General features: G+C 71.7%; 209 protein-coding genes, 4 tRNA genes and 3 pseudogenes (1 of these 216 cut by a window edge). 110 read left to right on the forward strand and 106 right to left on the reverse strand.

The features are described 5' to 3' along the window. Both ACRB68_RS12280 and ACRB68_RS12285 read left to right on the forward strand, forming a co-directional pair. On the forward strand, window positions 1-756 hold the 3' portion of the coding sequence (locus ACRB68_RS12280) for an MFS transporter (protein WP_328594116.1). Its footprint begins 468 nt before the window's first position; only the last 756 of its 1224 coding nucleotides appear in the window; its start codon lies off the left edge, out of view; the stop codon is at window positions 754-756. Window positions 757-926: 170 nt separating this feature from the next. Then, window positions 927-1289, forward strand: coding sequence for a hypothetical protein (locus ACRB68_RS12285; protein WP_153532656.1), 363 nt, complete (start codon window positions 927-929; stop codon window positions 1287-1289). 20 nt (window positions 1290-1309) lie between these two features. On the opposite strand, the gene ACRB68_RS12290 is transcribed toward ACRB68_RS12285, so the two are convergent. Beyond that, window positions 1310-2272: an asparaginase gene (locus ACRB68_RS12290; protein ID WP_328594117.1), complete on the reverse strand. Its 963-nt coding sequence runs from the start codon at window positions 2270-2272 to the stop codon at window positions 1310-1312. A 57-nt stretch (window positions 2273-2329) separates the two neighbouring features. Beyond that, complete coding sequence (locus ACRB68_RS12295; protein WP_153532658.1) at window positions 2330-3157, reverse strand: BKACE family enzyme; 828 nt, start codon at window positions 3155-3157, stop codon at window positions 2330-2332. Window positions 3158-3177: 20 nt separating this feature from the next. Between ACRB68_RS12295 and dtd the strand changes: the two genes are divergently transcribed. Then, window positions 3178-3603 carry a D-aminoacyl-tRNA deacylase gene (gene dtd / locus ACRB68_RS12300; RefSeq protein ID WP_153532659.1) on the forward strand — a complete coding sequence of 142 codons (426 nt, stop codon included), beginning with the start codon at window positions 3178-3180 and terminating at the stop codon, window positions 3601-3603. Here dtd and ACRB68_RS12305 read toward each other — a convergent pair. The 3 genes from ACRB68_RS12305 to ACRB68_RS12315 all read right to left on the reverse strand — a co-directional run bounded on the left by ACRB68_RS12305 (window position 3600) and on the right by ACRB68_RS12315 (window position 5581). Continuing rightward, on the reverse strand, window positions 3600-4100 hold the full coding sequence (locus tag ACRB68_RS12305) for a hypothetical protein (RefSeq protein WP_153532660.1): 501 nt from the start codon (window positions 4098-4100) through the stop codon (window positions 3600-3602). The genes dtd and ACRB68_RS12305 overlap by 4 nt on opposite strands. A 64-nt stretch (window positions 4101-4164) precedes the next feature. Continuing rightward, entirely contained in the window at window positions 4165-5154 is a 990-nt protein-coding gene (gene ygfZ, locus ACRB68_RS12310) for a CAF17-like 4Fe-4S cluster assembly/insertion protein YgfZ (RefSeq protein ID WP_153532661.1), read from the reverse strand. Between the two features lie 10 nt (window positions 5155-5164). After that, on the reverse strand, window positions 5165-5581 hold the full coding sequence (locus ACRB68_RS12315; protein WP_153532662.1) for a Fur family transcriptional regulator: 417 nt from the start codon (window positions 5579-5581) through the stop codon (window positions 5165-5167). Window positions 5582-5702: 121 nt separating this feature from the next. On the opposite strand from ACRB68_RS12315, the gene ACRB68_RS12320 reads away from it, so the two are divergent. Continuing rightward, complete coding sequence (locus ACRB68_RS12320; RefSeq protein ID WP_153532663.1) at window positions 5703-6746, forward strand: fatty acid desaturase family protein; 1044 nt, start codon at window positions 5703-5705, stop codon at window positions 6744-6746. A gap of 264 nt (window positions 6747-7010) precedes the next feature. On the opposite strand, the gene ACRB68_RS12325 is transcribed toward ACRB68_RS12320, so the two are convergent. Beyond that, complete coding sequence (locus ACRB68_RS12325; RefSeq protein WP_153532664.1) at window positions 7011-7511, reverse strand: FABP family protein; 501 nt, start codon at window positions 7509-7511, stop codon at window positions 7011-7013. Between the two features lie 93 nt (window positions 7512-7604). Here ACRB68_RS12325 and ACRB68_RS12330 point away from each other — a divergent pair, with 93 nt between their 5' ends. The 6 genes from ACRB68_RS12330 to ACRB68_RS12355 all read left to right on the forward strand — a co-directional run bounded on the left by ACRB68_RS12330 (window position 7605) and on the right by ACRB68_RS12355 (window position 12147). After that, window positions 7605-8165 (forward strand): hypothetical protein, encoded by a 561-nt coding sequence (locus ACRB68_RS12330; protein WP_153532665.1) that lies wholly within the window; start codon window positions 7605-7607, stop codon window positions 8163-8165. An 85-nt stretch (window positions 8166-8250) separates the two neighbouring features. After that, a complete protein-coding gene (locus tag ACRB68_RS12335; protein WP_153532666.1) occupies window positions 8251-8682 on the forward strand; it encodes a hypothetical protein in 432 nt (143 codons plus the stop codon). A 4-nt stretch (window positions 8683-8686) separates the two neighbouring features. Then, window positions 8687-9925: a sensor histidine kinase gene (locus ACRB68_RS12340; protein WP_207709670.1), complete on the forward strand. Its 1239-nt coding sequence runs from the start codon at window positions 8687-8689 to the stop codon at window positions 9923-9925. Window positions 9926-9938: 13 nt separating this feature from the next. After that, a complete protein-coding gene (locus tag ACRB68_RS12345; protein WP_328594118.1) occupies window positions 9939-10583 on the forward strand; it encodes a response regulator transcription factor in 645 nt (214 codons plus the stop codon). A 148-nt stretch (window positions 10584-10731) separates the two neighbouring features. Further along, a complete protein-coding gene (locus ACRB68_RS12350; protein ID WP_153532667.1) occupies window positions 10732-11094 on the forward strand; it encodes a DsrE family protein in 363 nt (120 codons plus the stop codon). A 57-nt stretch (window positions 11095-11151) separates the two neighbouring features. After that, complete coding sequence (locus ACRB68_RS12355) at window positions 11152-12147, forward strand: sodium:calcium antiporter (protein WP_153532668.1); 996 nt, start codon at window positions 11152-11154, stop codon at window positions 12145-12147. Here the strand turns inward: ACRB68_RS12355 and ACRB68_RS12360 are convergent. Then, complete coding sequence (locus tag ACRB68_RS12360) at window positions 12140-12865, reverse strand: type 1 glutamine amidotransferase (protein ID WP_328594119.1); 726 nt, start codon at window positions 12863-12865, stop codon at window positions 12140-12142. The genes ACRB68_RS12355 and ACRB68_RS12360 overlap by 8 nt on opposite strands. Beyond that, window positions 12855-14105 (reverse strand): Mur ligase family protein, encoded by a 1251-nt coding sequence (locus ACRB68_RS12365; RefSeq protein ID WP_153532669.1) that lies wholly within the window; start codon window positions 14103-14105, stop codon window positions 12855-12857. Before ACRB68_RS12365 ends, ACRB68_RS12360 begins: the two co-directional genes overlap by 11 nt. A gap of 368 nt (window positions 14106-14473) precedes the next feature. Between ACRB68_RS12365 and ACRB68_RS12370 the strand changes: the two genes are divergently transcribed. Then, window positions 14474-15796 carry a hypothetical protein gene (locus tag ACRB68_RS12370; protein ID WP_153532670.1) on the forward strand — a complete coding sequence of 441 codons (1323 nt, stop codon included), beginning with the start codon at window positions 14474-14476 and terminating at the stop codon, window positions 15794-15796. 101 nt (window positions 15797-15897) lie between these two features. Continuing rightward, window positions 15898-16890 (forward strand): hypothetical protein, encoded by a 993-nt coding sequence (locus ACRB68_RS12375; RefSeq protein ID WP_153532671.1) that lies wholly within the window; start codon window positions 15898-15900, stop codon window positions 16888-16890. Here the strand turns inward: ACRB68_RS12375 and ACRB68_RS12380 are convergent. The 7 genes from ACRB68_RS12380 to ACRB68_RS12410 form a co-directional block, all read right to left on the reverse strand. Next, window positions 16887-17228 (reverse strand): DUF5955 family protein, encoded by a 342-nt coding sequence (locus ACRB68_RS12380; protein WP_153532672.1) that lies wholly within the window; start codon window positions 17226-17228, stop codon window positions 16887-16889. The two genes, ACRB68_RS12375 and ACRB68_RS12380, sit on opposite strands and share 4 nt — an antisense overlap. An 8-nt stretch (window positions 17229-17236) precedes the next feature. Further along, window positions 17237-19108, reverse strand: coding sequence for a hypothetical protein (locus ACRB68_RS12385; RefSeq protein WP_194293286.1), 1872 nt, complete (start codon window positions 19106-19108; stop codon window positions 17237-17239). A 170-nt stretch (window positions 19109-19278) separates the two neighbouring features. Next, window positions 19279-22230, reverse strand: a complete 2952-nt coding sequence (locus tag ACRB68_RS12390) for an ATP-binding protein (protein WP_235959365.1) — start codon at window positions 22228-22230, stop codon at window positions 19279-19281. Then, on the reverse strand, window positions 22227-24227 hold the full coding sequence (locus tag ACRB68_RS12395; protein WP_235959367.1) for a hypothetical protein: 2001 nt from the start codon (window positions 24225-24227) through the stop codon (window positions 22227-22229). The genes ACRB68_RS12390 and ACRB68_RS12395 overlap by 4 nt, the downstream gene beginning before the upstream one ends. Window positions 24228-24457: 230 nt before the next feature. Then, window positions 24458-25513, reverse strand: a complete 1056-nt coding sequence (locus ACRB68_RS12400; RefSeq protein ID WP_194293287.1) for a glycoside hydrolase family 43 protein — start codon at window positions 25511-25513, stop codon at window positions 24458-24460. A 65-nt stretch (window positions 25514-25578) separates the two neighbouring features. Continuing rightward, entirely contained in the window at window positions 25579-27750 is a 2172-nt protein-coding gene (locus ACRB68_RS12405; RefSeq protein WP_194293288.1) for a glycosyltransferase, read from the reverse strand. Between the two features lie 14 nt (window positions 27751-27764). Next, on the reverse strand, window positions 27765-28580 hold the full coding sequence (locus tag ACRB68_RS12410) for a hypothetical protein (protein ID WP_153532676.1): 816 nt from the start codon (window positions 28578-28580) through the stop codon (window positions 27765-27767). Window positions 28581-28640: 60 nt separating this feature from the next. Here ACRB68_RS12410 and ACRB68_RS12415 point away from each other — a divergent pair, with 60 nt between their 5' ends. From ACRB68_RS12415 to ACRB68_RS12425, 3 genes are all read left to right on the forward strand, one after another. Beyond that, a complete protein-coding gene (locus tag ACRB68_RS12415; RefSeq protein WP_194293289.1) occupies window positions 28641-30362 on the forward strand; it encodes a glycosyltransferase family 4 protein in 1722 nt (573 codons plus the stop codon). A gap of 23 nt (window positions 30363-30385) precedes the next feature. Further along, window positions 30386-31645: a nucleotide sugar dehydrogenase gene (locus ACRB68_RS12420; RefSeq protein ID WP_153532677.1), complete on the forward strand. Its 1260-nt coding sequence runs from the start codon at window positions 30386-30388 to the stop codon at window positions 31643-31645. 70 nt (window positions 31646-31715) lie between these two features. Beyond that, the gene (locus ACRB68_RS12425; protein ID WP_153532678.1) at window positions 31716-32795 is read left to right on the forward strand and encodes a glycosyltransferase family 4 protein; all 1080 of its coding nucleotides are present in this window, start codon (window positions 31716-31718) and stop codon (window positions 32793-32795) included. Here the strand turns inward: ACRB68_RS12425 and ACRB68_RS12430 are convergent. Beyond that, on the reverse strand, window positions 32792-33826 hold the full coding sequence (locus ACRB68_RS12430) for a hypothetical protein (protein WP_153532679.1): 1035 nt from the start codon (window positions 33824-33826) through the stop codon (window positions 32792-32794). The genes ACRB68_RS12425 and ACRB68_RS12430 overlap by 4 nt on opposite strands. Before the next feature lie 194 nt (window positions 33827-34020). Between ACRB68_RS12430 and ACRB68_RS12435 the strand changes: the two genes are divergently transcribed. Together ACRB68_RS12435 and ACRB68_RS12440 are read left to right on the forward strand one after the other, a co-directional pair. Then, entirely contained in the window at window positions 34021-36780 is a 2760-nt protein-coding gene (locus ACRB68_RS12435) for a beta propeller repeat protein (RefSeq protein ID WP_153532680.1), read from the forward strand. Between the two features lie 41 nt (window positions 36781-36821). Then, window positions 36822-38582, forward strand: a complete 1761-nt coding sequence (locus ACRB68_RS12440; protein WP_153532681.1) for a DUF4434 domain-containing protein — start codon at window positions 36822-36824, stop codon at window positions 38580-38582. 9 nt (window positions 38583-38591) lie between these two features. Here the strand turns inward: ACRB68_RS12440 and ACRB68_RS12445 are convergent, their stop codons facing one another. Then, window positions 38592-41549, reverse strand: a complete 2958-nt coding sequence (locus ACRB68_RS12445) for a glycosyltransferase family protein (protein WP_194293290.1) — start codon at window positions 41547-41549, stop codon at window positions 38592-38594. A 176-nt stretch (window positions 41550-41725) separates the two neighbouring features. On the opposite strand from ACRB68_RS12445, the gene ACRB68_RS12450 reads away from it, so the two are divergent. The 4 genes from ACRB68_RS12450 (at window position 41726) to ACRB68_RS12465 (ending at window position 45854) form a co-directional block, all read left to right on the forward strand. Then, a complete protein-coding gene (locus ACRB68_RS12450; protein WP_235959369.1) occupies window positions 41726-42649 on the forward strand; it encodes a DUF6177 family protein in 924 nt (307 codons plus the stop codon). A 118-nt stretch (window positions 42650-42767) separates the two neighbouring features. After that, complete coding sequence (locus ACRB68_RS12455) at window positions 42768-43427, forward strand: VC0807 family protein (protein ID WP_153532683.1); 660 nt, start codon at window positions 42768-42770, stop codon at window positions 43425-43427. Between the two features lie 2 nt (window positions 43428-43429). After that, complete coding sequence (locus tag ACRB68_RS12460) at window positions 43430-44419, forward strand: hypothetical protein (protein ID WP_153532684.1); 990 nt, start codon at window positions 43430-43432, stop codon at window positions 44417-44419. A gap of 34 nt (window positions 44420-44453) precedes the next feature. Further along, on the forward strand, window positions 44454-45854 hold the full coding sequence (locus ACRB68_RS12465; RefSeq protein WP_153532685.1) for a DUF1266 domain-containing protein: 1401 nt from the start codon (window positions 44454-44456) through the stop codon (window positions 45852-45854). 68 nt (window positions 45855-45922) lie between these two features. Here the strand turns inward: ACRB68_RS12465 and ACRB68_RS12470 are convergent, their stop codons facing one another. Further along, the gene (locus tag ACRB68_RS12470; RefSeq protein WP_207709671.1) at window positions 45923-46345 is read right to left on the reverse strand and encodes an RNA-binding S4 domain-containing protein; all 423 of its coding nucleotides are present in this window, start codon (window positions 46343-46345) and stop codon (window positions 45923-45925) included. 157 nt (window positions 46346-46502) lie between these two features. Between ACRB68_RS12470 and ACRB68_RS12475 the strand changes: the two genes are divergently transcribed. The 4 genes from ACRB68_RS12475 (at window position 46503) to ACRB68_RS12490 (ending at window position 50519) form a co-directional block, all read left to right on the forward strand. Beyond that, window positions 46503-47282, forward strand: coding sequence for a hypothetical protein (locus ACRB68_RS12475; protein ID WP_153532687.1), 780 nt, complete (start codon window positions 46503-46505; stop codon window positions 47280-47282). A gap of 113 nt (window positions 47283-47395) precedes the next feature. Beyond that, window positions 47396-47869, forward strand: a complete 474-nt coding sequence (locus tag ACRB68_RS12480) for a hypothetical protein (protein WP_207709672.1) — start codon at window positions 47396-47398, stop codon at window positions 47867-47869. Further along, entirely contained in the window at window positions 47866-48678 is an 813-nt protein-coding gene (locus ACRB68_RS12485) for a hypothetical protein (protein ID WP_207709673.1), read from the forward strand. The genes ACRB68_RS12480 and ACRB68_RS12485 overlap by 4 nt, the downstream gene beginning before the upstream one ends. A 95-nt stretch (window positions 48679-48773) precedes the next feature. Further along, complete coding sequence (locus ACRB68_RS12490) at window positions 48774-50519, forward strand: serine/threonine-protein kinase (RefSeq protein ID WP_153532688.1); 1746 nt, start codon at window positions 48774-48776, stop codon at window positions 50517-50519. Between the two features lie 5 nt (window positions 50520-50524). On the opposite strand, the gene ACRB68_RS12495 is transcribed toward ACRB68_RS12490, so the two are convergent. Then, the gene (locus ACRB68_RS12495; RefSeq protein ID WP_328594121.1) at window positions 50525-51487 is read right to left on the reverse strand and encodes a threonine ammonia-lyase; all 963 of its coding nucleotides are present in this window, start codon (window positions 51485-51487) and stop codon (window positions 50525-50527) included. A gap of 142 nt (window positions 51488-51629) precedes the next feature. Further along, complete coding sequence (locus ACRB68_RS12500; protein ID WP_153532689.1) at window positions 51630-52472, reverse strand: SDR family NAD(P)-dependent oxidoreductase; 843 nt, start codon at window positions 52470-52472, stop codon at window positions 51630-51632. A gap of 89 nt (window positions 52473-52561) precedes the next feature. On the opposite strand from ACRB68_RS12500, the gene ACRB68_RS12505 reads away from it, so the two are divergent. The 6 genes from ACRB68_RS12505 to ACRB68_RS12530 all read left to right on the forward strand — a co-directional run bounded on the left by ACRB68_RS12505 (window position 52562) and on the right by ACRB68_RS12530 (window position 56825). Next, a complete protein-coding gene (locus ACRB68_RS12505) occupies window positions 52562-53149 on the forward strand; it encodes a TetR/AcrR family transcriptional regulator (RefSeq protein WP_153532690.1) in 588 nt (195 codons plus the stop codon). Then, window positions 53136-54320 (forward strand): NADH:flavin oxidoreductase, encoded by a 1185-nt coding sequence (locus ACRB68_RS12510; RefSeq protein ID WP_153532691.1) that lies wholly within the window; start codon window positions 53136-53138, stop codon window positions 54318-54320. The genes ACRB68_RS12505 and ACRB68_RS12510 overlap by 14 nt, the downstream gene beginning before the upstream one ends. Before the next feature lie 156 nt (window positions 54321-54476). Beyond that, window positions 54477-55001, forward strand: coding sequence for a hypothetical protein (locus ACRB68_RS12515; protein WP_153532692.1), 525 nt, complete (start codon window positions 54477-54479; stop codon window positions 54999-55001). A gap of 113 nt (window positions 55002-55114) precedes the next feature. Next, a complete protein-coding gene (locus ACRB68_RS12520; protein WP_153532693.1) occupies window positions 55115-55705 on the forward strand; it encodes a hypothetical protein in 591 nt (196 codons plus the stop codon). Beyond that, a complete protein-coding gene (locus tag ACRB68_RS12525) occupies window positions 55702-56283 on the forward strand; it encodes a hypothetical protein (RefSeq protein WP_153532694.1) in 582 nt (193 codons plus the stop codon). The genes ACRB68_RS12520 and ACRB68_RS12525 overlap by 4 nt, the downstream gene beginning before the upstream one ends. Further along, window positions 56280-56825 carry a hypothetical protein gene (locus ACRB68_RS12530; RefSeq protein WP_153532695.1) on the forward strand — a complete coding sequence of 182 codons (546 nt, stop codon included), beginning with the start codon at window positions 56280-56282 and terminating at the stop codon, window positions 56823-56825. The genes ACRB68_RS12525 and ACRB68_RS12530 overlap by 4 nt, the downstream gene beginning before the upstream one ends. Here ACRB68_RS12530 and ACRB68_RS12535 read toward each other — a convergent pair. From ACRB68_RS12535 to ACRB68_RS12580, 10 genes are all read right to left on the reverse strand, one after another. Then, window positions 56710-58014 (reverse strand): hypothetical protein, encoded by a 1305-nt coding sequence (locus tag ACRB68_RS12535; protein WP_153532696.1) that lies wholly within the window; start codon window positions 58012-58014, stop codon window positions 56710-56712. The two genes, ACRB68_RS12530 and ACRB68_RS12535, sit on opposite strands and share 116 nt — an antisense overlap. Before the next feature lie 77 nt (window positions 58015-58091). Next, window positions 58092-58400, reverse strand: coding sequence for a DUF1416 domain-containing protein (locus ACRB68_RS12540; RefSeq protein ID WP_153532697.1), 309 nt, complete (start codon window positions 58398-58400; stop codon window positions 58092-58094). A gap of 70 nt (window positions 58401-58470) precedes the next feature. Beyond that, a complete protein-coding gene (locus ACRB68_RS12545) occupies window positions 58471-59310 on the reverse strand; it encodes a sulfurtransferase (protein ID WP_153532698.1) in 840 nt (279 codons plus the stop codon). Next, window positions 59307-59744, reverse strand: coding sequence for a DUF4395 domain-containing protein (locus tag ACRB68_RS12550; protein WP_153532699.1), 438 nt, complete (start codon window positions 59742-59744; stop codon window positions 59307-59309). Before ACRB68_RS12550 ends, ACRB68_RS12545 begins: the two co-directional genes overlap by 4 nt. A 110-nt stretch (window positions 59745-59854) precedes the next feature. Further along, a complete protein-coding gene (locus ACRB68_RS12555) occupies window positions 59855-60034 on the reverse strand; it encodes an Ms5788A family Cys-rich leader peptide (RefSeq protein ID WP_153532700.1) in 180 nt (59 codons plus the stop codon). Window positions 60035-60037: 3 nt separating this feature from the next. Continuing rightward, window positions 60038-60460, reverse strand: a complete 423-nt coding sequence (locus ACRB68_RS12560; protein WP_153532701.1) for a thioredoxin family protein — start codon at window positions 60458-60460, stop codon at window positions 60038-60040. Window positions 60461-60499: 39 nt separating this feature from the next. Continuing rightward, the gene (locus ACRB68_RS12565) at window positions 60500-61186 is read right to left on the reverse strand and encodes an anti-sigma factor family protein (protein WP_153532702.1); all 687 of its coding nucleotides are present in this window, start codon (window positions 61184-61186) and stop codon (window positions 60500-60502) included. Then, window positions 61183-61698 carry a sigma-70 family RNA polymerase sigma factor gene (locus ACRB68_RS12570; protein ID WP_328594122.1) on the reverse strand — a complete coding sequence of 172 codons (516 nt, stop codon included), beginning with the start codon at window positions 61696-61698 and terminating at the stop codon, window positions 61183-61185. Before ACRB68_RS12570 ends, ACRB68_RS12565 begins: the two co-directional genes overlap by 4 nt. A gap of 31 nt (window positions 61699-61729) precedes the next feature. After that, window positions 61730-62428 (reverse strand): LmeA family phospholipid-binding protein, encoded by a 699-nt coding sequence (locus ACRB68_RS12575; protein WP_153532703.1) that lies wholly within the window; start codon window positions 62426-62428, stop codon window positions 61730-61732. 123 nt (window positions 62429-62551) lie between these two features. Continuing rightward, entirely contained in the window at window positions 62552-62812 is a 261-nt protein-coding gene (locus ACRB68_RS12580; protein WP_153532704.1) for a MoaD/ThiS family protein, read from the reverse strand. A 194-nt stretch (window positions 62813-63006) separates the two neighbouring features. On the opposite strand from ACRB68_RS12580, the gene ACRB68_RS12585 reads away from it, so the two are divergent. Continuing rightward, a complete protein-coding gene (locus ACRB68_RS12585) occupies window positions 63007-63720 on the forward strand; it encodes a winged helix-turn-helix transcriptional regulator (protein WP_153532705.1) in 714 nt (237 codons plus the stop codon). A 108-nt stretch (window positions 63721-63828) separates the two neighbouring features. On the opposite strand, the gene pstB is transcribed toward ACRB68_RS12585, so the two are convergent. The 8 genes from pstB to ACRB68_RS12625 form a co-directional block, all read right to left on the reverse strand. Next, complete coding sequence (gene pstB / locus ACRB68_RS12590; protein ID WP_153532706.1) at window positions 63829-64605, reverse strand: phosphate ABC transporter ATP-binding protein PstB; 777 nt, start codon at window positions 64603-64605, stop codon at window positions 63829-63831. Between the two features lie 43 nt (window positions 64606-64648). Further along, a complete protein-coding gene (pstA, locus tag ACRB68_RS12595; RefSeq protein ID WP_153532707.1) occupies window positions 64649-65554 on the reverse strand; it encodes a phosphate ABC transporter permease PstA in 906 nt (301 codons plus the stop codon). Next, window positions 65551-66468, reverse strand: coding sequence for a phosphate ABC transporter permease subunit PstC (gene pstC, locus ACRB68_RS12600; RefSeq protein WP_153534710.1), 918 nt, complete (start codon window positions 66466-66468; stop codon window positions 65551-65553). The genes pstA and pstC overlap by 4 nt, the downstream gene beginning before the upstream one ends. A gap of 155 nt (window positions 66469-66623) precedes the next feature. After that, window positions 66624-67724: a phosphate ABC transporter substrate-binding protein PstS gene (gene pstS, locus ACRB68_RS12605; RefSeq protein WP_328594125.1), complete on the reverse strand. Its 1101-nt coding sequence runs from the start codon at window positions 67722-67724 to the stop codon at window positions 66624-66626. 349 nt (window positions 67725-68073) lie between these two features. Beyond that, entirely contained in the window at window positions 68074-69276 is a 1203-nt protein-coding gene (locus ACRB68_RS12610; protein WP_328594126.1) for an ABC transporter permease, read from the reverse strand. Further along, window positions 69273-69962, reverse strand: a complete 690-nt coding sequence (locus tag ACRB68_RS12615; RefSeq protein WP_153532708.1) for an ABC transporter ATP-binding protein — start codon at window positions 69960-69962, stop codon at window positions 69273-69275. Before ACRB68_RS12615 ends, ACRB68_RS12610 begins: the two co-directional genes overlap by 4 nt. Further along, window positions 69959-71008: a peptidoglycan-binding protein gene (locus ACRB68_RS12620; RefSeq protein WP_207709674.1), complete on the reverse strand. Its 1050-nt coding sequence runs from the start codon at window positions 71006-71008 to the stop codon at window positions 69959-69961. Before ACRB68_RS12620 ends, ACRB68_RS12615 begins: the two co-directional genes overlap by 4 nt. Then, a complete protein-coding gene (locus ACRB68_RS12625; RefSeq protein WP_194293291.1) occupies window positions 71005-71577 on the reverse strand; it encodes a hypothetical protein in 573 nt (190 codons plus the stop codon). Before ACRB68_RS12625 ends, ACRB68_RS12620 begins: the two co-directional genes overlap by 4 nt. Before the next feature lie 114 nt (window positions 71578-71691). On the opposite strand from ACRB68_RS12625, the gene ACRB68_RS12630 reads away from it, so the two are divergent. Then, a complete protein-coding gene (locus ACRB68_RS12630) occupies window positions 71692-72348 on the forward strand; it encodes a response regulator transcription factor (RefSeq protein WP_328594127.1) in 657 nt (218 codons plus the stop codon). Beyond that, complete coding sequence (locus ACRB68_RS12635) at window positions 72345-73571, forward strand: sensor histidine kinase (RefSeq protein ID WP_153532710.1); 1227 nt, start codon at window positions 72345-72347, stop codon at window positions 73569-73571. Before ACRB68_RS12630 ends, ACRB68_RS12635 begins: the two co-directional genes overlap by 4 nt. Here ACRB68_RS12635 and mshD read toward each other — a convergent pair. Further along, window positions 73517-74356, reverse strand: coding sequence for a mycothiol synthase (gene mshD, locus ACRB68_RS12640; protein ID WP_194293292.1), 840 nt, complete (start codon window positions 74354-74356; stop codon window positions 73517-73519). The genes ACRB68_RS12635 and mshD overlap by 55 nt on opposite strands. Before the next feature lie 89 nt (window positions 74357-74445). On the opposite strand from mshD, the gene ACRB68_RS12645 reads away from it, so the two are divergent. The 5 genes from ACRB68_RS12645 to ACRB68_RS40140 all read left to right on the forward strand — a co-directional run bounded on the left by ACRB68_RS12645 (window position 74446) and on the right by ACRB68_RS40140 (window position 78286). Continuing rightward, window positions 74446-76116, forward strand: coding sequence for a bifunctional metallophosphatase/5'-nucleotidase (locus tag ACRB68_RS12645; protein ID WP_153532712.1), 1671 nt, complete (start codon window positions 74446-74448; stop codon window positions 76114-76116). A 131-nt stretch (window positions 76117-76247) separates the two neighbouring features. Beyond that, window positions 76248-77108: a hypothetical protein gene (locus tag ACRB68_RS12650; RefSeq protein WP_153532713.1), complete on the forward strand. Its 861-nt coding sequence runs from the start codon at window positions 76248-76250 to the stop codon at window positions 77106-77108. Window positions 77109-77201: 93 nt separating this feature from the next. Further along, a complete protein-coding gene (locus ACRB68_RS12655) occupies window positions 77202-77438 on the forward strand; it encodes a hypothetical protein (RefSeq protein WP_153532714.1) in 237 nt (78 codons plus the stop codon). A gap of 108 nt (window positions 77439-77546) precedes the next feature. After that, window positions 77547-77858, forward strand: a complete 312-nt coding sequence (locus ACRB68_RS12660; protein ID WP_153532715.1) for a hypothetical protein — start codon at window positions 77547-77549, stop codon at window positions 77856-77858. Next, window positions 77855-78286: a hypothetical protein gene (locus tag ACRB68_RS40140; protein WP_194293293.1), complete on the forward strand. Its 432-nt coding sequence runs from the start codon at window positions 77855-77857 to the stop codon at window positions 78284-78286. Before ACRB68_RS12660 ends, ACRB68_RS40140 begins: the two co-directional genes overlap by 4 nt. Before the next feature lie 73 nt (window positions 78287-78359). Here ACRB68_RS40140 and ACRB68_RS12670 read toward each other — a convergent pair whose 3' ends face one another. Continuing rightward, on the reverse strand, window positions 78360-78953 hold the full coding sequence (locus ACRB68_RS12670; protein WP_153534718.1) for a TetR/AcrR family transcriptional regulator: 594 nt from the start codon (window positions 78951-78953) through the stop codon (window positions 78360-78362). A gap of 96 nt (window positions 78954-79049) precedes the next feature. Between ACRB68_RS12670 and ACRB68_RS12675 the strand changes: the two genes are divergently transcribed. Continuing rightward, on the forward strand, window positions 79050-80051 hold the full coding sequence (locus ACRB68_RS12675) for an NADP-dependent oxidoreductase (protein WP_153532716.1): 1002 nt from the start codon (window positions 79050-79052) through the stop codon (window positions 80049-80051). 30 nt (window positions 80052-80081) lie between these two features. Here ACRB68_RS12675 and ACRB68_RS12680 read toward each other — a convergent pair whose 3' ends face one another. Both ACRB68_RS12680 and ACRB68_RS12685 read right to left on the reverse strand, forming a co-directional pair. Next, window positions 80082-81236, reverse strand: coding sequence for an anion permease (locus ACRB68_RS12680; protein WP_456356036.1), 1155 nt, complete (start codon window positions 81234-81236; stop codon window positions 80082-80084). Next, the gene (locus tag ACRB68_RS12685; RefSeq protein ID WP_328594128.1) at window positions 81233-81850 is read right to left on the reverse strand and encodes a DUF47 domain-containing protein; all 618 of its coding nucleotides are present in this window, start codon (window positions 81848-81850) and stop codon (window positions 81233-81235) included. Before ACRB68_RS12685 ends, ACRB68_RS12680 begins: the two co-directional genes overlap by 4 nt. 218 nt (window positions 81851-82068) lie before the next feature. Here ACRB68_RS12685 and ACRB68_RS12690 point away from each other — a divergent pair, with 218 nt between their 5' ends. Continuing rightward, entirely contained in the window at window positions 82069-82272 is a 204-nt protein-coding gene (locus ACRB68_RS12690) for a heavy-metal-associated domain-containing protein (RefSeq protein WP_153532717.1), read from the forward strand. Window positions 82273-82321: 49 nt separating this feature from the next. Here the strand turns inward: ACRB68_RS12690 and ACRB68_RS12695 are convergent, their stop codons facing one another. From ACRB68_RS12695 to ACRB68_RS12705, 3 genes are all read right to left on the reverse strand, one after another. After that, complete coding sequence (locus ACRB68_RS12695) at window positions 82322-82525, reverse strand: hypothetical protein (RefSeq protein WP_328594129.1); 204 nt, start codon at window positions 82523-82525, stop codon at window positions 82322-82324. Between the two features lie 160 nt (window positions 82526-82685). Then, complete coding sequence (locus tag ACRB68_RS12700; RefSeq protein WP_153532718.1) at window positions 82686-86492, reverse strand: hypothetical protein; 3807 nt, start codon at window positions 86490-86492, stop codon at window positions 82686-82688. Between the two features lie 230 nt (window positions 86493-86722). Continuing rightward, window positions 86723-87244: a gamma carbonic anhydrase family protein gene (locus tag ACRB68_RS12705; RefSeq protein WP_153532719.1), complete on the reverse strand. Its 522-nt coding sequence runs from the start codon at window positions 87242-87244 to the stop codon at window positions 86723-86725. Window positions 87245-87520: 276 nt separating this feature from the next. Between ACRB68_RS12705 and ACRB68_RS12710 the strand changes: the two genes are divergently transcribed. Both ACRB68_RS12710 and def read left to right on the forward strand, forming a co-directional pair. Further along, window positions 87521-88552, forward strand: coding sequence for a coiled-coil domain-containing protein (locus ACRB68_RS12710; protein ID WP_235959370.1), 1032 nt, complete (start codon window positions 87521-87523; stop codon window positions 88550-88552). Window positions 88553-88624: 72 nt separating this feature from the next. Beyond that, window positions 88625-89170, forward strand: a complete 546-nt coding sequence (def, locus tag ACRB68_RS12715) for a peptide deformylase (protein ID WP_153532720.1) — start codon at window positions 88625-88627, stop codon at window positions 89168-89170. Between the two features lie 4 nt (window positions 89171-89174). On the opposite strand, the gene arfB is transcribed toward def, so the two are convergent. After that, window positions 89175-89600: an alternative ribosome rescue aminoacyl-tRNA hydrolase ArfB gene (gene arfB, locus ACRB68_RS12720; RefSeq protein ID WP_153532721.1), complete on the reverse strand. Its 426-nt coding sequence runs from the start codon at window positions 89598-89600 to the stop codon at window positions 89175-89177. A gap of 97 nt (window positions 89601-89697) precedes the next feature. Between arfB and ACRB68_RS12725 the strand changes: the two genes are divergently transcribed. Beyond that, window positions 89698-90552 (forward strand): oxygenase MpaB family protein, encoded by an 855-nt coding sequence (locus ACRB68_RS12725; protein WP_153532722.1) that lies wholly within the window; start codon window positions 89698-89700, stop codon window positions 90550-90552. 355 nt (window positions 90553-90907) lie between these two features. Here ACRB68_RS12725 and ACRB68_RS12730 read toward each other — a convergent pair whose 3' ends face one another. The 5 genes from ACRB68_RS12730 to ACRB68_RS12750 form a co-directional block, all read right to left on the reverse strand. Beyond that, window positions 90908-92362, reverse strand: a complete 1455-nt coding sequence (locus tag ACRB68_RS12730; RefSeq protein WP_153532723.1) for a sensor histidine kinase — start codon at window positions 92360-92362, stop codon at window positions 90908-90910. Between the two features lie 25 nt (window positions 92363-92387). Then, entirely contained in the window at window positions 92388-93116 is a 729-nt protein-coding gene (locus ACRB68_RS12735; RefSeq protein WP_328594130.1) for a response regulator transcription factor, read from the reverse strand. Between the two features lie 73 nt (window positions 93117-93189). Next, the gene (locus ACRB68_RS12740; RefSeq protein WP_153532724.1) at window positions 93190-94269 is read right to left on the reverse strand and encodes a hypothetical protein; all 1080 of its coding nucleotides are present in this window, start codon (window positions 94267-94269) and stop codon (window positions 93190-93192) included. A 128-nt stretch (window positions 94270-94397) separates the two neighbouring features. Then, window positions 94398-95162 (reverse strand): crotonase/enoyl-CoA hydratase family protein, encoded by a 765-nt coding sequence (locus tag ACRB68_RS12745; RefSeq protein ID WP_153532725.1) that lies wholly within the window; start codon window positions 95160-95162, stop codon window positions 94398-94400. A 10-nt stretch (window positions 95163-95172) separates the two neighbouring features. Beyond that, the gene (locus ACRB68_RS12750; protein WP_153532726.1) at window positions 95173-95946 is read right to left on the reverse strand and encodes an SDR family oxidoreductase; all 774 of its coding nucleotides are present in this window, start codon (window positions 95944-95946) and stop codon (window positions 95173-95175) included. A 178-nt stretch (window positions 95947-96124) separates the two neighbouring features. Here ACRB68_RS12750 and ACRB68_RS12755 point away from each other — a divergent pair, with 178 nt between their 5' ends. The 3 genes from ACRB68_RS12755 to ACRB68_RS12765 all read left to right on the forward strand — a co-directional run bounded on the left by ACRB68_RS12755 (window position 96125) and on the right by ACRB68_RS12765 (window position 99455). After that, the gene (locus ACRB68_RS12755) at window positions 96125-96922 is read left to right on the forward strand and encodes an SDR family oxidoreductase (protein ID WP_153534728.1); all 798 of its coding nucleotides are present in this window, start codon (window positions 96125-96127) and stop codon (window positions 96920-96922) included. Further along, window positions 96919-97932: a DNA topoisomerase IB gene (locus ACRB68_RS12760; protein WP_153532727.1), complete on the forward strand. Its 1014-nt coding sequence runs from the start codon at window positions 96919-96921 to the stop codon at window positions 97930-97932. Before ACRB68_RS12755 ends, ACRB68_RS12760 begins: the two co-directional genes overlap by 4 nt. 308 nt (window positions 97933-98240) lie before the next feature. Further along, window positions 98241-99455, forward strand: coding sequence for an esterase/lipase family protein (locus ACRB68_RS12765; protein WP_153532728.1), 1215 nt, complete (start codon window positions 98241-98243; stop codon window positions 99453-99455). A 78-nt stretch (window positions 99456-99533) separates the two neighbouring features. On the opposite strand, the gene ACRB68_RS12770 is transcribed toward ACRB68_RS12765, so the two are convergent. The 4 genes from ACRB68_RS12770 to ACRB68_RS42465 all read right to left on the reverse strand — a co-directional run bounded on the left by ACRB68_RS12770 (window position 99534) and on the right by ACRB68_RS42465 (window position 101970). Then, window positions 99534-100274 carry a metallophosphoesterase family protein gene (locus ACRB68_RS12770; RefSeq protein WP_328594133.1) on the reverse strand — a complete coding sequence of 247 codons (741 nt, stop codon included), beginning with the start codon at window positions 100272-100274 and terminating at the stop codon, window positions 99534-99536. Continuing rightward, complete coding sequence (locus ACRB68_RS12775; protein WP_153532729.1) at window positions 100271-100447, reverse strand: hypothetical protein; 177 nt, start codon at window positions 100445-100447, stop codon at window positions 100271-100273. The genes ACRB68_RS12770 and ACRB68_RS12775 overlap by 4 nt, the downstream gene beginning before the upstream one ends. Further along, on the reverse strand, window positions 100444-100935 hold the full coding sequence (locus ACRB68_RS12780; RefSeq protein WP_328594134.1) for a nucleotidyltransferase family protein: 492 nt from the start codon (window positions 100933-100935) through the stop codon (window positions 100444-100446). Before ACRB68_RS12780 ends, ACRB68_RS12775 begins: the two co-directional genes overlap by 4 nt. A 723-nt stretch (window positions 100936-101658) precedes the next feature. Further along, entirely contained in the window at window positions 101659-101970 is a 312-nt protein-coding gene (locus ACRB68_RS42465; RefSeq protein WP_207709675.1) for a DUF6191 domain-containing protein, read from the reverse strand. A gap of 148 nt (window positions 101971-102118) precedes the next feature. Between ACRB68_RS42465 and ACRB68_RS12790 the strand changes: the two genes are divergently transcribed. Then, window positions 102119-102490, forward strand: coding sequence for a DUF4267 domain-containing protein (locus ACRB68_RS12790; RefSeq protein WP_153532730.1), 372 nt, complete (start codon window positions 102119-102121; stop codon window positions 102488-102490). Window positions 102491-102508: 18 nt separating this feature from the next. After that, window positions 102509-103003, forward strand: coding sequence for a cupin domain-containing protein (locus tag ACRB68_RS12795; protein ID WP_153532731.1), 495 nt, complete (start codon window positions 102509-102511; stop codon window positions 103001-103003). A 44-nt stretch (window positions 103004-103047) separates the two neighbouring features. Here ACRB68_RS12795 and ACRB68_RS12800 read toward each other — a convergent pair whose 3' ends face one another. Both ACRB68_RS12800 and ACRB68_RS12805 read right to left on the reverse strand, forming a co-directional pair. After that, a complete protein-coding gene (locus tag ACRB68_RS12800; protein WP_153532732.1) occupies window positions 103048-103443 on the reverse strand; it encodes an SCO5389 family protein in 396 nt (131 codons plus the stop codon). An 88-nt stretch (window positions 103444-103531) separates the two neighbouring features. Further along, window positions 103532-104857, reverse strand: coding sequence for a family 1 glycosylhydrolase (locus ACRB68_RS12805; RefSeq protein ID WP_328594135.1), 1326 nt, complete (start codon window positions 104855-104857; stop codon window positions 103532-103534). A gap of 173 nt (window positions 104858-105030) precedes the next feature. On the opposite strand from ACRB68_RS12805, the gene ACRB68_RS12810 reads away from it, so the two are divergent. From ACRB68_RS12810 to ACRB68_RS12820, 3 genes are all read left to right on the forward strand, one after another. Then, window positions 105031-105327 (forward strand): YiaA/YiaB family inner membrane protein, encoded by a 297-nt coding sequence (locus ACRB68_RS12810; protein ID WP_153532733.1) that lies wholly within the window; start codon window positions 105031-105033, stop codon window positions 105325-105327. Window positions 105328-106002: 675 nt separating this feature from the next. Further along, window positions 106003-106476, forward strand: coding sequence for a C40 family peptidase (locus tag ACRB68_RS12815; RefSeq protein WP_328594137.1), 474 nt, complete (start codon window positions 106003-106005; stop codon window positions 106474-106476). Between the two features lie 602 nt (window positions 106477-107078). After that, window positions 107079-107576 carry a C40 family peptidase gene (locus tag ACRB68_RS12820; protein WP_328594138.1) on the forward strand — a complete coding sequence of 166 codons (498 nt, stop codon included), beginning with the start codon at window positions 107079-107081 and terminating at the stop codon, window positions 107574-107576. A gap of 65 nt (window positions 107577-107641) precedes the next feature. Here the strand turns inward: ACRB68_RS12820 and ACRB68_RS12825 are convergent, their stop codons facing one another. Beyond that, a complete protein-coding gene (locus tag ACRB68_RS12825) occupies window positions 107642-108718 on the reverse strand; it encodes an alkene reductase (protein WP_153532734.1) in 1077 nt (358 codons plus the stop codon). Window positions 108719-108817: 99 nt separating this feature from the next. Between ACRB68_RS12825 and ACRB68_RS12830 the strand changes: the two genes are divergently transcribed. Together ACRB68_RS12830 and ACRB68_RS12835 are read left to right on the forward strand one after the other, a co-directional pair. After that, window positions 108818-111373 (forward strand): ATP-binding protein, encoded by a 2556-nt coding sequence (locus ACRB68_RS12830; RefSeq protein WP_328594139.1) that lies wholly within the window; start codon window positions 108818-108820, stop codon window positions 111371-111373. Further along, window positions 111370-112221, forward strand: coding sequence for an ADP-ribosylglycohydrolase family protein (locus ACRB68_RS12835; RefSeq protein ID WP_153532735.1), 852 nt, complete (start codon window positions 111370-111372; stop codon window positions 112219-112221). The genes ACRB68_RS12830 and ACRB68_RS12835 overlap by 4 nt, the downstream gene beginning before the upstream one ends. Here ACRB68_RS12835 and ACRB68_RS12840 read toward each other — a convergent pair. Next, on the reverse strand, window positions 112211-112609 hold the full coding sequence (locus tag ACRB68_RS12840) for a PaaI family thioesterase (protein ID WP_153532736.1): 399 nt from the start codon (window positions 112607-112609) through the stop codon (window positions 112211-112213). The genes ACRB68_RS12835 and ACRB68_RS12840 overlap by 11 nt on opposite strands. A gap of 24 nt (window positions 112610-112633) precedes the next feature. Here ACRB68_RS12840 and ACRB68_RS12845 point away from each other — a divergent pair, with 24 nt between their 5' ends. The 9 genes from ACRB68_RS12845 (at window position 112634) to ACRB68_RS12885 (ending at window position 125135) form a co-directional block, all read left to right on the forward strand. Beyond that, a complete protein-coding gene (locus tag ACRB68_RS12845) occupies window positions 112634-113890 on the forward strand; it encodes a cytochrome P450 (protein ID WP_153532737.1) in 1257 nt (418 codons plus the stop codon). A 131-nt stretch (window positions 113891-114021) separates the two neighbouring features. Further along, window positions 114022-114094: transfer RNA gene (locus ACRB68_RS12850), tRNA-Lys, on the forward strand. Between the two features lie 893 nt (window positions 114095-114987). Beyond that, on the forward strand, window positions 114988-115437 hold the full coding sequence (locus ACRB68_RS12855) for a hypothetical protein (protein WP_153532738.1): 450 nt from the start codon (window positions 114988-114990) through the stop codon (window positions 115435-115437). 130 nt (window positions 115438-115567) lie between these two features. Continuing rightward, window positions 115568-116497 carry a hypothetical protein gene (locus ACRB68_RS12860; RefSeq protein WP_153532739.1) on the forward strand — a complete coding sequence of 310 codons (930 nt, stop codon included), beginning with the start codon at window positions 115568-115570 and terminating at the stop codon, window positions 116495-116497. Window positions 116498-116528: 31 nt separating this feature from the next. After that, window positions 116529-117809 (forward strand): peptidoglycan-binding domain-containing protein, encoded by a 1281-nt coding sequence (locus ACRB68_RS12865; RefSeq protein ID WP_194293294.1) that lies wholly within the window; start codon window positions 116529-116531, stop codon window positions 117807-117809. Beyond that, on the forward strand, window positions 117806-118552 hold the full coding sequence (locus ACRB68_RS12870; RefSeq protein ID WP_153532741.1) for an ABC transporter ATP-binding protein: 747 nt from the start codon (window positions 117806-117808) through the stop codon (window positions 118550-118552). Before ACRB68_RS12865 ends, ACRB68_RS12870 begins: the two co-directional genes overlap by 4 nt. Before the next feature lie 123 nt (window positions 118553-118675). Continuing rightward, complete coding sequence (locus ACRB68_RS12875) at window positions 118676-119851, forward strand: ABC transporter permease (protein ID WP_153532742.1); 1176 nt, start codon at window positions 118676-118678, stop codon at window positions 119849-119851. A gap of 219 nt (window positions 119852-120070) precedes the next feature. Further along, window positions 120071-124405 carry a golvesin C-terminal-like domain-containing protein gene (locus ACRB68_RS12880; protein WP_153532743.1) on the forward strand — a complete coding sequence of 1445 codons (4335 nt, stop codon included), beginning with the start codon at window positions 120071-120073 and terminating at the stop codon, window positions 124403-124405. A gap of 133 nt (window positions 124406-124538) precedes the next feature. After that, entirely contained in the window at window positions 124539-125135 is a 597-nt protein-coding gene (locus ACRB68_RS12885; RefSeq protein WP_153532744.1) for an SMI1/KNR4 family protein, read from the forward strand. A gap of 519 nt (window positions 125136-125654) precedes the next feature. On the opposite strand, the pseudogene ACRB68_RS12890 reads toward ACRB68_RS12885, so the two are convergent. The 10 genes and pseudogenes from ACRB68_RS12890 to ACRB68_RS12925 all read right to left on the reverse strand — a co-directional run. Then, window positions 125655-125866 (reverse strand): annotated as a pseudogene (locus tag ACRB68_RS12890) (transposase family protein); the annotation flags it as partial. After that, window positions 125856-126095 (reverse strand): hypothetical protein, encoded by a 240-nt coding sequence (locus tag ACRB68_RS40145; protein WP_194293402.1) that lies wholly within the window; start codon window positions 126093-126095, stop codon window positions 125856-125858. The pseudogene ACRB68_RS12890 and the gene ACRB68_RS40145, both read right to left, overlap by 11 nt. Window positions 126096-126261: 166 nt before the next feature. Then, a complete protein-coding gene (locus ACRB68_RS41190) occupies window positions 126262-127872 on the reverse strand; it encodes a tyrosine-type recombinase/integrase (protein ID WP_153532745.1) in 1611 nt (536 codons plus the stop codon). A gap of 98 nt (window positions 127873-127970) precedes the next feature. Further along, window positions 127971-128249 (reverse strand): annotated as a pseudogene (locus ACRB68_RS41195) (helix-turn-helix domain-containing protein); the annotation flags it as partial. Continuing rightward, window positions 128147-128629: a recombinase family protein gene (locus ACRB68_RS41200; protein WP_235959371.1), complete on the reverse strand. Its 483-nt coding sequence runs from the start codon at window positions 128627-128629 to the stop codon at window positions 128147-128149. The pseudogene ACRB68_RS41195 and the gene ACRB68_RS41200, both read right to left, overlap by 103 nt. Window positions 128630-129144: 515 nt before the next feature. Next, on the reverse strand, window positions 129145-129297 hold the full coding sequence (locus ACRB68_RS12905) for a hypothetical protein (RefSeq protein ID WP_153532746.1): 153 nt from the start codon (window positions 129295-129297) through the stop codon (window positions 129145-129147). Continuing rightward, a complete protein-coding gene (locus ACRB68_RS12910) occupies window positions 129290-129586 on the reverse strand; it encodes a hypothetical protein (RefSeq protein ID WP_153532747.1) in 297 nt (98 codons plus the stop codon). The genes ACRB68_RS12905 and ACRB68_RS12910 overlap by 8 nt, the downstream gene beginning before the upstream one ends. A gap of 64 nt (window positions 129587-129650) precedes the next feature. Next, the gene (locus tag ACRB68_RS12915; protein ID WP_153532748.1) at window positions 129651-130037 is read right to left on the reverse strand and encodes a DNA methyltransferase; all 387 of its coding nucleotides are present in this window, start codon (window positions 130035-130037) and stop codon (window positions 129651-129653) included. Window positions 130038-130176: 139 nt separating this feature from the next. Further along, a complete protein-coding gene (locus ACRB68_RS12920) occupies window positions 130177-130848 on the reverse strand; it encodes a response regulator (protein WP_153532749.1) in 672 nt (223 codons plus the stop codon). Further along, the gene (locus ACRB68_RS12925; protein ID WP_153532750.1) at window positions 130845-131999 is read right to left on the reverse strand and encodes a sensor histidine kinase; all 1155 of its coding nucleotides are present in this window, start codon (window positions 131997-131999) and stop codon (window positions 130845-130847) included. The genes ACRB68_RS12920 and ACRB68_RS12925 overlap by 4 nt, the downstream gene beginning before the upstream one ends. A gap of 142 nt (window positions 132000-132141) precedes the next feature. On the opposite strand from ACRB68_RS12925, the gene ACRB68_RS12930 reads away from it, so the two are divergent. Together ACRB68_RS12930 and ACRB68_RS12935 are read left to right on the forward strand one after the other, a co-directional pair. Beyond that, complete coding sequence (locus ACRB68_RS12930; RefSeq protein WP_153532751.1) at window positions 132142-132876, forward strand: ABC transporter ATP-binding protein; 735 nt, start codon at window positions 132142-132144, stop codon at window positions 132874-132876. Window positions 132877-132946: 70 nt separating this feature from the next. Beyond that, window positions 132947-135355, forward strand: coding sequence for an ABC transporter permease (locus ACRB68_RS12935; protein WP_207709677.1), 2409 nt, complete (start codon window positions 132947-132949; stop codon window positions 135353-135355). A 212-nt stretch (window positions 135356-135567) separates the two neighbouring features. Here the strand turns inward: ACRB68_RS12935 and ACRB68_RS12940 are convergent, their stop codons facing one another. After that, window positions 135568-136578, reverse strand: a complete 1011-nt coding sequence (locus tag ACRB68_RS12940; RefSeq protein WP_153532752.1) for an AraC-like ligand-binding domain-containing protein — start codon at window positions 136576-136578, stop codon at window positions 135568-135570. A 553-nt stretch (window positions 136579-137131) separates the two neighbouring features. Here ACRB68_RS12940 and ACRB68_RS12945 point away from each other — a divergent pair. Both ACRB68_RS12945 and ACRB68_RS12950 read left to right on the forward strand, forming a co-directional pair. Then, window positions 137132-137719: a DUF6801 domain-containing protein gene (locus tag ACRB68_RS12945; RefSeq protein WP_153532753.1), complete on the forward strand. Its 588-nt coding sequence runs from the start codon at window positions 137132-137134 to the stop codon at window positions 137717-137719. A 784-nt stretch (window positions 137720-138503) separates the two neighbouring features. After that, window positions 138504-139097, forward strand: a complete 594-nt coding sequence (locus tag ACRB68_RS12950) for a DUF6801 domain-containing protein (RefSeq protein ID WP_153532754.1) — start codon at window positions 138504-138506, stop codon at window positions 139095-139097. A gap of 58 nt (window positions 139098-139155) precedes the next feature. On the opposite strand, the gene ACRB68_RS12955 is transcribed toward ACRB68_RS12950, so the two are convergent. After that, window positions 139156-139401: a hypothetical protein gene (locus ACRB68_RS12955; RefSeq protein ID WP_235959838.1), complete on the reverse strand. Its 246-nt coding sequence runs from the start codon at window positions 139399-139401 to the stop codon at window positions 139156-139158. Between ACRB68_RS12955 and ACRB68_RS41205 the strand changes: the two are divergent. Next, window positions 139378-139557: pseudogene (locus ACRB68_RS41205) on the forward strand (amidase family protein); the annotation flags it as partial. The gene ACRB68_RS12955 and the pseudogene ACRB68_RS41205 sit on opposite strands and share 24 nt — an antisense overlap. 71 nt (window positions 139558-139628) lie before the next feature. After that, a complete protein-coding gene (locus tag ACRB68_RS41210; RefSeq protein WP_235959372.1) occupies window positions 139629-140066 on the forward strand; it encodes an amidase family protein in 438 nt (145 codons plus the stop codon). Between the two features lie 144 nt (window positions 140067-140210). Here the strand turns inward: ACRB68_RS41210 and ACRB68_RS12965 are convergent, their stop codons facing one another. Further along, window positions 140211-140693: an Lrp/AsnC family transcriptional regulator gene (locus tag ACRB68_RS12965; protein WP_153532755.1), complete on the reverse strand. Its 483-nt coding sequence runs from the start codon at window positions 140691-140693 to the stop codon at window positions 140211-140213. A gap of 34 nt (window positions 140694-140727) precedes the next feature. On the opposite strand from ACRB68_RS12965, the gene ACRB68_RS12970 reads away from it, so the two are divergent. Both ACRB68_RS12970 and ACRB68_RS12975 read left to right on the forward strand, forming a co-directional pair. Then, the gene (locus ACRB68_RS12970) at window positions 140728-141591 is read left to right on the forward strand and encodes an EamA family transporter (protein ID WP_153532756.1); all 864 of its coding nucleotides are present in this window, start codon (window positions 140728-140730) and stop codon (window positions 141589-141591) included. A 32-nt stretch (window positions 141592-141623) separates the two neighbouring features. Beyond that, window positions 141624-142604 (forward strand): aldo/keto reductase, encoded by a 981-nt coding sequence (locus ACRB68_RS12975; RefSeq protein ID WP_153532757.1) that lies wholly within the window; start codon window positions 141624-141626, stop codon window positions 142602-142604. A 127-nt stretch (window positions 142605-142731) separates the two neighbouring features. Here ACRB68_RS12975 and ACRB68_RS12980 read toward each other — a convergent pair whose 3' ends face one another. Together ACRB68_RS12980 and ACRB68_RS12985 are read right to left on the reverse strand one after the other, a co-directional pair. Then, a complete protein-coding gene (locus ACRB68_RS12980; RefSeq protein WP_194293295.1) occupies window positions 142732-143328 on the reverse strand; it encodes a DUF4232 domain-containing protein in 597 nt (198 codons plus the stop codon). A gap of 396 nt (window positions 143329-143724) precedes the next feature. Further along, on the reverse strand, window positions 143725-144357 hold the full coding sequence (locus ACRB68_RS12985; protein ID WP_194293296.1) for a TetR/AcrR family transcriptional regulator: 633 nt from the start codon (window positions 144355-144357) through the stop codon (window positions 143725-143727). Between the two features lie 203 nt (window positions 144358-144560). On the opposite strand from ACRB68_RS12985, the gene ACRB68_RS12990 reads away from it, so the two are divergent. Then, on the forward strand, window positions 144561-145397 hold the full coding sequence (locus ACRB68_RS12990) for an SDR family NAD(P)-dependent oxidoreductase (protein ID WP_153532760.1): 837 nt from the start codon (window positions 144561-144563) through the stop codon (window positions 145395-145397). 33 nt (window positions 145398-145430) lie between these two features. Further along, a complete protein-coding gene (locus tag ACRB68_RS12995) occupies window positions 145431-146159 on the forward strand; it encodes an SDR family oxidoreductase (RefSeq protein ID WP_207709678.1) in 729 nt (242 codons plus the stop codon). Window positions 146160-146200: 41 nt separating this feature from the next. On the opposite strand, the gene ACRB68_RS13000 is transcribed toward ACRB68_RS12995, so the two are convergent. From ACRB68_RS13000 to ACRB68_RS13015, 4 genes are all read right to left on the reverse strand, one after another. Further along, window positions 146201-146686, reverse strand: a complete 486-nt coding sequence (locus tag ACRB68_RS13000; RefSeq protein ID WP_153532762.1) for a hypothetical protein — start codon at window positions 146684-146686, stop codon at window positions 146201-146203. A 152-nt stretch (window positions 146687-146838) separates the two neighbouring features. Next, window positions 146839-148833 carry a hypothetical protein gene (locus ACRB68_RS13005; RefSeq protein ID WP_153532763.1) on the reverse strand — a complete coding sequence of 665 codons (1995 nt, stop codon included), beginning with the start codon at window positions 148831-148833 and terminating at the stop codon, window positions 146839-146841. After that, a complete protein-coding gene (locus tag ACRB68_RS13010; protein ID WP_153532764.1) occupies window positions 148830-149990 on the reverse strand; it encodes a 5'-methylthioadenosine/S-adenosylhomocysteine nucleosidase family protein in 1161 nt (386 codons plus the stop codon). Before ACRB68_RS13010 ends, ACRB68_RS13005 begins: the two co-directional genes overlap by 4 nt. Next, the gene (locus ACRB68_RS13015) at window positions 149987-150721 is read right to left on the reverse strand and encodes an NUDIX hydrolase (RefSeq protein ID WP_153532765.1); all 735 of its coding nucleotides are present in this window, start codon (window positions 150719-150721) and stop codon (window positions 149987-149989) included. The genes ACRB68_RS13010 and ACRB68_RS13015 overlap by 4 nt, the downstream gene beginning before the upstream one ends. 318 nt (window positions 150722-151039) lie before the next feature. On the opposite strand from ACRB68_RS13015, the gene ACRB68_RS13020 reads away from it, so the two are divergent. Then, complete coding sequence (locus ACRB68_RS13020; RefSeq protein ID WP_153532766.1) at window positions 151040-151477, forward strand: Fur family transcriptional regulator; 438 nt, start codon at window positions 151040-151042, stop codon at window positions 151475-151477. A gap of 33 nt (window positions 151478-151510) precedes the next feature. Beyond that, window positions 151511-153742, forward strand: a complete 2232-nt coding sequence (gene katG / locus ACRB68_RS13025; protein ID WP_153532767.1) for a catalase/peroxidase HPI — start codon at window positions 151511-151513, stop codon at window positions 153740-153742. A 33-nt stretch (window positions 153743-153775) separates the two neighbouring features. On the opposite strand, the gene ACRB68_RS13030 is transcribed toward katG, so the two are convergent. The 5 genes from ACRB68_RS13030 to ACRB68_RS13050 all read right to left on the reverse strand — a co-directional run bounded on the left by ACRB68_RS13030 (window position 153776) and on the right by ACRB68_RS13050 (window position 157449). Then, complete coding sequence (locus ACRB68_RS13030; protein ID WP_153532768.1) at window positions 153776-155587, reverse strand: ABC transporter ATP-binding protein; 1812 nt, start codon at window positions 155585-155587, stop codon at window positions 153776-153778. Further along, window positions 155584-156111, reverse strand: a complete 528-nt coding sequence (locus ACRB68_RS13035) for a TlpA family protein disulfide reductase (RefSeq protein ID WP_153532769.1) — start codon at window positions 156109-156111, stop codon at window positions 155584-155586. Before ACRB68_RS13035 ends, ACRB68_RS13030 begins: the two co-directional genes overlap by 4 nt. Window positions 156112-156128: 17 nt before the next feature. Next, a complete protein-coding gene (locus ACRB68_RS13040) occupies window positions 156129-156653 on the reverse strand; it encodes a MauE/DoxX family redox-associated membrane protein (protein ID WP_153532770.1) in 525 nt (174 codons plus the stop codon). Between the two features lie 16 nt (window positions 156654-156669). Next, window positions 156670-156810, reverse strand: coding sequence for a hypothetical protein (locus tag ACRB68_RS13045; protein ID WP_153532771.1), 141 nt, complete (start codon window positions 156808-156810; stop codon window positions 156670-156672). Window positions 156811-156996: 186 nt separating this feature from the next. After that, window positions 156997-157449 carry a S26 family signal peptidase gene (locus ACRB68_RS13050; RefSeq protein WP_153532772.1) on the reverse strand — a complete coding sequence of 151 codons (453 nt, stop codon included), beginning with the start codon at window positions 157447-157449 and terminating at the stop codon, window positions 156997-156999. A gap of 69 nt (window positions 157450-157518) precedes the next feature. On the opposite strand from ACRB68_RS13050, the gene ACRB68_RS13055 reads away from it, so the two are divergent. The 3 genes from ACRB68_RS13055 to ACRB68_RS13065 all read left to right on the forward strand — a co-directional run bounded on the left by ACRB68_RS13055 (window position 157519) and on the right by ACRB68_RS13065 (window position 159952). Next, window positions 157519-158979 (forward strand): serine/threonine-protein kinase, encoded by a 1461-nt coding sequence (locus ACRB68_RS13055; RefSeq protein WP_153532773.1) that lies wholly within the window; start codon window positions 157519-157521, stop codon window positions 158977-158979. Window positions 158980-159083: 104 nt separating this feature from the next. Beyond that, a complete protein-coding gene (locus tag ACRB68_RS13060) occupies window positions 159084-159731 on the forward strand; it encodes a 3'-5' exonuclease (RefSeq protein ID WP_153532774.1) in 648 nt (215 codons plus the stop codon). 23 nt (window positions 159732-159754) lie between these two features. Continuing rightward, window positions 159755-159952: a hypothetical protein gene (locus ACRB68_RS13065; protein WP_153532775.1), complete on the forward strand. Its 198-nt coding sequence runs from the start codon at window positions 159755-159757 to the stop codon at window positions 159950-159952. Here the strand turns inward: ACRB68_RS13065 and ACRB68_RS13070 are convergent. Then, a complete protein-coding gene (locus ACRB68_RS13070) occupies window positions 159949-160677 on the reverse strand; it encodes an isocitrate lyase/PEP mutase family protein (RefSeq protein ID WP_153532776.1) in 729 nt (242 codons plus the stop codon). The genes ACRB68_RS13065 and ACRB68_RS13070 overlap by 4 nt on opposite strands. A gap of 323 nt (window positions 160678-161000) precedes the next feature. Between ACRB68_RS13070 and ACRB68_RS13075 the strand changes: the two genes are divergently transcribed. From ACRB68_RS13075 to ACRB68_RS13085, 3 genes are all read left to right on the forward strand, one after another. Further along, a complete protein-coding gene (locus tag ACRB68_RS13075; RefSeq protein ID WP_407924288.1) occupies window positions 161001-163403 on the forward strand; it encodes a M4 family metallopeptidase in 2403 nt (800 codons plus the stop codon). Window positions 163404-163482: 79 nt separating this feature from the next. Then, window positions 163483-165000 (forward strand): M28 family metallopeptidase, encoded by a 1518-nt coding sequence (locus ACRB68_RS13080; protein ID WP_153532777.1) that lies wholly within the window; start codon window positions 163483-163485, stop codon window positions 164998-165000. Window positions 165001-165324: 324 nt separating this feature from the next. Continuing rightward, on the forward strand, window positions 165325-165540 hold the full coding sequence (locus tag ACRB68_RS13085; RefSeq protein ID WP_153532778.1) for a DUF2277 domain-containing protein: 216 nt from the start codon (window positions 165325-165327) through the stop codon (window positions 165538-165540). Here ACRB68_RS13085 and ACRB68_RS13090 read toward each other — a convergent pair. The 3 genes from ACRB68_RS13090 to ACRB68_RS13100 form a co-directional block, all read right to left on the reverse strand. After that, on the reverse strand, window positions 165537-166151 hold the full coding sequence (locus ACRB68_RS13090) for a hypothetical protein (protein ID WP_153532779.1): 615 nt from the start codon (window positions 166149-166151) through the stop codon (window positions 165537-165539). The genes ACRB68_RS13085 and ACRB68_RS13090 overlap by 4 nt on opposite strands. 85 nt (window positions 166152-166236) lie before the next feature. After that, window positions 166237-167256, reverse strand: a complete 1020-nt coding sequence (locus tag ACRB68_RS13095) for an aspartate-semialdehyde dehydrogenase (RefSeq protein WP_153532780.1) — start codon at window positions 167254-167256, stop codon at window positions 166237-166239. Window positions 167257-167422: 166 nt separating this feature from the next. Then, a complete protein-coding gene (locus ACRB68_RS13100) occupies window positions 167423-168574 on the reverse strand; it encodes an acyl-CoA dehydrogenase family protein (RefSeq protein WP_153532781.1) in 1152 nt (383 codons plus the stop codon). A 129-nt stretch (window positions 168575-168703) separates the two neighbouring features. Here ACRB68_RS13100 and ACRB68_RS13105 point away from each other — a divergent pair, with 129 nt between their 5' ends. After that, window positions 168704-169024 carry a PspC domain-containing protein gene (locus ACRB68_RS13105; protein ID WP_153532782.1) on the forward strand — a complete coding sequence of 107 codons (321 nt, stop codon included), beginning with the start codon at window positions 168704-168706 and terminating at the stop codon, window positions 169022-169024. On the opposite strand, the gene ACRB68_RS13110 is transcribed toward ACRB68_RS13105, so the two are convergent. Then, window positions 169021-170316 (reverse strand): MFS transporter, encoded by a 1296-nt coding sequence (locus tag ACRB68_RS13110; protein ID WP_328594141.1) that lies wholly within the window; start codon window positions 170314-170316, stop codon window positions 169021-169023. The two genes, ACRB68_RS13105 and ACRB68_RS13110, sit on opposite strands and share 4 nt — an antisense overlap. Window positions 170317-170426: 110 nt before the next feature. After that, window positions 170427-170777, reverse strand: coding sequence for a metallopeptidase family protein (locus ACRB68_RS13115; protein ID WP_153532783.1), 351 nt, complete (start codon window positions 170775-170777; stop codon window positions 170427-170429). 23 nt (window positions 170778-170800) lie between these two features. Here ACRB68_RS13115 and ACRB68_RS13120 point away from each other — a divergent pair, with 23 nt between their 5' ends. Together ACRB68_RS13120 and ACRB68_RS13125 are read left to right on the forward strand one after the other, a co-directional pair. Further along, window positions 170801-172336, forward strand: a complete 1536-nt coding sequence (locus tag ACRB68_RS13120; RefSeq protein ID WP_153532784.1) for a metallophosphoesterase family protein — start codon at window positions 170801-170803, stop codon at window positions 172334-172336. A 70-nt stretch (window positions 172337-172406) separates the two neighbouring features. After that, window positions 172407-172479, forward strand: a tRNA-Glu gene (locus ACRB68_RS13125). Between the two features lie 61 nt (window positions 172480-172540). On the opposite strand, the gene ACRB68_RS13130 is transcribed toward ACRB68_RS13125, so the two are convergent. Continuing rightward, window positions 172541-173305: an AfsR/SARP family transcriptional regulator gene (locus ACRB68_RS13130; protein WP_153532785.1), complete on the reverse strand. Its 765-nt coding sequence runs from the start codon at window positions 173303-173305 to the stop codon at window positions 172541-172543. 234 nt (window positions 173306-173539) lie between these two features. Between ACRB68_RS13130 and ACRB68_RS13135 the strand changes: the two genes are divergently transcribed. The 4 genes from ACRB68_RS13135 to ACRB68_RS13150 all read left to right on the forward strand — a co-directional run bounded on the left by ACRB68_RS13135 (window position 173540) and on the right by ACRB68_RS13150 (window position 178375). Next, entirely contained in the window at window positions 173540-174631 is a 1092-nt protein-coding gene (locus tag ACRB68_RS13135; RefSeq protein WP_153532786.1) for a sensor histidine kinase, read from the forward strand. Then, window positions 174628-175281 (forward strand): response regulator transcription factor, encoded by a 654-nt coding sequence (locus ACRB68_RS13140; RefSeq protein WP_153532787.1) that lies wholly within the window; start codon window positions 174628-174630, stop codon window positions 175279-175281. Before ACRB68_RS13135 ends, ACRB68_RS13140 begins: the two co-directional genes overlap by 4 nt. A 78-nt stretch (window positions 175282-175359) precedes the next feature. After that, the gene (locus ACRB68_RS13145) at window positions 175360-177693 is read left to right on the forward strand and encodes a PEP/pyruvate-binding domain-containing protein (protein WP_153532788.1); all 2334 of its coding nucleotides are present in this window, start codon (window positions 175360-175362) and stop codon (window positions 177691-177693) included. A 10-nt stretch (window positions 177694-177703) separates the two neighbouring features. Continuing rightward, entirely contained in the window at window positions 177704-178375 is a 672-nt protein-coding gene (locus ACRB68_RS13150) for a VC0807 family protein (protein ID WP_153532789.1), read from the forward strand. A 4-nt stretch (window positions 178376-178379) separates the two neighbouring features. Here the strand turns inward: ACRB68_RS13150 and ACRB68_RS13155 are convergent, their stop codons facing one another. Then, a complete protein-coding gene (locus tag ACRB68_RS13155; protein ID WP_207709679.1) occupies window positions 178380-178712 on the reverse strand; it encodes a DUF1330 domain-containing protein in 333 nt (110 codons plus the stop codon). A 201-nt stretch (window positions 178713-178913) separates the two neighbouring features. Here ACRB68_RS13155 and ACRB68_RS13160 point away from each other — a divergent pair, with 201 nt between their 5' ends. Continuing rightward, window positions 178914-180512 (forward strand): ABC-F family ATP-binding cassette domain-containing protein, encoded by a 1599-nt coding sequence (locus tag ACRB68_RS13160; protein WP_153532790.1) that lies wholly within the window; start codon window positions 178914-178916, stop codon window positions 180510-180512. 3 nt (window positions 180513-180515) lie between these two features. Here ACRB68_RS13160 and ACRB68_RS40150 read toward each other — a convergent pair whose 3' ends face one another. Both ACRB68_RS40150 and ACRB68_RS13170 read right to left on the reverse strand, forming a co-directional pair. Further along, window positions 180516-180893, reverse strand: coding sequence for an STAS domain-containing protein (locus tag ACRB68_RS40150; protein WP_194293297.1), 378 nt, complete (start codon window positions 180891-180893; stop codon window positions 180516-180518). A 285-nt stretch (window positions 180894-181178) separates the two neighbouring features. After that, window positions 181179-181526, reverse strand: a complete 348-nt coding sequence (locus ACRB68_RS13170) for an Mth938-like domain-containing protein (protein ID WP_207709680.1) — start codon at window positions 181524-181526, stop codon at window positions 181179-181181. A 74-nt stretch (window positions 181527-181600) separates the two neighbouring features. Between ACRB68_RS13170 and ACRB68_RS13175 the strand changes: the two genes are divergently transcribed. The 4 genes from ACRB68_RS13175 to ACRB68_RS13190 all read left to right on the forward strand — a co-directional run bounded on the left by ACRB68_RS13175 (window position 181601) and on the right by ACRB68_RS13190 (window position 184401). Beyond that, window positions 181601-182182: a DUF4232 domain-containing protein gene (locus ACRB68_RS13175; RefSeq protein WP_194293298.1), complete on the forward strand. Its 582-nt coding sequence runs from the start codon at window positions 181601-181603 to the stop codon at window positions 182180-182182. A gap of 85 nt (window positions 182183-182267) precedes the next feature. Continuing rightward, window positions 182268-182945, forward strand: a complete 678-nt coding sequence (locus ACRB68_RS13180; RefSeq protein ID WP_153532794.1) for a L,D-transpeptidase family protein — start codon at window positions 182268-182270, stop codon at window positions 182943-182945. Between the two features lie 50 nt (window positions 182946-182995). Continuing rightward, entirely contained in the window at window positions 182996-183817 is an 822-nt protein-coding gene (locus ACRB68_RS13185; protein WP_153532795.1) for an SMP-30/gluconolactonase/LRE family protein, read from the forward strand. Between the two features lie 239 nt (window positions 183818-184056). Then, window positions 184057-184401, forward strand: coding sequence for a BP74-related protein (locus ACRB68_RS13190; protein ID WP_153532796.1), 345 nt, complete (start codon window positions 184057-184059; stop codon window positions 184399-184401). A 411-nt stretch (window positions 184402-184812) separates the two neighbouring features. Here the strand turns inward: ACRB68_RS13190 and ACRB68_RS13195 are convergent, their stop codons facing one another. Beyond that, window positions 184813-185271, reverse strand: a complete 459-nt coding sequence (locus ACRB68_RS13195; protein WP_194293299.1) for a cupin domain-containing protein — start codon at window positions 185269-185271, stop codon at window positions 184813-184815. Between the two features lie 242 nt (window positions 185272-185513). Here ACRB68_RS13195 and ACRB68_RS13200 point away from each other — a divergent pair, with 242 nt between their 5' ends. After that, window positions 185514-186149 carry an alpha-ketoglutarate-dependent dioxygenase AlkB gene (locus ACRB68_RS13200; RefSeq protein WP_153532798.1) on the forward strand — a complete coding sequence of 212 codons (636 nt, stop codon included), beginning with the start codon at window positions 185514-185516 and terminating at the stop codon, window positions 186147-186149. 241 nt (window positions 186150-186390) lie between these two features. Here ACRB68_RS13200 and ACRB68_RS13205 read toward each other — a convergent pair whose 3' ends face one another. The 3 genes from ACRB68_RS13205 to ACRB68_RS13215 form a co-directional block, all read right to left on the reverse strand. Continuing rightward, entirely contained in the window at window positions 186391-186831 is a 441-nt protein-coding gene (locus ACRB68_RS13205) for a DUF4265 domain-containing protein (RefSeq protein ID WP_194293300.1), read from the reverse strand. Window positions 186832-186967: 136 nt separating this feature from the next. Continuing rightward, complete coding sequence (locus ACRB68_RS13210) at window positions 186968-187762, reverse strand: phosphotransferase (protein WP_194293301.1); 795 nt, start codon at window positions 187760-187762, stop codon at window positions 186968-186970. A 168-nt stretch (window positions 187763-187930) separates the two neighbouring features. Beyond that, the gene (locus tag ACRB68_RS13215; protein WP_328594142.1) at window positions 187931-188320 is read right to left on the reverse strand and encodes a very short patch repair endonuclease; all 390 of its coding nucleotides are present in this window, start codon (window positions 188318-188320) and stop codon (window positions 187931-187933) included. A gap of 118 nt (window positions 188321-188438) precedes the next feature. Between ACRB68_RS13215 and ACRB68_RS13220 the strand changes: the two genes are divergently transcribed. Both ACRB68_RS13220 and ACRB68_RS13225 read left to right on the forward strand, forming a co-directional pair. Next, on the forward strand, window positions 188439-189401 hold the full coding sequence (locus tag ACRB68_RS13220) for a DNA cytosine methyltransferase (RefSeq protein WP_153532801.1): 963 nt from the start codon (window positions 188439-188441) through the stop codon (window positions 189399-189401). Between the two features lie 428 nt (window positions 189402-189829). Beyond that, the gene (locus ACRB68_RS13225; RefSeq protein ID WP_153532802.1) at window positions 189830-191068 is read left to right on the forward strand and encodes a DNA cytosine methyltransferase; all 1239 of its coding nucleotides are present in this window, start codon (window positions 189830-189832) and stop codon (window positions 191066-191068) included. A 14-nt stretch (window positions 191069-191082) separates the two neighbouring features. Here the strand turns inward: ACRB68_RS13225 and ACRB68_RS13230 are convergent, their stop codons facing one another. Genes ACRB68_RS13230 through ACRB68_RS13240 form a run of 3 tightly spaced genes read right to left on the reverse strand, consistent with a single transcriptional unit; the run spans window position 191083 to window position 194986 of the window. Beyond that, complete coding sequence (locus ACRB68_RS13230) at window positions 191083-191961, reverse strand: DUF6339 family protein (protein ID WP_153532803.1); 879 nt, start codon at window positions 191959-191961, stop codon at window positions 191083-191085. Beyond that, complete coding sequence (locus tag ACRB68_RS13235; protein WP_153532804.1) at window positions 191958-192917, reverse strand: hypothetical protein; 960 nt, start codon at window positions 192915-192917, stop codon at window positions 191958-191960. The genes ACRB68_RS13230 and ACRB68_RS13235 overlap by 4 nt, the downstream gene beginning before the upstream one ends. Further along, window positions 192914-194986 (reverse strand): helix-turn-helix domain-containing protein, encoded by a 2073-nt coding sequence (locus ACRB68_RS13240; RefSeq protein WP_328594143.1) that lies wholly within the window; start codon window positions 194984-194986, stop codon window positions 192914-192916. The genes ACRB68_RS13235 and ACRB68_RS13240 overlap by 4 nt, the downstream gene beginning before the upstream one ends. 1107 nt (window positions 194987-196093) lie before the next feature. Here ACRB68_RS13240 and ACRB68_RS13245 point away from each other — a divergent pair. The 9 genes from ACRB68_RS13245 (at window position 196094) to ACRB68_RS13285 (ending at window position 211991) form a co-directional block, all read left to right on the forward strand. After that, complete coding sequence (locus ACRB68_RS13245; RefSeq protein ID WP_328594144.1) at window positions 196094-200716, forward strand: DEAD/DEAH box helicase; 4623 nt, start codon at window positions 196094-196096, stop codon at window positions 200714-200716. Further along, window positions 200713-202626, forward strand: coding sequence for an ATP-dependent helicase (locus tag ACRB68_RS13250; protein WP_153532807.1), 1914 nt, complete (start codon window positions 200713-200715; stop codon window positions 202624-202626). The genes ACRB68_RS13245 and ACRB68_RS13250 overlap by 4 nt, the downstream gene beginning before the upstream one ends. A 25-nt stretch (window positions 202627-202651) precedes the next feature. Continuing rightward, window positions 202652-205852: a helicase-related protein gene (locus ACRB68_RS13255; protein ID WP_328594145.1), complete on the forward strand. Its 3201-nt coding sequence runs from the start codon at window positions 202652-202654 to the stop codon at window positions 205850-205852. A 1-nt stretch (window position 205853) separates the two neighbouring features. Beyond that, the gene (gene drmB, locus ACRB68_RS13260; RefSeq protein ID WP_207709681.1) at window positions 205854-207719 is read left to right on the forward strand and encodes a DUF1998 domain-containing protein; all 1866 of its coding nucleotides are present in this window, start codon (window positions 205854-205856) and stop codon (window positions 207717-207719) included. A 315-nt stretch (window positions 207720-208034) separates the two neighbouring features. Then, window positions 208035-208208, forward strand: coding sequence for a hypothetical protein (locus ACRB68_RS13265; RefSeq protein WP_153532809.1), 174 nt, complete (start codon window positions 208035-208037; stop codon window positions 208206-208208). A 211-nt stretch (window positions 208209-208419) separates the two neighbouring features. Then, a complete protein-coding gene (locus tag ACRB68_RS13270) occupies window positions 208420-208710 on the forward strand; it encodes a hypothetical protein (protein WP_153532810.1) in 291 nt (96 codons plus the stop codon). An 886-nt stretch (window positions 208711-209596) separates the two neighbouring features. After that, on the forward strand, window positions 209597-209899 hold the full coding sequence (locus tag ACRB68_RS13275) for a hypothetical protein (RefSeq protein ID WP_153532811.1): 303 nt from the start codon (window positions 209597-209599) through the stop codon (window positions 209897-209899). 22 nt (window positions 209900-209921) lie between these two features. Further along, complete coding sequence (locus ACRB68_RS13280) at window positions 209922-210932, forward strand: threonine aldolase family protein (RefSeq protein ID WP_153532812.1); 1011 nt, start codon at window positions 209922-209924, stop codon at window positions 210930-210932. Between the two features lie 258 nt (window positions 210933-211190). Beyond that, a complete protein-coding gene (locus ACRB68_RS13285; protein WP_153532813.1) occupies window positions 211191-211991 on the forward strand; it encodes an arylamine N-acetyltransferase family protein in 801 nt (266 codons plus the stop codon). On the opposite strand, the gene ACRB68_RS13290 is transcribed toward ACRB68_RS13285, so the two are convergent. From ACRB68_RS13290 to ACRB68_RS13305, 4 genes are all read right to left on the reverse strand, one after another. Continuing rightward, entirely contained in the window at window positions 211980-214793 is a 2814-nt protein-coding gene (locus ACRB68_RS13290) for an FAD-binding and (Fe-S)-binding domain-containing protein (protein WP_153532814.1), read from the reverse strand. The genes ACRB68_RS13285 and ACRB68_RS13290 overlap by 12 nt on opposite strands. Before the next feature lie 25 nt (window positions 214794-214818). After that, window positions 214819-215781, reverse strand: coding sequence for an esterase/lipase family protein (locus tag ACRB68_RS13295; protein ID WP_153532815.1), 963 nt, complete (start codon window positions 215779-215781; stop codon window positions 214819-214821). A gap of 571 nt (window positions 215782-216352) precedes the next feature. Next, window positions 216353-216553, reverse strand: coding sequence for a DUF397 domain-containing protein (locus tag ACRB68_RS13300; protein WP_153532816.1), 201 nt, complete (start codon window positions 216551-216553; stop codon window positions 216353-216355). 245 nt (window positions 216554-216798) lie between these two features. Continuing rightward, on the reverse strand, window positions 216799-217671 hold the full coding sequence (locus tag ACRB68_RS13305; protein WP_153532817.1) for a helix-turn-helix domain-containing protein: 873 nt from the start codon (window positions 217669-217671) through the stop codon (window positions 216799-216801). 900 nt (window positions 217672-218571) lie between these two features. Here ACRB68_RS13305 and ACRB68_RS13310 point away from each other — a divergent pair. The 3 genes from ACRB68_RS13310 to ACRB68_RS13320 are packed head-to-tail and all read left to right on the forward strand — an operon-like array spanning window position 218572 to window position 221659. Continuing rightward, window positions 218572-220059, forward strand: coding sequence for a cyclic nucleotide-binding domain-containing protein (locus tag ACRB68_RS13310; protein WP_194293302.1), 1488 nt, complete (start codon window positions 218572-218574; stop codon window positions 220057-220059). 51 nt (window positions 220060-220110) lie between these two features. Next, a complete protein-coding gene (locus ACRB68_RS13315; RefSeq protein ID WP_328594147.1) occupies window positions 220111-220611 on the forward strand; it encodes a SigE family RNA polymerase sigma factor in 501 nt (166 codons plus the stop codon). After that, a complete protein-coding gene (locus tag ACRB68_RS13320; RefSeq protein ID WP_153532820.1) occupies window positions 220604-221659 on the forward strand; it encodes a hypothetical protein in 1056 nt (351 codons plus the stop codon). Before ACRB68_RS13315 ends, ACRB68_RS13320 begins: the two co-directional genes overlap by 8 nt. Here the strand turns inward: ACRB68_RS13320 and ACRB68_RS13325 are convergent. Further along, window positions 221644-222993, reverse strand: a complete 1350-nt coding sequence (locus ACRB68_RS13325) for a sensor histidine kinase (RefSeq protein ID WP_328594148.1) — start codon at window positions 222991-222993, stop codon at window positions 221644-221646. The two genes, ACRB68_RS13320 and ACRB68_RS13325, sit on opposite strands and share 16 nt — an antisense overlap. Window positions 222994-223086: 93 nt before the next feature. Then, window positions 223087-224763, reverse strand: a complete 1677-nt coding sequence (locus ACRB68_RS13330) for an adenylate/guanylate cyclase domain-containing protein (RefSeq protein WP_328594149.1) — start codon at window positions 224761-224763, stop codon at window positions 223087-223089. Between the two features lie 311 nt (window positions 224764-225074). On the opposite strand from ACRB68_RS13330, the gene ACRB68_RS13335 reads away from it, so the two are divergent. Together ACRB68_RS13335 and ACRB68_RS13340 are read left to right on the forward strand one after the other, a co-directional pair. Further along, window positions 225075-225152 (forward strand) — tRNA-Asp (locus ACRB68_RS13335). Window positions 225153-225175: 23 nt separating this feature from the next. Continuing rightward, a tRNA-Phe gene (locus ACRB68_RS13340) sits at window positions 225176-225249 on the forward strand. The last annotated feature ends 203 nt before the right edge of the window (window positions 225250-225452 follow it).

Below are 225452 nucleotides of genomic sequence, written 5' to 3' on the forward strand. Positions count from 1 at the left end.
GACCTGACCGGGGGCGGCTGGCGGGCGCCGCTCGCGCTGCTGGCCGTCCCGGCCGCGCTCGCCGGGCTCGCCTGGCTGCCCCGCGCGCTGCGGACCGCCCGCGCGGCCCGCGGCGCGCCCGCCGCGCCGGTGGCGCGGGGCGCGGCGGCGGCGGTCTGGCGGTCCAGGCTGGCCTGGCAGGTGACGGCGTTCATGGGCCTCCAGTCGCTGCTGGCCTACGTGGTGTTCGGCTGGCTGCCGACGATCTGCCAGGACCGGGGCATGGCCGCCGCGCCCGCCGGCTACGTGCTCGCGCTGTCCAGCCTGACGCAGGCGGCCGGGTCGCTGGCGCTGCCCGCGCTGGCCCGCCGGCTGCGCGACCAGCGCCCGCTGGTGCTCGCGGTGGCGGCGCTGAGCGCCGCCGGGTTCGCCGGGATCTTCTGGGCGCCGATCGGGACGGTGTGGCTGTGGACGGTCGTGCTCGGCCTCGGCCAGGGCGTGGCGTTCGCGCTGGCGCTGTCGTTCATCGGCCTGCGCGCGCACGACGCGGCCGCGGCGGCGCAGCTGTCGGCGATGGCGCAGGGCGTCGGCTACCTGATCGCCGCGGCCGGGCCGCTCGCCATCGGCGCGCTGCACGACGCCACCGGCGGCTGGACCGTGCCCGCGGTGGTGCTCCTGGCGGGCGTGGCCGGGCTGGCGGTGCCGGGGCTGGCCGCCGGTCGCGGCGGTGCCGTGGTGGGCGCCGCCGCGACCGAGAATATGCCTGCATTGCGGTGAAATGAGGTAAAGCGGCCCGCGGCCGGACCAGGTCCGGCCGCGGGCCGTCCCATGTCCGGGTGAAGTCGGGTCACCTCCCGGCAATAAGCGACTTTCGCCCCATTTTTCGCTGCTTACCATTGGCGCAACAGGCATGCTCCGGGACAGCGATTCTCGAGGAGGCGGACCGGATGGACACGACGACGCTGCTGGCCGGCGCCACGCCGGTGGGCGACGAGGCGGTCCGGCTGATCCTGCCGGTGGTGGCCGCGCTGGCCCTCATCAGCTGGATCGCCCTGGTCTTCAGGGGATTCATGGCGACCCGGCACACCGTCGGCCGCAGGCCCGACCAGTCACCGCACCGCGGCCCCATCGAAGGCGGCCTCTACCGCTACTCGCCCGGAATGTACTCCCACAGCTACCCGCCGGGCGCCGTTCCCGAAATGCGCGAGAACCCCGAGACGGCCGCGGAAACGCCGGCGAGGAAGGCGCCGCCGGATTACGTGCCGGTCCTGGAGAGGCCGGCGAAGCGGGAACGCCACGTCCGGGCCTGACCGCCCGGACGGGCCCCGGCTCAGAAGATCCCCGGCGCGACCCGGACGGCTCCGACCACGTCGTCGCCACCGTGCAGCGTGGTGATCGCGAGCTCCTCCAGGTCGCGCTCGGCGGACTCCCCGATGCCGAGCGCGCGCAGCAGCGCGACGGTGACGGGCAGCCGGGCCCGCATCGCCCCGTCGTCGATCTTGACGACGCCGGCCCGGCCGTCGGCGAAGGCGAAGGCGTCCACGCCCTCGGCGCCGCACTTGACCAGCAGGCCCGGCACGGCGTCCATCAGCAGCCGCTCCTCGCGCCGGGTGCCCGAGGTCCACTCCGGGTGCGCGCGCATCGCGTCGGCCAGGCGCCGCTCGGGCGTGCCGGGCGCGGCCAGCACCAGCGCGCGGAAGGCGCGGGCGACGCCGGTCGCCGAGATCGCGAACAGCGGGGCGCCGCAGCCGTCGACGCCGACCGCGACGGGCTTCTCCCCCGACATCTCCTCCACCACCTCGCGCACGCCCACCTGGAGCGGGTGCTCGGCGTGCAGGTAGCCCTCGGTGGGCCAGCCGGCCACCACGCAGGCGGCGAGCATCGCGGCGTGCTTGCCCGAGCAGTTCATCCGCAGCCGGTCCGGGCCGCCGCCCGCGGCGGCGTGCCGCAGCGCGACGCGGTTCTCCATCGGCCACTGCGCCGGGCAGCGCAGCGCGTCCGCGCCGAGGCCCGCCCTGGCCAGGATCCGCTCGGCGCCCTCGACGTGGAAGTCCTCGCCCGAGTGGCTGGCCGACGACAGGGCGAGCAGCTCGCCCTCCAGCTCCAGCCCGGCGCGCAGCGCCGCGACCGCCTGGAACGGCTTGTTCGCCGAACGCGGGAAGATCGGGTCGTCGGGCGCCCCGGCGCGGACGGCGACCAGGCCGTCCGCGCCGAGCCCCACCGCGCTGCCGCGGTGCCACGACTCCACGAACCCGGAACGTTCCACCTCGACCAGCACCGGATTGATCCGCACCTGTCCCCCTTGGCACTCAGTGATCAACCCTCAGGATAAACGGCGCGATTCACCAGCTCAGCGGCGCTTCACCCCGAGCAGCTCCCGGGCCTGCGCGACCGGCATCGGCGGCCGCTGCGCCAGCTCGGCGGCCTGCGCGGCGCGCGCGACGAGCTCGGCGTTGGCGGTCACCGGCCGCCCCTTGGCGAGCGTCAGGGTGTCCTCCAGGCCGACGCGCAGGTGCCCGCCCGCCGACAGCGCCGCGAACATCACCGGCAGGCTGGTGCGGCCGACGCCGGTCGCCGACCACGTCGCGCCCTCCGGCAGCGCCTGGACGGCCGCGACGAGCGTGCGGGCGTCGCCCGGCATGCCGCCCGGCACGCCCATCACCAGGTCGCAGTGCACGTGGCCGCCGAAGGGCGGGCCGTACTTGTCCAGCAGCCGGTGCAGCAGGGCGATCTGGCCGAGGTCGAACAGCTCGAACTCCGGGACGATCTCCAGCTCCTGGGTCCGCTGGTACAGCTCCGCCATGAACGGCCAGGGGTTCATGAACACGTCGTCGCCGAAGTTGACCGTCCCGCAGGTGAGCGAGCAGCCGTCCGGCGCGGCGTCCAGCACCCGCAGCCGGTGCTCGTAGGGGTCGGTGACCGCGCCGCCGGTGGACAGCTGGACGATCAGCCCGGTGCCCTCCCGCAGCGCCGCGACGGTCTCCCTGAGCCGCCCGAGGTCGAGGGTGGGCCGCGCGTCGTCGTCGCGGATGTGCACGTGCACGACGGCCGCACCGGCCGCCTCGCACTCTTTCGCCGTCTGTACAAGCTCGTCCAGGGTGACCGGCAGGGCCGGCACGTCCGCCTTGGCGGACTCGGCGCCGGTGGGCGCCACCGTGATGAGCGTCGTTGCTCCCATAGGGGGCAGAATGCATGCTCATGAGGGCGGTAGTCCAGCGGGTGGGTCAGGCGAGCGTCACCGTCGAGGGTCGCGTCGTGGGCGAGATCGAGGGGCCGGGGCTGCTGGTCCTGGTCGGGGTGACGCACGACGACACCCCGGAGCAGGCCCGCAGGCTCGCGGCCAAGCTGTGGGGGCTGCGGATCCTGGCGGGCGAGAAGTCGTGCTCCGACCTCGGGGCGCCACTGCTGGTGATCAGCCAGTTCACCCTGTACGGCGACGCCCGCAAGGGCCGCCGCCCCACCTGGATCGCCGCCGCGCCCGGCCCCGTCGCCGAACCGCTGGTGGACGCCGTCGTCGCCGAGCTGCGCGCGCTCGGCGCCAAGGTCGAGACCGGCGTCTTCGGCGCCGACATGCAGGTCGCCCTGGTCAACGACGGCCCGATCACGCTGGTCCTGGACGTCTAAAAGCCATAGAAGGCGCAGGTCACCGCGGTGAGGGTGCCCACGGCGGCGGTCAGGATCATCAGCCGGTCGGTCTGGGCGAGGCGGCCGCGGACCGACGGGGTGTAGACGACCACGCCGGTGTCGCGGTTCGGGTCGGGCGGCGGCGCGGGCCTGCGGCCGCGCGGGTTGCGGCGGCCGGCCAGGCGCCACAGCGCGTCGTTCTTCACCCGCTGGTGCTCGGGGCGGCAGGCGAACAGCCGGCCGCGGGCGGGCTCGCGGCACGAGTAGCCCTGCCGCGTCATGATCCGGCAGATCGTCGGGACCAGCACGAACTGGTACAGGCACCACAGCAGCAGCCCGGCGAGCGCGAGCCGCCAGGAGCGCAGCCACGCCGCCGCGACGGCGATCGCGGCGAAGCCGGCCCACCACAGCAGCGCCGACTCGCGCCGCGGGCGGCGCCTGCGCCCCGTCGCGGCCTTCCTGGCGGCCGGTGACTCGTTCTCCGGGCTCGCGACCATCGACCCACTCCCCTGGCGGTGGCGGACGCCTACGCCAGACGAGTTTGCCCGGGCGAAAGAAGTTTTACGCCCTGTTTGCTCCTTGCCGCCGAAGTTCGATCTTGACGTTGGCGCCGGTGTCGGGCGACACCACGACCTCCTGCGCCGCCGCCACGCCGCCGGCCAGCAGCTCCACGTCGACCGGGGTGTTCCGCTTGACCAGCGCCAACGCGACCGGGCCGAGCTCGTGGTGGCGCGCCGCCGTCCCGACGAACCCGATGGTCCTGCCGCCCGGGATCTCCACCGGGTCGCCCTGCGCGGGGAGCCGGTCGACGCTGCCGTCCAGGTGCAGGAACACCAGCCGGCGCGGCGGGCGGCCGAGGTTGTGCACCCGCGCGACGGTCTCCTGCCCCCGGTAGCAGCCCTTGTTCAGGTGGACGGCGTCCTCGATCCAGCCCATCTCGTGCGGGATCGTCCGGTGGTCGGTGTCCAGCCCGAACCGCGGCACGTGCGCGGCGATCCGCAGCGCCTCGTACGCCCACAGGCCCGCCGGGCGCAGCCCCTCGGGCGCCGCCAGGGCCTCGCGCGCGACGATCCGGGTGACCAGGCCCGCCACGTCCGGGAAGGCGAGCTCGCCGGGCAGCGCGGCCGGCCCGGTGATCACGGCGTACTGCTCGGTGACGTCGGCGACCTCGACGCGGAGCATGAACCGCATCCGGTCCAGGAACTCCACCAGCGCGGGCGCCTCGCCCGGCTCGACATGGCCCCAGACGGTCTCGCCGTCGTCGACCAGGTGCATGTGGTGCTCGACGTGCCCGTTCGGGCTGAGCAGCAGCGCCTGCGTCGGCGTGAACGGCGCCAGGTCCTGGACGTGCTGGCTGAGCAGGCTGTGCAGCCACTTCAGCCGGTCCGGGCCCGTCACCGTGAACACGCCGCGGTTACTGCGGTCGGTGAACGCGGTGCCCGCTTCCAGCTCGCTCTGCTCGTGCATCGGCTCGCCGTAGTGCGCGGCGATGTCCTGGTCGGGCGCGTCGGCCGCGACGGCCCCGGGCGTCTGCAACAGCGGGCTCTTCATGAGAGCCAGACTATGCGCCCTGGCAGGCCTTGCAGCGGCCGTACACCGTGAGGTGGTGCACGTCGGTCTCGAACCCCGACCGCTCGCGCAGCGCGTCCGCCAGGCCGGCCGCCGCCGCCGGGTCGGCGTCCTCGGCCCGGCCGCAGCCGCGGCAGACCAGGTGGATGTGCTCGGCCTCGATCGCCAGGTGGTAGTTGGGCGGGCCGTGCCCGAGATGGGCGTGCTTGACCAGCCCGAGCTCCTCCAGCAGCTCCAGCGTCCGGTAGATCGTGGAGATGTTGACGCCCTGCGCGGTGCGCTGCACCTCGGTGCAGATCTCCTCCGGGGTCGCGTGCTCCAGGTTCGTCACCGCTTCGAGGACGAGCTGCCGCTGCGGGGTGACCCGGTAGCCCTTCGCCCGTAGCTCCTGCTGCCACGTCTCGGCCATGCCCCGAGTGTATTTGTCAGCGGAGGCTCCATGACCGGCCGCACAACGTGGGGCGAACGCGTTCCCCCGGACCGGCCCGCGCGGCAGGGTCGGGGGCGTCCGCACAGGAGGGAACCACGCCATGGAAGCCCGGCAGCTGACGCAGGACGAGGCCGACGAGCTCGGCCGCGAGCTCGACAAGATCCGCGCCGAGGTCATCGGCGACCGCGGCACCGCCGACGCCCGCTACATCCGGCGGGTGATCGCCGCGCAGCGGGGCCTGGAGGTGGCGGGCCGGGCCCTGCTGTTCGGCGCGTCCCGCCGCTGGGCCTGGTGGGGCGGCGCGGTCACGCTCGCGGTGGCCAAGTCGCTGGAGAACATGGAGATCGGCCACAACGTCATGCACGGCCAGTGGGACTGGATGCGCGACCCCAAGATCCACTCCACCACGTGGGAATGGGACAACGCCTGCCCGGCCGACCAGTGGAAGCACGCCCACAACGTGCTCCACCACACCTACACCAACGTCCTCGGCAAGGACCGCGACATCGGCTACACGATCCTGCGCGTCAACCCCGCGCAGCCGTGGCACCCGGTGTACCTGGCGCAGCCGCTGTACAACGTGCTGTTCGCCGCCCTCTTCGAGTTCGGCAACGCCGTCTACGACATCGGCGACCGGGTCGAGACCGGCGGGGACGTGCGGGCCGGGCTCGCCGGCATCGGGCGCAAGTTCGCCCGCCAGGCCGTCAAGGACTACGTGGCGTTCCCGCTGCTGGCCGGCCGCAACGCCCGCCGCGTCGCGGCCGCCAACTTCACCGCCGGCGTGCTGCGCAACATCTGGGTGCACACGGTCATCTTCTGCGGCCACTTCCCCGGCGACGTGCAGGTCTTCCCCGAGGACGTCCTGGAGGGCGAGACGCGCGGCCAGTGGTACCTGCGGCAGCTGCTCGGCTCCTGCGACATCACCGGCGGCCCGCTGCTGCACCTGATGACGGGCAACCTGTCGCACCAGATCGAGCACCACCTGTTCCCCGACCTGCCGAGCAACCGGTACGCCGAGATCGCCCCGCGCGTCCAGGAGATCTGCGCCCGCTACGGGCTGCCGTACCACGCGGACTCCCTGGTCAGGCAGGTCGCCGGGCACTGGGGACGGGTGCTGCGGCTGGCGTTCCCGGGAGGTCGCTGAAAAACATTTGCCTCACCCGGCGCGGTTGACATACCTTGCGGTCACGCGCGAAAGGAGGTGGTCCAGGAAATGCATGATTCTGGGACTCGCGAGGTGGCTGTCCGCTAGTCGCCGTCAACGCCTCGGAGCCGCCTCCTGGCGGCGCGCACGGTCGCGACGGTGACCGGCGATTACCAGGCAGACACCCGATCCCCGGACCGATGGACCGTCCCGTCCATCTCCCGCCACCCGGCGGGAAGGTCCGGGGATCGTTCCTTTCCCGGCCTAACCGGCCTTCTTCAGCTGCGCCGACAGGTGCACCTGCAGCGGCTCGCCCATCGCGGCCATCTCGTACACCCAGCCGAGGTCGCGCGCGCCGTCCTTCTCCGGCAGCAGCCCGTACATGCGGGTGCCCGCGGTGACCTCCTTGGCCGTCTGCGTCCGCGCGACGACGTCGGTCTGCATCTCGATCCGGTTGAACGCGACGTTGCCGACGTAGATCTCGACGATGCCGGTCGGATGGGCCAGGGTGACCTCGAGCTGGTTGTCCGGCTGCGGACGCCAGTAGCCCGTCTCGGTCGCCAGGGGGCGGCCGACGCTGCCGTCCTGCTCGATCAGCCAGCTGCGGGACGCGTAGATCAGATACGGCTTCCCGATGTGGGTGAACGAGACCTCCTGCCCGAAGTTGAACGCCTCGATGGTGGGGTAGTCGCCGACCCCGGCGCCCTTCCACGTCCCGAGCAGGAACTCCAGCGGCTTCAGGTCCGGGTGTAGTTCGAACTCCATGCGCACAGAGCGTAGCGGGGACGCGCCGGTCCCCGGGCGGGCGGGACCGCCGTCCCTGGACGGCGGGTCGCGGCCGGCCGCAGGATCGGCGTCATGGAGTACCTCCTGGCGATCGTGGCGGCCGTCTTCCTCGCAGTCGGCTGGGTCTGGCGGATGCGCTACAAGGCGCTCGGCGACAAGGGGCGCCGGATCACCGGGCCCGCCGCGGCCGGGCCGCTGGGCCCGCTCACCGCGCCCTTCTCCGGGACACCGTGCGTCTGGTACCAGGCGCGGGCGACCGCCCGGACCAGGTCGGGCAAACGGGTCTTCGTCGACGAGCGCTCCGAGGCCCCGTTCCTGGTCGCGGGCGTACCGGTGCACCCGAAGGACAAGTTCGTGGAGGCCGCCGAGCAGCTCGTCCAGCCGGGACCGGGCCTGCCGCTGCTGCCGCCCGGCGAGGTGGTGGGCGAGTACCGCTACGAGGAGCGGATCTTCACGCCCGGCCAGGAGCTGACCGTCGTCGAGGCCGAGGGCCAGGGCATCATCAGCACCCGGAACGGCGACGCGCTGCGGCGGCGCGCCCTGATGTTCATGGCGGTCGGCTACGGCACCGGCGCGCTGTCGGTGGCGGCCGCGGCCGCGATCGTCGTCCACCGCACCCTCACCAACGGCTGACCGCCCGGGGGTGGGGTGAACCGAACCCCGAAGACCCGTACGGGCACGATCGATCCGGGCGGGGCCGGCGGCCGAGCATGAAGACATGAGGATTCCCACCGCCTTCCGGCTGCCGTTCACCGCGCGTCCCTGGCGGGAGTCGCTGTACGCCCTGCTGGCCGGCCCGGCGGCGCTCGTCGCGGTCGCCGACGGCGGGCGGCTCCAGCGGCGGCTCGCCGCGCGGCTGCTGCACCGCGACGTCCCGGCGACGCGGCTGCGCGGGCTGCTCGGCCTGCCGCTGTACCCGCCGTTCCTGCTGGTCGCCGGGTACGGCTGGCTGATCGCGGTGCTCAACCTCGGCTACCCGCTGCGCCCGCTGCTCGGCATGCCCGGCTACGACCCGCACGCCTGGGGCGGGCCCACCTACGCCGGGGCCTGGGCGTTCCACGCCCTGGCCGGCGGGCTTCCGGCGCTCCTGGCGACGCCGTGGATCGTCCGGGCGCTCACCGCGGTGCAGGCGCGGATCCTGGGACGATGAACCGGTGAGCTTCCGGCGGCGGGCGACGGGCGAGTTGCTGCATTCGGTCCTCGCCCTCGCGTTCGCGGCGGCGGGCTTCTGCTACGTCCTGCTCTCGGTGGCGCTCGGGGCGGGGCTCGCGTTCACCGCGATCGGCATACCGCTGTTCGCGCTCGCCCTGTACGGCGCGCGCCGGCTGGGTGGCCTGCACCGCGCGCTGGCCGCCCGGCTGCTGGACGAGCACGTCGAGGCGCCCGCGCCGGTCCGCCCCGGCACCGGTTTCTACGGGCGGGTGCAGGCGATGCTGTCGGACGTGCCGGGATGGCGCGCGATGACGTACCTGCTGCTACAGGTCCCGGCGGGGCTGCTCCAGGCGTACGTCGTCGTGTTCACCTGGATCTGGGGCGTGGTCGCGCTCACCTACCCGATCCAGTTCGCGCTCGGGCTGGACCAGGACACCACGCGTGACGGCCGGCGCGGGTTCGTCGTGGACGGCTTCTACTTCGACACGCTTCCCCGCGAACTGCTGGTGTCGCTGGGCGGCCTTCTCCTGCTGCTGCTGGCGCCGTGGGCGGTGCACGCGGCCACCGTCCCGAACCGGCTGCTGCTGCGCTGGCTGCTCGGCCCGCACCGTCCGGCCGAACGCATCCAAGCCCTGGAGCAGACGCGCGCACAGGCGGTGGACGACGCGGCGGCGACGCTGCGGCGGATCGAGCGGGACCTGCACGACGGCGCGCAGGCCCGGCTCGTCGCGCTCACCATGCAGCTCACCCTGGTCAAGGAGGCGGTGCCCCCAGGACCGGCCCGGGAGCTGGCCACCGCCGCGCAGGACAACGCCAGGGAGGCCGTCGCCGAGCTGCGCGAGCTGGTGCGCGGCATCCACCCGCCCGTCCTGGACCAGGGGCTGGTCCCGGCGCTGCACTCGCTGGCCGCGCGCTGCGGGCTGCCGGTGCGGCTGCGCGCCGACGCCGCCGGGCGGCCGTCGGCGGCGATCGAGTCCATCGCCTACTTCTGCACGGCCGAGCTGCTGACCAACGCCGCCAAGCACAGCGGCGCGACCCGCGCGGAGGTCGCCGTGAGCGGGTCCGGGGGGCGGCTGCGCGTCCGGGTGAGCGACGACGGCCGCGGCGGCGCGCGGGCCGCCGCGGGCGGCGGGCTCGCCGGCCTGGCGGACCGGGTCCGCACGGTGGACGGCGCGCTGCGCGTCGACAGCCCCGCCGGCGGCCCTACGGTGGTCACCGTCGAGCTTCCCTTCCAGGCCTGAGCGGGGTGTGCCCGTGCGCATCGTGATCGCCGAGGACGCCGTCCTCATCCGCGACGGCCTCGCCCGGCTGCTGGCCGGGCGGGGCCACGAGGTGGTCGCGGGCGTCGGCGACGCCGACGCGCTGCGCGCGGCCGTCGCCGAGCACCGCCCCGACGCCGCCGTCGTCGACGTCCGGATGCCGCCGACCCACACCGACGAGGGCCTGCGCGCCGCGATGGCGCTGCGCCGCGACCATCCCGGGACCGGCGTCCTGCTGTTCTCCCAGTACATCGAGACCCGCTACGCGACCGAGCTGCTGGCCGGCGGCGCCGGCGGCGTCGGGTACCTGCTGAAGGAGCGCGTCGCCGACATCGACGAGTTCGTGGACGCCCTCCGCCGCGTCGCCGCCGGGGGCACCGCCCTGGACCCCGAGGTCGTCGCGCACCTGCTCGGGCCGGGCCACCGCGGCCTGGACGCGCTGACACCGCGCGAGCGCGAGGTGCTGGCGCTCATGTCGGAGGGCCGGACGAACGCCGCCATCGCCGCGGCCCTCGTCGTGTCGGACCGCGCGGTGGAGAAGCACGTCGCGAACATCTTCACCAAGCTCGACCTGCCGCCGTCGGGCGGCGACCACCGCCGCGTCCTCGCGGTACTGCGCTACCTGGGCAAGAACGGCTGACCCGCGCCGCCCGCCGCTGTCACTTCAGCCGGGACAGGCGCGTCACCAGGAAGGCCGCGCCGACCGCGACCAGGCCGAAGCCGAGGACCAGCACCACCGTGTTGACCATGCCACCCATGGGCCGACCCTAGCCGAATAGGGTGCGGGTATGGCGCGAGGATTGGTGATCAAGGCGACGGCGGGGGCGGACGCGCCCGAGCGGTGCAACCAGGCGTTCACGGTGGCCGCCGCCGCCGTGGCGAGCGGGGTGCCGGTGTCGCTCTGGCTGACCGGCGAGGCCACCTGGTTCGGGCTGCCCGGGCGGGCCGGGGAGTTCGAGCTGCCGCACGCCACGCCGCTCGCGGACCTGCTCGCGGTGGTGCTGTCGGGCGGCCGGGTGACGGTGTGCACGCAGTGCGCGGCGCGGCGCGGCATCGGCGTCGACGACGTGATCGAGGGCGTGCGGATCGCGGGCGCGCCGACGTTCGTCGAGGAGGCCGTGGCCGAGGGCGCGCAGGCGCTGGTGTACTGATCCCCTGCGCGCGGTACGGATCGGCATGAAGTCGATCTGATCGGACATAGGGCGGGCATGCCGCTCGCCATCGCGCTGCTCGTGCTCAGTTTCGCCGTCCTGGTGGGCGGCGCCTTCGTGTTCACCAACGCCGTCGAATGGGCCGGGTCGAAGCTGAACCTCGGGCACGGGGCCGTCGGCAGCGTGCTCGCGGCGGTCGCGACCGCGATGCCCGAGTCGCTGATCCCGATCATCGCGATCGTCTCCGGCGAGCAGGGCGGCGAGATCGCCGTCGGCGCGATCCTCGGCGCGCCGTTCCTGCTCGGGACGCTCGCCATGGCGCTCTGCGGCATCAGCGCGCTGGTGTTCCGGGCCCGGCGCGAGCGGGTCGCGCTGGACCTGGACCGGCCCGCGATGGTCACGGACCTGGCCGTCTTCCTCGGCGCGTTCGCGGTGGCGGTCGGGCTCGGCGCCGTCGGCAGCAGGCCCGTGCGGATCGCCGGGGCCGTCCTGCTGCTGCTCGTCTACGCCGGCTACACCTGGCGGACGCTGCGGCGGGGCCGCGAGGAGGGCGGCGACGAGCAGCCGCCGGCGATGTACTTCGACCCCTCCAAGCAGGACCCGCCGAGCGGGCTGCAGCTCGCCGCGCAGCTGGTGGCGGGGGTGCTGCTGATGGTCGGCGGCGCCGAGCTGTTCGTCACCCAGGTCGAGCACATCGCCAAGGCGGTGGGCGTCGACGCGCTCGTCCTCGCGCTGGTGCTGGCGCCGCTGGCGAGCGAGCTGCCCGAGAAGATCAACAGCGTCCTGTGGATCCGGCGCGGCAAGGACACCCTCGCGCTCGGCAACATCACCGGCGCGATGGTGTTCCAGTGCACGATCCCGGTGGGCGTCGGGCTGGCGTTCACGAGCTGGAGCTTCACCGCGCCCGCGTGGACCGCGGGCGCGGCGGCCCTCGCGGGCGGCGCGCTGGCGCTGGTGCCGGCGCTGCGCGGCGGCCGGTTCGGGCCGCCGCTGATCGCGCTGTGGCTCGCCCTCTACCTCGGCGCCGTCGCCGCCATCCTCACCGTCAGCTAGCCGACGGCACGACGGCGCGCAGCCGCTCCTCGCGCAGCCGGCCGGCCCACGACTCGTCCAGCGGCGGAATGTCGTGGCCGACGGCCCAGCGCAGCAGCAGGTCGGCGAGGGCGGGGTTGCGCACCAGCGCCGGGCCGTGCATGTAGGTGCCGAGGACATGGCCCGCGTAGGCGCCCTCGAACCCCTGCCCGTCGCCATTGCCGATGCCCGCCACGACCTTGGCGAGCGGCCGGGCGTTCGGGCCGATGACCGTGGCGCCCTGGTGGTTCTCGAAGCCGGTGATGCGCGGCACGTTCAGCTCGGCCGCGACGTCGCCGGCGACCTCGCCGACCGCGCGCTGCTGCCCGCGCCCCGACCGCACGTCCAGGATGCCGAGGCCCGGCAGCTGCTGGCCCTCGTCGCCGCCGAACTCGTGCCCGATGATCTGGAAGCCGGCGCAGACCGCGAACACCACGGCGCCGCGGGCGGCGGCGGTGTTCAGGCCGCCGTCGGCGCGCAGCCGCTGCGCGGCCAGGATCTGCGGCCGGTCCTCGCCGCCGCCGAGCAGGTAGATGTCGCCGTCCTGCGGGACCGGCTCGTCCGAGCGCAGGTGCACCGTCTCGGTCGGGATGCCGCGCAGCCGCGCGCGGCGCTCCAGCATGATGGTGTTGCCCTGGTCCCCGTAGGTGGACAGCAGGTCCGGGTAGATCCAGACGATCTTGATGCGGTCAGACGACACGGCCGTACCTCGTTCGGATGTCCTGGAAGGCGGTGTAGTTGGCGATCACGTCCAGGTGGCCGGGCGGGACCGCCATGACCGCCTGCTCGATGTCGTCGACCACGGTGAAGGAGACCTCGGCGGCCTCCAGCCGGGCCGCCAGGTCGATGCGGCGCTCGCCGGTCACCCAGACCGGGCGGCCGCGCAGGATGCGGTAGTCGACGTCCCAGAGCCAGGAGGTGTCGCGGCCGTCGGGCCCCTGCGCGTTGATCGACAGGGCGACGGGGCCGGGCGCGGGCGCCAGCACGTCGAACGCCTCCAGCCAGCCGGCCGGGTTCTTCGACAGCAGCAGCCGGATGCTGCGGCCCTGGTACTCGACCGTGGTGTAGCGGCCGGCGACCGACTTCACCTGCGCCAGCAGCGGCAGCGCCTGCTCGGGCGGCACCCCGAACTGCGCCACGACGGCCAGCGCGATCGCGGCGTTGGACCGGTTGGCGCGGCCGGGCAGCTGCACCGCGTCCAGCGGGATCGCGCGGCCGTGCGGGTCGACGACGTGGTCGCCGCGCAGGCTCCAGTCGGGACGCGGCCGGGCGAAGTGGCACTGGCGGCAGCGCCAGTCGCTGTCCTCCTCGGTGTCGCGCCGGTCCAGCGGGCCGCCGCACTCGGGGCAGCACCAGGAGTCCTCGCGCCAGTGCTGGCCGGCCGCGACCCAGGTGACGCTCTTGGCGGTGGACGCGCCCCAGGTGACCAGCGGGTCGTCGCAGTTGGCGATGACGTGGCTCTGCGGCGAGGCCTCCAGGGCCTTGCGCCACTTGCCGGCCAGCAGCCAGATCTCGGCGGCACGGTCCATCTGGTCGCGGCTGAGGTTCATCAGCGCGACGATGTTCGCGCCGGTCTCGGCCAGCACCATCGGCACGTACTTCTCGTCGCACTCCAGCACGCCGTAGCGGGCGTCGGGCGCCGAGGCGAGCGCGGACACGTGGCCGGTCGGCATGTTCGCGCCGAACGCGTTGGTGGCGACCTCCCCGAGCGGCGTCATCGCCGAGGTGATCAGCCGGGTGGTCGTCGTCTTGCCGTTGGTGGCGCTGACGAGGACGAGCTTGCGGTCCTTGGCGAGCCTGGTCAGCAGTTCGGGGTCGAGGCGGAGACCGATCCGCCCTCCGATCACCGAACCGTCACCCTTGCCCGCCAGCCGGGACATCTTCGCGGCCGTACGACCGAGCGCGACGGCCAGCTGCGAACGCAGTGGAAGATCGCTCATGGACTCCGTCTTCTCCGGTGTGGTGCGACTTAAAGGCGCCTCAAGGATCCGAGCGTATCCGCTACCGGGACCGGCGCGTCGTGCCCGGGTGCACCGAAGGGAATGCGACGCATATCACAGCGGGCGCGGTAAACCGGCCAGGCCGATCTTGACCCGCACGGGGCGGGCGTGATTCGGTGCTGAACCCCCCGCGGGACGGGGCCGCCGGTGCCCGCTTTCCGGTCATGGCGCACGCGGAAGGCGCCGTCCAGGTACTTTGTCGGAGTCCTCTCGTATAAGAGGAACGCGGGGGCCGGGGGCCCACCTCCGGCGGGGATCGCATGAGGGCGTAGCGCGACAGTAGCGGCGACATAGGCGAGGTTCTGAGCATGCAGTGTCCGACGTGCGGTGCCAACGCGCCCGGGACGCCAGGCACCTGTCCGAACTGCGGCACGGCGCTGGGCGGGCGCGAGCACGCGCCGCTCGGCGCTCCGGTGGGCGACGCGCTCGACGGCACCATGGTGGTGCCGCCGCCCACCCCGGCGTGGGCGTCCGCGGAGCCCGTCGCGGTCGACCCGGAGTCGACCGCCGCCTGGACGTTCGACCCCGACGACGACGCCGACGAGCCCGCGCCGCAGCAGCAGAACGGTTTCGCCTCGCCGCCGCCGTCCTGGCACGAGGCCCCCGCCGGCGGGTTCGGCGCCGAGCCCGAGTCGATCGTCCCGGACTCCTGGTACGCCAAGCCCCGCCGCCCCGAGAGCGCCCCGGAGCAGCCGCCGCAGCCCGAGCAGTGGACGCCGCAGCACCTGGCGCCGGACGACCGCACGGCGATGCAGCCGCCCCCGCAGCAGGACCAGTGGGCGCCGCGGCATCTCGCGCAGGACGACCGGACGATGATGCAGCCGCCCCAGCAGGAGCAGTGGTCGCCGCAGCCGCCCATGCAGAACGGCATGCCGCCCGGCCAGTTCGGGCCCGGCGGCCCGCCCATGGGCGGGCCGCCCTTCGGGCAGCCGATGGGGCAGCCCCCGATGGGCGGCGACATGTTCGGCTCCGGCCCGGGCTTCCCGCCGCCGGACGCGCCCCGCGGCTCCGGCGGCGTCCACAAGGGGCTGCTCGTCGGCGTCAGCGCGCTCGTCACCGTCGCGGTCGTCGCGGTCGGCTTCGTGCTGTGGCCGAAGGGCGAGGACAAGACGCCGAACGCCAAGGCGTCCCACTCCCCCAACGGCAACAAGCCGGTCGCGCAGAAGCGGCCGCTGTCGGGCGAGGCGCGCGAGCAGGCCAAGCAGGTGAACGCGCTGCTGGACGACAGCGCCGGCACCCGCCGCATCCTCGGCGCGGCGCTCGGCGGCACCCGCAAGTGCGAGACGCTGCCCGCCGCCGTCAACGGGTTCAAGCAGGTCGCGCAGAGCCGGCAGAACCAGCTGCGCCGCACCAAGGAACTGGAGCTGGACAAGACCCCGAACGGCGAGCGGATGCGCGGCCACCTGCAGCAGGCGTTCCAGGCGTCGCTGGACGTCGACCTGGCGCTGCAGGCGTGGGCGCAGCGCGTCCAGTCAGGCTGCAAGGGCAAGCCGAAGCCCGACGCCTCCAAGGCCCCCGGCCGCGCCGCCGCCGAGCGGCGCGCGACGGTGGCCAAGCAGCGGTTCGTGGTGCTGTGGAACCCGGTCGCCAAGAAGACCGGCCAGCCGGCGCGCCGCTGGAACGGCGTGTGATCATCCGGTCACGACCGGATTGCGACCTGCTCACGGTCCGGGCGCGGACGGGAACCGGGCAGTATCTTGTGGCCGTTGGCCGACCACGGTGAGGGGTTGCTATGCGGTGCCCGGGATGCGGTAGCGACACCACCCCCGCGCTGCCTCGGTGCACGCGCTGCAACACACCGCTGAACACCGTCCCCGACGACGAGGCGACCACGTCCGACGCGCCGCCGGCGCCGCCCTGGCAGACGCCGGCCGAGCCGGACCCGTGGGCGGTGCCGCCCCGCGAGGCCGGCGACTGGTTCCAGCCGCGCGAGCAGACCTACCGGGAGCAGACCCGCCACGACCCGCCCGCGCACGAGTCCCCGGCCGCGCCGCCGCCCGGGCCGGCGCCGTGGTCGGAGCCGGCGGACTGGAACCAGCCGCCGCCGGCGCCGCCGGGCGAGATGACGATCTCGCTGTCGGAGGAGCCGTGGAACGAGCCGCAGATCTGGCAGCCGCCGCCCCCGCCGCGCCGGAGCAGGGCGCCCTACTTCCTGATCGCCGCCGGGGTGCTGGCGCTGGCCGCGGTCGCCCTCGCGATCGTGTTCTGGCCGGCGGGCCCGTCCGACCCCGGCAGCGCCGCGAGCACCGCCGGCCCGCAGCCGTCGCAGGAGGCCTCGCCGCCAGAGGAGACCAGCGACACCCCGACCGAGGCGTCCCCCTCCGGCGACCTGAAGGCGCAGGCCACCGCCGTGGACGGGCTGCTGTCGGACATGTCGTCGACCCGCTCGCAGCTGGGCACCGTCATCGAGAGCGGCTGCAGCAGCTCGGGCCTGCAGGGCATCCGCAGCGAGCGCAAGGCCCAGCTGGCCAAGGCGCGGGAGCTGGAGGTCGGCGCGCTGGAGAACGGCACCGAGCTGCGCGACGCGCTCGTGCGCGCGCTGCAGGCGTCGGTCGACTCCAACCAGGCCTACCTGGACGAGGCGCCCGGCTGCCCGGGCGAGGACAACGCCACGATCGCCGACGCCAACTCCCGCGCGAGCGCCGCCAAGCGCGAGTTCCTCGGCTACTGGAACCCCAACGCCGAGAAGGCCGGCCTGGGCGCCCGCTCCGAGGGCGACATCTAACCGAGCCCGAGCTGCCCGGCCAGGTCGTGCACGGCGGCGGCGAGGACCGCGACGCCCGACACGCGGCGGGCCAGGCGCTCCAGGGCGCCCTGCATCCGCTCGGTGTCGGGGTCGGCCTCGGCGGCCTCCGACCGCAGGTCGGCCAGGTCGCGGCGGGCCCGCTCCGCCTCGGGCAGCGCCGCGGCGTGCTCACCGATCAGCCGTTCGACCTCGGCGAACGCGTCGCTTCGCGGAGCGGCGCCGGACTCCTGCCGCTGGATGACGTGGTCGCCGCTGGCGACCTGGCCGGACACGCTGGCGTGCCCGCCGATGCTGATCCCTCTGTCGCCTCGTGACATGCCGCTCCTCAGGGGTTGACGCCGTGCTGGGACTGCCGGACGTGGTGGCCGGCGGCGACCTGCCCGTTGACGGTGCCGCCCGTCATGATGACGCCCTCGTTCAGCACCGTGGCGGCCTGCGCGCGGTAGGCCGACACGTCGATGCCGCACTCGCCGGACAGGTGGTCGAGCAGCGCCTCGTTGACGCGCCGCTCGATGAGCCGGATGTACTTGTCGGTGTCCAGGGTCTGCAGGAACGTGGTGAACCCGGGCTCGGCGGCGAGCTCGCGGACGCTGATGCGGGCGCCGTAGTCGTGCACCATGCGCTTGGCGGGGTCGCCGCCCGAGCCCGCGGCGATCGTGCCGCGCAGGATCTGCCAGCACGTCTTCACCACCCGCGGCCAGGCCAGCAGCGCACCCGCCGGGATGCGGCGCCACCCGGCGAGCAGCGACCGCAGCAGCAGCTCGGGCGTGGACCAGTCCGGCAGCGCGTCCACGACGCGGAACTGGCGGCGGATCGGCGGCAGCGCGGTCGCGACGAACTGGCCGTAGAGCATCCGGCCCTCCACGGCCAGGTGCACGAAGCAGGAGACCGCGATGGCCTGGTCCTCGGCGGGCGCCACCGGGCGGCCGTCCCGGCCGGTGACGGCCTGGCCCCAGGCGCCGACGGTGACGCGCTGATAGCAGCGGATGCCGCTCTGAGAGTGGCGGACGAGGGCGTCGATGCCCGCTGGGGTGGCGACCGCGTACGGAACGCCGAAGCGCCCGTCGATCAGCGGGTGGCCGTGGAACGTCCCGCCGCCGGCCGGGTCGAACGCGCGCGGCAGCTGGGCGCACAGGCCGGACGCGACGATGTGCGGGCCGGTGACGAGCCCGGCGATGCGCTCGTTCGGCGGCAGCGGCCGGACCTCGTCCGGCGCCGGACCGCCGGGGGTGGGCGGCGGCCACTGGTCGCGCATGCCGTGCAGGGCGGCGCGGATGCGGTCGTGCATGACCGCCGGATCGACCGGCGCGGTCTTCCCCTCGCCGCCGAGCGGGCCGGTCGCGGCGCGGTCGAGTTCCAGCACGACCGACCAGGACCGGGACCAGGGGGCGAGCACGTCCCCGGCGCCGAGGAAGGGGTTCTCGCCCGAGTAGAGCGTGACGTTGCCGCGCTGCGCGGAGACGATCCGCTTCAGCAGCCGGCCGACCCGTTCGCTGTGGGAGGGCGGCCCGGCGCCGACGGTGCCGGGCCGCAGCTCGCGGGCGAGGATCCGGTAGACGAGCGCGATGTGCCCGATGAACACGGCGGCGAAGACGGTAGCGACGGCCAGCAGGATGAGCAGGAGCACCGGGCCCGGGAACAGCCGCTCCAGCGGCCCGCCGATGCCGCTGGTGCCGGTCTCCTCGTCGTAGGTGCCAAGGCCCGTGGACGGCGATCCGTCGGACGACAGCAGCAGGAACAGCATGAGGGCCGGATAGAGGAGCACCGGGCCCGTCACCACCCAGAACACCGCGATCCGCCACGGCCAGCTCAGGCGCCGCCACGGGACGACCAGCAGGATCGCCGGGACCACCAGGAGCAGCCCGTAGGTGAACGTGGTGAACGGGAGCAGCACCATGCAGACCGGCCACAGCAGGCCGAGGACGAGGTCGCGCAGGAGCCGCAGCCGGCGGGCGCGCAGCGCGTGCAGGACGACCGGGCCGAGGTCGAAGCCGAACGAGGGGACGATCGCGCGGTGCTCGTCGTCGACGTACTCGGCGATGACCCGGTCGGCGAGCGTGCGGTCGAGGTAGACGGCGGCCGACAGGTAGCGGGTGTCGTTCTGCAGGGGCTGCGCGGACAGGCCGGGTTCGGGGCCGTGCTGGAAGAACGGCTCATCGCGCGTGACCACCGCTTCCGCTTCGGCCTCTGCCGTCATCTCGTCCCCTCACGCCACTACGCCTGGGAAGAAAGTAACCATGATGGCGCCGATGCACGACGAAATCCACCGAGTTGTGACATGACCGTTCACTCGCCTCGAAAGAAACGGTCATCGTGCGGAGCACGGTCCTCCCACGGGCCGAATGCCTCCGATTCGCCCGGTGGTCGTCAGTCGGCGCGGAAGGGCAGGTCACCGGCCGGGTCGGCGAAGGGCTTGACCAGGCATTCGGGCCAGCTCAGCACCGGTTCCAGCCATTCGGTGACGTTCATCGGGGCGGCGATCTCGGCGATCTGGTCCTCCTCGGGGACACCGATCGCGACGACGGCGAGGTCGGCGTAGAAGCCGGCCTGCTCGTCGCCGCCCGCCAGGGCGGTGATGGCGAGGGGGCGGTTGGCGGCCAGCTCCATCGACAGCCGGTGGCGGCGCAGCGCGCGCAGCCGGTTGCCGAGCTTGGGCTCGGGGTGCTGCTTCAGGCCGCGCAGCTGGTAGTCCAGCGGCGGCACCTCGGCGTGCTTGTCGGGGACGCCCGAGCCGTAGGGGAACAGGCGGTCCAGCTCGTGCAGCCAGCGGACCTGCGGGATGACCCACTGCGCGCCCGGGCGCGTCCCGGCGGGGGCGGTGTCGCCCGCCAGGAGGCGGCCGGCGACGCCGGCGACGGCGGTGGTGAGGTCGGCGGGCGGGTAGACGGTCCGCAGCGCCTGCGCGCGGCGGGTGACGGCGCGTTCCACCACGGTCGCCAGCGCGCACTCGCGCAGCCGGGGCGCGAGGCGCGGCCAGGCGCGGCCGAGCTCGGCGGGGACGGCGGGCAGCGGCCGGTTCGTCACGTGCGCGAGCACGACCGTCTCGGTCCACACCCGCAGCCACGCCCAGTCGTCGTGCCCGGCGAGCAGGTCGGCCTCGCGCAGCTCGTACAGGGTGCAGGCGCGGCCGGAGCGGCACTCGCAGCCGCAGGCGGCCGAGCGGCGGCCGTCCACCGGCGGCGGCGGGCCCGGCAGCTCGGCCTCGCGGCCCTCGCCGAGCGGGACGCGCACCCGCAGCGGCCGGTCCATCCCGTCGGCGAACACCGCCGCGACGCCCGGCGTCAGCGACACCACCTCGCGGGACTGGTCGGCGTCCAGGTTCATCGCGGCGCCGACCTGGTGCCGGTCGTCGTGCGCGGGCAGCCGGTGCACGACCTTCAGCGCGGTGTTCTTGATGACGTCGGGCACCAGCTTGGTCGGGATCTGCTCGGCGACGATGATGCCCTCGCCGTAGGCGCGGATCTCGGCGAGCATCCCGGCGAACAGCTCCACCGCGTGCGAGCTGGTGCGGTCGGGCCGGTTGCGTAGGAGGCGGTGCGCCTCCTCGATGACGATGACGTGCCGCAGGCCCGGCCGGCCGGGGCTGCGGCGCGCGCGCATCCGCAGGTGCTCGACGATGCGGATGATGAGGGTGCCCATGAGGAACGCCTTGTCCTCGTCGTTGGCGACGTCCTCGATGGCGAGCACGATGTTGTCGCGCAGCATCCCGCCGATGTCGGCGGGGTGGCCGCCCTCGAAGAACCGCCCGGCCGAGCCGATGCGCAGCGAGCGCAGCCGCACGTCGACGAAGCCCTGCACGTCGGCGGCGAGCTCGCGGCCGTAGCCGACGTCGCCGATGACCTGCAGCGCGGCCTCCTGCAGCTGCTCCAGCGTCGGGACGGCCGGTTCGATGAGCGAGCCGGGGACGCCCGCGCCGGTGACGACGTCCCAGCCGTTGGCCTCGTACACCCGCTGCAGCGCCTGCGCCATGATCTGCGGGAACGGCTCCTCGGCGTCGAACGCGGCCTGGAACAGCGCGCGGACCATGTCGATGTGCGCCTGCACCGGGTAGCCGGGCTCGGGCGCGAGCGGGTTCACCGACAAGGGCACCGAGCCGGGCGCGGACGGGTTGACGACGGTGACCGGTCCGCCGAGGTCGGCGATGCGGCCCGCCATCGCGGCGTACTCGGACTTGGCGGGCTCGATCGCCAGCCACGGCACGCCCGCGCGGGTGAGCTGCTCCAGCAGGTGCCGCACGGTCTGCGACTTGCCGGCGCCGGTCGCGCCGGTGACGAACACGTGCCGGTTGATGGTGGAGCGCGGGACGGTGAAGGCGCCGACGGTGCGGTCCTGGTCGTCCAGGATCGCGCCGAGCCCGATGGCGGGCTCGCCGGGCGGCGCGGCGCCGTCGGTCTCGGAGGTGACGTCGAAGTGGCCGGCGTCCAGCACCCGCACGCCCGGCACCTCGCGGCGGGGCAGCCCGGCGAGCGCGGCGAGCGCGCCGGCGGTCGCGGTGAAGGGGAAGCTCTGGTCGCCCGGCGCGGGCGGGCGGAGCGGCGCCGGGCCCGCGCCCGGGCGCAGCATCTCGGCGAACGAGCCGCTGCCGTGCCCCGAGCGCAGCCGGTAGGGGTGGTGGCCGAGCTCCATCGACCCGACCAGCACCGGCGCGATCTGGGACAGCTCGGCCTGGTCGGCGGCGCCGGCGAGGACGCGGACGCGCCACAGGCCCGCCTCGCGGAACGCGTCGAGCTCGGCCAGGCGCTGGTCGGCGCGGGCGACGGCGAGGCGGGCCTGCTCGTCCTCGCCGCGCCGCAGCATCCGCAGCTCGTGGTGCAGCTCGCGCATCTCGGTGTCCAGCAGGCGGTCGTCGCAGGGGTCGGCGACGACGAACCAGCCGAACGGCCGCTCCATCAGCGTCGTCAGCGTCGACTCGAACAGCTCCGCGCCGGCCGCGGCGCCGGCCGGCGGGGCGAGCCGGCCCGGGCAGCGCGTCCACGCCATCCGCTCGGCGCGGCGCAGCCAGCCGTCGCCCGCGGGGACGCCGCGCGCGCCGCTCGGGAACAGCAGGCCGCGGCCGCCGGCGGTGCCCGCGTTGGTGATCAGCTCCAGCGGGGCGCCGCCGCCCGCCGACAGCCAGCCGACGACGAACGGCTCGCCGCGCCGCGCCGCCGACAGCGCGGCGGGCAGCACGCTCACGAAGTCGCCCTCGGCGGACGCGGCGCGCTGCTGGGCGGGGATGGCCTGGATCCGGTACCAGGGGCCGCGCAGGACGGGCGCCGACCCGTCCGCGGGGGAGCCCGGGCGCATGCCCGGGTGCATGCCCGGCGGCGGCTGCATCATTCGGGCTCCTCCGGCGCGGCGCCGCGCCGGCCGCCGGCCCGGCGCGTCGGGCGGGCGTGCCTGGCGCCGCGCGGGCGCGGCACCGGCAGCCGGTCGCCGGACGGCGGCTCCGGCGCGGGCTCGCCGCACTCCGGCTCGGCCTGCTCGCGGCGCTCCTGCTCGCGCAGGTACTCCTCGACCTCGACCCGGTGCGCGGTCGGCAGCGTGACGATACCGGGGTTGGCGTCGACCATCATGATCCGGCGGCCCGCCGCGCCCGCGTGGGTGAACACCATCGCGGTCGGCGGCAGCTCCTGCAGCTGCGGTGGCTCGATCAGCAGCTCGCGGGCGCGCTGGCGGGACGGCGTCTCGGGGATGGTGCGGCCCCACGCGGTCGCCGAGCTGATGCCGCGCACGAACGCGGTGTCGTCGGCGGCGGGCGCGGGCAGCGGCGACCAGGCCGGCTCGGTGAGGTCGTCGCCGCGGCGGCGCGCGTAGGCGACGGTGCTGGCGTAGCTCTCGCCGGGCACGTCGAACAGCGTCTGCCCGGCGGTGTCGGTGATCTCGGCGACCAGCAGCCGCCGGCCGTCGCCGATGTGCTCGGCGGCGACGCGCGCGTCCTCGGGGTTGCCGAGGCGCATGAACCCGACCGCGGCGTGCCCGCGGCGGCCGAGGCGCTCGCGCACGTGCGGCGGGATCGACCGGTACATCAGCACCAGGCCGGTGCCGGTGGCCTCGCAGGCGTCGATGAGCCGGTCCAGCACGTCGCCGCGCAGCTTCTCGGCGCCGCAGAGGAACAGCGTGTGGTCCCAGCGGCCGCCGGGGGGCGACTCGCGGACGCGGTGCGTCAGCGCGGTCGTGACGTAGGTGCCGAGGACGCGGTTGGTGAGCACGCCGGCGCGGCGGTCCATCGACACCACGTGCAGCCGCGACGGCGGCAGCCGCACCGGCTCGGTGCCGATCTTGTCCAGCTTGCGCAGCTGCGCCTCCAGCGCCCAGGCGTGCCGGACCACGATCCGGTCGGTGGCGTTGCGGCCGAACAGGGTGGCGATCCGCTCGTGCTGCTCCTCGGTGAGCAGGCCGCGGCGCAGGTCCGCGCGCGGGTCGCCGACCTGGGCCAGCACCCGCAGCGCGGCGGTGATCCGCGGGATCGTCGCCTCCGGCCCGAGCACCTCGATGATGCGCTCCAGGATGGAGTTGTCGAACGACAGGTCGCGGGTGCTGCTCTGCTCCTCGCCGGCGCTCACCACCAGCGACAGCACGTCGGCGAGGGCCTCGGGGCCGAGGCCGCGGGTGGCGTCCAACCGGGGCAGGTCGGCCGGCAGCACCCACACCAGCGGGTCGTCGCCGCGGTCGGCGGCCAGCCGCAGCAGGTCGTGCGCGACGGCGCCCTCGGACAGGTCGATGACGGTGAGGCGGGCGCCGGCCGCCAGCCGCGCCGCGCCCATCGTGGTGACGGCGGCCGACCAGCCGGCCAGCGTGCCGCCGACGACGTCGACGCGGTCGACGCCGGGCGGGACCGCGACCGGGTACCACTCGCGCTGCGACTCGTAGGCGGCGCGGCGCCGCTCCCATTCGCGCAGGGCCGCGGCGTGCGCGGCCGCGGCGGCGGCGTGCGCGCGGGCCCGCTCGGCCCGGTCGCGGGCGGCCTGGGCGCGTTCGGCGGCGAGCCGGGCCCGCACGCCGCGCTCGTCGCGCCACACCGCCGAACCGGCGATCCCGGCGACGATCGCGCAGGCCAGCAGGCCGACCAGGGCGAAGCTCCAGGGCAGCACGCCCGCCACGGCGCAGCCGAGGACCAGCAGGGCGCCGGCGCCCGCGCCGGCCGCGGTGACGCGCAGCGGCCGGCCGGCCAGCTCCTCGCCCGGCCGGCGCGCCGGGGGCGCGAGCCCTTCCGGGCCGGCCGGCTCCGGCGGCTCGGGGGGCGGGCCCGGGTCGGGGTGCACCTGCGCGTACCGCCAGCCCACGTAGACGCGATCGGGCTGGATGAACCGCGTCATCGCGGGCTCGCTCGGCATGTCCGTCACGTCGAGAGGCCCCTGGGGTTACGGGAGGGTGAGGAACGCCTTGGGGTCGGGTCGGGTGGGTCGCTTACACCGCACAGAGTAAAGAGGTTCGGGGTGTGCCGCGTCACCTTCGACCGAACACGGACCCCGATGACCGAAATAGACCCACAATTCGGTCAGCGGGCTCACCTGGGACGAAGATCGGACACGGCGCGCCGGGCGGTGACCGGATCCGGCCACCGTCAGCGGACGTAGGGGGTGCCGCCCTTGGTCCAGCGCAGATCCGCCACGTACATGCCCCGGACCAGCTTCTTCGGGAACGGCGACGGGTCCGGCTTCGGGTGGGCGCCGGGGACGATCGCGCCGTGGAAGAAGATCCGCCACGCGCCGGAGTCGAACACCGCGTCCGCGCCGCCCGGCCCGTTGACCCGGCGGTGCATCCCGGCGGTCGTCATCAGCGGCTTGGCGGCCTTGCGGTAGGGGCCGCCGACGGACGAGGCCACCGCGTAGCGGGTCTGGTAGTTGTCCTTGCTGAACACGCCTGCTGAGTAGAACAGCACGTACCGCTTGCCGACGCGGGCCAGGTCGGGCGCCTCGACGGTGTAGGGCTCGTTGGTCTGGGCGAGGATCACCTTCGCCGCGCCGACGCGGGTGAGGCCGTCCGCGCTCATCCGCTGCAGCGCCAGGAACGAGCGCTTGCCGTAGGCGTTGTAGCCGACCTTGTAGAGCAGGTAGTGCCGGGTGCCGTCCACGAACGACGACGCGTCGATGATCTCGCCGCGCAGGCCGGGGTGGGTGGCGCCCTTCGGGGCGTCGCACACCAGGGGCTTGGTGCCGGCCGGCTTGAACGGGCCGAGCGGGGAGGCCGCGACGGCGGCGCCGAGGCAGTGCAGCTTCTTCGTGGCGTGCTGGGCGGTGTAGTAGAGGACGTACTTGCCGTCCTTGCGGCGCGACACGTCCGGCGCCCAGGTGAGCCCGGTCCGCGCCCACGCGCCGAGCCTGGGCAGCGCGTCGGCCTTGTGGATGGTCCAGGGGCCCTTGGCGGAGGACGCGGACGCGACCGGCATGTTCTTGCCGTGGCCGTTGGTCGCGTACGCGTAGAAGGTCGTGCCGACCTTGATGACGTCGGGGTCGGCGAAGTTGACCGGGATGACCAGCTTCGGCGCGGGCACGGCCGCCGTGCTCGCGCCGCTCAGCGCGGAGGACGCCGCCGGCTCGTCGCCCGAGGCGATCCAGGCGGCCGCGCCGCCGCTCACCACGAGCGCCGCGGCGACCGGAACGACGACCCGACGTGACACTGCTCCCACCGGAACTCCCATCACGATCCTGCAGAACGGTCGGCAGGCTAGCGGACCGCCGCCGGTCATTTCCGGATTTGCACGATCTCTTCCCAGGCGTCGCAGACCTTCTCCAGCGCGTACGCGTCGCGGACCTGCGCGTTCCCGGCGGCGCGCTCGGCGTCCCACCGGCCGCTCGCCACGATCGCCTCGATCGCGTTGGCCATCGCGGCCGGGCTCTCGTGGATCCAGCGCCGGTCGTAGATGGTGCCGGCGCCGGGCCAGTTCAGCAGCGCGGGCACCGCGCCCGAGGCCATGCCCTCGGCGGGCGCGAGGTGGAAGCTCTCGTCGTCGCTGGTCGACAGGACGAACCCGATGCGCCGCAGCCACGCGCCGATGTCACGGCCGTAGGGGTCGAAGACGACGCCGTGGCGCAGCGACTCCGACCGCGCGATCCGCTCGAACAGCGCCTCGTAGTGCGCGCGCTCCTCGGGGCGCTTCCAGATCCACCAGTACTCCCAGGGGAGCTTGGATTTGACGAAGAGCATGTAGCGGTCGTCGCGGCGGCGCAGCTCCTCGATGACGTCCAGGGCGAGGTCCAGGCGCTTGCGCGACGGCGCGGCGCCGATGAACCCCAGGTGGAAGCGGGCGTCGGCGAGCTTCGGCCGGTCCAGCTGCGCCACGTCCACCCAGTTGGGGACGACGGTGACCTTGCCTTCCGGCCAGCCGGTCTCGGCGCGGGTGAGGTCGGCGTAGTGCGGGCTGACGCAGACGACCTGGTCGACCTGGTCGATGTCGAGCTTCTGCGGCCAGCCGGAGGTCAGCTCGAACCGGTGCAGGCGGACGATCAGGCGCTGCCCGGGGCGCTTGTGGCGGGAGTACCACAGGGCGTTCGGGCCGCACCACTCGCAGACGACGACGTCGGCCCAGGCGGCGAGCTCGCGGCTGCGCTCCTCGTCGTGGTCGGCGAGGCCGCGCCACTTGTCGACGCGGACCTCCATGCTCGGCAGGGAGTCCAGGTGCTGCAGCAGGCGGGTGAAGAACTTCAGGTCGTGCCCGGCGACGACGACGCGGGTCGGCCGCGCGCGCGCTTCGACGCGCGGTTGCGGGAACTCGCGCTCGATCTGGACGCGGAGCCGTTCGGCGGCACGCTCCAGACTGAAGTCGGCGGCGGCGATGCGGCAGCGCTCGGCGGCGAGCGCGTACACATCCGGGTTCTCGCCAAGACCGCGCAGGACCTCGACGACGTCGTTCTCGGTGCGCGCGAACAGCGGGTAGTCGGCGCCGAGCAGCGCCTCGTGCATCGGCGTGCGGTTCAGCACGACGGGCAGGCCGAGCGCGCCGAACTCCAGCACCTTGGTGGACAGCTCCAGGCTGGCGTCCATCTCCGGCCGCCGCCACGACAGGCCGACGTCGGCGCCCGCCGCGATCGCCATGGCCCGCTCGCGCGGGTGGCCGCCGTGCCAGACGACACCGGACGCGGTCTCCAGCGCGCGCCGCATCCGGCCCGCGTACTCGGGGTCGGACCGCTCGTCGTGGATCTTGTCGCCGACCATGTGCAGCTCGGCCGGCACCTTGTGCCCGGCGAGGCGGCGCGGCACCCGGGTCATCTCCAGGGTGTTCCAGCGCAGCGCGAACTTGCCGGTGTAGACCAGGCGCAGCGGCGAGCCGGGCTCGCGGCGGGCGGACCCGTGCGCCTCCAGCCCGGCCGGCACGACGACGACCGGCGGGAACAGCACGGCCTTGCCGCACGCCTCGGTGACCGTCTGCTCCAGGAAGCACCGTAGTTCCTCGGTCTGACAGAGCAGCACCCGCGAGGCGCGGGCGATGCGCGACAGTTCGCCGAGCAGCGGCCCGTCCAGGCCCGCCAGCGACTGCGGCACGTCGGTGAGGTAGCTCCACAGCCGGCCCTGGAAGGCGCCGTCGCCGGCGAGCGCGGCGGCGATGTGGCGGCCCCGGACCACGACGAGGTCGTGCGGCTCGGCGGCGTCGATCCGGCCGAGCACCCGGTGCGCCTGCGCGACGGTCATCGCGGCGTCGCCGGCGACCAGGCCCTCGGCGTGCGGGCGGCGGACGGTCACGCCGTCCAGGGCGGTGAGCGGGTCGACCAGGCGGCCGGTGCGGACCGGCGCCTTCAGGACGAGGGTGACCGCGCAGCCGGCGTCGCGCAGGGCCCGCACCATCGACTGCGCCCAGATCGCCGAGCCGTCGATGAGGTTCAGGTCGACGTCGCCGTAGACGAGGGCGCGGCGGGTCATGGCTTCTCCAGCTGTCATGTCAGTGCTGCGATGTCGAGAGTGTCGCCGTCGTGGACGGCGTCCCAGCCGAGCCCTTCCAGGCCGGGCGCGCACGGCGCGTTGCGCCAGAGCACCACGGGCCGGCCGAGCGCGCGCGCCGCCTCGCGCACCGCGAGCAGGGCACGCTGCCGGTCTACTGCAGCGGCGTCGCCGAGGTAGGCCCAGGGGTGCCCGGCCGCGCACGCGGCGGCCTCGAAGACGACGACGTCGGGGTCGGCCTGATCGACGGTCACGCCCGCGTCGTGCGGGACGAGCCCGACGACGTGCGCGTCCTCGCCGAGCGCGGCGCGGGTCCGCGCGGTGAACGCGCCCGCCACGACCGGCTTGTCCGAAGGGCGCAGCGCGGCGCCGAACAGCAGCCGCTCGTCCTGGCCGACCTCGGTGCGCAGCGTCGGCCAGCCGGCCGCCGGCGCGACGGCAGGGGCCGGGGGCGCCGTGCGGGGCGCGCGGTCGCCCTTGGCCATCCGGAACAGGTCGCGGGGCAGCGCGACCAGGCCCTTGCCGGGCTTGCGGGCCGCCGCGGCGAGCCGCCGCCCGACCGCCAGCGCGGTGGAGGCCTCCAGCGCCGTCAGGCGGGCCTGGGTCTCGCGCAGCCGCCGGTCCCGGTCGCGCAGCTCGCGCTCGCGCTTGCGCAGCGCGCCCTGCAGGCGGTGCACCTCGGTCTCCAGGTCGCGCGCGTCGACCACGGGCTCGTCGGACGCGGGCTCGTCGGACGCGGGCTCGCCGACCACGGGCTCGTCGGACGCGGGCTCGCCGACCACGGGCTCGTCACCCACCGGCTCGTCACCCACCGGGACTCCTCACGATCAGGTGCGGCATGGCGGCCTCCGACTCTGGTTGACTTACAGCCCATGTCCTGGGCCAAGGCGATCACGTTCGCCCCGCAGGTCGCCGTCCGGCATCTGCGGACCGAACCGGCGCGCGCCCCGCTGCTCGCGCTGCGGGTGCTGCCGGCGCCGATCCGGCGCGTCACGCGCGGAATGCTACTGCGTGCCGGACCTGTCCCCGCCGCCTACGGCCTGTGGGACCTCGGCCGACGCGACGACGCGCTGCGCACCGCCGCCGAGGCCGGGGCCTCGGCGAACCCGCGCCGGCTGCGCCGGCTGGCGGCCTTCGCGGTCGCCGTCGAGCGCCCCGAGGCCGCCGAGTCCTTGCTGGCCCGCCTCCCCGAGGGCGACGCCCGGCGCCGCTACTTGGAGGGCCGGCTGGCCGCCAAGGACGGCCGCCTGCGCGACGCGCTGGACACCGCCGCGTCCAGCGGCCTCGCCCCGGCCCGGCGGCTGCACCGCGACCTGGCCGGGCGGATCGACGCGCTGACCTGGGTGCCCGAGGGCAGGCCCGGGCGGACGGCCGAACCGGTGCCCGGCCGGGTGCTGCACATCGTCACCAACGCGCTGCCGACCACCAACGCCGGCTACACCGTGCGCACCCACCGCATCGCCTCGGCGCAGCGCGCGGCCGGGCTCGACCCGCACGTGCTGACGCGGCTCGGCTTCCCGGTCGCGCAGGGCGCCGCCGACCCGCGCCCGCGGATCGAGGTGGACGGCGTCCCCTACCACCGGCTGCTGCCCTGGCGGCTGCCGAGCACCGCGCGCGGCGCGATCGAGGCGAACGTGGACGCGGCGTCGCGGCTGGTCGAGCGGCTGCGCCCGGCGGTGCTGCACGCGGCCAGCAACCACGTCAACGCGCAGATCGCGCTGGCGCTGCGGGAGCGGCACGGCGTCCCGGTCGTGTACGAGGTGCGCGGCTTCCTGGAGGAGTCGTGGCTGTCGCGCGACCCGCGCCGCGACGCCGGACGCGACTTCTACCGCCTCAGCCGCGACCTGGAGACCGCGTGCATGCGCGCCGCCGACCTGGTCGTCACGCTCGGCGAGACGATGCGCGCGGAGATCGTGGCGCGCGGCGTCCCCGCCGGGCAGGTCGTGGTCATCCCCAACGGGGTGGACGAGGAGTTCCTGGAACCGCTGCCGGACGGCGCGGCGCTGCGCGCCGAACTCGGCATCGGCCCGGACGAGCGGGTCGCCGGCACCACCACCAGCTTCTACGGCTACGAGGGCCTGGACACCCTGCTGGAGGCGGGCGCGGAGCTGCGGCGGCGCGGGCGGCCGGTGCGGCTGCTGCTCGTCGGGGACGGCCCCGAGCGGCCCGCCCTCATGCAGCGCGCCGCCGCGCTCGGCCTCGGCGACGCGGCGCTGTTCCCCGGCCGGGTGCCCGCCGACCAGGTGCGCCGGTACCACGCGGTGCTGGACGCGTTCGTCGTCCCGCGCCGCGACGAGCGGGTGTGCCGCCTGGTCACGCCGCTGAAGCCGCTGGAGGCGATGGCGGGCGGGGTGCCGGTGGTGGCGAGCGACCTGCCGGCGCTCCGCGAGATCGTCGAGCCCGGGGTGACAGGGCAGCTAACTTTCCCTAACAATCCGGACCAGCTCTCCGAAGTGCTGGAAAAGCTCCTCTATAGTCCGTCTTCGCAACAGATGCACCATGCGGCACGGGACTGGGTCCGCCGGGAGCGGACCTGGCGTACCGGCATGGGCCGGCTGCACGAGGCCTACCGGTCCCTGGACGTCCCCTGCTGACCAGCGCGCACTAGGGGGCTCGGATGGAATTCGACCTGGTCGTCGTCGGCCTCGGCTACGTGGGACTGCCGCTCGCCCGGGAGGCCGCGCGGGCCGGCCTGCGCGTCGCCGGCCTGGACCGCGACGCCGCCGTCGTGGACGGTCTCGCCGCCGGCCGCTCGCACATCGACGACGTGGCGGACGCCGAGGTCGCGGCGATGGTCGCGCGCGGCTTCCGCCCGACCGCCGACGCCGCCGTCATCGCCACCGCCCGGACCGTGGTGATCTGCGTGCCGACCCCGCTGTCCAGCGACCAGGGCCCCGACCTGACGGCCGTCGTCGGCGCCACCCGCGGCGTCGCCGAGCACCTGCGGCCGGGGATGCTGGTCGTGCTGGAGTCGACGACCTACCCCGGCACGACCGACGAGGTCATGCGCCCCCTGCTGGAGGCGGGCGGCCTGACCGCCGGGGTGGACTTCCACCTGGCGTTCTCCCCCGAGCGCATCGACCCGGGCAACCCGGTCTACGGCGTGCACAACACCCCCAAGATCGTCGGCGGGCACACCCCCGAATGCGCGTCGGCCGCCGCCGCCTTCTACGGCAAGTTCGTCGAGCGGGTCGTGCAGGCCAAGGGCACCCGCGAGGCCGAGATGGCCAAGCTGCTGGAGAACACCTACCGGCACGTCAACATCGCCCTGGTCAACGAGATGGCGGTCTTCTGCCACGAACTCGGCATCGACCTGTGGGACGCCATCGACTGCGCCGCCACCAAGCCCTTCGGCTTCCAGGCCTTCCGCCCCGGACCCGGCGTCGGCGGGCACTGCATCCCCATCGACCCCAACTACCTGTCGTACAAGGTCCGCTCCCTGGGCTACCCCTTCCGGTTCGTGGAACTGGCCCAGGAGATCAACGACCGGATGCCCCGCTACGTCGCCGACCGCGCCCAGCAGCTCCTCAACCGCGAAGGCCGCGCCCTCAAGGGCGCCAAGGTCCTCCTGCTCGGCGTCACCTACAAGCCCGACATCGCCGACCAGCGCGAATCGCCCTCGCTCGCGGTCGCCCGCCGGCTCCGCCGCCTCGGCGCCGAGCTGGTGTTCCACGACCCGCACGTGCCGTCCTGGGAGGTCGACGGCGACCCGGTGCCGCGCGCCGGCGACCTGCCCGCCGCCCTCGAAGAGGCCGACCTGACGCTGCTGCTGCAGAACCACCGCGACTACGACGCGGCCGAGCTGGCCGACCGGGCGAAGCTGCTGCTCGACACGCGCGGCGCCGTCCCGGACCGGCCCACCGTCGAATCGCTGTGAGCCCGGTAACCCAAGATCATCCATCGCGCGTCCTACAGATCACCCGTCCCCCGCGAAAGCAGTGAAGGCGATGCGTGTCTGTGTGTGCACGGTGGTCCACCATGCCGAGGACGCCCGGATCCTGCACCGCCAGATCCGGGCGCTGCTCGACGCGGGCCACGAGGTCACCTACATCGCGCCGTTCTCCGCCGTGGGGGCCGTCCCGTGGCCGGAGGTCACCGCCGTGGACGTCCCGCGCGCAACCGGCCGCCGCCGCCTACGCGCCCTGCGTGTGGCCCGTCGCGCCATCGCCGAACACGCACCGCACTCCGACCTGCTGCTGCTGCACGACCCCGAACTGCTGCTGGTCCTGCCGTTCCTGTCCCGCCCGCCCACGGTGTGGGACGTGCACGAGGACACCGCAGCAGCACTGAGCACCAAAACCTGGTTGCCGCGCCCGTTCCGCCTGCTGCCGCGCCCCTTCGTCCGGGCCGCGGAACGCTACGCCGAACGAAAGCTGCACCTCCTCCTAGCGGAAGAGGGCTACCGGACGCGCTTCCGGCGTGAACACCCGGTCGTCCCGAACACCACCTACGTTTCGCACGACGTCCCGCCGCCGCCGGGCGCCGACCGCGTCGTCTACCTCGGCCACCTGACGGCGGCGCGCGGCGCGGCCGAGCTCATCGAGGTCGCCCGGCTGCTCCGCCCGCGCGGCGTCACCGTGGACCTCATCGGCGGCGCCGACCCGCGCACCACCGCGCTGCTGCGCGACGCCGACCGCGAGGGCCTGCTGCGCTGGCACGGCTACCGCGCCAACGACGACGCGCTGCGCCTCGTCGAAGGGGCGCTCGCGGGCCTGTCGCTGCTGCGCGACGAACCGAACTACCGCCACTCGGTGCCCACCAAGGTCATCGAGTACATGGCGCACGGCGTGCCGGTCGTCACCACGCCGCTGCCCGCCGCCGCCGACATCGTGACGCGCGCGGGCAGCGGCCTGGTCGTCCCGTTCAAGGACGCCGTCGCCGCCGTCGAGGCCGTGCTGCGCCTGCGCGACGACGCGGCGCTCCGCGACCGCCTCGCGGCCGCGGGACACCACGCCGCCCGCCTGCACTACCACTGGCCCGACCAGGGCAAGCAGTTCGTCGCCCACCTCGAACGCTGGGCCGCTTAGTTCTGGACGTAGACCTTGGCGGTCACCGGGCCGGCCAGGCCGAGCTGCCAGGTCGCGGTGACCGTGCCGGTGGTGCCCGGGGCCGTGCCCTGCTCGACGTCGAAGGTGAAGCCCGCGTCGGGCTTGCCGGCCGGGATCTCCACCTTCTCGGGGACCTTGATGGCCGGGTTGCTGCTCTGCAGCTTGATGACCGCGCCGAAGGGGTGCCAGAGGTCGCCGACGCTCACCACGCCCCAGTTGGGGTTGCAGTAGGTGGAGCAGGGGGTGTGCAGGCCCCGCAGGGCGCCCACCGAGAAGCCCTTCGGCACCACGGTCGCGCCGTTGAGCACGAAGCCGTGGCCGAGGTCGGCGCTCACCGTCACCGACTTCGGGCCGTCGTCGGGCAGGGCCTTCAAGGTGAAGGTGCCGGTGGTGGAGCCGGCCGGCACGACGACGTAGGCGGGGGTCCGCAGCGCGGCGGTGTCGCCCGGGTGGTTGCGGATGTCCACCGCCAGCCCGCCGGTCGGCGCGGGGGCCTTCAGCTTCACCGTGCCGGTGACGGTGGCGCCCGCCACGACCGTGCCGGCGGACGGACGGCCGTTCAGCAGGAACTCGGTGACCTCCTGGAGGACCCCCTGCCCGTTGGTCTCCTGAGGCCGCACGGTGATCTGGGTCTCGGCGTGCGATTCGCCGACGACGGCCCGCAGGTCCGTGGTGGAGCCGCCGATCTCCGACTGCACCCGGATCGGGAAGCTCACGCTGCGCTGCCCGGCCGGCACGACGACCTTGTGGCCGGTCGCCTGCAAATAGTTGGGGTCCTCGGACACGTTGAGGTCGCGCAGCTGCACGGTGACGCCGCCGGCCTGCGCGGGCTCGGCCAGCGTGACCGTCTGGATCGCCTCCTGGCCGGCGCTGATGACGCTCGGCGACACGGTGGTGGAGGCGACCGCGGCCTCCGCGGCGTGCGCGGCCTGGGCCGGCAGCAGCGACAGCGCGGGGGCGGCGGTGAGGGCGAGCGCGGCCAGGCCGCGCCGGGGGGAAACGATCTTCATGTCCGGGACGATAGAGATCACAACCGCGCCTTCACCAGCGAGAACGCCCTGACGTTCGCGCTCCGTAAGAACTTCGCCGCGGCGCCGCCTCCGTCCACCCGGCCGGATGGCGTTCCGCCGCCCGCGAGCCCCACCGACCCCATAAGCTACTTTTCGCTGATTTTGTACTTGGGACTGCCCATCCGGAGGGGTTCGTGAGCACGCCAGAGGACGACTCGCGCACGACGTCGGCCGACAGCGGCGAGGCACCCCCTCCGCCGCCGTCCTTCCCCTACCAGGAGCCCGGCGCCCCGCCGCCTCCGCCGTGGGCCGTCCAGCCGGAAGGCCCGCCCCCGCCGGACTGGGCCGCCGCGCCCCCACCCCCGGCGCCCGCGCCGCCCTCGGCGACACCCACGGTCGAGGAGCACCGACCGTTCAGCCCGCCGCCGGTCGTCGCCCAGCCCTGGGAGTCGGCCGCGCCCCCGCCGCCGCCGAAGCCCGCCGAGCCGTCCGGCCACAAGCCGTTCAGCCCGCCCCCCGTCGTCGCCCAGCCCTGGGAGGTCGGCGCGCCCGGCAACGACCGGCCGGCCGCCGCGGTCCCCCTCCCCGGTCCGGCGCCGGCCGGCCCGGCCGGCCTGCCGCCCAGCGAGCCCTGGCTGAACAAGCCCGCCGGGCGCGGCGGCGGCCGCAAGCGCCTGCTGGTGATCGGCGGCGCCGTGGTGGCGCTCGTCGCGGTCGGCGCCGGCGCGGCCTTCGTGCTCACCCGGCCGGGCGACGCCCGGCCCGCCCCCGCCGCGCAGCAGGCCCGGCTCGCCGACGAGCTGTTCGGGCTCGGCCCGCAGGCCCGGTTCGACACCGTCGAGCAGGCGTTCAACGACGTGCGCGGCGCCGGGTCCACCGTCGTGGCGGCGGGCACCGAGTACGGCGGCGCGCTCAGCCGCCCGCGCTTCCTGGTGTCGGGCGACGGCGGCGTCAACTGGAGCCTCGGCACGGTCACCGCGCAGGGCGGCGGCGAGCCCGCGGGCAGCGCCCCCAAGATCCTGGCCGGGACGGCGGGCGCCTGGCTGGCGCTCAGCGGCTCCTCCGAGCACATGACGACCTGGACCAGCGAGAACGGCAAGAGCTGGGTCGAGCACACCGCCGCCGGCGACACCTTCCGCAAGGGCGACGTCGTCGAGCAGGCCGCGCGGACCGCGAACGGGTACGCGGCCGTCGGCCACAGCGGCGGCCGCCCCGTCGTGTGGCGGTCGGCCGACGGGGTCGCCTGGGAGCGGGCGGACGGCAACCGGCTCACCCTGCCCGTCCAGGAGGGCTCGGCGACCGAGCTGTACCGGGTCGTCTTCGGCAACGGCGCCCTGGTGGCCGCCGGCACCGTCACCATCGTGAAGAAGGACAAGAAGAACCGGAAGACCCGCACCGTCGTGGACGGGTTCTGGCGCTCCACCGACAACGGCCGGATCTGGGACCAGATCACCGTGCCGCAGGCGGACGGGTCGGCCGGCCTGTCGCGCGGCCTGGCCTTCAGCGGCGGCCGGTTCTTCGCCCTGCGGCAGGCCCCCAAGAACGGGGCGGGCGTGGTGCTGCAGTCGCAGGACGGCAACACCTGGACGAAGGCGAGCCGGCTGAACAACCCCACCGGCACCTCGTTCCTGCGGTTCAGCGGCAGCGAGCAGGGCCTGGCCGTGCTGGCGTCGGTCGGGCCGCGGCTGGCGCTCTTCCACGGCACCGACGGCGCCTCGTGGAAGCGCGCGGACCTCGGCGAGGGCCGCGGCCGGTTCATCAGCGCGGTGGCGCCGGGCGCGAACGGCGCCGGCGTGCTCGCGGGCGCGCTGAAGGGCCCCGACCGCAACTTCTACCTCGGGCTGGCCGGCGGCACCGGCCAGATCCAGGAGATCGACGTCGCCAAGATCCCCGACGCGGTCAACCCGGAGCGGTCGGTGCGCGGGCTGGCGGCCGACGGCGGCCACGTGGTGGCGACCGGCAGCACCTCCGGCGACGCCGCGGCCTGGTACTCCACCGACGCCGCGGCGACCTGGCACCGGGCCGGCGGGAACCTCGGCGGGCCCGGCCGGCAGATCCTGACCGACGTCGCCAAGGGCCCCGCCGGCTGGCTGGCCGTGGGCGACGACGCGGGCCGCCCGCTGGTGGCGACCACGGCCAACGGCGACTCCTGGCAGCGGATGCGGGACCGGACCTTCACCCCGGGCCGCGGCTTCTCGCTGCGCACCGCCGCGGTCGCCCACGGCCCGCAGGGCTACGTCGTGGTCGGCAGCGCGACGGCGGGCAAGGACCAGTCGGCGGTGGTCTGGCGCTCCCCGAACGGGCTGGAGTGGAAGCGGCTGAGCGACGGCGACCTGAAGGGGGTCGGCGGCGCCTGGCGCTGGATGTCGGACGTGGCCGCGGGCCCGGCCGGCTACCTGGCGGTCGGCGCCGTCGCCGACCCCGCCGGCCGGCCGGGGCAGCAGGCCCGGCCCGCGGTGTGGACGTCGGCGGACGGCGGCCGCTGGACCGCCCAGAAGCTGCCGCTGCCGGCCGGGGCGACGCACGCGAACCTGGTGCGGATCGCGGTCAAGGGCTCCACCGCCGTCGCCGCCGGGGTGGCGTTCACCACCGGCGGCTCCAGCGCTTTCGCGGCGCGGTCCACCGACGGCGGGCGGACCTGGACCTCCGCCGAGCTGCCCGGCCAGGACCGGCAGGGCGAGCAGCACGGCCCGGCGGTCAACGTGCTCGCGACGTCCCGGGGCTTCGCGCTGCTCGGCACGTCGGGACCCCCCGCCGCGCACGACGTGCGGCTGTGGACCTCGGCCGACGGTGCCGCCTGGCAGGTCTCGGCGCCGCGCGGTCCCGGCCTGTCGGGCCCGGGCGCCCAGCGCGTCTACGGCCTGGCCGAGTCCGGCGGCGCCCTGCTCGGCACCGGCATGACGGTCAGCGCGGCCGGCGAGAGCACCACCCTCTGGCGTCTCCCGACGCCCTGACCGGCACCCGCCCCCCGATGCCCATCCCCGGAAAGGGTCAGTTGCTCCCCCGCAGAACGGCGCCCATCACGGCCGGTCGTGTCCTCGCCCTGTCGGCCGTGTTCTGGACGGCCGTGGTCGCCGTCCTGATGCTGGTCGGCGGGCTGAGCGGCGCGGGCGAGGACGACCACGGCACGCGGCGCGACCCGTGCGGCGCCCCCGACACCAAGGTGACGGCGCCCTATGCGGTGACGGGGTACTGGCTGTTCCCCGACGGCGACCGCTGCGGGGCGCGCAAGGCCCTGCAGGGCATGCACCGCATCGGCGGCGACACCGTCATCACCTCGGGCCCGGAACTGCAGGTGCGGCAGGTCGACCTGCAGGGACGGCTGCTGAGACAGGACGGCACGCCCGACCCCGACTTCCGCGACTGCGTCCAGCGGGGCCGCACCTGCTACCAGGCGGCCCTGGACACGCTGCGCGCGGGCAGCGCCGGCAACTCCATCGCGCAGGTCTACGCGATGGCGTCCCGCGACGGGCTCGGCGACGCCGCGCTGCGCTGCGCCAGGTCCGACGCCAGGATCGTCGCCGGCGGCCGGATCTACCACCGCCTGCTGCTGCCGGTCGCCGACCCGGCGTCGGGCGCCTGCGACCTGTCCGCCGGCCGCCCCTACGCGCTGGTGCTGATCGCCGGCTCGGCCGACGACTGGACGGCGGGGCTGCTCGGCGACGCCGACCGGTTCGGCATGAAGGTGTACGCCGGGCTGCCCTCGTTCCCCACGCAGCCCCGGCGCAGCTGGAACGTGGACGTCGCCCACCGGGACGTGGCGCTCGCCGTCAACCGGGTCGTGCTGGAGGACTACGCGCGCCGCCTGCGGGGGCACCCGTCGTTCGCCGGGGTCTACCAGACCTTCGAGGTGCGGCTGCGGGACTGGCCGAACCCGGGCCAGGACCCGAACCTGCAGACCTACACCGCCCAGCACGCCGCCGTCCGCGAGCTGCTGCCCGGCCGGAAGATCCTCGTCAGCCCCTACTGGGACGCGCGGCGGCGGACCGGCGACCCGACCGGGCCCGCCGCGATCGAGAAGGGCGTCGAGGCCGTCGCCGGGACCGGCGCGGACATCATCGCGCCGCAGGACGGGCGCGGCACCGGCAAGGGCGCCCTGTACTGGGAGCACGAGGCGGGCAAACCCGTCGACCCGCGGCTGAAGCCGGTGCCCGGTGTCGGGGAGAGCACCTACGGGCAGGCCTACCTCGCGCCGACCGGCGCCTACTACGCGGCCGCGGCGCGGGCCCGCGACGCCCTGGCCCGGGCGGGCCGCCCGTTCGAGCTGTGGGCCAACATCGAGGGCTTCGAGCCGACGGCCGCCGGCGGGTGCGCCGCCGACACCGCGCGGGGCCGCACCGACAAGGTCCGGCTGGACCGGGCCGTCACCGCCGCCGGCGGCGCGGTCGGCAAGATCGTCTCGTTCAAGTGGAACGGCCTGTTCACCTGCCGGGAGGGCCGGCCGGCCACGCTGAGCGAGGAGATCGCCGCCGACTGGGACCGGCCGATCCTCACCGGCGCCGTCCGCCACCGCGAGGGCGGCCGGGACGGGCTGCTCCTCAGCGGCCACCGGCTGGAGGGCGCCGGCGTGACGCTCACCTGGTACGACGACCACTGGACGCAGCAGAACCGCATCGTGCGGGCCGAGCCGCGGGGCGGCGGGCGGCTGTGGGTGCCGTTCGGCGTCACCGGCCTGGCCCCCCGGTTCTGGATCCACGTCGACGTGGTCAACGCCACCGGCAAGATCGCCTCGAACCCGTACAGCCTGCGCTACTGAGGCGCCCGCTCAGAAGATGACGCTGCGCTCGGGCGAGCCGTAGAACTCCACCCGCCCGCTCCGCACGAACTCCTCGTCCTCGATGCGCCAGGTGTGCGACGCCTTGTCGGCGCGGCGGACCTGCACGTAGGAGAAGCGGTCGGCCGAGTAGATCCGCGCCCCCTCGGCGACCGCCCGCCGCTGCATCCCGGTGTCCTCGCCGACCGCGGTCTCGTCGTAGCGGAGCCGGCGCAGCAGGTCCCGCTCGACGACCATGGTGGCGCCGCCGACCAGGTCCACGTAGCTGTGCTCCTGGACCGGGCGGCGCAGCACGACCGCGTCGCTCGCCTGAAGGTGCGCGTAGTAGGCGGCCTTCCCGACGATCGAGGCGTCGGTGTAGGTGAAGGCGGTGAGCAGGTCGCTCAGGTAGTGCTCGCCGTAGATGTCGTCGTCGTCGAACTTGGCGACCACGTCGCCGTCGGCGGCGTCGACGGCGAGGTTCAGGCACTGGCCGAGGTTCAGCCCGGCGTCCGCGGCGAGCACCACGACGTCCTCCAGCCCGGCCATGAGGGCCTTCTCCCGGACCACGCCGGGGTCCAGGTCCAGGCCGTGCAGGACGAGCACGAGCTGCAGCGGGCGCACGCTCTGCGCCGCGACCTGCTCGATGAGGTGGGTGAGCTGGCCCGGCCGGTTGGACGAGGCGGTCACCGACACCGACCGCTCCCGGACCGGGAACGGCAGCCCGATGGTCTCCAGCACGTGGTCGACGCGGTGCGCGTAGGTGTGCTTGGCGAACACCTCGCGCATCGCCAGGTGCGCCTGCCGGTCGCGCAGCGGCGCGCTGCCGAGCAGCGCCCGCAGGTGCGCGCGGGCCTCGTCGGGGGTGTGCGCGACCGACACCAGCCCCGGGAAGATCTCCTCGATCGCCGGGGACGGCGCGCTCAGCACCGGCGTCGAGCACGCCGACAGCTCGAAGATGCGCCGCGCGCACATGGTCGGCGAGCCCACGACCGAGTTGACGTTCAGGAAGACCTTGTAGGCCTTGTAGGCGGCGAGCATCCGCTCGTAGGGCAGGCTCCCCACCACGTGCGCGGCGTAGGGCTCGGGGAAGGCGTAGCGCGGGTTGCCGGGGTCGACGCGGCTGAAGATGTCCAGCTCGAACTCGGTCGCCGGGCGCAGCACGGTCTCCATCTGCACGCGCCGCTCGGGGTGCTTCTGGGTGAAGTAGGTGCCGGCGAACACCACGTCGTTGCGGCGGCCGCCGGGCACGCTCACCGGGTTGTGGACGCGCGGCTGGGCGCCGAACGGCAGCACGCCGATCCGGTCGTGGCCGACCAGCTCGCGGTAGCGCGGGACGCTGTCGGCGTCCACCGTGAAGATCCAGTCGAAGATCCGGGCGGACTCGATGAACAGGTCGAAGTTGGGCGGGTCCTCCTTGTTCCAGAAGACCGTCGGGACGCCCTGCTCACGGCACCAGGCGACCAGCTCGCGCAGCGTGTCGCTGGGCGCGGTCGGGCCGTGCACGTGCTTGAACCAGGCGCCCTGGTTGCCCTGCCAGACCGACTCCACGAACAGCAGCGCGGGGCGCTCGCGCTCCATCACCTCGCGCCAGTCGTCCGGGGTCGGCGCGACCTGCCGCCACTCGTACTTGAACGCCATCTCCGAGAAGGTGTCCAGGATGGTCGCGACGGTCAGGCCGGGCCGGGAGACCGGGCCGTCCGGCAGCGCGACCTCGGGGATCTCCGGCATCGGCCGGGTGGCGGGCGCCGCGGGCTTCGGCGCCGCGCCCGTGGCGGCCGGCAGCGCCTTGGCGGCGGGCGCGGGCGCCCGGCGCCGCGCGGGCTTCTGCGGCGGCGCGGGCATCGGCATCTTGACCGAGGCGCGGATGATCTCGCCGGGCAGCGCCAGCAGGTTCCTGGGGTCCTCCTTGACGCCGAACAGCGACTCGCCGACCCGCCACCAGCGGCGCGTCTGCGTCGACTTCAGCTGCCAGTCCAGGTACCGCGTCCGGTACTCCTGGTAATCGAGCTTGCCCTGCACGTTCTGCAGGCCGGCGGCGGCCCTCTCCAGCTCGGCGACGCGGCTCTTGGCCAGCCTGATCCGCTCCTCGGCGGCGGACTTCTCCCTGCGGAGCTCCTCCTTGGCCGCGCGGACCTCGTCCTTGAGCCGGTCGGCCTCGGCCCGCGCCTCCTCCAGCCGGCGGCCGAGGTCGGCGAGGGCGGTGTGCTGCTGGTCGGCGATCGCGCCGAGGCGCTCCTCCAGGCGTGCGAACCCGCCCGCCTGCTCGCGCGCGGCGGCGAGCTCGGTGGTCAGCGCCTCGGCCCGCGTCCGCGCCTCGCGCAGGTCGCGCTCGACGGCGAGGAACTCCTGCTCCAGCACCGGCTGGAGCCCGGCGAGGAGCTCCTGCTTCGCCGCGGGGTCCATGGCGCCGGGGGTGGCGACGCAGCGGAAGTAGCCGTCCACGACGTCCAGGGACCGCGGCGTGAAGTAGGGGGCGACCAGGTCCAGCAGGGAGGCCACGTAGAAGGTGGCCCGGTGGTCGTGGTGGGGGTGGTAGCCGAACGGCGTGGTCAGCACGAGCCTGCCGCCGGGGCGCAGCACCTGCCGGGCGGCGTCCAGGATCGGCGAGGCGTCCACCAGGTGTTCGACGACCTCGCCGAGCAGCACGGTGTCGAAGGAGTCCGGCGGCAGGTCCGGCTGCCGGGCGTCGCCCACCCGGAACTCCAGCAGGTCCTGCACGATCTGCGGCTCGCGGTCCCGGTCGGCCAGCGCGTACTCGATCCGGTCCCGCTCGCTGTCCAGGCCGACGGTCCGCAGCCCCCGCCGCGCGCACAGGATCGACGCGATGCCCTGGGAGCAGCCGATGTCCAGGACCTCGCCCGCGGCCTGCCCCACCAGCCAGTCGACGCGCGCCCGGGCGATCCGCTGCACCCGGGCTCCCCAGATCTCGCCCTTGTACAGTTCGGAGATCCGATCGCTGTTGGCCATGTGGTTCCCGTCCCGGCGTAGCCGTCCGCCAGCCTCGACACCCTCGTACATCCCGGCGCTCCGTTCCCCCGAGCGGCCGAAGACTGCATCGTGCCGCATAAACCAGAAATCAGGGGATTTTACTCATAAAACACACAACTCCCAAGGGTCCGGGGGCCCACTAGACTCGCGACGCGATGAGCACCGTTGACGCGTTGACCGACAAGTCCATGGTCGTGCTCCAGGACCGGCCCGTGGTGGCGCTGAGCGCCTGGCTGGCCGACGCCGCGCGCGAGTGCGCCGGCACCGGCCGCACGTTGCGGCTGGTCACCTCCCTGGAATCGCGGCTGACGCTGCCGCTGCGCGCCATGGCGGCGGCCGGCGGCGTGCAGTGGGTCGTGCGCCATGGGGACAGCTACTACGAGGGCCTCACCGGGCGGCCGCTGCGGTGGGACGGGGCCGCGTTCGTCCCGGTCCCCGAGGCCCGCGACTACGCGCCGGGGTTCACCACCCGCCCGGCGGCACCGGTCGGGATGCGGCTCTCGCTCGTCCAGCACGTCCGGCACGGCGCCGACGGCGACCTCGGCGGGCCCGTGGTGCGGCTGCTGCAACTGCTCACCGGCAAGCCGCCGCTCGGCTGGGGCCCGGCCGAGCCGCTGGAGAACCCGTGGCGGCCCGACCGGTTCACCGAGTACGTGCGGGGCCGCGCGGCGGCGCAGGTCATCGTGGCCGGCGACGGCCCGCGCCCGGCGCAGGCCACCGCCGCCTTCGGCGCGGTGGAGGGCGGCGTCACCGAGGCGACCACGGTGACCGTCGGCTACGCCCCCGAGGACCCGCCGCCGCTGCGGCACCTGCCGTCGCTGGTCGCCTCGCTCGCCGCCGACCGGCCGCCCGCCTCGCTGTTCGTGCAGCTCACGCCCGGCCGCGCCGACCTCACCACCGAGCCGCGCTGGACCGGCGCCGCCGCGCCGGTCGCGATGGCCGTCGCGGGCGAGGTCGCCGGGCCCGCCGGGCTGCCCGCCCAGCGGATCGGCCCGATGACGCTGTTCACGCTCGGCGACGGCCGCTCGCCGGACGGCTGGCAGCGGCACCAGGCGCTGCTGCAGCACCTGCGGGGCTGACCCCGGCCGCCCGGCCATGACATTTGTACCGCCGGGCTGAGGATCAACGTCTCTGCCGCGCCCGCCCCTCTCCCCGCGAAGCTGGAAGCACCCCGCCAGCCGAGCATGGAGAGACGAGATGACGCAGGTCATGACGGTCCGCAAGACCTCCGCCCCGAAGAACAACCTCAAGGCCGCCCTGACGCCCCTCGTCGTGGACATCGCCGTCCCGTTCGGCGTCTACTACCTGGCCCACAAGGGCTTCGGCGTGAGCCTGGTCGCCTCGCTCGCGCTGAGCAGCGTCATCCCCGGCGCACGCACCGTGTGGAGCGCGCTGCGGGACCGCTCGTTCAACGGCCTGGCGGGCCTCATGCTGGCGGTGAACCTGGTCGGCATCGCGCTCAGCTTCGTCACCGGCGACCCCCGGCTGATGATCGCCAAGGACTCCGGCATCAGCAGCGTGATCGGGCTGGCCGTCCTGGTGTCGGCGTTCCGCGCCCGGCCGCTGATGACCGCCGGCCTGAAGCCCTTCATCACCAAGGGCGACGCCGCCCGGACCGCCGCCTGGGACGCCCTGGCGACCGGTTCCGCCCGGTTCCGCACGCTGGAGCGGCGCTACAGCGCGATCTGGGGCGCCGCGCTGCTCGCCGAGTGCGCGGTCCGCGTCGCCGGGGCGTTCCTGCTGCCCGTCGAGACGATGGCGTGGCTGTCCGGCGTCCTGGTCGTCGGCGCGATCGGCGCCGCGATCGCCCTCACCATCCCGACCATTCAGTCCATCGAGAAGCTGCTGGAGAACTGAACATGCGCACCCGAGGCATCAACTACGACACCGGCTTCCTGCCCGGTGGCAAGAACACCCGCCCCGATTTCGACCCGGCGGACGTTCCCGAGCACATGCGGCTCATCGCCGAAGAACTGCACTGCACCGCCGTCCGCATCACCGGCGGCCACCCCGAGCGCATCGACGCGGCCGCCCGCGCCGCCGCAGCAGCAGGGCTGGAGGTCTGGTTCGCGCCGTTCCCCTGTGAACTGACCGCGGACGAGATGCTGGAGGTGTACGCCGACTGCGCCGACCGCGCGGAGGAGATCCGGCGCGGCGGGGCGGAGGTGGTGCTCGTCCTCGGCTGCGAAACGAGCTTGTTCGGCGCCGGCTTCATCCCGGGCGAGAACGTCTACGCCCGCATCTCCGCCTTCGCCTCAGGAGACCCTGAGCTCTACAAGGCGATGGGCGATGTGCCGAAGCTGCTGAACGACTTCCTCGCCGAGTCCGCCCGCGTCGCCCGCGCGCGCTTCGGCGGCCGCATCACCTACGCCGCCGGTGTCTGGGAGAAGGTGGACTGGTCACCGTTCGACCTGGTCGCGGTGGACGCCTACCGCAGCGCCGACAACGCCGAGCGCTACACCGCCGAGGTGCGCGCGCTCCGCGACCACGGCAAACCGGCCGTGGTCAGCGAGTTCGGCTGCTGCGCCTACCAGGGCGCGGCCGGCCGGGGTGCCATGGGCTGGGCGATCGTGGACAGCGACGTCACCCCGCCCCGCCTCACCGGCACGTTCGTCCGCGACGAGCAGGAGCAGGTCCGCTACCTGAACGAGCTTCTGGCGGTCTTCGAGGAGGAGGGCCTGGACGGCGCGTTCTGGTTCACCTTCGCCGGATTCGGCCTCACCCACACCCCCGGCGACCCCGGGCACGACCTCGACATGGCGTCCTTCGGCGTCGTCAAAGTCGGCGCTGACGGCACTTTGTCCCCGAAGGCGTCCTTTCACGCGCTCGCCGCCGCCTACGACGGGTGATCCGCCGACCCCTTTTCGGGTACGTTCTCTGCCCATGGGGCATAGCGGCCGGCTCGGCGCCATGGAGCGGGCCGTCGAGGGAACCCTTGCCGAAGAGTCGTTCGACTTCGACGAGGACACGGCCGTGCTGCGCTTCGACGGCGGCATGCTCTACCAGACCTCCTGGTTCCTCGCCGGCGGGATCGGCGGCGTCACCCTCCTGCTGACCGGCACCGCGCTGACGTTCGCCGGCCTGGAGGACTGGGCCCGGTACGCGCTCGGCGCGGGCTCGGTCCTGCTGCTGCTGACGCTGGTGTTCATGCTCCTCCTGCGGCACGGACCGGAACGCCCCGCCGTCGAGCTGCGGCTCGCCGAACGCGAGATCGCCTGCGGCGGGGTCCGCGTCCCCCTCGCCGACCTGCGCCCCGAGCACCTGGTCTGGCGCGACGGCCGCTTCTTCCGCCGGCTGCACCTGCGGCACCCGCGGCTCCGCCGCTGCCTCACCGGCTTCTTCGCCGCCGAGGCCGACGAGGCCCGCGAGTTCCACCGGCAGCTGTGGGGGCTGCTCTCCGAGCCCTACCTGCCCGGCCCGATCGGCCCGGTGCAGCGCTGGATCCTCGGCGCGGGCGCCCTGTACGCCGGGATCAACGGGTTCCGGCTGGACCACCTCGGCACCGGCCCCTCCCCCGAGGAGGCCGCCGCCGACTCCCGCGCCGCCCACGAGCTGCTCCAGGACCCCTGGCACGTCTACGACCTGGACCAGTTGCTCGCCGCGGTCAACTGGCTCGTCCAGGACGGCCACCGCGCCGACTTCGCCCAGGACGCCGACCTGGCCGCCCGCCCCGCCGCCGAGCAGGACGAGTACGCCCGGCTGCTGCGCGAGGTCGACGGCCTGATCGCCGCGGACCGGATGGAGCCGCCGTTCGTGGAGCGGCTGATCGAGCTGGTCCGGGTCCGCTACGGCGCGGCGGGCGAGGCCTACGCCAAGCTCGTCCCGTCGCTGCTGCGCGACGAGCCGGGCGCCGACGCCAGCGAGGAGGGCGCCGAGCTCGCCCTGTTCCTCGGCCAGCTGTTCAACGACCGCGACCACGCCACCGAGGAGCTGCACCGGCTGCGCAAGCTCGCCGACCCCGAGCTGCGCTCCAACACCGGCCGCTTCCTGATCTGGGACTACAGCCGCGCGCTCATGCTCTACCGGTGGGGACACATGGCGGGCTGGCTGACCGAGCGCTACTGCTGGGACCGGATGCTGCCGCTCGCCCTGGACATCCAGCGCCGCTACTCGTCCTGGCGCGACATGGCCACCTGCTATCTGCAGGGCCGCCAGCTGTGGTCGGGCGCGGGCGAGGAGCCGCAGACCGACCACGACGAGCTCGTCGCGCGCCTGACCGAGGAGCCGCTCAGCCCGTGGAACCTCGTCCCCTGGGACCTGGAACTGCGCAACGACTGGTCGTAAAAACCCCAGGGTCCGCCGGAACACCCGTTCCGGCGGACCCTGTTCCCACATCCGACCCCGCGCCGCCCCTACCCGTCCTCGGGCACCTCATGCGGGACGTGGCGCACGTCACGCCGGGGCGAGCCGCGCATGAGCCGCTCGATCTCCCGGCGCTCCCGCTTGGTCGGGCGCCCCGCGCCCCGGTCGCGGACGGGCAGCGCGGCGAGGACCTCGCGCGGCGGCGGGGGCGGGCTCTTGTCGACGTAGCACTCGGCCGCCACCGGCGCCCCGACCCGCTTGACGATGATCCGGGAGACGATCACGACCTTCTCGATGCCGTGCAGCCGGACCCGGACCTCGTCCCCGACCTTGATCGCCTGCGCGGCCTTGACCCGCGTCCCGTTGACCCGCACATGCCCGCCCCGGCACGCGTCGGACGCGGCCGAGCGGGTCTTGGTCAACCGCACCGCCCAGAGCCAGCTGTCCACCCGCGCGGTGGTCCGCTCCTCCATGGCGGCCACCCTACTCGGCGGCGTCGGCGCCCGGACGACGGCGGACATCGGCGGGAACCGAGAGCACTCCGGCACGGTCTAACGACCAGCAATTTCCCCCCGATACAGCACGAACACCTCGGCAGGACCGCGCGTCCACCCCCACTTCGGAGCGATCATGAACCCTCAATGGCCCGGCGGTCAGCCGGGATACCCCGCGCAGGGCGGCCCGCCGCCGATGCCCGCTCCCGGCTTCCCACCGCCCGCGCCGCGGCCGCCGTCGGGCGGAGGCGGCGGGATCGTCGTGCTGCTCATCGCCGGAGTGCTGGTCGTGCTGGTCGTGCTGGTGGGCGCCTTCGTGGTGCTGGCGGACGATGACAAGCCGGACGGCCGGACGCTGACGCTGCCGTCGTCCACCTACACCCCCGGGCCGGGGTACTCCCCCGAGCCGACCCCGACGACCCGGGGCACCACCTCCGACCCGACGACGCTGCTGAGCCCGACGATCCGGACCGCCCGGGGCAACACCTTCACCCGCGTCGGCACCCGCACCGGCAGCTGCACCTCGCGCGCCAACTCCAAGATGGCGCCGATCGTGCGCGTCAACCCCTGCGTCGGCGACATGAACTCGGCGGTCTACGCCAACCCGGCGCGCACCATCATCACGGTCGTCTCGATCATGAAGGTGGGCAGCTCCAGCCAGGCGGCCGCGGTCAGCCGCGGCGTCTACCAGAGCGCGTGGCCGATCCTGCTCACCCCCTCCGACAACAGCGGCCTGACGCAGCTGAAGAAGGAGCCGGGGTTCTGGACGCGCACCTGGACGCGCGGCTCCAGCCTCGTCTTCGCCCAGTCGTACTACACCGAGGGCGGCGCCTCGGGCGGCCGCAGCGGGCCCGTCTTCACGACGGCCGGCGAGCTCGGCGTCGAGGTCGCCAACACGATGCTCTTCACGTCCTGACGGCGGGCCCCGTGCCCGGCCGGTCCCGGGGCCGGCCGTGCCGCGGAACCGGAAACGTCCGACATGCGGTGATCCATCCGGCAATAGACTCCTCCGGCGAGGAGGCGGATGCGATGACCGAGACCAGCGGGGGCCGGCCGGGCCCCGGCCAGGGGCCCTGGCCCTATGACCAGGGACGCTACGACCAGCTGATCCAGTGGACCGGATCGGTGCTGCTCGACGTCGTCGCGCCCGGCTGGCGGCGGATCGACCTGAAGATCCTGATGACCGTCGCCGCCGCCGACGCCGCCCTCACCGTGATCACGGAGGACGGGGGCGGCTCCGCCGTGCCGGCGCCGCAGGGGCTACTGCAGGGCGCCGCCGAGCTGCGGTCGATGATGTACCGGCCGGGCGAGGGCACCTGGTTCGGGATGCGCTACATGATGGAGCCGCCCGGCCGGTACTGGGTGACCTTCAACCCCGCCTTCGACCCGCAGTGGGATCTGCCGCGGTCGGCGTTCGCCGCCGACCTCGCGGCGTTCCCGCGCGACGACGAGCACGTCCCCCGCTGGCTGCGCGAGCGCGCCGGAACGGCAGGCGCACGGTGAGCGAGAACGAGCCGCTCGGCCCGGTCGAGCAGGACGCGCTGCTTCAGGACGTCGTCCTGCTGCTGACGCACGCGCTGCCCTCGAACTGGCAGGAGGCGCGGGTGCGTTACGACGCGCTCGGCTCCCACTCCGCCGTCCGCATGCAGATCCAGGACCTGAACCGGCCCTTCCCTGCCCTGGCGCCGCCGCCGGACGAGCTGGCGGATCTGTTCGCGCAGCTGCGCGCCGGCATGTACCGGCCGGGCCTCGGCACCTGGTTCTCCGTCGTGTTCTCCCTGACCTTCCCCTTCACCTACAACGTCGAGTACGACTACAAGTCCGAGCCGCGGTTCGACGGCGGCGCCCCGGCCGGCGCACGCGCGGAGGAACTCCGCCTGTTCCCCCGCGACTCCGACAAGACACCGGCGTGGCTGGCGCCCGGCGGTCCGGCCCCGGCCCTGCGCACCGCCGCGCCGTTCGACGGCCGGGGCCCCGACGGCCGGCCCGTCGTGCAGCGCCCGCCGGTCCCCGGCGACCAGCGCGACGCGCTCCTGCACTACCTGGAGCAGGCCCCGGTCGTGCTGGCCGCGCGCAGCCACGACACCGACGTGCTCGACCCGGGGCGCGCCCAGCGGGTCCCGCTGACGTTCCACACCGACGGCACCTGGATCTGGCCGGGTGCGGTCGGCTACTACCTGCGCGTCCACGGCCTCCCGCCGCAGCCCGAGCTGGTCGAGCACGTCCGCGCCGCCGGCTTCCGGGTGCCCGAGGTGCCGGAGGACGCCCGGAGCGCGGCCGTCGCCGCCATCACCGGCCAGAGGACCGCATGAGCGTCCCGCCGGTGGACGCGGCGGCGCGGCAGGCGGCGAACCGCACCCTGGAATGGAACGGCGTCCTCGTCCCCCCGCCCCCGGCAGGCTGACCGTTGCGGACCCAGGGCACCGCGCTGCCGGACGGAGCCGAACCGCCGCGGCCCGGCGACCCCCGCGCCGTCGGCGGGTACCGGGTGCTCGCGCGGCTCGGCGAGGGCGGCATGGGCTCGGTCCTGCTCGGCACCGGGCCGGACGGCCGGCTCGTCGCGATCAAGCTGATCCGGCGCGAGCTGGCGCTGGACCCGGGGTTCCGGGCCCGCTTCGACAGCGAGGTCGCCGCCGCGCGCAGCGTCGCGCCGTTCTGCACCGCGCGGGTGCTGGACCACGGCCGGGCCGACGGCAGCCCCTACCTGATCACCGAGTACATCGCCGGGCCGTCGCTGGAGGAGTACGTCAAGGCCCGCGGCGCGCTGCCGCCCGAGGCGCTGCGCGCGCTCGCGGTCGGCATCGCCACCGCGCTCGCGGCGATCCACACCGCGCGGCTGGTGCACCGCGACCTGAAGCCGTCCAACGTGCTGCTGTCGGCCACCGGCCCGCGCGTGATCGACTTCGGCATCGCGCGCGCCGTGGACTCCACCACCCGGCACACCCAGACCGGCCACATCATCGGCAGCCCCGGCTGGCTCGCGCCCGAGCAGGTCTTCGAGGGCGCCTTCGGCACCTCGGCGGACGTGTTCGCCTGGGGCTCGCTCGTCGCCTACGCCGCGACCGGCCGCCACCCCTACGGCACCGGCAACCTGATGGTGCTGGCCGTCCGGGCGCAGCGCGCCGAGCACGACCTGAGCGGCGTACCGGACGACCTGCTGCCGCTGGTGTCGTCCGCGCTGGCCCCCGACCCGCGCGACCGGCCGTCCACCGAGCGCCTGCTGGTGACCCTGGTCGGCGAGGAGGACCCGCTGACCGAGGCGCAGCAGGCCCTCACGCGGGGCTGGTCGCCGAGCGTGCTGCCGAACGAGCTGTTCGCGCCGCCGCCCCCTGTGATGCCCACTCCGCCGCCCTTCCCGGTACCGCCGATCATGCCGACGGCGCCGCTCATGCCGGCGGCACCGGTCATGCCGGCGGCGCCGCCCATGCTGCCGCCGCCGCCCATGCCGACCGCGCCGCGCCTGTACATCCCGCCGCACCCTCCGCGGCGCTCGAACACCGGCTCGCGCGTGGCCTTCACCTTCCTCATGCTGATGCTGCTCGCGTTCGCCTCCTGCGGCGTGTACGTCGTCCTCAAGGCCGGCCACACCCTGCGGACCCCGGGGTCGTCCCGCACGGCGAACGAGAACCTCATCACCTCGCTGCCCGACTTCTGCAAGAGGCTGCTGCCCGCCCTGCCCGCCGACGTCAAGAGGATCAAAGAGAAGCACCGGAGCGGCAACGGCAGCGTCCTGCGGAACTGCAACTGGGACCGGCGCTCCACCTCCGGCGCCCGCCACCTCGCGGTGACCGCCGAGGTCGGCGGCACGCTCAAGCAGGCCAGGAAGAGCTACGCCTCCAACTGGGAGTACGCGGCCGACCCCAAGTACCACAGCCGCCGCGAACGCGTGAGGAACCTGGGCGAAGAGGCCTACATCTCCCGCCAGTACAGCCCGATCGTGGCCGGGCCGAACGAGCGGGCCGCCATCTCCTACTGGATGGGCGGGGTGACGCTCGGCTTCCGGCACCGCAACATCGTCGTCGGCGTCACCTGGACGGGCGCCGACTACCCGAAGACGCGGGGGCGCGTCCTGAAGGGCCGGAACATCCCCTACCACCAGGCCGAACGCGAGGCCCTGAAGGTCGCCAAGGCCGTCCTGAAGGAACTGCGCTGACCTGATCAGCCGCCGGTCCAGCGGCGGTAGGCGTCCATGTCGACGTTGCCGCCGCACACGACGGTGACCACGTGCCGCCCGGCGAAGCGGTCGCGGTCTTCCAGGACCGCCGCGACGCCGAGCGCGGCCGACGGCTCGACGACCAGGCCGGCGTGGTCGAGGAGCAGCCGCATACCGGCGGTGATCGACTCCTCCCGGACCAGGACGGCGTCGTCGGCGACCAGCAGGAGGTCGTCCAGGACGGCCGGGATGGGGAACCGGCCGGCGACGCCGTCGGCGATGGTGTCGGCCGAGCCGGTGGTGACGACGCGCCGTTCCCGCCACGACAGCGTCATCGCCGGCGCGCCCTGCGGCTGGACGCAGATCACTTCGACACCGGGCGCCAGGGCCTTGATCACGTGCCCTATGCCGGTGGCCAGCGCCCCGCCGCCGAGGGCGATCAGGACGGCGTCGAACGAGGGCGCGGCCTCCACCAGCTCCAGGCCGATGGTCGCCGCGCCCTCGCAGGTCTCGATGTCCAGGCTGTCCTCGACCAGCCGGACGCCGTCGCGGCGCGCGATGGCCGCCGCCCGCTCCCGCGCCATCTCGAAGTCGCCGTCCACCAGCTCCAGCCGGGCGCCCAGCGCACGGATGCGGTCGAGCTTGGCCGCGGGTGCGCGACGGGACGCCACGACGGTGACGTCGAGTCCCCGGCCGCGCCCGGACCAGGCGAGCGCCTGCCCGAGGTTGCCCGCACTCGCGCACACCACGGCCTGCTGGCCGCTGCCGGCGAGCAGGCTCGCAACGAGCTCGGTGCCGCGGGCCTTGAAGCTGCGGACCGGGTTCGCCGTTTCGAGCTTGACGCTCACCGCGCACCCGAGGCGGGACTCCAGCGCCTCGCAGCGGTACAGCGGCGTATCGAGGAAAACCGGGTCGATCATCCCGCGTGCCGCCCGGATCCGATCGGTGTCGAGCCGCGTCTCCTGCACGACACAGCAGCGTAGCGCCGGCGAAAGGAAGGGCCCGGCCGCCGTGGGGAAGGACGACCGGGCCCAACGGCACGCGCACGCAACGGGGTGACGCTTCCGGAGGAGCAGCGGCAACCTCGGCAAGCCCGCCCGCGCGGCCCGGCTAGGGGGTGGGCGGGGTGGAGGAGGCGGCGATGAGGGAGGTCAGCGGGCGGAGGCGGGCGGCGAGGGGGTCGGCGAGAGCGAGCTGGGCGCGGGCGGCGAGCAGGGCGGGGACCCACCAGGGGGCGAAGACGGTCCGGGCGCGCCGTTCGATGCCCGCGGTCATCGCGGCGCCCGCGCGCGCCACCGGGATGGGCGCGCCGATCACCCTGGGGAAGCGGTCCGGACCCGGGCGGGTGAGCAGGCCGCGGACGAGGCCGGTGTCGACCGTCCCGAAGTAGGCGACGCCGACCGCGGTGCCGGTGTGCGCGAGCTCGATCCGCAGCGCCCGGCCGAACGCCTCCACCGCGGCCTTGCTCGCCCCGTAGGCGGCGACCGTGGGGCACGGGATCGCCGCGGCGATCGAGGAGGTCACCAGGATGTAGCCGCGGCGCGCGCACACCTGCGGCAGCGCCGCGCGGACCGTGCGCCAGACGCCGAGCAGGTTCACCTCCACGACCCGCTCGAACGCGGCCGGCTCGACGGCGGCGACGGTGGCGAGCGGGCCGCTGACGCCGGCGTTGGCGACCAGCACGTCGATGCCGCCGAACCGCTCGCCGATGTCGCGCATCACCTCGGCCAGGCCGGCGGTGTCGGTCACGTCCACCGGGTAGGCCGCGGCGCGGGGGCCCAGCCGGGCGGCCGTCCGCGCCACGCCCGCGGCGTCGCGGTCGAGCAGCGCCACCGACGCGCCCCGGGCCGCCAGCCGCCGCGCCGTCTCGCCGCCGATGCCGCCCGCCGCGCCGGTGATCACCGCGACCCGGCCGGCGACCGGGCTCCGGCGGTCCGTCTGATGTGTCCTCATGGCCGGAGTGTCCGGGAGGGGGCGCCGCCTGTCAATCAGTGATTGAAATGGTGATTGACGCGGGTGCGGGGCCGTGCTGGAGTGGGGGGATGCACCCCACTTCGTCCCCCGATGCCCGGCGCCGGCTCCTGGAGGCCGCCGAGCGGCTGCTGCGCGAACAGGGCTACCACCAGGTGTCGGTGCGCGCGGTCAACAAGGCCGCGGGCATGAACCCCGCCGCCGTCCACTACCACTTCGGCTCCAAGCAGGAGCTGGTCACCGCGCTGCTGGAGCGGCGGCTGCGGCCGCTGTGGGAGGACCGCCTGGAACTGCTGGACAAGCGGGTGCGGGCCGGCGACCCGCCGGGGCCAGCGGAGCTGGTGGAGCTCCTGGTCCAGGCCCTGGCCGAGACGGCGGCCGATCCGGACCGGCGCTGGCTGCTCGGCCTGCTGGCCCGGCTGGTGCTGTCCGGGCAGCCGCTGCCCTGGCGGTCCCCCTGGTCCGACCCGGGCCCCTGGACGACGCTGCTCTCCCGGACGCTGCCGCACCTGCCCCCCGAGGTCGTGGCGGACCGGTGGCGGCTCGCCCGCGATCTGCTGCTGGTCACCTACGGCTCGCCCGACGCCCTCCCCTCCCCCGCCGAGACGGCGGCCTTCGTGACCGCCGGTCTGAGCGCCCCCGCCCATGAACAGCGCTGACACCGTCTTCGAGCCCGCGCGGCTCGGGCCGCTGACCCTGCGCAACCGCGTCATCAAGGCCGCGACCTTCGAAGGCCGCACGCCGCGGGCGCTCGTCACCGACGAGCTCATCGCCTTCCACCGCGCCGTCGCCGCCGGCGGGGCGGCGATGACGACCCTCGCCTACTGCGCGGTGAGCCCCGAGGGGCGGACCGAGCGGCGGCAGATCCATCTGCGGCGCGAGGCGGCGCCCGGCCTCGCCCGGCTGGCCGAGGCCGTCCACGCCGAGGGCGCGCTGGTCTCGGCGCAGCTCGGGCACGCCGGCCCCGTCGCCGACGCGCGCTCCAACCGGCGGCCCGCGCTGGCGGCGTCGCGGCGGCTCAGCCCGCTGACGGGGCGCTTCGTCCAGGGCGCCACCGCCGTCGACCTGTCCCGCCTCATCACCGCCTTCGCCGACGGCGCCGAGCTGGTCGCGGACAGCGGGTTCGACGCCGTCGAGCTGCACTTCGGGCACAACTACCTGGTCAGCTCGTTCCTGACGCCCCGGCTCAACCGCCGCCGCGACCAGTGGGGCGGCTCACTGCCCAACCGGGCCCGCCTCGCCCGCCAGGTCGCCGAGGCCGTCCGCGCGCGGGTCGGGGACCGCATCGCCGTCACCGCCAAGCTCAACATGGAGGACGGCGTGCGCGGCGGCCTCACCGTGGACAACGCCATCGCCGCCGCCCGGCTCCTGGAGGCCGACGGCCACCTGGACGCCCTCACCCTCACCGCGGGCGGGTCGCTGCTCAACCCCATGTACCTGTTCCGCGGCGATCCGCCGGTCAAGGAGCTGGCCGCCGCGTTCCCGCAGCCCCTGCGGACCGGCCTCAGGATCGCCGGGCGCGGCTTCCTGCGCCGCTACCCCTACACGCCGCTCTACCTGCTCCCGGCCGCCCGCCGGTTCCGCGCGGCCCTCTCCATGCCCCTCGTCCTGCTCGGCGGGATCACCGAGCACGCGCATCTGCGGCAGGCCATGGACGAGGGCTTCCAGTTCGCCGCCATGGCCCGCGCCCTCCTGATGGAGCCCGACCTGGTCGACAGGATCCGGCGCGACACCGCCACCGTGTCGCGCTGCGTCCACTGCAACAAGTGCATGCCGACCATCTACCGGGGCACCCGCTGCGTCCTCACCGGCGGGCGCGCATCGTCATGACAGGGAGCACCGGGAAACTCCAGGGTCCCCCGGACCAGTGATCCGTCCGTGAGGAACGCCTCAATCATCGAATTGATCAAACATAACGATCGTGACACTGCTAACGTTCCGCTTGATCTCCCGAAACTCCCTAGCATGGAGATGTTAATGCGACGCATGCGACAGATCGCTGGCGCCACGCTGCTCAGCGGCGCCGTCGTGGCCGGCGGCGGCATCATCGCCGCCCCCGCCAACGCGGCCCCCGCGCCGAAGCCGGCCGTCCACGCGGCCCCCGCGGAGCAGGCACCGCTGCACGAGGCCGCCCCCGGCACCATCGCTGCGCAGTCCACCAAGCACGGCTTCAAGACCAAGGGCCTGCCCGGCGTCAACGGCTGGGGCACCTACCAGTACAGCAGCTACAAGGGCCGCAAGACCCAGCTGCTGTGGTTCAAGATCAAGGACTCGCGTAGCGGCAAGCACGCCGCCCTGCGCTTCCTCATCAGCAAGAGCAAGGGCAAGCCGTTCGACGAGTGGGTCTACTGGAACCGCAAGGACAACAGCACCACCAAGTGGGCGGGCTTCCACACCTACTACCTCGGCCGGATCTACATCCGCGAGGAGCTGGGCTACGAGTACCGCGACAGCAAGGGCCGGCTCCGCTTCCGGACCACCAACGCCGGCAAGTGGTACTACTGGAAGTAACCCCTGGTCAGAGGCTCTGACCTGATGAACGGCCCCCTCGGCGTCCGGAAGCCGGGGGGGCCGTTCGCATTCCCCGGGCGCGACGGGCCGGGGCAGGCGTTACGATCTGCGCAATGTTCCCGCCTCCCCCTCCGCAGCCGCCCCGGCGGCGGTTCGTGCTGCCCGCCGGGATCGGGGCCGGGGCCGTCCTGCTCGCGGTGGCGCTGTGGGCCGCCGGCGGGTTCGCCGAGACGCCGAAGCAGCCCGCCGCGGCCGCCGGGCGGCCCGTCAACCAGGGCCGGTACCAGGTGACCGTGCAGGGCGCGCGGCTGGAGACCGTCAAAGGGGTGGCCGGCCGGCCGGGCGAGCGGTACATCGTGGTGCGGATGCGGGTGGTCCTGAAGGGCGACGAGACCTCCTCGCTCACCTACGGCGGGCTGCGGGAGGGCGTCGCCGCCCGCACCAGGGCCGGCACGTGGCTGAGCCCCGACGAGGTGCGCGGGTTCGCCGCCGGCGCGAAGACCGGCTCCGTCCAGCCCGGCCTGCCGGTCGACGCCGCCGCCATGTGGCGGGCGGGCCCCGCCGACGCGCCGCAGCGGTTCACGGTCGGGCTGCGCAAGTGGGAGTACGGGCCGGGCTTCACCGACGCCTCCTACCAGTGGCGGGCCGGGAAAGAGGACGGCGACGCCATGGCGGGCGTCCTGACGCTGCCGGTGGCGCGGTGAACGCCCAGCAGGTCCTGGTGCGGGGCGGCGCCGGCGTGCTCGGCGCGGCCCTGCTGGCGGGAGCGATGTGGCTGCACACCGTCCGCCCGCGCGCCGAGGCACGGGTGCTGGAGCCGATCCGCAGCGAGGGCCGGGTCGGCGAGGTCGTCGCCAACCGTGAGTTCAGCGTGCGGGTCGAGCGGGTGACCGCCGCCCGGGCCCTCGCCCGCGCGGTGCCGCGGCGCAGAACGCCGCCGGTGCGCACCGACGGGGTGTACGTGATCGTGCGGGCGCGGGCGACGAGCGGGCGCGAGCCGGTCCGGCTGCAGACGGCCCGGCTCGTCACGGCCAAGGGGAACACCTACTGGAAGGCCGACCGGCCCGACGCCGCGGCGCCCAGCGAGCCGATCCTCCAGCCGCTGCTGTGGAGCCCGGTGACGTGGGTGTTCGAGGTGCCCAGGGACCAGGTGGCCGGGGCGCGGCTGCTCGTCGGCACCGGCGGCCTGCTCCCCCAGCTGTCGGCCGCCGCCGAGATCGACCTCGGGCTGGGCGGGGACGTGCCGGTCGCCGCGCTGTACGACCCGGGGACCGAGCGGTGAACCTGGACGTCACGCGGCCCGATCCGATCGCGCGGGAGCCGCGGCTGCGGCCCCGCGACCGGCGCATCGCCGAGGCGATCGCGCTGCTCACGCTGCTGCCCGTCGTGCCCGTCCTGGCCTGGGCCGACCAGACCGCGAACGTGCACCGCAGCCTGGCGCCGCTGGAGAAGCCCGTGATCGTGTCGCGCGGCGGCGAGGGCGAGCTGGCCGGGGTGCGGTGGCGCGTGCGCGGCCGGACCACCGGCCCCGGCCTGGGCGACGGCGTGGCGGCGCTGCGGATCGTGCTGCTGGCGCGCCCGGCGGACGCGGCGGCCGCCAGGTCCATCGGCGCCTACGGCACCCTCTACCGGCTGCGCGACGGGCAAGGCCACGTGTGGAACGGCACCGCGCTGGCGGCCCCGGCCAAGCCCGGTGCGCCCGTGCAGGTCACCGTCCAGGCGACGCTGCCCCGTGCAGCGGCGGACGCGGTGGCGCTGGAGATCCTGCCGCCCCGATCCCAAGCGCGGAAGGGCGCGCTGCCTTCGCTGCGTTTCCCGCCGTGACGCGGGCCATGACCAGGTCGAACGCGGCGGCCAGCAGGCAGGCGCGCAGCATCTGGACGACCAGGTCCACGCCGAAGGCGACCAGCGGCTGACGCGGCAGCCACCACTCCACCGGATGCGGGCCGACCAGCTCGAAGACCTCCCGGCCGGCGACGGCGGGCAGCACGTCCAGCCCCATGAGCAGCAGGCAGAACACCCCGAACGGGACCGGGCCGGAGCGGCGGACCAGGCGCAGCCCGTACCAGGCCGGCAGCCACAGCTCGCGGAACCCGCGGGTGAGGAACTCGCGGACGGTGCCGGCCTGCCCGACGCCGCCCGCGCGGGCCAGGTGCCGGGCGGCGCGGCCGTCGCCGAGGACCAGCCGCTCGTCCCCGGCGTCCAGGCCGAGGATCACCCCGGCGATGACGAGCCAGACCAGCCCGCCGAGCACCGCGTACCGGAACGCCGGCCACAGGTCCAGCACGGGCCCGGCCGCGTCCGAGACCCACGCCCACGCCCGCCGGTCCGCCAGCCAGTCGCCGGCCTCGCCGCGCAGATGGTCGACGGTGAAGATCGCGAACAGCGCGAAGTCGACCTCCAGGAACGCCACCACCAGCGCGCCCGCGCGCGGCAGCCGCTCCTCCAGCAGCCACTCGGCGAGCGCCTTCAGCGCGAAGAACCCGACGGTGAGGCCGATCGCGAGCGGAACGTGCCTCTCCAGCGTGACGAGCATGCCGAGGCCGCGGGCCTGCCCGGCCAGGCCGCCCTCGGCGAACCCGCGCACCTCGGCGGTCTCGGCGAACGCGCGGGCGTCGTCGCCCTGCATGCCCCAGGCCAGGTAGAAGATGACGAACGGCAGCACGGCGCGGCCGAGCGCGCCGAGGAACGGCTCGTCGTCGCCGACCGCCCACGCGGCGAGCCCGCCGCCCGCCTCGCGCGCCTGCACCGTCGCCAGGCCCTCGCGCACGCAGTGCACCATCGCGACGGTGACGCCGAGCGTGATCATCACCAGCAGGCTGACGGTGACCAGCGGCGCGACCTGCGCGCCGATCCCCTTCGCCGCGCCGAGCCGGTAGCCGCCGTACATGGCGCCGTAGCGCAGTACCTGGCCCACGGTGAACCACAGCGCGAGCGGCAGCGCGAACCGGCCCGCCAGCCGGAGCGTGGTCCAGGGCAGGAGCAGCGGCGATCGGGGGGAGAGGCCGGGCATTCCGCAGATGGTACCGACGCGACGGCCCCCGCCGCCCCGCGCGAGCGGGAGGACGGGGGCCGGTCGGAACGGGCAGGTCAGATGGTGACCTCGAGACCGGCGACCTCGCCGGTCTTGGCGGTGATGGTGTGGTCGACGCTCACGCCGCCCGCCGCCAGCACCCGCACGGTCCAGTCGCCGTCGGCGGCGAAGAACCGGAACACGCCCTCGTCGCCGGTCACGACCTCGGCGGTGAACTCGCCGGTCGAGTCGAGCAGGCGGGCGTACGCGCTGGACACCGGGGCGCCGTCACGGGTGACGGTGCCCTGGATGACGGCCTCGTTGTTCAGGTCGACGGTCGCCGGAAGGTGCGCCGTCTGCGCGGGCGCTGCGCATCCCTGAGTCATGGTGTTCCTCCTTCTCCGCCGGCACGGCGGGGGTATTGCTCCGCTGGGGTATTGCGGGGAAAGGGGCTTGTTACTTCGCCTCGCCGAGCTCGATCGGCACGCCGACCAGCGAGCCGTACTCGGTCCAGGAACCGTCGTAGTTCTTGACGTTCTCCAGGCCGAGCAGCTCGCGCAGCGCGAACCAGGTGTGCGAGGAGCGCTCACCGATGCGGCAGTAGGCGATGGTGTCCTTGGACAGGTCCACGCCGGCCTCGGTGTAGAGCTTGCGCAGCTCGTCGTCGGACTTGAAGGTGCCGTCGTCGTTGGCCGCCTTGGACCACGGGATGCTGCGGGCGGTCGGCACGTGGCCGGCGCGCTGCGCCTGCTCCTGCGGCAGGTGGGCCGGGGCGAGCAGCTTGCCGCTGAACTCGTCGGGCGAGCGGACGTCGATCAGGTTCTCCTTGCCGATCGCGTCGACGACCTCGTCGCGGAAGGCGCGGATGGACAGGTCCTGCTCCTTGGCCTGGTACTGCGTGGCCGGGCGCTCGGGCACGTCGGTGACCAGCTCGCGGGAGTCCAGCTCCCACTTCTTGCGGCCGCCGTCGAGCAGCTGCACCTTCTCGTGGCCGTACAGCTTGAAGTACCAGTAGGCGTAGGCCGCGAACCAGTTGTTGTTGCCGCCGTACAGGATCACCAGGTCGTCGTTGGCGATGCCCTTGCGCGACAGCAGCTCCTCGAAGCCGGTCTTGTCCACGAAGTCGCGGCGGACCGGGTCCTGCAGCTCGGTCTTCCAGTCGATCTTCACGGCGCCACGGATGTGGCCCTTGTCGTAGGCGGACACGTCCTCGTCGACCTCGACGAGCACCAGGCCCGGGTCGTCGATGTGGGCCTCGACCCAAGCAGCGTCCACCAGGACGTCGGAGCGGCTCATGCGGGAACCTCCCTGTCGGAGTGACTCTTCACGGTGATGCGGCGGAGCAGCAGATACGTCTCGCAGCCGAGGCAGAACCCGAACGCCGCGTTCAGGAACGCCGCCGCCAGCGCGAGGGCGGTGGCACCGATGCCGAGCCAGGTGATCCCCAGGACGGATCCGACCGTGCCGGCGAGGGCGAAGACGAGGCCGACACCCTGGGCGAACCGGGGCGGGGCCTGTGCTTCGAGTTCCCTCGGCGGGGCGATGCGGGGCCGGACCAGCACTTTGAAGATCAGCCCGTACGGGGAGAACCGCAGGCCGAGCAGGACGGCGATGGCGAACACCAGCGTCTGCGCGGCGAGCGGGACCCAGCTCTGCGTCACCAGGGCCACGATCAGGACCACCGACGTGAGGGCCGCGGCGAAGCGCTGCCCACGCGGATCAACCTGCATATGGATCCCCTAGGGGGAGAGAGCGTGCGTACGAGCTGGAAGTCTCAGAAGTGCTCGGGGCTTCGGGAAGGCGGGGCTTCCCGAGGGGCCATAGCGGCGGGCTCGATGCCTCAGGCCATGCGACAGAGCGAGGCGGCCACGCGGCAGAAATCGACCGCGCGGCGCTTCGTGAGCATCTGCTCTGTCCAGTAACGCACGTCCCGATGGTAAGCCGACGGACGGCGCCCTGTCACTTCCGTCTCGCCCTGCGAGACGGTGACATATGTCTTGTTGCAGGTCATGGCGGTCATGGTTCAGCTGATGACCTTGCCGAGGGCGGCGATGACGTCGGCCTTGCGGGGCAGCCCGGCGGCGCGGCGGACGATCCGGCCGGTGTCGTCCAGCACCAGGACGGTCGGGGTCCGCAGCACGTTCAGCCGGCGGACCAGGTCCAGATGCGCCTCGGCGTCGAGCTCCACGTGCGCGACGCCGTCCACCATCCCGGCGACCTCGCCGAGCACCCGGCGGGTCGCCCGGCAGGGGGCGCAGAACGCGCTGGAGAACTGCACGAGCGTCGCCTTGCTGCCGAGGTCGGCGCCGATGTCGGCGGCCTCGATGCGCTCGTCCACCCTGTCGCCTCCCCTGCGCGCGCGCAGCACGCCGTCCCTGCGCTGCTTCACGAGCCCGAACGCCGTGGCGGCGAGCAGCACCGCGACGGCCACCCACAGACCGGTCATCGCAAGCGACAACCCGCAGGGGCGGCGCCTTCTTCCCGATCAGGCCGGGATGGTGAGCAGCGGCCGCCCGTCCAGGGTGACGACCTCGAACGAGTAGAGCTGGTCGCGGCGGAAACGGGTGGAGGCCTCGTACTCGCCGTACCGGCCCTTGCCGGCGCCGGCCGGGACCGTCCAGCTGCCGAGCGCGTCCTTCTGCCCGTCGCGGGCGATCACGCGCAGCCGGCAGTGGGAACCGCCGGCGATCCCGGTCACGTAGATCTCCAGCCCGGTGCCCCACGCCTTCCGGTGGATCATCACGTAGCCCTGGACGCCCGAGCGCGGATCGCTCGCCGCCACCCGCTCCCCCGCGGCCGACGAGGCCGGCACCGGAGGCACGGCCCGCCGGTCCTCCCCGCCTCCGACCAGCCCGCCGAGCAGCATCCCGGCGACCAGCAGCACCGCCGCCGCGGCGGCGAGCGGCGCCCACCGGCGCAGCGGCCGCCTGCGTTCGGCGGCGCGGGCGAGCATCGCGTCGAGCAGGTCGGGCGGCGGGCCGGCCAGCTGCTCGATCTGCTCCTCGTCGACGCGGCCGAGCAGCGCGGGCAGCCCGGCCAGGCCGGCGAGCTCGTCCCGGCACGCCGGGCAGCGCTCCAGGTGCCGTTCCAGCGCCGCCCGCTCGGCCGGGTCGATCGCGCCGAGGACGTAGACGCCGAGTGTGCCGCGCGAGCGCGCGCAGTCATCGGTCACGGTGTCGTCACCCCCCGCTCCTCCAGGGCGAGCCGCAGCGCCCGCAGCGCGTAGTACGTCCGGGACTTCACGGTGCCCGGCGGGACGCCGAGCACCCGCGCCGCCTCCGCCACCGACAGCCCCCGGTAGAAGGTCTGCACCAGCACCGCGCGGTGCGCCGGGCTGAGCTCGGCGAGCGCCTCGGCGACCGTCCACGACTCCAGGGCCCGGTCGATGTCGTCGCTCCCGGGGAGCGCGACCAGCCGCTCGTCGATGCCGGTCTCGGGCGGCCGGGCCCGGCGGGCCCGGTGCGCGTCCACCGCCAGGTTGCGCGCGACGGTGAACAGCCACGGCCGCACCGGCCGCCCGGCCAGCGCCTCGGGGTGCCGCCAGGCGCGCAGCAGCGTCTCCTGCACGATGTCCTCGGCCTGGGCCCGGTCGCCGCCGGTCAGCCGCAGGGCGTATCCGAGCAGGGCGCCGCCGTGCTCGCCGTACAGGAGGCGCAGCACACTCTCATCCGCGGTGGGACCCACACCACTGTCACGTCCCCGGGGGCCGGACGGTTCACGCCTGCGGCAGGTCGTTCAGGTTCACGTTGTCGGCGGTCGCGGCGACCCGCAGCCCGGCCGGCGTCGGCTCGATCCTGCTGATCCGCGACCCGACCGGCAGGTTCGTCACCGGCACCACCCAGGTGAGCTGGTCCTGCAGCCGGTCGACCGGGATCTGCAGGCCGGTGCTGCCCACCGACAGCGGGGTGATCGCGATGCCCTTGGCGGTCGGCTTGACCTTGACCACCGCGTCGCCGCTCAGCTTGAAGCCGAGCACGTCGCCCGACAGCTGCACCGCCAGGTCGTCGCCCTTGGGGCTGATCTTCTGCACCTGCTTGGGCGCGTTCTTGCGGATCACCTCGTAGGGGATGACGGCCGAGGCGGTCGCGGTGCGCGCGGTGACGTGCGCGCTGCTGCCGTTGGCGACCTCCTTCAGCGGCGCGTTCACCCCGCGCATCTCGATCTTGACGTCGCCCACCGTCACGCCCTGCTCGGTCCAGTTGCCGATGGACACGTCGATCTGGTCGTAGTCGCCGGCCACCGCCTGAGTGAGGAACGGGAAGCCGTGGATGGTGACGTCGGGCCGCCGGTCCAGCTTGTACTGCGCCGCCACCTGCTTGCCGATCTCGTTCTGCGCGACCCGCACGCCGAACCGGTCGGCGGCGACGACGCCCCCGGCCACCAGGATCAACAGGACGAGCAGTACCTTGCGCATGTCTCTCCTCTAAGCGACGTGTCGCACCACATTAGGGGGCATCCCACCGGCGGGAAGTCGCCCTGCGGAATGAGATCGCGATGCCGCGACATCGGTTCGCGAGGCTACCCACCGCCTGTGACGTCAACCACCCGCGAACGGCGGCAGCACCTCCACCACACCGCCCTCGGGCAGCACCACCGAGTCGTGCGGCCGGGTGCCGACGGGGTCCCCGTTCACCAGGAACGAGCTGCGCTCCAGGACACGCCGGAAATCGTCCGCACGCCCTTCTTCCTGGGCCGCGGCGGCCAGCGCGCCGGCGAGCGTCCCGGCGTCGTAGGGCTCCTCGCCGGTTCCCGCCGCCGCCTTCGCCGCCGCCCAGTATCGGATCGTTCCCTTCGCCATGATCCAAGCGTCTCACTCCCGTAACACCCTCGATCCATCCGCACCGCCCATTGCCCCCGGGGACGGCTCGGATATGCTCAGGGTGAGGGATCCGGGCGACGAGGCCATGGAGTTCGTCCGGCCCGTCCTTCATCCCCGGGCCCCGGATGAGCCGCCTGGATCGCTGGACACCCTGATGGGCGAGGAGGCGGCACTTGAGCAGCTTGCTCCTGCTGACCAATGCACTGGAACCCTCCGACGAGATCCTGCCCGCGCTCGGGCTGCTGCTGCACTCGGTGCGCGTGGCCCCCGCGGAAGGCTCGGCGCTGATCGACGCGCCGTCCGCCGACATGGTGATCGTCGACGCCCGCCGCGACCTGGTGCAGGCCAAGAGCCTCTGCCGGCTGCTGCGCACCACGGGCCTGGACTGCCCGCTGCTGGCGATCGTCACCGAGGGCGGCCTTGCCGCGCTCAGCCCCGAATGGGGCCTGGACGACGTGCTGCTCCAGTCGGCGGGCCCCGCCGAGGTGGAGGCGCGCCTGCGCCTGGCCGTCGGCCGCGCCGCGCTCGGCGAGGCCGACGACGTCCCCGGCGAGATCCGCAGCGGCGAGCTCACCATCGACGAGGCCACCTACACCGCCCGCCTGCGCGGCCGGGTCCTGGACCTGACCTTCAAGGAGTTCGAGCTGCTGAAGTACCTGGCCCAGCACCCGGGCCGCGTCTTCACCCGCGCGCAGCTCCTCCAGGAGGTCTGGGGCTACGACTACTTCGGCGGCACCCGCACGGTCGACGTCCACGTCCGCCGCCTGAGGGCCAAGCTCGGCGCCGAGTACGAGAGCCTGATCGGCACGGTCCGCAACGTGGGCTACCGCTTCGTCCCGGACCACCGCCCCGGCGAAACCGAAGAAGCGGCCCCCGTCGCCACCTGAGAACGAAGATCCCGGTGTCCAAGGACACCGGGATCTCTGTTCGCGCACCCTCCGCAAGACTCCGGGTCCGCCTTTCCGGGGGTGCGGGGGGTCGCCCCCCGCACGGCATCAGCCGAACCGGCCCGTGATGTAGTCCTCGGTGGCCTTCTGCTCCGGGTTGGTGAAGATCTTGCTGGTGTCGTCGATCTCGATCAGCTTGCCCGGCTGCCCGGTCCCGGCGATGTTGAAGAACGCCGTCTTGTCGCTGACCCGCGCCGCCTGCTGCATGTTGTGCGTGACGATCACGATCGTGTACAGGTTCTTGAGCTTGCCGATCAGGTCCTCGATGGCGAGGGTGGAGATCGGGTCGAGGGCCGAGCAGGGCTCGTCCATCAGCAGGACCTGCGGCTGCACGGCGATGGCGCGGGCGATGCAGAGGCGCTGCTGCTGGCCGCCGGACAGGCCGGCGCCGGGCTTGCCGAGGCGGTCCTTGACCTCGTTCCACAGGTTGGCGCCCTGCAGCGACTCCTCGACGATCTCGTCCAGGCGGGCCTTCTTGCGGACGCCGTTCAGCTTCAGCCCGGCCGCCACGTTGTCGTAGATCGACATGGTGGGGAACGGGTTGGGCCGCTGGAACACCATGCCGACGGTGCGGCGCACCGCGACCGGGTCGACGGAGGAGTCGTACAGGTCCTCGTCGTCCAGCATGACCTTGCCCTCGACGCGGGCGCCGGGGATGACCTCGTGCATCCGGTTCAGCGTGCGCAGGAAGGTGGACTTGCCGCAGCCCGACGGCCCGATGAACGCCGTCACCGAGCGCGGTTCGATCGTCATCGAGATGTCCTCGATGGCGTGGACGCCGCCGTAGTAGGCGTGCAGCCCGGACACTTCGATCCGCTTGGCCATGGGGTGGATGCTCCTATCGGGGTCTTGCCGGGTCTGGGGCGGCTCAGCGGCCGGTCGTACGGGCGCCGCGGGCCAGCAGGCGGGCGGCCAGGTTGAGCAGCATGATGAGGGCGATCAGCACCAGCGCGCCGGTCCACGCGCGGTCGTGCGCGGTGGCGTTGGAGTCGGCGATCTGCTCCCAGATGAAGGTGGGCAGCGAGCCCTGGGGGCCGTCGAAGGCGTTGGTGTTGATCGCCTTGGTGAAGAAGATGGTGAGCAGCAGCGGCGCGGTCTCGCCCATGACGCGGGCGACGGCCAGCATGACGCCGGTGACGATGCCGGTACGCGCGGTCGGCAGCACCACGAACACGATGGTGCGCCAGCGCGGCACGCCGAGCGCGTAGGAGGCCTCGCGCAGGTCGTTCGGGACGAGCTTGAGCATCTCCTCGGTGGCCCGGATCACCGTGGGGATCATCAGGATGGCCAGGGCCAGCGAGCCGGCGAAGCCGGAGAAGTCGAAGCCGAAGGTGAGCAGCCAGAGCGCGAGCACGAACAGGCCGGCCACGATGGAGGGGATGCCGGTCATCACGTCGACGAAGAAGCTGATGACCTTGCCGAGGCGGCCGTTGCCGGAGTACTCGATGAGGTAGACCGCGGTGAGCACCGCGATCGGCACCGCGATCACGGTGGTGATCGCGACCTGCTCCAGGGTGCCGACGATGGCGTGGTAGGCGCCGCCGCCGGCGTCCTTGCCCGAGACGCCGTTCATGGAGAACTGGAAGAAGTCGGCGTCCAGGCGGGCCAGGCCGTGGCCGATGACGGTCCACAGCACCGACACCAGCGGGATGATCGCCAGCGCGAAGGCCAGGTAGACCAGGCCCTGCACCGCGCGGTCGGTGATCTTGCGCCGCGGGGAGACCGGGCTCAGCGTCGCGCCGCGGCGCTCGCCGGGGGTGGTCAGCGCGCTCATGCGAACTCCTTGCGGCGCGCCACGACGGCGCGGGCGGCCATGTTGATCAGCAGGGTGATGACGAACAGCACCAGGCCGGAGGCGATCAGCGCGCTGCGGCCGGTCTGGGACGCCTCGCCGAAGCTGTTGGCGATGTTGGAGGCGAAGGTGGCGCCGCCGTCCTGCAGGATGTGGATGTTGATGCCGGGCACGAAGGTCAGCACCAGCGCGACGGCGATCGTCTCGCCCATCGCGCGGCCGAGGCCGAGCATCGAGGCGCCGATCATGCCGGAGCGGCCGTAGGGCAGCACCGACAGCCGGATCATCTCCCAGCGGGTGGCGCCGAGCGCGAGGGCGGCCTCCACGTTGGCCCGCGGGACCTGCAGGAACACCTCGCGGGAGATGGAGGAGATGATCGGCAGGATCATGATGGCCAGCACCACGCCGGCGGTGAAGACCGAGGCCTTGCCGACGCCGTCGCCGCCGAACAGCGGGATCCAGCCGAGCACCGCGTTGATCAGCTTGGAGATGCCCTCCATGTGCGGGACCAGCACCGCCACGCCCCACAGGCCGTACACGATGCTCGGCACGGCGGCGAGCAGGTCGACCACGTAGCCGAGCGCGGCGGCCAGCTTGCGCGAGGAGTAGAACGAGATGAACAGCGCGATCCCGATGGCGACCGGGGTGGCGATCAGCATGGCCAGCAGGGACGACACGACGGTGCCGAACGCCAGCTGGGCGATGCCGAACTTCGGCGGGGTCGCGTTGGGGTTCCAGGCCTCGGAGGTGAGGAAGTTCGCCTCGTTCTTCTGCAGCGCCGGGATCGCCTTCCAGACCAGGAAGACGGCGATGGCGGCCATGATGACGAGCACGAGGATCCCCGAGCCGCGCGCGGCGGAAACGAAGATCTTGTCGCCGAGCCGGCCGGTGCTCATCGGCCGTCCGGTGGCGCGGTGCCTGGCCTGGGCCTGGGCGTGCACGCCGGTGTCGCTGGTCACGGGGTTTCCTCCTCGGTTACCGGTGGGCGAACCGGGCTTGGCCCCGGCACCGAGGTCCTCGGTGCCGGGGCTGCCGGTGTTCGGTCCAGTGGTCAGGACAGGGCCTTCACGGACGCCTGGACCTTGGTGAGGACGCTCGCGGGAACCGGGGCGTAGCCCAGGTTGGTGAGGATCTTCTGGCCGTCGGCGCTGGAGGTGTAGGTCAGGAAGGACTTGACGAACTTGGCCTGGTCGGCCTCCAGCCCCTTCTCGCAGGCGATCTCGTAGGTCACCAGCACGATCGGGTAGGCGCCGGCCTCCTTGGTCTTGTAGTCGATCTTCAGCGCGAGGTCGTTGCCGGTGCCGACGACCTGGGCGCCGGCCAGCGTCTTGGACGCGCTGTCGGGGCTCAGCTCGGCGAACTCACCGGCGCCGTTCTTGACCTTGGCCATGCTGAGCTTGCTCTGCGTGGCGTAGGACATCTCGACGTAGGAGATGGCGCCGTCGGTGCTCTTGACCTGCGTGGTCACGCCGTCGGACTTGGGCGCGCCCTGGCCGGTGGAGTTCGGCCACTTCTTGGCGTGCTCCCAGGTCCACACGCTCGGCGCGACGGTGTTGAGGTACTTGGTGAAGTTGTCGGTGGTGCCCGCCTCGTCCGACCGGTAGATCGGCTTGATCGGGGTGGCCGGCAGCTTGGCGCCGTCGTTCAGCTTGGCGATCGCCGGGTCGTTCCAGGTCTTGATCTTGCCGGAGAAGATCTTGGCGATGGTCTCGGCGTCCAGCTTGAGGTCGGTCACGTCCTTGACGTTGAACACGACCGCGACCGGGCCGACCACCATCGGCAGGTTGAGGGCGTTGTTGCCCGCGCAGCGCTGCTTGGCGGCGGTGGCCTCTTCGGGCTTCAGCGCCGAGTCCGAGCCGGCGAAGGCGACCTGCTTCTGGTTGAACAGCTGGATGCCGGAACCCGAACCGTTCGGGTTGTAGTTGAGGTTGGCCCCCGCGCACTTCTGCGCGTAGATCTTGGTCCACTCCTCGATGGCGTTCTTCTGCGCGCTGGAGCCGGCGGCGTTCACCGTGCCCTTGGCGCAGTCGATGTCACCGGCGGGGGCGTTGGCGTTGGTGCCGCCGCCGTTGTCGCTGCCGCAAGCGGAGAGGGCCAGGGCCCCCGCAACGACCACGCCACCCAGGGCGGCCAGCCGAGAACCGTTCTTCACCGGAGGATCTCCTCGTTAGTTTCGTCGGGCGGCGTCCCCGGGCGGGTCACTGGACCCGTCTGTCCGGATGGATGGGTTCGCCGTCGGATTCGACGCTAAGCAGGGGAGATGTCCGTACACCCTGAACCAGGTGAACGGAAGATGAATCGAACCGGGCAGGGTCACGAAAAATACCCTGATATGCCGTGTCCTCCGGGTTAACACCCCAGGTCAAACCCCCTGAAAGGCCAACAACAGGGGGACTTTCGCGCAGGTGGCGGGACCGGTCCAGACCGCCGATACGGCGAAGACGGGCGGCCCGTCCGCACCGTATCGGCGGTCACCGGCCCGGCCGTGCGGCCGGGCCGGGTCAGGGGGCGCCGAGCGCCTCGGTGGGGGCGAGCCGCGCCGCCCGGATCGCCGGGTACAGGCCCGCGACGCCGCCGATGAACAGCGTCGCCACGACGCCGCCCGCCATCGCCCACAGCGGCACCACCGTCGGCCAGTCCTGGGAGGCGGCGAAGGCCGCGGTGACCACGATGCCGATCGCGACGCCGCCGACCCCGCCGAGCGCTGCCAGCAGCTGGGACTCGGTGAGGAACTGCAGCCTGATCTGGCCCCGGGTGGCGCCGAGGGAGCGCCGCAGCCCGATCTCGGCGCGCCGCTCCAGCACCGAGATGACCATCGTGTTGGCCACCCCGACCCCGCCGACCAGCAGCGCCACCCCGCCGAGGCCGAGCAGCAGGCCGGTGAAGGTCTTGTCCGCGGCGTTCTGCGCGGCGAGCGCGTCGGAGGGGCGGCTCACCTCGATCTCGTTCGGCGACTCGGGGTTGGCGGTGGCCGCCAGCAGCTCCCGCACCCGCCCGACGTACGCCTTCTCCGCGCGGGTGTAGATCGTGGAGGGGTGGCCGTCGAAGCCGAGCCGGTCCGCCGCCGCCTCCCAGCCGACCAGCGCGGCCGAGTCCAGCTCCGCGGCGAGCGGCACCGGCTTCAGGATGCCGACGACGGTGAACCACTGCTCGCCGAGCCAGATCTGGGTGCCGGGCGTGACGACGCCGAGCCGGCTCGCCGTCCCCGAGCCGAGCACGACCGCCGGGTAGCGGGCGGTGCCGGCGTTCAGCCAGGACCCCGCCGCCAGCTCCAGGCCGACGGTGCGCGGCAGGTCGAGCCGGGCCGCGAGGACGCTGATCCCGCCGGACTCCAGCGCCGGGATGCGGTCGTTGCGGTACACCTTGGCGTCGACGGTGCCGGTCGCCGACGCCGACTCCACGTGCGGGACCCGGGAGATCATGCCGACGGCCGCGGTGGGCAGCTTGGTGTCGTCGCCGAACAGGTCCTTGCCGGGCGCGGCCGTCAGCAGGTTGGTGCCGAGCCGGTCCAAGGTGGCCTGCAGCTGCGCCCGGCTGGAGGTGGAGATGCCCACCACGCCGACCATGGCGGCGATGCCGATCGCGATGCCGAGGGCCGACAGCACCACCCGCAGCGGGCGGGCGCGCAGGCCCGCCGCGCCGACGCGCAGCACGTCGCGGGGCCGCAGCCGGGACGGGACCTCGTCGCTGGCTCCCCCCTTCACCGCCCCGCCTCCGCCAGCGCGTCGTCGTGCACGATGCGCCCGTCGCGCATCCGGATCTGGCGCGGCGCGGTCGCGGCGATGTCCCGGTCGTGGGTGATCAGGATGACCGTGGTGCCGCCCGCCGCCAGCTCGTGCAGCAGCCGGATCACCTCCGCGCCCGACGCCGAGTCCAGCGCGCCGGTCGGCTCGTCGGCCAGCAGCAGCGCCGGCTCGCCGACGACCGCGCGGGCGATCGCGACCCGCTGCTTCTCGCCGCCCGACAGCTGGTGCGGCCGGTGGTCCAGCCGGTGCCCGAGGCCGACGCGCTCCAGCGCCCGGCGGGCGCGGCGGCGCCGCGCGGACAGCGGGGCGCCGGCGTACAGCAGGCCGTCGGCGACGTTGTCCAGCGCCGGGACGCCGTGCGCGAGGTGGAACTGCTGGAACACGAACCCGATCCGGCGGCCGCGCAGCGCCGACAGCCGCCGGTCGGGCAGCCGCGACGCGTCCCGGCCCTCGATCAGGACGGTGCCGCCGCTCGGCCGGTCCAGCGTGCCGAGCAGGTTCAGCATCGTCGACTTGCCCGAGCCGGACGGCCCGACGATCGCGACCAGCTCCCCCGCCTCGACGCTCATCGTCACCTCGTCCAGCGCGGTGACCCCGCCGGGGTAGCTCCGGCTCACCCCGCGCAGCTCCACGACCGGGCTCATGCGGGCACCCCCACCTTCATGCCCTCGGCGACGTCCTGCCCGGAGACCTCGACCTTGCCGGAGCTGAACACGCCGGTCTCCACCGGCACCATGCGGGTGCGGCCGTTGTCCACGGCCTGCACCGCGTAGCCGCCGTCGGTCCGGGCGAGCAGCGCGGCGACCGGCACGGCCAGCACGTCCGCGTGCCTGGCGGTGGTGAGGTGCACGTCGACCGGCGCCTTGTCGTAGGAGCCGAGCGAGCCGCCGCGCACCGCGACGGTGACCGCGATCGTCGTCGATTCCGAGCCCTTGGCCTTGGTCGCGACCTTGCCCACCCTGGCGATCCTTCCCTTGACGGTGCCGCCGCCGGGCAGGTCGATCGTCACCTCGGCGCCCTTGCGGGCGAACCGCTGGTACTTCACGTCCAGGTCCACGCTCACCACCCGCCTGGTGCCGGTGTAGGTGTACAGCGCGCCGCCGAGGCGGTCGCCGACGGAGGCCCGGTGCTCGGCCACCCGCAGCGCGCCGGACGCGATCAGCACCGATCCCGGCTTCACCTCGCCGGTCTCGTCCAGGCCGAGGTCCTCCTGCCAGCGCTTCACCGCGGCGGCCGTGGCGGAGCTGTAGGTCTTGTCGACGGTGAACCCGCCGTACCCGAGGGCGCTGAGGTTCCGCTCGAACTGCAGGACGTCGGTGCCCTTCGCGCCGTCGGACAGCTTGCGGAACAGCGGCAGCCTCCCGTACAGCAGCGGCACGGGCTTGTTGTTCACCTTGTAGGCGGTGTCCCCGCGGGTCACCACGCTGCCGGCCGCCGGAAGCCAGGTGACGACCCCCTGACCGCCGCCCCCACTGGCGGTCGTGGTGTCGCCGTAGCCGAGGGTGCCGCTCACCTTCTGCGACTCCACCAGCGTCGTCCGCTCGACCTGCGCCGTCGCGGGCGGCAGCATGCTGCGCCCGGCGGCCGGGGTTCCCCCGCCGCCGCCGCCGAGCCCGGCGGTGGCCAGGCCCGCGACGCCGATCAGGGCCACCCCGGTGACACCGGTGGCAACGGCGCGTCTGCGGTTCACTCCTTGCTCCCGTTGAGCCCCTTTTCGTCTCCGCCGGGACGCTTCGGCTCGAGCTGGCGGCACGCCTTCTCGGCCGACTTGAACTCCGCGCTCTCGGGATCGACCGCCGGGCCGCCGTCGCCTTCGCCCGCCTTCCGCTCGACCTTGACCTTGCCGCTGGAGTCGGGATCGGGCATGTTCACGCCGTGCTCGCGCATGCACTTGGCGTGCTTCTGCATGGCGGCGATGTCGCCCTTGCTCGGCGGCTTCCCCCCGTTCGGGGCCAGGTGCCGGCAGGCCTTCTCGGCCTGCTCCAGCTTGCCGATGCCACCCTCGGGGACCTGGCCGCCTTTGACGCCGTGCCCGTCGCCCGCCTTCATCTTCACCTTGCCGTCGGCGTCGGGGTCGGGCATGTCCACGCCGTGCTCGCGCATGCACTTGGCGAACTTGCGCCCCTGCTCGGCGTTGTCGGTGCCCTTGCCGGGACCGGTCGCCGCGTTCTTGCCGCCGCCGTCCCAGAAGCAGGCCGACGTCCCGAACAGGAGGGCCGGCAGCAGGGCCAGGGCGGCGATGCGCTGTCGTGTTCTCATGGGCAGCAGTCCAGCCGCCGCCCGATAACCCCGGTGTAACCGAACGCGGTTATGCGGGCGTTACGCCCGGCGGGGCAGGCTGTGGCCTTGGACCGCGGACAGGGACGGTGGCACGTGCGGGTTTTGATCGCCGAGGACGAGCGGATGCTCGCCGACTCCATCGCCGAAGGCCTGCGCGCCGAGGCCCTGGCGGTGGACGTGGTGTACGACGGGGACGCCGCCCTGGAACGGCTCGGCGTGAACGACTACGACGTGCTCGTCCTGGACCGCGACCTGCCGGTCGTGCACGGCGACGACGTCTGCCGCGCGGTCATCGACTCGGGCGCGAACGTCCGGGTGCTGATGCTCACCGCCGCGGGCGCGGTGCGCGCGCGCGTGGACGGCCTGCGGCTCGGCGCGGACGACTACCTCACCAAGCCGTTCGCGTTCGAGGAGCTGGTGGCGCGCATCCACGCCCTCGCGCGGCGCGCGCGCCCGGCCGACCCGCCGCTGCTGCAGCGCGCCGACGTGCGGCTCGACCCGTCCCGCCGCGAGGTCTACCGGGACGGCCGCTACGTGCACCTGGCCCGCAAGGAGTTCGGTGTGCTGGCCGAGCTGCTGCGCGCGGACGGCAAGGTCGTCTCCGCCGAGCAGCTCCTGGAGAAGGTCTGGGACGAGCACACCGACCCGTTCACCAACACCGTCCGGGTGACCCTGATGAAACTGCGCCGCAAGCTCGGCGACCCGCCCCTCATCGAGACCGTCCCGGGAACGGGGTACCGCATCCCATGACCGCTCTTCCGCGCCTCACCATCCGCGGCCGCCTCACCCTGCTGTACGGCGGCCTGTTCCTGCTCGGCGGCCTGGTGCTGCTGGCCCTGACCTACTTCCTGGTCAAGGCGACCCTGGAGCCGCCCGGCGCGCAGATCAAGACCCTGGGGACCGGGATCGCCCCCGCCGACCAGCTCGGCCCGGTGCCGCCGGGCGGCACCGCCTTCTCCGACGGGCAGGTGCGCCAGGTCCTGGTCCAGACCAAGGACAACGCCCAGCGCGAGCTGCTGAGCTCGCTGCTCACCCAGGGCGGCATCGCGCTCGGCGTGGTGACGGTCGCGGCGTTCGGGCTCGGCTGGCTGTTCGCCGACCGGGCGCTGCGGCCCGTCCACCAGATCACCGAGACCGCCCGGCGGGTCGCGCGCAGCCACGACCTCACCGAGCGGATCGCCTACGGCGGGCCCCGCGACGACGTCAAGGAGCTCGCCGACACCTTCGACACCATGCTCGGCCGGCTCGCCCGCGCCTTCGACGGGCAGCGCCGCTTCGTCGCCAACGCCTCGCACGAGCTGCGCACCCCGCTCGCCATCAACCGCACCCTGGTGGACGTGGCGGTGCGCCGCGCCGACGCCACCGAGGACGTCAAGCGGCTCGGCGCCTCGCTGCTGGTGGTCAACCACCGGCACGAGCGGCTCATCGACGGGCTGCTGACGCTCGCCGGCAGCGAGAACACCGTCGTCGACGCGCGCCCGCTGGACCTGGCCGAGGTCGCCGGGCACGTGCTGGACCAGGCCGCCGCCGAGGCCGCCGGGCGCGGCATCGCCGTCGCCCGCGACCTGCGCGCCGCGCCCGCCTCGGGCGACCCGATCCTGCTGGAGCGGCTGGTGCAGAACCTGGTGGAGAACGCCGTCCGGCACAACCACGACGACGGCGAGATCACCGTGGCCACCGGCACCCGCGACGGCGCCGCCGAGGTGGTCGTCGCCAACACCGGCCCGGTGGTGCCGCCCTACGACATCGAGACGATCTTCGAGCCGTTCCGGCGCCTCGGCACCGACCGGCTGAACTCCGACCGCGGCTCGGGGCTCGGCCTGTCGATCGTGCGCGCCACCGCGACCGCGCACGGCGGCACGGTGCACGCCGCCCCCCGGCCCGGCGGCGGCCTCACCGTCACCGTCCGGCTGCCGGCTCACGAGCCGTACATGACGTCCACGGTGTGGGGGGAGAAGCCGAGCGAGCGGTAGAGGCGGACGGCGGCGGCGTTGGACTCGTCCACGTACAGCAGGATCTGCGGGACGCCCCGGTCGCGCAGGTGGTGCAGGCCGGCCAGGGTGAGGGCGCGGCCGAGACCGAGGCCCTGCGCGGACGGGTCGACGCCGACGACGTAGACCTCGCCGAGCCCGTCCGGGTGGACCTTGGTCCAGTGGAAGCCGGCGATGCGGCCGTCGCGCTCGGCGAGGAAGAAGCCCGCCGGGTCGAACCAGCCCTCCCGCTCGCGCGCGCGCACGTCGTCCAGCGTCCAGGCGCCCTGCTCGGGGTGGTGCGCGAACGCGGCGGCGTTGACCTTCAGCCACTCCTCCTCGTCCTGGCCCGGGACGAACGTGCGCAGCGTGACACCGTCCGCGATGTCGGGGGCGGGCAGCGGCTCGGCGGCCGGGCGGCGCATCTGGAACAGGACACGGACGCGTTCCATGCCCTCGGACGCGGCGAGCGCGGCGGCGGCGGGCAGGTCGCCGTGCGCCCAGACACGCAGCGGAGCGGCGTCCTGCAGCAGGCCGCGCAGCAGCGCGCGCCCATGGCCGCGCCGCCGGTGCTCGGGATGAACGACCAGTTCGGCGGCGGCGCTCTCCTCCTCCGTCGCCGGGTCCAGGTGCGCGTAGCCGACGACGACGCCGTCCTCGACGACGGTCCGGCCGGGCGCGCCGTTGCGCAGCGCGAGCAGCGCGTGCTCCGACAGCGGGCCGACCCCGTCGGCGGCGGCGGCCGCGTCGACGAGGGCGAGGATCTGGGACTCCGGCGGCGCACTCATGATCGAAAGCTTAGTTCCTGGCGAAAACGACATGAAACTGTCACAGAGATGCCGATGTCCGTATGCCAGGGATCTTTACCCTGCAGGTCATGATCCGACCACGCATCACCCTGGCCTGTGCCGCGGCCCTGGCGATCGCGGGCCTCGCGGCGCAGCCCGCCGCGGCCAAGCCCGCCCCCACCGTGGACGTGCGGCTGCTCGCGCTGAACGACTTCCACGGCAACCTGGAGCCGCCGACCGGCAACTCGGGCAACGCCGTCGACGAGAACGGCAACACCGTCCCGGCGGGCGGTGCCGCCTACATCGCCGCCCACCTCAAGCGGCTGGCGAACAAGCACACCCTCACCGTGGCGCAGGGCGACCTGATCGGCGCGTCGCCGCTCATCTCCGCCGCCTACCACGACGAGCCGTCGGTGGAGTTCCTCGGCAACATCGGCGTGACCGCGTCGGCCGTCGGCAACCACGAGTTCGACGAGGGCTACAAGGAACTGCAGCGCATCCAGAACGGCGGCTGCCACCCCGTCGACGGCTGCTCCCCCGCGGGCAGGTGGCGCGGCGCCAAGTTCGACTACCTGGCCGCCAACGTCACCAAGGGCAGCCGGCCCATCCTCAAGCCGTGGACGATCCGCTGGATCAACGGCGTGCCGGTCGGGTTCATCGGCGTGGTCACCAAGACCACCCCGTCGATCGTCACCGCCGACGGGATCAAGGGCCTGACCTTCGACGACGAGGTCGCCTCGGCCAACCGGTCCGCGGCCCAGCTGAAGCGGCTCGGCGTGCACGCGATGGTCCTGCTCGTCCACGAGGGCGACCAGACCCCGCTCGGGCAGCGGCCCGACGCGTGCGGCGTCGTCCCGGGCGCGGGCACCCGCATCGCCAAGGAGGCCGACGCCGACATCGACGTCGTCCTGGCCGGCCACACCCACCAGCAGTACCTGTGCTCGGTCACCGACCCGAAGGGGCAGCCGCGGCTGTACTCCTCCGGCTCCTCGTTCGGGCGCGTCATCTCCCAGGTCGACTTCAAGGTGAACCGGTGGACGCGCGACGTCGACCGCTCCACCCTGAAGGGCGACAACCACGTCGTCACCCGCGACATCGCGCCCGACCCGGCGACGCAGACCTTCGTGCAGACCTGGAAGGACCGGGTCGCCCCGGTCGCCAACAAGCCCATCGGCAAGATCACCGCCGACCTCGACCGGAAACCGTCCGCCGCCGGCGAGACCCCCCTCGGCGACGTCATCGCCGACGCCCAGCTCGCGGCCGTCAAGGACAAGGGCGCCCAGATCGCGGTCACCAACCCCGGCGGCGTGCGCACCGAGCTCGTCTACAAGGCCAGCGGCGCCGAGGGCGACGGCGTCGTCACCTACGGCGAGGCGTTCGCCGTCCAGCCGTTCAGCAACATCGTCGGCGTCACCACCCTGACCGGCGCCCAGCTGGACCAGACGCTGGAGCAGCAGTGGACGCCCGCCGGCGAGAAGATCCTGCAGCCCTCCGCGAACCTGCACTTCACCATCGACCGCACCCGCCCCGTCGGCGACCGCGTCTCGGACATCACCATCGACGGTAAGCCGGTCGACCCGGCCGCCACCTACAAGGTCGCCGCCAACAACTTCCTGCTCGGCGGCGGTGACGGCTTCACCACCTTCACCGAGGGCAAGGACGCCGTCCTCGGCCCGATCGACCTGGACTCGCTGATCGCCTACTTCGGCGGCAACTCCCCGATCGCCCCACCCACCCTGGACCGCATCACCGGCAAGTAACCCGCATTACCCCAGAACGGGCCGCCTTCCCCCGGGTAGGCGGCCCGTTTTGTCACACCTCAAAACACCAGTTCGATGGACTTTGCTCGAACGACCGAATACTTGGCGTGACCTTTGCTAACTTTCCGCGCATGCCCGGACGTCAGCACGACGCGATCAACGACCTGATCCGCGAACACCCCGACCTGGCCCTGTGGGCCCTGCGCACCGTCGCCGACATCGACCTGGAGCCCCCCGGCCCCCTGCGCACGATCAGCGGCGAGCTCAACGACCGCGTCTCCCGCGACCGCCAGGCCGACACCATCCTGGCCGACGGCCCCGACAACGGCCTGCGGAACCTGCTGATCACCGAGGTGGAGACCAAGCTCTCCACCCGGAAACTGGAGCAGTGCCTCCACTACGCGACCATCCTGGTGATCCAGCACGACAGGCCGGTCTACGTCGTGGTGTTCACTCCCGACGCCCAGGCCGACAAGTACGCCGCCCCTGTCACCCTCACCCGCGGCGGCCTGTCGATCACCCTCACGCCGACCCTCGTCGGCCCGGACCAGCTTCCCGTCATCACCGATCCCGCCCAGGTCGTCGCCGACCCGGCCCTGGCCGCCCTGGCGCTCATGGCCCACGGCAAGACCGAGGGCGTCATCCGGACCTTCATCGAGGGCCTGGACACCATCAAGAGCCGGGAGAGCCCCGGCGACAATGGCCACGCTATGCGATACTTCGATTACGCAATCGACGTGGCCCCCTTCTCCATCCGCCGGCTACTGGAGAGAGACATCATGCGCACCGAACTGCCCATCCGCAGCGAATTCGCCAAGACCTACATCGCCAAAGGCGAGATCAAGGCCATCCTGAGCGTCCTCGACGCCCGGGGTCTGGAAGTCTCCTCCGCGGCCAGGGAACAGATCACCGGCTGCACCGACCTCGACCAGCTCGAGACATGGGTCCGCCGCGCCGCCATCATCCAGACCGCCGACGAACTCTTCGACTGACCCGGACCGCTGCGCACACCTGCCCGCCAACAACGCGGGCAGGCTCGCACCGTGGCCCCCTTCTCCATCCGCCGGCTACTGGAGAGAGACATCATGCGCACCGAACTGCCCATCCGCAGCGAATTCGCCAAGACCTACATCGCCAAAGGCGAGGCCAAAGGCGAGATCAAGGGCGAGATCAAGGCCATCCTGAGCGTCCTCGACGCCCGGGGCCTGGAAGTCTCCTCCGCGGCCAGGGAACAGATCACCGGCTGCACCGACCTCGACCAGCTCGAAGCATGGGTCCGCCGCGCCGCCACCATCCAGACCACCGACCAGCTCTTCGGCTGACCCGAACGTCCGAGCGCACCTGCCCGCAACAACGCGGGCAGGATCTTCAGCACGCTCTGAAACCCTCCGTCCCCCTACGCTCCGCGCACAACGTTCCCGGAGGCGCTCATGCCTACCAGCGGCTGGCCCGTCAGCAGCAAGTTCGCCAAGAAGAACTTCGGCGCAGGAAAAGCCAGAGGGTTCCGCCAGGGCCGGGCGCAAGGCAAAGCAGAGGGCAGGCGGGAGGGGCGTGCTCAAGGTCGAGCGTTGGGCGTATCCACCAGCGGGGTCGAAGCCGTCATCGCCATCCTGCACACGCGCGGCGTGAAGATCGTCGACGCGGACTACATGCGGATCATCGACTGTCGCGACCTCGACCAGATCAACTCCTGGATCCGCCGCGCCGTGACCGCCAAGACATCCGAGGAGCTCTTCCGGTGACCTCGCTCAGAGCACGAGGAGCCGGCAAGGCACCGCTGGTCCCTGACGGCAACAGCATGTTCCTGGAGTTCGCCCGTACGCACTTCCGCGAGGGGTTCACGCGCGGGCTCCCCAAGGGGTTCCGCGAGGGCTTCGGCAAGAGCTTCAGGAAGTGGTTCGCCAAAGGGTTCGACGAGGGGCTCGCCGAGGGAAACGCCTACGCCATCTGCATGATCTTGGAAGCGCGGGGCCTGGAGATCCCTTACGAGGTCAGCGACAGGATCTACGAGTGCCCTGACCTCGGCAAGCTTTATCTGTGGGTCCGCCGCGCCGTCACCGTCTCATCCGCCGACGAGCTCTTCCGTGCTCCTGAACCGCGCAGGCCCTTGAAGCATGCGAACGAGCCCGGGGCCGAGGAAGAGCCCCTGGAGCCATCACCGTCCTCCTGACATGAGCCGGCCATGCTCGGCCGGGCAGCGGCGTGGCCGGTGGCACGTCCATCGGACGCGTTCGCCTGTCGTGTCAGGCCGGGCGGGGTCGGGGCGGCTCGGCGGGAAGGGGCGTGGCGGCCTGGGGGCGCAGGCCGTCGAAGACCAGGGCGAGGTAGCGGCGCCACAGGTCCGGGGGCGCGTCGTCGAAGGGGGTCGTCGTCTGGGTCACGGCGTTGACCAGCAGGACGATGTCGTAGCCGGTGACGTCGGCGCGGACGGCGCCGGCGGTCCGGGCGCGGGCCGTGAGCGCCTCCGCCGCCGCCACCAGCCGGTCCGTGGCGGCGGTGAACTGGCGGTCCGCGCGCAGTTCCCCGGGCATCGCCTCGCAGGAGGAGCGGTCGGCGAGCTGCGTCTCGACCGCGCCCGCCATGAACTCCAGCAGAGCCCGGCCGGGATCCGCAGCGGCGATCAGGTCCTCGGCGCGGGCCGACAGCCGGTCGAGCCGGTCGCTGAAGATCGCGGCGATCAGCTGCTCCTTGGTGGCGAAATGCCGGAACACCGTGCCCTTGCCGAGGCCCGCCCGCGCCGCGATGCGCGCGATCGAGACGTCCGTGCCGTGCTCGGCGAACTCGGCCGCGGCGGCCTCCAGCAGCAGCCGCCGGTTCCGGGCGGCGTCGGCCCGCATCTTCTGCACGGGCACATCCTACTTCAAACGGACCATCGGGTCATGTTACGCTCGCGCCCTAACATGACCGAATGGTCCGCTTAGTGGGGTGGATGCATGAGCACGATGAAGGCGCTGGTGGCCCGGGGATACGGCGGCGTGGACGCGCTGGAGCTGCTGGAGGTGCCGCGGCCGGTGGCGGGCCCCGGCCAGATCCAGGTGCGGATCGCCGCCGCGGCGCTCAACCCGGCGGACGTCAAGCTGGTCACCGGGGCGTCCAGGGACCAGGTCCCGCTGACGTTCCCGCATGTCCTCGGCAGCGACTTCGCCGGCACGGTCACGGCCGTGGGCGAGGGCGAGGGCGCCGGCCGGTTCGCCCCCGGGGACGAGGTCTTCGGTCTCGCCCTACCGCGGGCGGTCCGCGCCATGGCGGAGCGGCTGTCCACGCCGCCCTCGCTCACCACGGGGACGGTGGCCGAGTACGCGGTCTTCGAGGCCGCCGCACCCGCCCTCGCCCACCGGCCCGCGGGGCTGGAGGCCGGGCGCGCGGCGAGCCTGCCGACCGCCGCCCTCACCGCCCTGCCCCTGCTGCGCGCCGGAGACTTCGCCGCGGGCATGACGGCGCTGATCGTCGGGGCGTCCGGCGGTGTCGGGAGCGCGGTGGTGCCGCTGCTGGCGGCGCGCGGCGTCCACGTGATCGCCACCGCGCTGCCGGAGGACGAGGAGTACGTCCGCGGACTGGGCGCCGCCGAGGTGGTCGACTACCGCGCGGCCGGCACGGAGGCGGAGGTCCGCCGCCGCCGTCCCAAGGGGGTGGACGCCTTGGTCAACCTGGCCCTGCCCGGGACGTCCCTGCCCGGGCTCGCCTCGCTCGTGCGTCCCGGCGGGCGGCTGCTGAACACCGTCTTCCCCGATCCCGGCGGCGACGTCCGGACCGTCCTCACCACCGCGCGCCCCGGCGATCTGGACGAGGTGGCGGCGCTGGCCCTGAAGGGCGTCCTGCCGTCCGCCGTGACCCGCCGGCACCCGCTCGAACAGGCCGCCTCGGCCTACGCGCACCTGGTGAACGGGCATGTCACCGGCAAGGTGGTCGTGACGACCGAGGGCCGCCTCCCCTGAGGGAAGACGGCCCGTTCCAGGTGGCGCGGGTCAGGCGCCGAAGAGGTGGACCAGGTAGTAGACGACCGCGGCGACCAGGGCCGCCGCCGGCATCGTCAGGATCCAGGCGACCACGATGTTGCCCGCCACGCCCCAGCGCACCGCCGACAGGCGCTTGGTGGCGCCGACGCCCATGATCGAGGCGGTCATGGTGTGCGTGGTGGAGATTGGAGCGTGCCAGATGTAGGCCGCCAGGTAGAGGATGACCGACGCCGTCGCCTCGGCGGCGAAGCCCTTCGGCGGGTCCAGCTCGATGACCTTGCGGCCGAGCGTGCGCATGATGCGCCAGCCGCCCGCGTAGGTGCCGAGCGACAGGGCGCCCGCGCAGGACAGGATGACCCAGGTCGGCACCGACTGGCCGTCGGAGTGGCCCGTGGTGACCAGCGCGAGGACGATGATGCCCATCGTCTTCTGCGCGTCCTGCAGGCCGTGCCCGAGGGCCAGCGACGCCGCCGACAGCGACTGGGCGATGCGGAACCGGCGGCTCACCCGGGACGGGTTGGCCCGCCGGAAGATCCACAGGATGGCCAGCATCACCGCGTAGGCGGCGAAGAACCCGATCACCGGCGAGATCACCATCGGGATGGCGACCTTGTCGGCGACCTTGCTCCAGCTCACCGAGGACGCCGAGGCCAGGCCCGCGCCGACGACGCCGCCGATGAGGGCGTGCGAGGACGACGACGGCAGCCCGAAGTACCAGGTGATCATGTTCCAGGTGATCGCGCCGAGCAGGCCCGCCGCCACCACCGTCAGCCCGTGCAGGCCGTCCGGCGGTGTGATCACCTCGCTGATGGTCTTGGCCACCTGCACGCCGAGCAGCGCGCCGACCATGTTCATCACCGCGGCCATCAGCAGCGCCGCGCGCGGTGTCAGCGCCCGGGTGGAGATCGAGGTGGCGATCGCGTTGGCCGCGTCGTGGAAGCCGTTGGTGTAGTCGAACACCAGCGCGACGACCACGACCAGGCAGAGCACCGCGATCTGCGCGTCCGAGCGCAGCCCGATCGCGCCGAGCACCATGACCAGCAGGACGCCGACCGGCAGCAGCAGCCAGAACTTGCCGGGCCCGCGCCTGGCCTGCTCGGCCAGGGTGGGCTCCGGCGGGGACGGCGCCGCGGTGACGGTGGCCGGCTCGCCGGGACCGCTCATGATTCCTTGACCGCGATCGTCTCGACCGTGTTGGCCACGTGCTCGAACGCGTCGGCGGCGTCCTCCAGCCGGTCGATGATCTGCTTCAGCTTGAGCACGGTCAGGGTGTCGTAGTCACCGCTGAACAGCTGCGCGAGCAGCTTGCGGTAGATCTGGTCGCCCTGGTTCTCGAGCCGGTTGATCTCGATCCAGTACTCGTTGAGCTCCTTCATCGAGCGCAGCCGGGGCATCGCCTCGGCGGTGAGCTCGGCGGCGCGCTCCAGCACCTCCACCATGTTGACGACGCCCTTGGGGAACTCGTCGATCTGGTAGAGGACGACCAGGTCGGCCGCCTCCTCCATCTCGTCCATGACGTCGTCGATCGTCGAGGCGAGCCGGTAGATGTCCTCCCGGTCGAAGGGAGTGATGAACGTTTCGTTCAAGCGGCGCATGATCGCGTGAGTGCATTCGTCGCCCGCGTGTTCGCAGGCGCGCATCTTCTCCGCGATCGCTTCCCGATCAGCGCTGTCGCTGATGAGCTCTACGAGCAGCCTGGCGCCGGTGACCAGGTTGTTCGCCGAGTCGGCGAACATGTCGTAGAAGCTGTCCTCACGCGGCGTGAGACGCAAGCGCACGTCGTTCTCCTGAGATGCCGGAACGGTCCGCAGAGGATCGTAGGCGCTACCCGCCGTAAAAAGAACCTTTGCCCCAGCTTCGACTGGTGTCCCCCATCCTCTCACTTACAAGACTGCCCGCGATCACGGCATGCACACTCGCGGCACACCGCCCTGTCTGCGCGGATGTTCCGTAGTCTCGGCTACGGACAGCCGAATCCGGAGGGTGACAGGCGATCATGGGTGAGATTCGTTACAGCGTGCCCGACATCAGCTGCGGGCACTGCGTGCAGGCCATCGGCGGCGAGGTCGGGCGGGTGCCCGGGGTGAGCGCGGTGGACGTGGACGTCGACACCAGGACGGTCACCGTGCGTGGCGAAGGGCTCGACGACGCGGCGCTGCGCGCGGCCATCGACGAGGCCGGCTACGAGATCGCGGGCTGAACGGCCCGCGGCGGGCCGGGCGGTTCGCGCCGCCCGGCACCCGCCCGTGCTACTGCTCGTGCGAGGTGAGCTCGCGGCGGCCGTCCGCCGCCGCGCCGACCCCGAGCACCATGTCGATCTCGGCGAGGGTCAGCGGCTCCTCGGCCGCCGCCACCGCGCCCAGCATCTCCGCGTAGAGTTCGATCTCGTCCAGCGCGACCAGGTCCTGGACGCGCAGATCGAGATTGTGCCGGCGCATCGCGACCACCTCCATCTGCGATCCCGCCCACCCGGTAAGGCGGACGCCACCTGCGGAAACAGCCGTCGTCCCGCGGTGTTCCGACTGCACCCGTGTCCCGCTGTCAAGGCTACGCCGCGCCGCCGCGGCGGCACATGACCCATCGGGACCATTCCCGGGCCACCCGCCCGGATGATCAGCGGCCCTGGTGGAAGTCCCCGAGCATCTGCTCCAGCGTGGACTCGGGCAGGTCGCGGGCCGACAGCCGGGCGACGGTGGCGGCGGTGACGTCGGCGCCGGCCAGGCGCGCCGCCTGCCGGGCCACGGTCTGCTCGAACAGCAGCCGGGCGGTGCGCGCGTAGGCGAACGCCGGGTCGTCGCGCAGCCGCTCGAACCGCGTCAGCAGCTCGACGCGCAGCTCCTCGTCGAGCATGTACAGGTCGCGTTCGGCGTAGCCCTGGAACAGCCTGACCAGCTCGCGGTCGCTCATCCCGGTGAACCGCAGGACGCGCCCGAACCGCTCGCGCAGCGCCGGGTTGCCGGCCAGGAAGCCCTCCATCTCGGCGTCCGGCCCCGTCAGCACCACCATGAGCCGCTCGCCGCGCTCGGCGATGGCGCGCTGCAGCTCGTGCACCACCGCCGGGCTGCGGTCCAGCAGGTGCGTCTCCTGGACGAGCAGGACGCCGCCGAGCGCCTGCTCGACCATGCCGCGGACCCGGTTCGCGGTGTCGGCGTGGTCGCGGCCCGCCAGGTGCACCGGGCGGCACGCGACCACGTGGCCCGCGCCGAGCAGCCCGAGCGCGGCGTAGATGCCGCCGAGCAGCCCGGCCACGGTGGTCTTGCCGGTGCCGGCCGGGCCGGTGAAGATCAGGTGGAGCGGTTCGCCGGCGGACACCCCGTAGCGGGCCCGGTCGGCGGCGTGCCCGGCCTCCTCGGCCAGCTCGTGGACGGCCTGCTTGACCTCCTCCAGCCCGGTCAGCGACTCCAGCCGCGCCAGGTGGCCGTCGATGTCGCCGGGCGGCCGCAGCGCGGGCTCGATGCCCTCGGCGACGCCGGTGAGGTCCTCGGGGGTGAGGACGAGCCGGTCGCGGGACGCGCCCGCGCGCTCCAGGTGCTTCTGGCACGCCTGGTCCAGGTAGGCCTCGACCAGGCGCGCGTTGACCAGGTCGCCGGGCCCGCGCAGCCGCTCCAGGTCGCCGCGGGCGGCCTCCAGCGCCGCGTTGCCGATCGTGACGCGCCGCTCGTCGGCCAGCACGTGCAGCAGCGTCATGCGGTTGTCCAGGCCGGTGAGGTCGGGCAGCCGGTAGACGCGGAACGCCTCGATCAGCCGGGGGTGGTCCTGCAGCAGGCGCTTGTAGGTGCCCGGCTCGCAGGTGGCGATGAGCGGGGTGGCGACGACGGGGTCGCGGCGGGCGCGGCGGACGGCCGCGGCGGCGGCGACCGGGTCGGGCGCGCCGGCGATCGCCACGTCCAGCCGCTCGAACAGGACCGCCGGGCCGGGCTGGGTGATCAGCGCGGCGAGCCGGTCGGCCGGCTGCCCGCGGACGTCCTCGGCGTCGTGGGCGCGCAGCGCGCCGTCGCCGAGGCCCGCGTCGGCCATGGTCAGCGCGATCAGCCGGGCCATGCGGCGCTGGCCGGTGTGCGGGCTGCCGACCAGCAGCACGCTCGGCACGCCGTCGCGGGCGCCGGGGGCGCCGTCGACGCGGGTCTCCTCCGCGCCCGACCCGGCCGGCGCCTGCCATGCCTCGACCTGGGCGCGCAGCTCGTCCAGCAGGCCGCCGGCGTCCAGCGCCCCGGACACGAAGCGGATGCCGAAGCGCTCCAGGACCTTGCGCTCGGCGCGGTCCTGCGGCGGCGGGATCTCGTGGACGGGCTGCGCGGGCGCCGGGGCGCCGTCCACGAAGTCGAAGCCGCCGATCATCGTCTCGGACATGATCCGGGTGCCCGGGCCCTCCGCCGGGGGCGGTTTCGGCGGTTGCTGGGCGTTCTCGACGTCGCCCGGGCCGAGCACGCGGGTGCGCGGCGGGCCCGGCGGCGCGGGCGGCCCGGGTGGGCCGGGCTGCGGCGGCGCGGGCATGTCGAACCTGGCGTCCAGCCGGGTGCCGTGCAGGTCGTCGGCCGGTGGCGCGGGCTGCTGGACGAAGGCCGCCTGGTCGTCGAAGCGGGTCCCGTCCAGGTCGACCGGCGGCGGCGGGGGCTGGGCGGACTGCACCGGCGGCGCGGGCGGGGCCTGCATGCCGGCCGGCTGGAAGCCGAGGGCGGTGTAGGGCGGCGCGACGGGCGACTCGTCCTTGTCCTCCTCGGGCAGCGAGTACACCGCCGCCTGGTCTGCGTCGGCGGGCGCGTGCACCGGCGGCGCCACGGGCTGCTGCACGGGCTGGGCCGGCTGCATGGGCTGGACGGGTTGCACGGGCTGGACCGGCTGCATGGGCTGGACCGGCTGCATGGGCGGCGCGGGCGAGGGGCTCTGGAACCCGAGCGCGGTGTAGGGCACCGCCGACGGCAGCCCGGCCTCCTCCTCCGGCTCCTCCGCCCCGAGTGATTGCACGGCCGGCTGCGCAGGCGGCTGCACGTAAGGGCGGTCCGGCTGCGCGGGCATCGGCACGGCCGCCGGCGCCTCGGGCGCGAGCCCCGGCTGCTGCTGCTGGACGCCGTACGCCGGCGGGCGCTGCTCGGCCTGCGGCGGCTGCGCCGCGGGCGTCATCGTGGTGGCCTTGGCGGTCGCGCGGGTCCGGGTGACCCCGATGATCCCGGCGATGATCGCGGTCGGCACCGGGAAGCCGCGCGGGCGGGCCGGCATCCCGGCCAGCCGGCACCAGGCCAGGTCCAGCTCGTACATCGCGGCCAGCAGCGTCTCGGCCTGCTCGGCGGGCAGGCCGCCGAGCGGCTCGGGCAGCCGCAGGTCGGCCGGCCACAGCCGGCGCAGCGGATGCCCGGTCTGGGCGAGCACCGCCTGCACGGTGTAGCGGATCTCGGGGTCCAGCCAGGGCACGATCTGCGCCGCCATGTCGCCCCGCACCACCGCCAGGTCGGCCGCCAGCAGCGCGGCGGCCATCAGCCGCGGTTCGACGGCGGCGGGCCCGCCGGCCGCGCCGAACGCCGCGATCGTCTCGGCGACGGTGTAGAAGGCGTGCCGGAAGGCGTCCCCGGGCGAGCTCTCGTTGCGCAGCGGCGGCACCAGGTGCGGCGGGCAGCGGGTCAGCCACTGCTGCACGATCGCCTGGTCGCCGTAGGGCAGCGCGCCGTAGTCGGCGGTCGGGTTGCTGAGCGTGGTGCCGACGATGGCCAGCAGCGCGTCGGCGCGGGGCTGGAGCCGGATGTCCTCGCGCAGTGCGCTCGCCACCGCCCACATGGTGCGCAGCACCACGACGGCGGCGTCGACGCGGCCGGCCCGCAGCCGCTCGGCGTAGGGCGCGACCAGGGCCTCCAGCGGCGGCGGGGTCAGCCAGCGCGGCCCGTCGACGGCCGGCAGCGGCTGCGCCCGGTAGGGCTGCCAGAGGTCGAGCATCTGCGCGTCCATCCGGGAGTCGAACACCGGGGCGCCCGCGCACCACAGCGTCACGCCCCAGCAGACCGCCACGGTCGAGGGGGTGCCCGGCCCGAACTGCGGCCAGGAGTGCGGGTAGTCGGCGGCGGGCAGCGTCGCGGCCGACTCGACGGTGGCGCGGACCTGCGCGGTGACCTCGCCGGCGAACCCGTACCGCACGAACGGCAGCGGCTCGGCCGGCTCGAAGGAGAAGTCGGGCCCGGCGGGCACCACGTGCGGCGGCAGCGCGGGCGGGCGGGCGCCGCTCGCGGCCACCGGCCGCGCGGCCATCCGGTCGACGGGCGAGCGCGGCGGCGGGCACAGGTACCACTGGCCGTCGGAGGGGTGCAGCCGGTACCAGCGCGCCCACGCCCCGAACGCCCACCAGGTGCCGTCGGGCAGCATGAGCAGCTGGCTCGCCACGGCGTGCTGGCGCTGCTGCGGCGGCGCCGCCGGCCACCAGCCGGCGGCCACCATCGCCCTCGTGTCCCGTTCCGCCGCCTCGAACGGGTCATGCCCAGCCTGGGGGCTGGGCGGAGCGCTGCCATAGCCCGGTCCCCACACCACGCGTTCATCGTAGTCAGACCGGCCGTCCGCGGACCCCCTCCGACCGGGCCAATGCGATCTACGCAGCTCAGCGCGGCGATGACCGCGCATCAAGGGCGTCCCCCGGAGCGGGGGCGCCCGCTCCGGGAGCCCCGGACAGGTCAGCGCCAGGTCGCCGCGGCGTGCTTACGGGCCTTCTCCATGTAGACGTCGGGGGTGTACTGCAGCACGGCCCGGTCGTTGTCGTTCAGCTCGCGGACGATCTTGCCGGGGGTGCCCGCCACCAGGACGCCGGAGGGGATCTGCTTGCCCGGCGGCACCAGCGCGCCGGCCGCGATCAGGGTGCCCGCGCCGATCCGCGCGCCGTTCAGCACGATCGCGCCGATGCCGATCAGCGCGCCGGCCTCCACGTGCGCGCCGTGCACCATCGCCTTGTGGCCGAGGCTGACCCGGTCCTCCAGCACGGCGGGCATGCCGGGGTCGGCGTGCAGGCAGCACAGGTCCTGGATGTTGACCTCGTCGCCGACGACGATCTCCTCGTCGTCGCCGCGCAGCACCGAGCCGTACCAGACGCTGGACCGCCGGCCGAGCCGCACCCTGCCGACCACCACCGCGCCGGGCGCGACCCACGCCTCGGGGTGGATCGCCGGCTCGCCCTCGCCCAAAGACCCCACATAGCTCATGCCGCCGATGCTAGGGCGTGGGACGGGGCGGGCGGCGCCCGGGGGACGGATCGGGCTTATCCGGTGATGAGCGCGTTCCGGGGCCCGGCCAAGGTTAAGAAACGGCAGCGGGCACGGCGATTCGGTTGCGCGAATGGGGTGGACCGGACAAGAGTCGACCCTGAAGCCAACCCTGCATCTCTGTCTGTCCCTCTGCGGCGCCCCGCCACCCGGACGGGCGAGGATCGCAACCGACCCTGACGGGGTGATCCCCCCGCCAACGACCCTCAAGGCATCATGAGCAACGAAGCCGAAATCCTGCCGAACCTCCTCCAAGAAGAGACCTTCGAGATCGTCATGCGCGGCTACAACCGCCGCCAGGTCGACGACGCCATCGCGCGCGCGCAGCAAAAGCACCGCGAGCTCGAGGCCCGGCTGCAGCGCGCCCAGGACGACGCCGAGCGGATCCGCCGCGAGATGGCCGAGGTCGTCCAGGCCCGCAAGCCGACCGGCGACGACCTGAGCGACCGGCTGCGGCAGATCATCAACCTGGCCGAGGACGAGGCCAAGGACAAGGTGGCCGAGGCCGAGGCCCGGGGCCGCAAGATCCGCGAGGACGCCGAGAGCGAGTCCCAGCGGATCGTCGACGACGCCCGCTCGCACGCCGAGAAGAACCTGGCGCAGGCCGAGGAGAAGGCCCAGCAGGTGCTCGCCTCCGCCAAGAAGGAGGCCGACAGCGTGCTGTCGGCGGCCAAGCAGGAGGCGGACCAGACGGTGACCGGCGCCCGGCTGGAGGCCGAGCGCACCCTCACCGCGTCCGAGCGGCGGGCCAGCGTGATCAACGAGGGCGCCACCCAGCGGCTGACCCAGCTGACCCGCAACCACACCCAGGCGCTGCAGCGGCTCACCGAGATCAGCGAGACGCTGCACCGGCTGCTGTCGGCCGAGAACGAGGCCGGGCCGCTGGAGAAGATGGTCGAGGACGCGGTGAAGCAGCCCGTCCAGCAGCGCAAGCAGCCCGCCGCCGCGCCGCAGCAGCAGGCGCAGGGCGGCCAGGCGCAGCCGGTCCAGCCGAAGCCGGCGCAGGCGCCGCAGCCGGCGCAGCCCCAGCCCGCCCAGGCGCAGCCGGCCCAGCCCGCGCAGCCGAAGCCGGCCCAGGCCGCGCCGGTGCTGAGCAAGCCCGAGCCGGCCGCCCCGGCGAAGCCGCCGGCGCCGGCCCGCGAGCAGGACGCCCCGCCCGCGGCGCCTCAGCACGGTCTCCAGCACGGGGCTCAGCACGGACCCCAGCACGGGCCCCAGCACGGGCGCCCGCCCGCCGACCAGGCCTGACGCCAGGCACACGCGCGACGCCCCGCCGACGGCCGTTGGCGGGGCGTCGCGCGTTCTCGGTAAGATCACGGCATGGTCAAGGCGACGTCCAGGGGCGGCGGCAGGCCCGGCACCGTCCGCCCGATCCGGCGGCTCGGCGACCCGGTGCTGCGGACCGCCTGCGACCCGGTCCGCACCTTCGACGCCGCGCTGGCGCGCCTGGTCGACGACATGTTCGTGACGATGTACGAGGCGGAGGGCGCGGGCCTGGCCGCCAACCAGATCGGCGTCGGGCTGCGCCTGTTCGTGTACGACTGCAACGACGACAAGGACCGCCGGCACGTCGGGCACGTCGTCAACCCGGTGCTGGTCGAGGCCGGGGGCGGCACGCTGGTGGAGGCCGAGGGCTGCCTGTCGGTGCCGGGCCTGCGTTTCGACACCCCGCGGCACGCGCGCGCCGTCGTCGAGGGCGTCGACGTCAAGGGCCGCCCGGTCCGGGTCGAGGGCACCGGCTACTTCGCGCGCTGCCTGCAGCACGAGTGCGGTCATCTGGACGGCGGCGTCTACATCGACGTGCTGGACGGCGACGCGCGCCGCGCGGCCATGCGCGCGATCCGCGAGGCCGCGCGCCCGTCCTGACCCCTTAGTGCCAGCGGCCCTGCCGCTGCCGCTTGACGTCCGAGCGGCGCTTCTTGTTCTCCAGCCGGCGCTCGTTGATGCCGCGCGGGATCTTCTTGGGGATGCGCTTCTTCGGCGGCGGCGCGATCGCCTCCGACAGCAGGGCGACGAGGCGGGCGCGGGCGGCGTCGCGGTTGCGCTGCTGGGAGCGGAACTCCTCGGCGCGCACGGTGAGGACGCCCCGGACGAGGCGCCCGCCGAGCCGTTCCAGGGCGCGCTGCCGCAGGTGCTCGGGCAGTGACGGAGAGCCGGCGACGTCGAAGGACAGCTCGGCGGCGGTCGCGCTCGTGTTCACGTGCTGCCCGCCCGGCCCCGAGGAGCGGGAGAAACGCCAGCCGAGCTCGGAGTCGCTGATGGAGACCGAGCCGCGAATGGGGATCTGTTCGGGCATGCTCCGATTATCCCCGCCGCACGGCGATCATGTCGCCCCGTTTTCGGGCGGCCGGCCCGGGTGGCACTTAAGCAAGTACTTACTTACAATGATCCGTATGACCGAAGGACTGTTCCAGGACGACGACCTCGTGCGGATCGTGAGCCGCGAGGGCCTGCTCATCGCCGCGGGCGGGGCCGCCTCCCTGCTCCAGACCGCCCATCCCCAGGTCGCACAGGGCGTGTACGACCACAGCTACACCGCCGCCGACCCGCTGCGCCGCCTGCAGAACACCATGGGCTGGGTCTACGCCGTGGTGTTCGGCACCCGCGACGAGGCCGAGCGGTTCAGCGCGCTCGTCCGCAAGGGCCACGAGAGCGTCACCGGCCCCGGCTACGAGGCCAACGACCCCGAGCTGCAGGTCTGGGTGGCGGCCACGCTGTTCGCCGTCGCCGCGCAGTTCTACCAGCTGGTCTTCCGGCGCGCCTTCACCGACGAGGAGCTGGCCGAGTTCTACGGCCAGAGCAAGGTCTACGCGACGATCCTCGGCTGCCCCGAGGACCGGATGCCGGCCACCTACCCCGAGTTCCGGCGCTACTACGCGCACATGGTCAACACGATCCAGATCACCGACGCCTCGCGCGCCATCGCCGAGCAGGTGCTCAACCCCAGGCTGCCGGCCGGCGCCGCCGCCCGGCCGGGCCTCGCCGCGATCCGGCTGCTCACCGCGGGCCTGATGCCGGCGCCGATCCGCGAGCAGTACGGCTGGAAGTGGGACGCCGGGCGCGAGCGCCGCTTCCGGCTGCTGGTCGCCGGGCTCGCCGCCGTCTACCCCAGGCTGCCGATGCGGGTGCGGACGCTGCCGCGCGAGTACTACCTGTTCACCACGCGCCGGATGCTGGACAAACTGGCCAGGAGCAGCCGTCCCGTCCTCACCGTGCGCAGCGGGTCGAGTTTCCAGCAGCCCGCGTAGCGGAGGGACGGCACACGGCCGCGTGGGGTACGGGGGTCCCCACGCGGCCGCGTCTCCCATGCCGGCCGCGCGGACGCCCGGCCCGGCCTCCTGCGCGACCCTTCACCGGTGTCGCAGCCCCGCCCCACTCCCCCCAGAGCTCTGGCCGGGCACCGCACCGATGAGCCTCACATCACCGACATTGCCGGACGAACCTGAGGCGCACCTGCGGCGAACCTGAAAATCCGCTGAACGCGCGGACCGCGGTGGTTGGCCAGGGCGCTCGCCCCCGAACCGGCGGGGATCGGGGGGCGCCCCGTGCCAGCAAGGTAAGCCGATCCACCTGAACACCGCCTGAACCGCACCTCAAGGCCGTCTAAGAGACGCCGTCCAGTGCGAGAACGACCCGGAAGACCGCGCCCTCGCCGGGCGTGGAGTCCACCTCCACCTTCCCCTCGTGCGCGGCGACGAGCGCGGCGACGATGGACAGGCCGAGGCCGGTGCCGGTGCCCGGGCCGTCCTCGCGCGAGCGCGCCCGGTCGGCCCGGTAGAAGCGCTCGAAGACCCGCTCGGCCTGCTCGGGCGTGAGGCCCGGCCCCTCGTCGGCGACCTCCAGCACCGCCGCCGGCGCGCCGCCCAGCCCGCCCGGCCGCAGCCGCACCCGGACCGGGGTGCCGTCCGGGGTGTGCGCGACGGCGTTGGCCAGCAGGTTCCCCACGACCTGGCGGAGCCGCGGCTCGTCGCCGAGGACCTGGTAGGCGACGGCGCCGTCCACCGACAGCGCGATGTCGCGGCCGGGCGCGACGACCCGGGCCTCCTGGACGGCCTCGGCGGCGACCGCGAGCAGGTCCACCGGGCGGCGCGCGACCGGCCGCTGCCGGTCCAGCCGGGCGAGCAGCAGCAGGTCCTCCACCAGCAGTCCCATCCGGGCTGCGGTGTCCTCGATCCGGCCGATCAGCCGGTCCAGCTCGGCGGGCTCGCGCGCCGCGCCCTGCCGGTAGAATTCGGCGAACCCGCGGATCGCGGTCAGCGGGGTGCGCAGCTCGTGCGAGGCGTCCGCGACGAACCGGCGCATCCGCTCCTCCGAGCGGCGCGCCGCCGCCTCCGACACCGCGCGGGCGCCGAACGCCGACTCGATCTGCGCGAGCATCCCGTTGATCGAGCCGGCCAGCCGGCCGACCTCGGTGCGCGGGCCCGCGCCGGGCACCCGCCGCGACAGGTCGCCGGCGGCGATCGCCCCGGCGGTCTCGCCGATCGCGGCGAGCGGCCGCAGGCTCGCCCGCACCACCCACACGCCGAGGACGGCCAGCACCGCCAGCACCAGGGCGCCGAGGATCACGTCGATGAGCAGCAGCTGCCCGACGGTCCGCTCGATCTCCTCCAGCGGCATCGCGATGACCAGCACGCCGCCGTCGGGCAGCGGCTCGGCGACCGCGCGCCAGCTGCCGGGCGAGCCGCCCTGCCCGGGCGCGGTGAACGGCCGGCCGAGCCGGCGGGTCAGGTCGCCCGGCAGCCGCGGGCCGCCGGCGTTCCAGTACGGCTGGTCGCTCTGGCGGACCCGCCCGTAGGGGTCGCGGACCTGGGTGTACATCTCGCCGGGCGCGCGCAGCCGCAGCCAGGTGTGCGGGTCGCCGAGCTGCGGGACGATCTGCCGCGTCACCCGCTCGGCGGCGTCGTGCAGCTGCTCGTCGGCGCGATCGATCAGCGAGCCGCGCAGCACGACGGCCCCGGCGGCGCTCATCGCGGTGAGGCCGAGCAGCACCAGGACGAGCATCCCGGCGATCAGCTTGGCGCGCAGCGACAGCCGGCGCGGCACCCCGCGCACGTCCATCAGCGCACGTCCATCGGCCCGCGCCCTAGGCCGGCGGCTCGCGCAGCACGTAGCCGACGCCGCGCAGGGTGTGGATGAGCCGCGGCTCGGTGTTGTCGACCTTGCGGCGCAGCGCCGACACGTAGGACTCCACGATCCCGGCGTCGCCCTGGAAGTCGTAGTTCCACACGTGGTCCAGGATCTGCGCCTTGGACAGCACCCGGCCGGCGTTGGCCATGAAGTAGCGCAGCAGCTTGAACTCGGTCGGCGACAGCGCGACCGGCCGGCCGCCGCGCCACACCTCGTGCGAGTCCTCGTCCAGCTCGACGTCGGCGAAGGCCATCCGGGCGGGCGACTCGGCGGCGCCGCCGCGGAACCGGCGCAGCACGGCGCGGATCCGGGCGATGACCTCCTCCAGGCTGAACGGCTTGGTGACGTAGTCGTCGCCGCCGATGGTGAGGCCCTTGACCCGGTCCTGCACCGCGTCGCGCGCGGTGAGGAACAGCACCGGGGTCGGGTCGCCGCCCGAGCGCAGCCGCCGCGCCACCTCGAACCCGTCGGTGTCGGGCAGCATGACGTCCAGCACGATCAGGTCGGGCCGGTGCCGCCGGGCCGCGCGCACCGCCTCGGCCCCGTCGGTGGCGGTGACCACCTCGAAGCCGGCGAACCGCAGGCTGCCGGCGAGCAGTTCCAGGATGTTCGGCTCGTCCTCGACGACGAGCAGCCGCGCCTCGGGCGTCCTGCCCGCCACCACGCTCAGCGTCCGTTCGGCCACGTGTGGACCCCCTCCGCAATCACCGGAGAGGGTCGCACACGAATCTGGGAGAATCCTGAAAGCGGTGTGAGGGTCAGCCGAACAGCTCGATGAAGGGCGTCTTCTTGCCCGACTTGGCGGCGGCGCCGACGCTGACGATCCCGGTGGTGCCGGGCCGCTGGTCGACGTCGGCGGCCTGCACGCTCGCGCCGACGCGGGCCGGGCCGTTCAGCGACGTCCACGCCGTCCCGTTGAAGTGCAGGTAGCGGGTCCGGTCGCCGGTGGTGACCGGCAGCACCACGACGCCGCCCTTGCCGTCGGCGGCCATGCCGATGCCGACCGCGTTCAGCGGGATGGCGGCGGTCTTCCACGCCTTGCCGTCGTAGCGCAGCACCGCGTTGGTGACCTGCGCGTTCTGCGCCGCGCGCAGCACGTAGACGGTGGTGGCCGAGGTGGCCACGACGCGGTGCAGGACGGCCTGGTAGGCGGTGGTGCCCATGCTGCCCGGGAGCGCGATGCGCTTCCAGGACGAGCCGTTGTAGTGCATCAGGAAGCCGGTGACCGCGGTGCCGTTGGCGGTGGTGGTCCCGGCGAGCCAGACGTCCTTGGCCGAGCGGACGTCCACGGCGGTGACCGCCGAGGACGGTGGCAGCGACACCTTGGCGTCGGCCCACGCCGAGCCCGTCCAGCGCAGCACCTTGCTGACGCCGCCCGCGCTGGCGTTGATGCCGCTCACCGAGTAGGCGGCGCCGTCGGGCGCGGCGGCGACCTGGGAGGGGACGCCGATGCCCGGGTAGGCGACCCTGGCCCACTTGGCGCCGTTCCAGTAGAGCGCGACCGCGCCGCTCATGCCGAAGCCGATCGCCCAGGCGCGCTTGCTGCTCGCGGCGGCGATGTCGGTGGGGGTGAAGGCGACGGGGCTGGCCTGCGCGGCCCACGCGGTGCCGGTCCAGCGCACGATGCGGGCCTGGCCGCCGATCAGCCCGCCGCTGGAGCCGATGGCCCAGCCGACGCCCTTGCTCGCGAAGTCGACGCGGTCCAGGCCGCCGTCGAACTTCAGGGCCGCCTTGCCGTCGATGTTGCGCCAGCCCGCCGCGAGGGCGGGCGTCGCCGCGACGACCCCGGCGCCGCAGGCGAGGGCGGTGACCGCCGCGAGCACCGCGTTCCGTCTCATGTGCACTCCTATGATCGCCAAAAGACGAACCACAGGGTACGGGAACGCTTACCCGCGGGTAAGGGGGAAACCAAGGACGCCCGGCGGCCGATGGCCGCCGGGCGTCCCTGTGGTCCCGCTCGGCGGCGCTACTCGCCCTTCCAGACCGGCTTGCGCTTCTCGGCGAAGGCGGCCGGGCCCTCCATCGCGTCCTTGGAGCCGAAGACGGGCATGACGATCTCGCCCTGCTTCGCCCACGCCTCCTCGGCGGACCAGTCCGCCGACTCCACGATGATCTTCTTGGTCGCCGCCAGCGCCAGCGGCGCGTTCTCGGCGACCTTCAACGCCAGCTCCTTGGCCGCGGCCAGCGCGCCGCCCGCCTCGGTGAGCCGGTTGACGAAGCCGAGCTCGGCCATCCGCTCCGCCGGGTACTTCTCACCCGTCAGCGCGATCTCCATCGCGATGTGGAACGGGATGCGCTGCGGCAGCCGCAGCAGGCCGCCGGCCGCGGCGACCAGCCCGCGCTTGGGCTCGGGCAGCCCGAACTGGGCCTCCCGGGACGCCACGATCATGTCGCACGACAGCGCGACCTCGCAGCCGCCGGCCAGGGCGTAGCCCTCCACGGCCGCGATCAGCGGCTTGACCGACGGGCGCTCGACCAGGCCCGCGAAGCCGCGGCCCTCGATGATCGGGTTGTCGCCGGTCAGGAAGCCCTTGAGGTCCATGCCCGCGCAGAAGGTGCCGCCGGCACCGGTGATGACGCCGATCGACAGGTCCTTGCGGTTGTCGAGCTCGTCCATCGCCGCCGCGATGCCCTGGGCCACCGCGCCGTTGACGGCGTTGCGGGCCTCGGGCCGGTTGATGGTGATGACGAGGACGGCGCCGTCCTCCTCGGTGAGTACAGCGTCAGACATCCGGCGTCCCTTACTTCGGCTGGAAACGGATGCCGCCGTCGAAGCGGACCGTCTCGCCGTTCATGTAGTCGTTCTCGATCAGGGCCTTGACCAGGTGCGCGAACTCCGACGCCTTGCCCATCCGCTTGGGGAAGGGCACCGGCGCGGCCAGCTTGGCCTTGAACGCCTCGGCCGCCTCGCCCTCGCCGTAGATCGGGGTGTCGATGATGCCCGGGCAGATGGTGTTGACGCGGACGCCGATGGCGGCCAGGTCGCGCGCGGCCGGCAGGGTCATGCCGACGATGCCGCCCTTGGAGGCCGAGTAGGCGACCTGCCCGGTCTGGCCCTCCAGGGCCGCGACCGAGGCGGTGTTGATGACGACGCCGCGCAGGCCGTCGGCGTCGGCGGGCTCGGTCTTGCCGATCGCCGCGGCGCCGATGCGCATCAGGTTGAAGGTGCCGATCAGGTTGACCTGCACGACCTTCTCGAAGGTGGACAGGTCGTGCGGGGTGCCGTCGCGGCCGACGGTGCGCGAGGCCCAGCCGATGCCGGCGCTGCTGACGACGACGCGCAGCGGCGCGCCGGTGTCGACGGCGGCCTGCACCGCGGCCTGCACCTGCGCCTCGTCCGAGACGTCGGTCTTGACGAACACGCCGCCGAGCTCGTCGGCGAGGGCCTTGCCCTTGTCCTCGTTGAGGTCGGCGACGACAACCTTGGCGCCGGCGCCCGCGAGGGCGCGCGCGGTGGCCTCGCCGAGGCCGCTCGCACCGCCGGAGACGACGGCGGAAACTCCGTTCAGGTCCATAAGCAGCACCTTACGTCAGGAACCGAATGTGGTTCGGGTGATGTTACCCACAGGTCACAATACGGGGAATGTTTGCCCCCTCGCTTGTCGGGGATCGCTGATTCCGCGGCCGACGTAAGGGGGAGAAGTGAGCGAACGCGCAGCACAAAGCCAGTCGTACCCAGGCTCCTCGGCGGCCATGTCACCCGAGCCGCGCGACGAGATGCGCGACTACACCGGCAGCGGCCTGCTGGCCGGCCGGCGCGCGCTGGTCACCGGCGGCGACTCGGGCATCGGCCGCGCCGTCGCGGTCGCCTTCGCCAAGGAGGGCGCCGACGTCGCGATCACCTACCTGTCGGAGGACGCCGACGCCCGGCACACCGCCGGGCTCGTCGAGGCCGCCGACCGCCGCTGCCTCACCCTCGGCGGCGACATGGCCGAGGAACGGCACTGCCGCGAGGTCGTCGAGCACACCGTGCGCGAGCTCGGCGGACTGGACGTGCTGGTACTGCACCACGGCACCCAGGAGCCGGTCGAGGACCTGCGCGAGATCGACGACGGGCAGCTGCGGCGCACCTTCGAGGTGAACGTCTTCGCCCTGTTCTGGACGGTGCAGGCCGCGCTGGACCACCTGAAGCCGGGCTCGTCGATCGTCGTCACCGGCTCGATCAACGGGTTGCGCGGCAACAAGACCCTGATCGACTACGCGGCCAGCAAGGCCGCCGCGATGACGCTCGCCTCCTCGCTCGCGCAGAACCTGATGGACCGGGAGATCCGGGTCAACGTCGTCGCGCCGGGGCCGGTGTGGACACCGCTGATCCCGGCCACCATGCCGCCGGAGAAGGTGAAGGACTTCGGAAAGCAGGCCCCGATGGGGCGGGCCGCCGACCCCGACGAGATCGCGCCGTCCTACGTCTTCTTCGCCGCGAACCGCCTGTCGTCCTACTACACCGGCCAGACGCTCGTCCCGGCCGGCGGGGAGATACATCCGGGATGACCGAGACGACCCGCAGCGACCCCGCGGCGCCCGGCTACGGGCGCCGCCGTTGCGGCCGGGGCTTCCGCTACCTGGACCCCTCCGGCCGGCCCCTGGACGACCCGGGCGACGTGGCCCGCATCAAGGACCTGGTCATCCCGCCCGCCTGGCAGGACGTGTGGATCTGCCCCGACCCGTCCGGCCACATCCAGGCGATGGGCACCGACACCGCCGGCCGCCGCCAGTACCTGTACCACCCCGACTGGCGGGCCGAACGCGACCGCGAGAAGCACGAACGCGTCCTCGGCCTCGGCGAGGTCCTGCCGAAGGTGCGCGCGAGGCTCGCCGAGCAGCTGTCCGGCCGCGGCTACACCCGCGAGCGCGTCCTCGCCGCGGCCGTCCGCCTGATCGACCTCGGCTTCTTCCGCGTGGGCGGCGAACGCTACGAGACCGAGAACGGCACCTACGGCCTGGCGACGGTGCTGCGCGAGCACGTCACCTGCAGCAAGGGCGAGGTGACCTTCGAGTACCCGGCCAAGGGCGCCAAGGAGCGCTACCAGTCGGTCGCCGAGGAGGACGTCTGCAAGGTCGTCACCGGCCTGAAGCGCCGCAGGGACCCCGGCCCCGAACTCCTCGCCCACCGCGCCTCCGACGGCTGGCACGACGTGACGACGGCCGACGTCAACGCCTACATCCAGGAGGTCACCGGCGGCGACTTCACCGCCAAGGACTTCCGCACCTGGCACGCCACCGTCCTCGCCGCCGTCGGCCTCGCGGTCTCCACCGCCGTCGAGGGCGAGACGGCCCGCAGGCGCGCGGTGGCGCGGGTCGTCCAGGAGGTCGCCGGCTACCTGGGGAACACGCCGGCGGTGGCCCGCGCGTCCTACATCGACCCGCGCGTCATCGAGCTGTACGAGCAGGGCAAGACGATCAAACCGGTCCTGGCCGAGCTGGGCGTGGACGTCGAGGCGGGCGAACTGGCCACTCAGGGCCCGGCCGAGGCCGCCGTCCTGAAGCTCCTGCGCTCCTGACCCGGCTTCAGGGCGATCCGGACCGCCACCACGGTGGAGCCGAAAAGGGGAATTCCCCGCCACGGCCGGCATCATCACCCTGTGCGATCACTCCGTCGCACGTGTGGCGATCGGGGCCGGGGTGCCGATTCGAATACCGGGCTTCACCTGTGGCTTCACAGAGCATCGACCGATCCGCTCCCACGCCGATGAGGAAGTTTCCGCCAGTCTCCGCGCCTGGCCTTTACCGGACAATCTCACGGATTGTCACCAAGCTGTCACGGAGACAGCCTCGGATGCGGAAGCCCCCGATCCGAAAGGCAGCGGACATGACAGAGCAGACCGTCCAGCCGTGGAGCATCCTCGGAACCGACCCTGCCCCCGCGCAGGCCGCGCCCGACCCCGACGCGTACTGGGAGTTCGACGGCGGGTTCGCGCTCGTCTACTACGCCAACAGCAAGTTCGGGCTCAACCGGCCCGTGATCTTCGCCGACGGGTTCAACGCCGGGCGGAGCAAGCCGGACGCCATGTGGGCGCACATGGAGACCGAGGGCGACTACGCGCTGGTCAGCGCGCTGCGCGAGAGCGGCCGCGACGTCGTCATGCTGGGCTACGAGGAGCGGTCGGCCCGCATCCAGGACAACGCCGAGGTCGCCGCCCAGTGCATCATGAGGGCGGCCCAGGAGCGGCGGGGCGACACCCCGCTGGCGGTCGGCGGCTTCAGCATGGGCGGGCTGGTCACCCGCTACGCCCTCTGCAAGCTGGAGACCACGCGGATGAACCACCAGACCGGGGTGTACTTCTCGTGGGACAGCCCGCACCGGGCCGCCTGGATCCCGATCAGCCTGCAGGCGCTGGCGCACTACCTCAAGGACGAGGACGGCATCACCGAGATGTCGGACCACGTCAACAGCCCGGCGGCCTGCCAGCTGCTCTGGCGGCACATCGAGACCGTGGACGCCGTGCCGACCCAGCACCAGCAGCGGACCGACTTCCTGCGGGACCTGGACCGGTTCGGCACCTGGCCGACGATTCCCGTCAAGCTCGGGCTGGCCAACGGGTCCGGCACCGGCACCGGCCTGGACGTCCCGGTGGGCAGCGAGATGCTGAAGGTGACCGGCGGCCTGCACCCCTACCGGACCACCACGCTCTACGCGCAGCGGTCCGGCGCCCAGGAGCTGGTCGCGCGGCTGAAGCGCCAGCGGATCGTCAACCCCCAGCCCGCCGTCGAGAAGCGCACCGACGGGCTGCCCGAGCTCGACGCGGCCCCCGGCGGCACGCTGCGCAGCTTCGGGATCGCCCGTGACCAGCTCGCCGCGGGCGGCGCGGTCGAGTGCGACCACGAGTGGGTCGACTTCGTGCCCTCCGTCAGCGCCGTCGCGATCCGCGACCTCGACGAGCAGGAGGACGTCTACGCCGACATCGGTTCCCTGGACCCCGCCTCCAGCGACCTGGACGAGTTCGTGTGCTCCTCCACCAACGAGGAGCACTCGCGGATCACCGCGGAGCTCGGCGAGTGGCTCCTGGACCGGCTGCCGAAGTAACCAGCGGCATCGCGATCGGGCGCCGTCCCCGGCCACGGCGCCCGATCCCGCCCGCGCAGAGCACGCGGGGCGCGCCTGTCACCGCTGTACGGGCGCGGTCAGGCCGGCGCCCTCCAGGGCGTAGACGGCGTAGGCCTGGCGGATCACCGGCAGGGCCACGTTGCGGACCCGGACGCCGCCCGGGGTGGCGCCCTTCTCGGTGCCCATGTGGGCGTGGCCGTGCACGGCCAGCGCGACGCCGCCGGCGTCGATCGCCTCGGCCATCAGGTAGCTGCCGAGGAACGGGAAGATCTCCGGCGGCTCGCCGGCCAGGGTGTCGGCGGTCGGCGAGTAGTGCGTGAGGGCGATCCGCACGTCGCAGTCCAGGGCGAGCAGCGCCGCGCCGAGCCGGCCGGAGAACTCCTTGGTGTGGGCGACGAACTCCTTCATCACCGGCTCGCCGAAGTCGCTGGCGCAGCGCCCGGCGAAGCCGCCGCCGAAGCCCTTGCCGCCCGCGACGCCGAGCCGGATGCCTCCGCACTCCAGGACCGTGCCGTCGCCCTCCAGGACGGTGATGCCGGCCTCGCGCAGCACCTCGGTGATGCCGTCCTGCTCGTCGGAGTGGTAGTCGTGGTTGCCCAGCACGGCGATGACGGGCACGCCGACGTCCCGCAGCTCGCCGGCCACGACCCGCCCCTCCGCGACGGTGCCGTGCCGGGTGAGGTCCCCGGCGACCAGCAGCACGTCGGCCTGCTCCGGCAGCGCGCCCAGCCGCTCCCGATAAGTCCCGGCCGCCTTGTGGCCGAGATGCAGGTCCCCCGCGGCGGCGACGCGGATCACGAGAGCCTCTCCTCTCCCTCGGGGGCCCGCACCGGGACGACCGGCACCTCGTTGCGGCCCTCCGCCGCGACCGCGGCGATCTCCCGGCGGCGCTCCGCGGTCCCCGCCTCTCCGCGCACGTCCGCCCGCAAGACGAGCCGCTCCTGGACATGGGCGGCCAGGTACTGCGTCACAAGAACTCCCCCTCGATCACTTCGAGCCGCGCCAGCAGGGTCAAGAAAGCGTAGGCGTACGGCGACCCGGCGGTCCGCACGGCCACGTGCGGCCAGTCGACCTGCTCGCGCAGCGCCCGGCAGAGCGGCAGCACGGAGCTGAAGTCGCAGGCGGTCTCGGTGAACGCCAGCAGCCTCATGATCACCAGGTCGTCCGCGGGCAGCACCGGCATGAGCACCCCCGCCACGTTCAGCTCCTCGGCCCGGCCGAGCAGCGCGGCCTCCACCGGCCGCCCGGACGGCGCGTAGATCAGGTCGATCAGCCGGTCGCCGTCGTAGACCTTGGCCAGCCAGTTCTCCGGGCAGTCCTGCCGCCGCATCCCGGCCGCGACCAGCGCCCGCACCGCCCGCTCCACGTCCTGCTCGAACAGCACGAAGTCCACATCGTGCACCGACGGCGCCGCACCCCGCGCATACGCGGCGAACCCACCCGCCAGCGCGAACCGCACCTCCGCCTCCCCCAACGCGGCAGCGGCCCGCTTGAGCGTCCCCAGCAACCCTTCGACCCCGCCCCCGCCCTCCGACGCCGCAACTGGGACCGGCGGCAGTCTCTCGGCGCCAGCCGCCATGCCCCCGGCCAGCGGCATGCCAGCAACTGACGTACTGGACGCCGGCGTTCCAGACACCGCGGGCACCTCGGCACCGGTCACCCTGGCTCCTGCCAGCGGCATACCGACGGCCGGCGTGCCGGGCGTCGTGGCTTCGGGCACCGCGCCTGGGGTCAGCGGCAGCCCCTCAGTAGCAGCCGCTCTGGTTCCGGCCAATGGCATGCCGGCCGACGCCGTGTTCAACGCCGACGCGCTGGGCGTCGAGGCCTCGGGCGCCGAGGCCGAGGTCGGCGGCGGTACCTCGGCATCGGTCACCCTGGCTCCGGCCAGCGGCATGCCGACGGCTGACGTGTTGGGCGTCGTGGCTTCGGGCACCGCGGCTGGGGTCGGCGGCGGTGCCTCGGTAGCGGCCGCTCTGGTTTCGGGCGGCGGCATGCCGGCCGACGTCGTGCCCGGCGGCGGCGCGCTGGGTGTCGTGGCCTCGGGCGCCGGTGTTCCGGGCGCCGGGGCCGGGATCGGCGGTCGCTGTTCGGCGCCGGTCGTCGTGGTTCCGGTCTGGGCGTCCACGCCACCCCCGTGTCGTTCGCTCTCGGTCGCCGTGCTCGGTACCCGCGGGAGGCGGGGTCATTCCACGGGTGTTCGCCGGATCACCGCCGTGCCGCGGTCGAGGTCGACCCGGTGCGGCGGTGCCCCGTCGCGCTCTGTCTCCTTCTTGATCAGCGAGTGCCGCCGCTCCTTCAGTTCATGGTGCTTGGTGGGGCTGTAGAAGACCTCCAGCGTCTCTACAGCGACCGCCGACACCGCGCGTCCGCTCGGGTCGCGCATCCAGGGCAGCTTCCAACGGCGGTTGGCCCACAGGCCCAGCCGGTCGATCAGGGCGAACGCGAGCAGGCCGAGGACCAGCCCGGGGATCGTCAGGAACGCGATGGCGGCCACGCCGGGCCAACGGACGCCCGGCTGCCCGCGTTCCTTCCAAGCGGGGGCGGGTGCGGCTCCAAGTCGCTTGTTAGTGAGCGCCAAGTGCCCGGTCCGAGAGTGGTCATCAGCACCGCCCCCACGATCGCACCGCCCCTTGGAGAAGATCATGCTCACCGTCTCGGCCTACGGGCTGGCCGTCGCGCTCAACCTGCTCATCGCCTTCATCGGCCTGCGGTTCCTGCTGGTGCCCCGGCCGGCCGCCGCCGGGTACGGGGTGCCCGCCAAGCAGGACGGTGACGCCGCCTATCTGACGATCAAGGGGCTGCGCGACCTCACCTACGGCGTCATGGGCCTGGCCCTGACCGCGTTCGCCGGGGCCCACGCCGTCGGCTGGTTCATGCTGGTCGTCGCGCTGGTTCCGCTCGGCGACACCCTCATCGTGCTGCGCCACGGCGGCACCAAGGCCGTGGCGTTCGGCATCCACTTCGCGACCGCCGTGGTCGTGCTCATCAGCGCCGCGCTGATGTTCGCCCTCTGACCGAGCAAGGAGCCTCAGATGTCTCTCGTCGTACCGGGTTTCCAGGAGTCCGTCGTCGTCCGTTCCGCGCAGGCCGAAGTGATCGGGCAGGCCCCGACCACGGTCCGGCTGCTGGTCGACAGTGATGCGACCGGCGGCGCGCTGTCCACCCAGCGGGTCACCCTCAGCGGTGGCGCCAACGGCGCCAACCCGCACCACCACGCCAAGTCCGCCGAGCTGTTCTACATGCTGGACGGCACCGCCCAGCTGCTGTCCGGCGAGCAGGTCGTCACCGCCGAGCGCGGCGATCTGGTCATCGTCCCGCCCGGCCTGCAGCACGCCTTCGCGGCCGCACCGGGTGAGGACGCCGACATCCTCATCGTCATCACCCCGGGTGTGCAGCGGTTCGAGTACTTCCGGCATCTGGAGCGCATCGCCTACGGCAAGGCGGCGCCGGAGAGCCTCCTGGAGGTCCAGGAGCTGTACGACACCTACTTCGGCTCCAGCGGGGTCTGGAGCGACGCCAGGGCGTGAGTTCCGCCCGGAGCCGTGCACGCGGCTCCGGGCGGACGGCTGTCTCAGCAGTCGATCAGGTCCGGCGACTGGTTGAGCAGCTGCGCGCGCGGCGAGACGAACACCGCGTGCCGTTCGGCGGTGCCCGCCGCGCCGGGCGCGAAGGCGGCCAGGCGGTGGCAGTTCTGGAACGCCAGCACGACCCCGAAGTGCCGTTCCAGGGCGCCGCGCATGGCGTCGCTGGCGAGGACGCGCAGCAGTTCGCCCCGGGAGCGCTCGTCCGGCGGCGGGGTCTGGTTGTCGGCGAAGCCGGCGTCGCCGGCGCGCATCCGCTGGACGACGTCGCTCACCACCGACCAGGCGTAGGGCAGCGACTCACGGATGCAGGCGACGAAGGCGGCGTCGTCCACCTGGTCGCGGCGGGCGAGCTCGAGGAGGCGGTCGTCGACGGTCAGGGACATGGCGTCTTCCTTCCGGTGGCTGAGACCCCAGACTCGCATGGAAATGGTTTTCATTCCAGTCGGACGAACCGGGAGCGTCCACCACACGTCACGGCGCGGGCGGTGCCGGCGGCCGGGCCAGACAGGTCGCGACCGGGTCCTCCACCGAGCACCAGCCCGGCCGCTGCTTCGGCACGTACCCGGACGGCACGCCCCGGTTCGCGATGATCGACCGGTAGGCGGCGACCCCGTCGGTCGGCCGGCGGGTGAGCTTCGGGTCCTTCAGCACGTCCACGGTGTAGAGGCCGAAGCGGGGACGGTAGCTGCCCCACTCGTAGTTGTCGGTGAGGCTCCAGTGGTTGTAGCCCATCACCTTGACGCCGTCGGCGATCGCGCGCTGGATCCAGTAGACGTGGTCGCGCAGATGGTCGGCGCGGGTGTAGCCGTCCGCGCGCGCTTTGCCGTTGTCGGTCGGCATGCCGTTCTCGACGATGTAGACCGGCAGCCTGGGCAGCCGCCGCTGGTAGTTCCTCAGGACGTAATAGAGCCCCTCGGGCTCGGGGTCGATCCGCCAGAACTCCCCGGTGAGGGAGTGCACCGCCGTGGTGTTCTCCAGGTTGGCGCCGTAGTAGTAGTCGACCCCGATGAAGTCGATCTTGTCGGTGATCTGGTTGAACAGGGCGGCGTCGAACAGCCCGTTGAGGACCGAGCCGTAGGCGACGTTGCTGGTGACCGGGGCGCCCGGGTCGACCCGGTGGATCATGTCGTAGGCGGCGCGGTGCGTCCGCAGCAGCGCGTCCCGCATGGTGGCGAGCTGCGCCGGGCTCATCGGGCGGGCGCGCAGCTCGTGGTAGAGGTGCTGGCTCGCCTCGTTGAAGGTGATCCAGATGACGCCCTGCCCCTTGTAGCGGTCCACCAGGAAGCGGGCGTTGCGCAGCCAGTCCGGGCCGGTGCGCGGGTCGTCCCAGCCGCCGCGGTCCGCGATCCAGCCGGGGTACACCCAGTGGTCCAGGGTGAGCATCGGGCGCATGCCGGCGGCGCGGACGCGGCGCACGACGTCGTCGTAGTACGCCAGCTCGCGCGGGTCGCGGACGCCCCGGCGCGGCTCGATCCGGGCCCATTCGAGCGAGGTGCGGAAGACCTTCACGCCGAGCCCCTTGGCGAGGGCGATGTCCTGCGGGTAGCGGTGCCGGAAGTCGACCGAGTCCTTGTAGGGGTCGGTGACGCCGGTGGCCTTCCTGGCGACGTAGCGGGTCCAGTTGCTGTCAGGGAAGGACCCTTCGGACTGGAATCCCGAGGTCGCCACCCCCCACAGGAATCCGGGCGGGATCGCGGGGCGGGCGGCGGCCGCGGGGAGCGCCTGGAACAGCGCGGCGACGAGGACGAGAGCGGACAGGACGGGTGCGGTGCGCGGGCTGTGGCCCCTTCCGGACACCGGGCCTCCCTCTGCCGTGGGGGTAATTCGGATAACAGGCGCGAAAGGGGACGCTGTCAATCCGTGCGGCGTGTCCGGTTCCGGTAACCGGCCGCTACCCGGGCACCGGTTTGAGTAGCGGGCTCCGCTCTCCTACTCAGGAGCCGGAATGTGATCCGGCGCACACTCGCCGCATGAACGCACTCACCCAGCTCAGGGGCACGACGGCCTTCTTCGTCCAGGCGATCATCTCGTTCGTCATCTCGTTCGGCGCGATCGCGGCGGGCATCGCGCTCCTGCCCGCGCCCGTGTGGATCCGCGCCTTCCTGGCGCTCGGCATGCTCTACGTCACGACGTCGACCTTCACGCTCGCCAAGTGCGTGCGGGACCGCCAGGAGGCCGCCCTGCGGCCGGGCCCCGGCGGCCCCGCGGGGGCGCCGCTGCCGCCCGGCGCGCCGTTCACGGAGGCCGCGGGCGGCTCGTGGAGCTGACCGCCCGTGATCGCGGTGACACTTTCGTGATCGGCCCTATCGGGCCGCGGGACGCGCCCCGGAAGGGGGGCGCGAGGAAGAGGGAACAACGGCGTCCGCTCCGGCGGGCGCCTTTTCCGTTACCGCCGAACACCCTCCGTGAATCCGGACAATCCACCATCAAAGACCAGAGAAGACGCCTCGGCCGACGATTGTGTGCGGCATCACAAATCGGTAAACACCCTTCTGGATTGATCAGCTGATATCACGCACCGTAATCACCCTTTCCATGATCACAGGGCGGTCAACTGCGCCGTTCCGATTGCCGTTCCCGGCCCGGCGTGGTTAGCGTGAGCGCCGTTCGTGGCGAAGGGGCCGCGGACACACCGAACAAAGTCCTGCCACCGTTCCGGCACCCCGCCATGGGCCGGGACGGCGCGCCGCAGCCCGGCGCGCGACCGGCGGGACGGCCTCGTCCATGCAGACCAGAGGCATGGAGCCGGGTGCGCGCGCCCGCCGGGGGAACTCCCCGGCACGACACGCTCAGCCCAGCCGAACCCTCCTGAAACCCCGCACTTCGGCTGCCCGGTCGGCAAATCGGCAACATTAGGAGAAATCCTGAACGGCATCCGCACCCCCCTTACCCCCAGGCTGCTTCTGAGCGGCCTCACGGCCGGCTCGGCCGCCCTCACCGGCGTGGTCGTCCTGCCGGTCGCCCCCGCCCACGCGGCCGCGGCGCCCGTCCGCGCGGCCGCCGCCCCCGTGGCCGCGACCAGCATCAGCGCGTCGCGGAAGGCCAGGCAGAAGGCCCGTGCGAGGGCCGCCGTCCGGTACGCCTACAAGCAGATCGGCGACCCCTACCGCTACGGCGGCACCGGCCCGGGCTCCTGGGACTGCTCCGGCCTGGCCGGCGGCTCCTGGCGCAAGGCCGGGGTCAAACTCCCCCGCACCACCCAGCAGATCTACCGGGCCGTCAAGTACAAGGTGAGCTGGAAGGGCGCCGTCGCCGGTGACCTGCTCTTCTTCTACGGCGGCAAGAGCCATGTCGGGATCTACGTGGGCAACGGCTACATGATCCACGCGTCCCGTTCCGGCCGCCCGGTCAAGAAGGTCAAGCTCGGCAGCTACTACAAGCGCAACTTCAGCGGCGCGGTCCGCCCCGGCTACTGACCGTGATCTCGCTCACCGGCCGGCACGGGCCCTGAAAAAGGGCCGTCCGGAGCCGCGATGCGCCCGGCGGGAGGACCTTCGTCCCCTTCCGGGCGCGCCGCGTTTCCGCCGTTCCCCGCAAACTGTGAGCTAGATCACATGAACCAGAAAAGGCGCGGATAACCGCAGGCAGCACGGGGCCCGTCCACTCCCCGCCGACCGCCCGGACCCGGGAAATCTCCCCTCAGATTTGCCAGATATCCCGGCTTATCGCTAGTTTCCTGCCGATCCACCGGCGCATGCCGCCACCCAGACAACAGAACAGCACCATCGACGTGCGGCAGCGGTGATCTCCAGCCCTTCGCCACGCCCGCGTCGACATGCCGTGTCCGTGCAGCCATGAGGCACGGAGCCGGAACACGGCCGCGAGACCCGGTGCCTCCTCCCATGAGCGCCGCCGGAATCGGGCCGCCCGCGAGAACCCCCCGCAGCGCCGAGCGGTACCCCCGCTCGCGCCCGGGCTCGCCCGGTAGGCATCGCCAGCGAGTTCAGGAGTCGTCCTGCATACCCCCCGTACCCCCCTGATCGCCCGTATCGTCCGCAAGCCGTTCGCCGGTGCCCTCGTGGTCACCTCGGCGGCCACGATCGGAGCCTCGCTCCTGGTCGCCGGACCGGTCCAGGCGGCGGCCGCGCCGCAGCAGGCGGCCACGGTGAGCGCTCTGACGAGCGTCTCCAAGGCCCGGGCGGCCAAGCAGAAGTCCCGTGCGAACTACGCCGTCCGCTACGCCTACAAGCAGATCGGCGACCCCTACCGCTACGGCGGCACCGGCCCGGGCTCCTGGGACTGCTCCGGCCTGGCCGGCGGCTCCTGGCGCAAGGCCGGCGTGAAGCTGCCGCGCACCACCCAGCAGATCTACCGCGCCGTCAAGTTCAAGGTGAGCTGGAAGGGCGCCGTCGCCGGCGACCTGCTCTTCTTCTACGGCGGCAAGTCCCACATGGGCATCTACGTCGGCAACGGCTACATGATCCACGCGCCCGGCTCCGGCCGCCGGGTCAAGAAGGTCAAGCTCAACAGCTACTACAAGCGCAACTTCAGCGGCGCCGTCCGCCCCGGTTACTAGAACCGGCGAAAGACGAAGCAGCCCCGGCACCGGTGAGCGGTGCCGGGGCTGCGCCATGTCCGGGGTCACTCCCCGAGCAGGGGGTAGTCGGTGTAGCCGCGGTGGTCGCCGCCGTAGAAGGTCGCCGGGTCCGCCTCGTTGTAGGGACCGCCGGCCTTGATCCGGTCGGGCAGGTCGGGGTTGGCCAGCCACAGCTGCGCGAACGCGACCGCGTCGGCGACGCCCTCGCGCAGCGCGTCCGCCCCGTACTCCGGCCGCGCCGGGAACGACTCCGGCGTCGGGTGCGGGTTGAGGATCAGCGTGCCCGGCCAGGCCGCGCGGATCCGCCGCGTCATCGCCCGGTCGCCCGTCTCCATGACGTGCACGTAGGCCAGGCCGAGCGGCGCGAGCCCGGCGGCCAGCGCCGGGTACAGCTCGGCGGTGTCGCTCTCGGTGATGCCGTTGAGGGTGTTGCCCGGCGACATCCGGAAGCCGACCCGGTCCGCGCCGATCGCGTCGCCGACGGCCCGCGCGACCTCCACCGCGAACCGGATCCGGTTGCGCACCGGGCCGCCGTAGGCGTCGGTGCGGGTGTTGCTGCCGTCGGCGAGGAACTGGTGGATCAGGTAGCCGTTGGCGCCGTGCAGCTCGACGCCGTCGAAACCGGCCGCGATCGCGTTGCGGGCCGCATCGGCGAACTCCGCCACCACCGTCTCGATGTCCTCCGGTGTCATCTCGCGCGGCACCGGGTGCTCCAGCATGCCCTCCGGGGTGAACAGCCGCTCGCCGGACGCGATCGCCGACGGGGCGACCGGCAGCCCGCCGTCGGCGTAAAGGTAGGGGTGCCCGATGCGGCCCGTGTGCATGATCTGCGCGAAGATGACGCCGCCCTCGTCGTGCACCGCGCCGGTCACCCGCCGCCAGGCCGCCACCTGGTCGTCGCTGTGCAGGCCGGGCGTCCAGATGTAGCCCTGGCCGCGCTCGCTCGGCTGCACGCCCTCGGTGATGATCAGCCCGGCGGCGGCGCGCTGGGCGTAGTACTCGGCGGTCAGCCCGGTGACCTGGCCGGCGTCGGCGGCGCGGCTGCGGGTCATCGGCGCCATCACCAGGCGGTTGCGCAGCTCCAGCTTCCCTGCGGTCAGCGGCTCGAACAGCTCTTCCATGACGTCTCCTAGGCCGGTTCTTCTGAGGACGAACCTAGAAAAGGTCGCCTAGGGGCCGAATCCGTAAGGTTTCGGTACCGGGGCACGTAGTTTTGTCCCGTGCTCTACGGGCGGGACGAAGAGAGGCGGCGCATCGCCGCGTTGGTCGGCGAGGCGCGCGACGGCAGCCGCAGCGGTGTCCTGGTGCTGCGGGGCGAGGCCGGCATCGGCAAGTCCGCGCTGCTGGAGTCCGCGGCGTCGGATGCCGCGGGCGTCCGGGTGCTGCGGATCACCGGCTTCGAGGCCGAGTCCGGCATCGCGTTCGCCGGGCTGAACCAGGTGCTGTGGCCGCTGCGCGACCGGCTGGAGGCGCTGCCCGCGCCGCAGGCCACCGCGCTGCGCGGCGCGCTCGGCCTCGCGCAGGCCGGGCCGGACCGGTTCACCGCGGGCCTGGCGCTGCTGACGCTGCTGGCCGACCTCGCCGAGGAGGAGCCGGTGCTCCTGCTCGTCGACGACGCGCAGTGGCTGGATCCCGCGAGCGCCGAGGCGCTGCTGTTCACCGCGCGGCGCCTCGCCGCCGAGCCGGTGACGATGCTGCTCGCCACCCGCGAGGACGGCCTCACCGGCACCGGACTGCCCGAACTGCCGCTCGCCCGCCTGGACGCCGCCGCCGCCGAGGAACTGCTCGCCGCCCGCGACCTGGCGCCCGCGCTGCGCGCGCGCATCGTCGCCGAGGCCGGCGGCAACCCCCTGGCCCTGCTGGAGTTCAGCACCACCGGCCGGAGCCTGCCCGGCGGGGCGATGCCGCTGCCGGTCACCGAACGCGTGCTGGACGCCTACCAAGGGCAGATCGCCGTGCTGCCCGAACGCACCCGGCTGATGCTGCTGATCGCCGCCGCCGAGGGGCGCGGGTACCTGCCGGCGCTGCTCGGCGCGGGCGAGGCGCTCGGCGTCGGCCTGGACGACCTGGAGCCGGCCGAGCAGGCCCGGCTGATCGAGGTCCGCGGGACCGCGATCGGGTTCCGGCACCCGCTGATCCGGTCGGCGGCCTACCTCGGCGCGCCCGCCGGCCGCCGGATCACCGTCCACCAGGCGCTCGCCGAGGCGTCCGAGGACCCCGACTGCGCGACCCGGCACCGCGCGTCCGCCGCGATGGCGCCCGACGAGGGGGTCGCCGCGGCCCTGGACGACGCGGCCGGGCGCGCGCTCTCCCGCGGCGGCCTCGCCAACGCCGCGTCGCTGCGCTACCAGGCGGCGCAGCTGTCCCCGACCCGCGCCGGGAAGGCGGCACGGCTGGTGTCGGCCGCCGAGGCCATGCTGGACACCGGCCTCACCGACGAGGCCGACGACCTGGCCGGGCAGGCCGGCCGGCTCACCGCCGACCCGGCGCAGCAGGCCCGCGTCGCGCGGGTGCGCGCCGCCGTCGAGCACGAGCGCGGCGACCCCGCCGCCGCGGCCCGGATGCTGCTCGCCCACGACGACCCCGGGCTGCTGCGCACCGCCGCGTCCTACGCCTGGACGGCCGGCGAGGACGCCCTCGTCGGCCGCGCCGCCGAGCGCCTGCCCGATGACCTGGGCGTACGCGGCCTGGCGCTGGTCGCGGCCGGCGATCACGCCGCCGGGGTCCCGCTGCTCGCCCGGCTGATCGAGCAGGTCCGCGACACCGACCGGCCGCGCGCGGTGCACGCCGGGCTCGTCATCGGCGCCGACGAGGTCACCCTGGAGCTCGCCGCCGCGCAGGTCGAGCACGACCGCCGGCACGGCCTGATCGGCGCGCTGCCGACCGCGCTGCAGGCCCTGGCCGAGGCCCAGGTCGCCGCCGGGCTGCACGCGGGCGCCGAGGCGGCCCTCGCCGAGGCCGCCGCGCTGGCCCGCGACACCGGCCTCGTGCGCCGCGCCCGCCGGCTGGAGGCGGTGGCGGCCCGGATCGCCGCGATCGAGGGCGACGAGGACCGGCTGCGCGCCCTCGCCGCCGCCGCGCCCGCGTCCCGCGCCGTCGACGCCGCGCACGCCCTGCTCGACCTCGGCGCCGGCCGCTACGACGACGCGCTGCGCCGCCTCGAAGCGACCGGCTCGCACGCCCCCGCCGCCGACCTGGTGGAGGCGGCGGTGCGGCTCGGCGAGCCCGAGCGGGCCCGAAAGGCCGCCGCGCGCTTCGCCGCCTGGGCGCAGGCCGGCGGGCAGCCGTGGGCCCTCGCCGTCGCGGCCCGCAACGAGGCGCTGCTCACCGACGCCGAGGAGCCGTTCCTGCGGGCCGCCGCGCTGCGCCCGACGCGCCCGTTCGAGCGGGCCCGCACCGACCTGCTGCACGGCGAGTGGCTGCGGCGCCACCGCCGCCGCTCCGACGCCCGCGGCCCGCTGCGCGCCGCCCTGGACGCCTTCGAGGCCCTGCGCGCCGCGCCCTGGGCCGAGCGCGCCCGCGCCGAGCTGCGCGCGACCGGCGAGGCCGGCGCCGCCGCCGAGGCCACCGCCCCCGGCCTGCTGGACCGGCTCACCCCGCAGGAGCTGCAGGTCGTCCGCCTGGCCGCCGACGGCACCAGCAGCCGCGAGATCGCCGCCCGGCTGTTCCTCAGCCCCCGCACCGTCGAGTACCACCTGTACAAGGCGTATCCGAAACTCGGCGTCTCGTCGCGCCGCGAACTGTCCCGCCTGCCCTTGGAGGCCCTTGCTTCATGACCGACCCCATGCTCGCCTCGCTGCTCGGCCTCATGGTCGGCGACGCCCTCGGCTCGCAGTTCTTCGTCCCGGCCAACCGCGCCGCCTTCGACGCTCAGGCGCTGCCGCCCGGCCCGTGGGCATGGACCGACGACACCGAGATGGCCGCCTCGCTCCACCTGATCCTGAACCGGTACGGGAAGGTCGACCAGGACGCGCTCGCGGCGAGCTTCGCCGAACGGCACGACTTCGACCGCGGCTACGGGCCCGGCACCAACCGGCTGCTGCGGCTCGTCCGCGAGGGCGGCGACTGGCGCACGCTCGCGCGCGAGTCGTTCGACGGGCAGGGGTCGTGGGGCAACGGCGCCGCGATGCGGGTCGCACCGCTCGGCGCCCGCTTCGCCGCCGACCCGGCCGAGGCGGCGCGGCAGGCCGCGCTGTCGGCCGAGGTGACGCACCCGCACCCCGAGGCTGTCGCGGGCGCGGTCGCCGTCGCGGTGGCGGCGGCGCTGGCCCGCTCCGGCCCGCGCCCCGGGCCGTTCCTGGACGGCGTGCTCGCGCACGTCCCCGCCGGCAAGGTCCGGGACGGCATCGCCGAGGCGCGGCACCTGCTGACGGTCTCCGACCCGTCCGTGGCCGCGTCGGTGCTCGGCAACGGGCGGCAGGTCGCCGCGCACGACACCGTCCCGTTCACGATGTGGGCGGCGGCGCGGCACCTCGGCGACTACGAGGCGGCGTTCTGGACCACCGCGGCGGCGGGCGGCGACATCGACACCACCTGCGCGATCGTCGGCGGCATCGTCGGCTCCCCGCCGGCCGCCTGGCTGGCCGAGTGCGAGCCGCCGCCCGCCTGGGCGCTCACCCCATGATCGCGTAGACGGTGCTGGCGTGCGCGGCGGGCTCGGCCTCGCCCTCGGCGATCAGCGTGATGTCGGCGAACGCCAGCGTCCGGCCGAGCTTGGTCACCGCCGCCTCCACCAGCACGTCCCGGTCCTTGACGGGCCGCTGGAACGTGGTGTTCAGCTGCACCGTCGTCATCGGCACGAACCCGCCCCGCGCCGCCGAGATCGCGATCACCGTGGCGGTGTCGGCGGCGGCCATCATCGCCTGCCCCGACAGCCCGCCGCCCTCCCGGGCCAGCCGCGCCGACCACGGCAGCCGCAGCACCGCCCGGCGCTCCTCGACCTTCTCGACCGTGAGGCCGAGCTCCAGCACCCAGGGCGCGAAGTTGTCGCGCAGGATCTCATCGCCGTCCATGCCGCCATGATGCACGCTGGGGGCATGCGTGAGGAGTTGTTCCTGCCCGCCACCTACGCCGAGGCCGTCCCCTACCCGGCGTTCCGCCGGCTGCGCGCGCAGGAGCCGGTCTGCCGGATCCCCGAGCCCGCCGTCGGCCCCTGGCCCGCCGGGACGGGCTTCTGGGCGGTGTTCCGGCACGCCGACGTCAAGCACGTGCTGCGCTCCCCCGGCCTGTTCTCCTCCCACCTCGGCGCCACCCAGATCCGCGACCCCGACACACCGCAGGACCTGGAGTTCGTCCGGGCGATGATGCTCAACCAGGACCCGCCGGGGCATTCCCGGCTGCGCCGGATCGTCGCGGCCGCGTTCACGCCACGCGCCGTCCGCGCCCTGGAGGCGACGATCGAGGCCCGCGCCCGCGCCCTGATCCGCGGCGCCCGCGGCGACGTCGACTTCGTGGAGCTGGTCGCCGACCTGCCCGTCTGGACGCTCGCGCACATCATGGGCGTGCCCGAGCAGGACCGGCGGCTGCTGTACGACTGGGCGTCCCGGGTGATCGGCTACCAGGACGCCGACTACGCGGACCTGTCCACCGCCGAGGGCCTGACCCCGATGGGCCGCGCGGCGCTGGCCCACCGCCCGGCCTCGCCGACCCACCCCGACGGCCGCCCGGTCAACCCCCGCTCCCGCGCCGCACTGGCCGACATGTTCGCCTACGCCCACGCCCTCGCCGCCCGCGAACCCGCGGGCATCGTCGCGTCCATGCTCGCCCACGGCCTCACCCCGGCCGAGTTCGAGATGACGTTCTTCCTGTTCGCCGTCGCCGGGAACGAGACCCTGCGCAACGGCATCCCCGGCGGCCTGCTCACCCTCCTGGAGCACCCCGCCGAACTGGCCCGGCTGCGCGCGGACCCGTCCCTGCTGCCCTCGGCCGTCGAGGAGATGCTGCGGTACTGGCCGCCGGTCATGGACTTCCGCCGCACCGCGACCACGGACCTCGAACTCGGCGGCCGGAAGATCCGCGCCGGCGACAAGGTGGTCGTCTTCCACGCCTCGGCCAACCGCGACGAGACCGTCTTCACCGACCCGGACCGCTTCGACATCACCCGGAAGCCGAACGACCACCTCAGCTTCGGCTTCGGCCCGCACTTCTGCCTCGGGGCGCACCTGGCCCGCACCCAGATGCGCGCCGTCTTCCGCGAACTGCTGCCGCTCCGCGTCACCCTGGCCGGCCCGCCGGTCCGGCTGGCGTCCAACTTCCAGAACGGCCTGAAGCGCCTGCCCGTCCACCTCGCATGATCGTCCCGGAGGCATATCCGAGATGCGCCCGCCCAGAGCGCCCTCTAGACTCGTGCCGGGCCCGAGATGGGCCCGCAGCATGATCTGTGGTAGCCATGGAGGGCCGGACGATCTCGCCCGGCCACCACCCAGGGTCGCTAGCTCAATTGGCAGAGCTCCGGACTTTTAATCCGTAGGTTGTGGGTTCGAGTCCCACGCGACCCACCCGGCTCGACCAGGGCGAACGCGAAAATGTCGCGTTCGCCCTGCGCCGTCTTTGGGTGTTTCGTTCCCGTGTTTGCTCGATGTTTGCTCGGCGGGCGCAGCCGGGTGTGGTCTCCGGACTCACCTGCTACGCCCTGGCGCTGCGGTGAACGGAGAGCTCGCCTCAAACGCCCATGATCCGGTCGCCGAGCTACTGGCGAGCGGAGTTGGACCGATATAGCCGATTCTAGCAAGCTCTTGTGAGCCGATGGCCGGGACCGCGATTCACCAAGAGTGCGGCTGATTAGCCGATGGCGGTGGTCCGATTGCCATCGACCAGCGCGACCAGCGAGACGTGCTTAGCGCTGACAGCAGCAAGGTGTACCACCTGCGTTGCTGATACGCCGGTCCCAGATATACGGCCCGAAGGTGGACCATCATCCCCTCCAGCCGCAGCTGTATCCAGTTCAGCCCGACGTCAACTCATGCCCTCAACTCTCATCGCTATCAAACACTCGCCGGGATAACCCATAGTCCCGAGGCAGACCATCCGCTACAGAGCGTCATCAGGACTTCGACGGTTCCCAGAGGATGAGTGATCTACATCACAGAAGAAGTGAAACCGATGCTCTGCATCATCAACGCAACGGACTTGACAGCCCCTATCTGAGCAGGTCAAGGCCTCCCTCAGAAAAGATTGTCACACAAAGTAAGCCTTCAGTTGCGGTTGGCCATACCCCTGAAGTCGCGCTCCAGCTTGCCCAGCTTTAACAGTCAGTGCACCATGAGCCGGGAATTTATCCCCGGTCCCGCAGCCTTGCTTGCCGGCTCGCTGCGGGACCGGGCTACCACATGGGCGAAAGGAAGTCTACATGGTCGCGCCATTTTCGCGTACCCTGAAACGAGCTGCGGTCGTGACCACAGCCAGCCTCGTGTCTGCCACCGGCGCGCTGGTGCTGACGAGTTCGCCGGCCTCGGCCGCGACTGTCTGGTGTGGCTCTTGGCTGCAGTACCCCTCGAAGGCCAGCCAGTATGCCGTGGTGCAGGGCACTGAGGCCACGATCGGCACCTACCAGGGGAAGCGGCACTACATGCGTGTGCTCGCCGGCCTGTACAACGGGGAATGGTATGCCTTCGCGAAGGAATACAACGCCGGAGTAGCTGACTTCCTGGCGATGATCTGGGTCAACCGCGGCAACAACGGCATTTACCAGTGTGGCGGATCCGATGGTGGCCCGAAGGTGTACCCGGGATCTTGGCCTTCGGAGGCCTATACCGCTGGCGTGGACTACCCCCATGCCATGAAGGTTCAAGCCAAGATCGATACGTCATCGCCCATCTATGGCCCGGTGGCCTACACATAAGGGCCGGGTTGATAAGGAGCCACCAAAAAGCTGAGTGAATGGGGCAGGGCGACAGGCTTACGGCCTAAGCCCTGCCCTGTTCGAGGCAGGACATATTTCCTTCCGAAGGGAAGGAAGTTGGGAAATATTGATGGGGAAGTCTGCAACATTTTTTAAGACGCTATTCGCCGCAACATTGGTCGCCGTCTCGACGAACTCCTGTTCCCTGTTCTCGGCCAATGATGAGGCATCGAAGGTGACTGCTATACCCACTCCGCGGTCCGCTGCCGAGTTGGTGCTCCCCATCGACGCCTACGAGCTCACGAATGAGCAGTACGCTCAGATTCAAAAAGGTGTCGCTTTTGGCATACGGGATTGCATGAAGCGATATGGCTTTTCAGTGCGCGTCCCAGAAATTAAGATCCCCACCTTTCCGAAGAACGGAGCACGGCTTGCCTGGCTGGGTGACCAGGAGGTCGAAAAATACGGATATCGGGGACGGCCGGGTGTGGCAGAGGAAATGCTCCATGCATCGACCCGAACGGGAACGCCTATCGCCGTTCCTGCCAGGCAGGCGCCTGTACTGAACGGAACGGTGCATGTCTTTAGTGGCAAGCTGGTTCCTCCAGGCGGTTGCGCAGGCGAGATGGAGCGAAGGCTGAGTGGAACAACGCAGATCGGCCAGAGGCAAGAAGATCTGAACACCTTCCATTCTCAGGCCAACTTTCTTGCTCGCGCAGATAATCGCTTCCAGCGAGTGGTGCAGGCTTGGTCGCAATGCATGGCGGCGTACGGGTTCAAGTACGGCGCACTGGACGAGCCCGCTGCAGATCGTAGGTGGAATGCCACGCTCAACAATCAGGAGGACGGCGGTGGAACCGTCAGTGCTCTTGAGATCAAGACGGCGACCGCTGACCTCAAATGTCGCGAGCAGAAGAACGTTTCCGGAGTGCTGTTGGCACTGATCTCCGCTCAAGAAAAGCGAATCATCGAAGAGAAGGGTGAAGTCATTCGTGAGATTTCTACACGACTCAAACTTCGCCTCAAAAACGCAGAAAAGATCATCTCTGGTGCCCACTAAGCATCGCCCCTAGGGGCTTCGGATGGCAGTCATGAACAAGTTGTTCGGCAGGAGCCCTGGCAGCGTTGCTCGGCAATCTATTTCTGAACGGGAAGTTCGGCCCGAGCGTAGAAGGCAGCGGTTTCTGCTATGGATCATCGCTGCAGCAGTGATGATCTCGGCTGTGGGTATCGGCGCCTCGGCGTGGGTCAAATCGCCTCAGCAGTTGGCGGCCGAGGCGGCGCCACCACAGCCCTCGATCATCACAGCAGCTGTTGAGCGGCGTGTGTTGACGCAGAGTGTCATCCTGCGGGGAACAGTTACTGCCGGCAAGTCTATTAAGGTGAACGCCGCCCCGGTGACTGAGGGGAAATCGGTTGTCACGCGAACTCCTGTCCACCAGGGTCAGCAGATCAACGCTGGCAAAGTGGTCGCAGAGATTTCCGGACGTCCGATCATCGCGCTTCACGGCAAGTTCCCTGCGTATCGAGACATTCGTAAAGGTGCGCAGGGGCCTGATGTTCGTCAGTTGCAACTGGCATTGAGAAGGATCGGATATCCGGTGGGCGACCGGGCGGGGCAGTATGGAGCCTCGACCCAGAATGCGGTAGGACGTCTTTTTAAAGACCGAGGTTACGAACCTGCAGTTGAATCTACCAGCGGAGTTTCTCCAAAGAAGGGCACGGACCAAACCCAGGACGACCCGGTTGACAGAGGGCACATGCCGGAGAAGCGAAGCAATTCGATCGTCCGGGCCGGAGAGGTTGTGTTCGTGCCTAGGTTCCCCGCAAGGGTGACGGAGGTCAAAGCCGGTATGGGCGCAGAGGTGACGGGGACCGTGCTGTCCTTGTCCAGTGGCGAACTGGTCGTGCACGGCATAATTTCAGCCGATGACCGAAAGCTGGTATCTCCGCAAAAACGGGTTTCCATCTTCGATGAAGAATATGGCGCTGATATCAACGGTCATGTGGCATCCGTTGGCTCTTTCAGTAAGGGTGACGCAAAGGCCGTTACGCAAGAAGGCGGAACTGATGGTGTCGGATCCCAGCCTGGTTACCCGATCGTCGTGCACAGTGACCACTCCTTGCCTGAACGGCTAGCGGGAATGGACGTGCGTCTGACGATCGAGACCGCATCGACCGAAGGCCCCGTGTTGGTCGTGCCTTCTTCGGCAATCTTCGCTAATGCTGACGGCAGCACCCGTGTCATCAAGGTCGTGGAAGGCGGAAGGCAGCAGCAGGTCAATGTGCAGTCGGGGCCCTCTAGCGGTGGGTTCGTCGCGGTGGAATCTGAGGAATTGTCAGAAAGCGACCGCGTGATGGTAGGAAAATGACCGCCCTTGAATGTCCTGTACTTCATTTCCAGGATGTTGAACTGGTCTACAAGGGTCCGCCATCGGTAACCGCCCTGCACCCGTTCAATCTGGCCGTCAGGCGCGGAGAGTACGTCACAGTCATCGGCCCGTCGGGTTCAGGAAAGTCCTCATTCCTAAACGTCGTAGGACTATTGGATCGGCCTACCAGCGGAACCTACCGCCTCGACGGAATCGACGCCGGTAGGCTGAGTGAACGTGACCGCACTGCCCTGCGAGGACGCAGGATCGGATTCGTTTTCCAAGCATTCAACCTCCTGGCGCATCGCAGCGCCTTGGAGAACGTCATGTTGTCGCTTCTGTACACCGGCGTTGCACGAAAGACCCGGCGGACACAAGCGATCGACATGCTCTACCAGGTGGGCCTGGGACATCGAATCAATTCCCTGACCAGCCAGATGTCCGGTGGTGAGCGACAGCGGGTAGCGATAGCCAGGGCACTGGTGAACCGTCCTTCATTGCTCCTGTGCGATGAGCCGACAGGAAACCTGGACTCCGTCTCCGCCGCTGCAGTCCTTGAACTGGTCGACGGGTTGCATGCCGAGGGATTCACCATTGTCGTGGTAACCCATGACCCCGATGTGGCCGCCCGGGGCGAGCGAAGCCTGGTCATCAAAGACGGGCACCTCACTGAGGCCGCGAAGACAGACGACCGTCAGCGCGTCGGCCGGCACCCTGCCTCGTTCAGCACAGGATCGGAGTAGAAGGCCGTGCCACGAGCAGCACATCCTGTCAGGCGGGGACGGCTCAGGGCCCAGCGCGCAACACGGCCGGTGGAGCCCACCCGGCTGCGGTTTTACGATGCCGTGCAAGAAGCATCCGCTGCGATGTTCGCACGTCCCGGCCGCGTCGTGCTGACAACACTGGGGACCCTCTTGGGAGTGGCGGCTTTCGTAACGGTACTGGGACTGACTGCCACAGCCAGCGGCCAGATTTCCTCGCGCTTCACAGCGCTGGCCGCAACAGAGGTCACCGTAGAGGACTCACCTGACAAACACGATGCCAACGATGTGGGATTCCCCGCTGACGCAGAGCGCCGGCTTACCGCCCTCAACGGCGTTCAGGCTGCGGGGATTTTTTGGCAGCCGTCGATCACTGGAAATGAGGATGCCGCGCTTGTCAGCGCCCGGCCACCTTCTTTGGGCAGTGAGGAGGGTGAACCCCTCACGATCATGGCCGCCTCGCCAGGATTTCTGAAGGCCGCTCGAGCCCAGGTCAAATCCGGTCGCCTCTACGACAACTTCCATGAGGAGTCGAAGCAGCAAGTGGCTCTCCTGGGGAAGGCGGCGGCTACCCGGCTGGGAATTGATCGAGTGGACGTCCAACCTGCCATCTTCATCGGTGACAAACCCTTCACCGTCATCGGCATTATCAACGATGTTCAACGGCAACCCGACATCCTTCTCAGCGTCATCGTCCCGAACACCACTGCCATGAGGGCGTGGGGCAATCCCGGCTCCGGCAACGGATCTAACGTGAAGGCTCTGATCGAGACGCGGCTGGGCGCGGCACAACTTGTCGCTCGCCAGGCAGCACCAGCCCTTCGCCCTGACCAGCCGGAACGCTTCAAAGTCATCGCTCCGCCTGACCCAAAGCAATTGAAGCAACAAGTCAACACTGACCTGGAATCACTGTTCCTTGCGCTTGCTGTGATCTGCCTGATCATCGGGGCCGTCGGCATCGCCAACACAACACTGATCGCAGTACTGGAACGTACCGCTGAAATCGGCTTGCGTCGTTCACTAGGCGCTCGAAGACTGCACATCGCATTCCAGTTTCTGTGCGAGTCGGCAACGCTCGGACTCTTGGGGGGACTCGTTGGCACAAGCATAGGAGTCATGACGGTAGTCGGCGTGGCAATAGCACGCGAATGGACGGCAATCCTCGAACCGGCGACCGTCTTGCCAGCGCCTCTTATAGGTGCGGTGACAGGACTCCTCGCGGGCTTCTACCCAGCATGGCGCGCCTCTCGCATCGAGCCGGTGGAGGCTCTCCGACGCTGACCATAATTCATTTCCAACGATCAATGCCCTGTGCGAGGTTCGCGGCTCCACTGCGACCCTTCACCTTTGAACTGCACCCTTATCTCCCTGTATTACACCTGCTGAAGCGCTGATCTACGAGGCACTCGGAGGCCCTTCCTTACCCCGGCCAGCACTCCAACATCAGATGTGACTGGCCGAAAGCGCGCAAGTTGCGTGCACCCCCTAGATAGGAGAACAGTGAAAGCCCAACACAGGGCACGCGCGCCGATCGCCGCAATAGCGGCGATAACGGTGGCTGCAAACCTGGCCTCAGGGACGGCTATGGCTGCCCCTCCACCCCCGAAACCATCAACACCTGCGGGCAACAACCCTCAGCCCCAGGCTTTGCCTGTCGGCCCGGCCACGGTCAACCTTGACCAGCGCACCGCAACCCTCGGCAAGAGCTGGAACAATTCCAGCGACCGTGCTTGGACCACCAGCAGCGATGCCGAGGGTTTCCATCTGCTGGTCGCTGACAAGAAGTCCGGTTACACCTGGCGCACGGCAGCGTCCCTGTCGGAGCCGGGTTTCGATGCCGACATGTGGATCGGCAATGCTTGTGTCACCGGTTCGGGTAAGCGTGCGGTGGTGGCGTATGCGCCGCGCACCTTCACCAACAAGCCCGAGTTGATGGCCCGTGGCGCATTCGCCGCCCTGGTCAACCTGGACACCGGCAAGGTCACCAAGCTCAGCCGGCAGGTCTCGCTGGCCTACTTCAGCCCCGGCTGCGGTCTGGGCGAGGAGGCGGTCTTCACTCAGCTGGGCGGCGAAAAGAAGAACGCCACCCGCCTGATCAAGGTCAACGCTGTTACCGCGCACCTGGGCGCTCCGATCGCGCTGAAGGGTGAGGTCACCTCCACGATCCCCGTCGGTGACGGGTTCGTGGCGGCCGACGGCGCCCGCCTGGTGAAGATCAGCAAGTCTGGGAAGCGGACCGCGCTGGCCCGCACCGGCCGGATCCCGTTCCTGCTCAAGGCCGACGCCCAGGGCGGCGTCACCTACATGGACCGCCCCGCCCCCACCGCCCGCACCGCGACCGCTCCTGGCGCGGGTAGTGCAGGGCAAGGTGAGGTCCGGCGGATCACCAGTGGCCAGATCACCCACCCGAATGCCAAGAAGACCCAGGCTGTGCTGCTGGCCTCGGGGCCGCTGGGCAATCTGGACCTGACCAGCGCCGCCGACGGCAAGGTGTTCGTCACCGGCCAGGGCAAGGCCGCTGGCAAGCTGCCTGCCAGTGTCCAGGTCCGCCCGGATGTCCCGCGGGATGCCACGGCCACCACCCGCGGCGAGGGCCTGGTTACCCGTACCGCCTGGGCCGACAGCAAGGACCCGCGCGGTATGGCGCGCCTGTCGGCCAACCAGCGCACCGCCAAGATCGGTCTGCGCACCCTGGGCACCGGCAAGGACTTCGAATTCCACGTCCTACCGGGCCAAAAGGGCGTAGCCCGCACCATCCAGGGCGGCCGGCTTTCCCCGGCTCTTCCTGCCCCGGCCAAGCCGTCGGGGAAGAAGACGCAGCTGCGGGCCGGCACGGTCGACGATGATCGGACCTGCGCGGTGCCGCGTAACGACCCGGCCAAGCAGGCGACGCAGCCCAAACCGCGGCAGGTGGAGTGGGCGGTGAACATGGCGGTCACCGGCAACCTCAACAGCAAGATCTACAGGGAAGCCAACTGGAAGAACCTGGGAATGCCCGCCTACCATCCCCAGGACGCGGACATGTTCCCGCTGAAGTCCCTGGCAGGCGGCGGCCGGGTTCCCATGCAGGTGATGCTCGGCATCACCGCGCAGGAATCCAACATGTGGCAGGCCTCCCGGGTCGTGGTGCCTGGCGTCACCGGCAACTCGCTGATCGGCAACTACTACGGCATCAAGTACGCCCCCGACGGACAGCAGGGCGACCCATGGGCGATCAACTGGGCTGACGCCGACTGCGGTTACGGCATCACCCAGGTCACCGACGGCATGCGCCTTCCCGGGAAGGAGAAGCCGGGCGAGACCGCCAAGTCCAGCAAGCAGCAGCAGGCGGTTGCGCTGGACTACACCGCCAACATCGCCGCCGGCGTCAACATCCTGATCGACAAGTGGAACCAGACCTACAACGCAGGCCTGAAGATCGACAACGCCGATCCGCAGTGGATGGAGACCTGGTACTTCGCCCTCTGGGCCTACAACTCCGGCTTCTACCCGGCAAGCGACGCCCCCAAGAACGCCGGAACCTGGGGACTCGGCTTCACCAACAACCCCGCCAACCCCCTGTGGAAGGCCAACCGGCCACCGTTCCTGTCCAACGCCGACGGCTCCAAGGACGACTACTCCCACGCCGCCCATCCCCAGGACTGGCCTTACCAGGAAAAGGTCCTCGGCTGGGCCGGGCACCCCTTGCAAGGGCTTGAGTCCCCCGGAACGATGGTGGTGGGATTCCGCCCGGCATGGTGGAACACGACCGGGAGCCGCGCCACGGTCCAGCCGCCGGAAAACCTGTTCTGCAACTTCGACAACGAGTGCGACCCCAGCAAGATCCGGGACGGCGACTCCAACGACCCCGGCATGGGAGCCTGCAACCGCACCGACCTCCACTGCTGGTGGCATCAACCCACGAGCTGGAAAAGCTGCACATCCAATGTGTGCGGACACGAAGTCTGGCGCTTCGACCCGCCGGCGAACTACCCCGAACAGGCCGACGGAACCGCCTACCCGCCCAACTGCACCACCAACGGCCTACCAGCAGGCGCGCTCATCGTCGATGACGTACCGGCCGGAACACCAATCCATCGAACAGGATGTACCATTCCTGGAACGTCAGATGGAACCTTCTCGCTCGACTATGGCTCAGAATCAGCCAAAATCGACCTGCACCAATTGGGCGCAGGCTATGGAGGCCACTTCTGGTTCGCCCATTCCCGAAATGAAGCCAATAATTACGGTAAGCTCCGCGTCACCGGCACCTGGAAGCTGAACAACCCTGTCACCAAGCCCCAGATGAAGGTTTTTGTTCACATTCCAGACCATGGCGCTCAGACGCTATCCGCACGTTATGAGGTGGCAACCCCAGGCGGCTGGCAAGAAGTCAAAATTCCGCAAGCCGCAAACCAGGCAAACAAATGGGTAGAGCTCGGAACTTTTTGGGCAAATGGCGTCACTCCGGCCGTTCGTCTTAGCAATTATAGCGACGCCGGAAATGGCGAGGATGATGTAGCCTTCGATGCGGTTGCATTTGCCCCCGGTACCTTCATGACCGTTCCACAGATTACGGTTCCCGATGGGGTGCCCAACAGCCCGGACCCCGACTATGATGGGCCGCGCCCCATTCCGGGATTCGGCACACTGCGCAGTGCAGCCGCCGATCAGAGGAACTGCCGTACGCAGTCGAATGGGCAGCAAGTGTGTATCACTGTGCGACCGAAGAAGCCTCGCCCAGGCTTGCGTACTTCGAGCGTCACAGGAGCAGAAGATATCTGCGCTGCCGTGAATGGCGGAGGCTACACCCGGTTCGAATCATGCGAACCTTATGATGTTCGCGCAGATTGGACGGGAACCCCGAACAGTGCCATCTTTGAGATTGATCGCACTGTGGCGATGAAATCTTCAAGCAGTGAATTCGTAGAGACGCTGAAAATTAGGCCTCTCAGCTTTACTGCTGGCCTGGAAGCCATCAGCCTGGATCTCGATAGCACATGCAGCAGCGAATGCGATACCCGTCGAACGACTGTCGGCGCGACCGTCTGGCTAACCTCAATGGACAAACATGAGGTGAGTGTCACGGAAACACACCAGTGGCGCCGCAAAGATGTTCAGAACGTCCGCGACTACATCGATTCCTACCAGACCTTCTCGTTGGACGCACTCGTTAATGGCGTGAAGACAAAGACAACCTCCGCGCGGATTGGGTCGTCCGAGCTGCAGATTCGCTGCGATTATGAAGCCCTAGGTTATGCCGGGTGTGTCTTCAACAAGTACGTTCCTAACCTGACTATCGACACCAAGGAATATCCCATCGCCGCAGCCTACTACTGGGTTCTTCAGGAGAAGCTGCAAGGCCACCCTGGTAGTATCAGGTACGACAAACCTGTCCACCGGATCGCGGACTCTAGTCGACACAAGGCCAACCGCGATCTCATGTGCGAACTGGCTGTAGCCGAATTCGACCCTTACCCAGGCAGGGGCACTGCCGGATTCCCCCTTCCCGAGATGCCTGACCCGTCATGCGATGAGTATCCATTCGCTGCGGTAAAAGAGAGTGGAGGAATGACTCTTCCGTCGGGCAAGTATTGCGTGCAGCTGGTCTCTCGGAAGGTCAATGGGCGGTGGAAGATCGACTTCGACCCAAGATATCCTCTGCCAAATGAAGTGAATGGCCTGTGGACCGCTGTCTGCGGCCGTGCCACCATACCCTTGGACCAGAACAAGAGTGCCGGTGGCGGCGTCGGCGGAATCGTCTCCAAGTCACGGGTCCTCGATGGCGACCCCTACTATGTACGTCTTCCCGAAGTAGAAAACTGCAGGGTCGATACAAGCTGTGTCATCGGCTAGCAAAGCCGGTGATGCGCTGGCAGCGTAACGGACTGTCTCAGTGAAATGATCAAGGGTGGGGCAGTATGCAGGCTGCCCCACCCTTCTCGATTCTCCATTCTACTATCTATGTAATTTTCGCTATAAAGCAAGGGTGAACGTGATTATGCATTCAATTATTTCCTCTTGGCGTCGCATAGAATCATGGCTTGAAGCAAACGCTCCCGAAGACTATTTCGCATTGATGCCACCAGCCAGGGATAGTGATCTGGAGGTGCTTGAAAATCAAGTTGGCTTTCCTCTGCACTCGCATGTCGCTGACCTACTTAGAGCCTGCAATGGAGTAGCTTCAAATACCGTTGGCGGCAACTTCTTCTTGAACGCTCGCCTCAATGACTCTTTGCGAATCGCTGATGAGTTCGCTTCCCATATCGCCATTGTTGATCAAATGTCCAGAGAGCATGACTCTTTTTATTTTGAATCAATGCGTCCGATATCAGGAATAGAATATTGGCTTCCAATAGCTCGCATGAATAGTGGAGCTGTCGTCTACATAAACCACCAACCTGGCGCCTCTTTTGGTGAGGTGGGTGAATTTTCGCCTCACATGGGGTTCGATGTCATCAAGTTGGCAGCAAGTCTGGCAGATTTGCTAGACGGTATGGCCAATTCTCTTGAGAATGGAGTACCCTTGCTTGGGCGAATGCCGTCTTTGCATGCTGGCAAAAGAGCTCTTCTCACGTGGAGTTGACGGACAAAGCTTGTTGCTAAAGGTTGTCTCGTATCTGTGTGATTAGGACAGGGGCCTGGCGTGGTGCAGGTGTTGTCAGCGGATGAAGCGCGGTGGATCGGTCCGTTCACCGGATTTTCGGTGCGCCGGTTCTGCAAACTGGTGCGGACGGTGACAGCGCGGAGCGATCTGCAGATCGCCGATGGCCAGCCGAGGTGCCTGTAGGCGTTGCCGCTGGCCGAACGGGCGCTGCTGGCAGTGGTGTACTGGCGCACCGACCTGACTTGCGGCAGGTTGGGCCGGTGTTCGGGATCTCACACTCGGCCTCGTGCCAGGTTGTGAACACCCTGGACCCGCTGCTTGTGCTGACCCAAGTTCGCCGCCGCGACCGCGATCGGATGATCATTGCGGACAGTACCTTTTTACCCTCTGTGAGAGCGGGCAGTGGCGGCGCATAGCAAGAGCAACTGAGCTTTTTTAGCAGGCGGTGGTCTCGCGGTTCTGTAGAACAAGGACGGCCTTGGTGAGTTGGCCGGCCTTCTAGGGGCAGCAGCGCAAGCTTGTGCAGGATGCGCCAGGACTTCAACTGCGCGTTGGCGCGCTCGCCCAGGCCGCGCAGCCGGACGTGGGAGCGGTTGGCGTCCTTTTGAGGATTGGGGCTTGCCCCGGCTCTTGTAGGGCGTGACCGTCTCCGGCTGGCCTTGATAGCCTTTGTCGGCCAGGGCCGGCAGCCCGGAAGGCTCAGCAGCCGCGGACCGTGTCGGCCGGCATGTACACGTCGGCGGCGTCGCTCTTGGCGCCCGGCACGCTGAGGTGTTCGCGGTAGCGGGCGGCCTGCAGTGAGTTAACCGCCGACACCGTGTAGCCGACCGCCTCCAGCGCTTGGTCATCGTCGGTGTCGCCGAGGTGCTCGGCGATCACCTGGTGCAACCGGGTCAGGGGCGAGCGCGACGAATCCAGCCCGACGCGGTAGAACAGCACCTGGACCCTTTGGTGGGGTCTGATTGTTCTTGGCTGTTCAACCCATTTACCTGGGGTTTCGCCGTGCTCAGAGTGAAACCAGTATCCTGGAATCAACCTGTGATTGCAGCCTGCTCCAATCAGGTTGCAAAAAGCTCAATCCGTACCAGGGTACATGATCGGCAGGTCAAACGAGTTTTGTGACTGTGGCCTGGCTGTCTCCGACGTGCTCGGTGCTGAGGACGCGGGTGCCCAAAAGAAGGGCGGCGGCGTCTTCGGCGGATTGTTGGGCCAGTTGGGGGAGCAGGCTGGTGTAGATGTCGGCGGCGATGGTGATCGAGGACAGCCGCAGGGTCTCTTGGACGACCTTCATGTCGTGTCCGGCCGCCAGCAGGATGGAGGCCGCGCCGTGGCGCAGGTCGTGCAGGCGGATCGAGGGCAGGCCGGCTTCCATGGACAGTTGCTCGAAGTCGTCGGTGATGTCGTTGGGCATGACCGGCTGGCCGGTCGGGGTGGTGAACACGAACCCCGTCTCGGTCCAGGCGTTCCCGGCGGCCAGGCGTTCGGCGTTCTGCCGGGCTTTGTGCGCGCGCAGTTCCTTGACGGTGGCGGTGTCCAGGCTGACGGTGGCCTCGCCGGCTTCGGACTTGGGTTTGCCCTGAGCGGTCTGTGTTCCGTTCTGGGTGATCTGCCAGCAGACATCGACGGTCTTGCCGGCCAGGTCCAGATCCTTCCAGCGCAGCCCGCACGCCTCCCCTCTGCGGAGGCCGCGGAACGCGATGAGGTGGTAGAGGGCGTAGAGGCGGTGGCCGCGGGCGCGCTGTAGGAAGATGCGGGTCAGAGCCGGGGTCCAGACCATGACCTTGGAGGGGCGGGGCGCGCCGATGTAGGCGTCCAGGCGGTTGACGTGCGGGCCGATGCGTTTGGCGGGTTCGAGCCGAATCTGGTGGCGTCGGGCGGCGTTCATGCGTTCGGTGTGGGCGATGAAATCGCGCTGCCATTGGGCGATGCGGTCTTCGGTCCACACCAGCGCCTTGGGTGCCTTGCCCGACGGCAGGTCAACCAGGGCGGCGACGTTGACCTCGATGAGGCGTTCCTTGATGGCCCTGTTGAGTGCGGCGCGAAGAGTGGCGCGGATGCGCTGCTTGGTGGCCGCGCTGATCAGGCGGCGGCCTTTGACCTTGGCCCGCAACTGCAGGTCGTCGGATTGGCGGGCCTGGATGATGGTCTGGTTGAGTTCGTCGATCTCCTCGAAGACCCGCTCGACGTGGTGTAGCCGCAGCCGGGCGAGCGGGACGTCGCCGATGATGGGCTTGTAGTACAGGCGGATGTGGTCGGCGTAGCTGTGCTTGGTGCTGTCGCGCAGGCTGCCGCGGCCCTTGAGCCAGCGGTCCAGGTACTCGCTCACGGTGTAGTCGTGGGTGAGGTCTTGGCCGGTGCCGACCTTGCGCCGTACTTCTCCGGGATCGGGGAGCGCCTTGGTCTTGCGGACGGTCGCGATGATCAGGTCGGCGATCTGGACTCTGGTGGCCTGGTCGGTGCCGGCGATGGCCAGGAGTTCCTTGGCTTTGCCCATCTCATCTTCGGCAGCGGTCTGGGTGGGAAAGCCCCTGCGGCGCAGCGGGTTGCGGCGTGTCCCGTCGCCGTTGGGCGGCAGCTCCAGCTGATAGCCCCAGGTGCCGTGGGTGGCGCTCCAGCGGCCGTCGGCGCGGTAGAGGTCGGGGCAGCGTTTGTACAGCAGCTTGCCCTCTTCATCGCGGCAGCCGCAGGCCTTGAAGGTGCTTCCGGTGGCGGCCATCTATTACTCCTTGTGTGTGTACGTCGGTGCGTGCGAGGTCGAGGTGTGCTGGTGCAGCACTTCGGGGCGGCAGGGGTATCGAGGCCGAGGTAGGTGCGCAGGTCGGCGGTGCGCACGCGGTAGTGGTGGCCGATGCGCAGTATTCGGCAGGGGAACTGGCCGGTGCGGGCGAGCTGGTAGGCGCGGGTGCGTCCGATGCCGAGTGCGCGTGCGGCGGTGACCAGGTCGGTGAGGGCGGGCAGCTGTCGGATGTCGGTCTCGCTCAGTCCGCGCGTCACGCGCCGCCTCCGTCCGGGCAGGCCCCGCCGAGGATCTTCATGAGCAGGACGTGGGCAGGGGCGGTGGGGTCGAGCGGCCCGGCGAGGTCGCCGATCCACAGCTGCTTGCCGTAGTGGTGCAGGAGCGCGGCGACGTTCCAGAGGCAGGAGCCGCCGAACGTGCGGGTGGTGATCTTGGTGATGATGACGGCATCGAAGATGGGGATGGTGAGCGCGTCGAGCAGGGCGCGGGCCTGGGGGCGCTGTCCCCAGGGGTCGCGGTGGAAGCGGGACCGGCCTTCGGGCTCGAGGTCGTAGTACCGGATGACGACCTGCCCGCCGCGCGGTTCGATCAGCTCGCGGGCGGTCAGGCTGTCCTGCCATTCCTGCATGCGGAAGGTGGTGCCGGTGGCGGACAGGGCCGGGGCGTGTCCGTAGAGGGCGAACCGGGTGGGCATGGCCGGGGTGTTGCCGGTGGTGTGCGTGGGCTGCAGGGACATGGTGGCGGCTCCTTGTGGTGCGGTTGCGCAGGACGGGCAGCGGCGCGGGCCGCGCCGGTGAGTCGTGGAGACTCCTCCGGCGCGACCACGCGCGACGTGTTCCTGCGGGTGCCGGTCACCGGCCGCCCGGTGGCGGGCCGGTAACCGCCCGCCGTGCCGGGTCCCGGTCCGGGCCGGTGGTGTCGGACCCGGCGGGGCGGTGGCGACGGGACCGGTATCGGCGCTCACCTCGTTCGGCCAGGTCAAGCCTGCAGGGCTGGAGCGGCTCGACGACGTGGACGGTGATGGGCGAGGTGATGTGCTGCGGTCGGCCAGGCGGTGAGGTCAGGTGCCAGCGGTCGCCGCACCGGTAGGCGCGCAGCTTGGGGCCGGGCGCGGCGATCCTCGCGGCTGGTCAGGTAGCGGGCGCGTCCGCACCGGCCTCAGGTTGCCGAGCTGGAGCCAGGCCAGCAGTTCGGTGACGCGGTCGCGGCGGCCTGCGCGGTCGGGTGCATGGGCGGTGAGGGCGGGCCGCGTCATCGCCGGCCGCCGTTCAGGTCGGTGGCGCGCTGGAAGACCAGGAGGCCTTCGTGGGCGGTGGCGCAGGCGGGCAGGCCATGTTCGCGGGCCCGGCGGGTCTCCAACATCTGGAAGAACGAGGCCCGGTTGACCAGCTGCCCATCACGCACTCCGGCCAGCAGCCGCGGCCAGCCGGTCCGTGAGCACCAGCCCCGCCTGCTGGGCGGTGTCGGTGACCAGGCCGGGCAGGTCGATCAGCTCGCCCTTGACCCGGATCGGGCGGACGGTGACCGCGACCACCCCGAAGGGCCGCAGCAGGATCGCCGACCTGGCCAGGATCTGTCCGAACCCTTCCAGCAGCCCGTCCAGGTTCTGGTGGGCGAGGTCGCCGCGGTCGGTGGAGTAGCGGTGGTCCCACTTGTCGACCTTCCCGCCGCCGCTCTTGGCGCCGACCCGCACATGCCCGTGAGTGGAAGTCCCGTACGGGGGCGAGGTGAGAACCAGGGCGGCCTCGCCACATCGTTCAGGGAATACTCCGGTGGATGCCGCGGGCATCGCCCCAGACCACCAGCCTGGTCCCGGTGGCGCCCTGGCAGCGGGCGCGGGAAAGGTTGCCCGAGGCCAGCAACGCGAAATCGTGCTCGTGCTCCATCCCGATCGCGTCGCGGCCCTGGTGGACGGCTTCGACCAGGGTGGTGCCGATCCCGCACACGGGGTCGACGACCAGTTCCCCAGGGCGGGTGAACGCCTTGATGACCTGGGCGGCGATGGCGGGCAGCATCTTGGCGGGGTGGCGCATCGACTCGGCGTTGTAGCGGTCCTTGCGTTGGGTGCGTGAGGGCTGCTGGCCGGTGGCCAGCACCGACGGCAACCACTGGTCGTCGCCGTTGTGTCCGGGGTGCTGGTTCATCGGGCGTCTCCATCCCGGGCGGTGGCGGGCTTGGTGAACAGGCACACGTCGGCGTGCACCATCGCGATGGGCGGCAGGGCGCGCGAGCCCACGTCGCGCAGTTCAACGCGGCGAACTCGCGGTCGGCGATCGTTCTGCCCTACCGTCTGCGCGGTGCGAGTCCCGCCTCGAAGGCGATGATCGCCAGGTGGACGCGGTCCCGGGCCTCGAGCTTGGCGAACAGGCGCGCGACATGGGTCTTCGCCGTCGCCGCGCTGATCACCAGCCGCTCGGCTATCTCGGTGTTCGACAGTCCCTGTCCGACCAGTGCCAGCACCTCGCGCTCCCGGCCGGTGATCTCCGCGAGGAGAGGCGGGTCCGCGGCGGGTCCGGGGGCCGGGGGGCCGGACGTTCCGGCGAAGTCCGCGATCAGCCGCCGGGTCACGCTCGGCGCGATCAGCGCGTCGCCGGCCGCCACCACGCGGATCGCGTCCAGGAGCGCGTCCAGGGCCATGCTCTTGAGCAGGAATCCGCTGGCCCCGGCGCGCAGTGCGCCGTAGACGTACTCGTCGTCATCGAAGGTCGTCAGCACCAGCACCTTGGGCGGGTCCGGCTCGGCGGTCGCCTGCCGGGTCGCCTCGATCCCGTCCATGCCCGGCATCCGGACGTCCATCACCACGACGTCCGGGCGCAGCTCGCGCACCAGGCGCACCGCCTCGCGGCCGTCGTGGGCCTCGCCGGCCACCTCCAGGTCGTCGGTGTCGCCGATCAGGATCGCGAGCCCGACCAGCAGCAGCGGCTGGTCGTCGACCAGCAGCACCCGCACGCTCATGCCGGGAGCCTCGCCGTCACCCGGAACCCGCCCTCCGGACGCCGGCCGGCGCTGAACTGGCCGGACAGCAACGTCACCCGCTCGCGCATGCCGAGCAGGCCGAAGCCGCTCCCGCCGGCCGCGGTGGGCCTCCGGCGGCCCGGCCCGGCGAGGCCGTCGTCCCCGTCGTCCACCACCTCGATCGTCACTCCTTTCGGCTCGTAACCGACCGCGACCCGGCACGTCCGCGCCCCGGAATGCCGCACCACGTTCGTCACCGACTCCTGGATGATCCGGAACGCCGACAGTTCGATCTCCGGCGGCAGCGGACGCCGCTCGCCCCGCCAGGTCACGTGGACCCGCACCCCGGCGTCGGCCGTGCGTTCGGCGAGCCGCGGGACGTCGGCCAGGCCGCCGGCCGGCGCCAGCGGAGCGGCCTGCGGCATGGCGTCGTCCGGCTCGGCACGGCGCAGCGCCCCGAGCATGCGCTGCAGCTCGAGCAGCGTCTCCCGGCCGGTGGTCTCGATGCCGGTCAGCGCCTGCCGTGCCTGCTCGGGCCTGGTCTGGACGACCCGTGCCGCCGCTCCCGACAGCACCGTGATGATCCCGATGCTGTGCGCGACGCTGTCGTGCAGTTCGCGGGCGATCCGCAGCCGCTCGGTCAGGACGGCGCGGGCCGCCCTCTGCTCGTCCAGGGCTTCGAGGTATTCGCGGCGTTTGCGGTACACCCCTCCGAAGACCCACGCGACCGCGAACCCCAGCGCGAGCCCCCCGGCGAACTGGACCGCGTCGCTGACGGTCTCCCCGGGGACGTGGGTGACGTTGACGAACGCGGCCGCGACGGCCGCGACGGAGCCGGCGGCGGCGGCCTTCGGCCGCCGGACGGCGAGGTACCCACCCAAGGCGACGAGCAGGACGAACACGATGGAGGGCCGCGCGCCGAAGAAGTCGCCGAGGACCGCCTCGCCCAGGACCGCCGCGAAGACCGCCGCCGGCAGACGGCGCACGAGCAGGACCGGAAGGGCGAGCACGAAGAAGAGCCCGGTCCGGGAGGCCGGCATCGTCCAGGCGAGCATCAGCGCGTAGAAGCAGGCGGTGGCCAGCACCACGGCCTGAGCCGTCAGCCAGGCCACGCACTTCGATGTCGAGAGTCGCTGGAGGAGCCCTTCCATGCGGAGATCGTATTCAGCGGCGCCGGCTCCGCGCGTCGTCCCGGGGATGTACGCCGGTACGCCGCTGGGCCGATGGCCTGGGGATACGGTGCCATCCACCGGCCGACGCGGCGGGCGGCGTTCCGTTCCTAGGTTCGCGGACATGACGAACGCACCATTGATCGAACTTCGCGACACGACGAAGAAATACGACGACGGCCCGCCCGCGCTGGCCGGTGTGACCTTGTCCGTGGCGGCCGGTGAGTGCGTGGCGATCCTCGGCCATTCCGGCAGCGGGAAGTCCACGCTGCTGAACCTGATCGCAGGTCTGGACAGGCCCTCCAGCGGCACCGTGACCGTCGGCGGCACCCGCGTCGACCGGCTCGGTGAGGCCGGGTCGGCGAAGTACCGCCGGGCCTCGATCGGCATGATCTTCCAGTTCTTCAACCTGCTCGACGACCTGACCGTGCTGGACAACGTCCTGGTTCCGGCGCAGTTGGCCGGGATGGGCAAGGGCGAAGCGAAGCAGCGGGCCGTCGAACTGCTCGGCTCGCTGGGCATCGACCGGCACGCCAAGGCCTATCCGCAACGCCTGTCCGGCGGGCAACGGCAGCGGGTGGCGGTGGCCAGGGCCTTGATGAACAAGCCAGCGCTGCTGCTGGCCGACGAGCCGACCGGCGCGCTGGACTCGAGCTCGGCCGAGGACGTGCGCCGGCTGCTGCTGGATCTGAACAGTGAGGGGCAGACCATCCTGCTGGTCACCCACGATGTGCGGCTGGCCGCGAGCACCGCGCGCCGCACGATCGAGTTGGTGGACGGCGCGGTCGAGCGGGACGTCGTCAACGACGGCAGCAGTGCCGGCATGCCGCTGACCCGTCCGGCGGGAGCGGCCGGATGACGCCGCGCAAGCCGCCGATGCCCCGGCGCCTCTTCGAGGCCGGATCCCGCCCGCTGCCGGCGGTGAGCCGGTGAGCGCCTTGGGCAAGGTCGTACGCTCCGGCGTGGGCCGGCGCCGGGTCCAGTCCCTCGTCATGGCCCTGACGACGTTCGCCGCGGTGACGTCCTCGGTACTCTCCCTCGGCCTGCTGACCGTCGTGCAGGCCCCGTTCGAGCACGCTTTCAAAGCCCGGAACGGCGCGCACCTGGCGGTCCAGTTCGACAGCTCGAAGGTCACGGCCGTGCAGGCCGCCGCCACCGCTCACGCCGCCGGCGTCGCCGACGCGGCCGGACCGTATCCGATCGCCGCCGCCCTGGACACGACCATCGGCACGGACTGCCCCGAGAAGGATCTCGCCGGGCAGGACAACGGCCCGATCACCGTCACCACCCGGCCCGACCTGGGCGGCACCTCCGGGATGGACCGGCTGGCGCTGACCCAGGGGCGCTGGCCGGCCGGCCCGGGCGAGATCGCCCTGCCGTGGCAGCACTATGCCGCCGGCTGCTTCGGCGGTTCGGTGGTGTTCTCCTCCCTGCCGGGCAAGCCGTCGTTCAAGGTCGTCGGCTTCGCCGGCTCGGTGACCGACAGCGCGACCGCCTTCGCCACCGCCGACGGTTTCGCGCGGCTTACCGCCGCCGGCGCCAGGTCCGACGAGCAGATGCTCTACCGGTTCGCCAAGGCCGGGACCGATGCCGACATCGCCACCGGCAAGCAGGCGGTGGCCGCCGCCGCGCCGGCCGGCGCGGTCCAGAGCGGCCAGTCGTACCTGACCGCGGAGCAGCAGGCGACCGGGAACGCCAAGGCCTACGTGCCGTTCCTGATCGCCTTCGGGTTCCTCGGGCTGTTCCTGGCGGTGCTGATCATCTCGATCGTGGTCAGCGGGGCGGTGGCCTCGGGAATCCGGCGCATCGGGATTGTGAAGTCGTTGGGCTTCACCCCTTCGCAGGTGGCCCGCGCCTACGCCGCGCAGGCCATGATCCCTGCGACGCTCGGCGTGGTGCTCGGCACGGTTTCCGGCAACCTCCTGGCCGTGCCGATCCTGGACGGGGCCGCCGGGCAGCTCGGCGCGGCCGGTGCCACGATTCCGTTGTGGGTCAGCGCCGCGGTGCCGCTGGGCACCCTGCTGGTCGTCGGCGTCACGGCGGTGATCCCGGCACTGCGGGCCGGCCGGATGCCGACGGTGCGGGCTCTGGTCGCCGGCCGCGCCCCCAAGGCCGGGGGCGGTCGGACGGCGCAGCGGCTGGCCTCGCGGCTGCCGCTGCCCCGGGCCGTGTCGCTGGGCCTGGCCCAGCCGTTCGCCCGGCCGGCCCGGACCGTACTGGTCGGCGCGGCGGTGCTGTTCGGCGTGGTGAGCGCCACGTTCGCAGTAGGGCTGGAGTCCGGGTTCAACCGGTACCTGGACACCAGTACCTCGGGCTTCAACGTCGCGTCGAAGCTCGTGATCCCCACAGCCGCCGTAGGCGTGCCCTGGGACCGCTACGGCCCCAACGATCCGCGCGCCCCGCACCTGGACGCCGCCAAGGTGGCCGCCGCGCTCGCCGGAATCCCTGGCACGAAGACCACGTTCGGCTGGGGCGACAGCGGCGCGACCATGGTCGGCGCCCCGACCGGCGGCGAACCGGCGAAGGTGTTCACGGTCACCGGCGACTTCTCCTGGACGAACATGGAGCTGCTGTCCGGCCGCTGGTATGCGGCGCCCGGCGAGGCCGTGGTCGGCGACAAGCTGGCCTCGGCGGCGGGGATCCATGTCGGTGACGACGTCACCGTGGTGCAGCGGAACAAGCGACTGTCGCTGAAGGTGGTCGGCGTCAACTTCGACACCAACCAGGGCGACTACACGGTCATGACGGATGCGGCCGCCTTCACCGCCGCCGGCCTGACCCCGCGCATCGACCAGTTCAACGTCGAGCTGGCCTCGAACGTCAGCGGATCGGACTGGTCCGCCTCGGCCGCCGCCGCGCTGACCCCGCTGAACGCCTCGGTCCAGTCGAACTCGGGGGCGGGCAAGAACATCATCGTGATCACCATGGGCGCCCTGGTGGCCACGCTCACGCTGATGATGATGGCGGTCGCCGCGCTCGGCGTGCTGAGCATGGTCGTGCAGGACACCCGGGAGCGGGTTCATGATCTGGGGATCTTCAAGGCCCTCGGGATGACCCCCGGGCAGACCATGGCGATGGTGCTGGCCTCGGTGGCGCTCACCGGCCTGATCGCCGGGCTGGTCGGGGTCCCGCTCGGGGTCGCGATGGAGCAGGCGACGCTGACCCCGATGGGGCACGCGATCGGCCGGCACCTGCCGCCGAGCGTGTCCCACGTCTACACCGCCGGGCTGCTCGTCCCCCTGCTGGCCGGCGGGATCGTGATCGCCCTGCTCGGGGCACTGCCGCCGGCCGGCTGGGCGGCACGGACCCGGACCGCCACCGCGCTGCGGACCGAGTAGGACGAGCAGAGCCGCCGGTCGCCGCGGCAAAAGCGGTGCCGGGCACTGCACGGCGCGGTGAGAACGCCAGTGCCGGCCTCCCGGTCGATGCCCTCGGGAGGCCGGCATTCCGGCGTTTTCCCTCGGCACAAAGCGTGCGAGGCACCTGACACGAACCCCCATCGGCGGTAGCGGCACGCATGCCCGATCGCCGCGGTTCCCACGCGACCCACTCATAGGCCGGCTGGCCTGCGTCGGAGCGGCACGGCCCCCACTGCGGCATCCAAGGGGAGCGTGCCGTGGTGCTGCCGGTACCGGGCGGGCGACATGCCGTAGGCCTCGCGGAAGACCCGCCCGAAGTACGTCGGGTCGGTCAGTCCCCATTTCGCGCCGATCGCGTGGACGGGGCACCCCGCCAAGGCGGGATCGGCCAGGTCGCGGCGGCACCGCTCCAGCCGCTCGGCCCGGATCCAGGCGGAGACGCTGAGGTCCTCGGCCTCGAACAGCCGGTGCAGGTACCGCAGGGACACGCGCTGGGCTTCGGCGACCGCCCTCGGCGACAGCTCGGGGTCGGCCAGCTCCCTCAGGACGAACGCCTTGATCCGCTGCAGCAGGGTCTGCTGCGGCGCGGAGATCCGCCCGTCGAGGTGTCCCGCGAGCAGTCCGTGGACCAGATCCAGCGTGCTGCCTTCCAGCCGCGCACGATCGACCGCCGTCAGGGATTCCGCCTGCTCCACGACGGCGTGGGCGTGGGCGAGCAGAACCGCGCCCATGCCCTGCCCCAGGTCCAGGCTCGTGCACAGCAGCCGGTCCAGCGAGCGGTGCAGCGGCTTCAGGGCGGCGCGCCCGATCTCGATGAGCAGCACGTCGGTGTGGTCGTCGCCGGTATGCCAGCCGTTGAAGGGGTGGGAGCTGCTCAGCAGCGCCCCTTCGCCACCGCTCAGCGAGGCATGCCGGCCCTCGGAGACGAGATGTGTCCGTCCGGAGGCCGGGTGGAGAAGGGTGAGCACCTCCGGGTCACTGCTGCGGACCAGTTGTGGTGATCGCCAGCTGCGCAGAGGCGGGTGCCGCAACCGCGAGATCTGGACCGACCCGCACGCGACGTTGCGCACCGAAGCCACAAAATCGTTCTCGAAAGGGCTGGTCGTCTTGCACGGAAGGTATTGCCGAGCACAGGTGTCGGCCCACAGATCGAACCTCTCGGGAGGCGCCACCGAAAGTGTCGTAAAGTCAAGAACAGCCATCGCCCGTCCTGCCCCCAGCAACTCGACGGCACAGCACCGCACCAAACTTACGCAAGTCAATACCTTCTTAAACTCATGCGAGTCAAGGTGTTCATGCTCTCCGTCAGGACTTCACCCGTCGGCGCACGGGAGCCGACGAACAGGGACGGGCACTGCGCTCCGCCCCCAGGCCACCACACGTGCGAAACGGCGGGACGCAGTCGGCGCCACGCACGAATCGCCAACGGTGACGCTCATGCGCCTACCTCTATGTCCTCGTTATCAGCATGGGCCGGCCACCATTTCTGGAGATCGGGCAGTGTCACACCCTGCTATCCGAGAAGTTCATTCAGTAGTCGATCGGCAGGTAGGGAATCACTGCCCGGACGGGCCCGCTCACGATGGGCGGTTCTGCGTGAGAAGAAAGCAGGCGATTCGGGCGGGTGCACTGACGGACGATGCCTGTGCGCGCGGAGCACAGGCACCGGCACCCGAATATGGCGACGATTGCGGCGAATACCCGGCATCACCCATTGCCGGGCCCGAACCACTCACACCCATGGAGTGATCGCGCATGAAGGTCGCCATCAAGTTCGCCGCCGTCGCCGCCGCGGCCGCCGCCCTCACCGGCGCGGTCGCCGCGCCCGCGCAGGCCGCCACGGTGAACAGCGTCCTCGGCTACACCTGCTCCTTCGGCACCCTGCCGAACCTGTCGAACGAGAACGCCCTGATCAGCTTCAGGGGCACGTTCGACGACACCGCCCAGGTAGACGTCGCCACCAATCCGGTGGACGTCACCAGCCAGTTCTCCTTCAGCCAGAGCACCAGCAACGGCCTGGCCGCCGTCGGCGCGTCCTCCGTCCAGTTCTCCGGCACGGTCAAGCTCGACGTCGTCCAGCCGACCAGGACGGTCCCCCTCTACCTGGGCCACTCCTTCCCCGCCCAGACAGTGACCTCAGGTCAGGTACTCACGCAGAGTGCCGCCTCGTACATCCCCGCCCTCACCTTCCACACCGCCGGCACCGTCGAGTACCGCCTGTCCACCATCTCCCTCACCGCCACTCTCAAGAACTCGTCTGGTGCGACCATCGGCACCTCGGCGGTCACCTGCACCCGCAAGCCCGCCCAGAACAACCTGGTGACCACCACGGTCGTGTCCTGACCCCATTGACGCGAAGGGCCCCGGCTTTCGCCGGGGCCCTTCGGCGTTCAGCAGGCCGCCCTTCTGGATTCGGCGACACGCTAACCGGCATTCGTGCGGACGGATCGTTCCGGTCTACGTCGAGGCGGTGCGGCCGCCCGTCAGCCCGCCGCTGTGGAAAGCGCGTGGTGCTGCCGGTACCGGGCGGGCGCCATGCCGCAGGGCTCACGGAAGATCCGCCCGAAACGCGTCGGGTCGGTCAGCCCCAATTTGGCGCCGATCGCGCGGACGGGGCGCCCGGCCAAATCGCGGCGGCACCACTCCACGAACCCGGTCCGGATCCGATCGAGGGCACCACCGAGAAATCTGAAAAGCCAGGAACAGCCGTCCCGCCGCACCTCAGCAACTTGACGGCGCAGCACCGTATCGAGCTCATTTGAATCAAAGTGCTTACCCCCTCGCTCGAGATTCGTCCGTCAGCGCATGGAAAACAACGGCCAGGGGCGGGCACCACGCTCCGCTTCCAGATCACTACACACCTGGCGCAGTGGGCTGCGATGAGACGGAATCACATACGAATCTTCAGCGCCGATGTATGCGCGACCGGGGAGCCGACCTCGTTAGCAGCCCGGCCCAGCCGCCATTCCCGGAGATCGCAGGTGAGTCGAACGGATGCGCTGACAGACGATGCCTGTGCGCGCGGAGCACAGGCGCCGCCCACCTGAATATAGGGACAATCGCGGCGAATGCCCAGCATTACCCCTTGCCGGGTCGGAACCGCTCAAACATCTCGAAGGGTCCCTGGATGAAGTCCGTCATCAAGTACGCCGCTTTCGTCATGGCCGCGACCGCCGCCCTCACCGGTACGGTCGCCGTGCCCGCACAGGCCGCGACGGTGAACAAGGTCCTCACCTACAGCTGCTCCTTCGGCCTCTTCCCGAACCTGTCGAACGAGAACGCCCTGATCAGCTTCGCCGGCACGTTCGACGACACCGCCCAGGTGAACGTCGGCACCACGCCGGTGGACATCACCACGGCGTTGTCCTTCTTCCAGAGCACCGCCACCGGCCTGGCCGCCGCCGGCGTCTCCTCCATCCAGATCGACGGCTCGATCAGGCTCAACGTCACCCAGCCGAACGGCACCACGGTCCCCCTCTATCTCAGCCACTCCTTCCCCCAGAGGCCCGTGTCCTCGGGCACCATCTTCTCGATGACCGACGACACGAGGCTGATCTCCCTCTACTTCCGCAGCGCCGGCACCGCCGAGTACCGCCTGTCCAACCTCGCCTTCACCGCCACTCTCAAGAACTCGTCCGGTGCGACTCTCGGCACCTCCGAGGTCACCTGCACCGTCAAGCCCAACCAGGACAACCTGGTCACCACCACGGTCGTGTCCTGACCTCACTGACGCGAAGGGCCCCGGCGAACGCCGGGGCCCTTCGGCGTTCCGCCCCGCGTCAGCGCGGGTCGACGGGGGCGAGGCGGTAGGCGCCCCCGTGGGTGACGACGCGGCCCGCGGCGGGCGGGGCGAAGTGGGTGCCGAGGACGAGCGTGCCGGTGTCGGCGAGCGAGGCGAGCAGCGCGCGGCGCGTGGCCTCGGACTGCCGCGGGTCGATGTCGACGAGAACGCGCAGGCCGGCAGCACGGTCGCCGCGCGCCTGGCGGAGGCCGGCGCGGTCCTGCCGGGCAAGACGCACACGCACGAGTTCGCCTACAGCCTGACCACCCCGCAGACCGGCAACGCCTGGGACCGGGGCCGGAACGCCGGCGGGTCCGCCGTCGCCGTCGCCGCGGGCATGGCGGCCTTCGCGGTCGGCACCGACACGGGCGGGTCGATCCGGGCGCCGGCCGCGCTCAACGGCGTCGTCGGCCTGAAGCCGACCTACGGGCTCGTCCCGCGGCACGGCGTGACGTCGCTGTCCTGGCCGCGTTGGCCGCCCCCGCCGCGGACCACCGGCCGGGCGGGGACGCCTGCCTCGCGGGGCTGCGCGCCGGCGTGCCGCGCAACCACTACTTCGACCGCGTCGACCCGGAGGTGGCGGCCGCCTTCTGGCGGCTGGAGGCCCTCGGCGCCCGGCTCGTCGAGATCGACGTCCCGATGACCTGCTATGTCCAGGCCGCCCAGTGGGGGCTGATGATGCCCACGCTGATGCGGCGGGAGTGGGCCCGCCTGTTCCAGGAGGTCAACGTGATCGCCGCCCCGGCCGTCCCGGTGACGGCCCTTGATGCCGTCTCCGACGCCTACGTGCGCCTGTCATCCCCCGCCGATATCACCGGCTTCCCGGCCCTGTCCCTGCCGGTCGGTCACGACGCGGCCGGCATGCCGATCGGCATACAGCTGCTCGGTGGTTCCGGTAGGGCGTGGTGACGGGTGACGGCAACTTTTATCCGTAGGTCGGGGGTTCGAGTCCCACGCGACCCGCCATTCTCGGCATGGGCGTTCGCGGAGCACTGCGAGCGCCCGGTGTCGTTTCCGGGGTGCTTCGCGTGCTGAGGGGCGGCTCCGGGTCTCTCAGTCCAGGGGCAGCGGGCGGCGCGGCACGGGCGCGGTGTGGATGAGGGACGTCGTCGTGTGGCCGTAGGGGGTGAACAGGTCCAGGATCGGTTCGAGCTCGTCGACGGCCCGCAGGTGCATCGTGAAGTAGAAGCAGTCGTCGCCGGTCATCCGGTAGCACTCGACGATCTGCGGGACCTCCTGGGCGATCTTGGAGATGCGCTGGAGCTCCCGGACCGCCGGGCGGATGCGGACCATCACCGTGACCGGGAAGCCGAGGGCCCGCGGGTCGACTTCGGCGCGGTAGCCGGTGATCACCCCGGACTCCTCCAGCCGCTGCACCCGGTCGGCCACCGCGGGGGCCGACAGCGCGACCCGGCGGCCCAGCTCGGCGAAGCTCACCCTGGCGTCGTCCTGCAGCTCGGTGAGGATGCGAAGGTCGAGGGCGTCGATCCCCTTGGGTTCGTAGGTCCGCTCGGGCCTGATCCTTCGATTCGCCATTCCTCCAAATTACGGGCCGGACGACGATGGCGGCATGCCGATCACCGGCCCCCGCGCCGCCCTCGCCGCGGCGCCTCCCTGGTCCTTCTTCATCGGGGGCGCCCTCTTCCACTACCTCGGCCCGGCCTTCGCCGTGCTCCTGTTCGCCAGGCTCGCCCCGCTCGGGGTCGCGGCGCTGAGGATCTGGAGCGCCGCGCTCGTGCTCGCGCTCTGGCGCCGCCCCTGGCGGACCCTCGCCCGGCTCGATGCCGGGGGGCGCCGCACGGTCGTCGCCTGGGGCGCGGTGCTCGCGGCTATGAACGCCTGCTTCTACCTGGCGATCGCCCGCGTGCCGCTGGGGACCGTCGCCGCGATCGAGTTCCTGCCGGTCATCGTGCTGGCGGCGCTCGGCGCCCGCACGGCGCGTAACCTCGCGGCGCTTCTGGCGGCCGCCGGCGGCGTCTACACGCTGACCGGCGTCAGGCCGGCCGGGGATCCGCCGGGCCTGGTGTTCGCCTTCGCCAACGCGGTGCTGTTCGCCGCCTACATCGTGCTGGCCCACCGCACGGCCCGGCGGCTGGGCGGCGTCGACGGCCTCGCCGCCGCCATGCTCGTCGCCTGCGTGCTGGTCGTGCCGGTGGCCGCCCGGCAGGCCGCCCCCACGCTGCTGGACCCCGCCGTCCTCGCCGCGGGGACCGGGGTGGGGATCTGCTCGTCGGTGATCCCGTACGTGTGCGACCAGCTCGCCATGGCACGCATGCCCCGGTCCACGTACGCGCTGATGGTGGCGCTGCTCCCGGCCACGGCGACGGTGATCGGCGTCGGGGTGCTCCGGCAGGTCCCCTCGCCCGCCGAGCTCGCCGGCGTGGGGCTCGTGGCGCTCTCGGTCGCGCTCCACCGACGGCCCGGGCCGCGGTGAATCACTCGCTCACACAGGAAAGGCAGGACGACATGCACTACACGAGGCTGGGCTCGTCGGGACTGCGGGTCTCCCGGATCTGCCTGGGCATGATGACGTACGGCGACCCCGATTCGCTGGAATGGCTGCTGGGCGAGGACGCGGCCGAGCCGATCGTGCGCCGCGCGGTCGAGGCCGGCGTGACGTTCTTCGACACCGCCGACATGTACTCCGGCGGCGTCAGCGAGGAGATCACCGGACGGCTGCTCAGGAAGCTGTTCGCGCGCCGCGACGACTACGTCCTCGCCACGAAGGTGTACTTCCCGACGGGTCCGGGCCCGAACGACCGGGGACTGTCCCGCAAGCACGTGCTGGCCGCCATCGACGCCTCGCTGACCCGGCTCGGCACCGACCACGTCGACCTCTACCAGATCCACCGCTGGGACCCTGAGACGCCGATCGAGGAGACCATGGAGGCCCTGCACGACGTGGTGCGGGCCGGCAAGGCGCGCTACATCGGGGCCTCCAGCATGTACGCCTGGCAGTTCACCAAGGCGCAGCACATCGCCGAGGCGGCCGGCTGGACCAGGTTCGTGTCGATGCAGAACCACTACAACCTCGTCTACCGGGAGGAGGAGCGGGAGATGGTCCCGCTCTGCCTGGACCAGGGGGTGGGCGTCATCCCGTGGAGCCCGCTGGCGCGCGGGCTGCTCACCGGGAGCCGCCACCGCGGCAGCCGGCCGAGCACGGTCCGGTCCGGCAGCGACCGGCTGGCCCACGCCATGTACGAGGACGCGGACTTCGACATCGTCGACGCGGTGCGCGCGGTCGCCGCCGAACGCGGCCTGCCTCCGGCGCAGCTCGCGCTCGCGTGGCTGCTCGGCAGGCCGGGGGTGAGCGCGCCGATCGTCGGGGCGAGCAAGGTGGGCCATCTGGACGACGCGATCGCGGCGGTGGAGGTGTCCCTGTCCGAGGAGGAGACGGCCCGGCTGGAGGCCCCCTACCGGCCGCACCGGATCATCGGGCACTCCTGAGCGAAATCGCCTCTTCCCTTGAGCGCTCTCCTTCGGGAGAGGGAAGGGAGGACGCCATTTCCAGCGCCGGGCCTCGGCCCGCCCCGCGTCCCATGCGGGCGCGGAGCGGGCCGGCGGGACGGACCGGTCAGGCCTTGGCCATCGCCGTCACGGTGAAGACGTCGCCGCACACCTCGGGGCGGTCGGTGCGCAGGGTGAGCGGCTCGGTCCGGCCCGGCGGGTAGATCTTCAGCAGGTCGGGGACGGGCCAGCAGGGCTTGTCCGAGACGCCCTTGTTCGCGGTGTGCAGGACGGCGGTGGCGCTGCCGCCCGGGGCGAGCCGGACCGTCTGGCCCTGGGCGCCCTCGTGCGTCGCGGGCCTGCCGATCGTGCTGCCGTCGCGGCGGATCAGCGAGACCCCCGGGTAGCCGAACAGCGTGCACGCCGTCGAGCCCGTGTTGGTGAGCCGCAGCGTGAAGTACAGGTTGCCCGCCGCCGCGTCGCCGTTCGCGAGGCTGGGCCTGAGGTGCACGGACGCGCAGCGCTCCGTGCCTCCGGCCTGAGGGGCGCGGGAGGTGGCCGGCGTTCCGCCGCCGGCGCTCTGCGAGGGCGGCGCCGCCGGTGGGCTGTCGACCGGACCGGCCGGTGTGGAGGCGCTGCTGCCCGCCGTGGCGTTGCCGCCGGACGTGCCGCCGTCGCAGGCCGACAGCCCGAGCACGGCCGCCACGGACACCGCGGGGAGCACGAACCGCAGGGAACCTTGCGCCGTGGCGTTACTTAGCTTGTTGAACATTCCCCTTACATGCTCACCGCGGCTTTTCCCCAACCATTTTTGCCATGTGAACAACTCCTCAAAACTCCAGCCCCTTTCGCACGAACAAAACCCGGCTCAGATGCGTCATCCCTCCTAGGGGCGGCGCACCGGGCTCGGCGCCGCCGCCCTGGTGGCCGCGTCGCGCGGTCCGCGGCAAGGGGACGGCCGTTGTGCTGCAAATGGCACCCCGCAGGAAGAATGAATGATGCCTTCGGCATAGGCCGTGCTGTCGCGCACCGGGAATGATCAGGCGCCTGAATGCCGAAGCCTTACCGCCACCGGCCCCCTGAACGGCTTCCCGGGTTCCCGGTCCTCGCCGGCCCAGCGTCAATCGCCGTTCTCCTTGATCGCCGCCTCCACGAGGGCGCGCGCGGCCCAGGTGATGGTCTCCTGCTCGGCTCGGGGGCCCAGGCCGCGGACGTCGCGCAGGGCGATCTGCGCCTCCCAGCCGACCACGACGGTCAGGGCCGAGATCAGGCGCTGGAACGCCTCCTCGTCCAGGGTGCCGCGAAGCGGTTCGCATGCCTGCTCCAGCCAGCCGACCCGCCGGGGGTTGCGGCGCGGGGCGGCCGCCTCCCGGGCGTCGTCGGCCGGCGGGTCGACGGTCAGCCGGATCAGCCGGCGGCCCAAGGGGAGTGATTGCGGCGAGTGCGCCAGCAGGGTCCGGATGAGGGCGTCCACCCGGGCCGCGGGGTCGCCGGCGAGCGCGGGATCGGCCAGCGCCTGCTCGACCGGAGGCTCGTTGAGCGCGCCGGCGGTCGCGTCGATCAGCAGGTGATCCAGGGTCGGGAAGTAGGTGTACACCGTGCGGCGGGACACGTCGGCGGCGGCCGCGATCTCGTCGATGGACGGCGTCGTCCCGCCGGCGCTCAGCCGCACCGCCGCGTCGACGATCGCCTTGCGGGTGCGGCGGCGCTGCGCCTCGCGCCCGCCGCGGCGGGCCGGATCGTCAGTGGTCATCGCGCTCCTCGGTCCGGTCGACGGCCGTCTTGACGGCCGTCCCTCGATCTGAGTATATCTACGTGCAGTCATTGCACAGCTGTGCAGTAACTGCACTGGAGTGATTTCTCTGTGGCGCAGCGCACACGTCCGCGCCTGTCACAGGGGCCGGGGCGCCGGTGTCTGGTGCCCGGCAGACGTCATCGAAGGAACGGGAAGCCACCATGAGCAAGGTCTGGTTCGTCACCGGTTCGTCGCGCGGCCTCGGCCGCGAATTCACCGAGGCCGCGCTGTCCCGCGGCGACAAGGTGGCCGCGACCGCCCGCAGCGTCCGAAGCCTCGACGACCTGGTCGCCGCCTACGGCGACGCGGTGCTGCCGCTGGAGATGGACGTGACCGACAAGGACGCCGTCTTCGCGAGCGTGCGGCGGGCCAAGGAGCACTTCGGCCGCCTGGACGTCATCGTCAACAACGCCGGCTACGCCCAGATCGGCGCGGTCGAGGAGCTGACCGAGCGGGAGCTGCGCGACCAGCTGGAGACCAACCTGTTCGGCGCGGTGTGGGTGATCCAGGCCGCGCTGCCCCACCTGCGCGAGCAGCGCTCGGGGCACATCGTCCAGCTGTCCTCGGCGGCCGGGCTCATCGCGATGCCGCTCGGCGGCGCCTACCACGCCTCCAAGTGGGCCCTGGAGGGCCTGAACGAGGCCCTCGCCGGCGAGGTCGCCGGCTTCGGCGTCAAGGTGACGATCGTCGAGCCCGGCGGGTTCGCCACCCGGGACGGCAAGAACCCCGACCCGCTCGCCAACGGCCACATGGCCAAGCCCGCCCCGGCCTACGACGGCCTGCGGCAGCGCCTCGGCGCGGTCGCAGGGAAGCAGCCCGCCGGCGACCCGGCCGCCGCGGCCCAGGCGCTGCTCAAGCTCGTCGACTCCGAGAACCCGCCCCTGCGGGTCCTGTTCGGGCTCGGCTTCTACCCGATGCTCCAGCAGGCCTACGCCGACCGGCTGAAGACCTGGGCCGACTGGCAGGACCTCTCGGCCGAGGCCCAGGGCGCCCGCTGAACCCCACACGCACGATCACCTATGGAGGCGACCATGGAACAGGCACTGATCACCGGAGCCAACAAGGGGCTCGGGCTCGAGGCGGCCCGGCGGCTCGGGGAGATGGGATGGAAGGTCTTCCTCGGCTCGCGCGACGAGGGCCGCGGTCGGGAAGCCGCCGCCAAGCTGGCCGCCGAGGGCATCGACGTGGTCATGGTCCCGCTGGACGTGACCTCGGACGACTCGGTGGCCGGCGCCGTCCGGCTCGTCCGGGAGCACACCGGCCGGCTGGACGTCCTGATCAACAACGCCGGCGCGCCGGGCCGGGGCATCACGCCGGCGGAGGCGACGGCCGAGGAGATCCACTCCGTCTATGACACCAACGTGTACGGCCCCGTCAGGGTCACCCACGCGTTCCTGCCCCTGCTGCAGGCGGCGGACAACCCGCGGGTGGTGATGGTGTCCAGCGGCGGCGGCTCCTTCGCGGTCGTGACCGACCCGGAGCAGCCCGTCTCCCGCTTCCACGAGCTCGCCTACAGCTCGTCGAAGGCGGCGCTGAACATGATCACCGTCCGCTACGCCCAGGCCCTACCGCACATCAAGTTCAACATCGCCACTCCCGGCGAGATCGCCAACCGCACGTTCGCCGCCACCGACATGAACCACCACACCGGCGCGCTGACGGTCACCGAGGGCACCGACTCCATCCTCAGGCTCGCGACGCTCGGCCCCGACGGCCCGTCCGGCGTCTTCGTCGACCGCCTCGGCCCCGCCCCCTGGTGACTACGCCCCGCCGGCGCCCAGGCCCACCCGCGGCCTGGGCGTCAGAGCTCTGCGGAGCGGATGAAGCCGAACACGGCGTGCCGCAGCTGTTCCAGGTAGTCGCGCAGGTCCTCGCCGATGGGCACGAACTCGCTGTCGCGGGAAGCGGTCCGGGACCGGTAGATCACGCCAGCACCGGTGATGAGACGCAGAGCGCCGTCGCTGGCGAAGATGATGCCGCGGGCCTCTTCGCCGAGCCGGACGGTGCCTTGTTCACGCAGCTCACCGACGACCTGGTCGGCCGGATGGACGAAGCACCCGTTGCCGATGTCGGGTAGCAGGACCGCATCGATGACCCGGTAGAAGGCGTCCAGCGGCGGGGGTGGCTCCGTAGAAACGGCGCCTTGATCAGCCACGCGGACGAGGTTGTCACCCGGCGGGTAGCCGAAGCGGTTCATGAAACCGGCGAGGAACGGCGCGAGGGCCTGGTTGATCTCGCTGCTCCAGGAGGTCAACCAGGCCACATCGAGGGTTCGTGCTGCGCTCATGAGCCCGATCCCTACTCTTTGAGTCCAGACGTTGCACGGCCCTCCCCTACAGGGAGGGATTCCAGGAAGAGTCCGAACGGCGCTGTTGAAGTGTCCCGAACCTACCGGCGAGCAGGTCACCGCCTTGCCCGCCGATGGCTTGGTATATGTGGTCATGCCGGGTCGGCCACTTTGGAGCGCTGGTGCCGCCGATCGTCCTTTCGCCGGCGCTCCTGGGCGATCCACTGCTTTCCTTCCGCGGCGATCCCCTCCATGACATGCAGAGTGTGGTGAAGGCCGGCCGCGTCCAGCGTCGCCTCCGATACGACGCCGGGCGTCTCGCCCGGCTCGAGTTCCTCCATTCCCGGGCCTATCACCTTGGCCTGGATCCGTTCCCCGTTGACGAGCACGAGTTCGAAGCTGCGTTCACCGTCGTCCGCTTGGCGTACCCGCACGGCCGCGACCGCCTCGTAGCGGTAGTTGGTCCGGCCCCGGTCATGGAAGGTGCCCCGCGCGAAGTCGAGTTCGGCGCTGAGCTGGCGTACCCCGTCCGCGGTGAGGAGGAAAAGAAGCAGCTGATAACGCGTGTAGCGCCAGGGGCCGTTGAGCACACGCGCGCGGCTAGCGGATGAACCGGGTGCCTCGATGAACGCGTAGGCGACCATGTTGCTCATGACCAGTCCGTAGTGACGCAGTGCTTCGTCCAGCAGCACTTTCCGGTCCCGGTTCAACCAGGTGGCCATTTCCGGGTCGGAGGGCTTGTCGGCCAGCTTCGCCTGCCAGCGCTCGAAAGCCGCCATGCAGTCCTCCTGCATCTGCGCGCTTTCGGCCTCGTCGGCCGCGCACCGCCTCCGCTCCAGAACGATGTGCGCCCAGGCGCGGACGGCGAACACCCCGGCCGCCAGCGCTATGGCCACCGAACGGACCGCGCTCAAGGGAGCGATCCGTGCCGCGCTCTCCACCGCCCAGACGATTCCCAGCACGAAGACGGCGAGGCCGGCAAGCGCCACGACCTTAGTGGCCAGCGGGGTCGCCAGTTCCCACCGGTAGCTCCACAGCGTGCCGTTCTCCCATCGCTTCTTGACGTCGCCCACCCGGTACCGGATCAGCCAGGAGATCTTCTCGACGCCGGTTCGCTGTTCCCGGTAGATCTCGACGATCTCGTCCCGCATGCTCTTGCGGATTCCCGCCGTCCCGGCCAGCCAGGCGGAGCGGCTCGTGTCACGCGGCACGTATCTGGCGAAGTAGTGGTCGAAGCGCTGGTCTACCTTGTTCGCGAAGCCACCGGCCGGTGCGCCGGTCGTACGTTCCCGAGGCCGCCCGTACTCTTCGTCTTTCGCCCGACGCCGTTCGCTGCGAAAACGCCATTCCATACCGCTGCGCGCGGCGCAGCAGCCGCCGACGATACCCAGCAGATACACGAGCAGCGCGAAGACCTGAAGTTCACGTGCCAGCAGGTAGCCGATATGGATCGCCGCCACGGCGAGGACGGCCGTCGCCACCACCGCCCGGATCCAGGTGCCGGTGGAGATGTCAGCCGGCCGCACGGGACGGCGCCGGGGCGGGGTCGGCTCCGGCTGGAAGAACTTCCAGACACGTTCGGCTCGACTGTCCGCCATCTGGTGCTGCTTGGCGCTTTGCAGGGCTCGATGCCACATCTGGTCTTTGAGCGGCCCCTCCAGGAACAGCTCAAAATGCCGCAGGATCGCGGCGCGCTGGATTTCGCCGAGCCCGTCGAAGTCCTTGAGCAGGGCAGGCAGATCTGCATCCGGCTGCTGCGCGGAGTCCAGCAGCCGGCTGATGGCCTTCACCCCGTCCGCCCACGCATCGCCGCCGGTGACGTGGCAGATGGTCCGCGCCTGCCGCAGCCGCTCGGCGTCCTCTTCCGGCATCTCATGCCGCGTCCGGCCGCTGACGAGTGCCAGCTGCCAGTAGAAGCAGACCTCGTTGCCGGTATGGCCGTCCATGATGGCTTCGTGGATGAGCTGCCGTGCCCTGTCCGGCGTGCTGCCATCGAGCCAGCGCACACCGGTTTCGAACTTCTCCGCAGGTGAAGGGTCCGCGGGCAGCGAGTAGTAATGGACGCCGCCGTGCACCGTCGCCGCCTGAACACCGACGTAGGCGGAATCCCCGGCGTAGTTCGTCGTGCCGGTATCCGGCCCGGTCATGTCAGCCCCTGGACCAGGGCGATGACGCTCGCCACCTCGGCGGCCAGGACGGCCACGTCCCCGACGAGCCCGCGCACCTTTTTGAGGGCCAGCGTCACCGCGCCGATGTCCTGGGGCGTGGTGGTTCGCAACGTTTCCCGGGCGGCGGCGAGCTCGGCCTGCGCCGCCTGGTAGGTCTCCTCGTCCAGGTGATCGGCCGCTCGCGCCTGCTGGAGCAGGACGGCCAGGCCGGCGACCGCCTCGGCGGGGTCGGCCGGCGGGCGCCGCTCACCGGTCATCCGGATACCGCCATGCACATGACCGGCCTGCACGCCCACTCGCGCGTTGTCCTTGGCCACGTTGCGGATCGTTCCGCTCATCTCCGAACTCCTCTTCGTTCCGGTCGCCGCGTGCCGATCGGGGTCCTGTTCCTCGGCGGCCAGGCTTTCCGCCAGTGCCCTGGTGAACGCCGCCGCGTTGGCCACCGCCCGTGCCTGCCACTGCTCCCGGTCGGTGATCTCCTTGGTGCCGTCGGCCTGGTCGCTGACGCCTCGGATCACAACCACCGGGAGCGCCCTGTTCAAATGCGCGGCCTGCGCCACGCCCGCCCCTTCCATCTCGATCGCGAGTGCGTCGTTGTAGTTCCGCTGGAGCCAGCGGGCGTGCGCCGACAGCTTGGAATTCAGGACCACCTCACCGGCCGCGATCGGCCCGAAATGCACTTCGGGAGCCTGCTGGGCCGCGCCCAGTCCCTGCGACCAGGAGCGGACGCGGGCGATGTGCCGGGCGATCTGATCGGCGCCGTGCGAGACCTCCCACACGCGCGGTCGGCTCTTGAACCCGTCGTCCTGGCTCGTCCCGCCGTGGAACGCATAGACATGGGTGGCCACCACCACGTCGCCGAGGGCGATATGGGAGTGCAGGGCGCCCGCCACCCCTACGAACAGCAGGGCCGCGGGGGTGAACTCGGCAATGGCGCGTTCGGCCAGTACCGCCGCGGACTGGTTGCCCTTCCCGACGAGGCCCAGTGCGATACGGCACCGGCTCCCCGCCAGCCGGCCGACCTCGAAGCGGGTGCCCTGCGGGTGCCGGTGCAACCGCGGGTCGTCCAGCTTCTCGCGGACGGCCTCGTACTCCACATCCAATGCCGTCAGGACGACGATCGGACTGCCGCTCATTCTTCCCGCCCTTTCGCGTTCGGCTGTTCGGCCGGCCGGACCATCGGCGGATACAGGACCGTGCGCGGGCCGGCCCGGAACAGCCGGGCCGGCCTCCCGGTCGTGACCTTGCGCTCCGAGCCCGCCGCGACGATGAACCCGCTGGTCTTCTGGACCTTGCGATAGAAGTTGCGGGGGTCGAGTGGGATCCCCCATACCGCCTCGTAGACCCGCTGCAGGTCGGCGATCGTGAAGACGGGCCCGCAGAACGCCGTCGCGAGCGCGGAATGCTCGAGCTTGGCGCGGGCCTTCTCGACGCCGTCCGCGACGATCCGCCGGTGGTCGAAGGCGAGCTCCAGTTCCCCGGAGAGCACCCGGTCGGCTCGCTGCCATCGGGCGCCGGCCGCGTCCGTGCCGGCGACCGGCTCGGGCAGCCCCGGCGCGATCGCCAGGTAGGCGACGGACACCACCCGGCCGCGTGGGTCACGGCCGGGCTCGCCGTAGACGCCGAGGTGTTCCAGGTGCAGCGGCTCGACGTCCATGGCGGCCTCCTCCGCCAGTTCGCGGCGGGCCGCGGCCGTGAGGTCCTCTTCGGCATCCCGCAGGAATCCGCCCGGGAGCGCCAGGGCGCCCTTGTAGGGCTCGACACCGCGCTCGACGAGCAGGACCTGCAGGTGCGATTCGCGCAGCGTCAGGATCACCAGATCGACCGCGAGCAGCACGGCGGGGGGCGTCCAGCGGTCTTCGGTCATGCGGCGAGCCTAGCTTTCTGTCACCTTGACAAAAAGTCGCTTCAGGCTGCCACCCCGGTCACCGCTTCATCACCGATCGGTAAGGCCTGGTGCGGCACCCGGACGCGGAGCGGGCGCCGCCGCGCAGGTGAGGCCGTTGTCCGGCGGAAGCGGGCGGCCCCGTTCAGCAGCCGGTCATCCTCACGTCCCATGCCGGCCAGGGCCGGATCCGTATCCGGCAGCCGGTCCGATCGTTTCGAGGGGTGCACCCCACCCGGCCTGAACAAGTTTCATTCGTTCTCTTGAATCATTCGTGTTTAGGGGGATAGGTTGGGCGGCATGTCCGTATCCCCGGAACCGTCCACCGCCGCCGAGCTGCGCGGGGCCGGCCTGCGGGTGACCGCCGCCCGCGTCGCGCTGCTCGACACCGTCCGCGACGGCGACCACCTCGGCGTCGAGGCGATCGCCGCCGGGGTGCGCGAGCGGGTCGGCCACATCTCGCTCCAGGCCGTGTACGAGGCCCTGCACGCGCTCACCGCGGCGGGCCTGGTGCGCCGCATCGAGCCGGCCGGCAGCCCGGCCCGGTTCGAGGGGCGGGTCGGGGACAACCACCACCACGTCGTGTGCCGGTCGTGCGGGGCCGTCGCCGACGTCGACTGCGCGGTCGGCGAGATCCCCTGCCTGACCGCGTCCGACGACCACGGCTTCACCATCGACGAGGCCGAGGTCATCTACTGGGGCAGGTGCCCCGCCTGCTCCGCCGCACCCGGTTCCTGAGCCCCACATCCCCCCTGGCCTGGAAGGATTCTCATGACCGAGAACCACGATGCGATCGTCACCGACGCCAAGGAAGAAGACGGGGGCGGCTGCCCCGTCGCGCACGGCCGCGCCCCCCACCCGACGCAGGGCGGCGGGAACCGCCAGTGGTGGCCCGACCGCCTCAACCTGAAGATCCTGGCCAAGAACCCCGCCGTGGCCAACCCGCTCGGAGAGGGGTTCGACTACGCCGCGGCGTTCCAGAGCCTGGACCTGCCCGCGGTGAAGCGCGACATCGCCGAGGTGCTGACGACCTCGCAGGACTGGTGGCCCGCCGACTTCGGCAACTACGGCCCGTTCATCATCCGGATGGCCTGGCACAGCGCCGGCACCTACCGGATCAGCGACGGCCGCGGCGGCGCCGGCGCCGGCCAGCAGCGCTTCGCCCCCCTCAACAGCTGGCCCGACAACGCCAACCTCGACAAGGCCCGCCGCCTGCTGTGGCCGGTGAAGAAGAAGTACGGCCAGAAGCTGTCGTGGGCCGACCTGCTGGTCCTGGCCGGCAACGTCGCCCTGGAGACGATGGGCTTCCAGACCTTCGGCTTCGCCGGCGGCCGCGAGGACGTCTGGGAGCCCGAGGAGGACGTCTACTGGGGCCCCGAGTCCGCCTGGCTCGACGACGAGCGCTACAGCGGCGACCGGGAGCTGGAGAGCCCCCTCGGCGCGGTCCAGATGGGCCTGATCTACGTCAACCCCGAGGGCCCGAACGGCAACCCCGACCCGCTGGCCTCGGCCCGCGACATCCGGGAGACGTTCCGCCGGATGGCGATGAACGACGAGGAGACCGTCGCGCTGATCGCGGGCGGCCACACCTTCGGCAAGACCCACGGCGCGGGCCCCGCCGACAGCGTCGGCGCCGACCCCGAGGCCGCCTCGATGGAGGAGCAGGGCCTCGGCTGGAACAACACCTTCGGCACCGGCAAGGGCGGCGACACGATCACCAGCGGCCTGGAGGGCACCTGGACGCCCACCCCGGTGAGCTGGGACAACAGCTTCTTCGAGACGCTGTTCGCGTACGAGTGGGAGCTGTTCAAGAGCCCCGCCGGCGCGCACCAGTGGCGGCCGAAGGACGGCGGCGGCGCCGGGACCGTGCCCGACGCCCACGACCCGTCCAAGAGCCACGCCCCGACGATGCTGACGACCGACCTCGCGCTGCGCTTCGACCCGGTCTACGAGCCGATCTCGCGGCGGTTCCTGGAGAACCCCGACGCGTTCGCCGACGCGTTCGCCAAGGCGTGGTTCAAGCTGACGCACCGCGACATGGGCCCGGTCTCGCGCTACCTCGGCCCGGAGGTCCCCGCCGAGACGCTGCTGTGGCAGGACCCGCTGCCGGAGCGGACGTACGAGCTGGTCGACGCCGCCGACATCGCCTCCCTGAAGGCGCAGATCCTGGCGTCGGGCCTGTCGGTTTCCGAGCTGGTCGCCACGGCGTGGGCGTCGGCGTCGTCCTACCGCGGCAGCGACATGCGCGGCGGCGCCAACGGCGCGCGCATCCGGCTGGAGCCGCAGATCGGGTGGGAGGTCAACGACCCCGACCGCCTCCCGGCGGTGCTGCGCACGCTGGAGGGCATCCAGGCGGGCTTCAACGCCTCCCGGACCGACGGCAAGCAGGTCTCGCTGGCCGACCTGATCGTGCTGGCCGGCGGCGCGGGCGTCGAGAAGGCCGCCAAGGACGCCGGTTTCGACGTCGAGGTGCCCTTCACGCCGGGCCGGGTGGACGCCTCGCAGGACCAGACCGACGTGGAGTCGTTCACCGCGCTGGAGCCGACCGCCGACGGGTTCCGCAACTACCTCGGCAAGGGCAACCGGCTGCCGGCCGAGTACCTGCTGCTCGACCGGGCGAACCTGCTGACGCTGAGCGCGCCGGAGATGACGGTCCTGGTCGGCGGCCTGCGGGTGCTCGGCGCCAACCACGGGCAGTCGTCGCAGGGCGTCCTCACCGCCAACCCGGGGACGCTGACGAACGACTTCTTCGTCAACCTGCTCGACCTCGGCACGCAGTGGAAGGCGACCTCGGAGGACCAGACCTCCTTCGAGGCCTACGACACCGCCACCGGCCAGGTCAGGTGGACCGGCAGCCGCGCCGACCTGGTCTTCGGGTCGAACTCCGAGCTGCGGGCGCTCGCGGAGGTCTACGCGAGCGATGACGCGAAGGAGAAGTTCGTGACCGACTTCGTCGCGGCGTGGGTCAAGGTGATGAACCTGGACCGCTTCGACCTGGTCTGAGCGTGCGGTGACCCGGCCGGGACACCGGCCGGGTCACACCTGTTCGCCCTCCCGGGCCGCGTAGCCGCTGGCCTGGAGGGCGAACAGGCGCGCGTACTCCCCGTCCAGCGCCATGAGCTCCTCGTGGGTGCCGCGCTCGGTGATCCGCCCCTGGTCCAGGACCACGATGAGGTCGGCCTCGCGCACGGCGCCGAGCCGGTGCGAGATCAGCACGCTGGTCCGGCCGTGCCGGTGGCGGCGGAGCGAGGCGTGCACGGCGTGCTCGGCCTCGGCGTCCAGGCCCGAGCTCGGCTCGTCCAGCAGGAGCAGGTCGCGGCTCTGCCGCAGGAGCGCGCGGGCCAGCGCGAGGCGCTGCCACTGCCCGCCCGACAGGGCCGCCCCGGCCTCCTCCTGGTCGCCGAAGATGCGGCTCAGCATCGTGTCGTAGCCGCGCGGCAGCGCCGCGACGGCCTCGTGGACGCCGGCCCGCTCGGCGGCGGCCCGGATCCGTTCCGCGTCGCCGGCCGCGGCCAGGTCGCCCAGCATGATGTTCTCGCCGGCGGTGAGGTCGTACTCCATGAAGTCCTGGAACACCACGCCGATCCGCTCGCGGAGCTCGGCGGGGTCCAGGTCGCGCAGGTCCGTCCCGTCCCAGGTGACCGCGCCCTTGTCGGGGTCGTAGAGGCGGCACAGCAGCTTGACCAGCGTGCTCTTGCCCGCCCCGTTCACCCCGACCAGCGCGACGCTGCGGCCATGGGGGATGAACAGGTCGACGCCCCGCAGGATCCAGGGGTGCTCCTCGCTGTAGCGGAACCACACGTCGCGCAGCTCGATGCCCTCGCGCAGCTCCGGGACGGGGCGGGGCCCGGCGCGCACGGGCAGGTCGGGCACGGCCTCGGTGACCGTGACGAAGTGGCCGAACATCAGCAGGGCGTTGTGCGCGTCGGCCCACCGGTCGACGATCGAGGTCAGCGCGGCCTGCACCCCGGCGACGGCGGCGGCGAAGACAGTCACGTCGCCCGCGGTGAGGTCGCCCGACGCCGCCGCGAGGACGGCCCACACCAGGCCGCCGCCCGCGACGCCGTTGCCGACCAGGGCGAGCAGCCCCTGGCGGCGCAGCGCCTTCAGGTCGACGCGGCGCTCGGCGTCGTCGGTGGCCTTCAGCTCGCCCAGCATCCGGGTGCGGAAGAAGTCGCCCAGCCCGAACAGCCGCACCTCCTTGGCCGCCTCGGGCCTGGTCAGCAGCTCGCCGTAGAACACCTGGCGGCGCATGCCGGGGCTGATCCGCCACATCGTGCCGGCCCGCTCCTTGCTCAGCCCGAGCTGGAGCCACACCGCGGGCAGCGCCGCCAGCACGATGACCGCGACCAGCACCGGGTTGACCATCAGCAGCGTGACCACGAAGCCGGACATGGCGACGGCCGACTGGCCGATCGTCAGGGCGCCGGAGATGAGCCGGTCCGGGGCGCTGTGGCCGGACTCGTACGCCAGCCGCAGCGTGTCCTGGAACGCCGGGCTCTCCAGGCGGCGCAGGCCCGCGTGCGCGTTGACCGCCCGGAACAGGCGGTCGGTGACCAGGGCGCGCACCGCCCGGCGCAGCTGCGCCTGGGCGTAGGTGCCGGCGTGCGGCAGGACGGTGAGGCCGAGGCCGCAGCCGGCGAGTCCCGCGGCCAGGAGCAGGAGCCGGTCCGTACCCCCGCCTTCGGTGAGCGCGTCCAGGACCAGCTTGGTCAGCCACGCCGTCGCGACCGGCGCGAGCCCGCCGAGCAGGGCGAGGACCACCGCCGCGACCGTCGCGCCGCGGTGCGCCCGCCAGGCCAGCGAGGCGACGACGGCGATCCGGCGCGGCGTCGCCGCACCGCTCATAGGCCCGCCGGGACGGGCAGGTCGGCGGGGCGGATCAGCGAGGCCGTCACCACGGCGTTCTCGTCCACGACGTAGAAGCCGGGGAAGGCGGGCCGCCCGAACGCCGTGGCGACCGGGCCGTCCTGGGGCTCGACCGCCACGGTGGCGACGGGTGCCAGCGCGGTGGTGAACGGCTCGGCGTCGTTCCGGTCGCCGACGACGACCGCGAGGACGCGCCCGGCGCCCAGGCCCCCGACCCGCTCGGTGAACTCGGGCAGGTGCTCCCGGCAGGAGGCGCAGGTGGTGGAGAACAGGCCGACGACCGTGGGGCCGGTGAAGAAGCCGCGGTTCAGCGCGGTGCCGTCGAGGGCGGCCGCGGTGAACTCGGGCAGCGGGGTGCCGGGCGGGGTGAACGGCGGCGCCGCCCGTTCGCCCTCCAGCAGCGCGGCGTGTTCGCGGAGGCGGCGGACGACCGCCAGGGTGAGGAGCAGGTTGAACGCGCTAAGGGCGCCGACGAAGACGACGCCCGCGACGAGATAAGGCACTTGCCGTCCTTCATGGTTCATCGGGGAGACGGCACGATCAGCAGGTCGGCCAGTTCGGCGAAGAAGACGAACACCGCGCCGAGCACGCCCGCCGCCGCCACCGCGACGACCGCGCCGCCCGGGTGCACCGGGGCCGTCGCCGTCAGCTGCGCGGACAGGCCGGCCGCCGCGACCACGGCGAGCGCGAGGTTGCGCACGACCTGGACGCGGCCGAGCGGGGCCGGGCCGCCGCCGAGGCAGCGGCAGGTCGCCTGCCGCCCGGCGCGCAGCGTGCGGACGATCGCCGCGGTGAACATCAGCAGGACGGCACCGGCCAGCGCGAGGCCGGCCGGTGCCGTGGGTCCGATCGCCGCCAGCACGACGATGGCCGCCTCGGCCGCCGGCACGGCCGCGGACACCGCCGCCGGCGGCAGCCCGGGGGCCAGGCCGGGCACCGACGCGCGGAACTCCCGGAAGGCCTTCGGGCTGCGCGCCTTGCCGATCACCGCGACCAGGAAGACCAGTTCCAGGGTGCAGCGGGCGGCCAGCGCGACGTACTGCATGGCGATCGGCCCGGGGTCAGCGGCAGTAGGTGCGGCCGGCGTAGATGCAGCAGTGAATGCCGGTGGAGGTCCACCAGCAGGCCTCGGCGCGGGCGGTGGTGTTCGGCAGGAGGCGGCCGAGGAGCCGGTCGCCCAGACGGTTGACTGCACGGATCATGAGGATCTCCTCAAGGTCGAGCCGGAACGTTCCAGCTGCGGGGGCGCCGGGCGCCGGCGCCCGCTGGCCCGAAGCTAACCCCGAAGATCATCCGCCACAAGGGGCCGGATCCCCCCGCCGTACCGCTTTGTGCACTCTGCCCCCAGCGGCCTTTCGATCTTGGTGTCTTCTGCCAGCGACCCGCCGTCAACCCGGCCGCGAGGTGATGTTCAGCCGCCGTACCACCACGCCCAGTAGCCGGTCGCCGGGGAACAGGCCGCGCTGCCGGGAGTCGACGCTGTCGGGGTTGTCGCCGAGCACCGCGAGCGCCCCGGGCGGCACCGTGCCGTCGGCCGGTCCCGGGACGCCGGGCGGCAGCCGGTCCCCCGGCAGCGCGGCGACGCGCTTGACGTTCCAGGACGGGCCGCCGGGGCCGGGCAGGTAGGGCCCGTCCGCGGGCGGTTCGAGCACGACGACGTCCCCGCGCCGCAACCGGCCGAGGCTCCGCCGCCGCGCCAGCACCCGGTCGCCGTCGCGCAGCGTGGGCATCATGCTCGTGCCGGAGATCGTCACCACCACCAGGCGGCCGCGCGCCATCAGCACGCCCGCCGCCGCCGCGGCACCCGCCCCGCCCAGCAGCCAAGTCGAGATTCGCTTCATGGCCGCCAGATCGTAGCCCGCCGCGGCCGCCGCTATGATCTTCCTCCGGTCCGGTGATGGAGGCGGCACGTGCCCGAGTGGACGACCTTGCTGCCCACCGACAGGAGCTCGGTGGGGCCCTATCGCCTCGAAGGCAGGCTCGGCACCGGCGGACAGGGCACGGTCTACGTCGCCAGTGCGGACACCGGGCAGCAGGTGGCGGTCAAGCTGCTCCATCCGCACCTGGTGACCGACGAGCGGGCGCTGTCCCGCTTCCTCGGCGAGGTCGAGCTCGCCAAGCGGGTGGCGCCGTTCTGCACCGCGCAGGTGCTGGACAGCGGCGTGGTGGACGGGCAGCCCTACATCGTCAGCGAGTTCGTGGACGGGCCGTCGCTGCAGCGGTCGGTGCGGGAGACGGGCCCGCGCACCGGGGCCGCGCTGCAGCGGCTGGCGGTCAACACCGCGACCGCGCTGGCCGCGGTCCACCAGGCCGGGGTGGTCCACCGCGACTTCAAGCCCGGCAACGTCCTGCTCGGCCCGGACGGCCCGGTCGTCATCGACTTCGGCATCGCCCGGGCCCTGGACGTCAGCCGGACGATCATCACCAGCCAGGCCGTGGGCAGCCCCGGCTACATGGCGCCCGAGCAGATCGCGGGCGGCGACGTCGGCCCGGCCGCCGACCTGTTCGCCTGGGGCGCGACCATGGTCTACGCCGCCACCGCCGAGCGGGCCTTCACCGGCGACTCGATCCCCGCCGTCATGCAGGCGATCCTGCACGACGAACCGAACCTGGACCGGCTGGACGGGCGGCTCGGCGACCTCGTCCGGGCCTGCCTGGCCAAGGACGCGGCCCAGCGGCCCACCGCCGCGCAGGTCGTGGAGCGCCTGCGCGCCCAGCCGGCCCCGCCGGCCCCGCCGCCCCCACCGGCCCTGCCGGAACCGCCGGCCCTGCCGGAACCGCCGGAACCGCCGGCGGAGATCGCTCCGGCCACCCATCCCAGCGCCGCCACCGGCCGGACCCGCCGCCGCGCCTACGCCTGGGCGGGCGCCGCGGTCCTGGCCCTGCTCCTGGTACTGGCCGCCGCCTACCCGCTGCTCTCCTCCGGCCGAGGAGAGAAGCCTTCCGCCGCGCAGCCCGGACCACGTCCCGCCACGTCCACCGGCGGCGGCACCCCTGCCTCCCCCGCGCCGGGACAGAGCGGAACGCCCCGCCCCACCCCGTCTGCGACTCCGTCGACCGAGCCCAGCCGGCGCGAGCCGGCAGGCGCCACGCCGAGCCCAGACCGAACAAAGCCCCCGGCGCCCCGGAAATCGTCCCCGCCGCCCAGGGAACGGCGCCCTTCGGGGCAGAAGGTGCTCGGGACCGTGTCCGCGAACGACGTGACCCGCTACTGCCAGTCCCAGGGGTACGCGAGCAGCGGGATGACCGGCTCCACCTACTGGTGCTACGGCCCCGGCGGAACCCCGGTGAACATGACGAGCGTGTGCCGCTGGGCCTATCCCGGCCATCCGAAGGCGGTCGCGGACGGCGACACCTGCAAGTCGTCCTGACGCGCGGAAAGGCGCCTCCGGCGCGTCCGCCGTGATTACCGAAGGCGACTTTGGGATGCTCTGGGTAAGCGTCCCGTCCCCCAGTCACCGAGGACCTCCCCGCCATGAGCCACGACGCCCTGTTCAGCCTCGACGGCGACGCCTTCCCCGGCGCGGTGTACGCCGTCGTCGACTGCGAGACCAACGGCTTCTCCCCCGCCAAGGGCGACGCGATGATCGAGCTGGCGATCGTGCTGCTGGACGCCGGGGGCGACGTCGTCGCCGAGTGGGAGAGCCTGCTCGACTCCGGCGGGGCCGTCGGGGCCGACTGGGTGCACGGCATCACCGCCGGCATGCTCGCGCACGCCCCGGGCTTCGCCGAGGTCGCCGGGGAGATCGGGCGGCACCTGGACCGGCGGGTGGTCGTCGCGCACAACGCCGAGTTCGACCTGCGCTTCCTGCGGGCGGCGGCCGCGCGGCTCGGCGGCGGCTGGGCCCCCGAGTCGCTGTGCACCCAGCAGCTCGCGTCCGGCTTCCTGCCGAAGGGCGTCCGCAGGCTCGCCGACTGCTGCCAGGCGGCCGGCGTCCCGCCGCACAACGCCCACGCGGCGCTCGACGACGCCCGCGCCACCGCCGCCCTGTTCCAGTACTACCTGCGCGGCGCGCCCCGCCCGCTGCCCTGGGCCGACAAGGTCGAGCGCGCGCGGCAGGCGCCGTCCTGGCCTCCGACCGCCCTGCCGCAACGCCCCGCGATGCCCCGCTCCCGCGTCTGACGCTCCGCGCTACGCTGCGGCGCATGAACCCCGAAGAGGCCGACGCCAAGGTGCAGCTGGCCTGCACGCGCTACCTCAAGGCCAAGGAGGAGGCCGACGCCGCCCTCGGCGACCTCTTCGCCGCCTACGCCGCGGCCGTCGAGGCCGGCCGCACCGTCGAGGAGCTCGCCGAGAACAGCCCGCTCAGCGCGGCCGACATCCGCACGGGGCTGCGGGCCTAGGGCCAGGGCTCCTCGCCTTCCTTCAGGCGGGTGGCGAAGGTCCGCACGGTCTCCAGGGCGAGGCGGTACAGGCCCGAGCCGAAGGAGACGCGGGCCGCGCCCAGCCCGGCCAGGCGCTTCACCGACATGCCCGGCAGGCACAGGACGTTGACGACGCCCAGTTCCTTCACCAGGGCCTCGATGATGCCCTCGTCCCGCACCGCGATCGGGTAGACGCAGTCGGCGCCCGCCTCCAGGTAGCGGCGGCCCCGGGCGAGGGCCTCGGGGAGGGCCTCCGGGGCGCCGGTGACGAAGGTGTCCACGCGCGCGTTGATGACGAGGCCGGGGTCGGCGGCGCGCAGGGCGGCGATGTAGGCCGCCTGCGCCTCCGCGTCCAGCAGGGCGTGGTCCCTGGAGTCCTCCAGGTTGAGGCCCGCCGCCCCGATCTCGCGGAGGCGGGCCGCGAGGGCGGCCGGTTCGAGGCCGTAGCCCGCCTCGGCGTCGACCGTCACCGGCACCGAGACGGCCTCGATGACGCGGGCGGCCGCCGCGAACATCTCGCCCGGGGGCGCCCCCTCGCCGTCGGGATAGCCGAGCATCGCCGAGATCGCCGCCGACGCGGTGGCGAGGGCCGGGTACCCCGCCTCCTCGACGGCCTTGGCCCCGCCGGCGTCCCAGACGTTCGGCAGGACCAGCGGATCGCCCGGACGGTGCAGTTCGCGAAGTCTCTCGTAGTCCACGGACATGCCTTGTTGTCTACAGCGTCCGGCCCCCGGGCCGCCACCACCCGACAAGCCGGAGTTTTCGGTTTGTTCCACACATTCAGCTCGTTAGATTGAAATTCCAGTGATGAATGGATTCATTGACGTTGATTCCTCGCTGGGATGCACTTCAGGGCAACTCATCCGGATGAGCCAACTCCCCCGTCCAGCGGCTCGGGACCACCGCCCCGCGCCCCGTCTCATCCGACCCCGCCCTGCGCGGGGTCCTCCTCGCACACCGCCGTGCCGTCACGGTCGCCTCCCACAAGGACCCCCGTGGCGGGCGGCACGGAGAAGGAGCACCCCCAGTGAAAGCCCACACCGCGCTCGGGGCCCCGGCGGTAGCCGCCGGCCTCGTCGTGGCGCTGCTCACGCCGGTCGGCGCGAGCGCGCAAGCCCCAGCCCCCCGCCGTCCCGACCCGCGGGCGGTCGCCGCGGCCGCCGCCGACCGGATGGTCGCCGCCCGGCCCGCGGCGTTCCGCCGCGCCGCCCCCGACAAGATCATCCGCCGTGGCGTGACGTCCGGCGCGGGCGGCCTGCAGTACGTCCGCTACGACCGCACCTACCGCGGGCTGCCGGTGTACGGCGGCGACTTCGTGGTCGTCACCAACTCCACCGGCGCCGTGCTCGGCACCTCGGTCGCCCAGCGCCAGAAGCTGGCGGTCTCCACCACCGCCAAGGTCTCGGCGGCGCGGGCCGCCGCGACGTCCAAGGCGCGGCTGACCAAGGTGGACGAGGCGTCCGCGCCGCGGCTGACCGTGCTCGCCGAGGGCGCGGGCCGGCTGGTGTACGAGACGGTCGTCACCGGCACGCTGAAGAAGGCGCCCGCCAAGCTGCACGTGTACGTCGACGCCGCCACCGGCAAGGTCGTCCAGCAGTGGAACGAGGTGACCGACGCCGCCGACGACCAGAGCAACTACAACGGCACCGTCGACCTCAGCACCGCCGCGACGTCGATGAGCGACCCCGCCCGCTCGGGCATCCGCTGCGGCGGGCAGAGCGGCACCACCTTCACCGGGCCCGACAGCGCCTGGGGCAACGGCAGCGGCACCGACCTGGAGACCGCCTGCGTCGACGCCCTGTTCGCGGTCCAGAAGGAATGGGACATGCTCGGCTCGTGGCTGTCGCGCAGCGGCATCGACGGCAGCGGCGGCGGGTTCCCCGCCCGGGTCGGCCTGAACGACGTCAACGCCTACTGGAACGGCAGCTACACCAACTTCGGCCACAACCAGGCCGGGACCAAGCAGGCCACGTCCATCGACGTCGTCGCGCACGAGTTCGGGCACGCCATCTTCCAGACCACGCCGGGCGGCTCCAGCGGCGGCAACGGCAACGAGAAGGGCGGGATGAACGAGTCCACCGGGGACATCTTCGGTGCGCTCACCGAGCACTACGCCAACGAGCCGGCCGCCTACGACCCGCCGGACTACCTGGTCGGCGAGGAGGTCGACCTGGTCGGCTCGGGCCCGATCCGCAACATGTACGACCCCTCGGCGCTCGGCGACCCCAACTGCTACTCCTCCTCGATCCCGAGCACCGAGGTGCACGCGGCGGCCGGTCCGCAGAACCACTGGTTCTACCTGCTGGCCGAGGGCTCGAACCCGGGCAACGGCAAGCCGTCCAGCCCGACCTGCAACAACTCCACCGTCACCGGCATCGGCATCCAGAAGGCCGGCCAGATCTTCATGGGCGGGCTGAACCGCAAGGTCACCGCCTGGAGCCACGCGCGGGCGCGGCTGGAGACGGTGAACGAGGCCGTCCAGCGGTTCCCGGGGTCGGCCACCGAGTGCAACGCGGTCAAGGCGGCGTGGAGCGCGGTGAACGTCCCGGCGCAGGCCGGCGAGCCGGCGTGCGGGACGCAGCAGAACGACTTCTCGCTGTCGCTCAGCCCCACCTCGGGCAGCGCCCAGCCGGGCGGCTCGGTCACCGCGACCGTGAGCACCCAGACGACCGGCGGCAGCGCGCAGCAGGTGGCGCTGTCGGCGACCAGCTCGCCGGGCGGCCCGACGGTCACGTTCTCCCCCGCGACCATCACCTCGGGGCAGTCGTCCACGATGACGGTGAGCGTGCCCGCGGGCACCGCGAACGGCACCTACACCATCACCGTCCTCGGTGACGGCGCGAGCGCCGACCGCACCGCGACCTACACGCTGACGGTCGGCGGCACCGGCGGCGGCACGGTCTACTCCGCCGACTTCGAGACCGACCCGGGCTGGACGGTCAACCCGGGCGGCACCGACACCGCGGCCACCGGCAAGTTCGAGGTGGGCGTCCCGCAGCCGACGAGCTACAGCGGCACCAACCTGCAGCTCGCCGCGGCGGGCGGCACCCGTGACCTGGTGACCGGCGCCTCCGCGGGGACCAGCGCGGGCGACAACGACATCGACGGCGGCACCACCAGTGCCCAGTCGCCCTCGATCACCCTCCCGTCCGGGACGCTGACGCTGTCGTTCTCCTGGTACCTGGGGCACCTGAACAACGCCTCGTCCGACGACTACCTGCGGGTGCGGGTCGTCGGGCCGAACGGGACCACGACGGTGCTGAACCAGGCCGCCTCGGCCGTCAACCGGTCCGCCGCGTGGCAGACCGCGACGGTGAACGTGTCCTCCTTCGCCGGGCAGTCCGTCCGGATCGTGGTGGACGCGGCCGACGCGGGCGGTGGCAGCCTCGTCGAGGCGGGTATCGACAACGTGAAGATCACCAAGTCCTGATCGCCCTCTGACGGTCCGGGGCGGGCGCCTCTCTCCCCTCCAGGCGCCCGCCCCGGCCCGTCCCGTACGCGGAGGAACCATGAGATCTCGCATCTTTGCGGCGGCAGGGGCGGCCGTCCTGCTCGCCTGCACCGCCCATCCGGCGACGGCCGCGCCCGGCCCGCGGGCCGCTGCCGCCGCCGCGCCCGACATCTCGCTCGCCAACGTCAAGGCCCACCTGGCGCAACTGCAGACGATCGCCAACAACAACGGCGGCAACCGCGCGCACGGCAGGCCGGGCAACAAGGCGTCGGTCGACTACGTCAAGGCCAAGCTCGACGCCGCCGGCTACGTCACGACCGTCCAGACCTTCACCTCCAGCGGCGCCACCGGCTACAACCTGATCGCCGACTGGCCCGGCGGCGACCCCGACCGGGTCCTGATGACCGGCGCGCACCTGGACAGCGTGACCGCCGGCCCCGGCATCAACGACAACGGCTCGGGGTCGGCGGCGATCCTGGAGACCGCGCTCGTGGTCGCCCAGCAGAACCTCAAGCCCGACAAGCACCTGCGCTTCGCCTGGTGGGGCGCCGAGGAGCTCGGCCTGGTCGGCTCGAACTACTACACCAACAACCTGCCGTCGGCCGAGCGCTCCAAGATCAAGGGCTACCTGAACTACGACATGGTCGGGTCGCCCAACCCCGGCTACTTCGCCTACGACGGCGACGGCTCCAGCGGCAGCGGCGGCCCGGCCGGCTCGGCGGAGATCGAGAAGGTGCAGCGCGACTACTTCGCCTCGATCAACGTCCCGGTGCAGGACACCGCGTTCGACGGCCGCTCGGACTACGGCGGCTTCATCCGGTACGGCATCCCGGCGGGCGGCCTGTTCACCGGCGCCGAGGAGTACAAGACCAGCGCGCAGGCGCAGCTGTGGGGCGGCCAGGCCGGCACCGCGTTCGACCGGTGCTACCACAGCTCGTGCGACACCACCGCGAACATCAACGACACCGCGCTGGACCGCAACTCCGACGCGATCGCCTACTCGGTGTGGACGCTCGCGGGCACCCCGGCTCCGCCCGGCGAGACCGTCTACGCCGACGACCTGGAGACCGACAAGGGCTGGACGGCGAATCCGGCCGGCACCGACACCGCGGCCACCGGCAAGTTCGAGCGCGGCGTCCCGCAGGCGACGAGCTACAGCGGCACCAACCTGCAGCTCGCCGCGGCCGGGGGCACGCGCACGCTGGTGACCGGGGCGTCCGGCGGGACCAGCGCGGGTGACAACGACATCGACGGCGGCACCACCAGCATCCAGTCGGCGCCCATCACGCTGCCGACCGGGACGCTGACGCTGTCGTTCTCCTGGTACCTGGGGCACCTGAACAACGCCTCGTCCGACGACTACCTGCGGGTTCGGGTCGTCGGGCCGAACGGGACCACCACCGTCCTCAACCAGCCCGGCGCGGCCACCAACCGGTCCGCGAGCTGGCAGACCGCGACGGCGAACGTGTCCTCCTTCGCCGGGCAGTCCGTCCGGATCCTGGTGGACGCCGCCGACGCGGGCGGTGGCAGCCTCATCGAGGCCGGCATCGACAACATCAAGATCACCAAGTCCTGAGTCCGCCCAGGACAACCCGGCTTTTCAGTAATTCAAGGCAGCGGGCTGCGAGGTGTGAAAATCCAGAGCGAGCTGGATTCATTGACTCCTCCCGGCCGCCAGGATGCACTGCTGGCGAACGGTGCGGGGCCGCTGTCCCCGCACCGGACCCCCGCGGATGCGGCCGACCCTCCACCGGCCGCATCCGCGCGGCCGGGCCTCACCGGCCCCCACGCTCCCCCTGGAGCCGCCCCCCGCCGGGCCCCCGGTGCGCTCCCCGCGCAGCACCGGGGGCCCACGGCTTCACCGGCGCGTTCTGTCGGTGGCGCGGGTCACAATGGCGGCATGTGCCGCAGCATCAAGACGCTCCGCCCGCCCTACGCCGACGACGTCACCGACGACGACGTCCGCGCCGCCGCGCTCCAGTACGTCCGCAAGATCTCGGGGTTCCGCGCCCCGGCCGCGCACAACGCCGAGGCGTTCGAGCGCGCCGTCGCCGAGATCGCGCGCAGCACCGCCGAGCTCCTGGACGTCCTGCAGGTCAGGGGCCGTCCCGGCTAGTTGTGACAGGTCTGGCCGGGCAGCACCAGCGCGACCTGGTCCACGGTCTTGCCGCCCTCGCCGAGGACGAAGTCGTACTCGGCCTTGGGGTTGTCGGGCACCTTCGCCGCCATCACGTTCGCCTTCTTGGCGACCTTGGGGAACGCCTGCTTCAGCTCGGCGAGGGTCGAGCCGTTGCCGATGCCCTGCGGGGTGCGCATCTCCTCGGTCGAGAAGATCGAGCTGACGCCGAGCTTGGCCGAGACGTAGCCGCCGACCGCGCCCTTGGCGGGCGGCGCCGCCTTCAGGTCGAACGCGGTGCAGCCGCCGGCGGCCTTCTTCACCGTGATCAGGCCGGTCGCCTTGGCCTGGTCGAGGGACATGCCGAGCTTCAGCGCGCCGTAGCCGTCGGGGCCGAGCGCGGTCGCCGTCGGCGGGCCGTCGGAGGGGGCGTCGCTCGGGCCGGGGGCGGCGTTCTTGTCGTCCGGCCGCTCGGTGGGCGCGGCGGTCGCGGTCACGTCGCCCTCGCTCTTCTTGGCGGCGGGCTTCTTCTTGTCGTCGCCGCCGCAGCCGGTGAGCACCAGCGAGCCGGCGACCAGCGTGGCCGCGACGCCCAGCAGTTCGCGTCTCAATATCTCTCCCAAAATCGATCAAGTACCGTCCCGGTCAGACGGGAACGGTACTTGATCGGTTCAGGCCCGCGACGGCGGTACCGGATTACCCGGCGGCGACCAGCTCGGCGATCTGCACGGCGTTCAGCGCCGCGCCCTTGCGCAGGTTGTCGCCCGAGGCGAACAGCGCGAGGCCGTTGTCGACGGTCTCGTCGCGGCGGATGCGGCCGACGAAGGTCGGGTCCTGCCCGGCGGCGCGCAGCGGCGTCGGGACGTCGGCCAGCACCACACCGGGGGCGCCGGTCAGCAGCTCGGTGGCCCGCTCGGGGTCGATCGGCCGCGCGAACCGGGCGTTGATCTGCAGCGAGTGGCCGGTGAACACCGGCACCCGCACGCAGGTGCCCGACACCTTCAGGTCCGGGATCTCCAGGATCTTGCGGCTCTCGTTGCGCAGCTTCTGCTCCTCGTCGGTCTCGGCGCGGCCGTCGGCCACGATCGAGCCGGCCATCGGCAGCACGTTGAACGCGATCGGCGCGACGTACACCTTGGGGTCGGGGAACTCCACCGCGGACCCGTCGTGGGTGAGCGCGCCCGCGCCGTCCACCACCGCGCGGGCCTGCCCGTGCAGCTCGGCCACGCCGGCCAGGCCGCTGCCCGACACCGCCTGGTAGGTGGCGACCACCAGGGCGGTCAGCCCGGCCTCCTCGTGCAGCGGGCGCAGCACCGGCATCGCGGCCATCGTGGTGCAGTTGGGGTTGGCGATGATCCCCTTGGGCCGCTGCGCGGCGGCGTGCGGGTTGACCTCGGCGACGACCAGCGGGACCTCGGGGTCCATCCGCCAGCCGGACGAGTTGTCGATCACCACGGCGCCGGCCGCGGCGACCTTGGGCGCCAGCTCCAGCGAGGTCGTCTTGCCCGCCGAGAAGATCACGATGTCCAGGCCGCGGTAGTCGGCGGTCGCGGCGTCCTCGATGGTGATCTCGGCGCCGGCCCAGGGCAGCGTGCGTCCGGCCGACCGGGCGGAGGCGAACAGCCGCAGCTCCTCGACCGGGAATCCGCGCTCGGCCAGGATCCCGCGCACGACCCCGCCGACCTGTCCGGTGGCTCCGACGATCCCGATTCTCATGCCGCTCCCTTGCTCAACGCTCGACCTGGGCAGACCGAGTCTGCCGAGGCCAGTGTACGAACGTCCAGTCAGTAACCCTTGCCCCCGCCGTTAAGCACCGCTTCACCCCGCGGGGACCGCGGCCCGGCGTTCCCCGTGCGGGGGCGCCGGGCCGTCCGGCGGCGGGTCAGCGGAAGGCGTCCAGGCCGGTGATGGCCTTGCCGAGGGTGAGCAGGTGGACCTCCTGGGTGCCCTCGTAGGTGAGGACGCTCTCCAGGTTGTTCATGTGGCGGATCACCGGATACTCCAGCGTGATGCCGTTGGCGCCGAGGATCGTGCGGGCCTGGCGGGCGACGTCCAGGGCGGCGCGGACGTTGGCCAGCTTGCCGAACGACACCTGCTGCGGGGTGACCGTCCCCTCGTCCTTCAGCCGGCCGACGTGCAGCGCGGTCAGGCCCGCCTGGCCGAGGGCGACCTCCATCCAGGCCAGCTTCTCCTGGGTGAGCTGGAACGCGCCGATGGGCTTGCCGAACTGCTCGCGGGTGGTGGCGTACTCCACGGCCGCCTCGTAGCAGGCGCGGCCCGCGCCGACCGCGCCCCACAGGATGCCGTAGCGGGCCTCCGACAGGCAGCCGAGCGGGCCCTTCAGGCCCGTCGCGTCCGGCAGGACGGCGTCCGCGGGCAGCCGCACGTCGTCCAGGGAGAGCTCGGAGGTCACCGACGCCCGCAGCGACATCTTCCGGTGGATGTCGCGGGCGGTGAAGCCGGGGGTGCCGGCCGGGACGACGAAGCCGCGGATGCCCTCGTCGGTCCTGGCCCACACCACCGCGACGTCGGCGACCGAGCCGTTGGTGATCCACATCTTGGCGCCGTTCAGCACCCAGTCGGACCCGTCGCGGCGGGCCCGGGTGAGCATGTCGCCGGGGTCGGAGCCGCGGTCGGGCTCGGTGAGGCCGAAGCAGCCGATGGCCTCGCCCGACGCCAGCCGCGGCAGCCACTGCCGCTTCTGCTCCTCGGAGCCGTACTTGCGGATCGCGGCCATGGCGAGCGAGCCCTGCACCGACACGAAGCTGCGCAGCCCCGAGTCGGCCGCCTCCAGCTCCCGGCAGGCGACGCCGTAGGCGACCGCGCTCGTCCCGGCGCAGCCGTAGCCGTCCAGGTGCATGCCGAGCAGGCCGAGCTTGCCGAGTTCGGGCGCCAGCTCGCGGGCGGGGAAGACGCCCTCCTCGAACCAGCCGGCGATCCGCGGCGCGATCCGCTCGGCGACGAACGCCCGCACCGTGTCGCGGATCATCCGCTCCTCGCCGGTGAGCCGGTCGTCGACGCGCAGCACGTCCATGAGGGGTCCTCTCTGCGGGCGGGTCTGGTCCGCCGCCAGGGTACGCCGGGGCGGTTCAGGGGTCGTCTCAGGGACGACTCAGGGGCGTACCCGATGGGAAAAGCCCTCCTGGCTGGGCATGATCGGGGCATGGACTTCGACAAGGACACCACCGCCGCACCCGCCAAGCAGTTCCGCCGCACCCGCGACGGCCGCATGATCGCCGGTGTCTGCGCCGGCACCGGCCGGTACTTCGACATCGACCCCAACATCGTCCGCCTCGCCCTGGCGGTCTTCTCCCTGTTCGGCGGCTCGGGCCTCGCGCTGTACGCGATCGCCTGGCTGCTGCTGCCCGAGGAGGGCGCCGAGACCTCGGTCGGCGAGGAGATGTTCAAGAAGGCGAGCGCGAACCCCGGCGTCCAGGACACCGTGCAGAAGGCCAAGGACGCGCTGGCCAAGGCGACGCGCTAGGACTGGGCGGCCTCGGCCGCCGGGGCCTGCTCGGGTGCGCGCATCCCCGCGATGACCTCGCCGCGCACCTGGTTCCAGTGCAGGGTGAGCGCCGCCGCCACCGACAGGCCGAGCGCCCCGGCGAGCGCGACGGCGGTCTCGGGGCCGAGCAGCTGGGCGACGGCGCCCGCGGCCAGGATGCCGAGGCCCTGGCCGGCCAGGATGCCCGACTGGGCCAGCCCGAACGCCTGCCCGCGCCCGGCGGGCGGGACCGCCGCGACGAACGCCGCGTTCGCCGCGAGCTGGTAGGCGCTGCCGACGCCCGACAGCGCCCACAGCGCGAGCACCGCCCACAGCGGCGGGTGCGTCCCGGCGACGATCAGCGGCGCGCAGGCCAGCATCGCCATCCAGCCCATCGCGCGGATCCGGTTGCTCGGCCGGACGAACCGGCTGAACAGGAACGCGCCGAGCACCATGCCCGTCGGCATCGCCGACATCAGCAGCCCGACGGTGACCGCGCTGCCGCCGAACGACGCCGCGTACGGCGCGGCCAGCCCCTCGGGGATCACATAGAACGCGCACAGCCACGCGAACGCCACCAGCGAGCGCAGCACCGGGTCGCCGAAGACCAGCCGGGCGCCGTCGCGGGTGCCGCGCCACAGGCCGGGCGCGTCGCGGCCCGGCCGCCGGGGCGCCGGGCGGGCGCGCACCCCGGCGACCAGGATCAGCGCGGACGCGCCGAACGTCACCGCGTCCAGCGCGAGGGCCTCGTACTCGCCGACCAGCGTGACGATCGCGCCGCCGACCACGAAGCCGAGCATCTGGGTGGCCTGGTGGGTGATGTTGTTGATCGCCGCGCCGGCCACGTAGCGGTCGCCGTCCAGCACGTCGGGCAGGATCGCCGCGCGCGCGGCGCTGAACGGCGCGCCGAGCAGCACGGTGAAGAAGATCATGACGCACAGCGACCAGAACGGCAGCGCCCGCAGCGCCATCGCGGCGACCAGCAGGGCCCGCACGATGTCGCACACGACCATGACGGTGCGCCGCGGGAACAGGTCGGCCAGCCCCGACAGCACCGGCCCCCCGACGATCGGCGGCAGGTAGGTCAGCGCGTAGGTGAGCGCGGTGAGCAGCGCCGAGCCGGTGTGGGAGTAGACCAGGACCGCGAGCGCGATCTGGGCGAGCTGGTCGCCGACGAACGACAATGCCTGCGCCAGCCAGAGCGCGCGGAACTCGCCCACCGCGAACACCTCGCGATAGGTGGCCTGCGCTTCCGGCGGACGCCGGTGCCGCCCGTTCTGCCTCCCCGCCACGCGCGCTCCCCGTCCGTGGACCCCCGGCCGTGTCCCCCTTCTATTAACTCACGCTGTGTGGCAATCGTGTGACCTACCGTACCTCTTGTCCGGAATCCGTCGCGTGCCGCTCAGTAGCCGAGCCGGTGCAGCCGGTCATCATCGATGCCGAAATGGTGGGCGATCTCGTGCACCACGGTGATCCGCACCTCTTCCACCACGTCTTCGGGCGTTTCGCAGATTCGCAGGATCTCGTCGCGGTAGATGGAGATGTGATCGGGCAGGACGCCCGCGTACCAGTCACCGCGCTCGGTGAGGGGTACGCCCTCATAAAGGCCGAGCAGGCCGCGCTCGGGCGCGTGGTCCTCCACCACGATGACCACGTTGCGCATGTGGCCGGCCAGCTCGGGCGGGATGGTGTCCAGGGCCTGGCCGACCAGGTCCTCGAAGTCGTCTCGCGACATCTCGATCACGGCTCCCATTCTGCGCGACCGAAGGAGGAATCTTGCTCGACCGGACCAGGAAGCGGCTCACCGGCCCCCGGGCCCGTCTCGGCTACCGGGTCCTGGCGGTGGTCGCGGTCGGCCTGCTCGGCGGCCTGGCCGGCCTCCTGCTCGGCGGCCGGGTGGACACCCCCGTCGGCCCGAGCGACGTCACGCTGTCGCTGCGGCCGTCCTGGACGGGCGGCACCCAGGTGCGGATCCCGCCGCTCGGCTCGCTGCGGCTGGACACCCACACCGGGCCGATCGCGCTGCAGGCGCAGCTGTCGGAGCTGCACCTCGGCCCGACCCGCGCGCTGATCGAGAAGCCCGCCGAGATGGACCGGCTCACCGAGCAGGTCACCACCGAGCTGTGGCACGGCATCGTCCAGATGATGGTCCGCGCGGTCGCCCTCGCCCTCGCCGCCGCCTTCCTGGCCGGCCTGACGGTCTTCCGGTCCTGGCGGCGCGCCCTGCTGAGCGCCGGCACCGCCCTCGCCGGGATGCTCGCGGTGTCCCTCACCGCGTGGCTGACGTTCAACGCCAACGCGCTCGCCGAGCCCCGCTACACCGGGCTGCTGGCCAACGCGCCGCAGGTCGTCGGCGACACCCGCAACGTCGTGGAGCGGTTCACCGCCTACCGGGCGCAGCTGGCCCACCTGGTCGGGAACGTGTCCCGGCTGTACGCGGCGACGTCGACGCTGCCGGCCTACGAGCCCGACCCGTCCACGCTGCGGGTGCTGCACGTGTCCGACATCCACCTGAACCCGGCGGCGTGGAACGTGATCCGCTCGGTCGGCGCCCAGTTCCAGGTCGACATGATCATCGACACCGGCGACCTGATGGACCACGGCACCCGGGCCGAGGACGCCTTCGCCAAGGACATCTCCTCGCTGAAGGTCCCCTACGTCTACATCCGCGGCAACCACGACTCCCGGGGCACGCAGGCGGCCGTCGCGCGCCAGAAGAACGCGATCGTCCTGGACGACGCCACCCGCGCGGTCGAGGGCCTGCGGATCTACGGCGTCGGCGACCCGCGCTACACCCCCGACAAGAAGACCCGCGGCGACGACGTGACGGTCGAGCAGATGCACGCCACCGGCGTCGGCCTGGCCGACAGGCTGCGCGCGTCCGGCACCGCCCCGGACGTGATCGCCGTCCACGACCCCGCCGAGGCGCAGGCGTTCACCGGCCGGGCACCGCTGATCCTGGCGGGCCACGCCCACAAGCGCGACACCAAGCTCCTGCCGACCGGTTCCCGCCTGTTCGTACAGGGTTCCACCGGCGGCGCGGGCGCCCGAGGCCTGGAGCACGAGGAGCCCACCCCGATCGAGCTGTCGGTCCTGTACTTCAGCCGCGCCACGCACCGCCTGCAGGGCTGGGACGACCTGCGGCTCGGCGGCCTCGGCCTCACCTCGGCCCAGATCGAACGGCACCTGGAGCCGAAGCCGGACCGCCCGGTCACCCCGCCGGAGCAGCCGGGCCCGTCGCCCCAGCAGCAGACGCCCTCGACCACCCCCGCGACCAGCGCGTCTCCGTCGCGCGACCGCCCAGGGGGATAACCGATTGCACGTCCGACCAGGTTGTCCCCTATGCTGGGCAGGGTCAGCGGTAGATTTCGCCGCTGCCCGGGCCCCCTTCGTCTAGCGGCCTAGGACGCCGCCCTTTCAAGGCGGTAGCGCCGGTTCGAATCCGGTAGGGGGTACCTCGGAAACCAGGGCGTGTCCCGCTTCGCGCGGGGCGCGCCCTGGCTCGTTCCCGGCCGGTCAGACCAGGGCGGGCTGCTCGCTGAGGATGCGGTGCCGCACCCGCTCGACCTCCTCCGACGGGGCCAGGCCGAGCTCCTTCTCCAGCAGCGCCCGCAGGTCGCGGTACACCTGCAGCGCCTCGCCGCGCCGGCCGCAGTCGGCGAGCGCGGCCATCAGCCGGCCGTGGAACCACTCGTTGAGCGGGTGGCGGACGGTCAGCGACCGCAGCTCCCCGACCAGCTCCCGGCTGCGGCCGAGCGCGAAGCCGGCCTGGACCGACAGCTCCAGCGCCCGGGTCCGCTGCTCCTCCAGGCGGACGGCGTGGGCGTCCAGGTGCCGGCCCTTGGCGACGTCGGCGAGGGCGGGGCCGGTCCACAGGTCCAGGGCCCGGCGCAGCAGCGGCGCGGCCTCGGCCGGGCGGCCGCGCTCCAGCATCGCGCGGGCGGTGTGCACGGACGTCTCGAACACCTCGGCGTCCAGCTCGCCGGGCTCGACCACGAACAGGTAGCCGGGCGGGCGGGTCACCAGCCGGTGCCCGGAGCCCAGGTCGCCGTCCCGGGCGAAGGCCTTGCGGAGCTGGTAGATGTAGGTCTGCGCCGTGGTGACCGCGCTGCGGGGTGAGGCGTCCCCCCACAGTTCGTCGATGAGCGCGTCGATGTGCACCACCTGGTTGCCGCGCAGCAGCAGCAGCGCGAGCACCTGGCGCACCTTGGCGGGGGTGGGGGTGCGGTCCCGGGGGCCGCACCGGACCTGGGTGCCGCCCAGCACCTTGAATTCCGGCATCGTCCCTCCATTCCTGTCCATTTCAAGGACCTGAGGGAAATCTATGCCGCCGCCGCTGCCTCCTCAATGGTGCTCAATCCATGGTTATGCCGAGTGCATCGGAAGTTGTATCCCCGTCGCCGCGGCGCCGGCGCGGCTAGGATCATTTCCCACGGAAAGCCCTGACTCTCGACAGCCCGCCATGGGCGATCTACAGTCAGGGCCGCAGCGGAGGCACCTTTGGGGGCGGAGCCGGTGGCCGCAGAGAGTGGACCGGGGCCCGACCCCCGTGACGTGCTGTTCGCCGCCCTGCTCCGCGAGTCCTGCGGGGAGCTGGCCGGGGAGTTCGGGCGGGCGCTGCTGGAGCTGGGCGGCTTCTTCGCGTCGTCGGCCGAGGCGCGGCGGCAGGCGCAGGGCCAGCTGGAACGGGCCGTCGGCGACACCGCGGACGCGCTGAGCGGCCGCCGCGGCGAGCCGCCGGGGATGGAGCTCAGCTGGGAGATCGGCATGGACCGGGCCCGGCAGCGCATCCCGCAGGCCGAGTCGCTGGCCGCCGCCGGGGTGCTGCACCGCACCGTCGCCGGCTGGGCGCTGGCGCGGGCCGAGGCGGACGAGCGGCTGCGCGGGTATTCACTGAACCGGTTCCTCGCCGAGTTCGGCGATGCCCTGATCCGCCGGGTCGCCGAGGCGCACACCTGGTACGCCGGCCACCTGCTGAACGAGATCCACCACGCGCACCGCGCCGAGCGGGCGCGGATCGCCCGGGACCTGCACGACCAGGTCGGCCACGCGGTGGTCGAGGCCAGGCTCGGCTTCGCGGCCTGCCGGGCGCTGCGCGAGGCCGACCCGGAGCGGGCCGAGCGCGAGCTCGCCCGCCTCGGCGGCCTGCTGGACGCCGCGCTCGCGGCGGTCCACACGATGATCGGGGACCTGCGCACGGAGGTGGCCGACCTCGGCCGGGCGCTGAAGGCGCTGGCCGCCGACGCGTCCCGGAGCGGGGCCGCCGTGAACGTGGAGGTCAACGGCGACGAGGGCCTGCTGCCGCCGCAGGCGCGCACCGAGGTCTTCCTCATCCTGCGCGAGGCGGTGCTGAACGCGGTCCGGCACGCCGCCGCCGCGGCGATCAGCGTGGTGGTGGACGTGGCGCCGTCCCAGCTCAGCGCCGTCGTGGACGACGACGGCCGCGGCATCGGCCCGGAGCGGCCGGCGGCGCCGGGGGGCCACGGGATCGCGGGCATGCGCGAGCGCGCGGCGCTGCTGGACGGCGGCCTCACCGTCGCGCGCCGCCGGGGCGGCGGCACCCGGGTGACGCTGCTGGTCCCGCTGGCCGTGCGGGCGGGCGAATGATCAGCCTGGTGCTGGTGGACGACCACGCGCTGCTGCTGGACGGGCTGCGCGGGATGTTCGAGGCGCAGGACGGCATCGAGATCGCCGGCACGGCCGGGGACAGCGCGGGCGCGCTGGAGCTGGTGGCGCGGGCCCGCCCGGACGTGCTGCTGCTGGACGTGTCCATCGTCGGGGCGCCGGTCACCGAGACCGTCGCGGCGGTCCGCCGCATCTCGCCGCAGACCCGGATCGTGGTGCTCAGCATGCAGGACGACCCGCGGCTGGTCACCGAGCTGATCGCGCTCGGCGTCTCGGGCTACCTGCTGAAGAGCGCGGGCTGGGAGGAGCTGCTGGCCGCGGTGCGGATGCCGCGCGGGCACGAGGACCGGCTGCTGCTGTCGGTCTCCCGGCGCAGCCTGCTGGAGCTCGGCGGGTCCGCCGCCGCGCCGCCGGGGCCGCTGTCCAAGCGGGAGACCGAGATCCTGATGCTGACCGCGGCCGGGCTCAGCAACATCCAGATCGGTTCCAAGCTGGGGCTGACCGAGGCGACCGTCAAGCGCCACCTGCACAACGTCTTCGGCAAGCTCGGCGCCGCGTCGCGGATCGAGGCGGTCAACCGGGCCAAGGAGCTGCGGCTGATCCCCGCCGGAACGCGCCCCAGGCCGGGCTGAGCGGTTCTCGAGCGAGGCTCGAAGACCCTGGGATGAACTCGGTTCAAAGCCCCCCGGCGCCGAGGAGCAGACGACGACATGGACGTCCTGGCCCTGTCAGAGATCGGCCTGAACGACGCGCCGCGCACCGGCCGCAAGGCGGCCGTGCTCGGTGAGCTGCTGAAGGCTGGCCACGCGATACCCGAGGCATGGGTCGTCACCGCGGACGCGCTGGAGGCGGCGTTCGGCCCCGGCGCGTCCCCCAGCCGGGCGGCGGCGCTGCGCGACCGGCTCGGCGAGGTGCTGGCCGCGCTCGGCGGCCGGGCCGTGGCGGTGCGCTCGTCCGGTGTCGCCGAGGACCTGCCCGGCATGTCGTACGCGGGCCAGTACGAGTCGTTCCTGAACCGGCGCGGCGTGGCCGAGGTGTTCGAGGCCGTCCGCGCGTGCTGGGCGTCGGGTTCCAGCGAGCGCGTCGCCGCCTACCGGGGCGACGCGGCCGGCGGCGGCGTCGCCGTGCTGGTGCAGGTCATGGTGGACGCCGAGATCGCCGGCGCCGCGTTCAGCGTCAACGTGGTGACGCACGACCCGGGCGAGGTCGTGGTGAGCGCGGTGCGCGGGCTCGGCGAGCGGCTCATGGCCGGGCAGGCCACCGCCGAGGAGTGGGCGGTGCGCGACGGCGAGCCGCGCCGGACCTCGGGCGGGCGGGAGGTCGCCGCGCCCGCGCAGATCCGCCGGGTCGCCGAGCTGGCCCGGTCGGTGGCCTCGCACTTCGGCACCCCGCAGGACATCGAGTGGGCGTTCCACGGCGGGCGGCTCTGGCTGCTGCAGGCGCGGCCCGTCACCGGCCTGCCGGACGCGCCGGTGCCGCACGTGCCGATCCCGGTCCAGGAGCCGCCGGGCACCTCGATGCGCGCCCCCGGCTTCGACCGGCCGTGGACGCCGTTCGTCCGCTCGGTGTTCCTGCCGGTGTTCACCGAGGCCGCCCCGCACGTGTTCGCGTTCACCACCGGGATGCGGCCCCGGCCCGTCGTCATCGGCGGCTGGCCCTACGTCAACTACCGGCCCGACACCGCCGGACAGCTCGCCGCGCGGCTGGAGGAGATCGCGGTGCGGGTCGCGGACGGGGAGCCGCGGCGGCTGGTCGAACGCTGGCACGGCGAGTGGAAGGCCGGCACCGCCGCGCGGATCGCCGACCTGCGCGCCGCCGACCTGCCCCGGCTGTCCGACAAGGCGCTCGCCGCGCACCTGGACGCGCTGCGCGAGGCGTTCGCCGTCCTGCACGACCGGTACTTCCGGCTGAGCGGCGCCTCCGCCCACCTGCTCGGGCGGCTCGGCAGCACCTGCGCGGAGCTGCTCGGCTGGGAGCCCGCACGGGTGCTGGAGCTGCGCGGCGGCCTCACCGGCGACCACGTCCCGGCGACCGCGGGCCTCGGCGACCTGGCCCGCCTCGCCGGCACCCCGGAGTTCGAGGCGGCCTTCGCCCGCTACGTCGCCGGCTACGGGCACCGCACGACCGGCTTCACCCTCACCGAGCCGACGCTCGCCGAGCAGCCCGAGGTGCTGCGCGGGATGATCCGCGCGCAGCTGGACGCCCCCTACGACCTGGCCGCCGAGCGGGCCCGGCTCGCCGCCCGCCGCGACGCGGCCGTGGCGGCGGCCCGCGCGGCGCTCGCCGGCCGGCCCGGCCGCGACCGGTTCGAGTCGGCCCTGGCGGACGCGGAGCTGAGCGCCCCGGTCCGCGACGAGAAGTCCTTCTACGCGGTGTCACTGTGGGCGCTGCTGCGCTACGCGGCGCTGGAGGCCGGGACCCGGCTCGCCGCGCGCGGCGCGCTCGCCACCCGCGACGACGTGCTGTTCCTGGAGTACGAGGAGGTCCTGGCGGCGCTGGACGGGTCGCCGCCCTCCTTCGACACCGTCGCGCGGCGGCGCGGCCGGCACGCCTGGGCGCTGGCCCACCCGGGCCCGCCGCTGTACGGGGACCCGCCCGCCCCCTACCCGGACATGCCGCCGCTCTCCCCCGCCGCGCAGGCCGTCATGAGGATCTCCGAGTGGACGATGGGGATCTTCGGCGCCGGCGCCCGCGCCGCCCGCCGGGACGGCGACGCCCTGCACGGCGTCGCCGCGTCCGCCGGCCGCTACACCGGCACCGCCCGCGTCATCACCGGCGTCGCGCAGTTCGGCGGGCTGCGCGCCGGCGAGGTCCTGGTCTGCCCCGAGACGACCGCCCAGTGGGCGGTGCTGTTCCCGCTGGCCGGTGCCCTGGTCACCGACCGCGGCAGCCTGCTGTCCCACCCGGCGGTCATCGCCCGCGAGTACGGGGTGCCCGCGGTCGTCGCCACCGGCACCGCCACGTCCTTCTTCCGCGACGGCGACCTGCTCGTGGTCGACGGCGACACCGGCACCGTCCGGCGCGCCCCGTCCCCGCTCACCTAGGAGAACCCCCATGCCCAAGGCCCTGGCGAAGATCCGCCCCCTCGTCCCGCTGCTGCTCGACGTCGCCGTCCCGCTGGCGCTGTACTTCGCGCTGAAGCGGCTCGGCGCGAACGACTTCTGGGCGCTCACCGTCGCCGGCGTCTCCACCGGCGCCGCCGCGCTGGTCAACACCGTCCGGCACCGGCGGCTGGACTTCATCGGCGTCCTGGTCATGCTGGAGCTGGCCCTGTCGGTGGCGCTGCTGTTCCTGACCGGCGACGCCCGCGTCGCCGCCGCCAAGCCCGCCTTCTACACCGCCTTCACCGGCGTGTTCTTCCTGGTGACGTGCTTCGTCGGCCGGCCGGTCGTCTACCAGGCGGCCACCCCGATGGCGACCAAGGGCGTGCGGGCCCGCGAGATCGCCTACGACCGCGCGTGGCTGGAGTCGGCGGAGTTCCGGCTCCGGCAGCGGCTGATGACCGCCATGTTCGCCGTGGTGCTGCTGGCCGAGTCGGCGCTGCGGGTCGTCATCGTCTACAGCTACACCCGCGAGCAGATCGAGCGGTCGTTCGTCATCTCCCAGCTGCCCGGCATCGTGCTCATCGTCTTCGTGCTCGGCTACTTCCGCCTCAACGTGCCCGCCCTCAGCAGGATCGTCGACGGCATCCAGGAGCAGGTGGAGGCGGGCGCCTCGCAGACCTGAACGATCAGGCCAGCACGTCGGTCGCCGCGTGGTCGGCGCCGCAGCCGTCGACGATGAGGATGTCGCCGCGGGAGTTGTCCGCGCGCAGCGGGATGATCGCCTGGTACTCCGGCGAGTCGTACCAGGCGCGGGCCCGCGCCAGGTCGGGGAACCCGATGATGATCAGGTCGCCCGCCCAGTTCCCCTCCCGCACCTCGGCCCGGGCGCCGTGCACCAGGAACCGGCCGCCGTAGGGGGCGAGCGTCGCGTCGATGCGCTCCAGGTACTCGACGATCTGCGGTCCCATGGCGACCTCGTGCAGGTGTCCGACGGCGTAGGCGTTCAGGTTCGTGTCCATGCCTTGATGATCGCCGCCGCCGCGCCGCCGGGGCGATGACCTGACAGGTAATGCCCGCCCCTACCCCGGCCGTTTATTCGGATGCACCATCCAGGCCCATCACCTACAGTGACGAACATGGCTTCGCCCCGTATCTCCTAGCCAGGACACCCGCTTTCACGCCACACGTGTGTCCACAAGCCAGTACGGAGCGTTACCGCCATGATCACCGTCAACGGCGCCGACGTGCGCGCCGGAGCCCGCCTCCTCCTGCACGACATCTCCTTCCACGTCTCCCCCGGCGACCGGATCGGCCTGGTCGGCCGCAACGGCGCGGGCAAGACGACCCTGCTGGAGGTCCTGGCCGGACGGGCCCGTCCCGCCGCCGGGACCGTCACCCGCACCGGCCCCGTCGGCTACCTGCCGCAGGACCCGCGCGCGGCCGACCCGTCGGGGACCGTCACCGACCGCATCCTGTCCGCGCGCGGCCTGGACCTCGCCGTCCGGAAACTGCGCGAGGCCGAGGCCGCCATGGCCGAGGCGCACGGGCCCGCCCTGGAGCGCGCGATGAACGCCTACGCCCGCGCCGAGGCCCGCTTCCAGGCGGGCGGCGGCTACGCGGCCGAGGCCGAGGCCGCCCGCGTCGCCGCCGGGGTGGGGCTGCCCGCGGACGTCATGGACCGCCCGGTCGGCGCCCTGTCCGGCGGGCAGCGGCGCCGGGTCGAGCTGGCCCGGATCCTGTTCGCCGGGCACGGGACGCTGCTGCTCGACGAGCCCACCAACCACCTGGACGCCGACTCGGTCGGCTGGCTGCGCGCCTTCCTGGCCGCGCACCAGGGCGGGCTCGTGCTGATCAGCCACGACACCGGCCTGCTCGCCGACACCGTCAACCGCGTCTTCCACCTGGACCCGCACCGCACCACGCTCGACGTCCACAACACCGGCTGGCACGGCTACCTGGCGCAGCGCGACGCCGACGAGCGGCGCCGCAGGCGCGAACGCGCGAGCGCGGAGCGCAAGGCGGCCGCGCTGCACAGCCAGGCCGACCGGATGCGCGCGAACGTCGCGACGGCCGTCCAGGCCAAGAACATGGCGCGGCGCGCCGACCGGATGCTGGCGGACCTGGAGCCGGTGCGGCGCGCCGAGAAGGTCGCCCGCATCCGGCTGCCCGAGCCCGAACCGTGCGGCCGCACGCCGCTCGGCGCGGCCGGCCTGACCAAGTCCTACAACGGCCGCCGGGTGCTGGACGGCGTCGACCTGGCGGTGGACCGCGGCGGCCGGCTGGTCGTCCTCGGCCTGAACGGCGCCGGGAAGACGACCCTGCTCCGCCTGCTGGCGGGCCGTGAACGCCCCGATGCGGGGCGGGTCGTGCACGGCCACGGCCTGCGGCTCGGCTACTTCGCGCAGGAGCACGACACGCTCGACCCGTCCCGCACCGTCCTGCAGAACCTGACGGCGGCGGCCCCGCACCTCACCACCGGCGAGGCGCGCGGCGTGCTCGGCTCGTTCCTGTTCACCGGCGACGACGCCGGCAAACCCGCGCGGGTGCTGTCGGGCGGCGAGAAGACGCGGCTGGCGCTCGCCGGCCTCGTCCACTCGGGCGCCAACGTGCTGCTGCTGGACGAGCCCACCAACAACCTGGACCCGGCGTCACGCTCGGAGGTCCTCGCGGCGGTCGGCGCCTACCCGGGCGCCCTGGTCATGGTCACCCACGACGAGGGCGCCGTCGAGGCGTTGCGGCCGGACCGCGTCCTGCTGCTGCCGGACGGCACCGAGGACCTGTGGGGCGGCGGCCACCTGGACCTGGTGGCGCTGTCCTGACCGTCAGACGGCGGCGAGGTTCGGCGCGGTGCGCGCCTGGGCGAGCGAGTCGTGCACGGTGAAGGCGCGGTCCAGGCCGGTGATGCGCAGCAGCTTGCGGACCGGCGGCCGCGGCGCGGCCAGCGACAGCCCGAGCCGGTGCGCCCGCGCCCGGCGGCGCGCGCCGACCAGCAGGGCCAGGCCGGCCGCGTCGCAGAACGACACCCCGGACAGGTCGACGACCACCGGGGCGGCGGCCTGGTCCAGCGCGACCAGCATCCGCTCGCGCAGCGCGGCCGTGGTGGCCAGGTCCAGCTCACCGCTCAGCGCGATGACGGTGTGGCCGGGGAGGTGCCGGCTGGTCAGGGTGACCCGGTCCTCGATGATGGTGCCGGCGTGCATGGATTCTCCGATCAGAAAAGGTCGAGCGGCACGGCGGGGCCGTGCCCGAGCCGGCGGAGGGCGCTGCGGCTCGCTGGTGCAGGTCCGGGCCATGACGCCCGCCTCCAGGGGGCCGGTCATGTCCACAGAACCTGGCGGGGTCCCCCTGCGGGGGACCGTGAAGTCTGTGTACCTGGGCCGCGCCGGCTGCTGCCGCTCCGCTGTCGCCCTTGGTAGACCTGACTGTACACCCTTCCCGGGATACATACCGTTACCTGTTATCTACAAACTGCCACAAAAGCGGCATCAACAGGTGGAATGGAAGAGGCCGCCGGCGTCCGCGAGGCCGTTGAAGAGCTCGACGGCCGCCCGCGTCTCCGCCACGTGCACCTCCACCCCCGCCTCGCGCAGGAAGTCCAGCGCCTCCTGCGTCGTGCGCAGGCGCAGCTCCATGCCCTGGCTGAGCACCACGACCCGGCTCCCGCGCTCCACCAGCTCCCGGACGTCGGCGACCTGGATGCCCGGCTCGTGCCTGGTGCCCGTCTCGTTCCAGTCCCACTCCCGGCCGCCGCCGGGCCACAGCTTGAAGTCCCGGCCCGTCCCGAGGCCCTCGACGTCCAACCGCCCCCAGGACACATGCGTGATGCGCGGCACCGCTCCGCCCCTTCCAGCGTCCAAGATCGACTGGAATGATCTTCCAGCCTGAACCACCCTACGAAGGAGACGGCTTGAACCGCCGCGTGATCCTCTGCGTGGCCGCCGGAGCGGCCCTCGGCTCACTCATCACCGGATGCCGCGCCGGCGACTCCGGCCCGCTCGCGGGCCCGACCACCGAGCCCGACCGCACCACGACCGGAAGCGGCCAGCGCGCCACCAGCGGCCACCGCCCCGTCGCGGGCCTGGTCACCCGCTGCCACACCTCCGGCCTGCGCGGCCGCTTCGGCACCTACAACAGCGCCGCCGGCCTCGCCGACACCGACCTGATCATCACCAACGTCTCCGGCGCCTCCTGCCGCGTGCAGGGCTGGCCCGGCCTCGGCAGCTACAACGCCTCCGGCGACCGCCTGCTCGGCACCGTCAAGCGGATCGAGGGTCCCGGCGCCGGCTTCACCCTCCGGCCCGGCGCCAGCGCGTCCGCCCAGATCAGGTGGTCGCTGCCGCCCCGCGTCGACGGCGCGGCCGAGGCCATCGCCCCCTACTGGCTGAACGTCATCCCGCCGGACGAGACGACCTCCCTGCGGCTGCGCTGGAGCTTCGGCACGGTCGGCATGAACGGCGCCATGGAGATCACCCCCTTCCGGCCCGCCTGACAACGTTTCGGTGACTCGCCTTCACCGAAGGCGGGTCCCGGTACAAGATGCATCCGTCGAAGCCCATCGAGAACAGAGAGTCCGCATGCGCCTGCAGCTCGCCCTGGTAGCCCTCACCGCCGCATCGGCCGCCCTCGTCGCCACCCCGGCCCAGGCCGCGGCGCACCCCGTCCTCAAACCGGGCGCCAAGGGCAAGCACGTCACCTACCTGCAGAAGGCCCTGAAGGCCCGCCACTACGACCCGGGCGCGATCAACGGCCGCTACGGGCAGGACCTGCGCTTCGCCGTCCTGGCGTTCCAGAAGGTCAACGGCCTCAAGCCGACCGGCACCGTCGGCGGCGGCACCTGGAGCGCCCTCGCCCACCCGCGCAACCCGGCCCGCATCATCTCGGGCGGCGCCGCGAACCGGGTCGAGGTCTCCAAGAAGCACCAGCTGGTCGTCGTCTACAGGAACGACAAGGTCCAGCTGATCACCCTCACCTCCACCGGCTCGGGCAAGCGCTACTGCTACAAGGGCTCCTGCTCGATCGCCAGGACGCCCTCGGGGGACTTCAAGGTCTACCGCAAGATCAACGGCGTGCGGCACGCCCCGCTCGGCACGCTGTACAAGCCGCTGTACTTCTACAAGGGGTACGCGCTGCACGGCTCCCCGAGCGTCCCGCTGTACCCGGCGTCGCACGGGTGCGCGCGGCTGCCGATGCGCCACACGGCCGACCTCGTCTTCAAGATCGTCCCCATCGGCACCCGCGTCTACGTCCGATGAGTTCCGCGGCTCCTCGGGGTCACTCCTCACACCGACCTTGAGGAGCCGCCATGCCGTCCGTCCTGCTGTCCGACCTGGCCATCCCCGAATCGCCCCGCTGGCACGAGGACCGCCTCTGGTTCGCCAACTGGGGCACCGGCGAGATCATCGCCGTCTCCCCCACCGGCGAACCCGAGGTCATGGCCCGCACACCAGGCCCCTTGCCCTACTCCTTCGCCTGGCTGCCGGGCGGCGAACTCCGCGTGATCTCGGGCCCCACCGCGTCCCTCCTGGACGCCTCCCAGAACGTCGTGGCCGACCTGAGCCACCTGTCCAAGGGCTTCAACGAGATCGTCATCGACGCCCGGGGCAACACCTACGTCAACGCGGTCGGCTTCGACATGATGGCGGGCGAGCCGCCGGCCCCGGGCATCATCGCCCTGATCACCCCGGACGGCACCGCGCGCCAGGTGGCCGCCGACATCGCCTTCGGCAACGGCATGGCCATCACGCCGGACGGCGCGACGCTGATCGTCGCCGAGTCCTACGCCAACCGCCTCACAGCTTTCACGATCACCCAGGACGGCTCTCTAACAAACCGCCGCACCTGGGCCGACGTGGGCGACGACCACCCAGACGGCATCTGCCTCGACGCCGAGGGAGCCGTCTGGTACGCCGACGTCGGCAACCGGCACTGCGTCCGCGTGGCCGAAGGAGGCAAGGTCCTCCAGACCGTCGAGGCGGACCAGGGCTGCTTCGCCTGCATGCTGGGCGGCACGACGCTCTTCATCCTCACCGCCGCCTGGACCGGCGCAGAGAACATCCTGACCGCACCCCGCACAGGCCAGATCCTCACCACCGAAGCCCCGGCACCCCACGCCGGCCATCCCTGACCCGTGAGGTTGAGCCCACCACTCAGGAAGAAAAGATTCACTCCCGAAAACAAAAACATCCTGACCACCACCGGCCCCAACAGAACAAAGCCGCAGGTCATCCCCATATCCGACCTACCCAAAGCCGAACCCGTTCAGCAATGAAATGACTACGCAGCGCCATTTCCCTTCTCTCGACAGCGTGCTGACACCTGGTTAACCTCCCTGTTGCCGTCCACCGACGCAGGAGGAGACCGCACATGGCGACCGCGTACTTCGCGTTCCAGCAGCACCGCGACCAGGAGTTCGTCTTCGAGCTCAACGACGACGAGCTCATCGAGAAGGCGCGCAAGATCGTGAAGGGCGAGGAGAAGAACTCGGTTCACGTCATCGGCCGGATCAAGCACGGCACCAAGCCGTACAACCCCCGCTGGAGCTACCACCTCGACCCCGCGACGATCAACTTCTTCGAGGTGGCGATCGAGGTCTGCGACGCCAACATGCAGTACGTGGAGGACCACCTGGACGAGGCGGGCGGCGCGTTCCTGCCCGGCGGCCACTGGTGCCCGTGGGACTCACGCGTCACCCGCGAGGTCACCCCGTAGACTCCCGCCGCCGACAGCCGCAGCCCCGGAGCGAACCACCGCCAGGCGCAAGCTCCAGGGCTGCGACGCCCCCTTCCGCGACCGACGGACGAGCCGCAAGAACCGCCCTCTTGCGCCGGTTCACGCTTCCGCAAGCAGTCAGCTTGGAAGAAGCAGCCTGAGGAGCCGCACGCCCGCAGCCCCTCCACGGCCAAGGCCCGAGCCTCGACCTGCCGGGCGGCGCACCTACCTAAGCCACAAAGCCTGAATCGACCGCCCGTTCTCGATCACCGGCACTCTCTTCAAGAGGCCGCTCCACGGCATGCCGCAAACCGCCAGATGTACGACCGCCCCGCCTCCTGAGCTCCGGAGGAAATCGACCGTCTCCCGCACAGGCCAGATCCCCACCACCAAAGCCCGCGCTCAGCCATTTCAGCGCTCAGCCGGGTGGAAGTCGTAGGGCTCGGAGTCGTACACGTAGTAGACGCAGTCGGCACCCTGAGCGCACTTGCCCCAGTGCACCGCCTTCGACGGGTAGTACAGGAAGTCACCCGCCCCGACCCGGTAGGTCTTCTTCCCCGCCACGTGCCACAGCATGACGCCCGAGACCCCGACCACGTGCTCCGGGCTGGTGTGCCAGTGCGGCGGGAAGGGAGTGCCGGCCTTGAGGGTGAACATCGCCTCCGAGGGCCCGGACTTCGGATCGCCCTTCAACTGGACGAAAGTGCACCCCGCCAGCCCTTCACAGGGCGACCCCTTTTCCTTGTGGCCGTGATAGACGACGCGATCCGCAGCCGGCACGGGACGCGACTCGGCGAGCGAACTGGCCGTTCCGGTAGCCATGAGGGCCAGCGAGCCGGCCATCGTGGCAAGGATCATCTTCGTGCGCATGCCCATCCCCTGCTCCGAGACTCCAGAATAAGCGGACCACAGTCCGCATATTTCGGCAAGCTAGCGGACCAAAGTCCGCTTAGTCAAGCCCCCAGAGACGAGGCACGCCGAGCAGCCCCCTCCATCCCGCAGCCAGACGAACACCGCCGACGCCGCACCGACCGGTCCCGACGCCCACCAGCCACCACGGACACCCCGGAGACGCCCCCATACTCGAACAGAGTTTCGAGTACCCTGGAGGCATGAGAGGCGTCTTCCAAGGCTCCCTGCTGGACTCTCCCGACGACGAGCCGGGCCCTGGCCCCCTGGGCGACACGGTCCAGCGCACCCACCTGGGCCAAGGCGCCTGGATCGACCTCCGCCCGTCCTGGATCACCGGCGCCGACTCCCTCTTCGAGAGGCTGCTCCACGCGGTCCCCTGGCGGGCCGAGAGCCGCCAGATGTACGACCGCGTCGTGGACGTCCCCCGCCTCCTCAGCTTCTACAGGGAAGGCATGACGCTCCCCGACCCGATCCTCACCGAAGCCAACGAGGCCCTGAACGCCCACTACGCCCCCGAGCTGGGCGAGCCCTTCGTCACCGCCGGCCTCTGCCTCTACCGGGACAACCGCGACAGCGTCTCGTGGCACGGCGACCAGGTAGGCCGCGGCGCGACCGAGGACACCATGATCGCGATCGTCTCCCTGGGCACCCCACGCCCCCTGCTGCTCCGCCCCCGCTCCGGAGACGCCCCCACCATCCGCCACGACCTGGGCCACGGCGACCTGCTTGTCATGGGCGGCAGCTGCCAACGCACCTGGGAACACGCGATCCCGAAGAGCACCCGCCCCTGCGGCCCGCGCATCAGCATCCAGTACCGCCCCCACAACGTCCGCTGACGCCCGTCCGCCGCACGAAGCGGAGCTTCCGCTTACCAGAGGCCAGGAGGAAGGTCCCGAGGCTCGCGCAGCAGCCCGCCAAGCAGCCTTTGAACCCCTCAGCTATATGCGCCCTAGAGGGCAACGCGGCTTTCTGCGGCAAACTCGCCCGCAGTCGGCACCTCGAAGAGCAGTAGACCGCGTCGGCCCGCTGCCGGACGCCGACCCACACCGCGCAGTGCTTCCACGCGGTCATCGGCGCCTACCACCAGTTGAGAGGTCTCTCTTCCTTATCGAAGACGTTGCCGAAGGACCAGCCGCTTCCTGTGGTCTCTGACCATCCGTTCATGATCGCCTCGACGCGGGGAAAGCCGGCCTGCACAGGAACGGTGACGACCACGAACCGTCGATGGGACGGGGCCTCGACCAGCCCGCCTTCCGCGGCGAACGCTTTTCGCAACGCTTCGATCTGGTCGACGTCGAACGCATCCCGCTCGGCGAAGGACTGGATAGCCAGGTTCCCGCCTCGCTCGATGACCGAGACGCGTCCATCATCATCGATTTCAACCAGGTCTCCAGCGGCGCAGCCATCGACCAGTGCGGGAGTCGCCTCCAAGCGATAGCGGCCACCCACGACCTGTGCGGCAGGAACCTGTTCATGGACCGGCTGCCCAGCCGAACTGATCCCGGCCAGAACGTTCACATGCTGACGGCATCGACTATCAGGAGTCACAGAGCGACATCCTCGCAGCAACCTGGCGGCCCGTTCTCACAGCCCTGGCCACCAGCAGAACGGGGCCGTGACACAAGTTCCAAGAAAGGCAGTGTGCGCCAAGAACTCACGCCCCGCAGCCGCGGTGGCGTGCCCAAGCGCGAGCGTAGGCGGCATGCTGCACCGCCCACGGCTCGGTGTTGGTCTGCAGGTTGAGATCCCACTTGTCAGCGAACGCCTTGGCGAACAAGTCGAGGTGGCCGGGGTCCGCGTCAACCCACGCGGGAAGGCGCGCAGCCCACGCCTCGGCCTCGGCCTGGAGAAGCCACGGAATGACCAGCGCGACCTCGACCCAGGCAGCACCCCGCGCCACGAACGCCCAGTCCACCATCGCGACACGATTAGAAGTGATCAGGAAGTTGGCGGGGTTGAGGTCGGCGTGCAGCAGCACATCGCCGGTCATGGGTGACGCGTCGTCAACGACCATTTCCCAACGCCGCTCGACCTGCTTGTTGTCGAGGATGCCGGGACAAGGTCGCGCTTGAAGGTCCTCCACCACCTTGGCGAGGATCTCCAGATCAGGCGAACCGGGCGAGAAGTCAGCGTGCCGCCCCTCCAGGTACTCGAAGCCAAGAGCAAGCCACTCCCCTGACTCCTGGACCCATAGGAGCCGGGGAGCGAACTCGGTGACGTGGGGATTGATCGCGGCTTCCCAGCGGAGCGACCTGACCTCAGGCCCGCCGTTGCCGACCGCAAGCTTCCGCGCCGCCTTGACGAACACCCGCCCCTGAGGGCCGGCCACCATCGAGGCGATGTCAGCGTGATTGCCCTTCACAGCCGGTCGGACCTCAGTGATCGGCCCGGTGCAGACCTCGACGACCTCCCGGATGTGGACAGGAAGGTCCGTCCACTCGTTTCGCATGGCCCACCCCGTCGACATGTCAGGACAGCGGCGACCATGCGCATTACACCAGGCAGCAGGACTCGCCGTCGCTCCACCATGACAGATCGACCCGCAGCGCATCCGGGACACGCGACCTCCGGCTGCACCGGACCCCGCAACGCCTGCCGGCCGATATCGGCCGAAGGTTCAGCTACGCCGGGACTGCACCTCATCGGCCACGACCTCGGCCGCCGCTAGTGGATCTTCGTGCTCCCAGAACCTGATGACCTGCCACCCCGCCTCGGTGAGCAGCCGGTTGGTCTCCTCGTCGCGCTCCCGGTTGCGGCGGACCTTCTCTGCCCAGTAGCCGGCATTGGTGGCCGCCTTGGTGTGGTGCTCGGGACAGCCATGCCAGAAGCATCCGTCCACGAAAACGGCCACCTTGGCCCTGGTGAACACCAGGTCGGCCGTCCGCCGAAGATCCGGCAACGGACGCGCCGACACCCGATAACGAAGCCCGAGAGCATGCACCGCGCGACGGAGCGCAAGTTCAGGTTTGGTGTCCCGGCCCTTGTTGCTCTGCATGCTCTTGCGCACGCCCTCATTCAAGGCACCTATCGGTCGTTTCGCAGCCACGCCCCAACCGTACGGAAGAGCGGCGCGACGAGCGTCCGCCTCATGGATAACCTCCGTCACGGCGACGGAGGAGAGGGCGATGAAAAAGTTCAGCAGTCTGGAGATCTGTGCGGGGGCCGGTGGCCAGGCGATCGGCCTGGCCCAGGCCGGCTTCGAACCGGTAATGCTGATCGACAACGACCCGCATGCGTGCTCCACCCTCCGCGCCAACCGCACCGACTGGGACGTACGTCAACTCGATCTACTGGAGTTCGTCGGAGCCGACCATCCTCAGGTGCTGGACGTCGACCTCTTGGCCGGCGGTCTGCCTCGGCCCCCCTACTCGGCCGCCGACAGCCGTAATCCCTTGCACGCCGCCGTCTGGTTGGCGACGGAGGTTCGGCCGCGGGCGATCATGCTGGAGAACGTCCCCGCGCTGGCCAAGAGCGGGACCTTCGCAGAGACGCGCTCCTTCGCGGAGGCCGAGCTGGCCGACTGCGGCTACGTGTGCCGCTGGAATGTGCTCGACGCGCAGGATTTCGGCGTCCCGCAGCGACGGGAGCACGGCGTGCTCGTGGCGATGCGTCCCGACGACATGGCCCGCTTCGCCTGGCCGGAGCCGACGGCGGAAAACGCACCCACCGTCGGTGAGGTGCTGTGGTCTTCGATGGCGAGCCGCGGCTGGGCCGGCGCGGCCGAGTGGCGTCACATGGCCGACGAGGTGGCGCCCACGATCATCGGCGGCTCGAAGCTGCGCGGCGGAGCCGACCTCGGACCGACCCGGACGAAGAGCATCTGGGCCAGGATGGGCGTCAACGGCGGAAGCATCGGCGACGACGTTCCTGGCCCGGAATTCGTGTTGAGAAGGAACGATGAGGACCCCACCGACCGTAAGGGGCTGCCGAAGCTGACGGTCTCCCAGGTCGCACTTCTGCAGGGCTTCCCCGAGAAGTGGACGTTGTGCGGTGGCAAGACCGCCCGGTACCGGCAGGTCGGGCACGCGATGCCGCCGCCGCTCGCCCGGGCACTCGGTGAGCGTCTGGCCCGGGCGCTCACCCCTTGAGCGCCCGGGTTACCCCGCAGGCTGTTCAACGCAGCACGGTGGCCCCGGACCCCGAGCGGGACCAGTCGGCCTGCTCCTTGCCGGAGTGAACGGCAGCTCCCCGGTCGATGATCTTCCGGGACCGGCTGACGGTTTGACCGAAGGATGAGACGTGGTGAAGGGAAGAGCTGCAGAGGCCGATCATCACTCAGATGGCACCGCTTCGGCCTCCCGGAGGAATCGAACTTCACTGGGGGCAAGTCCCCGTGGTGTGAGCAGGTCGGAAACACCTTCCCACCCCCGATGGCGCATGCCGACGGCGAGCGGACCGTCCGCGCCCTACGGCTGCAACGGTGACCCGGAACGTGACTTGGCACGATCCACATGTCACATGTGGCACCATGCCCTATCCGCCGTGTCATGGAGTCTGAGTCGGTAGGGTGACCGCCATGACCACGAGTCCCACCAGGCCCATCAGTGTGATCGACCTCTTCGCGGGGTGCGGTGGGCTGACCCAGGGATTCCACGAACTGCGTGTCGGCGGCATCGAGCAGCAGCGTTTTCGGACGGTCGGCGCGGTCGAATGGGACGTTGCGGCTGCGTCGACCTACGCGGCGAACTTCGCCGACGAGGCCGGCGGCGTCGACCACATTTTCACCGGCGAGGAAGGGAACATCGAGCACTGGGAGCCTTCCCTGCTCGATGGCGTCCAGGTGGACGTTATCCTCGGTGGGCCACCATGCCAGGGGTTCTCCGGCCTCAATAAGCAGAAGGACGACGACCCTCGCAATCAATTGTGGCGCCACTACATGCGAGTAGTGCACGAGTTCAGCCCGATGGTCTTTGTAATGGAGAACGTCGAGCCCTTCCGCAGGAAGCCGGAGTTCCAGCAACTCCAGGAGGCCACCCGGCCGGGCGGCGAGTTGGAGGATTACCACCTGGAGGTTCTGGTCCTCAACGCCGCGGACTACGGCGTTCCCCAAGCCCGTAAGCGCACTATCGTGATGGCGACCCGCCGCGACCTGATCGGGCTGCATCCGCAACGGATTCCCCTGAAGCATCCTGTCGCGACCCACCGAAAGCCGGTGAAGAACGAGTCGCCTGCTTTGGTCAAAGGTGAATCTCTGGTCGATATGTGGGTGCCGGTCAGTACGGTTTTCGAGCGCACGGATTATCGCGCACCGAACACCGAACTTCCAGAACGGACGTGTCAGCCGCTCAACGAAACACTGCCCGGAATATTCAGCACCACCGAACTGCACATCGGCCGCAACCCCACCAAGCACTCATTGGCTCGCTATGAGGCGATCCCCCCTGAAGGAAACCGTCACAATCTACCGGAACATCTCTCCACGCCGAGCTGGATCAGGCACCGGACCGGGACGGCAGATGTGATGGGGCGTCTCCGCTGGAACGACCCTTCGGTGACCATCCGCACCGAGTTCTTCAAGCCGGAAAAGGGCCGCTACCTTCACCCGTTCGCCCACCGACCGATCACACACTATGAGGCCGCCCTCATCCAGGGGTTCCCGCCGGACTTCAAGTGGTGCGGATCGAAGGTGCAGATCGCACGTCAGATCGGGAACGCCGTCCCGGTGGGCTTGGCCCGCGCCATCGCCGGTCAGGTGTACACCTACTTGAGCGCCACGGGCCAGGTTCGTCAGGCCGATCTTGGCAGATCGGCCTGACGATACCGACCAGATCACTCGCTCTCGGCGGGTTTTTCCCCTCTGATATCGGCAGTGGCGAACAGTTCTCGGAAGAGCGGTAGCAGCGCATCCACGTCCCGATCCGTCACCGATCCGTCGTCGGGGCCTTCAGGCAGTGCGTCGTATTGCACAAAGGCCGAGGCTGCATCCTTCACCCACATGTCGTGAGCTCGACCGTCCCAGGGCGGGTCCGGGGCGAGCACATCGAACAGCAGAGTGCTGCCGGCGCTGTTGATCGCCTTGGCCAGACCGTTCAATGGCCGCCCCTTTCGCACAGCCCCTTCCTGCATGAGTTTGATCATTGTCTGCGCGGTGGCCTGGTGATAGATGATCTCCAACCGCAGCACGGTGTTGAAGGACTCCTGGTTTCCACAGGCCACCTCTACCGGACCGTAGTCGGGGCCGTTGCGGAACAGTTCGGCCGCCCACCACAGTCGCGAGAAAGTCTGCTTGTGGTACGGACCGACGAAGTGAGCTCGATTGACCTGCGGTACGGGATTGCGCTTCGTCGCCTTCGGCGAGTTGCGCCAAAGCACATAGTCGGGTGCGAGTCGCAGCGCAAGGAAGTTCCACCTTCGGCTGTCCGCGGCTTCGCGGCGGTTCATGCGCATCATGGCGTGCAGGCGCGGCGCGAGCCATGCGTCAGCTTGGGTGGTCTTTTCGCCATCGAACCGCTCCATCGCCTCGTCGATCAACTCGCGGACGGGGCCGGCCTCCCACCGCGATTCGTCGTCCAGAGGCGTACATGCCTTGTCGAGGGCGAGCCGGGGCATCCGCTCGACGCCCTGCAAGACGGGCGTGGTCAGATACCTGGTGGCGTCCCGCTCCGACAGCAGCCCGAGAAGGTATGGCGTCTGGGACCCGGCGGTCATGAGCCCTCCTTGCGGTTGGTCGCCCGGATGAATCCGCCGAGCCGTCGCGGGACGGCGGCCTGGCGGGTGACGGCGTGCATGAGCGCGGACTGCAGTTCGCCTCCGCCCTCGCCGTCCACCCGCCGCGAGACGAGTTCGAGCAGTCCGTCCTCAGGGGACAGTTCTGGGAAGATGTCGGGGAGCAACTTCTGCATGACGGAGCCGCGCCAACCCTCAGGCCACTCCGGTCGCCCTTCCTCACTCATGTCCGTCGCGTAGACGGCCGCGTTGAACAGTGCGGTCCATGCATCGGCGGCGATCTGCGCCGACAGGTTCTCGCGGGCGGCGCGTTCGCCGCTGTCCAGCAATTTGGTCAGACCATCGAATCTGCTGTTGAGGTAGACGGTCGGCTCGTCCCCGGTCGCATCCACCATCCATGGGTCGGTCTTGTAGCCGTTCAGGTGCGGGTACGCCACGTCCGCGAAGTCGACCACAACGATCTCTACGGTATTGGGCTGATCGGCACTGCTCGCCTGGAGATCAACGGTCCATGATGCCTGGGTCGCACCGATCATCCGCCCCTGGACGCCTTCGACCGTGGCCACCAGATGAGCCGACAGGTCGGCCCTCTTCAGGTGTCGGCTCCGCTCCAGCAGGACCGCCCCTGCCCACGAGCCGTCGGGCTCCCGCCTCAACCGGGTCACCGTCCTGGCATTGGTTCGACGTTCGGACAGGATCGCAACACAGGTGACGTCCTGCCATGGGCCCGCTTCGAGATCGGAAAGAGGAGCGTGCACACGGACGGCCAACCTCGCCACTTCCCATCCCTGCCGTTCGGTGTGATGGAGGGCCACCATTTTGTTCCGGTCGGAGGCCATGTCGACGGTCAGGGGAACACCGTCCAACCGCACCTCACTGACCTGCATGGTGCACACATCACCCAGCACCGGGTAGGGGAAGAGCCTGTTCCTGCTCATTCGGCGGACTCCTTGACATGCTGCAGATCGATCTCGGCGATCGCCATCCGAGCGGCGACAGGATGGCTGCTGACGTCGCTGATCCCGCTGAACGCGGCCTTTCGGGCGCCGGCCGCGAACAACAAGGCGCCCTCGGCAGTGAGTTCGCAGTGGGACTCGGGCACGAGCTGTGCCCACCGGGCCTCGGGTTTCGGGCCGGAGCGGGTGGCGAATCGAAGTACGGGGGTGAGCAGCCATGCGTCGTCCTTGGCGGGAAGTCTGACTTCCGCGCGGACATGCCAGGCGCCGTCGGCGTCGATGTTGCCCTCGACGTCGTCGACGACCGGATACCGCAGGCCGCCGCCCTGGCTCCTTGAGCCTCCCAGGTCGAGCAGCCCCGTAAGAGACGCCGGCCCGTCCCCGTTCTGTTGCTCACTCGGACGCAGGGCGCGGCGAACCTCCTCCAGCATGGCCGCGCGGAAGTTTCGAATGCTGCTCGCAGCGCCGCGGGCGTAGGAGGTGACGAGGTCGTCCGTACGTTTCCAGTCGTTGTGCTCTGGTGGCTCCGCCGTTCGGAGGAACTGCTCGGCCTCCTTTGCCCCCGGCGCGTCGACACCCACCGCTTCACCCGCCAACAACACCGCTTGGAAGGGATCCACACCGATCGGCAGGTCCGGTACACCCCGGTCCATGACGACCATCCGGCTGCTGCGCATGCAGACCAAGCGGCTGGGACGACGGGGGGTCGTGTCATCCTGCGCTAGTAGGAGCACGGCATCATGTGTGACCGCAGGGGCCTTCCCCGCGCTCTTCAACGGCGGCACCTGCAAAGGCACGCTCACTTGGACGACGTCGTCCCTGGTCGTCGGCTCGGAGACGGTCCTTCCCTCTAGGAATGCACGTAGGGCTCTGCTCCGTGTGGGCTCGTGGACATCGGGGTCGATGCGCTCCTCCGGAATCACGACGACCCCGTTGCGCCTGGCGACCACGGACGCCTCCAGCATCGGCCGCTGCTGCGACGGCGCGACCATCGCCGCCCAGAAGCTCGACGCAAGTCCCTTGACGAGGGCCTCGTGCATGCTTTCCAGGTCGTCCGCGTCTCCACTCGGATCATGCGCGCCGATGATCAGGAACGAGGTGCCGGGGGCGCTGCCGTCGCGCTTGAGAAGCAGACGTTCGGCGGTCTCATCGTCGCCCCACCACGAGCGGGTGACGTTGCCGCGTTCGGGGTCGGGCTCACCGAACCAGGCCGGGCCCGACCATTCACCTCCGACGGCGCGGTGCCAGGGCAGTTCCAGGCGCCCGAACATACGGTTCGCGGTCCGTCCCTGATGTGGTTCCGACAACGTGCTGTTGATGAGGACGAAACCGAGGCGGCTGGTCGCCCAGAAGGTGGCCTTGCCCAGACCGTAAGAGCCGCCGGCTCCCTCCCCCTGTTTCCGGCTTTCCAGTTGGCGCCGGGTCACCGCCGCGAAGCGGCCGTCGTCGTAGTCGGGACCGGTGAGGCCGGCCGCGTTGTAGTCGTCGATCCGCAGAAGCAGCAGGCGCCCCGTTTGCCGAAGTCCTTTAAGTCCGTCCGCCAGAATCCGACCGACCTTGTTGTCGGCGAGGGCGGCCGCGTCCACGTGCGGTTCGATCTCGTTCCAACGGAGCGCTTCGAGGAAGTCGTACAGCCGCTCGCCCTCGATCTCGTCCAGGATGTGGCGGACGCGCACCGGTTCATCGTTCTCGAGCCGCTCGTCCATGCTGTTCTGGGTGGCCTCACGGGCCAGGACGCTGAGGTCGGAGTCGAAGGCGAACGCGGCTGCGTTGCCGAACTCCCGGCCACCATCGTCGTGGGCAGGACGGTGATACCACGTCAGCGCCTCCGCGGACGTCCCCGGTTCCTGCCTGCTGACCACGGAGCCGGACGACAGGCCGAGGACGCTTTCGATCAGCTGGATCTTGTTCATCTGCGGTTCGGCCCGGTTCGTCACCCAGGCGGACACGGCAGCCCGGGTCACGTTGATCTGGGTCGCCAACTCGGCCTGGCTCATACCTTGCCGTCGGAGCTGGCGCCCAAGCCAGTCCCCGAAGCTCTCCGTGTCCACCACAAGCCTCCTGACCTTGGGCTTTTGACGCCGCATCGGATGTCAAAGGAACTTTCGACACTCATCCTAGGGGACCCTCACCACACCGGACATACGCAAAGTAGTGAAGTAGCTTCATACTGTAATGATTCACCACGCAGAGTGGGGACTTTATTGCCTTTATGTCGTAGATCGTCACGTTACTCATCAGTAGAGAGGGACTTCCTCGTCGGCGACCCTTGCGCCGGACACATGAGCGTTGTACCGTCGATCACGAAAGACCCAGAAGGCCCGGTTACCAGTATTTCTGCGCCGGTATTTTTTGGGGTGAAGACTGCCTGCAGGCCAAATCTGAACGGCACCTTCGAAGGTACGGCCTCACATCACGAAACCCGAGGACGGAAGAGCGCATCGACCTGCGCAGCCTCGCCTTCGGGCACAGGGAGGGAATGCTCGCTCTGGAGCAGGCGACATTCCGTGAGGGACGAAGCTCCAAGCTCGATCAAGGCACGCTGTAGTGCCTTAACAGCTATGCCGTCCGCAACACCTACCGAAAGGATGGAACGGCATTGGAACCCCCCTCACCTGAAGAGCCCTATCCCCTCGAGTTCATGCAAGCCCTCGTCCGTGTGTGCAAGTTCTTTGATGCATGCTTCCCGGGAAGAAGGGTAGGCGATTTGCTCTACCGGTACTGCGGCGTTCCGTCGGAAGGTCCTGGGCAGCGGCACCGCAACGAACGCTCCGTCCGGTTCCCACGAGCGGAGTACCACCGGGCGGAGTACCACGGAAGGCACAGGAGGGAGCGGCCGCTGCACCCGCCCCGCGAGTTGTCCCACGACGGCCGATTCTCCCTAGACATCATGATCATCTTGATCTACCTGCTGGACCGACGTTCCTAACGTCGTCCACGGCCCCCGCACCCGCGAGAGGGCGACCATAGGCAAGATGATCCCCCAGCCCCGCCATCCTTGTAGGCCGCGGGGTGCCGGCCCTATGGGCCGGCACCCCGCCCCTCCCCCGGTCCAGCGCCACAACGAGCAACCCACATCAGCATCACGCAGCGACGCAACTTCGTCGCGAGGAGTTGAGCGAGCCGTGTCCGAGCCTTCCTCCCCATCCGTTCAGTCCGTGGTGGACGTCGTTGTCGAGCAGTCGCGGCGCGTGCTGGACACCTACCGCGTCGACCCCCGCCTGATCGAGGAGCACGCCAATGGCGAGCGCCGTATCACTCAGGGTGGTTACGGCGACCGCCAGATATACGAGCTCGTCCAGAACGCCGCCGACGAGTTGCGCATTGACGCGGGAGGCGAACTCTCCGTGATAATTACGCACAGTCACCTTTACTGCGCGAACGAAGGCTCCCCCGTTACCCCGCAGGGTGTCGACACCATCCTCCGCATGGGAGTGTCCCGCAAGCGCGGTGGCCAGATCGGCCGCTTCGGCGTAGGCATCAAGTCGGTTCTGTCGGTTTCGGACGCTCCCCAGTTCTTCAGTCAGAGCGGCTGCTTCGGCTTTGACCGAGAGTGGTCCGCCGAGATGATCCGAGGTGTCCATCCCGAGGCCGAGGAGACACCCGTCCTGCGCATGGGCCGGCCCCTCGATCTGCAGAAGTCCCTCGCCTCCGATCCGATCCTGGCTGAGCTGATGAAGTGGGCGACCACCGTGGTGCGGCTCCCGCTCAAACCGGAGAGCGTGCAGCGTCTCGGCTCCGACCTGCGCAACTTCCCCGTCGAATTCCCACTGTTCTCGCCACACGTCGGCACCGTCACGCTCGAGGACCGACGCGTCGTGCCGCCCGTCCGGCGGACCATTTCCCAGATGGTGAACGGCGACCGGCACACCCTCCAAGAGGAGAGGTTCGACGGCTCAGATGTCACGTTCCAATGGAGGGTGTTCACGCGGACGGTGAGGCCGAGCAAGGCGGCGCTGGAGTCGGCCGGCGAGCTTCACGACCGTCCCGAGATCGATCTGTCGTGGGCGGTCCCCGACCGGAGCGGCCGCATCCGGGAGCTCGGCTCCTTCTGGGCCTACTTCCCCACCAATTACGCGACGCTGCTGCGCGGCATCCTCAACGCTCCATGGAAGACCAGTGAAGATAGGCAAAACCTATATAAAAGTAACAATTTTAATGATGAGCTTATCAATGAGGCGGCCCGGCTCGTGGTGGGTGCGCTGCCCGAGCTGTCGCCTGCGGACGATCCTGCCGCCTACATCGACCTGCTGCCCGGCCGTGGCCGTGAAGCCCCACAGTGGGCCGACAGGCAGCTCACCTTGGCCATATGGGCGATCGCCGCCGACGAACCGTCGTTGCCCGATCAGGATGGTGTCCTTCGCCGGCCGGTGGAATTGATGCTGCACCCCGAGGGTCTGAAGGACACCTGGCTCAAGCTGTGGGCCGATCACCCGGGTCGGCCGACGGCCTGGTGCCACCACTCCATAGAATCGCGTGAACGCCGCGCCCGCGCCGAGCGGATCATGCGGAGGGCTGAAGTGCCGGACGCGTCCGTCCGGCAGTGGTTGGAGGCCCTGGTCGAGGACGGGTCGCCGGAGGCATCCGTTGCCGCCGTCCGGATTCTGGCGGACATGGTCCGCACCAACCACCCGGCTGCCGAGGAGGCCCGCAAGTCGCGGATCCTGCTCACCGAAACGGAAGGCCTCGTCGCCCCTGTGGTGGGCAAGGTGTTCCGCCGCAGCTCGGACGACGACCTGAGCGACAACCTGTTGTACGTCCACACCGCGGTCTCCGAGAACTTCAGCGCTGTTCCTGCTCTGGAGACACTCGGCATTCACGAGGCACACGCCGTCGGCCGGTTCTCGGCGGTGGTCGAGCAGGGTGTTCAGGGCTACACCGAGGCCCAGTGGGTTGCGTTCTGGGAGCTGTCCCGTCAAGTGGGCCCGGACGGCGCCACCGCGATTCTGCAGGGCCAGGTACCGGATCTGCTCCACGTGCTCAAGGTGCGAACGCTCGCCGGGGCGTTCCGTAGGATGGCCGACTGCCTCATGCCGGGCCGCGTGGTCCCCGCCGACGGCTCCCGGGATACCGCCCACACCGTCGACGTGCGGTTCCACGAAGATGACCGACTCCTCCTGCACAACCTTGGCTTGAGCGATGTCCCCAGTACGGATATGGACCCCTCGGGTGAATCCTGGTTCAACGACTACGTCGAGATGGCCTGGAATTCCTACTGCCAGACGCTTCCTGCGAACTCCCGACGCCCCCAGTTGAAGACCATGCAGACCGAAGGCGCCCTGCCCGCGGGTCCCCTGCACTTCCTCACCGAACTGTCCGAGGAGGGACGCGCCGCCTTCCTGAAGAATCTGCCTTCCGGCGGCCTTGTGTCCAGCTGGACCATACGGGTCGGCGCTCAGATGGGGACGCGTAAGCGCATCGTGTCGCCCCTGGTCTGGATGGCGCGTAGGCACGGATTCCTTCAGACGAACCTTGGACTGCGTGCCGTGCACGCGAGCGTCAGCCCGGCCCTTGGTGAGCACCGACGCCTGCTCCCCGTCGCGGACGTCCCGATCAGGGTGGCCGAGGCCCTCAAGCTGCCCGAGACCCTGAAGCAGGTTCCGGCCTCGATCTGGACGGCGCTTTTGAAGGACGCCTCCGTCAGCGAGGACGAGACGTTCCCCGGGCAGGTGTACGCCCTGGTTCTGGAAGCCGGGGCCACATGGCCCGAGGACATCGGCACCCGCTGCCGGGTCGGTGCGAAATGGGCCAGCGACGTCCCTGACACGGACATTGCGGTGACCGCGGATCGCGCCGAGTACCAGTCGCTGGTGCGGGAGAACGTCCCTGTGCTCCTGATGCCGACGGCCGAGAGCGCCGAACTCATGATCGAGACATATGGCCTGGCGTCACCGACCGGTATCATCCAGAAAGAGCTCCGATTCGTCCCCGCCTCGGACCCGACGCCGCTCACCGACGAGTTCCCTCATCTGGTGATCACGTACCGGGCCAAGGTCAGCGGCTGGACGCTGACACGCTGCCGTGAGCTGGAGGAGATCATCACCTCCCCGAACGGGGAGCGGGTCGCACCGATCGACGAGGCGGCCCAGGACCAGTCGGTGCTGGTCAAGAATCCTGATGACGACATGGACGCGCTACTGGCCGTGGACCGCGTCCTCAAATTGGGATTGGGACGGCAGGGGTGCCAGTCGATCCTGAACCAGCGTGAGAACGCACGCCGCTCCGAGCTCAAACAGCAGGTCCGTCAGAGCAAGTCCCTGCCCGAGAAGATCTACAGGCTGATCGGTCCGGAGGCGCTCAAGAGTCGCCTGCCGCAGGGCCTGGTCGAAAGCGAGGAGACCCGTACCGGCAAGGCCTCCGAGGGGGTACGGCTCGCCGAGCTCGCCATCGACGCCTTCGGCCCTGGCCTCCTCCGCACCTACTCCAAGGACATCTCCGCACGAGTCGACGGCGCACCGTCGCAGTACAACGGCAGCAGCACCGCCCTGCAGTTCGTCAACGAACTCGGCCTGCCCGATTTCTACGCGGGGACCAGAAGCGAGACCCCTCCTTCCTCGGAGAAGGTGGACGGCCCATCGTTCTTCCCCCGGCTGCACGATTACCAGGAGCGGCTGGCGGCGAACATGTACGACCTGCTCGCCGAGCGGCTTCCCGGTCGGGCGATGCTCAGTCTGCCCACCGGAGCCGGTAAGACCCGCATCGCAGCCGAGTCGGTCATCCGCCGGTTCAAGGAGCACGGCCTCGACGGTCCAGTCCTGTGGATCGCGCAGAGTTGGGAGCTGTGCGAGCAGGCCGTTCAGAGCTGGAAGTTCGTGTGGCAGAAGGTCGGCCCCGAGGAGCCCTTGACGATCAACAGGCTGTGGGACACCTACGAGGCCGCCGCTGTCGGCTCCGGTCCGCAGCTTGTCGTGGCCACGGACGCCAAGCTGGCGAGCGTGCTGGACAAAGAGGAGTACTCCTGGCTGCGGGAGGCGTCCGTCGTCATCGTCGACGAGGCACACAGTGCCTATGACCGTATGACGCCGATCCTGAAGTCTTTGGGAATCACCCCCTCGCGCGCAGCGCGTCCGCTCATCGGCCTGTCCGCTACCCCCTACCGGGGGTTCAACGAGGAGGAGACGCGGCGGCTCACTAAGCGGTTCGGCCATCGCCGGCTCGACGACGGCGTCTTCCCGTCGGCCGATCCCTTCACCCCGTTGCAGAAGCTCGGCGTGTTGGCCCGAGTCGAGCACCGGGAGTTGAAGGGTGCGACACTCGAGCTGTCCGATAAGGAGCTGAAGGACGCCGACTTCCGGGGGCTTCCAGCGAGCGCGGAATGGCGTCTGGAGCAGGATGATGAGCGCAACAGAATGCTTCTGGCCGAGATCAAAGCCATGCCCGACGACTGGCCAGTGCTGTTCTTCGCCACCTCCGTCAACCACGCGAGGCTGATGGCCGCCATCTTCTCAAGGGAGGGCATCCCTTCCGCTGCGATCGACTCGAGCACTCCCACCCCCGAGCGTCGTGCCAACATCGATGCCTTCCGCAACAAGCGGATCAGGGTACTGACGAACTACAACGTCCTTGCCCAGGGCTTTGACGCCCCCGCCACTCGCGCGGTCGTCGTCGCCCGCCCGACCTACAGCCCGAACATGTACACCCAGATGATCGGTCGTGGCCTGCGCGGTCCGCTGAACGGCGGCAAGGAGGTCTGCACGATCCTCGACGTGCACGACAACATCGTCAACTACGATCGCAAGCTCGCCTTCACCGAGTTCGAGGACCTGTGGAGGGCCCGATGAGCGCACCGTACGAGGGGGCTCCCCCACTCACCCCCGAACAGCAGGAGGTCGTCGACCTGCCCGCCGACGCGATGACACTGGTGGTCGCAGGAGCAGGGGCTGGCAAGACCCACACCCTGATCCGCAGGCTCGACGCGCTCATCGAGCACGAGGGGTTGAGCGCCGGCGAGACACTGGTGCTGAGCTTCTCCCGGGCGGCCGTCCGTGAACTACGTGGTCGGCTGGACCGGCATGCCGACGCCGCCCGCCATGTCCGGGTGCGGACCTTCGACTCCTGGGCGCTAGAACTGCTCACCCAGGTGGACGCGGCCGGAGAATGGCAGGGACACGGCTTCGACGAGCGGATCAAGGCCGCCGCCGAGCTGATCGGAACGCCGGCGGTGAACGAGCTGTACGAGGATCTGCGCCATGTCGTCATCGACGAGGTGCAAGACCTCGTCGGTGACCGCCGGGAGCTGGTCGAAGCGCTGCTGGACACTTACGACTGCGGGTTCACCGTCGTGGGCGACCCCGCTCAGGGCATCTACGGCTTCCAAGTGGACCCCGCGGAGCGGGCGGGCGAGGTCGGCCGCTTCTTCGACTGGCTCCACGGTCGGTTCGGCGAGGACCTCACCGTCCTGCACCTGACCCGGAACTTTCGCGCCACCACGGACGAGGCGAAGATCGCGCTGCCCTTCGGCCCGCGACTCCAGGTCGGTGCGAAGGAGCATGCCGTAGATGGCGGTGTCCCCTACGAAGAGTTGCGGACCGCGCTTCTCGGCACTCTCCTGATCGGAGACCTGTCCGACGGTTTCGTCCTTCAGGGCCTGCAAGGCCACGAGGGGACAACGGCTGTCCTGTGCCGCACTAACGGCCAGGCTCTTCTGCTGTCGGAGGCCTTGCATGCAGGTGGCGTACCGCACCGGGTGCAGCGTTCGGCCACCGATCGGGTCGTCCCGGCCTGGCTGGCCGAGCTTTTCAGCGCGGCCATATCGTCGGTCATGCCTCGAAGTGAGTTCGTCAAGTTCGCGGAGGGGCATTCCCTCCCAGCGCACTGGACGCCCGAGGAACTGTGGCGAATTCTGCTTCGTGCCGTCCCTAGCCGGGCTGACAGCCTCGACCTCGGCCGACTGCGGACAGTGCTGGCGGAACGCCGGATGCCCGACGAGTTGACCGCCCCGCCCGCGTCCGATCTGGTCGTGTCATCTGTGCACAGGGCCAAGGGGCTGGAGTTCGACCGCGTCCTGGTCGTCGACCCCGGACCGCTGCGGCCCGATGCGGACGACCCTGGCGAGGAGTCGCGGATGCTCTACGTCGCGCTGACCCGGCCGCGTCATGAGCTCATGCATCTCGCCACCCCCAAGACCATGCCGATGTTCCTCAAGAGGACACCGGACAATCTGCGATGGGGGCGCTATCACGTCAGGAGCCGAGGCATGCGGCTCGGCCTGGAGTTCCTGGCCGGCGATGTGAACCGGGAGCAGCCTGCCGGTGCCCACCTGCTCCTTCCCGACCTCTCGTTCGACAGGTCGGCGGAGGAAATCCAGCGTTACCTCCTCGACATTGTCCGGCCCGGCGACGAGGTCGTTCTGGTGCAGGCGGAGGAGCAGTCGGTTCATCTGAACCACGCCCCGCGTTACCTGGTGATGCACAACGGTTCGGTCCCCATCGGGATCACTTCGGAGCAGTTTGCGAAAGATCTCTATGCCTACCAGCGATGGTCGCAAAAACACGTACCCGAGAGCTGGCCCCGGCGTATCGTCGGCGTCCACGTGGACGCGATCGAGACGACGGCGGGCAGCCAGGCCGCATCGGCCGAGGCGGGACTGGGCGAGCGGGGCGTATGGGTGGTCCCGCGGCTCGTCGGGCTGAGCCGTTTCGACTACAGCAAGACCGATGCCGTAGGGGGAGATCTTGTCTCAACACAGTGACCACTACCGGTTCCGGTCGGAACTGGTGGAACGGCTGCAGCGGGATCTGCTGGGGCCGATCGGCGCCGACGATGAGGTCATCGATGATGCGCCCATCACCACCTACGCCGCGGGGATCCTCTTTCCCGGTGAGGAGGGGGGCCTGCGGGGCAACGCCTCCGGAGAAGGCGAAGGTGCGCCGAAGGTGTTCGCCGACGACACCGATGGGAGAACCGTCTCCGACGTTCTCGACAAGGACGCGATTCCGGATACCGGCGTCTCCATGGCCAACGTTCAGAAGCCGTCCTCCATGGGACTCACCTTCGCCGTGGACCCCACAGTCGCGCGGAGCATCACCGTCACCGTCTCGGCTGCCGTGTACGAGCCCATCAACGCCGAGGGCAATGTCGTCGCGGCGCGGCGGATAGAGGCCCGCTCGATCGGGCAACATGATCAACGTTGGCGCCGGCGCGCGTTGTCGATCCCCCCGGTCGACATCGACATCACCGAGCCCGCCTTGCAGAAGAAGGACCTGGGCGTACGTGGCCTGCAGCTCCGGTACAACGTCCGCAAGCCTTCGGACGGCGCCGTCGCGGTCACCATCACGCTCGTCAACGTCCTTAAGGCCGGCCGGTCCGAGTTGCAGGACTCTTATTGCTTCTTCCAGCCGTCCCTCCACATCGCCGGTCCCGAGGGGAGCTCTGCGCTGGTCGAGCGTCCTGTCCCCGTGGGTGTGGACGAGGACGAGGTCAAGCTCAACAAGCTCCTGCACCGGCATGCCCCGACCTTCGCGGTCGGCCATGGCTGCGCGGCCGATTGGGAGTGGACGGCGCCCCCCATGCGCGGCGCCGTTCGCCAGAAGGCGCAGAAGGCATCCGTGCCCGCTGTATGGTCGGCCTTCGTCCCCTCCTACGAGGTGCTGTTGACCGACTCCAACCGGGACATCGACACCAGGGCCCTGGGCATGTTGCGCCTGTCCGAGGTGTCGGATGCGGAGATCATCGGTTCGTTGACCGCATTGGCGGCCGGCTATCGCACCTGGATCGCCGAGCGTGGCGCCGAGGCCGAGCAGCTTGCGGACACCGAATACGCCCAGACGGCGCGGACGCGCATCAAGGAGTGCAGCGAGGTCGCCGAGCGCATCGAGCGCGGCATCTGGGTACTTGAGAGCGACAAGAACGCGATGACCGCCTTCCGGCTGGCCAACCGCGCCATGGCCGAGCAGCGGGGACGCACATCCTGGATCAGGGACGGCCGGTCCGGCGACCCGAGCCTGGACGGGGAGTGGCGCCCATTCCAGATCGCGTTCATCCTCCTGTGCCTTCAAGGGATCGTCGATCACGACCATCCCGAACGCGCCATAGCCGACGTCCTGTGGTTCCCGACCGGTGGTGGCAAGACCGAGGCGTACCTCGGCCTGATCGCCTTCACGGTCTTCCTGCGGCGGTTGCGCAAGGGCGCGGCCGGCGGCGGCGTCACGGCGCTGATGCGCTACACGCTGCGGCTGCTCACCCTTCAGCAGTTCGAGCGTGCGACGGCGCTCATCTGTGCCATGGAGTCGATCCGTCGACGTGATCCCGCCCGTCTCGGCGACGAGGGCATCTCCATCGGCATGTGGGTCGGCAGCGCGGCCACCCCCAACGACCTGAAGACGGCCGACGCGAGCCTTAAGAAGTTGCGCGATAACAAGGACCTGTTCGAGAACAATCCTGTGCAACTGCGCGTTTGCCCTTGGTCAGGTGCTCTACTCGGCCCCAAACAATACGCCGTAGACCTGGACCAGAGGACGATGACCGTCTCCTGTCCGGATGCCGATTGTGAGTTTCGCAATGGCCTGCCGATCCACGTCGTCGACGAAGAGATCTACCAGGTGCGTCCCACCCTGGTGATCGCCACAGTGGACAAGTTCGCCATGCTCACCTGGCGGGATGACGTCGCCGCGCTGTTCAACCGCGACCGGCCGGGCACCCCTCCGCCGGAACTAATCGTGCAGGACGAACTGCATCTGATCTCGGGGCCGCTCGGCACACTGGCCGGCCTATACGAGACTGCAGTGGACGCCGCCGCCGACCAGCCCAAAGTCGTCGCGTCCACTGCGACGATCCGCCGCGCGGCCGAGCAGGGGCGGGCGTTGTTCGATCGAGCGGTGCGCCAGTTCCCGCCGGCCGGGTTGGATTCGCGCGACTCCTGGTTCGCCGTGGAGACGTCCCCCGCCGACAAGGCGTCACGCCTGTACGTCGGCCTACTGACGCCGAGCACAAGCCAAGCCACACTCCTGGTTCGCGCCTACGCCGCCCTCCTGCACGACGCGGCGGCGGTGGAGGGCACCGACGCCGTCCGAGATGCCTACTGGACGCTGATCGGCTACTTCAACAGCCTCCGGTTGCTGGCCGCGGCCGAGCTTCAGGTTCATGACGACGTCCAGGACCGACTTGCACTGTTGGCCAAGCGGGACGGGGTCGAGCGTCAGGTCGAGCGGTACGCCGAACTGACGAGCCGGGTGAAGTCCAGCGAGATCCCCACGCGCCTGAAGGAACTGGAGATCGCGCGGCCGAATGGTGCCTTCGACACCGTCCTGGCCACCAACATGATCTCCGTCGGCGTCGATGTCGACCGGCTCGGGCTCATGGCCGTCATGGGACAGCCACAGACCACCGCCGAGTACATCCAGGCCACCAGCCGCGTCGGCCGACAACACCCCGGTCTGGTCGTAACGCTCTTCAACGCCGCGCGGTCGCGGGATCGCTCGCACTACGAGACCTTCGCCTCCTACCACTCGGCCCTCTACCGACAGGTCGAGTCCACGAGCGTCACACCGTTCTCCGCCCGCGCCCGGGACCGGGCACTGCACTCGGTCTTGATCGGCCTCACTCGGTTGGTCGTCGACGCGGCCCGTCCCAACGATGCGGCGCAGAACGTCGAAGGCTTCCTGGATCGGATCGAGGAGATGGCGGAGACGATCGTCTCCCGGGCGGAGAGCGTGGCCCCCGATGAGGCGAAGGACGTGGCCGAGCACCTGTCCGCCATCATCGAGCATTGGCGGAGCCTCGCCGAACGCCACGACCTTGAGGCAGGCGACAAGCCACTGCGGTACTCCGCCATGCGCTCGTTCAAGCGGAGCGAACCGCGCCCCGAGGACGCCGCATTGATCCGGCGCTACTCCGACGAAGATCTGGAGTTGGCGTTCACGGCGTTGGAGAGCATGCGCGATGTCGATGTCGAATCCGACCTCTACCTGGAGTACTGACATGGCCCTGCGATCCGACTCCAAGAAGCGGTCCTTCGGTATCCCCGGCAAGGGCTCCAAGGCCCAGACCCCCTCCCGCCAGTCCAAGGGCTCCGTTCGACGCACCCAGATGATCACTACGTACGGTGTGGGATCGTTGGTCGCGCTCGGCGACCAATCCTTCCTGGTGAGCGGGCTGGACACTTGGCGGGTCAACTGGGCACCAGTGATCTACGAGCCCAACCTCCAGCGCTGGCTGGGGGTAACGCACTTCCGGCTGCCTCCCGCCGACAATCCCCCGAGCGGGGACGGCGTCAAGATCCGCCGCTTTCCCCAGTGGTACTCCTGCTCCAAGTGCAAGGACCTGAAGCCGTACAAGGACTTCGGGGGAGGCGACAAGAACACCTGTCAGGCCTGCGGCACCACGCTGACCCCTTCCCGGTTCATCGTCGCCTGCGTGAACGGCCACCTCGACGACTTCCCCTACTGGGAATGGGTGCACAGGAAGAAGGGCGCCTCCGGCGCCGAGCGCACCTCCTCCTGCAAACTGAGCCTCCACACCACGGGCAGCAGCGCCTCCCTGGCCTCCATCATCATCAAGTGTTCCTGCGGTGAGCAGTCGTCCATGGCGGGCTCATTCGGCAAGGAGGCCCTGCGCAGCATCGGAGTGACATGCCGTTGCCGGCGACCGTGGCTCGGTCGCGGAGCAGACGAGACAAGCTGCGGTGAGGCTCCGCGCACGTTGCAGCGAGGTTCGTCCGCGGCATGGTTCCCGGTCCACCGCTCGTCGCTGTCGATCCCGCCGTGGTCTCAGCGCCTTCAGCAGCTTCTCAACAAGCACATGAACCAGATCACCAAGCATCGGGACGATGAGAGGTCCCTGCGCGTCGTGATCGAGACGTTCATCGACGGAACCGAATTCACCGTGGAGCAGGTGCTCTCCGCGCTGGAGGCCCGGGACAAGCTCGCCGAGGAGTCCTTGGACGACGATGCCAAACTCGACGCCTCCAGTCGGCTTCGTGCGAAGGAGTACAAGGAACTGGAGGCCGGGGTTTCCGCAGAACACCTCGAGGACGAGTTCGAATGCGAACCGGCGCCCCTGGACCCGTCGGCGCCACGTCCAGCGGAGCTGGACAAGGTCATGCTCGTTAAGCGGCTCCGGGAGGTCCGTGCCCTTAGGGCGTTCACCCGTGTTGAGGCACCGGACCGGCTGACCCTGCGCGAACGTGAAGCCAAGCTCTCCTTGGAGAAGCTCGACTGGTTGCCCGCCATCGAGGTGAGCGGTGAGGGAGTGTTCCTCAGCCTCGACAACGCATCGTTGCGTACATGGGAGCAGTCGCCCGGCCCTCTTCACCGGGCGGACCGCATCCGCGGCAGGCACGAAGTCCTTTTGCGCGAGCGCGCAGAGAGGGCCGGGGTGAGGGCGACGAAGGCCGACCTGACTTCCGAGGTCGACGCCCGCTTCATCCTCCTGCACACCCTGGCCCACGCGCTGATCAACGAGTGGAGCTTGGACAGCGGTTACCCCGCCGCCTCCCTCAGGGAGCGGATCTACAGCTCCGACACGATGAAAGGCATTCTCATTTACACGGCCGCCAGTGACTCCGCCGGCAGCCTCGGCGGGCTTGTCGCGCAAGGGGATGCGAAGCGGCTGCGTGCTTCTCTGACATCGGCGATGGACCGCGTCTCCTGGTGCTCCCAGGATCCGCCGTGCATGGAGTCGGAGGCCAGTGGCACCGACAGCCTGAACCTGGCGGCCTGTTACGCCTGCGTGCTGTTGCCTGAGACGAGCTGCGAAACGAACAACGCTTTCCTCGACCGTGCGTCGCTAATCGGAACTCCGGAATCACCGGAGATCGGCTACTTCACCGGGCTGCGCACCTCATAGGCCGGAAAGGCTGGAGCATGTTTCTCGTACCTTTTCGGAGCTGACACCCGTCCCGCTTCACTCGACCCCGGGAAGACTGGTACGTACTCCTCACGTCTCTGCGGAGCTGAGGACTGCCTCGCCCAGGGTCATGAGTGTGAGCGAAGCCTTGGCCTCTGGCCGGCTTTGGCTCTGGGGATGGCTGCTTCTGGTGCTCTGTGTGGGTTGTTGTGAGAATCCTGGAAAGGATCTTGCGCCCGATCAGTCTGCGCATGCCGTAGGCAACCATCGTTCGGCGTGTGAGCTGGGAGTTCTGCGGCATTCGGGGGTACGGCGATGACCACTTTGATCGAGCTGGCCTACACCACTGCCGGCGGCATTGCAGGGGCCGCCGTCACCACCTATCTTTCGCGCAACCATAACCGGCGCCAACTGCGCGCCGAAGTGCAGCGGCAACTACTTTGGGTCTCCGCCGTACGGGCCGACGTCTGCGACATCGCGCCGAGCTAGCACCGGAACGGGCGGCCCATTCAGTACATGGGAGGGAACCGCCTGTCCATAACGGGCGCGTCTGGCCTGTCGCTGCTGCTTGAGGATGGCAAGGACGCCGAACGTGCCCTTCATGAGGCGCTCGAAGGCTTCGTTGTGAGCGCACTGTCCGCAGATGTGCCCCGCAGGGTCCTGGATTTCGCGGGAGGCGGTGAGCAGCAGGCATTCCAGTGTGAGCATCCGCCTCATCGACCTTCGTCTCGGCGGCGTCCTGGACGAGACGGACCTCAACGCGCTCATGGCCGCCTGCGATGACTACCGCGAAGCGACCACCCAACTCCTCCTCCAGTCGCTCTGGCACTCCTGGCACAGTCGGCTCCGCATGCGCAGCCGTATCCGTGCCCTGCGCACACAGGTAGAGGCCCTGCACCAGCGTCAGCAGGCGGCCATGACCCTCCTGACCTCGCCAGAGCACACTCGCGCTATCGAGCAGATCCTCGCTGTCGGACCTGGTGAGGCTTAATTCGGCGCGACAAGGGTCGTCCGCGATGATGACTGTCTGAAGGGGCACTCGGTCGGCCGAGCCACCGAGTCGCCCCACCCCGTCCAAGGTGGGCTACTTCGCGCTCGCCGGATCACTCGTCCGGACGTTGCAGGCCACACCTTTCATGCCCTTCACGCTGGCGCAAGAGCAGTCAGGAGCAGGGCGCCTGCTTCGAGAGCGGCAGGATCATCATTGGCCCGAAGTTGCAGCTCCGCCAGGACCGGGTGGCCTGCTTTGAAGGCCGCCATCGTTTCCCGCGCTTGCGGCCTGCAGGCCGCCTTGTCTGCCCTGGTCCAGTGCCAACGCCAGCGGTGTTGAGCCAGCGCTCGATCGGCCAGGGCTGCTCCGTCTGCTCGGCGAAGGCCTGGGGGAAGCGAAGGGTCCGCCCGTCCCGGGAGGCGAAGCCACTGTTGGTGACGGAAGGCGTAGCCAGCACGAATTGGGAGGACTGCTCGACGTCCACCTAGCCGCATGGGCGTCCGGGCTGACAACACCTGATGCGGGCGGCCGTTCAGGGGGAGTGACAGTTCGGTCAATTGTGATGGTAAAGCTCTTGGCGGCGCCGCTGGGCCTATGTGAGGGTTGCGCGGTGACTTACCCCCCTCCGCAAGACGCACAGTGGCCACAGCAGGGTTATCCGGCGCCACAGCAGGGTTACCCCGCGCCTCCGCAGCAGCAGGGATACGCCCCGTCGCCACCACACCAGCAGCCCTACCCCCAGCAAGGCGGCTATCAGCAGCAGGATTACCAGCAGGCGGCGTATCCGCAGGCCGGGTATGCGCCGGGAGCGCCGGCCTGCCGGTTCTGTGGGTGTGGGCCGGCGGCGGCCACCACCTTCCGGGCGCATCGCGGCATGCTCATCGTCATGTCGTTCCGGAGCCTGGAAGGGCCGTTCTGCCGGGACTGCGGTCTGTCGGTCTTCCGGAAGCTGACCGCCGACACCCTGATCCAGGGCTGGTACGGCTACCTGTCGCTGCTGATCACGCCGATCACGGTGCTGATCAACCTGGCGCGGCGCGGCAAGGTGGCGCACCTGGCGCAGCCCACCGGCGGCGGGCAGCCGATGGATCCGGGGCCGCCGCTGCTGGCCCGGCCGACCGCGATCATCGGGATCTTCATGCCGCTGATCCTCATCCTGGTCATCGTGCTGGTCAACGTCGCCCGCTGAGCGCTTCGATACGGTTCGCTCCATGATCGATCTGCGTTCTGACACGGTGACCAAGCCCGACGAGCGGATGCGGGAGGCGATGGCCCGTGCCGAGGTCGGCGACGACGTCCTGGAGCGCGACCCGACGATGCAGGCGCTGGAGGAGCGCACCGCGGAGCTGCTGGGCACGGAGGCGGCCCTGTGGGTGCCGACCGGGTGCATGGGCAACACGATCGCGCTGATGCTGCATCTGCGGCGCGGTGACCGGTTCCTGGCGTCCGCAGGCTCGCATGTGCTGGGCATGGAGCTCGGCACGCCCGCGTGGCTGGCCGGCGGCCTGCCCGAGGCGCTGGCCTGGGACGCCGGGCCGGGCCGGTTCTCCGCCGCCGCCGTGCGCGAGGCGGCCGGCGCGCCGGGGCCGTATTTCACGTTGCGCACCAGCTTGCTGTGCTTGGAGAACACGCACAATTCGGCGGGCGGCACCGTCACGCCGGTCGCCGAGCACGAGGAGCTGGTGGCGGCGGCCCGCCAGGCCGGGCTCGCGGTGCACCTGGACGGCGCCCGGATCTGGAACGCGGCCGTGGCCCTCGGCGTCACGCCCGCGCAGCTGGCCGCCGGTGCCGACACCGTGCAGGTCTGCCTGAGCAAGGGCCTCGGCGCGCCGATGGGGTCGCTGGTGGCGGGGACCGCCGCGTTCGTCGCCGAGGCCCGGCGGGTCCGCAAGATGCTCGGCGGCGGCGTCCGGCAGGGCGGGATCGTCGCGGCCGCCGGGCTGGTGGCGCTCGACCGGATCGACGACCTGGCCGGCGACCACGCCAACGCGGCGCGGCTCGCCGAGGGGCTCGCCGCGCTTGGCCTGGAGGTCGGCACGCCGCAGACCAACATCGTGATGGCCTCCGTGCCCGACCCGGGTGCGCTGCTGGAGCGGATGACGGCGGCGGGGGTGCTGGCCGTGCCGATGGCCGGGCGGATCCGGTTCATCACGCACCGGGACCTGTCCGCCGCCGACATCACCGAGGCCCTGGAGCGCATCGCCGCCGTGCTGCAGGACTGAGCGCCGGTGGAGTTGAGGCCCATCGCATCCGGGGGTCCGGTGCCCGGGGGTCGGTGGAAGGTCACAGGTCCGGATGCGATGGGCCGTTGTTCACTCTCTGCGACTCCTTCATTGCCACCCGGCTTGATCGCTAACCGTCCCGTGGGTAAAAATCGGCCCGCTCTTCACTCTGGTCGCAGGTTTTGTGCGCGATCGGGGCTGGACCTCAAGCGTGGTTGAGTTTCTAGGCTGGGTGGCAGCGTATTCGAGGAGGAGACAATGAAGGATCGTGCCGGCTGGGACGGCGGCGAGATCGACCTGGACGCCTACTTCGCCCGGATCGGTTACCACGGCGAGCGCGCCCCCACCCTGGAGACGCTCAAGGCTTTGCAGCGCGCGCACGTGACGGGCATCCCGTTCGAGAACCTGGACGCCGTCCACGGCCGGCCGGTCCTGCTGGACGTCCCGTCCCTGCAGGCCAAGCTGGTCGGGCAGCGGCGCGGCGGCTACTGCTTCGAGCACGTCCGCCTGTTCGCGGCGGCGCTGGAGCGGCTCGGGTTCGCGTTCACCGGCCTGACCGGCCGCGTCACCATCGGCTCGGACGACATGCGCCCCGCCACCCACGCGGTGCTCCGTGTCGTCGTCGACGGGCGGGCGTGGCTCTGCGACGTCGGGTTCGGCGGCGGCCCGCTGGAGCCGATCGAGCTTCGCGACGGCATCGAGGTCGACCAGGACGGCTGGCGGTTCCGGCTGGAACGTTCCGAAGGCGAGCTGGGCAACGAGCTGTGGATCATGCACCAGTTCGGCGCGGACGGCTGGGTCGACCGGCACATGTTCACGCTCGACCCCCAGTACCCCATCGACTACGAGGTCGGGAACCACTTCGTCTCCACGCACCCGCGGTCGCCGTTCGCCGCGCGCCCCTACGCGCAGCGCTTCGCCGTGGACGTCCACCATGTGCTGGACGACCTGAAGTGGACGACCACCCGGCCCGACGGCCGCAGCGAGGTGCGGGAGCTGGAGCCCGGCGAGCGGGAGAAGGTGCTGGAAGAGGTGTTCGGGATCGTGCTACCCGGGTGAGATCAGCGCTTCCCGGAGCAGTTCGGCGAGGTGGCGGGCGCGGCGGGGTGTGCCCTGGGCGATCTGGGTGCGGCAGGAGAAGCCGTCCGCCAGGACGGGCCCGGCCGCGGCGTTGACCTTCGGGAACAGCTCGCGGTCCGCGCACGCCTGGGACACGTCCCAATGGCCGGGTTCGAAGCCGAAGTTGCCCGCCAGGCCGCAGCAGCCCGCGCCGACGACGTCGGCGGTGACGCCGAGGCGGGCGAGGACGGCCAGGTCGGCGTCGTAGGAGCCCTTGGCCTGCTGGTGGCAGTGCACCTGCGCGACGGCGGCGGTGTCCAGCGTGGTGAACGGCCAGTCGCCGTCGTGGCCGGCGACGAGTTCGGCGAGCGTGACCGTCCGGGCGGCGAGCAGCCGCGCGAGCGGGTCGCCGGGCAGGAGCTCGGGCGCCTCCTCGCGCAGCATCACCGTGCAGGACGGCTCCAGCCCGACGACCGGCAGGCCGGCCTCCAAGGCGGGCCGCAGCACGGCCAGGGTGTGCCGCAGCACCCGCCGGGTGATCGTGAGCTGGCCGGTGGAGTGCCAGGTCAGGCCGCAGCAGACCCGGCCGGGCGGCAGCAGGACGCGGTGGCCGAGCGCCTCCAGGACCTCCACGGCGGCCTGCCCTGCGGCGGGGTCGTGAAGGTCGGTGAAGGTGTCGGGCCACAGGACGACGGGCTTGCCGTAACTACGGGGACGACGCCGGAACCAGGCGCGCAGCGTCGGATCCGCGAAACGGACCATGTCGCGGCGGGGCTCGACGCCCGCGAGGCGTTTGGCCGCTGACGCGACCGGGCGGTACGTCATCGCCTTGTTCAGCGCGCGCGCCGTCCCGGGCAGGCCGGTGGCCAGACGCGACCACAGGGGCAGCCAGCCCATCGAGTAGTGCGCGCGCGGGCGGAGACGTCCGGCGTAGTGGCGGTGCAGGAATTCGGCCTTGTAGGTGGCCATGTCCACGTTCACCGGGCACTCGGAAGCACACGCCTTGCACGACAGGCAGAGGTCGAGGGCTTCGAGTGCTTCGGTGGAACGCCAGCCGTCCGTGAGAAACTCGCCGCGCAGCATTTCGGCCAGCACCCGCGCGCGCCCCCGGGTGGAGTGCACTTCGTCCCGGGTCACCTTGAAGGACGGGCACATCGCGCCGGTGTCCAGGTTGCGGCAGGCGCCGACGCCCACGCAGCGGTGCACGGCGGCGGCGAACGAGCCGTGGTCGCGGGTGAGCGCGTGCACCGGCGTGATCGTCAGGGCGTCGCGGCCCGGTCCGGGGCGCAGGTCGGCGTCCAGCGGCGCCGGGTCGGTGATCACGCCGGGGTTGAGCCGCCGGTCCGGGTCGAAGACGTGCTTGAACGCGGCGAACGCGGCGAGCAGCTCGGGCGGGTACATGCGGGCCAGCAGCTCCGAGCGGGCGCGGCCGTCGCCGTGCTCGCCCGAGACCGAGCCGCCGTGCGCGACGACCAGGTCCGCGGCGGCCTCGGCGAACGCGCGGTAGCGGGCGACGCCGGGGGCGTCGTCCAGCCCGAAGTCCAGCCGCAGGTGCAGGCAGCCCTCGCCGAAGTGGCCGTAGGGGACGCCGCGCAGCCGGTGCTCGCGCATCAGCGCGTACAGGTCACGCAGGTAGCCGGCCAGGCGTTCGGGCGGGACGGCCGAGTCCTCCCAGCCGGGCCACGCCTCGCCGCCGTCCGGCAGCCGCGTCACGATGCCCGCGCCGGCTTCGCGGATCCACCACAGGGCGCGCATACGGGCGGGGTCGTCCACCACCACGCAGGTCGTGTCCGTTGCGCGCGCGCGGACAGCGGCGGCAAGCGCGTGTGCGGCGTCTCGCGCCTCGGTAGCCGTCGCGCCGCCGACTTCGCAGTACAGCCAGCCGCCGCCGGGCGGCAGGTCCGCGCCGGCCCCGCCGCGGCCCGGCTGGGAACGTAGCGCGGTGAGCAGATCGGCCGCCATGCCCTCCACGGTCAGCGCCCCGGCCGCGGCGGCGAACGGCGCCACCTCGGCGGCGGCGTAGACGTCGGGGAAGCCGAGGACGGCGAGCGCGCGGTGCCGGGGCGCCTCGACCAGCCGGACCGTCGCCTCGGCGATCACCCCGCACGTGCCCTCGGCGCCGACCAGCGCCTTGGCGACGTCGAAGCCGTTCTCGGGCAGCAGATGGTGCAGCCCGTAGCCCGACACCTGGCGCCCGAACCGGCCGAGCCCGGTGCGCAGCGCGGCCAGGTGCGCGTCGCGCAGCCGCAGCAGCCCGGCGTCGATGCGCGCGTCGCCGCTGGTGCCGCGCGTCGCGGTCAGCTCACGGCCGCCGGGCAGCAGCAGCCGCAGCGACTCCACGTTCGCCGAGGTGATGCCCCACGCCACGCTGTGCGAGCCGCACGCGTTGTTGCCGATCATCCCGCCGAGGGTGCAGCGCGAGTGGCTGGAGGGGTCGGGGCCGAACGTCAGGCCGTGCGCGGCGGCCGCGGCGCGCAGGTCGTCCAGCACCACGCCGGGCTGGACGGTCGCGGTGCGCGCGTCCGGGTCGATCGCGCCGATCGCGGTCAGGTGCCGCGAGGTGTCGACGACGATGCCGGGGCCGACCGCGTTGCCCGCGATCGACGTCCCGCCGCCGCGCATCGTCAGCGGCAGTCCCTCGGCGGCGGCGAGGTCCAGCAGCGCGGCCAGGTCGGCGGCCGACCGCGGCTCGGCGACCGCCGCCGGGACCCGCCGGTACAGCGAGGCGTCACTGGAGTAGGCCGCGCGTGTGGCGGCGTCGGTGCGCAGGACACCCGGCAGCGCCCGGGCGAGCTCTTCCATGCGCCCCAGCCTAGGCAGGCCATGATCAGACCGGCAGGCCGTAGCCCGTGCAGACGGGACGGAAGCGGCGTTCGGCCGGGCCGAGGGCGTTCAGCACGTTCTGCAGGACGGGGCCGTCGTTGAACATCCCGACGTGCCCGACATAGTCCTGCGGGCACTGCTTCTGGATCAGGATGTTGGTGACGTCCGGCCCCTTGAGGAACGCGTTGGTGTACGGGGTGACCACCAGGTCGTTCTTGGTCTGGATGACCGTGTAGGACGGGCCCGGCACGGTGTCGCCGCCCGCGAACATCGTCTTCTGGAACGCCGACCCCTCCTCCTGCTGGACCAGCGCGGGGGCGCCGACCGCCTTGAGCGTGTCGTTGGCGAAGCCGAGCAGGTTGAGCTGCTTGCCGAGGTTGACCAGGCCGAGCATGGTCGTGCCGTGGTTGCTCGGCGACAGCGCCACGAACCGGCGCACCTTCGCCGCGCCGCCGAGCCGCTTGATGTAGTAGCCGGGCATCAGGCCGCCCTGCGAGTGGCCGACCACGTCGACCCTGCGCGCGCCGGTGCGGGCCAGCACCTTGTCCACGAAGGCGCTCATCACCGAGGCCGAGACCCCGATGTCGCCCAGCCCGCCGATCCGGTCCGCCGAGATCGGCGCCATGCCGTAGTTGAAGGCGTAGACGCAGTAGCCCGCGTTGGCGAGCATCGGCGACAGGACCGCCCAGTTCGCGCCCTGGTTCACGAACGTGGCGTGCACGAGGACGACCGGCGTAGGGTGCTCGCGGCTCGGCCTGCAGTTCCAGTCGTTGGCGCCGGCGACCCGGCCGGGGCTGTTGAAGAAGTTCTCCAGGGCCTTGCCGACGTTGCCGGCCGGGTACTTCGGCGGGGCCGCGGCCCCGGCGGGGGCGGCGGTGGCGAGGAGGGCGGCGCCGGTCGCGAGCGCCAGGACGGCCGAGGCGACCGGCCGCCCGGCCCGGGCGCTGAAGGGTCGACGGCGCGGCATGGGGCCTCCCGGGTCACGAGCTTCACCGACCCGCGAAAGCGGACGCTTACATCGGCGGGTCAGGCGAATCTAGACCCTGGGTCCAATAGCTGACAAGATCCCCGGCCCGGCGACGCGCAGAAGCCGGCAGCGCCCCGCACAGGGCCTTTACGCGGAGGCCGCCGGCATCACGGGAGGATGCCCGCGCCGAGGGCGGTCGGCCGGCGCAGACAGGCGACCGCCGCAGCAGCAGCCAGGCCGAATCCCCCACGTACGGCCGGTTGCGCGGTCGCTCGCCGCGAGACAGCCTGCGGCTCACATGGACGGTCACGGCGTTCGTCCGGGGTGGTTCCAGATGAGCCGCTCCGGCCTCACCGGGGTGATCGTTTCCGCAGGTCGGGCGGGGCGGGCACACGAAATCCGGCACCCCGATGCGGAGATGCCGGATTCACGAAGTGGCGGGACAGCCGGCCACCCGCGGCTCGCGCCGGTGCCGTCATTGACGAATAAAGCGGGAAACCCTTGTCGATTCACACCAACGGCACCGCGTTCCGTGACGAAATAGCTGCGTTACGCGGAATGGGGAGCTTCCTCAGCGGGAATCGCGGATTCCCGTCACCAGGTCGCGCCACCGGGGCAGGGGAAACTCCACGATGCCCCCCGAGCGGTCACGGGAGTCACGGACCAGCACAGCGTCTCCACTGCGAGCGACCTCGACGCATGCACCGGCGGCGTCACTGGCGCTCGCCTTGCGCCAGGTGAGACCGGTGAAGCGACCCGTCCGTTCAGCCATTCAGCGACCCTCCGTTCTCGGGGCGGGCCCTGCCTCGCTGTGGAATCAGGCGGGAGCCATCCAGCAAGCCGGAATCGAGCAGGGCACAGCAAACCACGACCTTGTGGACGATTTCCCACACATGAGTGTAGGCGGTAGACGTTATCCCGCCTACACGGGAACACAAGATCAGATCATCGCTTTGAGGCTGCTCGCCTGTTTGGGCGCTGGAACGGCACCTCCTCCGCTCGGACGGGTCGCAACGGTCAGTCCATGAGGTCCTCGGCCGCCTGCCGCAGCAGCCGGACGGAATCCTCCGGCGACAGGCTCTCCTCTTGCAGGCTCTCGAAGGCGTCGCGGTATTCGGTCACCCGGATGTCGTCGCCGGTGATCAGCACGCTGGCCGACTTGCCGCCCTCCAGATAGAGCGCGTCGTCCAGGCCGCCCTCGAACTCCAGCAGGGAGAAGCCGCCCCACAGCCCCACGTGGGCCCCGGCGCTGAAGGGGATGATGCGCACGGTCAGCAGGTCGTTCCGCTCCGCGGAATCGGCGATGAACCGCAACTGGTTCGACATGATGGCCGGGTCGGTCCTGACGCCGATGTGCCGGCGGATGGCGGCCTCGTCGATGAGGTAGTACTGGCGCGGCGGGTTCTCCCGCTCGGCGAGCCTGCGCTGGCGTTCCAGCCGCAGCTTCACCACCGGGCCGACCTTGACGGGGCCGACCGAGCCGGAGGTGAGCACCTCGGCGTACTCGGCGGTCTGCAGCAGGCCCGGGACGACGGTGTTGTGGAAGTGCCGGATGGACGCCGCACCGGCCTCGTAGCCGACGAAATTGAGGTAGGTCTCCTCGATGTCGCCCCGGTAGGCGGTCCACCATGCCGGTTCCCGGGCCCCCCGCGCCAGCGTCTGCAGCTTCTCCTGGCGACTCTCGGTGGTCACTCCGTACGCGTGCAGCAATGCCTGCAGGTCGGTTTTGGAGATGGCGTTCTTGCCGCCCTCGATGCGGATCAGTTTGGAGGGGCTCCACTCCAAAGAGCGCGCGACCTGCTCCTGCGTCAGTTCCTTCTCTTTGCGGAGCCGCACCAGCTCCGTCCGCAACAGTGCGCTCTGGACGACGGGACCCTGATCAACGGCCATCTCAATCGCTCACTTTGAGTAGTTTGCCACCAGCTCGCATGCCATGTAGCACCAAGGCAGCTGACAGAACACATGACGGCAGGCCGTCAGGTGCGGTCACCTCCCGCAGCCCAAGCTTAACCGGATCAGTGCGCATGACGTGCCCGAAAGAGGGAATCGCTTCGTGGCGAGGTGCTGCATGCCATGGGTTCACGTTGTAGTCTGCTAGGTAGCAGATTAACAGTAGACCAAGTGACGCCGAGCATGATGCCATGGTACTGTAAGGATTGTGGTAACACTGGGTGAAGAATCCGGGTCACCCGCCGTCCGGCGCCCGTCCCCCGGTTCGGGCGAACCCCCGAGGCGCCCGGGCCGCCGGGGACGCGAGCAGCCAAGAAGGAGGTCGGCACGATGGATGTCATTCCCGGCCTTGGGCACAAATAAATAAGAGCCGCCCTCGCTCCTTCCTCACGATCACCGGTTAGCGGCCAGGCGGATCGTAGGAAGCGGAGGGCGACCCCTTTCGGGCCCGCGAGGTGTTCGGACGGCCCGGAAAGCACCGGCACCATTTCGGTCCTATGCTTTCTGACCAGGCGAAACATGTCGCGCGGACTCACCCAGTCTAACCGCCGCCAGGCGGTCGGGCCATAGGTGATGCGACTTGCGATGGATGCACCGGTCCAATCCGTTATGGCGGATCCGCCGGCCGGGGCGCCCCATCGGAAGGAGCGCTTCAAGAGCGGGGTACTTCACCATGTCAGCCAATACTGGTCACTACTCGACCATTCACCCCCCTGTATCGGGCCGCCCCTCCGGCCCGGCGGCCCCTCCCACCACCGACTCCCTCCCCGGCACCGCTTTCCGTCTCCTGAGCGCCCCCGTCCCGCGCCGCACCGGCGCGGCCCGGGGAAAGGAGGCGCGGTGACCTCCGAACGCCGCGGCGACCCCGACCTGCTCGTCCCGGCGGGCGAGCACTGCGCGGTCGCCGACCACCGGCCGCCGGCCGCCCACCACCTCCCGGCCTGCCACCACGCCCCGCCCCAGCTCCCGTCCGGCCACCACGCGCCGCCCGCGCGGCATGCGGCGCCGGGCGTCCTGGCCGGGCGGCCGGACGGCGGCCCGCAGCTGCCGCCCCCCGGACCCCCGCCGCAGCAGCCCACCATGCCGCCGCACGGGCCGCCGCCGTCCCTGTCGGCCCAGCAGCCGGCCGTCACGCCGCGGCCGGCCGAGCGCGGCCCCTCGCAGCCGTTCTGGGCCTCGCTCACCGACGTCGAGCGCGAGGAGTTCGCCGGCGCCGCCGAGCGGTACTCGGCGCACGCCGGGCAGCTGCTGTGGCGCGAGCGCGACACCGCCGACCACGTGCTGGTCATCCGCTCGGGCTGGGTCAAGGTGTGCGTGACGCGCGACGGCCGCGAGCGGATCATCGCGGTGCGCGGCGCCGGCCATCTGATCGGGGAACGCGCCACGCTGCTGCTGCGCGAGCGGTCCGCCGACGTGGTCGCGCTCGGCGAGGTCGAGTTCCTGCGGATGCCCGCCGGGACGTTCCTGGCGTTCCTGTCCGCCTACCCGCGCATCCTGGCCGTCCTGGAGCGGCAGATGTACGACCGCCTCACCGAGGACCCCTCCGCCGAACCCTTCGTGCCCGCGCAGCGGGCACCGGCGTGGCACAGCCGGACGGGCGGGCACGCGCGGCCCGACGTGCGCTACCTGCCCGGCACCTTCCAGCCGCACGCGGCCCAGTCCCGCACCCCCCACCGGTCCCCGGCCCGGCCGCACGCCTCCCGGCCGCGCGCGCTGGAACGGGCGGCCGTGCCCGTGCGGCTCCCGGGATGGAGCGGGCAGATGTGCACGATCCTGTACACCGACATCGTCGGTTTCAGCGGCGCGCACCGCAACGACGACGACCGGCTGGAGATCCGGCGGGTCATGTACGACCTGCTCCAGGACGCGCTGGAGGCGTCCGGCGTGCCCTGGGGCGCCTGCCACAGCGAGGACCGGGGCGACGGCGCCCTGGTCGTCGTGCCGCCCGAGATGCCGACCCGCTCGGTCATCGACCCGATGCTGGCGCGATTGTCGGCCGGGCTGCGCCGCCACAACCGCGGCGCCCGCGCGGGAGTGCGCATCCAGCTGCGCGCCGCGGTGGACGTCGGCCCGGTAATGCCCGACGCGCAGGGCGTCTCGGGCTGGGTGATCATCCGGACGGCGCGGCTGCTGGACGCGGCGCCGTTCAAGCGGGAGATGGCCCGCACCGGCGCCGACCTGGGGTTCATCACCTCCGAGTTCGTGCACGAGGCCGTCATCGCGCACGCGCCGGGGTTCGTCAGTCCGGCGCTGTACCGGCAGGTGCGGGCCAAGGTCAAGGAGTCCGAGGTCAGGGGGTGGATGTACCTGTCGCCGCGGAACCGCTGAGCGTGCAGCGGACTGGCCTCCCCGCGCGTCCCTGGGGGTAGGAGGTGCACCGTGCCGCATCCCGAGCTCGGGGCGTTCGAGGAGTTCGTCCAGCACCGCCTGCCCGCGCTGTTCCGCTACGCGTGCGTGCTGACCGGCGACCGCCACGACGCCGAGGACGTGGTGCAGGAGGCCCTCGCCCGGACCGGCGCGGCCTGGTGGCGGGTGCGGCGCAAGGACGACCCGGAGGGCTACGTCCGCACCGCGATGGCGCGGATCGCGGCCGACCGGCGGCGCCGCGCCGCGCGGGAGCGGCTCACCGCCGACCCGCCCGACCGGGCCGTGGAGGACGGCGCGCTCGGCCGGATCACCGGCGACGCCGGGCTGACCGCGGCGCTGGCCGGGCTGCCGCCGCGGATGCGGGCGGTGCTGGCGCTGCGCTACGTCGACCAGCTGACCGACGCCGAGATCGCCGTGGTGCTCGGCTGCGCGGCCGGGACGGTGCGCAGCCAGGCGGCGCGGGCGCTGGCCAAGCTGCGGCGGGCGGCCGCCGAGGAGGACACCCATGGATGAACTGGAGCACGCGATCGCGGAGCGGCTGCTGGCGGCGGCCGCCGAACCGCCGCCCGGCCTCGGCGGGCGGGTGCTCGCCGAGGCCCGGTCGCGGCGTCGCTGGCGGCGGGCCGTGCTCGCGGCAGCCGCCCTCGGCACGGCCGGGGTCATGGCGGGCGCACTGGTCGTGGCGTCCGGCGCCGCGTCGCCGGACGCCGTCGCCCCGCCGCCTGGCCCGGGCGAGCGGCTCATCTCACGGGTGCTGCCGGACGGCGCGCGGCTGCGCGCGCTGGCGCTCGGGCCGGACGGCTCCGTCCTCGGCATGGCGGTGACGCGGGCGGGCGAGCCGCGGCCGGGCGTGTGGCTGGCCGGGCCCGCCGCCCGCACGCCCCGGCGCGTCGGCGACGTGCCCGCGGGCGCGCTGCCGTACCTGTGGACGATGGCCGAGGGCTCCGGTGGCCACTTGTGGCCGGAGCGGCAGACGATCAGGTGCCTGCCGGCGGCCGGCGGGCCGGCCACCGCGCTCGGGCGCGGCTGGAGCGGCCGGGAGCGCTTCCACGCGGACGGCGGCGTGATCGTCTGGGACGCCGGGGACACGCTGGCGGTGGCGGCGGGCTGCGCCGGGCCGGTCCGCGACATCCCGGCGAAAGGGACGCTGGAGGCGTTCTCCTACCCCTACGCGTTCGTGCGCGCCGGCGCCGTGATGCGCAAGATCGACGTCGCGACGGGACGCGCCGAGGAGCTCCGGCTGCCCTCGGGCGAGCAGCCGTCCGGGGGCTTCGCGGCCGGGCCCGGCATCCTGGCCTGGGCCGACGGCGACACCCTGACCGTCTGGGCCGGGACGCGGCGGCGGGTGCTGCACCGGCTCCCGCGGGCCGCGGGCCACGACGTCCGCCTCACCGCGGGCCGCGGCCGCGTCGTCTGCTCGGCGACCGCGCAGGACGGCGACACCGGGCAGGCGCTCGTCTACGACGTGGCGACGGGGCGGCGCACCGACCTGCCCGGCGAGGCGCTCGCCGCCGGCGACCGGCTGCTGTACCGCGACGGCGACCTCTACCGGCTGTCGTGACCGGCGCGCGGCAGCCGCAGCACGAAGCGGGCGCCGCGCGGGCTGTCCTCGATCGTCAGCGTGCCGCTGTGGTTGCGCGCGATCTGCCGCGCGATCGGCAGGCCGAGCCCGGTGCCGTTCGGGTCGCGGTCGCGGGACGCGCGCAGCCGCGCGAACCGCTGGAACACCACCTCGCGCTCGGCGGGCTCGATGCCGTCGCCGTCGTCCTGGATCTCCAGGACCGCGGTGCCGCCCTCCGCCCGCACCGACACCTCGATCCGCTCCACCGCGTGCCGCTCGGCGTTGTCCAGCAGGTTCGTCAGCAGCCGGGCGAGGCGCAGCCGGTCGCCGAACACCGACACGCCCACCTCCAGCGACGGCACGATCAGCTTGGCGCGCTCGGCGCGGGCCAGCTCGATCGACACCAGCGCGGCCAGGTCGACGAGCTCGTTGCCCGAGCGGTCGCGCACGTCCAGCCGGGCCAGCTCCAGCAGGTCGGTGACGATCGCCTGCAGCCGCTCCAGGGACGCCAGCACGGCGCGGCCGACCCGCGGCCAGTCGGCCTGGTCGGGGTAGAGCAGCGCCTCCTCGATCTGCGCGCGGGCGGCGGCGATCGGGCTGCGCAGGTCGTGCGAGGCGTCGGAGGTGAAGCGGCGCTGCTGCTCCAGCGCCTCGTCCAGCCGGTCCAGGGTCGCGTTGGCGGTCTCGGCCAGCAGCCGGATCTCGTCGTGGTAGTCGGGCAGCGGGACGCGGCGGCCCGACGACGTCGCCGAGATCTCCGCCAGCTCGGCGCGGATGGCGTCCACCGGCGCCAGCGTGCGGGTCACCGTCCGCCACGTCACCAGCGCCGACACCGCCACGAGCACCAGCCCGCCGCCGGTCAGGACCAGCACCAGGGTGGAGCTGACGTACCAGGGCACGACGCGGTCGGCGGTGTAGACCGTCCAGTCGCCGTCGGGCTGGTAGACGCGGAACGCCACCACGTTCATGCACCCGCGCAGCCCGGCCGGCGGGCACAGCGTGCGATCGTCGTAGACGTCGGCCGGCGGCGGCTTGAACGCGGCGATCGGCTCGCCACGCAACCCGCGGGTCGCGGCGACGACCCGGTCCTGGGCGTTCAGCACCTGCACCACCGGGGTGCCGGGCACCGACGGCTCGGCGGGCAGCCCGCCGCGCCGCACCAGGTACACCAGGCGCAGCGCGGCGGCGGTCGTCTGCTCGCGCTCGTAGTCCTGCGCCCGGCCCCGCAGCGCGACGGTGACCAGCGCCGACACCATGAAGCAGATCAGGGCCGCCACGAGCGCGGCCGCCACGGTCATCCGCACCCGGATCGACCATTCCCGCCGACTGATCACCTCACCCCCCGTTGGTGAGGTAACCACCCGGCGGCCGGGACGTCGGTACGCAACGGGGCGCACACCCTGCAAGAGGCGGCAAAGAATGGATGGTCAGGCCGGTTCGGCGTCCGGTTCGGGGCGGAACTCGGCGGGCTCGGGCGGCGCGGCGGCGTCGCGGCGGCGCCGCACCCGCGGCAGCCGGAGCCGGCGCGCGGCCTCGCCGCCGCTGTCGGGCGGCCGCGGCGCGGCCAGCCGGGTCTGCCCGCTGCGGCCGCGCAGCGTCACCGACTTGCCGAGATCCCACTCGGCGGCCTCGGCCAGATGCGCCGCCTCCAGCAGGTGCCCGGCGGCCAGCACCCGGCCGTCGGCCTGCTTGGCCAGGTCGCTGAGCCGCGCCCCCTGGTTCACCGGGTCGCCGATCACGGTGTACTCGAAGCGCTGCTCGGCGCCGATGTACCCGGCGACGACCTGCCCGGCCGAGACGCCGACGCCGAAGTCCAGCTGCGGGACCCGCGCGCGCAGCCGCAGCGCCAGCTCGCGGGCGGCGCCGAGCGCGGCGCCGCAGGCGTCCTCCAGCGCGGCCGGGGCGCCGAAGATGGCGAGCGCGGCGTCGCCCTCGAACTTGTTGATCCAGCCGCCGTGCCGGCCGACGACGGTGACCACCACGCCGAAGAAGGCGTTCAGCAGCGCCACGACCTCGTCCGGCGAGCGCGTCTCGGCGAGCCGGGTCGAGCCGGCCAGGTCGACGAACAGCACCGCCACCTCGCGGGTCTCGCCGCCGAGCTCGATGTCGCCGCGCTCCAGCGCCAGGCCCGCGACCTCCTCGCCGACGTGCCGGCCGAACAGGTCGCGCAGCCGCTCGTTCTCGCGCAGCCCGGTGACCATGTGGTTGAAGCCGGCCTGCAGCTGGCCGACCTCGCTGGCGTCGTACACCGGCACCTCGGTGTCCAGGTCGCCGCGCGCCACCCGCGCCATGCCCGCCCGCACCGACCGGATCGGGTCGGCGATCGCCCGGATCGCCATGTAGGACACCTGCGCGCCCGCCACGATCGCGGCGGCGCCGATGCCGATGTTGGTGACGGCGAGCGCGCCGGCGCTGATCCCGGGCGTGGCCAGCGCGGCGATCCCGACGCAGATCAGGCCGAGCACCGGGATCGCGGTGCCGAGCGCCCAGGCGAGCATCACCCGGGTGGTGACGCCGGGCAGCCGGACCCGGCGCGGCTGCTCGACCGCCAGCACCAGCGCCGCGGCCGGCCGCAGCAGCCGCTCCGACAGCAGATAGGTGACCGTGCAGGTGGTCATCGCGCCGAGCAGGCAGGTCAGGCCGGTCTTGACGGCGAGGCGCGGGGTGAACATCCACACGTCCAGCACCGCCCAGCCGAACGCGCCGATCCCCCACAGCGCGCCGACCAGCAGCGTCAGCCGGAGCGGGCCGAGCAGCACCGCGCGGCGCTCGGCGGCGTCCGGGACGCCGCCGCCCCGGCGCACCAGCCGGACGACGGGCCGCCACAGGTGCAGCCCGATCCCCAGCGCGCACGGCCCGGCCAGCGCCGGGTAGCCGAAGAACGCGATCGCGTTGACCAGGCGGGCGTAGTCGCGGTCGGGCAGCGGCGGATCGGGGACGACGAAGGTCGCGAACGCCAGCACCACCAGCGAGCCGACGAAGTTGGCGACGCACACCACCACGAGCAGCACCCAGCGCACCCGCAGCTCGAGCATCGTGCGCGGCACACCGGGCAGTTCCTCCCAGCGGGCACTGAGACTGCGCGCCACCGTCCTGCCGGACACGGGGCCTCCTCGGTCGCGGACCGTCCGCCCGGCTTCACCTTAGATCGGCCGCCCCCGCGCCGCCGGAACACCGCCTATGACGGCCGTCACAACCCGCCGGGAGGCGGCCGGCGCCCCGCGCCGCCCCTCCGGGACCTGCCCCGGAGGGGCGTCCGCAAAAGCCCCCGAAGCCCCCACCCCGACCTCGCCGTTTATCGAGTTGGCGCTCACCTCGGGCATCCCGTATGCTCTTCAACGTCGCCACGGACGAGCCCCGAAAAAGGGACCGGCCGAGGGACTCCTCCGAACCGGATAGACTCGGAGGGCAGCAAGGTCCTGTGGAGCAGTTAGGAGTGCTCGCCACCCTGTCAAGGTGGAGGCCGCGGGTTCAAATCCCGTCAGGACCGCCAGACGCGCCGATCGCGTGCGTCATGGGCAGGTAGCTCAGTCGGTACGAGCGTCCGCCTGAAAAGCGGAAGGTCGGCGGTTCGACCCCGCCCCTGCCCACCTTCCTAAGCAGCAAAAAAGCCCCGGACGATTAATCGTCCGGGGCTTTTTTGACGGCAACGACCTAGCCGAGCTTGTCCCCGACTTTCGCGGCACCGCCCGCTTTATCGTCGGCGCCGCGTGTACGTAAATCGGCATTGTGGCACTGTGCTCGACGATCTTACGGAACGCATTCGGTGGTCCGCTGAGTGCGGGCAGCAGCG

The organism is Actinomadura macrotermitis (assembly GCF_009604375.1).
In the GTDB taxonomy this organism is placed as follows: Bacteria; Actinomycetota; Actinomycetes; order Streptosporangiales; family Streptosporangiaceae; genus Spirillospora; species Spirillospora macrotermitis.

Excerpts from the sequence above, each read along its gene's own strand:
- ACRB68_RS12285 (WP_153532656.1), top strand. The coding sequence starts at position 927 with ATGGACACGACGACGCTGCTGGCCGGCGCCACGCCGGTGGGCGACGAG.
- ACRB68_RS12295 (WP_153532658.1), bottom strand. The coding sequence starts at position 3,157 with ATGGGAGCAACGACGCTCATCACGGTGGCGCCCACCGGCGCCGAGTCC.
- dtd (WP_153532659.1), top strand. The coding sequence starts at position 3,178 with ATGAGGGCGGTAGTCCAGCGGGTGGGTCAGGCGAGCGTCACCGTCGAG.
- ACRB68_RS12305 (WP_153532660.1), bottom strand. The coding sequence starts at position 4,100 with ATGGTCGCGAGCCCGGAGAACGAGTCACCGGCCGCCAGGAAGGCCGCG.
- ygfZ (WP_153532661.1), bottom strand. The coding sequence starts at position 5,154 with ATGAAGAGCCCGCTGTTGCAGACGCCCGGGGCCGTCGCGGCCGACGCG.
- ACRB68_RS12315 (WP_153532662.1), bottom strand. The coding sequence starts at position 5,581 with ATGGCCGAGACGTGGCAGCAGGAGCTACGGGCGAAGGGCTACCGGGTC.
- ACRB68_RS12320 (WP_153532663.1), top strand. The coding sequence starts at position 5,703 with ATGGAAGCCCGGCAGCTGACGCAGGACGAGGCCGACGAGCTCGGCCGC.
- ACRB68_RS12325 (WP_153532664.1), bottom strand. The coding sequence starts at position 7,511 with ATGGAGTTCGAACTACACCCGGACCTGAAGCCGCTGGAGTTCCTGCTC.
- ACRB68_RS12330 (WP_153532665.1), top strand. The coding sequence starts at position 7,605 with ATGGAGTACCTCCTGGCGATCGTGGCGGCCGTCTTCCTCGCAGTCGGC.
- ACRB68_RS12335 (WP_153532666.1), top strand. The coding sequence starts at position 8,251 with ATGAGGATTCCCACCGCCTTCCGGCTGCCGTTCACCGCGCGTCCCTGG.
- ACRB68_RS12350 (WP_153532667.1), top strand. The coding sequence starts at position 10,732 with ATGGCGCGAGGATTGGTGATCAAGGCGACGGCGGGGGCGGACGCGCCC.
- ACRB68_RS12355 (WP_153532668.1), top strand. The coding sequence starts at position 11,152 with ATGCCGCTCGCCATCGCGCTGCTCGTGCTCAGTTTCGCCGTCCTGGTG.
- ACRB68_RS12365 (WP_153532669.1), bottom strand. The coding sequence starts at position 14,105 with ATGAGCGATCTTCCACTGCGTTCGCAGCTGGCCGTCGCGCTCGGTCGT.
- ACRB68_RS12370 (WP_153532670.1), top strand. The coding sequence starts at position 14,474 with ATGCAGTGTCCGACGTGCGGTGCCAACGCGCCCGGGACGCCAGGCACC.
- ACRB68_RS12375 (WP_153532671.1), top strand. The coding sequence starts at position 15,898 with ATGCGGTGCCCGGGATGCGGTAGCGACACCACCCCCGCGCTGCCTCGG.
- ACRB68_RS12380 (WP_153532672.1), bottom strand. The coding sequence starts at position 17,228 with ATGTCACGAGGCGACAGAGGGATCAGCATCGGCGGGCACGCCAGCGTG.
- ACRB68_RS12385 (WP_194293286.1), bottom strand. The coding sequence starts at position 19,108 with ATGACGGCAGAGGCCGAAGCGGAAGCGGTGGTCACGCGCGATGAGCCG.
- ACRB68_RS12390 (WP_235959365.1), bottom strand. The coding sequence starts at position 22,230 with ATGATGCAGCCGCCGCCGGGCATGCACCCGGGCATGCGCCCGGGCTCC.
- ACRB68_RS12395 (WP_235959367.1), bottom strand. The coding sequence starts at position 24,227 with ATGCCGAGCGAGCCCGCGATGACGCGGTTCATCCAGCCCGATCGCGTC.
- ACRB68_RS12405 (WP_194293288.1), bottom strand. The coding sequence starts at position 27,750 with ATGACCCGCCGCGCCCTCGTCTACGGCGACGTCGACCTGAACCTCATC.
- ACRB68_RS12415 (WP_194293289.1), top strand. The coding sequence starts at position 28,641 with ATGTCCTGGGCCAAGGCGATCACGTTCGCCCCGCAGGTCGCCGTCCGG.
- ACRB68_RS12420 (WP_153532677.1), top strand. The coding sequence starts at position 30,386 with ATGGAATTCGACCTGGTCGTCGTCGGCCTCGGCTACGTGGGACTGCCG.
- ACRB68_RS12425 (WP_153532678.1), top strand. The coding sequence starts at position 31,716 with ATGCGTGTCTGTGTGTGCACGGTGGTCCACCATGCCGAGGACGCCCGG.
- ACRB68_RS12430 (WP_153532679.1), bottom strand. The coding sequence starts at position 33,826 with ATGAAGATCGTTTCCCCCCGGCGCGGCCTGGCCGCGCTCGCCCTCACC.
- ACRB68_RS12445 (WP_194293290.1), bottom strand. The coding sequence starts at position 41,549 with ATGGCCAACAGCGATCGGATCTCCGAACTGTACAAGGGCGAGATCTGG.
- ACRB68_RS12450 (WP_235959369.1), top strand. The coding sequence starts at position 41,726 with ATGAGCACCGTTGACGCGTTGACCGACAAGTCCATGGTCGTGCTCCAG.
- ACRB68_RS12455 (WP_153532683.1), top strand. The coding sequence starts at position 42,768 with ATGACGCAGGTCATGACGGTCCGCAAGACCTCCGCCCCGAAGAACAAC.
- ACRB68_RS12460 (WP_153532684.1), top strand. The coding sequence starts at position 43,430 with ATGCGCACCCGAGGCATCAACTACGACACCGGCTTCCTGCCCGGTGGC.
- ACRB68_RS12465 (WP_153532685.1), top strand. The coding sequence starts at position 44,454 with ATGGGGCATAGCGGCCGGCTCGGCGCCATGGAGCGGGCCGTCGAGGGA.
- ACRB68_RS12470 (WP_207709671.1), bottom strand. The coding sequence starts at position 46,345 with ATGGAGGAGCGGACCACCGCGCGGGTGGACAGCTGGCTCTGGGCGGTG.
- ACRB68_RS12475 (WP_153532687.1), top strand. The coding sequence starts at position 46,503 with ATGAACCCTCAATGGCCCGGCGGTCAGCCGGGATACCCCGCGCAGGGC.
- ACRB68_RS12480 (WP_207709672.1), top strand. The coding sequence starts at position 47,396 with ATGACCGAGACCAGCGGGGGCCGGCCGGGCCCCGGCCAGGGGCCCTGG.
- ACRB68_RS12500 (WP_153532689.1), bottom strand. The coding sequence starts at position 52,472 with ATGAGGACACATCAGACGGACCGCCGGAGCCCGGTCGCCGGCCGGGTC.
- ACRB68_RS12505 (WP_153532690.1), top strand. The coding sequence starts at position 52,562 with ATGCACCCCACTTCGTCCCCCGATGCCCGGCGCCGGCTCCTGGAGGCC.
- ACRB68_RS12510 (WP_153532691.1), top strand. The coding sequence starts at position 53,136 with ATGAACAGCGCTGACACCGTCTTCGAGCCCGCGCGGCTCGGGCCGCTG.
- ACRB68_RS12515 (WP_153532692.1), top strand. The coding sequence starts at position 54,477 with ATGCGACAGATCGCTGGCGCCACGCTGCTCAGCGGCGCCGTCGTGGCC.
- ACRB68_RS12520 (WP_153532693.1), top strand. The coding sequence starts at position 55,115 with ATGTTCCCGCCTCCCCCTCCGCAGCCGCCCCGGCGGCGGTTCGTGCTG.
- ACRB68_RS12535 (WP_153532696.1), bottom strand. The coding sequence starts at position 58,014 with ATGCCCGGCCTCTCCCCCCGATCGCCGCTGCTCCTGCCCTGGACCACG.
- ACRB68_RS12540 (WP_153532697.1), bottom strand. The coding sequence starts at position 58,400 with ATGACTCAGGGATGCGCAGCGCCCGCGCAGACGGCGCACCTTCCGGCG.
- ACRB68_RS12545 (WP_153532698.1), bottom strand. The coding sequence starts at position 59,310 with ATGAGCCGCTCCGACGTCCTGGTGGACGCTGCTTGGGTCGAGGCCCAC.
- ACRB68_RS12550 (WP_153532699.1), bottom strand. The coding sequence starts at position 59,744 with ATGCAGGTTGATCCGCGTGGGCAGCGCTTCGCCGCGGCCCTCACGTCG.
- ACRB68_RS12555 (WP_153532700.1), bottom strand. The coding sequence starts at position 60,034 with ATGACCGCCATGACCTGCAACAAGACATATGTCACCGTCTCGCAGGGC.
- ACRB68_RS12560 (WP_153532701.1), bottom strand. The coding sequence starts at position 60,460 with ATGACCGGTCTGTGGGTGGCCGTCGCGGTGCTGCTCGCCGCCACGGCG.
- ACRB68_RS12575 (WP_153532703.1), bottom strand. The coding sequence starts at position 62,428 with ATGCGCAAGGTACTGCTCGTCCTGTTGATCCTGGTGGCCGGGGGCGTC.
- ACRB68_RS12580 (WP_153532704.1), bottom strand. The coding sequence starts at position 62,812 with ATGGCGAAGGGAACGATCCGATACTGGGCGGCGGCGAAGGCGGCGGCG.
- pstB (WP_153532706.1), bottom strand. The coding sequence starts at position 64,605 with ATGGCCAAGCGGATCGAAGTGTCCGGGCTGCACGCCTACTACGGCGGC.
- pstA (WP_153532707.1), bottom strand. The coding sequence starts at position 65,554 with ATGAGCGCGCTGACCACCCCCGGCGAGCGCCGCGGCGCGACGCTGAGC.
- pstC (WP_153534710.1), bottom strand. The coding sequence starts at position 66,468 with ATGAGCACCGGCCGGCTCGGCGACAAGATCTTCGTTTCCGCCGCGCGC.
- ACRB68_RS12615 (WP_153532708.1), bottom strand. The coding sequence starts at position 69,962 with ATGAGCCCGGTCGTGGAGCTGCGCGGGGTGAGCCGGAGCTACCCCGGC.
- ACRB68_RS12625 (WP_194293291.1), bottom strand. The coding sequence starts at position 71,577 with ATGAGAACACGACAGCGCATCGCCGCCCTGGCCCTGCTGCCGGCCCTC.
- ACRB68_RS12635 (WP_153532710.1), top strand. The coding sequence starts at position 72,345 with ATGACCGCTCTTCCGCGCCTCACCATCCGCGGCCGCCTCACCCTGCTG.
- mshD (WP_194293292.1), bottom strand. The coding sequence starts at position 74,356 with ATGAGTGCGCCGCCGGAGTCCCAGATCCTCGCCCTCGTCGACGCGGCC.
- ACRB68_RS12645 (WP_153532712.1), top strand. The coding sequence starts at position 74,446 with ATGATCCGACCACGCATCACCCTGGCCTGTGCCGCGGCCCTGGCGATC.
- ACRB68_RS12650 (WP_153532713.1), top strand. The coding sequence starts at position 76,248 with ATGCCCGGACGTCAGCACGACGCGATCAACGACCTGATCCGCGAACAC.
- ACRB68_RS12655 (WP_153532714.1), top strand. The coding sequence starts at position 77,202 with ATGCGCACCGAACTGCCCATCCGCAGCGAATTCGCCAAGACCTACATC.
- ACRB68_RS12660 (WP_153532715.1), top strand. The coding sequence starts at position 77,547 with ATGCCTACCAGCGGCTGGCCCGTCAGCAGCAAGTTCGCCAAGAAGAAC.
- ACRB68_RS12670 (WP_153534718.1), bottom strand. The coding sequence starts at position 78,953 with ATGCGGGCCGACGCCGCCCGGAACCGGCGGCTGCTGCTGGAGGCCGCC.
- ACRB68_RS12675 (WP_153532716.1), top strand. The coding sequence starts at position 79,050 with ATGAGCACGATGAAGGCGCTGGTGGCCCGGGGATACGGCGGCGTGGAC.
- ACRB68_RS12680 (WP_456356036.1), bottom strand. The coding sequence starts at position 81,236 with ATGAGCGGTCCCGGCGAGCCGGCCACCGTCACCGCGGCGCCGTCCCCG.
- ACRB68_RS12690 (WP_153532717.1), top strand. The coding sequence starts at position 82,069 with ATGGGTGAGATTCGTTACAGCGTGCCCGACATCAGCTGCGGGCACTGC.
- ACRB68_RS12695 (WP_328594129.1), bottom strand. The coding sequence starts at position 82,525 with ATGGAGGTGGTCGCGATGCGCCGGCACAATCTCGATCTGCGCGTCCAG.
- ACRB68_RS12700 (WP_153532718.1), bottom strand. The coding sequence starts at position 86,492 with ATGGTGGCCGCCGGCTGGTGGCCGGCGGCGCCGCCGCAGCAGCGCCAG.
- ACRB68_RS12705 (WP_153532719.1), bottom strand. The coding sequence starts at position 87,244 with ATGAGCTATGTGGGGTCTTTGGGCGAGGGCGAGCCGGCGATCCACCCC.
- ACRB68_RS12710 (WP_235959370.1), top strand. The coding sequence starts at position 87,521 with ATGAGCAACGAAGCCGAAATCCTGCCGAACCTCCTCCAAGAAGAGACC.
- def (WP_153532720.1), top strand. The coding sequence starts at position 88,625 with ATGGTCAAGGCGACGTCCAGGGGCGGCGGCAGGCCCGGCACCGTCCGC.
- arfB (WP_153532721.1), bottom strand. The coding sequence starts at position 89,600 with ATGCCCGAACAGATCCCCATTCGCGGCTCGGTCTCCATCAGCGACTCC.
- ACRB68_RS12725 (WP_153532722.1), top strand. The coding sequence starts at position 89,698 with ATGACCGAAGGACTGTTCCAGGACGACGACCTCGTGCGGATCGTGAGC.
- ACRB68_RS12730 (WP_153532723.1), bottom strand. The coding sequence starts at position 92,362 with ATGGACGTGCGCGGGGTGCCGCGCCGGCTGTCGCTGCGCGCCAAGCTG.
- ACRB68_RS12740 (WP_153532724.1), bottom strand. The coding sequence starts at position 94,269 with ATGAGACGGAACGCGGTGCTCGCGGCGGTCACCGCCCTCGCCTGCGGC.
- ACRB68_RS12745 (WP_153532725.1), bottom strand. The coding sequence starts at position 95,162 with ATGTCTGACGCTGTACTCACCGAGGAGGACGGCGCCGTCCTCGTCATC.
- ACRB68_RS12750 (WP_153532726.1), bottom strand. The coding sequence starts at position 95,946 with ATGGACCTGAACGGAGTTTCCGCCGTCGTCTCCGGCGGTGCGAGCGGC.
- ACRB68_RS12755 (WP_153534728.1), top strand. The coding sequence starts at position 96,125 with ATGTCACCCGAGCCGCGCGACGAGATGCGCGACTACACCGGCAGCGGC.
- ACRB68_RS12760 (WP_153532727.1), top strand. The coding sequence starts at position 96,919 with ATGACCGAGACGACCCGCAGCGACCCCGCGGCGCCCGGCTACGGGCGC.
- ACRB68_RS12765 (WP_153532728.1), top strand. The coding sequence starts at position 98,241 with ATGACAGAGCAGACCGTCCAGCCGTGGAGCATCCTCGGAACCGACCCT.
- ACRB68_RS12790 (WP_153532730.1), top strand. The coding sequence starts at position 102,119 with ATGCTCACCGTCTCGGCCTACGGGCTGGCCGTCGCGCTCAACCTGCTC.
- ACRB68_RS12795 (WP_153532731.1), top strand. The coding sequence starts at position 102,509 with ATGTCTCTCGTCGTACCGGGTTTCCAGGAGTCCGTCGTCGTCCGTTCC.
- ACRB68_RS12800 (WP_153532732.1), bottom strand. The coding sequence starts at position 103,443 with ATGTCCCTGACCGTCGACGACCGCCTCCTCGAGCTCGCCCGCCGCGAC.
- ACRB68_RS12810 (WP_153532733.1), top strand. The coding sequence starts at position 105,031 with ATGAACGCACTCACCCAGCTCAGGGGCACGACGGCCTTCTTCGTCCAG.
- ACRB68_RS12825 (WP_153532734.1), bottom strand. The coding sequence starts at position 108,718 with ATGGAAGAGCTGTTCGAGCCGCTGACCGCAGGGAAGCTGGAGCTGCGC.
- ACRB68_RS12835 (WP_153532735.1), top strand. The coding sequence starts at position 111,370 with ATGACCGACCCCATGCTCGCCTCGCTGCTCGGCCTCATGGTCGGCGAC.
- ACRB68_RS12840 (WP_153532736.1), bottom strand. The coding sequence starts at position 112,609 with ATGGACGGCGATGAGATCCTGCGCGACAACTTCGCGCCCTGGGTGCTG.
- ACRB68_RS12845 (WP_153532737.1), top strand. The coding sequence starts at position 112,634 with ATGCGTGAGGAGTTGTTCCTGCCCGCCACCTACGCCGAGGCCGTCCCC.
- ACRB68_RS12860 (WP_153532739.1), top strand. The coding sequence starts at position 115,568 with ATGGGGAAGTCTGCAACATTTTTTAAGACGCTATTCGCCGCAACATTG.
- ACRB68_RS12865 (WP_194293294.1), top strand. The coding sequence starts at position 116,529 with ATGAACAAGTTGTTCGGCAGGAGCCCTGGCAGCGTTGCTCGGCAATCT.
- ACRB68_RS12870 (WP_153532741.1), top strand. The coding sequence starts at position 117,806 with ATGACCGCCCTTGAATGTCCTGTACTTCATTTCCAGGATGTTGAACTG.
- ACRB68_RS12875 (WP_153532742.1), top strand. The coding sequence starts at position 118,676 with ATGTTCGCACGTCCCGGCCGCGTCGTGCTGACAACACTGGGGACCCTC.
- ACRB68_RS41190 (WP_153532745.1), bottom strand. The coding sequence starts at position 127,872 with ATGGCCGCCACCGGAAGCACCTTCAAGGCCTGCGGCTGCCGCGATGAA.
- ACRB68_RS41200 (WP_235959371.1), bottom strand. The coding sequence starts at position 128,629 with ATGTCCCTGCAGCCCACGCACACCACCGGCAACACCCCGGCCATGCCC.
- ACRB68_RS12915 (WP_153532748.1), bottom strand. The coding sequence starts at position 130,037 with ATGAACCAGCACCCCGGACACAACGGCGACGACCAGTGGTTGCCGTCG.
- ACRB68_RS12920 (WP_153532749.1), bottom strand. The coding sequence starts at position 130,848 with ATGAGCGTGCGGGTGCTGCTGGTCGACGACCAGCCGCTGCTGCTGGTC.
- ACRB68_RS12925 (WP_153532750.1), bottom strand. The coding sequence starts at position 131,999 with ATGGAAGGGCTCCTCCAGCGACTCTCGACATCGAAGTGCGTGGCCTGG.
- ACRB68_RS12930 (WP_153532751.1), top strand. The coding sequence starts at position 132,142 with ATGACGAACGCACCATTGATCGAACTTCGCGACACGACGAAGAAATAC.
- ACRB68_RS12940 (WP_153532752.1), bottom strand. The coding sequence starts at position 136,578 with ATGGCTGTTCTTGACTTTACGACACTTTCGGTGGCGCCTCCCGAGAGG.
- ACRB68_RS12945 (WP_153532753.1), top strand. The coding sequence starts at position 137,132 with ATGAAGGTCGCCATCAAGTTCGCCGCCGTCGCCGCCGCGGCCGCCGCC.
- ACRB68_RS12950 (WP_153532754.1), top strand. The coding sequence starts at position 138,504 with ATGAAGTCCGTCATCAAGTACGCCGCTTTCGTCATGGCCGCGACCGCC.
- ACRB68_RS12965 (WP_153532755.1), bottom strand. The coding sequence starts at position 140,693 with ATGGCGAATCGAAGGATCAGGCCCGAGCGGACCTACGAACCCAAGGGG.
- ACRB68_RS12970 (WP_153532756.1), top strand. The coding sequence starts at position 140,728 with ATGCCGATCACCGGCCCCCGCGCCGCCCTCGCCGCGGCGCCTCCCTGG.
- ACRB68_RS12975 (WP_153532757.1), top strand. The coding sequence starts at position 141,624 with ATGCACTACACGAGGCTGGGCTCGTCGGGACTGCGGGTCTCCCGGATC.
- ACRB68_RS12985 (WP_194293296.1), bottom strand. The coding sequence starts at position 144,357 with ATGACCACTGACGATCCGGCCCGCCGCGGCGGGCGCGAGGCGCAGCGC.
- ACRB68_RS12990 (WP_153532760.1), top strand. The coding sequence starts at position 144,561 with ATGAGCAAGGTCTGGTTCGTCACCGGTTCGTCGCGCGGCCTCGGCCGC.
- ACRB68_RS12995 (WP_207709678.1), top strand. The coding sequence starts at position 145,431 with ATGGAACAGGCACTGATCACCGGAGCCAACAAGGGGCTCGGGCTCGAG.
- ACRB68_RS13000 (WP_153532762.1), bottom strand. The coding sequence starts at position 146,686 with ATGAGCGCAGCACGAACCCTCGATGTGGCCTGGTTGACCTCCTGGAGC.
- ACRB68_RS13005 (WP_153532763.1), bottom strand. The coding sequence starts at position 148,833 with ATGACCGGGCCGGATACCGGCACGACGAACTACGCCGGGGATTCCGCC.
- ACRB68_RS13010 (WP_153532764.1), bottom strand. The coding sequence starts at position 149,990 with ATGAGCGGCAGTCCGATCGTCGTCCTGACGGCATTGGATGTGGAGTAC.
- ACRB68_RS13015 (WP_153532765.1), bottom strand. The coding sequence starts at position 150,721 with ATGACCGAAGACCGCTGGACGCCCCCCGCCGTGCTGCTCGCGGTCGAT.
- ACRB68_RS13020 (WP_153532766.1), top strand. The coding sequence starts at position 151,040 with ATGTCCGTATCCCCGGAACCGTCCACCGCCGCCGAGCTGCGCGGGGCC.
- katG (WP_153532767.1), top strand. The coding sequence starts at position 151,511 with ATGACCGAGAACCACGATGCGATCGTCACCGACGCCAAGGAAGAAGAC.
- ACRB68_RS13030 (WP_153532768.1), bottom strand. The coding sequence starts at position 155,587 with ATGAGCGGTGCGGCGACGCCGCGCCGGATCGCCGTCGTCGCCTCGCTG.
- ACRB68_RS13040 (WP_153532770.1), bottom strand. The coding sequence starts at position 156,653 with ATGCAGTACGTCGCGCTGGCCGCCCGCTGCACCCTGGAACTGGTCTTC.
- ACRB68_RS13045 (WP_153532771.1), bottom strand. The coding sequence starts at position 156,810 with ATGATCCGTGCAGTCAACCGTCTGGGCGACCGGCTCCTCGGCCGCCTC.
- ACRB68_RS13050 (WP_153532772.1), bottom strand. The coding sequence starts at position 157,449 with ATGAAGCGAATCTCGACTTGGCTGCTGGGCGGGGCGGGTGCCGCGGCG.
- ACRB68_RS13060 (WP_153532774.1), top strand. The coding sequence starts at position 159,084 with ATGAGCCACGACGCCCTGTTCAGCCTCGACGGCGACGCCTTCCCCGGC.
- ACRB68_RS13065 (WP_153532775.1), top strand. The coding sequence starts at position 159,755 with ATGAACCCCGAAGAGGCCGACGCCAAGGTGCAGCTGGCCTGCACGCGC.
- ACRB68_RS13070 (WP_153532776.1), bottom strand. The coding sequence starts at position 160,677 with ATGTCCGTGGACTACGAGAGACTTCGCGAACTGCACCGTCCGGGCGAT.
- ACRB68_RS13080 (WP_153532777.1), top strand. The coding sequence starts at position 163,483 with ATGAGATCTCGCATCTTTGCGGCGGCAGGGGCGGCCGTCCTGCTCGCC.
- ACRB68_RS13085 (WP_153532778.1), top strand. The coding sequence starts at position 165,325 with ATGTGCCGCAGCATCAAGACGCTCCGCCCGCCCTACGCCGACGACGTC.
- ACRB68_RS13095 (WP_153532780.1), bottom strand. The coding sequence starts at position 167,256 with ATGAGAATCGGGATCGTCGGAGCCACCGGACAGGTCGGCGGGGTCGTG.
- ACRB68_RS13100 (WP_153532781.1), bottom strand. The coding sequence starts at position 168,574 with ATGGACGTGCTGCGCGTCGACGACCGGCTCACCGGCGAGGAGCGGATG.
- ACRB68_RS13105 (WP_153532782.1), top strand. The coding sequence starts at position 168,704 with ATGGACTTCGACAAGGACACCACCGCCGCACCCGCCAAGCAGTTCCGC.
- ACRB68_RS13115 (WP_153532783.1), bottom strand. The coding sequence starts at position 170,777 with ATGGGAGCCGTGATCGAGATGTCGCGAGACGACTTCGAGGACCTGGTC.
- ACRB68_RS13130 (WP_153532785.1), bottom strand. The coding sequence starts at position 173,305 with ATGCCGGAATTCAAGGTGCTGGGCGGCACCCAGGTCCGGTGCGGCCCC.
- ACRB68_RS13140 (WP_153532787.1), top strand. The coding sequence starts at position 174,628 with ATGATCAGCCTGGTGCTGGTGGACGACCACGCGCTGCTGCTGGACGGG.
- ACRB68_RS13145 (WP_153532788.1), top strand. The coding sequence starts at position 175,360 with ATGGACGTCCTGGCCCTGTCAGAGATCGGCCTGAACGACGCGCCGCGC.
- ACRB68_RS13150 (WP_153532789.1), top strand. The coding sequence starts at position 177,704 with ATGCCCAAGGCCCTGGCGAAGATCCGCCCCCTCGTCCCGCTGCTGCTC.
- ACRB68_RS13155 (WP_207709679.1), bottom strand. The coding sequence starts at position 178,712 with ATGGACACGAACCTGAACGCCTACGCCGTCGGACACCTGCACGAGGTC.
- ACRB68_RS13160 (WP_153532790.1), top strand. The coding sequence starts at position 178,914 with ATGATCACCGTCAACGGCGCCGACGTGCGCGCCGGAGCCCGCCTCCTC.
- ACRB68_RS40150 (WP_194293297.1), bottom strand. The coding sequence starts at position 180,893 with ATGCACGCCGGCACCATCATCGAGGACCGGGTCACCCTGACCAGCCGG.
- ACRB68_RS13180 (WP_153532794.1), top strand. The coding sequence starts at position 182,268 with ATGCGCCTGCAGCTCGCCCTGGTAGCCCTCACCGCCGCATCGGCCGCC.
- ACRB68_RS13185 (WP_153532795.1), top strand. The coding sequence starts at position 182,996 with ATGCCGTCCGTCCTGCTGTCCGACCTGGCCATCCCCGAATCGCCCCGC.
- ACRB68_RS13190 (WP_153532796.1), top strand. The coding sequence starts at position 184,057 with ATGGCGACCGCGTACTTCGCGTTCCAGCAGCACCGCGACCAGGAGTTC.
- ACRB68_RS13195 (WP_194293299.1), bottom strand. The coding sequence starts at position 185,271 with ATGCGCACGAAGATGATCCTTGCCACGATGGCCGGCTCGCTGGCCCTC.
- ACRB68_RS13200 (WP_153532798.1), top strand. The coding sequence starts at position 185,514 with ATGAGAGGCGTCTTCCAAGGCTCCCTGCTGGACTCTCCCGACGACGAG.
- ACRB68_RS13210 (WP_194293301.1), bottom strand. The coding sequence starts at position 187,762 with ATGCGAAACGAGTGGACGGACCTTCCTGTCCACATCCGGGAGGTCGTC.
- ACRB68_RS13220 (WP_153532801.1), top strand. The coding sequence starts at position 188,439 with ATGAAAAAGTTCAGCAGTCTGGAGATCTGTGCGGGGGCCGGTGGCCAG.
- ACRB68_RS13225 (WP_153532802.1), top strand. The coding sequence starts at position 189,830 with ATGACCACGAGTCCCACCAGGCCCATCAGTGTGATCGACCTCTTCGCG.
- ACRB68_RS13230 (WP_153532803.1), bottom strand. The coding sequence starts at position 191,961 with ATGACCGCCGGGTCCCAGACGCCATACCTTCTCGGGCTGCTGTCGGAG.
- ACRB68_RS13235 (WP_153532804.1), bottom strand. The coding sequence starts at position 192,917 with ATGAGCAGGAACAGGCTCTTCCCCTACCCGGTGCTGGGTGATGTGTGC.
- ACRB68_RS13250 (WP_153532807.1), top strand. The coding sequence starts at position 200,713 with ATGAGCGCACCGTACGAGGGGGCTCCCCCACTCACCCCCGAACAGCAG.
- drmB (WP_207709681.1), top strand. The coding sequence starts at position 205,854 with ATGGCCCTGCGATCCGACTCCAAGAAGCGGTCCTTCGGTATCCCCGGC.
- ACRB68_RS13265 (WP_153532809.1), top strand. The coding sequence starts at position 208,035 with ATGACCACTTTGATCGAGCTGGCCTACACCACTGCCGGCGGCATTGCA.
- ACRB68_RS13275 (WP_153532811.1), top strand. The coding sequence starts at position 209,597 with ATGTCGTTCCGGAGCCTGGAAGGGCCGTTCTGCCGGGACTGCGGTCTG.
- ACRB68_RS13280 (WP_153532812.1), top strand. The coding sequence starts at position 209,922 with ATGATCGATCTGCGTTCTGACACGGTGACCAAGCCCGACGAGCGGATG.
- ACRB68_RS13285 (WP_153532813.1), top strand. The coding sequence starts at position 211,191 with ATGAAGGATCGTGCCGGCTGGGACGGCGGCGAGATCGACCTGGACGCC.
- ACRB68_RS13290 (WP_153532814.1), bottom strand. The coding sequence starts at position 214,793 with ATGGAAGAGCTCGCCCGGGCGCTGCCGGGTGTCCTGCGCACCGACGCC.
- ACRB68_RS13295 (WP_153532815.1), bottom strand. The coding sequence starts at position 215,781 with ATGCCGCGCCGTCGACCCTTCAGCGCCCGGGCCGGGCGGCCGGTCGCC.
- ACRB68_RS13300 (WP_153532816.1), bottom strand. The coding sequence starts at position 216,553 with ATGGCTGAACGGACGGGTCGCTTCACCGGTCTCACCTGGCGCAAGGCG.
- ACRB68_RS13305 (WP_153532817.1), bottom strand. The coding sequence starts at position 217,671 with ATGGCCGTTGATCAGGGTCCCGTCGTCCAGAGCGCACTGTTGCGGACG.
- ACRB68_RS13320 (WP_153532820.1), top strand. The coding sequence starts at position 220,604 with ATGGATGAACTGGAGCACGCGATCGCGGAGCGGCTGCTGGCGGCGGCC.